Here is a 226,883-nt window from a genome sequence, read left to right on the forward strand (position 1 = left end):
CTGACCTCTTGACAGACTGGAAGAGCTTCGATGAGACTCCGGGCGCATCCGTGATCGCGGACGTGAAAAACGTCGCAGTCGTGAGGGACTCCAAGCAGTGGGACGACTACATTCTCTACGCCGAGCGGATGGCAGCCAAGAAGCGGGAAGCGGCTGCTGCCCTCTCCGAGGCGGATCGCGCAAAGCTCACGCCGGAGGACATGGTGGTCGAGCTCGGTGTGGTGATGAGGGACAACGGCGACAAGAGCAAGATCTCCGCGAGCCTGCTCGAGAAGCTATGTAACCCGGAGGAGGGAGTGACGGTGTTCATTCAGTACCATCCTTCGGCGAACGGAGGCGGTCTCTCCGGGAACGTGGTCAAAGAGTGGTGAGGGTGAGGTAGTCAATGTCGTACGACATTCAGGTATATGGAAGTTCCCGGCTCGCACCGTCGGACGTGCAGACGAGGGTGCAATCTCTCGAAGTGGGCGAGACCTCTGGCGGTGGGCTCGTCCAGGTCTTCACTCATCGTTCAGGGGAGTACTGCTTCGTCGTCGACGGGCCGCACGACGTCGGAGGCGAGGACATGGACAGTGTTCCCACCGGTCTCCCCGACAACGTGCGCTTCTGGTACACAGTCATCGTCGAAGGCTCTGCGCAGCCCCATATCGGACATGCGCTGCGTTTCGCGGATGAGCTAGCCGGGGCGGTGGGAGGGATCGTGCACGATCCACAGGTCGTCGTGGAGGAGACGTCCGACCCTCGATACGTGTCAAGGAAGACCGGGCCCAGCCGCGAGAAGTTCCTGCACGTCGAGTGGTTCCGGCACTTCGACGAGAAAAGCCCTTCGCTTGCCCAGATGTATCTCGAATCAGCGAAGGAGCATCTTCCGGCCGCGCTGCCCACCGTGTTCGGGGTCACCGAGCCACTACGGGGAAAGCTCGCCGAGGACGGGGCTCAAGGGGTCGACCGCATCTACCGAGATGATGGTCACCGCAGCAGACTGGTCCTCCGGGGGCGAAAGCCGCTCGTTTCGGGATTTATTAGTGGGTGGTCCGATCAGTCCATCGCTGAACAGCAGCGCGTCCGGCTCGTCTTCGATGCGTCGGCGCTCTCCAAGCCTCAATTCGTGAGCGCCTTCGAGAGCTTCTTCGTCGATTTCGCACAGCGTTCGAGCAGCTTCTTCTCGTACGCCGAGGTCACGCAGTCCCGCTTCTCACCGACGATGGCGCTGCCGCAACGGGGTGAGTGGCCCGGCCTGCCGCAGAGCCCTCCGTGGCTGAGCTGGTTCTCCACGGAGTACGCCGACCTCGTCCGCCCGCATCTGACCGCGGGTGAGCATCGCGAGCTGAGGGGTGGCATGCTCTATCGCTCGAACATGCCTGCGACGAGCGTCAGCGCTTCATGGACGGAGCCGGGGGCCTGGGTCCCCTCCGAGTTCGTTCCTGTTCAGGCGGATCCTGACAATCACCGCAAATCCACGGCTCGCGCAAGTGAGATGCCCGCCCCCCTGCGGTCCTCAGACTATTTCGTCAAGGTTCGGTGACTTCTCGGATCCGAGGAGCGACACCTGCCATTCATACTCCGCCCCTTTGAAAGGAAGTACACGTCCTCGTTGAATTCGCCGCCGGGTGCGCGCCGGCGCGGCCGGCGTCGCGGCCACATTAGCGGCGGCGCTCTTGGTGAGCGTGCCGATGTCGCCAGCGGTCGCCGCCGACGCGCCGGGGTACCTGGTCGAGAGCGGAGCCTATCCGGACGGGGCAGCCGTGGGCGCCGCGAAAGGGATCGTCTTGAAAGACGGCAACGGCGGCCTGCAGGTCGTGGATTGCGTGCCGCGGACAGGGCAGGTCGAAATGGAGAGCAATCAGAACGGGAAGAGGGCGACGGTCTGTTTCGAGCCGGTGTTCCGACCGGCCATCCTGAACCTCGAGATCACGAGCTCGTTCGGCGTGAAGGCGGGCGCGCAGCCGATGGAGGTCACCTACTCGATCGCCGCAGGTGACGAAAAGAAGGAGCTCGTTCCGGCGGGCGGCCGTCGTAGCGTCGACACGCCGTTCACGGGCCAGTCGACGATCCTCGTCATCGAGGTGAAGTCGGATCCCGCCGTCGATGTGCCTGCCACCACGGCGACGCATCCGCGCACAGCAGTCACGAAGGTCCGGACGGGGCTGGGCTCTTGCACGGGCACGCTCGTGGATCGCTCCTGGGTCCTCACCGCGGCGAGTTGCTTCGCCTCGCAGCCTGCCGCTGTCGTGGCGGGTGCTCCTTCCTCACCAGCGCGCGTTCTCTTCGGGCCGGACGCGGCCAACGATCGCACGGCGAGCGGCTCCGGTGAGCTCGGTGTGAAGATCACGCAGCTCCAGCCGGCGGGCGACGGCAGCGACATCGTTCTCGCCAAGCTGGAGACGCCAGTCGATGACGTCACGCCGATGCCGATAGCGACGGCAGCGCCGTCAGGCGGAGAGCACGTGTCGTTCACCGGCTTCGGTCGTACCGACTCCGTGTGGGTCCCGCTGGTCTCTCGCACGCAGACCTACCCGATCACCGCTGTGGCCCAGAAGACGCTGACGGCGTCGTCGTCGGCTGCCGCCCTGTGCGTCGGCGACGGCGGCGCTCCGGGCGTCCGCGACATCGATGGGACGGACACCCTCGTCGCAGTCGCGTCCCGCTCCTCTCAAGCGGGCTGCTTCGGATCGGGAGTGCCTGCCGGATTGGCGGAGGTGACGGCGACGCGCGGAGATGCGATCGCCGGATGGGTCGCCGCCACCGTGCAGAAGGCTCTGGACACGACACCGGTCGCTGCGGCGGATCAGGACCTCGCCCAGCAGATCATCGCGAGCGGCCGTGTCTCCGGCGGTGAAGCGGTCGCGCAGATCCGGGCGTATGCCGACGGCTTCAAGCGGGGGCATCTGATCGACGGGCAGGTCCGCGACTGCACCATCGATCCCGTGATCCTCACAGCACTGAAGACGGTCGTCGTGGATAAGGGCTTCTCCCTCACGATCTCGGCACTCAATGAGTACTGCACGACGGCCACTCCGTCTGCGACGAGCTACCACGCGAAGAACAGCGGAGGTCACGCGGTCGACATCAGCGCAGTCAATGGCGTCCCTGCCAGCGGCGACACGAGCGAGGACAAGGCTCTCGCGGCGGCTATGTTTGCGGCGCTCCCTGCGCCGGCCGGGATCGGACAAGTCACTTGCCGCGCGGCGCTCACGGTGCCCAGCGGCTGGGCGCAGACCGAGGAAGATTGCAGCCACAATCACTTCGAGTACCACGGCACACCGCTGACGCCGACGAAGCCCTCCTTCGACCTCAACAGCGACGGTAAGGCAGATGTGATCGGTATCAGCTCGACCCACGCGCTCAACATCTACCACGGCAACGGTCGCGGTGGCTGGGCCGGGCAGACCGTTGTCAGCCAGGGGTGGAGTGCGGCGAAGACAGTCATCCACGGGGATTACAACGGCGATGGCAAGGGCGACATGATGGTCATCAACACCGACGGAACGCTGTGGTATCACGAGGGTAACGGGGCGCTCGGGTTCCCCACCAGGGCCCTGGTCGACCGCGGTTGGGAAACGAAGGGATTGATCACGGGAGGCGTCGATTTCAACGGCGACAAACGCGCTGATCTCGTCGCGCGCGAGTCCGATGGGAATCTGTATGCGTACCCGGGGAATGGGAATGGGACCTTCGGACAGAAGATGCGGATCGGCGTCGCGTGGGGTTCGGTTACCCGCGTGCTCGCGGGTGACTTCACGGGCGATGGCAAGGGCGACATCCTGGCTGCCAACACGGCCGGGTACCTCAACATCTACCCGGGAACGGGCACGGTGGTGACCTCGGGCCCGCGCGTCGGCAATGGCTGGAACGGCATCACAGCAATTACGGGAGGTGTCGACTACACGGGTGACGGGAAGGCCGATCTGTTCGGCCGGAGCGCCGCGGACAATGCTCTCTATCTCTACGCAGGGAACGGCGTGAGCGGATTCGCCGCCTCTGTTCGCGTCGGCCAGGGATGGAACTCGCTCCGCACCTTCAGCTGAGGAATGAGGGGGCATCCGTGCCCCCTCATTCCGGTGCAGGACCGAAACCACGTCATCGCTCGCGGTGCGGGATCGAAATGGTGCCGTCGACGCCCCCGGAAGGCGCGTATTCCGTCCCGTATCGCGCTTCCGAGGGTGTCGGAGGCCTGCCGATAGGATGGGAGCGCCCGATCGGGCCAGCTCATCCGCCGGTGGAATCCCGGCGAGAGGCATCATCCAGGGGGTTTCCCATGCCAGGAATCGTGATCGTCGGCGTGCAGTGGGGCGACGAAGGAAAGGGCAAGGCCACCGATCTGCTCGGTGAGCGCACCGACTGGGTGGTGAAGTTCAACGGCGGCAACAACGCCGGGCACACCGTGGTCGTCGGCGACGAGAAGTACGCGCTGCACCTGCTGCCCTCCGGCATCCTCTCGCCCGGTGTGAACCCGGTCATCGGCAACGGCGTGGTCATCGACCTCGAGGTGCTCTTCTCCGAGCTGGAGGCGCTGTCCGCCCGCGGCATCGACGTCTCGCGGCTCAAGGTCAGCGCCAACGCGCACATCATCACCCAGTACCACCGCACGCTCGACAAGGTCACCGAGCGCTTCCTCGGCAAGCGCAACATCGGCACCACCGGCCGCGGCATCGGTCCGGCCTACGCCGACAAGATCAACCGCGTCGGCATCCGCGTGCAGGACCTCTTCGACGAGAACATCCTGCGGCAGAAGGTGGAGGGCGCCCTCGACCAGAAGAACCACCTCCTGGTGAAGGTCTTCAACCGTCGTGCCGTCACCTGCGACGAGATCGTGGAGGACCTGCTCTCCTACGCTGAGCGGCTGCGGCCGATGGTCGCCGACACCGGCTACCTCATCGACCAGGCCTTGAGCCGCGGCGAGGTCGTCGTGTTCGAGGGCGGCCAGGCCACGATGCTCGACATCGACCACGGCACCTACCCGTTCGTCACCTCGTCCTCGGCCACGGCCGGCGGCGCCTCGACCGGCTCCGGAGTCGGCCCCGGTGCACTCGACCGCATCGTCGGCATCGTCAAGGCGTACACGACCCGCGTCGGGTCCGGGCCGTTCCCGACCGAGCTGTTCGACGAGCAGGGCGAGTGGCTGCGCAAGCAGGGCTTCGAGTTCGGCACCACCACCGGGCGCCCGCGCCGGGTGGGCTGGTACGACGCGCCCATCACCCGCTACGCCACGCGCATCAACGGCATCACCGACCTCGTGCTCACCAAGCTCGACATCCTCACCGGGCTCGAGAAGATCCCGGTGTGCGTGGCCTACGACGTCGACGGCGAGCGCTTCGACGAGGTGCCGGTGAACCAGACCGACTTCCACCACGCGAAGCCGATCCTGGAGTACTTCCCGGGCTGGAGCGAGGACATCTCGACCGCCCGCACCTTCGAAGACCTGCCGCAGACGGCGCAGGACTACGTGCTCGCGCTGGAGAAGATGAGCAACACGCGCATCTCGGTCATCGGCGTCGGTCCCGAGCGCGACCAGGTGATCGTGCGCCACGACCTGCTCGACTGACCGGCATGACGCGTTTCTGGCTCGGGGGCTACGGCCCGGCGATGGAGGGCTCCGCCGAGGGGATCGGCGTCCTGGCGGGTGACGAGGGCCGTGAGGCCACGACACTCGCCTACCGCGGACCGGTGACGCAGACGCCGTCGCCGTCGTGGCTCGCGGCGCATCCGTCCCTCGACGTCGTGTACGCCGCGCTGGAGGGCGATGCCGCCGTGCAGGCGTTCGTGCGCTCGGGGGAGATGGCGCTGACACCGCTCGGCGACCCGGTCCCGGCGGGCGACGGCGTGTGCCATGTCGCGGTGTCCGGCGATGGACGGACGCTCATCGCGAGCTGCTATGGCGACGGACGGGTCGTGCGTTTCGGGCTCGCCGCGGACGGCCACCTCGTACCGGCGAAGGAGGACGCGGCCGCCGCGCTCCGAGCCGCCCTCTTCGGCGACGGTGACCCGGATGCCGCGCCGGCGACTCCCGCCGGAGACGGCATCGCCGCGGTCGACCCGTACGGGGACGCGGACCGCGCGTCCCATGCACACGCGGCCGCGTTCCTGCCGGACGGCCGCGTGGTCACGACCGATCTCGGCTTCGATCTCGTCCGGTTCTGGCGTCTGCAGGGCAGCGGGCTCACCCTCGACCAGGAGGTCGTGCTCCCGCGCGGAACCGGCCCGCGGCACATGGTCGTGCATCCGAGCGGCCACCTGCACGTCGTCACCGAGTACTCGTGCGAGGTCTTCACGCTCGCGGCGGCCGCCGACGGCACCTGGAGCGTCGTCTCCGCGGCGCCGGCGAGCCCCATCGCGCAGGTCGGCGTGGACTTCCCCGCCGAGCTCGCCCGCACCAAGGACGGCCAGTTCCTCTACACCGCCCTCCGTGGCAGCAACACGATCGCGGCGCTGCGGGTCCGCGGCAGCGGCGGGACGCTGGAGCCGGTCGCCCTCGCCGACTCCGGAGTCGACTGGCCGCGGCACCACCTGGTCTATCAGGGCAAGCTCCTCGTCGCCGGACAGCGCTCCGACACCGTGACGCTGCTCGACCTCGATGAGAGGACGGGAGCACCGCTCGGAGTCCGGCACGAGGCGCAGGCTCCGGCGCCGACGAGCATCCTCCCGCTCCGCTGACGTTCAGCGAGCAGGCGGCGTTCGCCTTCGCCGCGGTGGAGTGATTTGCCCCGACGCGTCGGCGCCCCTACTCTGATGAACGGTGTTCAGGTGAACACCGTTCAGGAAGGACGAACCATGGCTCCCACGACCCGCGACACCTCGGCGGCCCTCGGTCGAGTGGCCGTGTCCGCCGCACTCATCATCGTCCTGGGCACGGTCGTCGTCCCGCTCCCGGGCGGCGTCCCCATCACCGGACAAACGCTCGCGGTCATGCTGGCGGGTCTCGTCCTCGGGCCGCGGGTCGCGCCGTGGTCCGTCGCACTGGTGCTCCTGCTCGCCGCGATCGGACTCCCGGTCCTCGCGGGAGGTCGCGGAGGGCTCGGGGTCTTCGTCGGTCCCACGGCGGGCTACCTGCTCGGCTGGGTCGCCGGCGTCGTCGTCATCGGACTCGTGATGCGTACCGGTCGGCCCACCTGGTGGCGCGTCGCGCTCGCCGCGTTCGTCGGCGGCGTGCTGGTGGTCTACGCTTTCGGCATCCCCGTGCAGGCCCTGGTCACCGGCGTCCCCCTCGACCTCACGGCGCTCTCCACTCTGGCCTTTCTCCCCGGCGACCTCATCAAGGTGACCGCGGCCACCCTTGTCGTGCTCGCCCTCCGCCGTGCCTACCCCCGGGCGTTCGCCGATCAGCGTCCCGCCCGTCCCGCCGTCGCCTGACCCTCCTCCCCGGCTTCCCCGCCGACTCTGCTCCGGATGCACGACCCGAAAACGTCTGCCGGCAGATGACCCCTTCAACGTCGTGCGGCCGTCCTCGGGCCGTGCATCCGTATCGTGGGACTCGACTCCGAACCCGAACTGCAGTCGGCCGCCTGACGCCCGAGCGTGTCGAGACCATCGCCGCCGGCTCCGGCCCGGGTGCACGACCGGATCACGCCGGGCGGCCGATCGTGCTGTTCGGGTCGTGCAGCCGTCCTCCGGTCGTGCATCCGGACACGGCATCCGACGGCGGTTCCCGGCCGGCATATCGGCGGTCGGGAACAAGACGCCCGTGACTCGACGTTCGTCTTGAGCAAGACTTGCCCTGACACGGGCGACGGAGAGGGGCGAGCATGACTGCTGCCGACAAGACCGACGACTACGACCTCATCGTGCTGGGCGGTGGTCCTGTCGGGGAGAACGTGGCCGACCGCGCGGTGCAGGGCGGGCTGACCGCCATCATCGTGGAGAGCGAGCTGGTGGGCGGCGAGTGCTCCTACTGGGCGTGCATGCCGTCGAAGGCGCTTCTCCGGTCGGCGCAGGCGCTGCGCGCGGCCCAGCACGTGGCCGGGGCGTCCCAGGCCGTGACCGGGACCCTCGACGTGCGCGCCGTGTTCGAGCGCCGCGACTCCTTCACCAGCAACTGGTCCGACGACGGACAGGTGAAGTGGCTGGAGTCCGCCCACATCGACCTCGCCCGGGGCCACGGCCGGCTCACGGGCGAGCGCGAGGTGACCGTGACCGACCCGGAGGGCGGCACCCGCGTGCTGCGCGCCCGTCACGCCGTCGCGATCAGCACCGGCTCGGATGCGGTCATCCCGCCGATCGAGGGTCTGCGCGAGGCCTCGCCCTGGACGAGCCGCGAGGCGACCAGCGCCGAGGAGCTGCCGGAGAGTCTCGCGGTGATCGGCGGCGGCGTGGTCGCGGTCGAGATGGCCACGGCGTACGCGGCCCTCGGCTCGCGCGTGACCCTGCTCGCACGCAGCGGGCTGCTGGGCGGCATGGAGCCCTTCGCCGGGCAGCGCGTGGCGGCGGGCCTGGAGGACCTCGGCGTCGACGTGCGCACGAACACCGGCACCACGGCCGTCCGCCGCGGCGACGACGGAGTCACCATCACTCTCGACAGCGGCGAGACGGTGACCGCGGCGGAGGTCCTCGTCGCGACCGGCCGCTCTCCGCGCAGCGCCGACATCGGGCTCGACGTGGTCGGGCTCGAACCGGGCGGCTGGATCGAGACCGACGACACCCTCCGCGTTCCGGACGTCGACTGGCTCTACGCCGTGGGCGACGTTAACGGCCGCGTGCTGCTCACGCACCAGGGCAAGTACCAGGCGCGCGCGGCCGGCGACGTCATCGCCGCCCGAGCGAAGGGCGAGGCGGTGCACGACGGGCCCTGGGGTCGGCATGCCGCCACCGCGGACCACGCCGCCGTGCCCCAGGTCACCTTCTCGATCCCCGAGGTCGGGTCGGTGGGACTCACGGAGGCGTCGGCACGGGAGGCCGGCATCTCCGTCCAGGCCGTCGACTACGACCTGGGCTGGGTGGCGGGTGCGAGCCTGTACGAGGACGGCTTCGCCGGCCAGGCGCGGCTGGTGATCGATACCGACCGCGACGTCGTGGTCGGTGCGACGTTCGTCGGCCCGGAGGTCGCCGAACTCGTGCAGGCGGCGACCATCGCGGTCGTCGGCGAGGTTCCGATCGCCCGACTGTGGCACGCGGTGCCGTCGTACCCCACGATCAGTGAGATCTGGTTGCGACTCCTGGAGGGATACGGGCGCGACTCGGCCTGAGCCGGGCAATCCGTTCCCGCGGCGGCACCGAACAGCCCTCGAATTGTTTCCCCTCTTGACGACTCCGCGCGGATACCGCTGCGGATGTCACACCCGTCTTATACGCTCGAACCCGCATCCGAGGAGGCAGGACCCATGAAGGCTGTACTCGCAGGAAACGTCATCGCCGAGGCCGACCAGGACGACCTCATCCGTATCGAGGGAAACTGGTACTTCCCTCCGGCAGCGGTCACGCCCGACGCGCTCGTCGAGAGCCCCACCCCCTACACCTGTCCGTGGAAGGGGGAGTGCCAGTACTACTCCGTCCAGGTCGACGGGGAGCTGCACAAGGATCTCGCCTGGTCGTACCCGCACCCGTATCCGTCGGCGTTCGACCGCGTCGGCAAGGACTTCTCCGGCTACGTCGCCTTCGCCCCGGGCGTCGAGGTCTCGGCCTAGTCCCGCACGAACGCACGAACGCACGACCGTCGGAGAACACCCCTCATGATCGAGTTCCGCAACGTCACGAAGCGCTTCCCCGACGGGACGCTCGCCGTGAACGACTTCAGCCTCGTGCTGCCCTCTCGCAAGACCACCGTGTTCGTCGGATCGTCCGGCTGCGGCAAGACCACGCTGCTGCGCATGATCAACCGCATGGTCGAGCCGACGTCGGGCGAGGTCGAGATCGACGGGGAGAGCGTCCTGTCCGGCGACCCGGTCGCCCTGCGCCGGAGCATCGGGTACGTGATGCAGAACTCCGGGCTCATGCCGCACTTCACGGTGATCGACAACGTCGCGACGGTGCTGCGCCTCAACGGGGTGAAGAGGAAGCCCGCGCACGAGCGCGCGCGTGAACTGCTGACGACGGTGGGACTCGACCAGGCGCTCGCCGAGCGGTACCCGAGCCAGTTGTCGGGCGGCCAGCAGCAGCGCGTCGGGGTGGCGCGGGGCCTCGCCGCCGACCCGAACATCCTGCTCATGGACGAGCCGTTCGGCGCGGTCGACCCCATCGTGCGGGCCGATCTCCAGCAGGAGACTCTGCGACTGCAGCACGAGCTCGACAAGACCGTCGTGTTCGTCACGCACGACATCGACGAGGCGTTCCTCCTGGGCGACCAGGTCGTCATCCTCGACAAGGGCGCGCGGATCGTGCAGGTGGGCAGTCCGAGCGAGATCATCGAGAACCCGGCCGATGACTTCGTCTCCTCGTTCATCGGCGCCGACCGGGGCCGCCGAGCGCTGCACCTCAAGCAGACGCCGCGGGGGACCGTGGTCGTCGACTCCGAGGGCCGCACGCAGGGCGCGATCGTCGATGCGCCGGAGGGCGTGGTCGACGGCGCCGACGCGATGAAGGCGGCTCCGTGAACTGGGTGGGTGACAACCTCGGGCTGATCCTCGATCTGACCGCGGCTCACCTGCGCCAGAGCGTCATCCCGATCGTCCTCGGGTTCATCCTGTCCCTTCCTCTCGGCTGGGTGGCGTGGCGCTATCGGCTGGTCCGGGGGCCGATCATCGCGCTGACCGGCCTGCTGTACACGATCCCATCGCTCGCGTTGTTGATCCTCCTGCCCGCGGTGCTCGGCTATTCCGCGATCAACGAGCCGAACCTCATCGTCGCGCTCACGATCTACGCGATCGCGATCCTCGTCAGGGCGGTCGCCGACGGGCTGGACTCGGTCGATGACGACGTCCGCCAGGCCGCGACCGCGACCGGCTTCGCCGCCTTCCGGCGCTTCTGGGCCGTGGAGTTCCCGCTCGCCGGACCCGTGATCCTCGCAGGGCTCCGTGTGACCGCCGTCAGCACGATCTCGCTCGCGACGGTCGGTGTGCTGATCGGGGTCAGGAATCTCGGCTACCTCTTCACCGACGGCCTCCAGCGTCGCATCATCGAGGAGGTCTTCGCGGGCGTGGTCGCCGTGGTGGTCATCGCGCTGATCGTCGATCTCCTGCTGGTGGTGGCGGGGCGGGCCCTGATGCCGTGGACGCGCACCACCACCAAGGTGGCGACCAAGGCCGCGGTGAGCCGTACGGCGGCGATGGGGTCGGCCGCATGAACCTCTTCACCGACGCTTTCGCCTGGCTCGTCTCCCCCGACCGTTGGACGGGCCCCTACGCCCTGCCGGTGCTGTTCGGGCAACACATCTTCTACACGGTCGTCTCGGTGGCGATCGCCGCGATCATCGCCGTTCCGCTCGGGTGGCTCATCGGGCACACGGGCCGGGGACGCGAGGTCGCCGTGGCGATCTCGGGTGCCGCGCGCGCCATCCCGTCCTTCGGCCTCCTCATCCTCCTGGTACTCCTGCTCGGCGTCCTGCGCACCCCGCTCGCCGCGGTGATCACGTTCGTGCTCCTGGCGATCCCGTCACTGCTGGCGGGTGCCTACACCGGACTGGAGGCGATCGATCGGCGAGTGCTGGACGCCGCCCGCGCCATGGGCATGACGGAGTGGCAGGTGTTCTGGAAGGTCGAGGTGCCGCTCGGCCTCTCGCTCCTCGTCGGTGGGCTCCGTTCCGCGCTGCTGCAGGTCATCGCGACCGTGACGATCGCCGCGTACGTGAACCTCGGTGGCCTCGGCTGGCCGATCATCCAGGGTCTTCCGCTCCGCCGCTTCGACCAGGTCCTCGGCGGAGCGATCCTCGTCGCGGTGCTCGCGCTCCTCGTCGACCTCCTGCTCGCCCTGGCTCAGCACGCCGCGGTCCCGCGCGGCGTCCGTACCCGCCCACAGAACCGCCGCGCGCGCCTCGCGCCCTCAGCCACGCCCGCCTGACTCACAGCATCGTCCCCCAGAGAAGAGGAAGTCCCATGTTCACCGCACGCACCTCACGCTTCGCCCTTGCTGGCGCCGCCGGGCTCACCGCCGCCCTCGTTCTGGCCGGCTGCTCCAGCAGCAACCCGCTCGACACCCCGACGGAGGAGTCCGGTTCGGGCGGAGGAGAGACGATCGTCATCGGCTCCCAGGCCTATTACTCCAACGAGATCATCGCCGAGATCTACTCCCAGGCGCTCACCGCCGCCGGTTTCGACGTTGAGGAGAAGTTCAGCATCGGCCAGCGCGACGCGTACATGCCCGATGTCGAGTCCGGGGCGATCGACCTGTTCCCCGAGTACACGGGCAACCTGCTCGAGTACCTCGACAAGGACGCGACCGCCACCAGCCCGGAAGACGTCTACGCCGCGCTGCAGGACGCGCTGCCGGAGGGCCTGACCGCGCTGGACTACGCGGACGCGTCCGACCAGGACACCTACACGGTGCTGAAGAGCTTCGCCGAGGAGAACGACCTCACCTCGATCGCGGACCTCGCGGACGTGACCACCCCGGTGACCATCGGTGCAGCGCCCGAGTTCGAGCAGCGTCCGTACGGCCCGGCCGCGGCCAAGGAGGTCTACGGCGTCGACCTGGCGTTCTCGGCGACCGGCCCCACGACCCTGGAGTCGCTGCTCGCCGGCGAGATCCAGGTCGCGGACATCTACTCGGCCGACCCGGCCTTCCAGACCGAGGACATCGTGGCCCTGGAGGACCCGGAGAACATCATCCTCGCCTCGAATGTCGTGCCCATCGCGTCGAGCGATGTGGCCGACGAGATCGCCGACGTCATCAACGGCATCAGCGCCAAGCTGACCGCTGAGGAGCTCGTCGCCCTCAACGTCCAGAGCACGGTCGACCAGAAGTCGGCCGAGGACATCGCGAAGCAGTGGCTGACGGACAACGACCTCGTCTGAGCCGTCTCCTCACGAAGCGCCCGGCCCCCCAGGGGTCGGGCGCTTCGTCGTTCCTGCTCGCCGCGTGCACAACTCCGGAGATCTCGTCCGACACGCCGCCGGACCGCCCAGGACGACGGCGTGTCGTTCCGGATCTCCGAAGTTGTGTACAGCCGAGGGGTGTCAGGTGCGGGCGTCCTGCTTGGGGACGACGACCTGCTTGATGATGATGAGGATCGACGCGGTGACGGGCACCGCCACGAGAGCGCCGAGCAGGCCGAGGAGCGTGCCGCCGGCGAGAGCGCCGATGACGACGAGCGAGCCCGGCACAGCCACCGCCTTGTTCATGACTCGCGGCGTCAGGACGTACGCCTCGATCTGCATGTAGACGAGGTAGATCGCGGCGAAGATGAGTGCCGCGATCGGGTTCGTGAACAGGGCGAGGGTGGTGCCGATCATCCAGAACAGCACCGAGCCGACGAGCGGGATGAGCGTGACGCAGAACGCGATCGCCCCCATGAGCGGCGGGAACGGCAGGCCGAGCACCGAGTAGAGGATGAGGGCGAGGGTCGCGTTGCAGAATGCGAGGATCACCATCCCCATGACGTAGCCGCCGACGGAGTCGGTGATCTGCTGCGAGATGTCGCCGGCGCGGTCGCGGTCGCGGGCCGGGACGAGACGCAGCATGCCCTGGCGCATGGACGGGAGGGTCGCGAGGAAGTACAGGGTCAGCACGAGTACGACGATGGCGCCCGAGATGCCGCTGGCGATGGACGCACCGACCTGGAGCGCTCCGCCCCCGATCGTCGCGAGGTTGCCGAAATCGGACAGGAACTTCTGCACCTCCGACACGAGGTCCTGGAACTGGTCGCCGAACTGGTCGTCGAGGGTCGCGTAGAGGTCGGTCTTCGTGAAGTCCTGGATCATCCCGGGGACCGACTTCACGAAACTCGCGATCTGGTCGACCACGATCGGCACGATCATCCACAGGACGAGAGCGACGACGACGATGAGGGCCAGGATGGTCACCACGACGGCCAGGGGACGGGACAGGCCGCGTCGCTCGAGGAACCGGACCGCGGGGTCGAGGCCGAGGGCGGCGAACAGGGCGAGCGCGATGTAGATGAGGACGGTGGAGAGGTTCGACAGGGCGACGCCGATCACGATCGCGCCCAGACCGCCGAGGGTCACGAGGAATCCGAACACGAACGGCCGATCGATCCGGGTCCAGAAGGAGCGGCTCGGCGTGGTCGGTTCGATCACCACGGGCCGCGCAGGACCGGAAGCGCCGGTGCCGGGAGCCTCCACGGCGGCGCCCTCGAGCGCCGCGTCGACGGGCGCGGGCGCGGTGTCCGCGGCGCGGGTGCCCCGGCCGTCGTGCGGAGCGGAGGCGGGCGACTCGTCGTTGTTCATGAGCACACGATAGCGGTGCCTCTCGACGGAAGCCGGGTGATCCGCGGCTCTAGAGTAGGGGCATGACTGCCGCAGAGGACCCGAAGGCCGAACTGCTCCGCCTGCGCGCGAGCATCGACAACATCGACGCGGCGCTGATCTTCCTGCTCGCCGAACGGTTCCGCGCCACCCAGCAGGTCGGCCACCTCAAGGCCGAGCACGCGATGCCCCCGTCCGACCCGAATCGCGAGGAGCAGCAGGTCGCGCGGCTCCGTGCGCTGGCGGAGGACGCGCACCTCGACCCGGAGTTCGCGGAGAAGTGGTTCAACTTCGTCGTCGCCGAGGTCATCCGCCACCACACGGAGGCCGCCGAGGGCCGCTGAGTCGGTCGTCAGGCTCCTCGCTCGGCAAGGAGCCGGTCCCGCACCTCGCGCCGCAGGACCTTGCCGATGAGGGACCGCGGGAGGTCGTCGACGACGGTGATGCGCCGCGGCACCTTGTAGGCGGTCAGTCGCGTGCGGCAGAAGTCGCGCAGCCCCTCCCTGTCATCCGCGGCTCCTTCTCTGAGCACCACGGCCGCCGCGACCTCCTCGCCGCCGCTCGATCGGGGCAGCCCGACGACGGCCGCCGCCACGACGTCCGGGTGGGCTTCGAGGGCGTTCTCCACTTCGCTGGGGGAGACGTTGAACCCCCCGGTGATGATGAGCTCCTTGCGGCGGTCGACGATGGTGACGAAGCCGTCGGCCGAGACCTCGGCGATGTCCCCCGTGCGGAGCCACCCGCCCGGGAGCAGGGCCTCGGCCGTCTCCCCGGGGCGACCCCAGTACCCCCGGAACACCTGCGGCCCTCGCAGCAGGAGTTCGCCGGGCTCGCCCGCGGCCACATCGACCTCGGGGTCGTCAGGGTCGACGACGCGGATCTCGGTGCTCGGGAACGGTACGCCCACGGTGCCGGGACGGCGCGTGGGACCCATGGGGTTGCCGAGCGCGACGGGGGACGCCTCGGTCATCCCGTAGCCCTCGACGAGCAGTCCGCCCGTGGCCTCCTCCCACCGCCGGACGGTCTCGACGGGAAGGCTCATGGCCCCGGAGATCGCGAACCGGACACTCGACAGGTCGACCGTCCCACGGCTCGCCGCCCGCGCCAGCTGGTCGTAGATCGGCGGGACGGCCGGGAGGAAGGTCGGCGGACTCGTGCGAGCGGCGTCGGTCACCAGGCCGAGATCGAACGCCGGGAACAGCACGACCTTCGCGCCGATGCTCAGCGCGAACGTGAGGCACAGGGTCAGGCCGTAGGCATGGAACAGCGGGAGCACGGCGTAGAAGGTCTCTTCACCGTCGCGGAGGCCCGGCACCCAGGCGCGGCCCTGCATCGCGTTCGCCCGGAGGTTCGCGTGGGTGAGGATGGCGCCCTTCGGAATCCCGGTCGTTCCACTCGTGTACTGCAGGACGGCCGTGTCGCCGAGGGACGGCGCCGGCGTGCGGCGGGGAAGCCGGCGATGCGCGACGAGCTTCTTCCAGGCTGTCAGGTGCCGGGTGTGCGGAGTGCCGGTCAGCTTCGCGCGCGACGCCCTCGCCTTCGGCAGCGGCAGCCGAAGCAGCAGGCGCTTCGACAGCGGCATCGCGGTCGTGAGGTCGACGCTGACGATGTGATCGACGCGCAGGTCGTCGGGGAAGCCCGCGACGGTGTCGGCGACCTTGTCCCAGACGATCGCGACGCGGGCCCCGTGGTCCTCGAACTGGTGCCGCAGCTCGCGCGCCGTGTAGAGCGGGTTGTGTTCGACGACGATCGCGCCGAGGCGCAGGGCCGCGTAGAAGGCGACGACGTGCTGCGGACAGTTCGGCAGCACCAGCGCGACCCGGTCGCCCTTCGTGACCCCGAGATGGCGGAGTCCTTCCGCGGCGCGGTCGACGAGTTCTCCGAGCTCCCGATAGGTCGTGACGGCACCGAAGAAGTCGAGCGCGGGGCGCCTTCCGTAGGTCCGCACGCTCGCGGCCAGCATCTCGGGCAGCGTCTGCGTGGGCTCTTCGATGTCGGCGGGCACGCCCTGGGCGTAGGAGCGCAGCCAGGGGCGGTTCGACGCAGGAGAGACAGCCATGCGTTCATCCTGCAGTCGGAGCGCGCGATCCGCCTCCCCCTTGCGCTCAGCCGGGTGGAGCGTCAATCGTCCGCGAGGACGCCCATCACGATCGCGTCGATCCACTGGCCGTCCCATCGGAGCGCGTGCCGGCGTCGCCCTTCGACCGTGAAGCCGGCCTTCTCGTACGCGCGCTGCGCCCGCGGGTTGAACGCATACACCTCGAGCTCCACCCGATGCAGCCCCACGGTGTCGAAGGCGTGACGGAGCACCGCGCGCGTCGCCTCCGTCCCGTATCCGGCTCCGAACCACCGCGGAGCCGCGAGAGCGATGCGGAATCCGGCGGAGGCGTTGTCCTCGTCCAGGTCGCTGAGCACCACCTCGCCGATGTGGATGCCGTCGTCGCGACGCAGGATCGCCCAGTCCGCCCGGTCGTCGCGCTCGGCGAGGGTCCGGAGCCACGACTCCACGCCCTCGCGGGTGAAGTGCGCGTGCGTGCCGGTCAGCCGGAGCACCTCGGGCTCTTGCAGTGCGCTCCAGGTGCCGTCGAGATGTTCCAGACCGAGGGGAACGAGCTCCAGCCGCTCGGTGGACAGCACAGGAACGGGAGTGAGGGCGAGCGCCATCAGACGGTGAGCACGCGACCCGTGACCACGCCTTCGACGGCGCGCACATACGCCCGGCCGACCTCCTCATCCGAGACCGGGCGGTGGCCGGGGAAGGTCGAGAAGTAGTCGGGGGAGTTCGCCAGCACGTCCGGGGAGACCGCGTTGATGCGGATGCCTCGCGGCGCCTCGGCTGCCGCCGTCACCACGAACGCCTCCAGGGCGCCGTTGGCCATCGCGGCCGCCGCGCCGGTGGCGATCGGTTCCCGGGCCAGCACGCCGCTGGTGAGGGTCACGGAGCCGCCATCCGTCACGTGATCGAGGGCTGCGCGAACCACGTCGAGCTGCGCGAGGGTCTTCCCGGTGAACGCAGCCAGGTAGTCGTCACGGTCGAGGTCGACGAGCGGCTTGAACGGCACCGACCCGACGGCGACGACGACCGCGTCGAGGGGTCCCACCCGTTCGAACAGACTGCGGATCGACGCCGGATCGGTCACGTCCACGCTCTGTTCGCCGGAGCGGGACGCCCGCACGACCTCGTGCCCCCGGACGTCGAGGGTGGCGGCGACGACTCCGCCGATGCTGCCGGTCGCGCCGATCACGAGTGCTTTCATGCGGATTCCTCTCCCAGGACGGACCGGAGCGGCGGAACGGCCGCCCCGTGGGATCGAGTCTTCCATCCCGGTCCGGGCACGGGTCGACGGATGGCGGGTGGGTCGTCAGTGCGGGCCGAACGCGGCAGCCACCACGCGGGTCGCAGCGCCCAGCAGGACGGCGTCGTCGAGGACGCTCGGCACCACGGCGGGTCCGAGGGAGGGGTGCGAGGCGGCGCGGACCGCAGCGGCCGCTGCGTCCACCAGTCCGGCCCCGACGATGTCGGCCGGGCCGCTCAGCACGATCGTCGGCAGGTCGACGGCGGCGGCGATGACCGAGAGCGACGTGCCGAGGCGGGCGCCCGCGGCGGAGAGCACGGCGTCGCGGTCGCCCCCTGAGTCGTTCAGGCGCCTGGTCAAGGCGGGCGCGGAGGCCCACGCGTGGACGCAGCCCGCACGGCCGCAGAGGCAGACATCGCCCGGGTCGCCACCCGCGTCGACGTGGGCGAGCTCGCGAGCGCCGATGGATCGTTCGACCGGGGCCCCGTCGTCACCGACCACGCGGATGGCGGTGCCGATGCGGGTACCCACGCGGACGAGGAGGAAATCGGTGCCGACGGCGCCGAAACGCAGTTCGGCATCCGCCACGAGATCGGCGTCGTCGAAAAGATGGACCGGGGCCCCGACGACATCCGCGAGCCGCGGACCGAGACCGAGCAGGGCGGACGAGCCGGTGGGGGCGCCGATACCGACACCGAGCGCGGGGCCGTCGGCGACGCTCTGCAGTTCGGCGACGAGACGGGAGATGACGTCGGCGGCGTCGGCGGTGCGGGGGCGGCGGAGACGGTGCGCGATGCGACCGTCGGGCGAGGCCAGCGCCCCGACGACCTCATCGGGCGCGGAGAGGTCGAGGGCGATCACCTGCACAGCGCGCCGGTCGAACTCGAGCATCACCGCGGGCTTGCCGGGACGGGTCTCCTGACTGGGTCCGCTCTCCCGGATCACGCCGTCGGCCAGCAGGTCGCGCACGACCTCCGAGACGGTGGGGCGGGCCAGGCCGGTGAGGCGGGAGAGGTCGGCGCGGCTGAGGGCCGCCTGCTCCATGAGCGTACGCAGTACGAGGGCGCGGTTGCGCTCGCGGATGCCGCGGGCGTGACCGTTGGTCGAGGGCTGCGCGGCTCGTGCCCGATCGTCGGGGCGCTCTAGGATCTGGGGGTAGCGCACGATGCTCCTCCCGATCGTCGCTCGGGCCGACTAAGTTCAATGAATAAACTAACGAACCGAGCGTACGGAGCGGTACCCGTGCTGTCAATCGACGGACCTCGGCCCCGAGAAGGATCTCGCAGATGTTCACCCACGACGACGCGCTGGACACCCAGGCGGCGGTCCGGCGAGCGAACCTGCGACGGGCGCTCCAGCTCGTGTTCCAGGCCTCCGGGTCGCAGACCCGCGCCGGCATCGCCCGTGCGACCGGGCTTACCGCGGCGACCGCCTCGTCCCTCGTCGCGGAGCTCATCGAGAACCGGCTGATCGCGGAGGGCGAGCAGGCGGTGAGCACGGGAGGCAAACGGGCGACGACGCTCAGCATCGACGCGGAGCACCACCTGATCCTGGTGCTCGTGGTGCAGCCGACGAGTGCCTACCTCGCGCTCGTCGCACTCGACGGCTCCGAGGTCGCCCGACGCACCGTCTCCTACACGACGGACACCCGCGACCGCGTGCTGGACGAGACCGTCGCGGAGGTCGCTGCGGCACACGGGGAACGGCTGCTGGCGGTCGGGGTGCAGGTCCCCGGCACGACCGACGGCCGCACGGTGCTCGAGAGCGTTCAGCTCGAGTGGCACGACGTGGCGCTGGCAGACCGCTTCGAGGGCATCGCCGGAGTCCCCGTCCTCCTCGTCAACGACGTCGACGCCGAGGCCATCGCGGAGGCCGGCCTGGACGCCGCCCCTTCGGGGTACCGGTTGTTCATCCACAGCGGCGGGGGGATCGGCGCCGCGGTCACCCTCGACGGTGAACTCGCGCCCGGACCCCGTGATCGCGCCGGGGAGATCGGCCACGTGCAGGTGGTGTTCGGCGAGGCCGCGCGCCCCTGCCGGTGCGGCCGCCACGGGTGTCTGGAGTCGGCGGCGGCGATGGGCGCGATGCTGGGCGAGGAGTTCTCGGACGCGCTGGACGTGCCCGCCGTCCGCACCCTCGTCTCCCGCGCGGATCAGGCGCTGATCGACGACGGGGCGCGCGCGTTGGCCCGTGCCATCAAGCTCATCGGCGCCTTGCTCGACCCGATCGAGGTCGTCATCGGCGGGCCCGCGACGGAGCTCGGCCCCCGCTTCCTGGAGCGGGTCCGCGCCGAGAGCGGCTATCCCGCCCGCGGCACCGCCGACGTCCCGATCCGGTATGCCGATCCGCGCGTCAGCCCGTCGGCCGGAGCCGCGCAGGCCGCCCTCACCGCCGTCCTCGGCGTCCGGTGGAGTCCCGAGCAGCTCCGCTCCGGCAGCCCGCGCCCCTGATCCGACCCCGGCTCCGCCCCATACCCCGGCCTGGTTCCCGGCCCCCGACAGGTTCCGGTTGCACGACCGGAGCACGGGCGCACGACCGAACCCACCCACGGGCCCGCCACCGTGCCGCGGTCGTGCAGGCGTGCGGGGCCGGACCGGAGCCCCGACCCCGACCCGACCCCCGGCCCCAACCCCAACTCCGGCTCCGACCTCGGCGTGACTCCGGCTCCGTCCCGGACTCTCCGACGTTTCGGTTGCACGACCCGGGAACGGGTGCACGACCGGATCCATCCACGGGCCGGGCACACGTGCCACGGTCGTGCAGGCGTGCGGGGCCGGAACGGCAGGCGTGCTGGCGTGCGGGGCAGGAACGACCGGGGACCCGGGGGCGGAACGAAGCGGGGATCGGGCTACTTCACGCTGCCGGCGGTGAGGCCGCCCACCAGACGCTTCTCGATGAGCATGAACAGGATGATGACGGGCAGGATCGCGACGATGGAGACGCCGAACACGTACTGCCAGCTCGTCTCGTACTGACCGACGAACTTCGTGAGCGCGACCGACAACGGCTGGTTCTTGTCGGTGGAGAGGATCACGAGCGACGCCGCGAACTCGTTCCAGCACGCCACGAACGTGAACACGATCGCGGTGACGATGCCGGGCCACACGAGCGGGAGGTTGATGCGGAACAGCACGGTCAGGCGACCGGCGCCGTCGATCTGCGCCGCCTCGTCAACCTCCTTGGGGATGCCGGCGAAGAACGAGTGCATGATCCACACGGCGAACGACAGGTTGAAGGCCGCGTTGATGAAGATCATGGCCGTCCAGGTGTCACCGAGGCCGAGGACGGTGAACTGCCGGAAGAGGCCCGAGGTGAGCACGGCGGGCTGCAGCATCTGCGTCACGATCACGAGGAACAGGAACACCATGCGCCCGGGGAACCGGAACCGCGCCGTGTAGTAGGCGGCGGGGAGCGACACGAGCAGCACGAGGAGGGTCGCGAACACGGAGATCACGATGGTCGAGACGAGGTTGTACGGCAGTGGCGTCTCGGGCGTCGACCACATCGTGAGGTAGTTCTCCCAGTGCCACTCCACCGGGAGGTAGGTCGGGTCGACCGAGCGGATCTGTGCCTTCGTCTTCACCGATCCGAAGAACATGATGAGGTACGGCAGCACGAAGATCGCGAGGACGAGGAATCCGGCGGCGGTGCGCAGGATCACCCGGGGCAGCGTCACCTGGTCGGCGGTGTAGCGGCGACGGCGCCCGGGCAGCGGCGGGGTCCGCCGCCCCCGGGAGTCGGCGGTGGTCACGAGGGCGGTCTCGGTCACGGTCATGATCAGACCTCCTTCATGGGCTTGACGATCTTGACGTAGGCCGCGACGATCGCGATCACGATGAGGAAGGCCACGACCGACAGGGCGCTCGCGACGTCGACCTTCTTCTGCAGCTCGATGTACTTGAAGATGAGCGTCATGATCGTGTCGGCGCCGTAGCCCGGGATCGACCCGGTCATCACCTTGAGGATCGGCAACGAGTTGAAGACGTTGATGATGTTGATGAGGATCGCCACGGCGAGGGCGCTCCGCAGCTGCGGCAGGACGATCGACCAGTAGGTGCGGGCCGCTCCGGCGCCGTCCATCTTCGCGGCTTCGATCGCATCGGCCGGGACCGACTGGAGCCCGGCGAGGATCGTGTAGGTCGTGAAGGGGAGGGACACGAAGACGGCGATGACGATGGACCACACGAACGCCGTACTGGGGTTCTTGGTCCAGCCGTAACCCACCGCGTCGTCGGAGAGCCCGATGTCGTAGAGGAACTTGTTGAAGACCCCGAAGTACGGCTCGAGGCTGTAGTAGAAGACCATGGTCGTCATCACCACGGACGCGGCCCACGGCACGATGACGGCCATCCGCACGAGCTGGCGGCCCGGGAACGCCTTGTTGAGGATCTGGGCGAGGCCGAGCGAGATGACGACCGTGAAGAGCACGACCGACACGACCCAGACGATCGTCCGGACGAAGATCGGCCAGAACTCCGGGAACGTGAAGACGGTCACGAAGTTGTCGAAGCCGACCGAGCCCTTGTCCAGCCCCGAGAGGGAGATGTCCCGGGTGGAGTTGAAGAACATCACACCGGCGGGGAACAGCACGACGCCGATGATGAGCACCAGCGCGGGGGCGATCCACGGCAGCGCCTGGAGAAGGTCCCGCCCGCCGGGGCGACCGCGCACGGCCGCTCCGGCGTCCGGGGTGCGGGGGCGGCCGGGGGCCCCCCCCCCGAGGTTCGAGGATTCTGTCGTCTGGCTCATGGGGGGATTCCCGAACCTCTCCGTTCCGCGGGTCAGCCCGCGTCCACCTGGTCCTGGATCTGCTTCAGCACGTCGGCCGCCGGCTGATCCTGGATCTGCCCGAACAGCGACTTGAAGGCGCCGTCGGCGGCCGACCACTTCGGGTTCGTGGACGGGTAGAACTGCGCGTCGGGCAGCACGTCGAGGAACGGCTTGAGGGCCTCCTCACCGGACAGCTCCTCGGCGCCGGACTTCGTGACGGGCAGGAAGCCCTCCGCCTGCACCCACGGCACGTAGACCTCGGGCGAGTAGAAGTAGTCGAGGAACTTCGTGATCGCCTCCTGCTTGTCGCCGTCGTTCTCGAAGGCCATGAGCTGGTCCATGACGCCGAGCGTGAACGGCGAGCCGTCCTTCGTCGGGATCGGGACGATCGAGTAGTCGAGCTCGGGGTTGTTGTCGGCGATCTGGCCGACCGTCGGCGGCAGGCCGACCTGCATGCCGATCTTGCCCTGGATGAAGATGTCCATCAGCGGGGAGCGTTGCGTCGAGCCGGGGTCGGCCTGGGTGGCTCCGGCGTCGATCATCTTCTTGATCTGCTCGGCTCCTACGAGGTTCTCCGGGGTGTCGATCGTGATCTCCGACGCGTCGCCGAAGGATCCGCCGCCGCCCCAGAGCCAGACGGCGGCCTCGGCCTGGGCCTCCTCCGAGCCGAGCGGCATGCCGTAGCCCGCCACACCGCCGCCGAGGGCGGACACCTTGGTGGCGGCGTCGAGCAGGGAAGCCCAGTCGGTCGGCGCCTCGACGCCGGCCTCGGCGAGCAGGGCGTTGTTCACGAACAGGGCGCGGGCCGAGGCGATCATCGGCAGGGCGTAGGCGGTGCCGTCGACCTCGGCGTTCGCGAGGAAGGAGTCCTGGAAGTCGGAGTAGACGTCGTCGGACACGACCTCCTCGACCGGGTAGAGCAACTCGTCCTCGACGAAGCCGGCGAAGGGGCCGCCGTTGTAGATGTCAGGCGCCTCCCCGGCCTGGACCTTCGTGGAGATGACCTTCTCGAGGTTGTCCCACGACTGCACCTCGAGGTTGACGGTGATGTCGGGGTTCTCCTCGGTGAACCCGTCGATGACGTCTTCCCAGAGGCCCTTCGTGGCGTCGGAGTAGCTGGGGACGAGGAGGTCGAGCGTGTTGGCGTCGTCGCCGCCGCCGCTGTCCCCTCCCGATCCACCGAAACCGCAGGATGCGAGCGACAGCGTGGCGACGGCCGCGACCGCAGCGGCTCCGTATCGCCGTGACTTGTTCATGGGCATTGCATTCCTCACTGTGGGTGCTGCTCCAGCGGGCGGGATCCGCTCTCCGGAGAGGGGGGTGGTGCACAGTCGCAGAACACTCCACGCGACGGTGCGTGCTGATCGCGCCGCCGAGGTGGTCGCGATCGTCCGAGCGGGGGCTCGGGGGAACTCGTCCCGATTATTTGTCAGGCAAACAAACAAATCAAGATGTTGCTCTCTTGGGACGAAATACTATGATCGGATAACGCCTGAAACAATCACAAGTACGCAACATCTCGTCTGAAAGGCCCTCTCATGACCGATTCGCTGCCCGGCGCGCACATGCGCGAAGAGCTCCGCTCCCAGCCGCAGATGTGGGCCACCGCCGCCGAGCTCACCGCCGAGCAGGCCCTGCTGCCGGCCCGCGGATCACGGGTCGCGGTCGTCGGCTGTGGCACCTCGTGGTTCATGGCCCAGTCGTACGCCGCGCTGCGCGAGTCGTCCGGTCAGGGCGAGACGGACGCGTTCGCGGCCTCCGAGGCCTTCGTCGACCGTGGCTATGACGCCGTCGTCGCGCTCACCCGCTCCGGCACCACGACCGAGGTGCTGGAACTGGTCGACCGCATCAAGGGGCGCACCCGCACGATCGGCGTGATCGGCGACCCCGACTCGCCGCTCGTCTCGCTCGTCGACGATGCCGTGCTGCTGCCGTTCGCGGACGAGCAGTCGGTCGTCCAGACCCGCTTCGCCACGACCGCGCTCGCCCTCTTCCGCGCGTCGCTGGGCGAAGACCTCTCCGGGGCGATCGCCGACGCGGCGGCCGTGCTCGCAGAGGACAGCGATGACACCGACCTGCGCGATGCCGAGCAGTACACGTTCCTCGGACGGGGATGGACGATCGGCCTAGCGCACGAGGCAGCGCTCAAGCTGCGCGAGTCGTCGCAGTCGTGGACCGAGGCCTATCCGTCGATGGACTACCGCCACGGTCCGATCGCCATCGCCGCTCCGGGCCGGGTGACCTGGCAGTTCGGGGAGGCGCCGGAAGGACTGGCCGCGGAGGTGCGCGCCACGGGTGCCCGCTTCGAGCACCGCGCGATCGACCCCCTCGCCGACCTCGTGCGCCTGCACCGCACGGCCCTCGACCGGGCCGTGGCCCGCGGGCTCGACCCCGACCAGCCGCGCAACCTCACGCGATCCGTCATCCTGGATGCATGACGCCAGCGATCCCCGGAGCCGAGCGATGAGCCCGAACGACGCGGCGGACGCGGTCCCCGACGCGGCGAGGGACGAGACCGGCGACACGCTCGCCGCAGTGCGCACGCTCGGCGCCGGGGCGCCCGTCCTCGCCTTCGACGTCGGCGGGACCGACATCAAGTCGGCGCTGTTCGATGCGGACGGACGGGCGCGCGGACTCCGCCGCACGCCGACCCCCACCGCGGACGGCGATCGCACGCCCGCGCTGCTCGACCGGCTGGAGGTCCTCGCCGCGCAGCTCCGCGACGAGCATCCCGATGTGACGCCCCGCGCCGCCGGGCTCGTGGTGCCCGGCATCGTCGACGCCGCCGCGGGGGTCGGCGTGTTCGCGAGCAACATGGGCTGGCGGGACGCACCGCTCCGCGCACTCGCCTCGGAGCGCCTCCGCCTCCCCGTCGCCTTCGACCACGACGTCCGCGCCGCGAGCTGGGCGGAGCACGAACTGGGTGGCGCGCGGGCCTACGACGACGCGGTGATCCTCGTGATCGGCACCGGCATCGCCGGGGCCCTGCTCGTCGGGGGGCGACCATACACGGCCGGAGGCTATGCCGGTGAGATCGGGCACTCCCCGATCGCCGACGGTCCGGTCTGCCCCTGCGGTGCCCGCGGGTGCCTGGAGGCCGTGGCGTCGGCGGGAGCCATCGCGCGCCGTTACCACGAGGCCACGGGGACGGCTCCGGACGGGGCCAAGGACGTCATCGCCCGGGCGGCCGCCGGGGATCGGATCGCCGCAGGCATCTGGGATTCCGCGCTGGACGCTCTCACCCTGTCGCTCGCGCAGCTGACCGCCGTCGTCGCCCCCGAGGCCGTCGTGATCGGCGGGGGGCTGTCGCGGGCGGGCGGTGCGCTCTTCGACGAACTGCGCACCCGCCTCGCCGCCCGCCTCAGCTTCCACCGCCTCCCCGCGCTCGTCCCCGCCGAGCTGTCCGGCAACGCGGGACTGATCGGCGCCGCCCTCCGCGCCCGGGAGCTCGCATGATCCTCACCGTCACCCCGAACCCCGCGCTCGACCTCACCTGGCACGTCGATCAGCTCGTCGTGGGCGGGACGCACCGCGCCGACACCGGGGCGTCCCGCGCCGGCGGCAAGGGTCTCAACGTCGCCAGGGTCGCCCACGCCGAGGGGGCCTCCGTCCTCGCGCTGACCACGGCCGGCGGTCCCGTCGGCGCGGAGTTCGCCGCGGAACTCACGGCCAGCGGCGTGCCCCATGTGCTCGTGCCCGTCGCGGCCGATACCCGTCGGAGCATCGCTCTCGTCGACGAGGCCGCGGGCGACACCACGATCGTCAACGAGCGCGGGGTCAACCCGACCGATGCCGAGTGGGGCGGCCTCCTCGCGGAGGTCGTCGACCGGCTCCCCGGTGCCGGGGCCCTCGTCGTCTCCGGCAGCATCCCGCCGGGGGCGCCGGAGTCGCTCGTCCCGATGCTCGTCGCGGTGGGCGCCGACGCCCGGGTCCCCGTGATCGTGGACACCTCCGGTCCGTCGCTCCTGCGCGCCGCCGACGCCGGTGCGACCGTGCTCAAGCCCAACGCCGCGGAGCTCGCGGAGGCCACCGGCATCGCCGATCCCGTGGAGGGCGCGCGGTCGCTCCTGGCTCGAGGTTCGGAGCTCGTGCTCCTGTCGCTCGGGGCCGAGGGGATGCTCGCGGTCACCGCGACCGATCTTCTGCACGCCCGGCTCGACGAGCCGCTCGCCGGCAACCCGACCGGGGCGGGAGACGCCGCGGTCGCAGCCTGCGCCGTGCTCACGGCGGAGGGCGAGCGCGACCCCGAGCTCATCCTCCGTCGCGCCACCGCGTGGTCGGCGGCCGCCGTGCTCATGCCGCTCGCCGGCGACATCTCCCCCCGCTGGCGCGCGCTCGAAGAGCAGCTCCACGTCTCCCGTCCCGACCCCGCCTCCTTCCGGAAGGACCCCTCGTGACCCTCGTCTCCGCTCGGGAGCTCGTCTCCGCGGCTGCCGCCGCCGGCACCGGCATCGGCGCCTTCAACGTCATCCACCTGGAGACCGCGGAGGGTCTCGTCCGGGCGTCCGCGCTCGCACAGCTCCCCGTGATCCTGCAGATCTCGCAGAACTGCGCCGACTACCACGGCGGTCTGGAGCCCATCGCCCTCGCGACGCTCGCCGCGGCGCGACGCGCGGAGACACCGGTGGCGGTGCACCTCGACCACGCGGAGCGACCGGAGCTCGTCGATGAGGCCGTCGCCCTCGGCTTCGGCTCGGTCATGTTCGACGGCGGCGCGCTGCCTTACGACGAGAACGTGGCCGTGACCGCAGAGGTCGCCGCCCGTGCCCGCGCCGCGGGGGTCTTCGTGGAGGGCGAGCTCGGCGAGGTGGGCGGGAAGGACGGTGCCCACGCTCCCGGTGTCCGCACCGATCCCGACGAGGCGCGGGCGTTCGTCGCCGCGACCGGGGTGGACGCGCTCGCCGTGGCCGTGGGGTCATCGCACGCCATGACCGACCGCACCGCCTCGCTCGACCTCGACCTCATCGCCCGACTGCGCGCGGCCCTGGGGGGTGCCGCCGCAGACGGGAGCGACGTGCCCCTCGTGCTGCACGGATCCTCGGGGGTGGCCGACGCCGTGATCGCCGACGCGGTGCGCGCCGGGATGACGAAGATCAACGTCTCCACCCACCTCAACGGGTTCTTCACGCGCGCGGTCCGGGAGGTGCTGGCCGCCGACGAGCGCCTCGTCGACTCCCGCAAGTACATCGCCCCCGCTCGCACCGCGCTGGCGGATGAGGCCGCCCGGCTGCTGCGGCTGTTCGCGCTGCAGCCGTCGCAGAATCCCACTCCGGTCGCAGAGGATCCGGGGAAGGCTGCGACCTCGACGCGAAACGACGACCGGTGAAGCGCGCGGCCCGACTGCACGCGATCCTCGACCTCCTCGCCGCGGACGGGGAGGTGACGGTGGAGGAGCTGGTGGAGCGGTTCGGGGCCTCCCCGGCCACCACGCGCCGCGACCTCGACTCCCTCGCCGAACAGCGCCTCCTCACCCGCACGCACGGCGGTGCCGTGGCGCAGACCGTCGCCTACGAACTGCCCCTCCGCTACAAGAGCCACCTCCGCACCCACGAGAAGGAGAGCATCGCGCAGGCGGCGGCGGCTCTCGTCACCCCCGGGATGGTGGTCGGCCTCTCCGGCGGGACGACGACCACGGCCATCGCCGCCGCGCTCGCTGCCAGTGAAGACCTGGCTGCGGACGGCGGGATCACCGTCGTGACGAACGCCGTGAACATCGCCGCGCAGCTGGCCACCCGCCCGGAGATCAAGGTCGTCGTCACGGGCGGCGTCATCCACTCGCGTACGTACGAGCTCGTCGGCCCGTTCGTCGAGCAGCTGCTCCGCGGTGTGCGGCTCGACATGGCCTTCATCGGCGTGAACGGGATCGACGCGACCGCCGGCGCGACGACCCAGGACGAGCGCGAGGCAGCCGTGAACCGGATGATGGCGGAGCGGGCACGGCGCGCCGTGGTCGTGACGGATGGCAGCAAGCTCGGCGCTGAGGCCTTCTCCGTGGTCGGCGGGCCGGACCTCTTCGGCACGATCATCACCGACCGCGCAGCGGATTCGGCCGCCGTGACCGCGCTGCGCGCGGCCGGCTACACGGTGATCCTCGCCTGAGGTCGGCAACCGCGCCCTCCCCACGCCCCGAGGGCCTCGGCGTCCCCAGATCGCCGAGGCCCTGCAGGAACGGCGCGGCTGCATACCGCGACCCCCTGAGCAGATGGTGTCCGTCTCGTCTTCGCGCTCCCCAGCGGCGTTTCCCAGATCCGACGGCGCCTCCCTCGCGCCTCTCCCTTCGAGGCCATTCGCCCGACACCTTCCGAAGAACAGGAGAGAGCGCCCCCTGTTCTGATACCTCGACGCGGGAAAAAAGTCAGAATCCGTTGCCGTGACACTGGAATGGGGCGGAAACCCCCGTCACCGATCCTGCGCGCGCCAGCGCCTCGGCGGGTGAAACCCCCGCAGCGAGCCCCCCGTGCACGGCCGTGAGGAGCTCGCACGCGTCGTCATCGGGCACCGAGACCGGGGCCGCGATCACGCAGTCGGTGCCGGCGTGCAGCCACACGCGCGTCATCCCCAGCGCCTCCTCGCCCCAGCGCACCGACGATCGCCCCAGCTCGCACGCGGACAGCACCACGGTGGGCGGGACGCGGGGGATGAGGTCGACGTCGTAGCCGAACAGGATCCCGTCGGCGAGCTCGAACCCGGAGAAGAGGGGGTTGTCGACCGCGTGGCGCCCGTGTGCGGCGATGTGGAGGACATCGACGGAGCGCGCAAGGTCCGTGACCGCCGTGACGGTCGCTTCCGAGCCCTGCAGTGCGCGAGTCGTCCCCCGTCCTTCCCACGGCCCTGCGGCGCGCTCGACCTCCTCGACCGCGCGGGGAACCCGGGGTCCGGCCGCGAATCCCACACGCGGCGTCGTGACCGTGGCACTCGTGCCGTCGAACCAGCGCGAGGCCGAGGTCGCGAGCGTGAACGGCACCCCGTGCATGCCGGGCATCATCCCCCACGGCACGCCGCCGAGGATTCCCGGAACGGTGAGGACCAGCCGTCCGGCGCCCCCCGTCGCGCGGCGCATGGGGCCGAGCAGTTCGTCGTCGAGGACTGACAGGCGCGCCGCCAGCGTGCGTGCGGTCACCGGGCCCATGGCACCGCCGCGGGTGAGCGCAGCCATGTCGAGGTCGGCGCGGAGGCCGTCGAGGGCAGCCCGCACGCGCGGCCAGGCGAGGTCGACGACGACCGCCCCCTCCGGCTGCACCACGACCCCGTGCAGCCCGGTGCCGGTGTAGACGTACGCCAGCACCGCCGTGTCCGGCGGGAGGAGCGCGGTCGCCTCCGCCAGTGTCCGGCGCTCTCTCGTCGCCCCGGAGCCGGTGGCGGACCACTGCCGCTCCCGCACCCGGTCGCGGAGCGCGCGAACCGTGGGATCCGTCGTCCAGTCCGCCCCCGCGAGGTCGGCGCGCAGCATCCGCAGCTCGGCGAGGTCGGCGGCGAGCGCCTCGTCGTGCGGCGGCCGGACCGGGGCGACCTGCTGACTGAGGTGCCGGGCGCGCTCGGACCACTCGAAGAGCGTCGCCGGGTCGCGGCGGCGGACGGCCGCGGCGAGTCCCGTGAACACGAGGTCGCTGGCGTGCATGGCGACGGACGCTTGCAGATCGAGGGCGCCGAACGATCGCTGCCAGGCGGCCAGCAGGTCGAGCCCGGTGGCAGCGGCCCGCAGCGCTTCCCCGTCCCGACCTCGCCGCGCTGCCCGGACGGCGCGGACCTCGTGCGACCGGAGGCGCAGCGGCGTCGGGTCGGAGGCGGAGACGCGGGGGAGGCGCCCGGTACCGTCCCGGCGGGCGCTCAGGCGCAGGGCGGTGGCCTCGGTGCGGAAGCCGCTCCGGTCGAGCTGTTGCGCCACGCGTTCGAACGCCGCCGCGTCCGCGGGGCGATCGGGACGGAGCCGCTGCCGGGCCTCGAGCTCCACCGCCGCGGCGCGGGCCGCCCAGCCGCTGCTGCCGAGCGCGGTGAAGCGGCGGGCGGCCGTCCGGGCCGCGCGCTCAGCGGCCCGGGGGTCGTGGCGGACGAGGGAACGGGCGAGGTGGAACTCCGCCTCACCGCGTGCCTGGCGCATCCGCTGCGCGCCGAACTGCACGGCCACGCGGGCGAGCAGGGCCTCCGCCTCGGTCGTCAGTCCGGCATCGCGAAGCACCTCCGCGCGGTCGAGGTCGCTGATGGCGGTGGCGAGGGCACTGGTGGCCGCGAACGTCGGACGGGACTGGGCCATGAGGCGCAGGGCCGACACGAGGTCGCCTCCGAGGAGGGCTGCGTAGCCGAGATTGTGGGTGGCCTCGGCGAGGGAGTCGTGGTCTTCGTGCGCCTCGTAGATCGCGATCGCCCGTCGGAGGTCGGCCGTGCAGGTCTCCAGACGGTGACGCTGCATCCGCACCACCGCCCTGTTCATCAGGCAGTTCGCGAGCGCGGTGGTCTCGGCGCCGGTGGCGGCGAGAGCGTCGATCGCGGCGGTCAGGCACCCCTCGGCCTCGTCCAGCCGTCCGCCGTGCATGAGGAGGGCGCCGAGCTGGCCGCCGAGGAGGGCCACGGTCTCGGCCTGCAGCCCGTCCCTGCCCAGCGCCTCGCGGCACAGCGACTCCGCTGCCGCGGGCTCTCCGATCTGCGCGAGCACGTACGCGGTGGTGCCGTCGATGCGCGCGCGGAGGTCGGCGTCGTCGGTGCGGGCGGCGGCCTTCTCCAGTTCCCGCCGGGCGCGCGTGAACTGTCGGGCGTTCGCCGCCTCGACGCCGCGCCGATGCAGCGCGCTCGCGGACAGGGGCATCCGTCCAGGATGCCGTGCCGCGGTGGTCGCACGGAAGGGCGCGAGACGTCAGGTCCTCTCGTGCGGAGTCGGCAACGCCGACAGGACCGCCGCAACCGCCTTCGCGGCGACGGCCGGTGTCACCCCCACGGCGGGGACGGCACCGAGCTGAGCCGCGACGCGGCCGGCGATGAAGGGAGCGGCGAACGACGTACCGCTCCACACCGCGAAGCCGCCCCGGTAGTCGTCGGGATCGAGGGTCTGGCGGGGCAGCCCGTCGATGTCCGCGCGGGTGGCCGCCTGCGCGCCGCCGACGAAGGCCGGCGACGTGCTGACGACGGCGGCGCCCGGGGCGTAGACCTGCACCCACGGGCCGACGTTCGAGAACAGGGCGACGGAGCGTGCCGACGGGTTCAGGGCGCCGACCGACACGTGCGGGGCGCCGTCGTCGGACGGCAGCCCGTTGTCGGCGCCGGGCCACGGCCAGAGCGACGCCGGGAAGGACGGGCGGTCGATCGCGTCGTTGCCCGCCGAGCAGACCACCACGCAGCCCAGCTCCCTGGCCTTCGCGAGCAGCTCGTACAGCGTCGTGCTGAACAGTCCGTCAGTCGGCGTCTCGTGGTAGTAGCTGAGGGACAGGTTCAGCACGTCGATCGGGAAGCCGGTCTTCGGGTTCTCCCGGTGCCGTCGGAGCAGTTCCACGACCTGCGCCACGGTCTCCAGGAGGGTGCTCTCGTCGACCACGCCCAGCGCCCCGGCGACGCGGATCGAGAGGATGTCGGCGTCCGGAGCGGCCTGACGCACGATCCCGGCGATGAACGTGCCGTGCCCGGCGACCGCGTCGATCTCGCCGTCGAGCTGGCCGTACAGGTCCGGGTAGCGTTCGGGATCGGCGTCGTCCGTGAAGCCCACAGGGACGCCGTCGAGCTCGACGTGCCGGGTGACGATGTCGGACGGCAGCCATGCGTGCTCGCCGCAGCCCGTGTCGAGGATCGCCACGACGGGCCGCCGTCCCCTCCTCGGAGCGGCCGCGCGCGCCGGGGCAGGGCCGAGCCAGGTGACCGGCTGCCGCGCCCCGCGTCCGGGCTCCAGATAGTCGTCGCTGCCGCCGCCACCCGGTGCCGCGCCGCGGACGGGGTTCGTCCGGGTGAACGGGTTCGTCCGGGTGAACGGGTTCGTCCGGGTGAAGGGATTGAGCCCGACCGGATCGATCGACAGCACGTGCTCGAGGCTGGTCCGCGGCATCGTCGAGCGGGACAGGCGCCGCGCGCGCTGCAGCACACGCCACGCGTCCGGAGCCACGGGGGACTCCCCGCGGGTCGGCTCATCCGGCGTGGTCAGGCGCGCCCGGAGGAACCCCGCTACGCCGGGCACGAGCTCGCCGTTGCCGACCGCTCGCTCCCGGTCTTCGATCTCCAGCCGCCAGCCGAAGGAGTCGGCGGCGTCCCGCAGGGCGCGCAGTTCGCGGTCGTACGCCTCCTGCTCGTCGAGGGCGCGTGTGATCAGCAGGCGCTCCGGCAGGTACGCGGTGGGGAACGCTCGGATCCCGTCCACCGGTTCCGTACTCGGGTCGAGGGCGGTGCCGCGGCGGATCGACCCCTCCGCGCGGTCCTGCCAGGTCCATCCCTCGGGCTGCTCCATCGATCATCCTCTCCATCGTGACGCCGGCGACATCGTCGGCGTCGAGGGTCACAACTCGAACTGCGGCGTCTCGAGGGTGCGGGTCTCGTCGCCGACCGTCGCCGTCAGGCGCACCCGGCTCATGCCCGGCGGCACCTCGTCGAACACGAATCGACCGGTCTCCGCCGGTGTCGTGCGACGTTCCCGCTTGCCTTGCCGCAGCACGATCTCCGCGGCGGCGGTGTCCACCCAGCCGTCCACCCGCCGCCGTCCGGAGGCGGTCGTCGTGACGTGGAGGAGGACGCTGGTGCCGCCGTCGCTGAACTGGAGCGTCAGGGCGTCCGTCTCGCCGCGGATCGCGCCGAGCGGCCCTTCCACGAGGGTGAGCAGGGCGTACTCGCGGTTGAGCCCGTCCGCCGCGACCGCCGCGACCATTCGATCGATCAGTCCGGCAGGAACAGGGTCGACCGCTCCCCAGAGGCTGCGCAAGCGCGCGAACAGCCGGGCGTCGTCTTCATCGCTCATGATCGTCCCTCCGTCCGGGTGGCCGGGGTGTCGAGGAGGTCGCGAAGCTTCGCGAGGCAGCGGCTCCGGGTCGGGCCGATGCTGCCGACGGGCATGGACAGGTCGCGAGCGAGGCGGGCGTAGTCAGGGCGGTCCTCGAAGGCGATCACGCGGAGGAGGCGCTGGCATCGCTCGGCGAGACGACGGACGGCGGCCCAGAGCCGGCGGTTCTCATCGTCGAGCGTGGCGTGCTCCTCCGCGGACGCCTGCTCGGGAAGGAGCACGTCGAGGTCGTCGGATTCCGCGGTGTCGATGCGCCCGTGCGCTTTGCCGACCTTCCAGGCTTCGCGGCGAGCCGTGGTCGTCAACCAGGCGGAGACGGCGCGCGGATCGGCGATGGCCCCGTGGCCGCGCACGAGCTGGAGCCAGGTGGTCTGCACGACGTCCTCCGCGAGGGTGCGTTCGAGGCCGTAGGCGCGCACGACGTGCCACAGCACGGGGGTCATGAGCCGCACCAGTTCGTCCATCGAGCGGCCGTCGCCATCGCGCCAGGCATCGAAGAGGTCCGCGGCGCGTTCCCAGCGTGCGCGCCCGTCGTCGGATGCCGGATCGGAGGCGGCGCCGGGGGCACCGTCGATCATGAAGCCCATTGTGATCACACCCACCAGGAGCACGGCAAGAGCCCCGTGATACATGGCGCGGTCCAAGAATTCCGACGGCCGTTCCGTGGACCCGCGATGCCGTCGCTAGTCTCCACCTCAGTCCGCCTCGTACCGGGCGGCGTGCGCGGCCCATCGTGACTCGACCGGGAGGCTGCGGAGGGCGCGGTTCCCGATCGCGAGGACGGCGGCCACCACGCACAGGGCCGCGCAGATGAGGATGGTGCCCTGTCGTCCGAGCCCGGCCAGGCCGAAGCCGGCGATGAGCGGGGCGAGCGGCATCGCCCCCATCGCGAGGACCCCCATGGCGCTGTTCGCGCGTCCCAGCAGACGTGACGGCGTGGCCACCATGAAGTAGCCCATCATCCCGGCGTTGAGGGCGGGGACGAGAAGCACCGTGGCACCGAGGACGACGGCGACGGCCCACGGCGCCGACACGGACGAGAGCACGATGGTACCGAGGGCGACGACCGTCAGCCCGACGATCGTGAGTGGCCCCGCCGGGATCCGCGGGACGAGCAGCGGGGCGACGATCGCACCGGCGAGCATCACCGCGCCGATGGCGGCGCTGACCGTCCCGATGAGCAATTCCGAGTGGCCCGCCTGCTGCAGCGCGTAGACGGCGGTGGTGATCGCGGCATTGAAGCCGAGATTGACGATGGTCATGATGAGCATCACGCCGCCGAGGTCGGGGCGCGACAGCAGCCAGCCGAACCCTTCGCGGAGTTCCCGCCGGGCGTTCGGGCGAATCGCGGGTGCGTCGAGGCCCGCGTCCTCCTCGGCGCCGGTGTCGGTGATGCCCGCACGTCTGGTCTGGCGGCCGAGCAGCCCGGCGGTCACGGCCGCGACGAGGTGGCAGGCGGTCATGACGACGCCGACGAGCCAGCCGCCCACGCCGAGCAACAGCCCGCCGAGCGGCCCTCCGGCGAGCTGGAGGGCCGCATCGCGCCCCTGGTTCGCGGCCTGCGCGCGCCCCATCGCGTCGTCCGGGACGATCTCCTTCAGCGCGCTCTCCCCGGCGACGTCGAACAGGCCGCTCCGGGCCGCGAGCAGCACGTCGATCACGAGGAGGGTGGCGAAGGTGAGGGATCCGCTGACGGCGAGCAGCGTGAAAGCCCCGGCCAGCACGATGCCCAGGAGCGAGCCGACGAGCATGAGCACGATGCGCCGATGCCGGTCCGCGAGGATCCCGCCCCAAACGGTGAGCAGCACGCGCGCGACCATCCCCGCCCCCGCGATGATGCCGGCCTGCGCGGGATCGTTCGTGACGATGAGGGCGAGGAGCGGGACGGCGAACCCGAACAGTGCGGAGGCGAGTCCCTTGCTCGTATCGCTGACGAGCCACGTGAGGTAGCGCGTGTTTCGCCACAGGCGGTGGGGGGTCGTCGTCGTGCTCATGGCTCGACGATAGTTCCGCAAGATAAATTGCGCAAGGATTCGTGCGGAATTCGCCGACTAGGATCAGGGAATGGCCGACGATGCGGAAAAGACCTCCCGGGAGGACGCCGCCTTCATGACGTCGGCCATGCTCAAGGCCTACTCCCACCCGCTGCGCCGCCAGATCCTCCGCCTCATCGCGCGCCGTGGCTTCCTGCGCGCGGCGGACGTCGCGAGCGACCTCGACGTGCCGGCCAACAGCGCCAGCTTCCACTTGCGGACCCTTGCCGACGCCGGGCTCATCGAGGAGGCGCCTGACCAGGCCAGGGACCGCCGGGATCGGGTCTGGACGGGGCGGAAGGGTGCCCTCACCGTCGGCGGCCCCGAGAACCCGGTCGCCGACGAGGCGCTCGGCGGGGCGGTCGTGACCGCGCTCGCCGAGGATCATCAGGAGCTCGTGCGGCGCGTGATGGCCTGGACGCCCGAGTACGTGTCCGGTCGCACCGCCGAGGTGCACGCGTCGTTCGTGCAGCGGACCATCCGGCTGACCGAGAGGGAGTTCGAGGATGTGATGCGCCGGATCAACGACGTCCTCTCCGCGGCCGACGCGGCGCACGACGACGCCGACCCCGCGGGCCGTTACTGGCAGCTGGACATCGTCGTCGCCGACGACACCATCTGAATCACTCGCCCTCGTCGTCGGGGCGCTCGCCGCTCAGGATGAGGATACGGCGCAGATGCATGGCCGTCAGCACGCCGGGCCCCATCGAACTGCGGGCGTCGAACGTGCGATCGTCGACGCGCTCCAGCAGGAGCCGGATCGCTCGCGCGGCCTCCCCGCGGCGGCGATGCGCTGCGCTCGAGGCGGGGTCGTCCTCGGCGATGACGTCGGCGACGGCGTGGCAGGCCGCGGACAACGGCTCGGGCAGCGCGGGGTCCAAGGGCATGGCGGCCGGGCGCTCCCAGATCGTGTCGGCGGTCGCGTCGGCGATGTCACGGATGAGATGCGCGATGCGGTCGAGCGTGGAGAGCTGATCGTGGACGTGGGCGGTGCCGGCGTGGCGGCGGCGCGCCCGAGGGTTGTAGCGGACGCTCTCGTCGGCCTCCGCCAGGGCCGAACGGAGGTCGGCGGTGGTCTCGGCGAGGGCGGCGGCATCGTCCGCCCACTGGGCGGTCTCCGGGGGCCAGGACTCCGACACCGCGGAGCCGATGTCGTGCAGGTGTCCCGCGAGCTGCCGTCGGAACTGCTCCACCCGCGCCTCGGCGGACCCGACGAGCGGCGCGGGAGCGATCAGGAGGTTGACCGCCAGCCCGATCACGACCCCGACCCCCATCTGGGCCAGGTAGCCCAGGGAGTAGTCGTCCGCGTTCTGACCGCCGATGATGAGCACGAACAGCGCCGCCATCGGGACGTACTCTTTCCCGGCGCCGAACCACCCGGTGCCGGAGACGAGGACGCCGAGGCCGACCACGAGGGGGATCGTCCACCACGTCGGTCCGACCGTGAGCACGACCACCGTGGCCAGACCGATACCGGTGGCGAGACCGAACAGGGTCTGCAGGCTCGACCGCATGGACCCCATGAGCGTCGGATACATGCTCACCAGTGCCCCGAGGGGCGCGTAGTACGGATACTCGTCGGTGACCCCCGGCATGTGCGGCGCGATGGTCCACGCCAGCGCGACGGCGAGCGCGGTCTTGGCGACGAGGAGCAGGCGGCCCGGCCGCACCGCGTCGTGGAGGGTCCGGGCGAGGTATGAGCGGCGCTCGCGCAGGCGCAGCCGCGGGTGGTCGGGCGTCACGTCATCCTCTCGTCGCCGCGATCGGGTGGTCCTGACTGGCGAGGATAGGCGCCGCGACGGCGTGCGGCCACCCGGTTGCCCCGGGCGGGGTCGGAGGGTAGGGGCGGGAAGACGCGGATGCCGCGGCCGCGCGTCCTGCGCAGCCGCGGCATCCGCGGATCCCGACGGCTCCCGTCAGGGGGTGGCCCGCCGGAAAGCGAGGAAGGAGACGACGCTGAGGACGGCCACGATCACGAGCCCCCAGAGGGCGAGGCCCACGGCGCCGAGGTCGAGGATGCCGAGCCACACGTCGCCCCACAGCTCGAGTCGCGTCACGAGGAAGACGACCGCCACGAGGAGGAGAGCCAGTCCGACGCCCACGATGGTGAGCACCATCGGACCCCAGCTCTTGTAGATCGTCGCGCCGGTGAAGCCGACCACGAAGAAGAACAGGGCGAGGGTGAAGTAGACGATGAAGGCGCCGAGCGGTCCGGCCTCCCACAGCCACGGCAGGTGGAACACCCAGCCGTTCACGCCGTAGCCGTTCGTGGCCAGCTCGATCCCGCCACCAACGATGAACAGGAGGCCGAGCAGCGCGCTGCCGAGGGCCGCGGTGAGGAGCGTCCCGATGAAGAACTCGCGTCGGGTGACGCTCATCGCCTGCGAGAACGGGAAGGTCATGGTCATGGCCGACAAGCCGATCGCGAAGAAGTACCAGAGCGGCGCCTGGCCGCCTCCTCCGTACTTGGGGGCGTCGCCGGGGATCATCGCGTAGATGAGGACCGAGATCACCACCGCCGAGCCGAGGATGATCAGCGGCACCCAGACGAACGTCTGCCGGTTGATGAGCTGCAGACGGATGACGTTGAGCGTGCGTCGCATCAGCGGACTCCTTCCTTCGGGGCATCGGCTCTCGTCCCGGTGTGGGCCTCGGCCTTCTGGGTGAGACGGACGATGAGCTGCTGCAGTGAGACGGGGGCGAGGTCGAGGCCCGCAGCCCGCACCTCGGCCCGGTCCTCGGCGGTGAGCGCACCGAGCACGGTGACCGAGGCGACCCGTCCGAGCTCATCGCGGTGCAGGACCTCCCGGCCTGTGGTCCAGGCGTCGACCTTGGCGGCGTCGCCCACGACGGTCACGGCGCGGTCGCGGACGGCGTCCGTGTCCTCGTTGAGGAGGATCTGCCCGTTGTCGATCACGATGACCTTCTCGATGAGGTTCGCGACCTCGTCGATCAGGTGCGAGGAGAGGATGATCGTACGGGGGTGCTCCGCGTAGTCCTCAACGAGCCGGTCGTAGAAGATCTGCCTGGCGACCGCGTCGAGTCCGAGGTACGGCTCGTCGAAGAACGTGATCTCGGCGCGGGAGGCGAGGCCGATGATGACGCCCACCGCGGAGAGCTGGCCACGGGACAGCTTCTTGATGGCCTGCTTCATCGGCAGCTGGAACTCTGCGATGAGCTCGTCCGCGAGATCCTGGTCCCAGTGCGGGAAGAACAGGCGCGCGGCGGCGAACGCATGCCGCGGGGTGGCGTCGTCCGGGTACTTCTGGCTCTCCCGGACGAAGCAGATCCGGCCGAGCACATGAGCGTTCTCGTACGGGTGCTCCCCGAACACCTTCACGGTGCCGGACGACTCGAAGTTCTGCGCCGTGAGGATCGACATGAGTGTCGTCTTCCCGGCACCGTTGCGGCCGAGGAGCCCGTAGATCGAGCCTCCCTCGAGCGAGAGCGACACGTTGTCGAGTGCCCTCTTCTCCTTGTAGCGCTTGGTGAGGTTCTGCACCTCGATGACGGCGGTCATGCGGGGTTCTTCCCTTCTGGGGTGGGGGCGAGTGCGGCGCGCTGCCGGAGCAGGTCCGCGAGGTCTTCCGCGCCGAGGCCCAGCGTGCGGGCCTCCGCGAGGAGCGGGTCGATGTAGCGGTCGGCGAAGGCGGCGCGGCGCTCGCCGAGGAGCAGGCTTCTGGCGCCTTCCGAGACGAACATGCCGATGCCTCGGCGCTTGTGGAGCACTCCCTTGTCGGTGAGCATGGCGACTCCCTTGGCGGCGGTAGCGGGGTTGATGCGGTAGAACGCGGCGAGCTCGTTCGTGGAAGGGGCCTGTGCCTCCTCGGCCAACGAGCCGTCGAGGATGGAGTCCTCGATCTGCTCGGCGATCTGGAGGAAGAGCGGCTTGCCTTCTTCGATCACGAGTCCTCCATGGTTGCTGGGTTACTTACTTGACTAAGTAACCACGGAACCGCGAGTGATGTCAACCCCGGTCTCGCGCCCGGGCACAGCTTCGGCGATGTCCATCGACACGCCGTCGCGGGGTCGAGCCCGGCGGCGTGTCGGCCGCCAGCTCCGAAGCTGCGCCCAGGGCGGGGCGGGCGGCCGCGTACAGTGGGCTGGTGCCGGAGTTCCCCTACAGCCGTCTGCGTCGCTGGCCTGACGTCGAAGCGGACAACCTCCAGGCGCACGATGCGACCGACCTGCTGCTCGTGGAACGGGCGCTCGCGCTCGACGTGCCAGGGCCCGAGACGGTCGTGATCGGGGACGAGTACGGTGCCATCACGCTGGCTCTCACGGCTGCCGGGCGGAACGGGATCCGGGTGCATCAGGACCTCGCGACCGGTCGGCGGGCTCTGCAGCGCAACGCGGAGGAGCTCGGGCTCGACGGCTTCCACCCGCACGACCTGGAGGAGAGCCTGCTCACCGGCGCCAGACTGGTGCTGCTGCAGTTGCCGAAGGCCCTCGCCGAACTGGAGGAGATCGCGGATGCGGTCGCCCGGTGGGCGGCCCCCGACGTGGTGCTCGTCGCCGGAGGGCGGGTGAAGCACATGACCCTCGCCCAGAACGAGGTGCTGGGGCGGAGCTTCGCGCGGGTGCAGGCCCAGCGTGCCGAGCGGAAGTCGCGACTGCTCGTCGCCACCGAGGCCCTCCCCGTACCCGAGTCCCCGCCGTTCCCGGTCTCCGCGCGGCACGGCAGCCTCGTCCTCGTCGCCCACGGCGGCGCATTCGCCGGGCCCCGTCTCGACATCGGCACCCGCGTCCTGCTCGAGGTGCTCGACCTCGACGGTTCACAACTCAGGAGAACACAGACGACACGCGCCGAAAATGCGCCGAACGGCGGCGAGAGCGCCCGTTCTTCCGGAGTTGTGAACACCGACGGTCGCCGCATCCTCGACCTCGGCTGCGGAACCGGTGCGCTCGCCGTGTCCTGGGCGCTCGCCCAGCCGGGGGACCGGGTCACCGCGACGGATCGCTCGGCCGCGGCCGTGGCCTCCGCCCGTGCCACCGCGGCCGCGAACGGTGTGGGCGACCGGGTTGTGGTCACCCACGACGACGCCGGTTCGGAGCTGCCGGACGGGAGCTTCGACGCGGTGCTCCTGAACCCGCCGTTCCACCTCGGCACGAGCGTGCACACCGGTGCCGCGAGTCGGCTGTTCGAGGCCGCGGCGCGGCTGCTCCGGCCCGGCGGAGAGCTCTTCACGGTGTACAACTCGAGCCTCGGCTACCGGGCCGAGCTGACCCGGCTGATCGGTCCCACGGAGCAGCTCAGACGGACTCCGAAGTTCACCGTGACCCGCACCCTCCGGCGCCCGTGAAGCCGGGGTGCCGAGATTGCTAGACGCTCGTACTATCCCCCGGTCAGCCGCGGAAACCCGGGCACGTCGCCGAGGCAGGATTTGCCGCTGACCGGCCATTTCGTTACGTTGGGAGTCGGGCCTGACGGCCCGAAGACCAGTCCGCGGTCGCGTCCTTCCTTCGATGAGCTGTGCGGCGAAGAGGCGTGGGCGTATGGTCGATCCCCTCTGCGACGGATCCGAAATCCGACGCCTGTGCCGCCACAGCGAAGATGTCGAACGGCCTCGTGAGGATCACCCGGGCGTGACCGAAGCAGGCTCGGCCACCCGAGGCCGAGCCGCAGGGGAAACGTGTCCGAAACAGCACTCGAAGCGCGCCATCTGTACAAGGTGTTCGGGAGGAATCCGAGCACCGCCGTCCGCCGACTGAAGGCCGGGGAGAGCCGTGCCGCCGTCGCCGAGGCGGGCACCGCCGCCGTCATCGACGCCAGCTTCACCGTCAACCGCGGTGAGATCTTCGTCATCATGGGCCTGTCTGGATCGGGCAAGTCCACCATCATCCGCATGCTCAACGGGCTGCACGACATCACGGACGGCACCGTCACCGTCGGGGGCGACCCGATCACGGGCATCCCCGCCGGGCGGCTGCGGGAGATCCGCCGCGACCGCATCTCGATGGTGTTCCAGCACTTCGCCCTGCTGCCGCACCGCACGGTCGCCGCCAACGTCGCCTACCCGCTCGAACTCAAGGGCGTCGGCAAGGCCGAGCGCCAGGCGAAGGCCGAGGAGATCCTTGCGCTCGTCGGGCTCGAGGGCCAGGGCGACAAGCTCCCCTCCGAGCTGTCCGGTGGGATGCAGCAGCGCGTCGGCATCGCCCGTGCCCTCGCGGCCGACAGCGACATCCTGCTCATGGACGAGGCCTTCAGCGCCCTCGATCCGCTGATCCGCCGCGAGATGCAGGAGCAGCTCCTGGAGCTGCAGCAGAAGCTCCAGAAGACCATCGTCTTCATCACGCACGACCTCAACGAGGCCATGTTCCTCGGCGACCGCATCGCCGTCATGCGCGACGGTCGGATCGTCCAGATCGGCACGCCGGAGGACATCCTCATGGACCCGGCGAACGACTACGTCGAGCAGTTCGTGCAGGACGTCGACCGCGCGCGTGTGCTCACGGCCGCGAACGTCATGGAGCGTCCGCGCCCGGTCGTGGCCGAGTCGGCAGGGCCCCGAACGGCGCTGCGTCAGATGCGCGATGCCTACATGTCCGCGACGTACGTGGTCGGCAAGGACCGCCAGCTCGTCGGTGTCGTCACCGACCGCGACGCCGTCAAGCTCGTCCGTCAGGGCGCCACCCGCCTCGACTCCATCATCAAGCCGGTGCTGCAGAGCGTTCGCGAGGACGAGGTCCTCATGAACCTGTTCGTGCCCGCCGTCGAGTCGCCGCTTCCTCTCGCGGTGGTCGATGCCGACGGCCGACTCGCGGGCGTGATCCCGCGCGTCACCCTGCTCGCGGCGCTCGGTCCCGGGCCCGGAGCGACCGAGGAGATCCTGCTGCCGATGGCCCCCATGCCCCAGGCGGAGATCGACGCCGTGCTCGACGACGGGTGGACGGCCGAGCCAAGCCCTTCGACGAGCTCAGGGACCCAGGGCGGGTTCGGCTCAGGGACCCAGGCCGAGGCGGAGGGGGTGCGCTGATGGACGGTTTCCGCATCCCGGTAGGCGACTGGGTCGCCGCCGGCGTCGACTGGATCACCGCCAACCTCGACGGCCTGCTCGACGCCGTGTCGTTCGTCGTGAGTTTCCTCGTCGACGGCCTCACGCGCCTCCTGCTGACGCCGCACTTCGCCGTCATCATCGTGATCGCGGCACTGATCGCCTGGACCGTGCGCTCGTGGCAGCTCGCGATCGGCACGATCCTGTCGTTCGGGCTGATCGTCGCCATGGACCTCTGGGTCCCGGCGATGCAGACGCTCGCCCTCGTGCTCGTCGCCGCCGTCGTGGCCGTGCTGATCGCGGTGCCGCTCGGCATCTGGTCGGCCCGCAACGCGACGGTACGCGCGACGCTGAAGCCGGTGCTCGACTTCATGCAGACGATGCCGGCCTTCGTGTACCTGATCCCCGCGATCGTGTTCTTCGGCATCGGGGTGGTGCCCGGCCTCGTGGCCACCGTGATCTTCGCGCTGCCTCCGGGCGTGCGCCTGACCGAGCTGGGCATCCGCGGCGTCGACGCGGAGACCGTCGAGGCCGGGCACGCGTTCGGCGCGACCCCGGGGCAGATCCTCCGCGGGATCCAGTTGCCGCTCGCGATGCCGACCATCATGGCGGGCGTCAATCAGGTCATCATGCTCGCCCTGTCCATGGCCGTCATCGCCGGCATGGCCGGTGCCGACGGGCTCGGGAAGATGGTGGTCGAGGCGATCTCGACGATCAACATCCCCAAGGGTGTCGAGGCCGGACTGGGCGTCGTGCTCATCGCCGTCTTCCTCGACCGGGTGACCGCGGCTCTGGGCGCGCCGGGCGAGAACCGCTCGTCGCTGCTCGGGATGCTGAAGCGTCGCGGTTCGTCCCGGCCCTCCGCCCCCGTGGCGTCGGAGCCCGCAGCCGCCGCGCCCGCCGAGTCCGCGCCGACCGAGTCCGAGCTCGCCCGCGCCTGAGCGCCCCTGTCCCGCGCCCCCGTCTCCGTCCCACCCCCTTATGCCCGGTGCGGGACGGAAAAGGGGCGCGGGCGCCGGGATCCCGGCACTGTTTCGATCCCGCACGCCTGTCCCGCGGCCTCGGCCGCACCTCCGGAATCACATACGGAACGCAAGAGAGAGTCACATGACGAAGAAGATCCTGACCATCACCGCCCTCGGAGCGGCCGCAGCGCTCACCCTCGCCGGATGCAGCGGCGACGGTGCCGGCGGCACGAGCGGCGGCGGAGACGGCGCCGAGGACAAGGGCACCATCACCCTCGGGTTCCTGCCCTCCTGGACCGACGGCCTCAGCACCGCCTACCTCCTGCAGGACCAGCTCGAGAAGATCGGTTACACGGTCGAGATGAAGACGCTCACCGAGGCCGGCCCGCTCTACACCGGACTCGCGCAGGGCGACGTCGACATGTACCCGTCCGCCTGGCCGGAGCTCACCCACGCCGAGTACATGAAGAAGTACGGCGACGACATCGACGACCTCGGCGCGTACTACGAGAACGCGAAGCTCACCCTCGCGGTGCCGGAGTACTCCGACCTCACCTCGATCGAGGACCTCGCGGGCAAGGGTGCCGACTTCGACGGCAAGATCTACGGCATCGAGCCCGGTGCCGGACTCACCGCTCAGACCCAGAAGATGATGCCCGAGTACGGTCTCGACGGCGAGTACGAGCTCGTCACCTCGTCGACCGCGGCGATGCTCACCGAGCTCAAGACCGCGACCGACAAGCAGGAGGACATCGTCGTCACGCTATGGCGTCCGTTCTGGGCCAACGACGCCTTCCCCGTGAAGGACCTCGAAGACCCGAAGGGTGCCATGGGCGAGGCCGAGGGCCTGCACTTCCTGGGCACCAAGGGTTTCGCGGACGAGTTCCCCGAGGCGGCGGAGCTGATCGAGAAGATCAAGCTCGACGACGAGCAGTACGGCGCGCTCGAAGACCTCGTGGTCAACGAGTACGGCGAGGGCAAGGAAGCCGACGCGGTCGACGCGTGGCTGGAGGAGTACGGCGACCAGTTCGACTGGACCGTCACCAGCTGACACCCGTCGCACGTCTCGAAGGAGGGTCTCCCGCAGCGGGAGGCCCTCCTTCGTCGTCGGTGGGGCCCTTACATTCGCGGGAGGAAGGTGGAAGCATGGCGCGAAACCGGCGGGTCGACCGGCCCGCGGACGGGGGGACACGACCATGTGCACAGGACTGAGCTTCACGACGGCCGACCACTACTTCGGGAGGAATCTCGACCTGGAGTTCTCGTACAACGAGACCGTGACGGTCACACCGCGGAACTTCCCGTTCCCGTTCCGCCGCCTGCCGTCGCTGCCGGCGCATCACGCGATCATCGGAATCGCGACGATCGCCGACGGCTACCCGCTCTATTACGACGCGGTCAACGAGAAGGGGCTCGGGATGGCCGGGCTGAACTTCCCGGACAACGCGCACTACCCGGCGCCGGGGTCGGCGGACACCGAGGTCACGCCGTTCGAGTTCATCCCCTGGGTCCTCGGACAGTTCGAGACCGTGGCGCAGGTGAAGGACGCCCTGAGGTCCGTGAGTCTCGTCGACATCGACTTCAGCCCGGAGTTCCCGCTGTCGCCGCTGCACTGGATCATCGCCGACAAGACGGCGTCGATCACGGTGGAGAGCGTGCGCGGCGGCGTCAAGGTGTACGACAACCCGTGGGGCGTGCTCACGAACAACCCGACGTTCGACATCCACAGCTTCCGGCTCAACGACTTCCAGCACCTGTCGAAGCGGCAGCCGGAGAACACGTTCGCGCCGGAGGTGTCGATGGACCTGTACAGCCGGGGCATGGGCGGGATCGGGCTGCCAGGCGATCTGTCGTCGTCGTCGCGGTTCGTGAAGGCCGTGTTCACGCGCATGAACTCGGTGTGCGGGACGACGGAGTCGGAGTCGATCAGCCAGTTCTTCCAGATCCTCGGTTCGGTCGCGCAGCAGCGCGGCTGCGTGCAGGTCGGCGACGAGGAGAAGTACGAGATCACGATCTACTCGTCGTGCGCCAACACCGCCACGGGCGTGTACTACTACACGACCTACGAGAACAGCCAGATCACGGGCGTCGACATGCACAAGGAGGACCTCGACGGGTCCGAGCTCGCGGCGTATCCGCTCGTGAAGGGCCAGCAGATCGCGATGCAGAACTGATCTGTCGCCCGCGCAACCCCCTGATCGGGTGCGCGCCGGCGGCGTAGCCTGTGGCCGTGGACGGGTTCGCGGCGGTCGACTTCGGGTTCGCCCGCGAGGTCCTGCAGCGGGGCATCGCGGCGCTGTACCTCGTCGCGTTCGTCTCGACGCTGAACCAGTTCCGGCCGCTGCTGGGCGAGCACGGACTGCTCCCCGCCCCCGCGCTGCTCGACTGGGTGGCGAAGAAGCGCGAGCGACGGAAGCTGCTGCACCCCACCCTCTTCACCCGGGTCCGCTACACCGACCGGCGATTGGTCGCGCTGTGCGGGGCCGGGATCGTCATCGCCGCCCTGGTCGTCGCCGGGGTGCCGCAGCTCGGGCCGCCCTGGGTGCCGATGCTCGCTTTCCTCGCTCTGTGGTCCGGCTACATGTCGGTGGTGAGCATCGGGCAGACGTTCTACTCGTTCGGGTGGGAGATGCTGCTGCTGGAGGCCGGTTTCCTCGCGGCCTTCCTCGGCTCGAACGACCAGCCGCCGCCGACGGTCGTGATCGTGCTGTTCTGGTGGTTGCTGTTCCGGCTGGAGTTCGGCGCCGGGATGATCAAGATCCGCGGCGGCCGCGAGTGGCGCGACCTCACCGCGATGACCTTCCACCACGAGACGCAGCCCATGCCGGGGCCGCTCAGCCGGCAGGCGCACCTGCTGCCGCGGTGGTTCCACCGGCTCGAGGTCGTCGGGAACCATGTCGCGCAGCTCGTCGTGCCGTTCTTCCTTTTCGCCCCGCTCCTGTCGCTGTGGTTTCCCCGCAGCGCGTGGGTTCCTGAGCTTGTCGAAGGAGTCGCGTGGGTGGGCGCCGTCGCCGGCGGGATCGTGATCGCGACGCAGCTGTGGCTCGTGCTCACCGGGAACTTCGCGTGGCTGAACTGGGCGACGATCGTCCTGGCGTTCTCCGCGATCGGGCTTCCCGGCATCGGCGCTCCTGCCGCGTCACCGGAGACTTCCCTGCCGGGGACCGTGTCGGGCCTGCCGCTGTGGTGGGTCGTGGTGACCTCGGCGGTCGGGCTGCTGTTCGTCGTCCTGAGTGTGCCCGCCGTGCGCAACCTCTTCGCGCGGCGGCAGCTCATGAACGCGAGCTTCAACCGCTGGCAGCTCGCGAATGCGTACGGCGCCTTCGGCACCGTCACGCGACAGCGGGTCGAGATCGTCGTGGAGGGGTCGGACGACGAGGAGGGCCGGCACTGGCGCGAGTACGAGTTCCGCGGCAAGCCGGGGGATGTGCGGCGGATCCCGCGGCAGTTCGCCCCGTACCACCTGCGGCTGGACTGGCTGATGTGGTTCCTCCCGCTCGGGCACTCTCTCGACGACTGGTTCTCCGTGTTCCTCGTGCGGCTGCTGGAGGCGGACCCCCGGACGCTGCGGCTGCTGCGCGTCGACCCCTTCCACGGCGAGCGGCCGCGGTGGGTGCGGGCCGTGTCCTACCGCTACCGCTTCACGACCCGCGCCGAGCACCGTGTCGACGGAGCCGTCTGGATCCGGACCGGTCGTCGTGTGGTGCTCGGTCCGGTCGGGCTCCGTTGACGTCGAGTCACGCACGCTGCTCCGTACCCGGTGTGGATGGAACAACGCAGGCGATTCGAACATCAGCCGAGCGCGGCGAAACGCCCCGGCCGGGGAGAGTCCCCGGTCGGAGCGTTCCGTCTCGCTTGACGTCGATCAGCTGACCTTCTTCCGGTAGGAGATGATCGCGAACACGTACGCGACCACGAGGATCCCGACGCACCAGGCGAGGGCCACCCAGATGTCGGACCCGACCGGCTCCCCCGCGAACAACGCCTGGATGGAGTTCACGATCGAGGTCACCGGCTGGTTCTCCGCGAACCACTGCACCGGCGCCGGCATCGTGTCGGTCGGCACGAACGCGGAGCTGATGAACGGGAGGAAGATCAGCGGGTACGAGAACGCACTCGCCCCGTCGACCGTCTTCGCATTCAGGCCGGCGATGATCGCCAGCCACGTGAGCGCCAGGGTGAACAGCATCAGGATGCCGATCACTCCGAGCCAGGCCCACACGCTCGCCCCGGTGCGGAACCCCATCAGGAACCCGACGCCGAAGATGATCGCGAGGGTGATCGCGTTGGCCGTGAGCGAGGTGAGCACGTGCGCCCACAGCACGCTCGACCGGGCGATCGGCATGGAGTGGAAGCGCTCGAAGATGCCGCTCTGCATGTCGGTGAACAACCGGAACGCGGTGTACGCGATGCCCGACGCGATCGCGATCAGCAGGATGCCGGGCAGCAGGTAGTTCACGTAGTTCTCGGTGCCGGTGCTCTGCTGGAGCGCGCCGCCGAAGACGTACACGAACAGGAGCATCAGCGCGATCGGCGTGACCGCCGTGGTGATGATCGTGTCGGGACTGCGGAAGATGTGCCGCATCGAGCGGCCGGTGAGCGTCGCCGTGTCGGCGGCGAAGTGCGTGGTCATGCTGCGTCCTCCTTCGTGGTCGAGGGGCCGATCAGGGTGAGGAAGATCTCCTCGAGGGTGGGCTGCTTCTCGACGTACTCGACCTGGGCGGGCGGGAGCAGCCGCTTGAGCCCGGCGAGGGTGTCGTTCGCGATGATGCGGCCCTCGTGCAGGATCGCGATGCGGCCGGCGAGCTGCTCGGCCTCGTCGAGGTACTGCGTGGTGAGCAGCACCGTGGTGCCGCCGTCGGCGAGCTGCTTCACGACGTCCCACACCTCGATGCGCGACTCCGGGTCGAGCCCGGTGGTCGGCTCGTCGAGGTAGATCACCTCGGGGTCGCCGACCAGGCTCATCGCGATGTCGAGCCGGCGGCGCATGCCACCGGAGTACGTGCCGACCTTGCGGCTGCCCGCGTCGGTCAGGCGGAACGTGGCGAGCAGCCGGTCGGCCACCGCGCCGGGGTCGGGCAGGTGGCGCAGCTTGGCGACGAGCACCAGGTTCTCGCGCCCGGTGAGGATCTCGTCGACCGCGGCGAACTGCCCGGTGAGGCTGATCTTCTCCCGCACGCCGAGCGGGTTCGCCGCCACGTCGATCCCCTGCACCGTCGCGGTGCCGGTGTCGGCCTTCAGCAGCGTGGAGAGGATGCGCACCATCGTGGTCTTGCCCGCGCCGTTCGACCCGAGGAGGGCGAAGATCGATCCCCGCTCCACCTCGAAGTCGACGCCGCGCAGCACGTGCAGGTCTTTGTAGGACTTCTCGATGCCGCGCACCGAGAGGGCGGTGTTCGTCATGACCGGTTCTCCTTCTTCTTCGCGTCGGCGACCGCCTGCGTCAGGCGATCGCGCTCCTTGTCGACCCACTGGGTGCCGCCGTACGCCTCGGCGTAGGTCTCGGCGAACTCGACGGGGTCGGCGCCGATGATGTCGTCGATCGGGGTGCGGTCGATCGCGGCGCGCTCCCAGAGGTCGGCGAGGTCGAGGAAGATCTGCACCAGGGTGTCCCCGTCGGTGATCCCTCCGTAGTACATGGTGTAGCGGTGCTGGGCGTTGGCGACCGTGCGGTACGGCTCGGGCAGCGCCTCGATCCGGGCCTTCGCCTGCTTGTACTGCTTCTTCTGCTCGAGCGATCCGGTGAGCGCTTCGATCCACTTGGCGGCCATGTCAGTTCTCCTTGCTGGGGGTGTGGGTGGTGTTGAGTCGTTCGATGTGCTGCGCCAGGAAGTTCCAGGTGGTCCAGAACTCCTCCAGCTCCTGGCGCCCGGCGGCGTTCAGGGTGTAGACCTTGCGGGGCGGTCCCTTCTCGCTCGGCACCTTCTCGACGTCGACGAGCTTCTTCTGCTCGATCCTGACCAGCAGGGCGTAGACGGTGCCCTCGGCGGTGTCGGTGAAGCCGTGCTCCCGCAGGCGGGTGGTGATCTCGTAGCCGTAGGCCGGCTGCTCGGCGAGGAGGGCCAGAACGATGCCCTCCAGGGTGCCCTTGAGCATCTCGGTCATCTGCTTGCCCATGTGGTCCCCTCCTCTCGTTGTTCTCCTCGTTCGGTACTCAGTGTTGCTGGGTACCGGTACAAAGTAACACTGAGTACCGGTACTTAGCAACACCGAATACTGAACTTTCTCATCCCTGTCTCGCCGAGACCCCGGGTACGCGGCGAGACCCCCGGGTAGCGACGCGAAGACCCCGGGGTCTCGACGACAACCCGGGGTCTCAGGGGGAGGACGTCAGGAGCGGAGGTAGGCGAGGACGGCGAGGACCCGACGGTGGCCGCTGTCGGTGGAGGCGAGGCCGAGCTTGGCGAAGATGTTGCCGATGTGCTTGCTCACCGCGGTCTCGGTCACGAACAGGCGTGCGGCGATCGTGGTGTTGTCGAGCCCCTCGGCCATCAGCCCGAGCACCTCCCGTTCGCGCGGGGTCAAGGTCTGCACGGGGTCATCGGCGCGACGGCGGCTCAGGAGCTGCGAGATCACCTCGGGATCCATCACCGTGCCCCCCGCGGCCACCCGGCGCAGGGCGTCGACGAACGCGGCGACCTTCCCCACCCGTTCCTTCAACAGGTAGCCGAGGCCGTTCGCCCCGGCGGCGAGGAGCTCGCCCGCATAACGGTCCTCGACGTACGCCGAGAGCACGAGCACCGGAAAGCCCGGGCGGCGGGCCCTCGCCTCGGCCGCGGCCTTGAGACCTTCGCTGGTGAACGTGGGCGGCATCCGCACGTCGACGACCGCGGCGTCGGCGTCGTCGAGGAGGGCGAGGAATCCGTCGGCGTCGGGCACGGCGCCGACCACGTCGAACCCCTCGCTGCGCAGCAGCAGCGCGAGGCCCTCCCGCAGCAGGGTGTCGTCCTCCGCGATCACGATCCGCATGGCAGCTCCGTCCGCAGGATGGTGGGTCCCCCGGCGGGACTCGACAGTTCCATCGTGCCCTCGAACGCCTCGACCCGACGACGGATCCCGGCAAGACCCCCGCCCGGACGCTCGATCGCGCCGCCGGCCCCGTCGTCCTCCACCGCGATGAGGAGCAGCTCGCCCTCCCGTTCGACCCGCACCGCGGCCCTCGTCGCCGCGCTGTACTTGTTCACGTTGGTCAGTGCCTCCGCGACCACGAAGTAGCTCGCGGATTCGACCGCCGCCGGCACCCGCCCGATGTCCGTGGCGTCCAGAGTGCACGGGACGACGCTGCGCCCGGCGAGCGAGGCCAGCGCGCCCTCCAGTCCGAGTTCGTCGAGGATCGGCGGATAGATGTCGTGCACCGTGCGGCGGAGGCCGGCGAGCGCGTCGGAGGCGGCGTCCTGCGCCCGCCGCAGGGGATCGAGCACATCGCCGCCCGTCTCCTGCGCCCGCTCTGCGATCCCGAGCATCATGACGACGTTCACCAACCGGTTCTGGGCGCCGTCGTGGAGATCGCGCTCGATGCGGCGCAGCTCGGCGGCATGGGCGTCGAGGGCCGCTGCCCGGCTGAGGGTCAGGGCGTCGACCCGGGCGGCGAGGCGGGATCTCTGCGGCGTCGCGAGGAGTTTCGCCGAGACGAAGGCCACGAGACGGGCGACCGCCGGCACGAGGAAGGCCGCAGCGACCGCGTACGCGAGGGCGACGAGCGGCATGGTCCACGCCAGCGCCCACGACGTGACGGGGTACGGCGAGCCGACCGGGTCGTCGGCCGGGGCGAACTGCCAGTACCAGGTGACGGCGAGGCTGTTGACGGCCGACAGCGGCAGGGCGAGCGTCAGCAGCGACACCCACATCACGGGGAACGCGTGAAGCACGAGCCACAGGGCGTCGCGGGCTGTCGCCCGGGAGAAGGCGAAGCGCAGCCGGTCGTCGATCGTCGCCCCGCGCGGGAGTGTACGCGCGAGCGGGGGCAGGTCTTCGGCCCGCCGCCGTCCGATCCGGCGGCGCGCGCGGTCACTCCAGACGTGCAGCACCTGGACGACCTGGGGGAAGAGAAGCACGCCGCCGGTGATGAGCATGAGCGGAAACAGCACGAGGATCACGCAGAACAGGGCGAGGGAGACGACGGAGGCGCCGAGTTCGATCCCGAGGAACCGTGCATCCCGCAACCAGCCCCGCGTCGCGCGGCGCATCCATCCGTCCTTCACCCCGCAAGTCTGCCCGAGCGGAGCGCGCCGCGCGGTATAGCCAGCTCCACCATCGATACGGCACCGGGCGGGATGGGAGCGGCCGCGCGGCGTTCGTACCGTCGACGCATGACCTCCCTCTCCTCTGCGCCGCTCGTCGAAGCGGCTCCCGCCGAGGCCCTGCGCCTCAGCGGCCTCGTCAAGACGTACGGCTCCGGCAGCACCCGCGTGACCGCACTCCGCGGCATCGACCTCGCCATCGGGCGCGGCTCGTTCACGGCGATCATGGGGCCGTCCGGTTCCGGCAAGAGCACCCTGCTTCACAGCGCCGCCGGCCTCGACCGACCGACCAGCGGTACGGTGCACCTGGGCGGCACCGAGATCTCCGCCCTCACGCCCCGCCAGCTCACGGCCTTCCGCCGCGATCACGTCGGCTTCGTGTTCCAGGCCTACAACCTGCTTCCGGCCCTCACCGTGGAGGACAACATCACCCTCCCACTGCGCCTCGGGCGGCAGGGTCTGGATCATCGCTGGCTGGAAACCCTGCTCGCCGCGGTGGGTCTCACCGACCGCCGCCACCGTCGCCCTGCCGAGCTCTCGGGTGGGCAGCAGCAGCGGGTCGCGATCGCGCGTGCGCTCATCACGCGTCCCCACGTCGTGTTCGGCGACGAGCCCACAGGGGCCCTCGACTCCCGCACCGGGAAGCAGGTGCTCGATCTCCTCGCCCACACCGCGAAGGAGCTGCACCAGACCGTCGTCGTCGTCACGCACGATCCCGTGGTGGCCTCGCACGCCGACCGCGTCATCTTCCTCGCCGACGGCGCCTTCGCCGGGCACCTCGACGGCGGCACGCCGCAGCAGATCACGGATCGCATGAGCACGCTGGGGGAGTGGTGATGTCGACCTCGACCCTCGGGCTCGGGCGGATCGTCCGCGCCGACCTCCGTCATCACCGGCGCAGTCTCGCCGGGGTGTTCGTCGCCATCTTCGTCGCGAGCGCCCTCGTCACCGGACTCGGCGTGCTCGTCGAGTCGGGCATCCGCGGCGGCCTCGCCCCCCAGCGCTACACGGCCGCCGAGGTCGTCGTCGGGGCCGTCCAGCAGGTCGACGTGCCGGAGGATCTTCCCGTGCCGCTGCGCGAGCGCGCGCTCGTCCCCACCGACGCCGTGCGGGAGATCGCCGCGCTGCCCGGAGTCGAGGCGGTGGTGGCCGACGTGACCGTGCCCCTGGTCGGCCCCGGCGAGGGGACGGATGCGGTGGTCGAGGCACACCCCTGGTCCGCGACCGCACTCACCGGCTTCACCGTCGCGGAGGGCCGGGAACCCGCTGCCGACGACGAAGCGGTGATGGTCTCCGGTGCCGGTCACGCTGTGGGCGACACCCTCCCGCTCGCCCACGGCGGCACCGCCGCGACGTACACGGTCGTCGGACTGGTGACCGCAGAGACGCTGCCGGAGCGAGCGGTGCCGGTGTTCCTCAGCGACGACCGGGTCCGCGAGATCGACCCGCACGGCGGCGCCCCGCAGGCCCTCGGCGTATTCGTCGACGGCGATCCCGAGCAGGTGGCCACCGCCATCCGAGAGGCGTTCCCCGAACTGGTCGCCCGGACCGGCGACGCCCGCGGCGACGTGGAGTTCCTCGACTCGGCCGCCGCCAGGACGATGCTCATCGCGATCGGCAGCGCCTTCGTCGGCACCTGCATCCTCGTTGCCCTCTTCATCGTCGCGGGCACGCTGTCGCTGTCGGTCCAGGCTCGTCGCCGCGAGTACGCGCTGCTCCGCGCCGTCGGGGCCACACCCTCCCAGGTGCATTCCCTCATCGCGCGGGAGGTGCTCGCGGTCGCTCTCGTCGCTGCGCTGCTCGGGATCGTTCCGGGATACCTGCTGTCCTCCGCGCTGCAGTCGGCGTTCGTGGCGGGCGGTGTGATCCCGGGGGACTTCGCCCTCGCGCTGAGCCCGTTCCCGGCGCTGGGGGCTCTGCTGCTGGTGCTCGGCGCGGCCTGGGGAGCGGCTCGTATCGCGGCCCGGCGTCCGGCGCGCCTCGATCCGATCGAGGCGCTGCGCGAGTCGTCGACGGGGCCGGGCCCGATCGGCCTCCCGCGCACCATCGCCGGGATCGTGTTCGCCGCCGCCGGCGTCTCCGTCTCCACCGTCCCGCTGATGCTCCGCGGAGATGCGGCGGTCGGGGCGTCGGCCGGCGCCGCGATCATGCTCATCGTGGCGCTCGCACTGCTGGGGCCGTGGCTGGTGGCCCTCTGCGTGCGACTCGTCGGGCCCGCGCTGCGTCGTTCGTCGGCGGCGGGTTTCCTCGCCGCCGCGAACGCCGCGGCGAGCAGCCGACGGATGGCGGCCGCAATCCTTCCCATCGCCCTCGGTATCGGGCTGGGTCTCGTGCAGATCGGCGGCCCGGCGATCGTCGCGGACGAGGCGGCGACCCAGGCTCGGGCCGGAGTCATCGCCGACCTGCGCGTCACGGCCCCGGCCGGGCTCTCCCCCGAGGTCGTCGCCGCGCTGCGGGCCGAACCGGGGGTCACGGCCGCGACCGGCGTCGTCGTCAGCACCGCCGTGCTCGACTCCCTCGACATCGAGGGCCAGGTCGAGCGCACGGAGTACGTGCTCCAGGGGGTCGACCCGGCGACCGTGAACGGTCTGCTGGACCTCCGTGTGCAGGAGGGGTCGCTGGCCGCCCTCGACGGTGGTGCCACCGTCGCCATCAGTGCCGAGGTGGCGCACGCCCTCGGCCTCGACGTCGGCGATCCCGTGACGGGCGTGCTCGGCGACGGGGCGCCGCTGGAGGCCACCGTCGTCGGCATCTACGAACGGGGCCTCGGCTTCGGCGATCTGACGATGGACGCGGATCACGTCCGCGTCCACACCTCCGCTGCACTCGACTCCTTCGCGCTCCTGTCGGCCGAGGGCGACGTCGACGGCGTGACCGATGCGCTCGCCGCCGCCGGATTGCAGACGGCTCCCGGCTCCGGGCAGAAGGCGAGCACGACCGGCGCGGTCTCGCAGCAGGGATGGGTGAGCCTCATCGGCCTGCTGGTCATCCTCGGGTACATCGCGATCGCCGTCGTGAACACCCTCGTGATGGCGACGGGGGAGCGCACGCGCGAGTTCGCACTGCTCCAGCTCATCGGCGCCACCCGGGGACAGGTGCGGGCCACGATGCGGCTCGAAGCGATCCAGATCGCCGCCCTCTCGATGATCTTCGGCGTGCTCGTCGCGATCCCCCCGCTCCTGGGCATGAGCTACGGGATCTCGGGGCAGCCGCTTCCGGCGATGCCGGTCCTCGGCTCTCTCGCGATCGTCGGCGGCATGGGGGCGCTGGCCCTGGTCGCTCTGCGGCTCGCGACCGGGGCCGCGCTGCGACGTCGTCCGATCGAGGAGATCGGGTCCCGCGAGTAGGCGACGATCCGGCGAGGGCGCACCGGTATCCCCGGTGCGCCCTCCGTCATGCGCGCTGGGGTGAAAAGGCGGGGTGAATTCTCCCGGTTCGGCCGGGGGCCGATGAGGCGTACCGGCATGCTGGCGGAGGCCCGGACCGAGTCCACCCTGCCCGAAGGGTGCTCGGCGGTCGCCTGAGGGGGCGGGGGCTTCCGTGTGCGCGGCTGCGCGGCGGAACGCGATGAATGGGGAGAGCAGTCATGGGATTCCGTGGTGCCCGCAAGGACCGCACGTCCGATCGTCTTCCGCCGGAGCGGCGCAGCCGCTGGCGGGGCCGGACGAAGAGGCTGATCGGTGGTGCCGTCAGCACGGCGCTCGTCGCATCGTCGATGATCGTCATCGGCGGCACACTGACGGCCGCGCCGGCCGTCGCCGCGGACCCGTTCCTCTGCACGCCGGGAGCGGTGTACGTGCAGAGCGCCACCGAGGTGCGCGAGTTCGCCGTCAACGAGCAGGGCGGTGCGCCCGGTGACGGCGGCACGCTCAGCTCCATCAACGTCGGCGCGAACCACTCCAACAACGCCCTCGGGCTCTCGTCGAACGGGCGGTATGCGTACACGGTCACCAATGCCGCCGGGACGAAGACACTGGCGAAGCACGACCGCGTCACCGATACCACCGCACGCACGACGTTCTCCCTGAACTCGTCGGTGCTGCGCGGGGCCGTGCACCCCGTGACGGGCGTGTACTACTTCGCCAGCGGCACGGTGAACGGCGCGATCAACCTCTACGCGTGGAACGAGAACGTCACGCCGCAGACCTACACGCAGGTCGGCACGCTCCGTCCGACCACCGGCAGCAGCGCCTTCGGCGCCAACGGCGACATGGCCTTCAGCGCCTCGGGTCAGCTCGTGCTCGTCGCCGACAACTTCATCTACTCCTCGGACCTCCCGGCCACGCTCGAACCGAGCACGGCGACGATCGACGCCAAGCAGGTGCACGACATGGGTGCCGGGGTGCAGGGGAACGGCATCGCGTTCGGCAACCTCGGCCACATCTTCGTGTCCGTCTCCGGAGGCGGCAATCGCATCATCGAGGTCGACCTCCCCCGGGGGCAGACGGTCAACACGACCCCGCTCGGCACCTTCTCGCCCACCGACATGGCGAGCTGCACGTTCCCGAACACGCTGACGTTGAAGAAGGACCTCCCCGAGGGCCGTCACGCGGCGAGCGACCAGTTCGGGCTTCGGGTGCAGTCGCCCGCCGGCTACCAGGTCGCTCAGACCGACGCCGTCACCCGTGGCGACCGCTCCGGTCTGCAGCCGGATTACGCCGGCCCCGTCTTCACGAACCAGGGCGACACCTTCCGGCTGTCCGAGTCGGCGGCGGGCTCGACCGACCTCACGAAGTACGACGCCTCGCTCGTCTGCCAGCAGGTGAACGCGGACGGCTCGACCACTCCGGTCGCCGTCACCGCCGACGGCCAGGTCACCCAGCCGGCCGGCCCGCTCGGCACCGACGTCACGTGCACCTACACGAACGTGCGCCTCGCGCCGGACCTCGCCCTGCGCAAGACCTCGGACCCCGCCGACGGCACCGCCGTGCAGGCGGGACAGCGTCTGACCTACACGGTGCAGGCCGAGAACACCGGCAATACGCGCCTCGACCCGGTCACCGTGGCCGACGACCTGTCCGGGGTGCGTGCGTTCGCCGAGTACCAGGGTGACGTGGCGACCGCGATCGACGGCGACCCGGTGCCGTCCGGCGCCGCCACCGTCACCGGCGACGATCTCGCCTGGACCGGTGCCCTCGAGCCCGGGCAGGTGCTCACGATCACCTACTCCGTGATCGTCGACGCCGGAGTGGAGGGCGAGCGGATCGCCAACCGCGTCACCGCCTCCGGCACTCCGCCCGGGGGACTGCCCCCGATCACGCCTCCGGCCGTCACCACCGAGCACCCGGTCGCCGGCTTCGAGGTCGCGAAGACCTCCGATCCCGCATCGGGCACCGTGGTGGAGCCGGGACAGACCATCGAGTACACCGTCACCGGCACCAACACCGGCGCGACCGTCCTCGACCCTGCGACGGTCACCGACGACCTCTCCGGCGTGCTCGCCAACGCCGCCTTCACCGATGACATCACGACCACGGTCGGCGGCACGACCGTGACCACGGGCGGCGCGACCCTGACCGGGAACGACCTCGCCTGGACCGGAACGCTCCAGCCCGGACAGACCGTGACGATCACGTACTCGGTGACCGTGGGCGACGACACCTCCGGCGAGATCCTGCGCAACAGCGTGACCGGGTCGGGCACGCCGACCACCCCGAACCCGGGCGATCCGACCGGGCCGCAGGTTCCCGGTGAGCCGATCGTCCCGCCGACGGTCACCACCGAGCACCCCGTGATCGGCTCCGGCTTCACCATCTCGAAGTCGGCCGACCCCGCCTCCGGCACGGCCGTGTCCGCGGGCGACACGATCACCTACACGATCACCGGCACCAACACCGGCGACACCGACCTCGACCCCGCGGAGATCGTCGACGACCTGTCGGGCGTGCTCGACTCCGCCGGCTACAACGACGACGTCACCGCCGACCGTGGCTCCGTGCGGGTCGCCGACGCCACCCTCACCTGGACCGGAAGCATCCCGCGTGGGGAAGCCGTCACCATCCGCTACACGGTGACCGTCGACGCGGGTGTCGAGAAGGCCCTACTGCACAATGTCGTGACCGGCTCGGCCACGCCGCAGATCCCGGTCGACCCCGCCGATCCCTCCGGCGCCAAGACTCCGGGGACGCCCATCGTCCCGCCGACGGCGGAGACGGAGCACCCCGTCGTGGACACGGGCTTCGAGGTCTCGAAGTCGGCCGACCCGGCCTCCGGCACCGCTGTCCGCGCGGGCGACACCCTCAGCTACACGGTCTCTGGCGTCAACACCGGCACCACCGTCCTCGATCCGGCGACGATCGTGGACGACCTCTCGGCCGTCCTCGCGAACGCGGAGTACGGCGGCGACGCGAAGGCCTCGTCCGGATCCGTCGTGCTCTCCGGCACCACCCTCACCTGGACCGGGACGCTCGCTCCCGGCGACCGCGTCGACATCACCTACACGGTGACGGTGGACGAGGATGCGACCGGCGTGCTGCTCCGCAACACGGTGTCCGGTGAGGGCACCCCGCTGATCCCGACCGACCCGACCGACCCCGAGAGCCCGACCACGCCGGGCACCCCGGTCGAGACGCCGCCCGCGATGACGGAGCACCCCGTCGCGACCCCCGGGTTCACCGTCACCAAGACGGCCGACCCGGCGACGGGCACACGGGTCGACCCCGGCAGCGTGATCACCTACACCGTGACCGGCCGCAACACGGGCGACACCGTCCTCGACCCCGTCCAGATCGGCGACGACCTGCGGGCGGCGCTCGCCCACGCGTCCTACAACGACGACGTGTCCGCGACCCGCGGCGACGTCCGCGTGGCCGACGGGGCGCTGTCGTGGAACGGCGTGCTGCGCCCAGGCCAGGACGTCGTGATCACCTACTCGGTGACCGTCGACGCCACTGCCGGCGGTGAGATCGTCGCGAACACGGCGACCGGAGAGGCGACCCCGCTGATCCCCGCCGACCCGAGCGACCCCGAGAGTCCCACGACTCCCGGCACGCCGATCACGCCGCCGCCGTCGAGCACGGAGCACCCCGTGAACGAGCCCGGCTTCACCTTCGCCAAGACCGTCGACCCCGCCGCCGGTACCGCTGTCGACCCGGGTGACGTGCTCACCTACACGCTGACCGCGGCCAACACGGGCCAGACGGCGCTCGACCCGGTGACGATCACCGACGACCTGTCCGGTGTTCTGCCGTACGCGACCTTCAACGCGGACGCGGTGGCGACCATCGCGGGTGCCACTGCGGCTCCGGCGACCCTGGACGGCTCGGAGCTGTCGTGGACCGGGTCTCTCGCGGTCGGCCAGACCGTGACCGTCACCTACTCCGTGACCGTGAGCGCCGAAGGCGTGGGCACCGTGATCGAGAACGCGGCGTCCGCGACGGCGACCCCGCCGGGAGGATCGACGATCACGCCGCCACCCGGTGTCACCACCAACCCGGTCAACGAGCCCGGATTCTCCGTCTCCAAGAGCGTCGACCCGGTTGCGGGCACGGCGGTCGACCCGGGCAGCGTCCTCACCTACACGGTGACCGGTGTCAACACGGGGGAGACGGCTCTCGATCCCGTCACCATCGCCGACGACCTCTCCGCTGTCCTGGCGCACGCGGAGTACAACGACGACGCGACCGCGACGATCGGCGGCACGGCGACGACGGCGCCGACGGTGGCCGAGGACCGGCTGTCCTGGACGGGTGCGCTGCAGGTCGGCGAGAGCGTCACGATCACGTACTCGGTGACCGTGCGCGCGGACGCCGGAGGCTCCGTCATCGAGAACTCGGCCTCCGGCTCGGCGACTCCGCCGGGTGGAGTGCCGCCGATCGAGACGCCGCCGGCGACGACCGAGAACCCCGTCAACGAGCCCGGCTTCGAGCTGCGCAAGTTCGCCGACCCCGCCTCCGGCACCCGGGTCGACCCCGGAAGCGTCGTGACCTACACGGTGACCGGCGTGAACACGGGGGAGACGGCGCTGGCTCCGGTCCGCATCGTCGACGACCTGTCGGGTGTGCTCGCCCATGCCGCCTCCAACGGCGACGCGACGGCGACCCTCAGCGACGGCACCGCGCCGGGGCCTGTCATCGCGGGTGACGAGCTCACCTGGACGGGCGAGCTGGCCGTCGGACAGCGCGTCACGATCACGTACTCGGTGACCGTTCACGGCGACGCCGGCGGCGCGATCCTGGCGAACACCGTCGAGGGCGCCGCGACGCCTCCGGGCGGCACCGAGCTCACCCCGCCGCCGGTGACGACGGAGAACCCCGTCGGCACCCCGGGCTTCACGTTCGTCAAGACGTCCGACCCCGCGTCCGGCTCCAGCGTCGCGACGGGGAGCGTCGTGACCTACACCCTCACCGGTACCAACACCGGCGAGACGGGCCTGGACGAGGTCGTCGTCACGGATGACCTGGCCGGAGTGCTGCGGCACGCCGACCTCCGCGGCGCGCCGACTGCCACGGTGGGTGACCGTGCGGTGGCCGCACCGAGGATCGACGGGACGACGCTGCGCTGGACCGGCAGCCTCGCCGAAGGGGAGCGCGTCGTGATCACCTACGCGGTGACCGTGCACGCCGACGCGGCGGGAGCGACGCTACGGAACGCGGCCACCGCCTCGGCCACGCCTCCCGGCGGTGAGACGATCACGCCGCCGACGGGCACGACCGAGAACCGGGTGCTGACGCCGCTCGCGCTCACGGGCGGGCAGCTGGCGCCGTGGGTCCTCGGGCTCGCGATCGCGCTGCTGATCGGCGGTGCGGTGCTGCTGCTGGTGCGCCGCCGCCGCAGGCAGAGCTAGGGTCCCGGATGAAAGCCCCGCCCGTCGTCTCCGACGGGCGGGGCTCTCGTCATCCGGAGAGGAGGCCGTGTCGGGCGGCCTGCTCGAGGGCCTCGGTACGGTTGGTCACGTCGAGCTTGCGGTAGATGCTGCGGAGCTGCGTCTTCAGCGTGTTCGGCGAGATCCGCAGCTCCGCGGCGATGTCGGGCAGCGGCGCTCCCGTCGTGAGCGCGTGCAGCACCACCTGCTCCCGCGAGGAGAGCTTCGGGCGTGCCGCGAACGAGGGCAGGGCGGAGCGGGCGGGCAGCGGGGGGTCGCCGACGGGAGCCAGGTCGGCCCGGACGGCGGCGAAGTCCTCCGCGCCGAGGAGCGCCACAGGCGTGCGCAGTCCCCTGTCCCCGAGCTGCGCGCTCAGCGCCTCGGAGACGGCCTGCGCGGCGGCCGGACTGACGCGATGAAGGGCCGCGCTCTGCACCGCCGCGGCCTCCGCGCGCTCGCGGGAGGTCGTCGGCTGGAGGCGGGTCTGAGACAGGAGACGCGCCGCTTCGGGGGCGCGACCGTCGATCAGGGCGAGCCTGGCGCGTTCCAGGAGGGTGCCGAACCGGTCCGTCCCGGCGTCGCGCTGCTTGACGCTCCGCGCCGCTCGAACGTCGCCGAGGGCGAGGTGCAGCAGGATCCGGGGGCGGCTCAGCGCTTGGCGAGCCGACGTCGATCCGGCCTCCCGGCCCCGCATCCGGGCGAACGACTCCAGTCGCTCCAGCCCTCCGGCGGCATCGCCCTCGTGCAGCGCGATCCAGGCTTCGACCGTTGCCATCGTCGTCCAGTGCTCGCTCGTCGCCCGGTGCGGGAGGAAGGCGCGCACGTGCTGCTTGGCCGCGGCGAGGTCACCGTCCTCGACCGCCAGCATCGCCTCGGCGACGCGGTAGAACGTGCCGCGGTACCCGTCGAGCAGCGCGGCATCCCACGAGCCGTCGCGGATGATCTCGACGTAGTGCCGGGCCTCCGGCAGGTCACCGTTGAGGGCGTGGATCCCGCCGAGGAGGCTCACGGCGTGGAACGCCTTTCCGCTCCCCTGCGACGCGGCGAGGGCGGCGGCCTCGCCGAAGAGGCGCACGGCCTGCTCTCGGCGACCGCCGTAGTAGAGCGAGATGCCGAGGTGCGTGCACAACAGCGGCATCTCCATCGCATACTGCTCCCAGTGGGATTCGGGTGTCTCGGTGAACAGAGCGAGGGCACGGGCGCCCACCTGGCCGGCCCGATCGGGCATCCCGACCACACGCAGGGCTGCGCTCTCGGCGGTCCAGATGAAGAGACGCTCCGTGGGGGAGAGGGCGCTCCGACGGGCGTTCGCGGCGGAGATCGCCAGCCGGAGCAGTTGCAGTCCACGCACCCGCCGAAGTCGGTTGGCATTGAGGCAGATGCCCAGCAGCATCGCCACGAGCGGCTCCTGCTTCAGCCGGGCGAGGGGCAGGTCGCCCAGCAGGGCCACGACCCGGCGACCGTCGTGGTCCAGCAGGTGGCTCCACCCGGACATGATGACGTGGGCCGCGAGGTGGAGGTCGTCCTCCTCCATCGCGAGGCGCAGCCCCTCGAAGGGGTCGCCGCGGCGGAGGGCGCCCTCGATCGCGAGGCGGCGGAGGAGACGGACCTCGGTCGGGAACCGTTGCACGAGGTCGTGGCGCAGCAGGGTACGGGCGGGCGCGGCGATCGTGAACGTTCGCGGCGTGGTCCCCGTCGACCACCGACCGAAGCCGAACGCTTCCGCCTCGTCCAGAGCGGCGCCGATGTCCGGGTTGCTGCTGAGAGCCTCGGCCAACGGGAGGTCGACGGTGTCCGTGATGCTGATCCGGATCAGCCCCTCCAGCACACCGGCACCGAACGTGCGCTCCTCCATGCGGCTGCGGAGATAGTCGTCGACCGCCGTGGCCGCGACCTCCACGATCGTCGCGTCCCGGGGCGCTCTGCCGCGGATGGCGACGGCGCGGACGACCGCCGCGAAGCCCGCGGTGGCCTCCCGCACGGCGACGGCGGTGTCCTCGTCGACCTCGAGCGCGCGTCGGATCTCGTCGAGGTCGAACGCGAGGTCTTCGGGAGAGATCAGCGTGGTGTCGATCACCAGCTCGACACCCTCGCTGTCGAAGGGGCTGGGGCGGTTCGTGGCGACGATCAGGCGGACGTGCGGCGGGACGGCGACCGTGCGGCAGAGGTCGAAGACCGCGTCGCGGTCGAGCGCGGCGGCGTCGTCGAGGATGATGACGACAGGCTCTTCGTGGTCGCACAGGTGCTGCGCGACCACGGGCCAGCCGCCCGCGGTCGCGGCGGCGGAGCTGCGCGGGTCAGCCGCTTCGCCCGTGTCACGCAGCGCCCGCAGCAGCGCCGATGCGAGGGCCGGGCTCGTCGCCAGCGCGGATGTGACCGTCAGCCACACGACGCGGGCGGGGGAGGTGAAGGCCCAGCCGACGAGGGCGGTGGTCTTTCCGGACCCCGCGGCCGCGCGCAGCACCGTGAGCGGCGCTCCGGCATCCAGCGCTGCGTTCAGGCGCGGACGTCCGATGACGTGCGCGGACACCCGCGGCACCCTCTTGTCCCCTTGCGCGCCGAAAGCCGACATCGTCCCTCCCCAGGTACGCATCCCCACTCTTACGATATCCAAACCCCGTGCGGCCGAGGACGGCACCGACCCTCTCCACGGTTCTAGGCTCGGAGGAGTGAGTGGTCCGTTGTCGCCCGTGTCCGCCCGTCGTGTGCCGACCAGTGCGCTCCTCGTGAGCGCCGCGCTCGGCGCGATGCAGGCCCTCGTGTTCGTCGCCGTGGTCCCGGCTACGAGCGTGCTGGCGGCCACGTCTCCGCCCGCGTATGCGCTGGTCGCCGCGGTGCACACCGCGCTGCCCTTCCTCGCGCGAGTCGTCACCCGCGTCCGGGGGATGGCGACGCTGGCCGCCTTCGTCGCCGGGGTGCTCACGGTCGCGGTGTCCCCCATCGGGCTGCTCGGGGTGATCCCCCTCGTCCTGGGCGGCGTGGTGCTCGACCTCGCGCTACCGCGCCGCGATGTCCCGATCCGCCCCGGCCGGATCCTGCTGGCCGGCGCCGCGGTCGGCGTGGTGCTCTTCTTCGTCGCCCTCCCCGTCTTCTCGCCGGAGCACCTGGTGCTCCCGGTGCTCATCGCCACAGTGCTCGGCCGGGTGGTCGGGGAGCTGGCGGTGGCGGGGGCGGTCATCGCCGTGCGGCGTCTTCTGCGCCGGGCGGGGGTCGCTCGCTGACCAATGGGGTTATACCCATACCCCGACGGGGTAACCTGGGCGTATGGTTGACCGACGCATACTCCGGGGGGCGCTGCTCGCGGTCGTCCTCGTGGGAGGCGTCGTGCTCGGCCTCCTCGGTATGCACGGGCTCGACACGCACGGTGTTCCGGGAGGTCACGCGAGGGCCGGGCACTCCGCGCCGGCACTCGCCCACGTCGCGGAATCCGAGTCGTCCTCGTCCGACGTGGCGGACACGGCGGTCATCCCCGGCGACCCCGTGGGCGATGTCGGGGCCGCCTGCGTCCTCGCCCTGCTCGGCGGGTTGCTTCTGCTGCTGCGCCCGTCCCGCGCGATCGACGCGGGGTCCGTGCTGCGCGTTCTCCGCTCGCGAGCCGACGCTGCCACCGCACTCCCCCGACCTCCCTCTCTCCACGTGCTCTGCATCAGTCGGACGTGATCGGCACCGCGTACGCTCGGGCGCCGCGACCGCGGACGCCCTTCCGACAGACAGAGAAGAGAGAGCAATGAAGAATCGAATCACCGCAGCCGCCGCCCTGGTGCTGGCCGGGACCCTCGCCCTCGCGGGATGTGCCTCCGCCGCGCCGTCCGGATCGACGGACCACTCCGGTATGGATCACTCCCCCTCGGACGCCCCGCTGACCGGTGCGAACGAGGCGGACGCGATGTTCGCATCGATGATGGTCGTGCACCACGAGCAGGCCGTCGAGATGTCCGACATCGTGCTCGCGAAGGACGACGTCGACCCGCGGGTGGCCGACCTCGCCGAGCGGATCAAGGCCGCGCAGGGGCCGGAGATCGAGCAGCTGGAGGGCTGGCTCGAAGACTGGGGTGCGGAAGCGGCCGACCCCGGCGCCATGGATCACGGTGACGGCATGATGAGCGATGACGACCTCGCCGCGCTCGAGGCTGCCGCGGGTCCGGAGGCGTCCCGGTTGTTCCTGGAGCAGATGATCGCGCACCACGAGGGCGCCGTCGACATGGCCGAGACGGAGGTCGCGGACGGCGAGAACGCCGACGCCGTGGCCCTCGCGCAGGACATCGTCGATGCGCAGACCGCCGAGATCGCCGAGATGAAGGAGATCCTCGCCACGCTCTGATCGCGATCGGACCCCGCGTCGCCCCGCGCCGCGGGGTCTTCGCTCGCGGGGCAGGTTTTCGCGGGCCGGACGCTGCCGCGAGACGCACCGCTAGCGACCGCGGCGGCCCAGGCGGCGGAGCGGGGCGGAGAGCCGCCGCCACAGCGTCGGTGCCGGCTCCTCGTCCTCCGCGGGCGGCGGGGCGACCGCGAACTGGACGAACTCCTCCGCACCGTGATGCACGACGCGGTACAGCGCGGTGCCGATGAGCACCCCGAGGGCGATCGACATCACGGAGACCAGGGCGGCGGTGAAGTCGGCGAGGCCGTTGTCCGTCGCGAACGCCTCGGTGAGCCCCACCAGGCCGGCCGCTCCGGGCACCAGCAGCCAGAAGGCCGGGAGGAAGGTGAGCTGCGACGGCGCCCCGTGGCGGAGCCCGGCGATCCAGAACACGACCGGGGTCACGGCCACCGCACCGAGGAACCCGCCGACGGCCGGGTCGATGAACTCCGTGCCCGCCCACTGGCCGAGGTACGCCACGACCAGCGCCAGCAGCACCCACCCGAACGTGGAGGGCGGCGCCGAGAAGTGCAGGTAGTTCCCGAGGGCGAAGACGAGGATGCCGAGCAGCGGCACCCACCAGGGCAGGAAGGAGGAGGCGTCGAGCGGCTCGTACGAGTCGGAGGAGACGCCGACCACCGCCCCGGCGGCGAGGATGCCGAAGGCGAGGAGTGCGAGCTGCACGAAACCGTAGATGAGCCGTGACGCCCCGGAGATCATCTGTCCCGCCGCGAGCTCGACGGTCGCCGTGGTGAGGACGCCGCCCGGCAGGAACGTCACGAGCGGGGCGATGAGCAGCCGGATCGGGTCGCCGATCTCGATCACCTCGGCGAGGAGGAACACCGCGGCCGCGCACACGAAGGCCGCGGCGATCGGCATGATGAGCTGGAGTGTGGGGGAACGCACGAGCTTGAGCAGGCCGATCCCGAATCCGAGGACGAACGCGACGAGCGCTCCCTGCCAGGTCGGCGCGAGCAGGAGCGCGAGGCCGGTCGTGAGGATCGCGTGCCCGAGCGTGCGGGTGAACCAGCCGAGGCGCGGCCGCATCGCGCCGATCTCGTTGAGCCGCCGGATGCCGTCCAACGGGTTCACCGAACCGGTCCTGGCCTGCGCGATCAGCTCGTAGAGCGCCGCGATCTGGTCGAAGCGGAACGAGGCGTTCGTGGCCGAACGGATCGCGACCCTCTCCTCCTCCGCATCGCCGGTCTCCACGATGATGATGGTCGGCAGCACGACGAAGTCGGTGTCGTCGCCGCCGGAGGCCGCCGCGACCTCCGCGATCGTGTCGCGGATGCGGTCGACGGACTCCGCCGACGCGTTCATGCCCTGCGCCAGCCCCAGCAGGAACTGCCGCAACGCCGACCGGTCGACGGCGTCGGTCATGTCACGAGAACAGGAACGACAGGGTCACCCCGACGACGATGGCCGTGCCGACGTAGACGAGGTTGGGCAGCTGGAAGGAGTGGTCGAAGACGAACTTGCCCATCTTCGTCGTGCCCGTCTGGTCGAACGCGACCGTGGCGACCTGGCTGCCGTTCGCCGGCAGCGTGTAGATGCCCATCGTCGCCGGCCAGAGCCCGACGAGCAGTGGGGCGGGCAGCCCGATCGTGATTCCGATCGGGACGATCGCGTTGGTGGCGCTCGATTGGCTGGTCGTGAGCATGGCGACCGCGAACAGGGCCAGAGCGAACAGCAGGGCACCGAGGAAGGCGGACGATCCGGAGACGACCGAGCCCAACCCGTCGACGATGAGGGTCTGGTTGGCGGCGACGAACGTGTTGGCGAGCCAGGCGATGCCGAACAGGGCGATGGCTCCGACGATGCCGGCGGGGAACGTCGGCTGCTTCGGCACGTCGGCCGCCTTCACCTTGCAGAACACGAAGATCAGGGCGGCGATGATCCCCATGGTGACCTCGATGATCACGGTGACGCTGAGACGAAGCGGGTCGCCGTTGTCATCCGTGCCGATGACCGGACGCAGGTTCTCGAACAGACCGAAGAACACGATCACCGCGACGCCCGCCAGGAACAGGGACGCCGAGAGCACAGCGGTCGGCGGGAGCTTGTTCTCATGCGCGTCGACCACGGGCGGCTTGATCTGTCCGTCGGCCAGCCGCTTCCGATACTCCGGGTCGTCCTCGAGGTCCTTGCCGTGGCGCATCATGACCAGCGCGGCGACGAGGAGACCCGCGATGGACGCGGGCCACATGATCAGCAGCAGGCCGCCGAGGTCGACGCCCTGCGGCGCGAGCAGCACGACCATCGATGCCGTGGCGGCGGACACCGGCGAGCACAGGATGCCGACCTGCGGGGCCACGGCCGAGACCGAGAGCGCCCTCTCCGGGCGGATCTTCTGCTGGTAGGAGACGTCGTAGATCACCGGCAGCAGCGGGTAGAAGATGTTGCCCGTGCCCGCGCCGACCGTGAACAGGAACGACATCGCGGGGGCGAGGAAGACGACGGACTTCGGCCGTTTGCGGATGACCTTCGCCGCGACCGACACCATCCAGTCGATACCGCCCGCGGCCTGCATGGTGGAGGCCGCGGTGATGACGGTGATGACGATGAACACCGCGTCCACGGGCGCGTTGCCCGGTGCTTCCCCGAAGACGAACACGAGGACCGCGACGCCGACGAGGCCCCACACGCCCAGGCCGATCCCGCTCGTGCGGGTGCCCATGAAGATCGCCAGGACGACGACGATGAGCTCGGCGATGAGGATCCAGACGCTGTCGTTCACGATGAGGGCCCCTTCACGATCGGCGCCGACCCGGTGAGGACCTGGACGGGCAACTCGGTCTCGACGATCTTCCCGTCCACCGCCTCGACCCGGAGCGCGAGGGGGTCCTCGACCGGGCTGATCGCCGTGACGAACTCGCTGTTCTCGAAGTGCAGCGACTGGAGGTTTCCCACCGCATAGCCGGTCGAGAGCTCGCCGCTGAGGAGCGAGGCGTGGAAGAGCGGACGGCGCTGGTCCTCCGCGTCGTAGTGCGGGCAGAAGCTGCCGTGCAGGAAGCCGAGGCCCTCCGGGAGCACCTGGAGCGTCGGCCCGTAGCTGTCGGTCGTGCCGCCCTCGAACCAGCAGATGCCGCCGGCGCTGCCTCCGGTGAAGACGACGTTCGAGGCCGGGTCCTCCCACATCTCGCGCAGGATCGCGTCGAGACCCTGACGCTTCCAGACGTCGAGCATGTTGGCGGTGTTGCCGCCGCCGACGTGGATCACGTCGAAACCCGTGACGAACCCGGCCAGGTCGTCGACCGCACGGTGGAAGAGCGGCAGGTGGTGAGGTGCGCAGCGGTCGGAGTCGTACGTGGAGTAGAAGCTGACGATGTAGGCCGCATCGTCGCCGGTGGCCGTGCCGAGGAAGAGGACGCGAGGTCGCTCCTTGCCCGTGAGCCTCAGGATGTACTCGTGCGTCGGATCGTTCCGACGTTCCATCATGGCCTTGCCGGCCCCGGTTGCGACGACGTGAGACATGCCCCCACCTCTCGGTCGAGTGTGCGAATGCGCTCAACGTACTGCGGCGGCGTCGCCGTCGTCCAGGGCGGTCACCCGGCGAGGGTGAGCGGCGGCAGACTCAGCCGAACACGCGCGCGGTGCCGACGATCCCCTCGAGGAGGGCGACCGTGCGGGCGCGCGGCCCCTTCGGCGCGATGCCGAGGACGCGGGCGAGCTCCACCGCGAGGGCGGCGTGTCCGGCGGCGCTCGGGTGGAAGGGATCGTTCATGAGGCCCCACGGCACTCCGCCGTTGCCCAGCTCCGCGAAGTGGGCGTGCTGGTCAACGAGGATCACGTCCTCCTCGCCGGCGACCCGGCGGACGGCGTCCGCGAAGGCGGCGATCCGGGCCCGCTCCGGCGCATTGCGGACGTCGATGGCGGGTGGAGTCTGGAGCACCGGGATCGCGCCCAGGTCGCGCACCCGGCGCACGAAGTCGTGCAGGGAGGCCGCGTAGTCGTCGGGGGAGATGACCGGGCGCGGCCCCCCGTCCGAGGCATCGTTGGTCCCGACCATGAGCGTGACCACGTGCGGCTGCCACAGGGCGACCCGGCGCTCCCAGTCGTCGAGGATGTCGACGATCCGGTTGCCGCTGATCGCGGTGTTGAGGACCACGTCGCGGACGCGTTCGAGTTCGCCGCGGATCAGTTCGTGGAGGTGCTCGGGGTAGCTCCGCCCGCCCTGCGTGTGCACGAGGCCGTGGGTGATGGAATCGCCGGTGATGACCCAGTTCAGCGGTGCGGGGTCGGCCAGGTGCGCGGCGATGCGGCGCAGGTCGGACGCGGCGGACGGGGAGGCGGCGGGCTCGGCATTCTGCACGGCTCCGAGCATATCGGCGTTGCCGTAATGGAGCCCCCGGATACGAGTCCTTAACCGGAGAGGTGCGCGCAGAGTTCCGCGCACAGCCGACCGGAGGAACATATGACGAAACACCTGCTGCCTTCCCCTCCCCGCTCGCGACGCGGGCGTCGCCGTGCCGGGAGGGGCATCCCCATCGCCGTCACGATGGCCGGGCTCATCGGAGCCGTGCTGACGCCGCTGGCCGCCGTGGCGGCTCCGCCGTACGCCACCGAGGCCACGATCACGTCGATGGCTTTCACGGAGAGCGTCGTGGAGAGCGGCACGACCACGGAACTGACTGGGACGTGGTCTCTGCCCGACAACCCCGAGACGCCGGCGGGCTTCGTCATCGACCTGCCGGAGGACCTCCAGGGAAAGCCGGACACGTTCCCGCTCCGCGACGGCGCTGGGGCCCTGATGGGCACCTGCGTGACCACGAAGACGCAGCTCGTCTGCGACTTCGACGCCGAGTACCTGGAATCGCACCCGATCGGACTCACCGGAGGATTCTCCTTCGGGGCGACCGTGACGACGGAGGTCACGAAGCAGACCACCGTGACCTACGACTTCGGCGATGTCACCGCCACCACCGACGTGACACCCGGTGCCGAGGCGTGCACCGAGAACTGCACCTTCCCCGGTCGACCGAACTACAAGACCGGCGAGTACGACAACGAGACCGACACCATCCTCTGGAAGGTCGTGGTCGCCGCCGGCCCGCAGGGCATGAAAGGCGGGGAGAAGGTCGTCGTCACGGACGCCCTCGGGCCGAACCAGGCCCTCGTCACCGATTCAGCTGGGAAGCGCTACCCCGTGCTGTGGGCGACCAACGAATTGGTGACGCAGCCCAACGGCGAGGTCGTCCCCGGGGCTTTCGGGCAGGTGCCGGTCGACGAGTACACGATCTCCGCGGACGGGACCACCGTCGAGTTCACGGCCAAGGAAGGCTATTTCTACGACGTGCACTACCTGTCGCGTGTCACCGACGGGGGTGCGGCCAAGACGTACACGAACGACGCGGAGGTGCGTATCGGCACGGAGGTGAGCACGACCGTCACATCGCAGGTCACGAAGTACGGAGGCGCCGGCACGGGAGGGGGAACGACGGTCGGTCGATTCGCGATCACCAAAGCCCTTCGCGGTGACTCCGCGAACCTCGACGGACTCGTCTACCGCGGCACCTACACCGTGACCACTCCCGCCGGCGCGACCGTTCCCGGGGAGTTCTCCCTGCGTGCGGGGGAGACCTGGTCCAGCCCGGCGTTCCCCGACGGCAGCCGGGTCGAGCTCTCCGAGTCGCTGGCCGGCCTTCCCGCGAACCTGGACTGGGCCGCCCCCGCCTTCTCGTCTTCGTCGATCGAGATCGCCGGAGGGTCCACCGTCGACGTCGCGCTGACCAACACGGCGACTCTGCGCACGAAGGCCTTCTCCGCGGTGAAGACGCTCGCCGGGTCCGCCGCCGCGGTGCGGGAGGTGCCGTCCGACGCCCAGTTCGTGATCGAGTACTCGTATCCCGCCGGTCCCGGGTTCCCGGCCGGCTCGGGTGAGCTCGTCCTCCGTGCCGGCGTCCCGGTGTCCGCTCCGGCGGTCCCCGTCGGTGCCGAGATCACGGTTCGCGAGCGGGAGCCGCAGTCGATCGACGGCCTCCGCTGGGGCGCCCCGGAGATCTCTCCATCCCGCTTCACCGTCGGCGAGGAGACCGTCACGGTGTCGGTCAAGAACCCCGTGACCACGACCACGCCACCCCCCGCGCGCGGCACCGGCCTCGCGAGCACGGGCGGGCAGGGCACGACCGGGGCTCTCGTCGGAGCGGCGGCGCTGCTCGTCACAGGGGCGGGCCTGCTCCTGGCGCGACGGCTCGGTCGTTCTCGCGGCTGAGCGGTGGGATTCCCGGCCGGTTCCGGGAATCCCTCAGGCGCGCGTAATCTCCCGCGCACCACGCCGTCCTGTGAGCGAGGGTGCGACGCCCCGGTGAACCCACCTCACCGCCCTCCCCGGCGCCGATCCCTCGGTGGGGGGGGCTTCTCCTCCCGGAGCCCGCCGCACTCCACAGGTTCGTGGCGAGGGGCCGCCGTCGGAGTCGATTCGGGGTAACGTGTAGCACGTTACTGCCGATCGGCAGCAACGCCCCATCCGTCCGCGTACGCGCTCTCACCTTCGAGAGGAGGCCATGGTGACCGATCATGCCGCGATCGCCGAAAGCAGGAGTGATCTCGCCGAAGTTCGGGACGGCGACCTTCTCGCGCAGACCCGGGAGGGCGATCCCCGCGCCTACGCGGAGTTGTGGGAGCGCTACGCGCCGATGGCCACCGCCGTGGCCCGCTCGTCCTGGTGGTCCTCCGACCCGGAAGACCTGGTCGCCGAATCCTTCACGCGCGTGTTCCAGGCCATCCGCTCCGGCAAGGGGCCGACGACCGCCTTCAAGCCCTACCTCTTCGCCACGATGCGCAACCTCGCCATCACCTGGGGACGATCCCGACGAGAGGTGCCCCTCGAGCACATGGAGGCCATCGAGGATCCTCGCACGAGCGACGCGGCGGCCGATGCCGACTTCGACGCCGATCTGGTGGCGCGGGCTCTCGTCGCTCTCCCCTCCCGCTGGCAGGACGTCCTGTGGCTCGCCGAGGTGGAGGGGCTCTCGATGCTGGAGATCGGCGCGCGCCTGGGCATCAGCGAACGAGCGAGCGCGGTGCTCGCCTTCCGTGCCAGGGAGGGGCTCCGTCAGGCGTGGATCACGGCGCATCTCGCCGAACAGCCGCCGACCGCGAAAGACTGCCGGTGGACGTTGAACAAGCTCGGCGCTCACACCCGCCGGCGGCTCACCGCACGAGACGACCAGCGCCTGCAGGCGCACCTCGACCGCTGCGACGACTGCGGTGCGAAAGCGGAAGAAGCACGCCGAGCGAGCTCCCGGATCTTCACGGTCCTCGTGCCCGGCGGAATCGGGGTCGGGGCCGCCGTGCAGGCGTGGCAATCCCTCACCGAGGGGGGCAGTGCCTCCGCCATGCCCACGTCGGTGATGGCCGCGTCGGTGGGCGCCCCCGTGACCGTCGCCCTCCCCGCGGGCGGATTCATCGCCGCGAAGGCCGGTCTCGTCGCGGTCGCCGCCACCGCCGTCGCGACCATCACCGTGGGCCTCGTCGCCGCGTCCCTCGACGACCCGACCGAGGTCATCGCCGACGCCGCCGTCGTTGCGGAGGGCGGCGGCGCTCCCACACCGGAGGCGTCCCGCCCATCCACGGCGCCGCCTTCCCGGTCGTCGGCGCCGACGCCGACGGCATCCGCCGCTGTCCCGACGGTCGCTCCGGAGACCGAGCCGGCCGCTCCCGCGCCCCCGGTATCGGCTCCGGCTCCGATTCCGCCGCGACAGACGATCGCGGCTCCGGCATCGCCCGTCATCCTCTCTCTCCCCTCGGAGATCGCCAGGAATCAGGTGCTCTCCTTCACGGTCCGGTGCGAACCCGGAGCCGCCCTGACGGTGTCCGCGTGGGACGTGACGATCGCTGCGGGCACCTGCGGCACGGATCAGCGATGGCAGGGAAGCGTCGACGTCAGTGCCTACCCGGTGCCGTCCGGTACCGAGATCATCCTCAGCTTCGCTCAGTCGAATGCGGCCGGGGTGTCCGCGACCGCGTCGGCGGGCGTCCTGGTCATGGACGCACCTCGGTGACAGTGCCATGCCCGTGCCGACATCATCACTCAAGCGACCGGAGGAAGAACCCGTGAAGTGGAAACGATCGAGCACGTCCCTGCTCGGACTGCTGCTGGCCCTGCTCGTGGCCGCCACCGCGGCGGGACCGGCCGCGGCCGTCGACGGCTCGGCCTCCGTCACCGTGCCGACGACCGCCCGCTTCGCGCTCGCAGACGGCACCGTCGCGACGGTGACGATCTCGGGAGCGGGCCCGCGGCGCTTCGCGGGCGAGACATCTCTCGCTGCTCTCAGCGGCACCGACGCGATGTACGCCGAGGGCGTCGTGGCGACGGACGTTCCGGCCGTCGGCATCCAGTCGTCGGCGAACTGCGGTGCGGCGCAGCGGTGCAGCGAAGGGCGGATCACGATCCGGTTCGACCGTCCCGTCGACGACCCCGCCATCCACATCGCCGAGTGGGGCGCCGGCGCCGGTTCCCAGTTCGCCAGCGATGGCATGCGCTTCGTCTCGAGTGACGGGGAGGCCAGCGGCGCCGTCGTCTCTCCAGGTGCGACGTTCGCGGATGCCGGCGAGGGGTATCTGCGCGGCGACCGTGGCATCACCTGCACGCGGGCCACCGCGCCGGGTGGGTGCGGGAGCTTCACCGTGCCGGGGACGAACATCACCACGATCGAGTTCGACGTCGCCCGATTCGCCCTGACGTCCGCGCAGTCCGGTTTCCTCGACGCCTACGCCTTCGGCGTCACGGCCTCGGCGACGCCGACGCCGGATCGTCCGGCGCTGACGCTGTCGAAGGTCGTGGACAAGACGGCGGCGGTCCCAGGAGACACGTTGGAGTACACGATCACGGTGGCCAACACCGGTGAGGCCGAGGCGCGTCAGGTGCCGGTGTCGGATGTGATCCCCGCCGGCCTCGGCGACGTCGTCGCCGATCAGGGAGCGAAGGCCTCGGGAGCGCAGCTGTCGTGGACGATCGACCGCATCCCCGCCGGTGGACGGACGAGCCTGCAGGTGACGGGGGTGGTGGAGCGCTCCGCCGCCGGCTCGACCCTCGTCAATCGGGCGACGGTGGGCACCCCGGCCGATGCGCCGGAGGGCACACCGGTGCCTTCCATCGCCACGCCCTGCACCGACGATACGACCGCCGCCTGCGCCCGCACCGTCGTCACCGCGTTCCCGGCGCTGTCCGTGTCGAAGACCGTCGACAAATCGGTCGCCGGTCACGAGGAAGCGCTCGCCTACACGATCGTCGTCGCGAACAGCGGCACGGCTGATGCCGTCGACGTGCCGGTCGTGGATGTGCTGCCCGCAGAGCTCGCCGCCGTGACGGCCGACCACGGCGGTGCGGTCGCCGACGGGCAGGTTCGGTGGACGCTGCCGAAGGTGCCGGCGGGCGGCGCGGTCGAGCTCCAGGTGACCGGGATCACGCCCACGGGCCTCGGCGAGGCGCTGATCGTCAACAGGGCCGCCGTGCGGAATCCGGCCGATGCCCCGTCAGGGACCCCGGAACCGGCCGTCCTCACCCCCTGCCCCGACGACGCCGGCCTGGCATGTGCGGTGACCACGGTGCCCGCACTGGCCACCCTGGAGATCGGCAAGACCGTCGCCCAGTCGACGGCACCGGCGGGGTCGATCCTCGACTATACGATCACGGTCGAGAACACGGGGCCGGGGGTCGCGGTGGACGTCCCGGTCGTCGACGACCTGCCGGACGGAGCCCGGTTCGTCAGCGCCAGCGCGGGCGGCGTCGCCGTGAAGGATCGCGCCGGCTGGATCGTGCCCCAGATCCGCCCCGGTGAGACCACGACCCTCACGCTCCGCGTCCAGGTGCCCCTCGGCACGACGGGGCCGGTGGTGAATCGGGCGACGGTCGCCTACGACCCGGTCATGCTCGACGCCCTGCGCGTTCCGGCCGCACGGCTCGGGGTCGAGTTGCCCGACAGCGTGTCGGAATTCCCCGCGCTGCCCCCGGTCGTTGCTGCCCCCGCGTGCGAGGACGACGCGTCCTGGTCCTGCGCGGTCACCACCCTCACGCCGTCGGGACTCGCCCAGACCGGGGCGACGTTCGGCCTCCTGCTCCCTGGTGCCCTGCTCGCGGCGGGTGGCGCCGTCTTCCTCCTCGTCGGGCGCCGCCGGCCCTCCGCCCGGTAATCGGGGAGACCGGGCAGGGACGGGCGTAATCGATCGCGCCCGTCCCTGTCTCTGTGTGTGGCGATGCACATCCGCTCGCCCCGTGTCAGGGAAGAAGGAAACCCATGGTGAAGAAGAAGTCCATCCTGAGGGGTGCTGTGACGGGAGGGCTGCTCGCCGTCATGGCGCTCGGCACTCTCGCCTCACCCGTGGCCGCCTCCGCGGCGGACGTGAGCGGCTGGTCGGGCACCGGCGACACGCGCACCGCCGCCGCAGCCGGCGCGACCGCGCGTATCACCGTCACCGACAAGATGCAGGTGAAGAGCTCGGGCGCAGCGGTCAACCTGGCCACCGTTCGGGACGGCGGCGAGCTGGGCCTGAACATCATCGGCCTGCCCGAGGGGTTCCCGTGTGCGCAGGGCAAGGAGTGCGTGCGAGGATCCGTCATCATCGACTTCGGTCAGCGGGTGACGAACCCCAAGATCAAGCTCGGCAACCTCGGCGGCGACGTCTTCACCAGCCCGGGCAACAGCGTCAACGGCACGGCGAAGTACACGCTCAGGACCGCGGGGGTCAGCCTCAGCTCCGTCGCGGGAAACCTCGACGTCACGGGCACCACGATCACCTCGAACGACTTCGGAGCGAAGAACGGCACCGTGCGCGTCAACGGCACCGTCTCGCGGGTCGAGTTCCAGGTCACCATGCGCTCCAAGGCCTCGTTCTTCGGGCTGCCCGTCTGGACCAAGGTGCCGAGCGACCTCCACAGCATCGACCTCGACATCGATGCACCGACCAAGCCGGTGCTCACGATCGACAAGAACGACCAGCAGACCGACGTCACGCTCGGACAGTCCCTGACGTACGACATCGTCGTGAAGAACACCGGGAACGGGACGGCGACGAACGTCGTCGTCAGCGACCCGCTTCCGGACGGACTCGACTTCGTCTCGGGCAGCGGCCCGGCCGGCACCACCGTGACGTCCTCGGGACGCACGATCAGCGCTGCCGTCGGTTCCCTCGCTCCGGGAGCGTCCGCGACGCTGAAGGTGAACGCCACGGTGAACCCGTTCGCCGCGCCGGGCGCGCTCACGAACCAGGCCTGCGTGATCGCGACGAACGCCGCGAAGGTCTGCGACGACGACGTCGACATCGTCAAGCGAGGCTACTTCCAGTACACGTTCAACCACACGCCGGGAGACCCGAAGCCGGGCGACACGGTCACGTACCGACTGGAGTACAGCAACAACGGCAACGTCGACTCGGCGAACGCAGAGATCGCCTTCGGGATCGGACAGATCCTGGACGACTCGACCTGGAACCCGTCGACCCTGTCCGCCTCCTCCGGTGCCGTGTCGTTCACGGGCGACACGATCGACTGGAAGGGCCCGCTGGCCCAGGGCGCGAAGGCCGTCGTGACGTTCACGGGTGAGTGGAACGGCGAGGGCGACGGTCTGGCGTTCCCTGACGTCAGCTACTACGGCGAAGCGCGCTGAGTCGCTTCTCGCCATGGCAGGGAGAGGGTCGCCGTCACGGCGGCCCTCTTCTGCGTTCTCCCGCGTAATCGATGCGGCCGGGTGGCGTTAAGGAGGGTGACTGAACGTGCACATCCCATGCTGCGCAACAGGAGATCAGAGAAAGGCACACACATGAAGATCAAGAAGATCCGGACGGGGCTCGGCATCACTGTCGGAGCCCTCATCCTCGGGGGCGTGCTCAGCACGGCACCGATCGCGGCGGTCGCCGCCGAAGCCGTCGCACCGACCTCGCTCTCTCCGGAAGGCGTGCAGCCGCGAGGCTACTACGGTGCGGGGACGCAGTCGCCGGGACGGACGCAGACCATCGCTCCCGGTGCGGAGTTCACCGAAGGCGCCAACGTCCTGCTGAAGTACGACGAGCAGGTCTCGGGCGTGAAATACCGCGTCGTCATGCCGGTGCCGGCGGGCTCCACGTTCGTCTCGGCGACCCAGGGCGGCGTGTACGACCCTGCGGCGAACACGGTCACGTGGATCTTCAACGGCAAGACGCCTGCAGAGGCCGGCGGCGTCACACAGGAGTCGAAGAGCTTCCGGGCGACGTTCCGGGCGCCGTCCGGCTCGTCCGAAGCCGTCCCCGAGAAGACGATCCAGAACGCGGCCGTGCAGTCGATGATGGGCGGCTCCATCACCGACTGGCGTCAGCAGTTCACGTACACCTACGCCCACACGTTCGCTGCCCAACCGGGCACCTCGGCCGACCTCGGGATCACCAAGGACGTCGATCGGCCCAAGGCCAACGTCGGCGACGCCGTGAGCTACACCCTGACGGTGACGAACCACGGGACCGCGGCGGTTCCGAGCTACACGGTCACCGACGCGCTGCCCGCCGGCATCGACACGTGGTCGTCCCCCACCTCCGGCGTCTCGCTCTCCGGCGGCACGCTGACGTTCGAAGGAGGCGCTCTCGCGGTCGGCGAGTCCAAGACGGTGATCGTGAACGGCGTCGTGCGTGAGCCCGGTGCCACCATCACCAACATCGCGAAGGTCACGTCGGGCACGACCGACAGCAACCCGTCGAACAACTCCGACGACGCGAAGGTCGAGGTCCCGACCGCGGGCGGCCCCGTGCCGCTGGGCGGAGTCGCCGGCGCCACCGTCCTCGCCGGCGCCGCGGCGACGGCGCTGACGATCTCGCGGCGCCGCAAGAGGGCCTAGCCCGCCACGCGGACCCCGGCGTCGACCGGGGTCCGCGCGGTCCGACACGATCCTGCCCCCCGTCGCCATGCCCGAGGGCGACGACTCAAGAGAACGATGAACACACGACAGAGGGAGGTCACGAGATGTGGAATCTCGGCGAAAGGTTGACGGAAGCGACGGGGGAGCGCGAGCGTCGAGGGGGAGGGGAGGTGGTCCTCGCCGTCGGTGCCCACCCCGATGACGTCGAGCTGGGATGCGGGGCGACACTCGCCCGCCACGTCGCGGCGGGCGATCGCGTGGTGCTGCTGGTCGTCGCCGACGGCGCGAGGGGAAGCGGTGCGGATGCGGCGACGCGGAAGCGCGAGCAGCTCGCTGCCGCGTCGGTGCTCGGTGTCGACGTGAGCTGGTTGGGACTCCCCGACGGGCAGGTGGGGGATTCCCCCGCGGGGCTGATCGAGGCCATCGAAGCCGTCGTGCGGATGGTCGGCCCCTCGATCGTGTACACCCACAGTCCCCAGGACTCGCACCAGGATCACCGTGCCACGGCCGCGGCGACGCTCTCGGCGTCCCGCAATGTCGCGCGGGTGCTGCACTTCGAGTCCCCGACCACCTCCGGCTTCGTTCCCACGGTGTTCACGGACGTGGAGGAGTACGTCACTCCCAAGCTCATGGCCCTCTCCGCGCACGCGAGCCAGGTCGCGCACAGTCGACGGGTCGACCTCGAGGCGGTCGAGGCTCTGATGCGCTATCGCGGCTTCCAGGGTGGCGTCACCCATGCCGAGAGCTTCGTGCCCCACCGCTTCGTGTGGGACGCCGCGCATCCGGAAGGCGCTCTGGACCGGGCGCTGGGAGCGTGGGACGAGATCGCGCTGTGAGCGGAGCGCCGTCGGACACGGTCGCTCGACTGTCGCCCATGAAGTGGAACGGCCCCGGCCTCCGGCGGCCCCCCTCGGCCCGCCGCCAGTACCGGTCGGCCAGGACGGAGCGCCGCATCTGGTTCTCGGCGCTGGCGGGGCTCGCGATCACGGCGATCATGGTCGGGCCGACGTGGGCGGTGGGGGCGGCCTTCGCCGTGGTGTCATTCATCTTCATCGTGGCTCTGGTGCGCACCCTCACCATCTCCTTCACGGCGGGGCGCGCGATGATGCACCGCCCGTCGGACGGTCCGCCGGCCGCGCGACGGACGATCTCGGTCCTGGTCGCGTGCCACAACGAGGACCGGGTGATCGATGACCTGATGGGGCATCTGCGCGCCACGGACTATCCCTCCCACCTGCTGCAGGTGATCGTCGTGGACGACAACTCGAGCGACGCGACGTTGTCCCACCTGCGGCGGTGGGAGGCCCGATGGCCGGAGCTCACGGTCCTGGCACGCGGCGCCGGGGCCAGCGGCGGGAAGAGCGGCGCGCTCAACGCCGCTCTCGCGAAGGCCACCGGTGAGATCATCGTCGTCTTCGACGCCGATCATCGCCCCGACCGCCGCTGCCTCCGCTACCTGGCCGCGGCCTTCGACGACGAGACCGTGGCGGCGGCCCAGGGACGGTGCGTGGTGCACAACACGGGGGACAGCATCATCTCGGAACTCGTCGCGCTCGACTACCTGGGCGGGTTCATCGTCAACGAGCGGGGGCGGACCGCCTACGCCGGGGCGCCCTCCTACGGAGGCTCCAACTGCGCGGTCCGACGCGACGTTCTCGTCGAGATGGGGGGATGGAACGTCATGTCGGTGACGGAGGACACCGACATCACCATGCGGATCTACCTGGCGGGGGCGCGGATCGCGTACGAGCCTCGCGCGGTGGACTACGAGCAAGCGGTCTCCGGGCTGTGGGCGTACATGCGGCAGAGGCACCGGTGGGCTCTGGGGCACCAGCAGGTGTTCCGCGACTATCTCGCCGCGATGATCCGTACCCGGTCCGTGCGCGGCGTGCAGAAGGCCGAACTCCTCTTCTACCTGGCGATCTACCATCTCCCGGTGATCTGCACCGTCGGGCTCGCGCTCATCAGCGTGGCCGGCCTCTTCGGCGTCACCGGGCCGGTCGCGCCGCCCGTGCTCGTCGGCCTCTGGCCGCTACTCGTGTGGGGTCCGCTGATCCCGGTGGGCATCGCGCTCGTCGCCGCCCGCGCTCCCCTGCGGCGCTTCCTCATCGCTCCCCTGCTCCTGCTGCTCGTGGTGCTCGGCGCGGCGATCGTCACCACGGCATGGGCGCGAGGGCTCTTCGGCCGGCGCTACTCCTGGGCGAAGACCGCCCGTGCCGCGCAGCCCGAGGCCGAGGCGATCGAGCTCTCCGACGACGTGCCGGTGCTGCCGGAAGGTTCGCTCCAGGAGGCCAGGGGCGAGCGCATCATCGCCCCGCCCCGCCGTGCACTACCGCGCCGGAAGCTCCGACCGAGCTTCCGGACGGTCGGGGTGACGGTCCTCACCGCGGCGGTCGGCTGCCTCGTCTACGTCGTGTGCGAGCTCTGGGTCCGGCGGCTCGAGACGAGCGCGGTGGGGGCGGTGCTCCGTCTCGGGTCGTTGCGCGCCGAGGCGGAAGGCGACAGGCTCTGGCTCTACGACCGCGACAGCACCCTCTACCTCCTGATCACGGACATCGGCTGTTCCATCGCCCCCGTGCTCCTGGGGGCGCTCCTCGTGTGCGCGGCGATGAGATCGCTCGCCCCGACGTGGTCCCTCGTTCTCGCGGCCGCGGCGTCCGCCGCCTTCGCCTTCTGTGCCAACGTGATCCGCATCGCGGCCCTGGCCGTCCTCGCGAACGTCGCCGGTTTTGACGCGATGCGCGTGGTCCACGACACGGTGGCGTCGGCTTTCGCCCTCGCAGCGGTGATGGCGGCGTTCATCGTCCTCGTGGCGATCCCGGCCCGCGCCGCCCGGATTCACGTCGACGGCTGAGGCGCACCGCCGTCGAGGAGCCGCCCGGCGGCGGCGATGTCCGGCACGCAGAAGACGTCCGCGGCGTTCCGACAGGGAACGCCGCGGTACTCGCCGGTGTGGAGTCGGATGACGCCCAGGTAACCGGCGGCGCGCGCGCCGACGACGTCCTTCTCCCAGCGGTCCCCGACGTGAATGATCGCGGAGGCGGACACGCCCAGGGCGTGGGCCGTCTTCACGAAGGGCCGCTCGTGGGGCTTGCGGAAGGCACGCCCGAGCTCGTCGGACACGGTGATGACGTCGAAGAGCGAACGGATCCCGAGGGCGTCGATCTTGTTGTGCTGGCCGCCCGGGGCGCCATCGGTGATCAGACCGATGGGGACGCCGCGGGACCGGAGCCGGCGAAGCGTCGCCACCGCCCCGGCATACGGCTGCAGCGTCGCCGCGCGGTAGCGATGGAAGGCGGTCACGAGCATGTCGAGCTGTTCGCGGTGCAGGCGGGGGAACACCGAGTCGATGATGCCGCCGCGGCCGGAGCCTGCGGCGGCGGCGGCCGACAGCCGGCGATACGTGTCGTCCGGGTCGGCGCCGACGGTCGACGACGCGGCGCGGGCGACCTGCCGCCACGCACCGTCCAGCCAGGACGCCTGGTCGTAGAGCGTGTCGTCGAGGTCGAAAGTGACGGCAGCGGGCATGGCCCCCGGCGACCGCGAGACGCCGCGGTCGCCGAGCACGGAGCAGGAAGGGACGGCGGTCATGCGAGCGGCACCGATCGTCCGACGAAGTCCGGCTCCCCCGCCTGCAGCAGCCGGCCCACGGCGGGACTCCCGATGATGCGGGAGATCTGCGCCCAGCTCGTGCCGTCGCCGAACGGCACCCGACGAGAGGACAGCAGCTCGAGCGCATGGCGCGATCCGAGGGTCGCGACGTGCGCGCGGACCACCGCGGCGTCCAGCCCCGCCAAGACGGCGAACCCGTCTTCGAGGCCCTCCCACCGGGGGGTGGATCCGCGGATGATGACCGTCGGGACACCGAACCACGCCGCCTCCTCCTGAAGACCGCCCGAGTCGGTGACGACCGCTGTCGAGCGACGGAGGACGTCGACGAGGTCCCGGTAGCCCAGCGGATCCGTGATCGTCGCCCCGGTCGCCGCCAGCCGATCCGCCAGGGCGTGATGGCGCAGCCTGTCCCTGGTACGCGGATGCACCGGGAAGGTGACGGGGTGGCCGTCCGCCGTCAGGCCCTCGACGACCTCGACGACGCGGAGCAGGGTCTCGCGTGCGTCCACCGACGTCGGTCGATGCGCGGTCACGAGGATCCCCTCCCGCTGGGTCACGGGCACGCGCTCGACGCCGCTCTGGGCGAGCGGATCCAGGCCCGGGTTGCCGACGACGGCGATCGCGGAAGCCGGGACGCCTTCCGAGAGAAGGGCCGCGGCCGCGCGCTGTGTCGGGGCGAAGTGCACGCGCGCGGCGGCGCCGACCATCCGGCGGTAGCCCTCCTCCCGGGAGAGCGGGTTGTAGGACCGCAGACCCGCTTCGACGTGGACCAGTGGGATCCCGCGGTCGATCGCGGCCAGAGCGAAGACCGGAACGGTCGCCGTGTCGCCGAGGACCACGACGGCTTCCGGCTGCTGGCGCTCCAGCACGTCGATCGCTTGAGTGACGAGGCTCCCGATCTTCTGGGGGTCGGCTGAGGGAAGTGTCCAGGACTCGTCCAGGGGCACCCCGAGCTCTGTCGCGAGCCCTGCACCGAGCGCCCCGTCGCCGTGCTGGCCGGTGTACACCATGTGGACGTCGTGATCCGTCAGGAGGCTGCCGCGCGCGCCCGCGAACTTGACCACCTCGGGGCGGGTGCCGAACGCCGCGAGGAGCCGGCGACGAACCGGCGCCTCGTCCCCCGGCCGGAGGAAGAGGCTGCTCCGGGAGACCGCGGGGGCGAAATAGCGGTTGACCACGGCGCCGGGGGTGACGCGCGACGAGATGGCCGGCAGACCCGAGGCGAGTCGGAGGTAGCCCCCGACGAGATCCGCCCCGGCGGCCAGGCTGATCCCCAGACCCCCCGAGAATCGCGGATTGACCTCCACGATGTGCACGTCGCCCTCGGAGGAGACGAAGCCCTGGGCGTTGCCGGGGCCGACGTACCTCAGTCCCCGGACCAGCCGCGTCAGAAGGCGGTCCACCTCGGCGTCGGTGAAGACCTGGCCGCTCGCACTGATCCCGCCGCGGACGGTCAGGCGCCACCGGGCGGCGGAGGCGACGACACGCGACCCCGTGTCGGCCAGGAAGTCCACCGTGAACTCCCGACCGACGAGGCGCTGCTGGACGATGCGCATGTCGTCGGCCTCGACGGGCAGGCTCGCCTCGTCGTCGTGCATGACCACGCCGCGGGAACCCCTGCCGACACGGGGCTTCGAGATCCATGGTCCCGGCGGGGTGTCTCGCCGACCAGTGAGGTGGGCGGGTGGGGGATCCCGAGGTCCTCCAGGGTGCGCGCGAAGGCGAGCTTGTCCTGGCACACGGCGATGGCCGCGGCGGGCGGCATGAGGACGCGTGTGCCGGCGGCGGCCAGGGCCTCGTGCGCGGAGGCCAGGACGGCGAGCTCCTCGGCCGTGGTCACGACGAGCACGTCGACCTCCCACGCCGAGAGCTGCGCCACCAGGGCCTCGAGATAACCGGGGGCGGCGGCGGCCGGCACGACCGCGCAGGCGTTCGCGATCGTCTGACCCGCGCCCTCCGCGGCGATGTCGACGGCGCCCACCCAGTGTCCGCGTCGCGCGAGATGTTCGATGACCGTCGTTCCCGCCGGACCGCCGCCGGCTGTGACTGCGATTCTCATGGTGATGTGATCCCTCCCGGATGTCGCGGCGACGGCTTCGCCCGTGCGCCACCGGTCAAGACGCCGAGAAGGGGATCCGATTACGCGCGCCGTCCGATCCGGTCGCCCTGGCGCTCTCGGCGCCCCCCCCGACGAGGGAAGTGCGGAAGACTGGGGACATGGCCTCCTCTGCGCTCGACTCCCTCCTGGCACGCATCGTCGAGAGCGGGGTGCTGGAAGATCCCGTCTCGGCGAACGGCCAGATCTCCGGGCGCGCGCTCATCGACGCGGCGGGGACGACGGTGACCGTGACGATCGACCTCGAACTCGAGGATCACCTCGACGGCGAGGTCGATCAGGACGGACTGCTCGACGGCGTCACCCGCATCCTCGGCGTGAACGAGGGCCGGTGGCGCGCGATCATCGACGAGGTCGCGGCGGACATCGACGATGCGGTCGACGACGAACCCGTGGCCGAGCAGACCGACCTGCGCGACGACCTCGAGGCGACCTCCGTGGTCGTCTTCGCGGACGCGCTCGTGCTGAGCTTCCTCGCCCCGAAGCAGTTCCCTGACTCGCGGGTCGTCGTCCAGGTGGACGAGGACCTCCAGGTGGAGGACGTCGAGGTCCGCGAGGGCGACGGGACTGCCGGCGTCGAGGGCGAGTGACCGCGGCTCACAACCACTTCTTGTACTTGAACACCCCGTAGAGCCCGACCGCGAACGCCGCCATGGCGCCGATCGCCATCGGATAGCCGAACGCCCAGTGGAGCTCAGGCATCACGTCGAAGTTCATCCCGTAGACGGTGCCGACGAGGGTGGGCGCGAAGATGATGGCCGCCCAGGAAGAGATCTTCTTGATCTCGTCGTTCTGGGCGAGTCCCGCCTCCGAGTGCCGCCGCGCGACGAGGGCCGACTGCACCGTGAGGGCGTTCTCCAGGATCGCGCGGAACGAGTCCACGCGCTCGTTCACGCGGATCGTGTGGTCGAGGACGTCGCGGAGCGAACGCTGGAGTTCCTCGTCGATGCGGTACTTCTCCGAGCCGCGGCGCAGCCACTCCAGCATGCCGCTCAGAGGATGGACGGCGCGCTGGAAGTTGATGACCTCGCGGGACAGCTCGTAGATGCGGCGGGACAGCGCGTCGTCGTCGCTGTCCCCGAAGAGCTGGTCCTCGATCTCGTCGATGTCGTTCTCCAGACCGGCGACGACGGGCTCGTACTCGTCCACGACCTCGTCGAGGATCGCGTAGAACACCGCCTCCGGTCCCATCGCGAGCAGCTCCGGATTCGCCTCCATCCGGCGGCGGACCGCCGCGAGGTTCGGTGACTCGGCATGCCGGATCGTCACCACGAAGTCGGGGCCGATGAAAAGATGCAGCTCGCCGAACTCGATCGACTCCTCCTTGTCGCGGTACCGCGCCGGGCGGAGCACGGCGAAGAGGGTGTCGCCGTACCGCTCCACCTTCGAGCGCTGGTGACCGGAGAGGGCGTCCTCGACGGCGAGCGGATGCAGATCGAACTCGCGCGCCACCGAGGCGACCTCCTCGGGGCTCGGCCGGTAGAGGCCGATCCACGCGATCCCGCCGGCGGCGTCCAGCAGGCGGTAGGTCTCGTCCAGGTTCTTCGGGGTCTCCACGCGACGTCCGTGGACGTACACGCCGTTGTCGATGAGCGCCATGATGCGGCTCCGTTCTCGCGGGCGCACGGACGCGAGGGTGCGTGCGCATTCGTCAGGGGGCGGGAGACGCCGCCGATGACTGCGAGGCGGGGTGCGCGAGCGCGGAGCGGGGGCTCAACGCGCGAGCGCAAGGAAGCGCGACGCAGCGAGGGCGGCGTCGTTACTATCGTCGGACATCGCCATCACCGCCTTCCGTGCTTCTCTCCGGGGTCTCGTACCCCGATGTGCCAGCATACTCTCGTCCATCGTCGAGCCGCGCGAACGGTTCCGTCCCGGCCCGAGGCGCAGCGCAGGGCGACGCGACGGGTCAGGGCACGATCGCGTCGATGTAGCCGCCGTCGACCCGGACCGCGGCGCCGGTCGTCGCCGAGGCGAGCGGGGACGCGAGGTAGGCGACCATGTTCGCGATCTCCTCCGGTTCGATGAGCCGCTGCAGCAGCGACTGCGGACGGTGCACGCGCATGAACTCTCGCTGCGCCTCCTCCCACGGCAGCTCGGGATCCACGAGCGAGTACACGAAGTCCTCCACGCCCCCGGTGTGGGTCGGCCCCGCAAGCACGGAGTTCACCGTCACGCCGGTGCCCGCGGCCTCCTTCGCGAAGCCCCGGGACACGGCGAGCAGGGCGGTCTTTGACATCCCGTAATGGATCATCTCCGCGGGGATCACGACCGCCGAGTCGCTGGCGATGTCGAGCACCCGTCCCCACCCGCGCTCCATCATGCCCGGGAGGGTCGCGCGGATGAGCCGGACGGCGGCCAGCACGTTCACGTCGAAGTACCGGCGCCACTCGTCGTCGGTGATGTCGAGGGCAGGGACCGCCCCGAAGATCCCGAGGTTGTTGACGAGGATGTCGACGTCTCCGGCGGCCGCGAGCACGGTGGCGGCGCCGTCCTCCGTGGTGACGTCGCCTGGCGCGGGGACGAGGTTCCGCTCCGGGTTCTCCTCCTGCAGCGCCGCGATGACCGACGACACGGTGTCGGCGTTCCGGCCGTTGACCGCGACTCGCGCTCCCGCGTCGGCGAGGGTCGTGGCGATGGCGAGCCCGATTCCCTGGGTGGAGCCCGTGACGAGGGCGGTCTTCCCGGTGAGGTCGATGCGCATGCTGATGTCTCCTCCGTGTCGCTGCTGCTTCCGGTGCAACGCCCGCCGCCCCCGTTTCATGCCCGCCCTGTCCGGCGGCCGGTGTCCGCGGGCCGGACTCGCGCCGATGCGCACCCGTCCTTGTGCGGGACGGGAAACGGGCCGCCGGGGGCCGAGACAGGTGCGTTTTCGATCCTGCACGCCGGGTACTCGTCCGTGCGGGTGGGTGCGGGACGGGAAAGGGGCCGGGGGTGCGTGCGGGAGGGACGAAAGTGATCCCGCACGCACTAGAGGGGATGGGGGTGCCGGCGCGGGAGGCCGACTCCTGGGCGGCCTTCACGATCTCGACGGTCCGGATGCCGACACCCGCGTCGGGCTGGGGCTGACGGCCCGCGCGGACCGCTCTCACGAACTCCTCGAGCAACAGGGCGTCGAGGTCGGCCCCGACCGGGGTCCAGGTCTCGCCGCGAGCATCGTGTCCGGCCACGCCCTTGGCGAAGGGGCTCACGGTCACGGTCCCGCGCTCGGCGACGACCTCGAGCGTGAGGCCGCCCCAGGTCGGCGAACTCATCGGCCAGCTCCACGAGCAGTCGATCGTGGCGACGACGCCGCTCGGGTACTGGATCGTGACGAGGCCGCCGGTCTCGACCGCGAGGTCCCGCTCTCCGTGCAGGATGCGGTTCGACACCGCCCGGACGGTCTGCGCGCGCTCGCCGAGGAGCTCGTCGAGGAGGTCGGCGCAGTGCACGACGTGGTCGACCAGGGCACCGCCGCCGGCGAGCTCGGGGTCGGTGAACCAGGCCCGGTCCTGCGGCAGCTTGCCGTTGTTGATGCCGGTGACGCCGAGGATCGCCCCGAGGCGTCCGCTGCGCAACTCGGCCACGGCAGCGCGCACGGCGGGGGAGAACCGCACCGGGTACGCCACCATGAGGAGCACGCCCGCGCGGTCACAGGCATCGCGCATCGCGATCGCGTCCTCGACCGTCGTCGCCAGCGGCTTCTCGCACAGCACGTGCACCCCCGCGGCCGCCGCCTGCTCCACCAGCGCGCGGTGACGGGAGTTCTCCGCGGCCACCACGACCGCGTCCGGACCCCAGGCGAAAGCCTCGTCGTAGGTCTCGACGTACGCGACCCCGAGCTCCGCGGCCAGGGCGCCGCCGCGCGGGGCGTCGTCCGGAGCGGAGACGCCGTCGGGGTCGGCGGCGAGGAGCTCGACGTCGGGCATCTGCTGCAGTGCGTGCACGTAGCTGAGGGCGTGCGTGTGCGCGAAGGACAGCACGGCGATCCGCAGCGGGCGGGGACTGGTCATCGGGTGGCCTCCTCGGCGACGGCGACGGCAGGGGACGAAGCGGGGAGGGTGACCGGTGCTCCGGAGGCGATCGAGGCGTAGGCCGCCTCGGCGACCGCGACCGCCCGGATCCCGTCCTCGGGAGTCACCGCGGCGTCGCGTCCCTCCGCGATGGCGGCCACGAAGTCCGCGATCTCCGCGTAGTAGGGACTCTCCTCCGGCGACATCGGGGGCAGGTAGTCCGTCGCGCCATCGACCACCACGGCATCCGTGCGCAGCGTGTGGTCCTCGGCGCTGTCGTAGCGCAGACGCCCTTCGGAGCCGGCGACCTCGACGCTCGTGCGGAACGGCATGCCCGGCTGCACCCAGCTCGCGTGCACGTGACTGATGACCCCGTTCCGGTGGGTGAGCACGACGTGCGCCGTGACCGGGGCCGGCACACGGTCGTCGACCGTCGGCGGGTTCTGCACGGCGGAGACGCTGTCGACCGGCCCCGCGAACCACAGCGCCTGGTCGATGTCGTGGATCATGAGGTCGCGGATGACGCCGCCACCCGCACGTTCCGAGAAGAACCAGGGTGCCTGAGGGGCCGAGCCGAGGCGACGGAAGCGCTGCACGGCGGGGGTGCCGATCTGCCCGGCGTCGATGCCCGCCTTGATCCGGGCGTACTCCCCCATGTAGCGGACGACGTGCGCGGGGAACAGCCGCACCCCCGCGGCGGCTGCGGCGGCGGTGACCTCGGCCGCGGCCTCCGCGGTCGCGGCGAGCGGCTTCTCGCAGATCACGTCGAGCCCGCGGGCGATGGCCCGAAGGGCGAAGTCGGCGTGGGTGCTGCTGGGCGTGACGATGTCGACGATGTCGACCCTCTCGAGGAGCGCGTCGACGTCGCCCACGACCTCGAACCCGTACTCCGCGGCGATCTCGTCCGCGCCCTCCTTCGAGGTGACGAAGCCCTGCACGCCGAGCGCCCTCCAGGCGTCGGCGTGCACGCGCGAGATCCCGCCCGCGCCGATGAGTCCGACCTTCAACGTGCTCACTGCTTCTCCTCGGTGTGGTCGCCGGCCGCGGGGTCGTGCGGCAGGGGGTGATCGGCGGGGCGGGCATGTCCTCGATGCCGTAGATGTCGTCCGGATGCCGCTGGAACGCATGCACGACGGCGCCGTGCGCGGCTGCTTCGGCTCCCAGCCGCGCCTCGGCGACGGGGACCTGGAACGGCAGGCCGAGATGCCCGGGCAGAGCGGCGCGCAGGGGGTCGAGGAGCTGCTCGTGTGCGGCCGAGAGTCCGCCGCCGATCACGACCATCGCGGGGTCGACCGTCATGATGAGGGTCGCGATCCCATGCGCGAGCTCGTCGATGAAGTCGTCGAGTTCCGCCCTGGCAGCCGGTTCTCCGGCGCGGGCGAGCGCGAACACCTCGGCGGCGGTCGGCGCGGCGCGCCAGGAGATCTGCCCTGTCTCGCTGTTCAGACCGCGGAACGCGAGACGGCCGATGTCTCCCGCCGCGTTGTGGATGCCGCGCCGCGGACGGCCGCCGAGGATGAGGCCCATGGCGATGCGGTTGCCGACCGAGAGGTAGATGACGTCGTCGACGAGCTGCGCGACGCCGAGGTGGTGCTCCGCGACGGCCGCGAGCCGCACGCCGTTGTCGACGGCCACGGGGCAGCCGAACGCCTGGCGCAGCTGCGAGCCGATGTCGATGCCGGACCACTCCGGGATCACGACCGACGTGGTCACGCGCCCGGCATCGTCGACGATGCCGGGCAGTGAGACGCCGATCGCGCGCAGGGGCGTCCGCGGCAGGGGAAGCGCGTCGAGGGTGTGCCGCACCTGGTCGATGACCGCGGCGAGTTTGGCCGGTCCGTCCGGCTGCTCGGCGACGCCCGGGAAGGCGCGCTGGGCGATGACGACGCCCGCGAGATCCGCGATCACGACCCGCACGCTCGCGACGCCGATGTCCACGCCGACCACGACACCGGCGGCGGCGTGGAACGAGTATCGCCGTGCGGGGCGACCCGCGCCGCCGCCGTTCTGCGCCGGGGCGTCGATGAGGAGCCCGGAGTCGGACAGCACCGTCACCGCGTTCTCGACGGAGGTGCGGGAGACCTCCAGTGAGCGGGAGAGGTCGCTGACGGTCGCCGGCCCGGCGTCGCGCAGCCGGAGTGCGGACCGCGCCACGATCGAGAGCGGACTGGTCGCGCCCATCGGGTCCCTCCTTCGTCTCCGCCGTTGGTGCGATCAAATTAGCACACCCGATTCTCAGATCGGGGTTTGTTGTTCACCGCCGAGAAACACGGGGGAAACACGGCTCTGGGAACTTGTGCTTGACGAATTATCCAAAGCCAATGTCATAATGAACCGTACTCAGCACGGTTTACGCAAAGGAGCACCATGCGCGTCAGCAAGATCACCGGCGTCGTCGCGGGAGTCGCGGCCGCCACCCTGTTGGCCGGATGTTCGGCCGGCGGAGGCAACACCGCAGAGGGCGAGCAGGAAATCACGGTCTGGCTCTACCCCGTCATCGCCGACGAGGCGGTGCACAAGGACTTCTGGGACTCGACCATCGAGGCGTTCGAGAAGGAGAACGAGAACGTCACCGTGAAGTACGAGATCTTCCCGTGGGCGAACCGCGACGAGGCCCTGCAGACGGCGATCGCCGCCGGCAAGGGACCGGACGTCGTCTACCTCATCCCTGATCAGCTCGCGGCGTACGAGAAGTCGATCGCCCCCCTCAACGACCTGCTCAGCGAGGAGCGCCAGGGCGACCTGCTCCCGAACGTCAAGGAGTCCGTCACGCTCGGCGGCGACATCCTCGGCGCCCCGATCCTCACCAGCGCACAGCCCCTCATCTGCAACGCCGCGGCGTTCGAGGCCGCCGGGGTGACCGAGTACCCGGAGACGTGGGACGACATCGCCGAGATGGCCCCGGCCTTCGTCGACAAGGGCATGTACGCCCTCAACTACCCGGCGTCCGCCGAGAACACCCTCAACCTCACCTACTACCCGCTGCTGTGGCAGGCCGGCGGTGAGGTCTACACCGAGGACGGCGAGGTCGGCTTCGACAGCAAGGCCGGCGAAGAGGCCCTCACCTTCCTGACCGACCTGGCCGAGGAGGGCGCGCTCGACCCGGAGGCCCTCACGACCAATGTCCCGCTGGAGCAGACCGCCATCGCGCAGGGCAAGGTCGCCTGCACCTGGAACAACGCCGTGACCGAGGTCGCACCGTTCTGGGGCGAGGAGAACGTCAAGGTCCTCGCGCCCCTGACCGACGAGGAGTCCGTGGCCTACGGCACCGTCGGCTCGCTGTCCGTGCTCAAGGGTTCGAAGGCCCCCGAGGCCGCGGCCGCGTTCGCGGAGTTCGCGACCGGCGCCGACGTCGTCGAGCCCTACCTCAAGGCCGCCGGCTTCTTCTCGGCGCTCAGCACGACCGAGCCCCTGTACGCCGACGACCCGCTGCTCGGCGAGGTCGAGAAGTACGTCCCCGACACCACGGTGGGTGAGCTCGACGCCAGCTCCCGCGCGCTCATGGGCGTGCTCTCGCCGGAGATCCAGGCCGCCCTGCTCGGCCAGAAGTCCCCGGCCGACGCCCTGAAGGACGCCGCGGCCGCCGCAGCCCCGCTGCTGCAGAAGTGACATCCAGGGGGCGTGCGGGTACCCGCCGCACGCCCCCTCTCTCCGCCCCCCACGTGAGGAATCGACAATGACGACGGCCACCACGGCGCCGAAGCCCGCAGGACGGGTCACCCGGGTGCTCGCCCGACGGGAAGCGCGCGTCGCGTTCCTGTTCGTGCTCCCCGCCTTCCTGCTGTTCATCGCCTTCCGCTTCGGCCCGAGCATCGCGGGTGTGGCGCTGAGCTTCTTCGACTACGACATCTCCGGCGAGATCGCCTGGCGCGGCCTGGACCACTTCCAGCGGCTGGTCGCCGACCCGCTGTTCTGGCGGGCGCTGGGGACCACCCTCATCTACACGGTCTTCGCGGTGCCGATCGCGCTCGTGCTGTCGACGATCATGGCCCTCGGCGTGCGCCGCGCCTTCCGCGGCGCTCGGTTCTTCCGCTCGATCTTCTTCCTCCCCGTCATCACCTCGCTCGTGCTGGCCGGCTCGATTTTCGTCTGGATCTTCTCCGCGAACGGCCCCTGGTCCGCGCTGATGACCCCGCTCGGCCTCGGCGGCTCCTGGCTCGGCAGCACCGTGCTCGTGATCCCGGCGATCGTCGTGGTGGGCGTCTGGTCCCGGTTCGGCTACGGGATGATGATCCTCATCGCCGCCCTGCAGGACGTGCCGCGCGAGCTGGAGGAGGCGGCGCTGGTCGACGGCGCGAACGCCTGGCAGCGCTTCCGGTGGATCATCCTCCCGCACCTGCGCCCGACCTTCTTCTTCCTCGCGGTGATCGAGACGACGGCCGCCTTCCAGGTCTTCGACGTCATCTACGTGATGACCCAGGGCGGACCGGCGAACGCCAGCTACTCGCTCGTCTACATGCTCTACGACCAGGGCTTCCGCTACTTCGACTACGGCTACGCGGCCGCGGTGGGCGTGGCCCTGTTCATCATGACCCTCGTGGTCGCCCTCATCCAGCGCCTCGTGATCGGAAAGCAGAAATGACCGCCCTCCTGCAGCCGCCGACGCAGACGACGCCGCCGGCCCCGCGTCCCGCCGCGCGGAAGCGCCGCTCGTTCCGCGCGCTCGAGCCGACCGGCTGGGGCATCGCCGTCCGCTGGATCTGGCTGAGTCTCGCCGGCATCCTCAGCTTCTTCCCCTTCTACGCGATGGTCGTGCTGAGCCTGAAGCCGGGCATGGTCGTCGAGCTCCCGGGCTCCCTGCTCCCCTGGAACGACATCTCCTTCGAGGCGTACGAGCAGGTGCTCGGCGGACAGAACATCCTCGTGTGGCTGTTCAACACGCTCGTCTACTCGCTCGTGTCGGTCGTGGCCGTGCTCTTCCTCTCCGCACTCGCCGGATACGCCTTCGCCAAGAAGCGCTTCCGCGGCAAGGAGGTCATGTTCTGGTCGTTCCTCGCGATGGTCATGGTGCCGTTCCACGTGACGCTGATCCCGACGTTCATCCTCATGGCGAACCTCGGCGGCATCGACACCTACTGGGGCCTCATCCTGCCCACGCTCGCGAACGCGCAGGCCGTCTTCCTCATGCGCCAGTTCATCCAGGGTCTTCCCGACGAGCTGTTCGAGGCCGCCCGCATCGACGGCGCCGGCGAGTTCCGCATCTTCCTGCGGATCGTGCTCCCGCTGTGCAAGCCGATCCTCGCGACGCTCGGGATCTTCGTCTTCCTGTGGCACTGGAACGACTTCCTGTGGCCGCTCATCATCGCCAAGTCCAACTCGATGTTCACCCTCAGCGTGGGCATCTCGTCGCTGCAGCAGCAGGATGTGCCGCTCAGCACCATGCTCGCCGGCTCCGTCGTGGCGCTGCTGCCGATCTTCCTCGCGTACCTCATCGCTCAGCGGTACGTGCAGGAGGGCGTCACCGGCACCGGGATCAAGGGCTGAGAAGAAGGGAACCGCACGACAATGACGCAGTACGCATTCGCCTCCGAGGCCGAACTCGAGGAGGCGCTGGCCACCCCGAGCGACGGGCTCGTGGCCGACCTCGCCCGGGGGTCGGGAGACCTCGTGATCCTCGGCGCGGGCGGCAAGATGGGACCGACCCTGGCGATGCTCGCCCGACGCGGCCTGGATGCCGCCGGTCGCACGGGCGACACGGTGTACGCGGTCTCCCGCTTCGGCGACGCCGCCATCCGTGAACGCCTCGAGGCCGCGGGGGTCCGCGTCGTGCCGTTCGACCTCATCGAGAACGACGACCTCTCCGGCCTCCCCGACGCCCCCAACGTGGTGTTCATGGTGGGCGCGAAGTTCGGTGCGGCGACCAACGCCTCCTGGGCCTGGGAGGTCAACGCGGCTCTTCCCGACCGCATCGCCCGGCGCTACCGCGACAGCGCGATCTCGGTGCTCTCCACCGGGAACGTCTACCCGTTCGTCCCCGCCTCGTCCGGGGGCGCCGCCGAGGAGACCACGCCTGCCCCGATCGGCGAGTACGCCCAGTCCTGCCTCGGCCGGGAGCGCGTGTTCGAGTTCGGTGCTCAGGAGCGCGGCACGAAGGTCGCGATCATCCGTTTGAACTATGCCGTCGACCTCCGCTACGGGGTACTCGCCGACATCGGCAGCGCGGTGCACGCGGGGGAACCCGTCTCGGTCGCCACCGCCAACGTCAACGTGATCTGGCAGGGCTACGCGAACGAGGTCGTGCTGCGCAGCCTCGTGCACGCGTCCACCGACCCCTTCGTCATCAACCTCACCGGTCCCGAGCTGCTCAGCGTCTCCTCGATCGCCCGCCGCTTCGGCGCGCTGTTCGAGCGCGATGTCGAGATCGTCGACGAGCCGCAGCCGACCGCGCTGCTCAGCGACGCCCGGCGCTGCATGGCCCTGTTCGGCTACCCGTCGGTCTCCGCCGAGGAGCTGATCGGCATGCAGGCCGACTGGATCCGCGACGGGCTGCCGATGATCGCCAAGCCCACCAAGTGGGCCGTGCGGGACGGGAAGTTCTGATGGCCGACTCCGCTGGGCGGACGGCGACCGTGCCGTCGCTGCGTCCTGAGGCCGCCGCGACCCTGGCCCGCGGCGCCGTGATCCCGGCGCACCCGCTCGCCCTCACCGCCGCGCGCACGCTCGACGAGCGGCGACAGAGGGCCCTGTCCCGCTACTATCTCGACGCCGGCGCCGGCGGCCTCGCCGTCGGCGTGCACACGACGCAGTTCGAGATCCGCGACCCGGAGCACGCGCTCTTCGAGCCGGTGCTCGCCCTGGCCGCGGAGGAGATGGACGCCCGTGGCGATGCGACCCTCGTGCGCATCGCCGGAGTGGCGGGCGACACGGCCCAGGCGGTCGCCGAGGCGGAGCTCGCCCGCTCCCTCGGCTACGACGCCGTGCTGGTGAGTCCCCGCGTCGCGGGTGCGGACGAGCGTGCCCTGCTCGACCGCGCCCGCGCCGTCGGCGAGGTGCTGCCGCTGGTCGGCTTCTACCTGCAGACCGCGATCGGCGGTCCCGTGCTCGACCGCGAGTTCTGGCGGGAGTTCGCCGCGATCCCGTCGGTCGTCGCCGTGAAGGCCGCGCCGTTCGACCGCTACCGCACGCTGGAGCTGGTGCGGGGCGTGGCCGCCTCGGGGCGTGCCGACGAGATCGCGCTGTATACCGGCAACGACGACGCGATCGTCGCGGATCTGCTCTCCGAGTTCCACGTGGACTCCCCGTCCGGGCGGCGCACCCTGCGGTTCGTCGGGGGGCTGCTGGGCCAGTGGGCGGTCGGCACGCACGCGGCCGTCGCGCTGCTCGAACGTGTGCACCGGGCCTTGGCGGGAGACGCGGACGCCTACCGCGAGGTGGGGCGCCGCGCCTCGGACATGGTCGACGTGAACCAGGCCGTGTTCGACCCGGGCAACGACTTCCACGGGGTCATCGCCGGGGTGCACGAGATGCTCCGCCAGCAAGGGCTCCTCGAAGGCATCTGGTGCCTCGATCCCGCCGAGGGCCTCTCGCCGGGGCAGGCGGAGGAGATCGCCCGCGTGCGGCGGGCGTATCCCGAGCTCAACGACGACGCGTTCATCGCCGAGAACCTCGAGGCCTGGCTGCGATGACCGCCGGGACGAGCGCTCCGACCGTGGTCGCGGCCTGCTCCGCGGAGCTGTTCGCCGAGTTCTTCTCGCCCGGCGATGCGACCCGCCTGGAGGCCGTCGCGGCTCGGCTCGGTGGGACGTTCGTGCGCGTGGACCGGCTCGCGGAGGCAGTGCTCGACGAGGCGCGCGTCGTGGTGACGAGCTGGGGCGTTGGTCCCTTCGACCACGCGGTGCTCGCCACGCTCCCGAAGCTCGAGCTCATCGCGCACACCGGTGCCACGATCAAGCCCTTCGCGACCGACGCGCTGTTCGACCGCGGAGTGCGGGTGACGCAGGCCGGAGCCGGGATGGCGCGGTCCGTGGCGGAGGTGTCGCTGACCTTCACGCTCGCCCTGCTGCACCGGGTACCGGAGATGCACGACGCCCTGCGCGCCGGGGACGGGTGGTGGGACGCGGACGCCGTCGGGGTGCAGCACGAGATCCTCGGCGCGCCCGTCGCGGTCATCGGCGCCTCCCGGACCGGCCGGGCCTACCTCGAGCTGCTCCGTGCCCTGGGCGCCGAGCCGCTGCTCGTCGATCCCACGATCGACGCGGCCGAGGCCTCGTCGCTCGGCGCGGAGCTCCTTCCGCTCGACGATGCGCTCCGCCGCGCGCAGATCGTCGCCGTGCACGCCCCGACGCTGCCCGAGACACATCACCTGATCGGGACGCGCGAACTCGCCTTGATGCCGGACGGCGCGGGCCTGGTGAACACGGCGCGCTCGTGGCTCGTCGACGAGGCCGCCCTGCTCGCCGAGCTCCAGCGCGGCCGGTTGAGCGCCGCGATCGACGTGTTCGACGAGGAGCCCCTGCCCGCGGACAGCCCCTTCCGCTCGGCACCGCGCGTGCTGCTCACCCCGCATCGCGCGGCCGGGACCGTGGAGGGGCGGCTGCGCCAGGGGCGGATCGTCGCCGACGAGCTCGACGCCTTCGCCGCGGGGCAGCCCCTCCGGCACGCCGTCGACCGCGCCCAGCTCTCCTCGATGGCATGAGCGCCGTGGTCGTGCGGTCGGCGCGCGCGGAGGACCAGTCCGCCCTCGTGGCGCTCTGGGCGGCTGCGTTCACCCCAGCCCTCGCCCCGGACCAGTGGCTCGTGGACGCCGAGCGGCTGAGCCACACGCTCGTCGCGGAAGACGACGAGGGCGTGTGCGGGTCGATCTACGGACTGCCGAAGCGCCTGCGGGAGACCGCTGGCGGCGTGGCACAGGTGCACGCGATCGGCAGCGTGGCGGTCGCCGAGCGAGCCCGCGGTCGCGGTCTCGCGCGTCGGCTCGTCGCCGCCAGTCTGGACGAGGGACGCGACGCCGACTGGGCGCTGCTGTTCACCGGGACCCCCGAGGTGTACCGGTCCAGCGGGTTCCTGACCTTCTCGATGCCGCGCACGATGGCCGGGCCGTGGACGGCGCCCGAGGCGGTCGCGGAATCCGACGCGATCGCACGGGAGTCCGTGGGGCTGGGTGTCCTCGGAACCGTGCGCGATGCCTACGAGCACTCCCGCGCGGGCGGCATCGTGCTCGCACCGGTGCGCAGCGACCGCGACTGGACGATGGCGGAGGTGCGGCTGCGCGGCGCGACGCTGTATCGGCAGGTCGACGACGGTGCGACGGTCGGCTATGCCGTGGCGGAGGTGCGGGACGGTGTCGGGCTGCTGCACGATAGCGCGGTCGGTCCCACGGCAGGGGATCCTGCCGCGGTGCGTGGAGCCGTGCTCGACGCGGTGGCCGCAGACTGGGCCGCAGCGGGCGTCCGTGTCTGTGAGCTGGCCATCCCCGCGCTCGCCGCGGAAGAGGCCGCCGTCCGGGCGTTCGCTCCGGCGGCCGTGCGCCAGGACGACCGCACCGGGATGATCCGCCCGCTGCGCCGCGAGGCCCGGGTGGACGGCATCCGCCACTTCACGGCGGGCGACTACTTCTGAGCATCCGCTCGGAGAGCGCGGGGGATCGGGGACTGATCGGTGACCGCGATCCGGCAGACGGCCGGACGCCTGACCGCGGCGAGGACGCCGCAAAGGAGGATGAGCATGACCCAGCTGGACACCACCACCGAGACCGCGGCGCTGCGCAGTCGACGGATGCTGCTCGCCGGATTCGGCGCCGCCGCCCTGGGCGGGGTCGCGGCGATCGGCGCCCCCGCCGCCGTCCAGGCCGCAGGACCCGCCGTACCGCAGGAGGCGTCGGGCTCGAAGAACGTCGCGCACGGCGGCGTCGCCACCGCCCTCGCGACGCGCAAGGGAAAGGACGGCGACCTCGTGCGCACGAGCGGCTACGCCGTCCCCGGAGACGGCGGCGACGGGCTCTACCGGTTCGTGAAGAAGGACGCCCCTGCGGCGAACGGCGGCACGGTGCTCGCCGGGCCCAAGGGCGGCGCCTGGGTGCTCGTGCACGACGGCACGGTCGACTTCCGGAAGTTCGGCATCATGGATGCCTCCGTCCCCGCCGACGACGCGCTCGACGCGATGGTGGGAGACGGCCGCGTGCGGCGCGTGGAGGCGCACACCGACCTGAACTTCGTCCGCCGGCACAAGTTCTCCCGGTCGAACATCGCCTTCGACTTCGGGCACCACCTCATGACGACGGAGGGCATCGAGAACGCCGGCAAGGACGATCCCTTCGCCGCCGTCATGTTCTTCCGCGGCGAGGTGACCGACGCGGTCCAGGAGGCGAAGCTCGGTGAGGACGTGCCGGACCTCGCCGACATCTTCCCCGTCGCCGACTCGTCGTTCTTCGCGGTCGGGGAGTGGTACGCCGCCGAGGTCAACGCCCTGTCGGGCCGCTGGGAGCGCGAGCTGCAGCGGCTGGTGCAGGTGACCCAGATCGTCGACGGCCGGCACATCCGCGTGAACTACAAGAACGGCTGGCCGCTCGGCAAAGACCGCACGATGACGTGGCGGCACGTGAAGCCGGTGCAGGACGTGACGGTGTCGAACCTGAAGTTCCTCGGCAAGGGGACGGACGAGTACACGGGGTCGCACCCGCTGGCCTTCGAGTACGCGGTGCGCTGCGACGTGGACCACATCGACGGCACGGCGACGTTCTGGCCGCTGATCCAGCGCCGGTGGAACACGTACTTCACCACGGAGAGCTGCACGCTGAAGAACCCGACCTCCGTCACCTGGGGCGGGGCCGGCTACCTGACGCAGCAGATCTACTGCCTGTACGGGTACGTCGCCAACTGCCACACCGCCAACGCCCGGCACCTCAACGACTTCACCGCGAGCGCCTACTGCCTCGTGGAGAACTGCCACGGCGACGGCGACGACCAGGGTCCCTTCGTCACGCACGGCCAGTACGAGCACGACCTCACCTACACGGGCAACTCCGGTCTCATGACGTTCGCGAACTCCGGGGCCGCGTGGGGGTCGGCGGCCAAGCGCATCACCGTCCGCAAGCACGTGTGCTCGTGGTTCGTCGCGCGTGTGCGCATCACCGACCTGACGCTCGAGGACGTGCAGGTGATCGGCAAGCCCTCGCTCTCGGGCTCGGGGATGCTGTGGATCAACGCGGACGGCGCCCAGCTGCGCGGCTGCACCGCGTCGGACACGCTCATCATCACCCAGGCGTCCGACAACTCCGCCCGACCGACGGTGATCGCCGACTCCCACTTCACGTTCGTCGCTCCCGGTGAGCTCACGAACGCCACGGTGAAGACCCCGGTGACGTTCGTCGACACCGTGCTCGACCGGGTCGGCGGCATGAAGATCAACGGCCCGGGTGCGGTCACCTTCCGCGGCTCGACCCTCACCGCGGCAGACGATGCGGCGCCCATCGCGTCGGCGACGGCGAAGCTGCGCGTCGAGGGCTCCACGCTCCGCAACGCCCGCATCGCGGCGGCGGGGAAGGACCGTCAGGTCGTCGAGATCGCGGGTTCCGAGGTGTCGGCGAAGGGCGGGACGACGGTGTCGCGGTCGGGTCCGGGCGAGCTGCACCTGACGCTCTCCGACAGCACCTTCCGGGCCGAGGGGTCGACCACGCACGTCGCGGTGACGAGCGGCGGCACCCATTACCGCGCGGTCGGCAACCGGTTCGAGGGCGGTGCCCTGGAGCTCCGCGACGACGCGTTCGGGAGCGGGTCGACGCTGCTGCACACCGGCAACGTGGAGGCCGGCGTCACCCGCACGGCGTTCCCCGCCGAGGGCGACCGCGTCGTCGACACGGCCAACCTCGTCGTCGGCTGATCCCGCCGGGCACAACTCCGGAGAGGCGGCGCGACCCGCCGCCTCTCCGGCCCCGCACCCGGCGTGTCGCCGAAAATCTCCTGAGTTGTGCCCCGGCGAGTGCCGGTGCCGTCGCCGCGGCATCCCCCTACGGGGTCCGGCGAGACGTCAGACGACGGTGGATCCGACGACGGATGCGGTGCAGCAGCGGCATCTCGAGGTAGATCACGAGCGGGACGGCGATGGTGACGAGCACCAGCGTGCGCATCACGATCGGGAGTCCGGAGAGCGGCGCGGCGAGGAGCAGATTCAAGACGGTGAGGGTCGGGAAGACGGCGACCCAGATCATCAGCGCGAGCTGGTGCTGCGTGGGCGGGGGAACGGGGGTCGCCGTCGGGGCGGGTGCTGCGGACATTGCTGTGTTCCTTCTTTTCGGGGGTCAGGCGCCGCGGTGGGTCGCGAGCTGGGCGGCGAGGTCGTCGTCGGTGAGGTCGGCGTTGAGGGCGATCGCGGCGGCGGAGCCCCTGTCCGGCCGCGGTGATGAGCTGCGCACGCGGATCGGCGACGTTCCCGGCGACGGACACCCCTGGCACGCTCGTGCGTCCGCCGGCATCGTGCCGGACCCACCCGTTTTCATCGGTCTCGCAGCCGAGGGCGCGGAGGAGGGCGTCGTGGGGGCGCATCTCGGGGCGGACGAACACGGCGGAGCGCTCGACGCGGGTGCCGTCGCTCAGCTCCACGCTCTGGAGGCCGTCGGCGTCGATGATGAGGCGGGAGACCTCCCCCGGATGCACGCGGATGCCGCGCGCGTCGAGACGCTCCTGCTCGTCGTCCGTGAGGGGGCGGGTGTGGGGGAAGTAGACGACATCGGCGGACCACTGGGCGATGAGGAGCGTGTGGGCGACCGATGCCGCCGTGCCCCCGATCACCCCGAGGGCGCGATCACGCACCTCGTAGCCGTGGCAGTACGGGCAGTGCAGCACGTCTCGCCCCCAGCGCTCGCGCAGACGAGGGATGTCGGGGATCTCGTCGCGGAGCCCCGTGCTGATCAGGACGCGCCGGGCCTCCAGCCGGCGGCCGTCGTCGAGGGTGGCCGTGAAGCCCGGCGACAGCTCCGCGACGCGTCCGTCGATGATCGTGCCTCCGTAGCCCGCGACCTCGTCCCGTCCGCTCGCGAGCAGCGCGGCGGGTGCGGCGCCGTCACGGGAGAGGAAGCCGTGCAGGTGCGCCGCGGGGGCGTTGCGGGGCTCCCCGGCATCGACGATCGCGACCGTGCGTCGAGCACGGAGCAGGACCAGGGCGGCGCTGAGGCCGGCGGCACCGCCGCCGACGATGAGCACATCGAATCTCTTCATGCCACGAGAGTCGTCCCGGAGGTGCCGGAGCGGCAAACTTCGTTGCCGCTCCTGGGAAACACGGCCAGACTGAGGACGTGCACGGTGACGAGATCGACGCGACGCTCGACGGCGTGGGTACGCGGTTGCGGTGGCTGCGGAAGCAGCGGGGGATGACGCTGACCGACCTGGCCGACGCGACGGGGATCTCAACGAGCACGCTCTCACGGTTGGAGACGGGGCAACGCCGACCGAGCCTGGAGCTGCTGCTTCCCCTGGCCCGCGCCCACCGGGTGCCGTTGGACGACCTCGTCGGGGCGCCCGATGTCGGTGATCCGCGCGTGCGGTTGAAGCCGCGCCGCCGCCACGGCCGGATCGTCGTGCCGCTGACCCCGCACGCCGGACCGGTCCAGGCCTGGAAGATCCTCATCCCGGGGAGCCAGGTGACTCCGCGGCCTCGGGCGCACGAGGGCCGCGAATGGCTCTACGTGCTCAGCGGCACCATGCGGTTGATCCTCGGCACGCGCGACCTGCGCATGGCGGCCGGGGAGGTCGCCGAGTTCGATACGCACGTGCCGCACTGGTTCGGGAGCGCGGACGGGAAGCCCGCCGAGGTGCTCAGCCTGTTCGGCCGCCAGGGGGAACGCGTGCACGGCTGATCCCGCCGGGCACAACTCCGGAGATTCGGCGCGACTCGCCGTCGTCTCGCCCCCGCCTCCGGCGTGTCGCCAAGGATCTCCTGAGTTGTGCCCGGGCGGGCCGGAGGCTGTTCGTGAGGTCGAGACCTCATCGCCTGGAACTCTGAAGTCAGGCCCCGGACACGCCGACGAGCTCGGCGCTGCGCCGCCAGAGGGCCTCGGCGAGAGCGGGGTCGCTCGCCTGCGGGTTCACGCGGGTGGTGAGGACCCGCTCGTCGTAGTAGCCGCCGGAGATCCAGGTCTCGCCGGGAGTGCCGTCGAGGAACCAGCGCAGGGTTTCGCCGCCGCGGTCGCTGCCGATGAGCACGAGACGACGCAGCGGGGTGCGGTAGACGAGGCGCATGATGCTCGACGACTCCGCGGCGAAGTTCGTCGCCACCGTGCCGGGGTGGAAGGCCACGGCGCTGAGCCCCTGCGCGTGGAACTTCTCGTGCAGGCTCTTCGCCATCAGGACGTTCGCGAGCTTGGCGTCGCCATAGGCCTTGTTCGGCGAGTACCGGCGGGTGTTGTCGAGGTCGTCGACGTCGAGATGCCCGAACAGGCGATGGGCGACGCTGGAGGTGTTCACGACCGCGCCGCGGGCGGCGAGCAGCTGCGGGAGCAGGAGGTTCGTCAGCAGGAACGGGGCGAGGTGGTTCACCTGCATGGTCTTCTCGTGCCCGTCGACCGTGGGGGTGCGGTCGCCGAAGATCCCGCCGGCGTTGTTGGCCAGCACGTCGATGCCCGCCGCGCCCACGGCGTCCGTGAGCTGTGCGGCGAGCGCACGCACGTCGTCGAGGCGCGCGAAGTCGGCGGTGAACCACTCCGCGCCGGTCTCCTCCGCGACGGCCCGCATCTTGTCGGGCGAACGGCCCACGAGGAGCAGCCGGTGCGGGGAGCCGGCGAGCTGGCGGGCGGCGGCGGCGCCGATCCCGTCCGACGCTCCGGTGAGGACGATGGTGCGCGCGGTCACGGCGGCGGTCACTCGGCCGACGGCGTGATGCGGCGGACGGCCCTGGTCACGTGCTCGGCGATCACCGCGCGCGCCTGCTCCGGATCGCCGGTCGCGATGGCGTCGACGATCTGCTGGTGGCTGCGCACGTGCTCCTCCTGCTCGGCGGGGTCGAGGGCGGAGTTGGCGGCCTGGATGAACCCGGCGATCCGGCCGCGGAGCTGGGCGCTGAGCTCGTCGAGGAACCGGTGCTCGGCGAGGTCGGCGAGCGTCTCGTGGAAGAGGCGGTCCTGGCGCAGGACCTCGGCCACGTCGCCCGGTGCCGCCGCCGCCATCGCCTGGATGATGGCGTCCAACCGGGCCGCCGACTCCTCGTTCCAGCGTTCCTGCACTCGGATCGCCATGAACTGCTCGAGCACGATCCGCAGGCTCGAGATCTCTTCCAGATCCTGGGCGCTGAGCTGGGCGACGCGGGCGCCGCGGCGGGGCTCGCGGGTGATGAGGCGCTCCTCGGCGAGCCGGGTCAGGGCTTCGCGGACGGGGATGTGGCTGACGCCGAGGCGGTCGGCGAGCTTGCGTTCCACGAGGCGCTCGCCGGGGGCGAGTTCCCCGGAGTGGATCGCAGCGCGCAGCTCATCGGTCACCTGCTCCGCGATGTTCTGATCGGTCACGCTGCGCATCCGGGGGCCTTTCTCGAGCCGTACCGCCCGGTCGGGCGGAGGGGATCGTCCGCTCGATGCTATGGCATGGTCGCGGATGCTGGACACAGCGATGCGTTTGCTAGATGCTATAGCAAGAGGGGTCCATCGATGACGAAGGAGTTGTCCATGTCGGGAAATGAGAAATCGGTCGACGAGCGCACCGCGGAGGACGCGGTGGGAGCCGCCGCCATGAGGAAGGCGATCTGGAGACTCGGTCCGTTCCTCGGACTGCTGTACCTCGTCGCCTACATCGACCGGAACAACGCGGGTTTCGCGAAGCTGGAGATGACGGCCGCGCTCAACATCACCGAGGCCGCGTTCGGCTTCGCTGCGGGCATCTTCTTCATCGGTTACCTGCTGTTCGAGGTGCCGAGCAACCTGCTCCTGGAGAAGTTCGGCGCCCGCAAGTGGATCGCCCGCATCATGATCTCGTGGGGCATCGTCGCCGCGCTCACCGCTTTCGTGCAGGACGCGACGCAGTTCGCGATCGCGCGCTTCATCCTCGGTATCGCCGAGGCGGGCTTCTTCCCCGGAGTGCTGCTCTATCTCACGCTGTGGTTCCCCCGGCAGTACCGCACGCAGGTGCTCGCCGTCTTCGTGCTCTCGAACCCCATCGCCAACGCGGTCGCTGCGCCCCTGTCCGGCTGGATGCTGGAGCTGCACGGCCTGTGGGGCCTGGACGGCTGGCAGCTCGTCTTCCTGCTGCAGGGCATCCCCGCCGTGCTCCTGGCCTTCGTCGTCTTCTTCTGGCTTCCCGACCGACCGCAGGACGCGCGCTGGCTGAACCCCGCCGAGCAGCGCTGGATCACCGACACCCTCGCCGCCGAGACCCAGGCGACGGAGCAGCGGCACGGACGGCTGCGGTTGGGCGAGGTCTTCCGCAACGGCCGCCTCTGGACGCTGATCGTGCTGTTCTTCGGCGTCGTCTTCGGTGCCTACGGGCTGGGGATGTGGCTGCCGACGATCGTGAAGAGCATGGGTGACTTCTCCAACGCGACCACCGGATGGCTCGTGGCGCTGCCGAACCTGTGCGCGGCGCTCGTGATGCTGCCGTGGGAGCGCGCGGCCAGGAGACAGGGCAACATCCCGCTGCAGATCGGCATCACGCTCAGCATCACCGCCCTGTCGCTCATCGCGGCGGTGGCGGCGCAGGGCACGCCGGTCCTCGCGCTCGCGGCGCTGTGCGTCGGGATGTCGGCGCTCTTCTCGACCACCCCGCTGTTCTGGAGCCTGCCCCCGATGGTGCTCACGGGGACCGCCGCAGCGGCCGGCCTCGCCTTCATCAATTCGGTCGGTAACCTCGCGGGCTTCGCGGGGCCCTATGCGATCGGCTGGATCAGCGAGACCACGGGGTCGGCGGTGTGGGGTCTGCTCCTCATCTCGGGGCTCACGCTGCTCGGGGCGACGATCGCGTTCGTGCTCAGCCGACGAGCCGACTTCACCGTCCCGGCCGTGCTGCGCGACGCGGTGGCGACGACGACGGCGCGGCGATAGTGGAGGGGGACATCATGATCGAGACATCGATGACCGAGCGCACGGACGCGTCCGCGTCGGTCGATGCCGGGGAGCGGGTGCGGTCCACGGGCCGCCGCGCACTCATGGCGGGGCTCGGCGCGGTCGCGCTCGGCACGGCGGGTGCCCTCGCGAGCGCGGCACCGGCCCAGGCCGCTCCGGTGGCCGCCGGCGCCAAGGACGTCACGAGAGCGGAGACCGTCGCCGACCTCGCCCGCCTGCGGGCGCGCGACGGCGAGGTGGCGATCGTCGCCGGATACCGGAAGGCCGGCGACGCCGGGCTGCTCGTGTACGTGGGCAGCGAGAACGCGAAGACCACGGTCAACGGCGGCACCGTGATCGCGGGGAAGCGCGACACCCGCTGGATCCTGCAGCACGACGGCACCGTCGACTTCCGGGTCTTCGGCATCGCGGGACCGGAGACGCCGGCCGACGACGCGCTCGCCGCGATGGTGAACGACCCCCGCATCCGCCGGATCGAGGCGAGCACGGATCTCCTGTTCCAGCGCCGTCACCGCTTCACGCGCTCTCACCTGGAGATCGATTTCGGTGGACACGTCCTCACGACGGACGGCATCGAGAAGAACACCCACGACAACCCGTTCGGCGCGGTGATGTTCTTCACCGGGACGTCGAAGGACGTCACGGTCGAGCACGCGCTGGCCGAGCCCTGGCCGGAGCTGACCGACGCGGTCGCGGTGCCGGACGCGTCCCGGTTCCCCGTCGACTCCTGGTGGGCGGTGCAGTGCGACCCCGTCGCCGGAGGAGGGGCGGATGAGCGGGAGCTCCAGCGCTTCGTCCAGGTGACGCAGCAGATCGACGGCACCCACATCCGCATCGACTACCTCAACGGCTGGCCGCTCGACAAGGGACGGAAGCTCATCTGGCGGCAGATGGACCCCGTCGCCGGCGTCCGCATCGCGAACATGCGGTTCCTCGGCGCCGGACCGTTCGACGGCCCGACCGACGGCTCCTTCCCCGACTCGCGGGAGCTCACCGGCTCGCACCCGATCGCGTTCGAGTACGCGATCCACTGCGACGTCGCCGACGTGCACGCGAGCCGCACCTGGTGGCCGGTCATCATGCGGCGCTGGAACACCCACTTCACGACGGAACGCTGCTCGGTGGAGAACCCGCCGACCGTGTTCTACGGCGGCGCCGGCTACCTCACGCAGCAGATCTACAGCCTCTACGGCCGGGTGAGCGACTGCACGTCGTCAAACGCCCGGCACCTCAACGACCTCACCGCCAGCGCGTACTGTCTCGTCGAGAACTGCCACGGCGACGGCGACGACCAGGGCGGCAACCCGTTCACCACGCACGGCCAGTACGAGCACGACCTCACCTTCATCGGCAACTCCGGGCTCATGGACATCGCCAACTCCGGCACGCAGTGGGGCACCGCGGCCAAGCGCATCACGGTGCGCGACCACGTCTGCTCCTGGTTCGTCGCCGGCACCAAGATCAGCGATCTGACGCTGGAGAACGTGCGGGTCATCGGCCGCTCCACGTTCGATCCGCAGGCGACCATGACCATCAACGCCGACGGGGCCCAGGTGCGCGGGTGCACCGCGGGGCTGCTGGCGATCGGACAGCGGTCGCAGCGCTCGTCGCGGCCGACCGTGATCTCGGACTCCACCTTCGCGCTGCCGAAGGACCAGGTGCTCGTCCAGACCCCGGTCACGGCTCCCGTCCGCTTCGTGGACTGCACGATCACCGGAATGGACGGGGTCAAGGCCCGCGGGGCGGGGCCGGTCGAGTTCGTGGACTGCCGCCTCAGCGGCCCGGTGGCGGGTGCCCCCGTCGAGCTCGGTGCCTCCCGCGTCACCATCCGCGGCGGCTCGGTGCGCGACGTGCGCCTGAGCGCGACCGCGGTCCGCGACCAGCTCATCGCCCTGGAGGGGGTCGAACTCTCCACGGAGCGCGCGGACGGCGCCCTGGTGAGCAGAGCCGCCGGTGCCGGCGTCGTGACCTGGCGGGTGACCTCGACGGCGCCGAAGGGCGCGGCGCACCTCGACATCGGGGCGGGGGTGAACCACGCCCGCGTCACCGGCAGCCAGTTCGTCGGCGGACGGCTGCGTCTGGCGGACGGATTCGCCGAGCCGTCGACGCTGCTCTACAGCGACACGGTCGAGCGCGGCGTCGAGACGGCTGTGCCCGAGGCCGGACCGCGCGTCGTCATCGCGGACGTGCTGACGAGCGCCTGACCGACGGCATCATGGACATCAGGGAGGACCACGCGTGAACGACACCGCAGCGGCGACGCACCTCGGAGACCGCATCCGCATCCCCCGCACGCGGGCGCGCATCGGGGTCGCCCGACGCGACATCACGCCCCCCGTCGGCATCCGCGCCAAGAACTGGGGGCCCGCCGACTGGGAGAGGTCCGAGGGAGCGCACCGCCCGTTCGAGCTGACCGCGCTCGCCGTGGTCGCTGCGGACGAGCGCCCGCGGGTGCTGCTCGCGGTGGACGGCACGTGGTGGCGCCGGGTCGCGGATGAGCAGGGGGTGCGCGGGGCGATCCTCGACGGTCTTCGCCTCGAGCCCGATCAGCTGATGCTCTCGCTCTCGCACACGCACGCGGGGGCGGTGCTGTGCGCGGCGGACGCGCATCTGCCAGGCGGAGAGCTCATCCCCGGGTACCTGGAGGCGCTTTCGGCCGCGGGTATCGCGGCCGGGCGCGAGGCGCTGGAGGCCGCGCGCCCGGGGCTGATCGAGTGGACCACGGGCACCTGTATCCTCGCGGCGGAGCGGGAACTCGACCTCGACGGCCGCGCGCTCGTCGGCTACAACCCCCAGGGCATCGCCGACGACACGGTGACCATCGGCCGGATCAGCATCGACGGGGCGGTGCGGGCGACACTGGTGAACTACGCCTGCCACCCGACGACTCTGGCCTGGCAGCACCGTGAGGTGTCGCCGGACTATGTCGGGGCGATGCGGGAGACCGTGGAGGCGGCGACGGGCGCTCCGTGCCTGTTCGTGCAGGGGGCCTCGGGAGAGCTCGCCCCGCGGGAGCAGTACACGGGTGACGTCGCGGTGGCCGACCGGCACGGACGGTCGCTCGGGCACGCGGTGCTCGCCGCGCTCGACGCCCTCCCGGTGCCCGGTCAGGAGCTGACGCTGGACGGGGTGGTCGAGTCGGGGGCTCCGCTCGCGATCTGGACCGGGACCTCCGCGGACGGCGGCGACGGCGCGGCCGGGGTCGTCTCGGCGGTCGAACTGCCGCTGCGCGACCTGCCCAACCTGGACGAGCTCGCCGAGGAGTGGAAGGACATCGACCCCCGATCACGGGAGGAGCGCCTCGGCCGGGCACGGAACCTCCGCGACGGCTACATCGACGGCCCGACCGTGCCGCACCCGGTGTGGGCGTGGCGCCTCGGCGACGCGGTGATCGTGGGGCATCCCGGCGAGGCGTACTCGCGGCTGCAGACGACGCTGCGGGAGCGGTTCCCGGAGACGCCGATCGTGGTGATGAACCTCACGAACGGCCCCGGCTTCGTGTACCTCCCGACGCGCGAGGCCTACGACCGCGGTGCCTATCAGTCCTGGCAGACTCCGCTGGCTCCCGGGGCGCTCGAACTCCTGGAGTCCCACGCCGTGTCCCTCGTGGCGGGCCTCCTCTGATCTGGAGCGCCCGGGCGCGCGATCCCAACGGGCCGAGCTAGCGGCCTGCGATCTCGACCTCGCGGGGGTCGGGGTCGGGCACCGCTGTCCGTGCGCGCGCACGGGTGACGATGCGGTTGCGCACGGAGAGGACGAGCACGACACCCAGCAGCGCGTAGAGGGTGATGCTGATCGGGCCCTGGACGAGGACGGAGAAGTCGCCGTTCGCGCTCATCGCGGCATCCCGGAGACTCGTCTCGGCGAGCGGGCCGAGCACCATCCCGATGATCAGCGGCGCGAGGGGGAAGTCGAGCGCGCGCATGAGGAAGCCGAGCAGCCCCACGCCGAGCAGGAGGAGCAGGTCGAACGCCGACCCGGATGTGGCGTAGATGCCCAGGCCGCAGAACACGGTGATGCCTGCGTACAGGTACGCCCGCGGGATGAGGAGCAGCTTCGCCCAGAGCATCGCGAACGGCAGATTCAGGATGAGCAGGACCACCATGGCGATGAAGAAGCTCGCGAGAAGCGACCAGACCAGGTCGGGAGCACGGTCGAACAGCAGCGGACCCGGCTGGAGACCGTACTGGCGGAACGCGGCGAGCATGATGGCCGCCGTGGCGGAGATAGGCAGGCCGAGGGCCAGCAGCGCCCCCATGGCCATGCCCGTCGTGGAGTTGCCGGCGGCTTCCGGAGCCGCGAGACCACGGATCGCCCCGCGGCCGAACTGAGGAACCTTCCGCCGGGCATCGAGCCGCTTCTCCAGGCCGTACGCGAGGAACGTGGGGATCTCGGAACCTCCGGCGGGGATGACCCCGAACGGAAGCCCGATCGCCGTGCCGCGCAGCCACGCGGGGGTGGCTTCCTTGAGTTCGGCGCGGCGCAGCCAGGGCCGGCCGGAGGGGGCGATGAGCTTCGAATCCGAGGAGTGCCGTTGGAGGCAGGCGACGTAGATCACCTCACCGAGAGCCAGGAGGCCCACGGTGACGGTCACGAGGGACACGCCGTCGAAGAGCTGCGGCGAGTCCATCGTGAACCGCGGCGCGCCGGACACCCCGTCGATGCCGATCACCGCGATGCCCAGACCGAGGAACAGGGCGGTGAGGCCCTTGACAACGCTGTCGGAGACGACGGTGGAGGTGGCGGCGAACGCGAAGACGGCCAGAGCGAAGAACTCGGCCGGGCCGAAGCGGCTCGAGAAGTCGGCCAGCGCGGGGGCGAGGAAGACGACGACGATGGAGGCGATGAAACCGCCGATGAAGGCGCCGATCGCAGCGGTGGCGAGGGCTTGGGCCGCTCGACCGTTCTTGGCCATCCGGTGTCCCTCGAAGGTCGAGGCGATGGCCGAAGCCTGACCCGGCGTGTTCATGAGGATTCCCATCGTGGAATCGCCGAAGAGGCCGCCGAAGTAGATCCCGGCGAACATGATGAACGCGGCCGTGGGGTCGAGGGAGAACGTGACGGGCAGGAGGAGAGCGACGGCCATGGAGGAGCCGAGGCCGGGCAGTACGCCGACGGCCGTGCCGAGGACGCACCCGACGATCACCCACAGCAGGTTCGCCGGGGTCAGGGCCCCGAGGAAGCCTTCGCCGAGCAGCTGGAGAACATCCATGTCAGAACCCCCCGAGGATGCCGGACGGGAGCGGAAGCCCGAGCAGCATGTCGAATCCGATGTAGGCCGTCGCGCTCACGGTGAGCCCGACGGCGAGCGCCTGCAGCGGCTTGCGCGCGCCGAAGCCCCGGGCGACGCACCAGAACAAGAGGCTGGCGGCGATCAGCCAGCCCAGGACGTTCAGGGCGAGCGCGAACACGGCGAAGGAGATGACCACCCATGCCATCGATCGCGCGTCGATGCGCACAGCGCGCTCGGCGGGCGGGGCGTCGATCTCGCCGGCCCCCTCGGCGCGAGCGGTTGCCGTAGCGGGCGCGGCCCGGAGTTCGCGCACGGTCCCGATGACGAGGAGCGCCGCGAAGGTGTACAGGCCGGTGGCGATGATCGCCGGGAAGAACTGCGGGCCGGGGAACGTCGTCCCTTCCGGCACCCGCATGGTGAGGATGCCGACGAGGAGGTAGGTCGCGAAAGCCACGAGAAGGGCAGGCATGGTGAGACCTTTGAGCACGGCGGCGACGCCGGGCCCCGACACCAGTCGGAGACGGTCTCCGACCACGGCTGAGGCGGACGTGGGATTGGCGGGGAAGGTCATAGTCCCATCTCCTCGTACAGGGCGCGGATGCGGTTCTCCTCGTCATCGAGGAAGACCTGGAGCTCGTCCCCGGTGATGACGCGCTCCGTCCAGTGGTAGCGGTCGATGGCGTCCTGCCACTCCGGGGTCGCCACGCTGTCGACCACCAGGTCGGTCAGTGCTTCGACGTCGCCGTCGTCCAGGCCCGACGGTGCGGCCAGCATCCTCCAGTTGGAGAGGGAGATGTCGTAGCCCTGCTCGGCCGCGGTGGGGATGTCGATCCCGTCGATGGGTTCTTTCGCGACGAGGGCGAGCGCCCGGAGGCGTCCGGCCTCGATCTGATCGATGTTGTCGGGATAGCCGCCGGCGGCCGCGTCGGCGGTGCCGTTGAGCAGGGCCTGGATGGCTTCGCCGCCCCCGTCGGACGAGATGTAGGTCGTGTCGACCGGATCGATGCCGGCCGCGAGCGCGAGGTCCGTCACCACCAGCTGATCGAACGACCCTCCTCCCGTCCACGGGACGGACTTCGGGTCCTCCGCCCACGCCTCCACGAGGTCGTCGAGCGTCTCGTACGGCGAATCGGCGGCCACGACGATCACGTCGTACTCCTCGACGATCACGGCGAGGGGAGTGACGTCGTCCAGGGTGGCGGCCGAGTCGAACTGGATCGTCGCCGCCAGCAGGCCGGTGCCCCCCACGAGGAGGTTGTTCGGTTGACCGCTGAGGACGGAGACGTTGCCCAGGGCGATCGTGCCGCCGGCACCGGGCATGTTGACGACCTGCACGTTGTTGACCAGGCCGTTGGCCTTCTGTGCCTGTTGCAGCTCGCGTGCCACGCCGTCCCAGCCCCCACCGGCGGCGGCGGGAGCGATGATCGTCATCGAGGCGTTGATCTCCTGGCCGGTCGCCGCCGACGTGATCGAACCGACGGCCGCGACGGCGACGACGGCGACGGTGACCGCGCCGCCGATGACACGGCCCACGACGTGCCTCGTGCCGCCGGGGTTGCGGGGACCGGACGATCTGGTGAGATGCTTCATTGCTGCTCCATTCGCGCGGACATCGTCGTCGCCGCGGGACTGACCTAGGGTGTCATCACGGGCACGGGCCCCCGATGTCGACCCGAATTGTTCTCATAAACGCACACGCGGCGCACCGCCGCCCGTCCGGATCCGATCGCGAGGAGGCGACCGACCATGGCCCCGTCCCCGAGCCAGCGCGTCATCCGGCTCACGCTGCTCGTGCTGCCGTCGCTGATCACCCTGTCGTCCCTGTCGATCACGGTCGCGGTGGCGCTCTCGGCGCAGGCCAGCAGCATTCGGGAGTCCACCGTCGACCGGGTGCAGGAGGTGGCGTCGAGCCTCGCCGAGCTCCCGGACGTGCGGGCCACCGTGGAGGCGGCATCGTCCGCCGGCACGCCCGAGGATCTCGCGGACGCCGCCGACCTGGCGCCAGCGACGGCGAGGCTGCAACCCGTCGCCGAGCTGATCGCTCGCGCCGCCGGGGTGTACTACGTGGTCATCACGGACGACGAGGGTGTGCGGATCACGCACCCGCTCGCGTCTCAGCGCGGTGTGCAGGTCGCGACGACGAATCGGTCCGTCCTGGAGGGCACACCGTTCCTCGGAACCGAGACCGGCCCCTCCGGCCCTGCCCTGCGGGCCAAGATCCCCGTCCGGAACGACACGGGTGCGGTGGTCGGGATGGTGGCGGTCGGGGTCCGGGAAGCGGATATCGCCGCGAGGCGCGACGAAGCGCTCGCTGACCTGCTGCCGTGGGGGATCGGTGCGCTGATCGTCGGCACGATGGCCAGCTCCATCCTCACCGCCGCGGTCGAACGGCGCTTCCGGCGACTCGACGGCCTCGCGGTGGAGCATGCGCAGATGAGCCGCACGACCGCGGCCCTGAAGGAGCAGTCACACGAGTTCACCACCCGGCTCCACGTGATCCACGGACTGGTGTCGCGAGGTGACACCCCCGAAGCGCTTTCCTACATCGAGGACGTCGTCCCGGTCACTGCCCCGAGTCCCGCCGAGGGCACGGCGGCAGGGAGCGGTGACGCCGTCCGCGATGCGGCCGTGCACGCGATCCGCGCTGACCTGCTCGACCTCGGAGCCCAGGTCGAGTTCGACCTGGACACCAGGACGGGCTTCGACGACGAGCTGGTCTCGGTGCTGGCGAACCTCTGTCGCAATGCGGGCGAGGCGGGAGCCACCCGCGTGCGCTGCACGCTGCGAGAGCATGGGGGTCGCCTTCAGGGGGCGGTGGAGGACGACGGGCCGGGCGTCGATCCGCGACTGGCCCCACGGATCTTCCTGCCCGGGTACTCCTCCAAAGCCGGCCCGCGCCGGTCGGGAGTCGGTCTTGCGCTGGTGCGGCGGATCCTCCACTCCCGCAACGGGATGATCGAGGTCGGTTCCTCGCCGCTGGGCGGCGCGCGGTTCTCGTTCGAGATGTCGGGTACACGATGACCGCGCCGATCCGCGTCCTCATCGTCGACGACGACCGCGGGGCCCGCGCGCTGCACGGGGCATTCGTGGCGGAGACACCCGGGTTCGTCGTCGCGGGCACCGCGGCCACGGGCGAGGAGGCATCGGCGCTGGCGACTCGCGGCTTCGACCTGATCCTGCTGGACATGCGCCTCCCGGACATCAGTGGTGTCGAGGTTCTGCACCGGCTCCGGACGCTCGGGCAATCCAGTCCCGACGTCCTGGTCATCAGCTCCTCGCCGGATCGGACGACCGTGCGCCAGGCGATGTCCGCCCATGTCGTCGGCTACCTGTTGAAGCCGTTCACCCAGGAGGCCTTGCAGGAACGGCTGGAGCGATACCGTGCGAACCGCCATGCGGGGGCGGATCCCGGTCGGGAGAGCCCCCTGGGGCAGAGCGAGATCGACAGGCTCCTCGCCACCGGGGGGATCGAGGCGGGCGTGCGCCCCGCTCGCACCTCACCGCCGGACCGCCCGGCGCACGCGGGAGCGGCTCGTCTACCGAAGGGACTCGCCGAACCGACGCTCGCGCGCGTCGTCGCCGCCCTCGACCCCGTGGACGCACGCTCCGCCCGACAGATCGCCACCGCCTGCGCCCTGTCGCCGGGGACGACGCACCGGTACCTCGGCTACCTCCTCGATGCCGGCGTGCTCGACGTCGCCCACCGCTACGGCCGGCGAGGTCGTCCGGAGATCCTGTACCGGATCGTGCCCTCGGGGCCTGCCGAGACCCGCTGACGCGAAGTCTCCCCTACTATTGCTATAGCAAATCCCCGAGGTAGAGGAGAGACATGACCGCGCGCCCCGTCGCCATCGTCACCGGAGGCTCGGCCGGCATCGGCTGGGAGATCGGACAGCGACTCGCCGCGGACGGCTACCTCGTCGTCGCGACCGACCGCGTCCCCGGCCTCACCGCGGGCGAGAACCCCGCGGGCATCCTGTGGCGGGAGCTCGACGTCACCGATCACGCCGCCGTCGACCGGGTCTTCGGCGACATCGAGGCGGAGCTCGGGCCCATCGAGGTGCTCGTGAACAACGCCGGCATCCAGCGTCATCGCGGGATTGAAGACCTCACGTGGGACGAGTGGTCCGCGGTCGTCGACGTGAACCTGCACGGGGTGTTCTCGGCGCTCCAGGCCGCCGGGAAGCGCATGCTCGACCGGGGCGATGGCCGCATCGTCAACATCTCCTCCATCTCCTCCCGAGGCTCCGCGGGGCGGGCGCCGTATGCCACGACCAAGGCCGCCGTCATCGGACTCACCTCCACGGCGGGAGCGGAGTGGGCGGCGCGCGGTGTCCGAGTCAACGCCGTGGCCCCGGGCTATGTCGACACCGGCGTCTTCCGTCAGGGTGTGGAGCAGGGGACGCTGAGCCTCGACACGATCCTGTCCCGCATCCCCGCGAAGCGCCTGGCAGACGCCAGCGAGATCGCCGCCGCCGTGAGCTTCCTCGTCTCGGACCAGTCGCGCTACATGAACGGGCAGACGCTGTACGTCGACGGCGGGTTCATGGTGGACTACGGCGTGCCCCTCGCGAAGAAGCCCGAATGACCGCCGTCTCCCGGGTCGACACGGCCACGGCGATCCTGCCCCTTCCCGCCCCACTGCAGCTCGGGGCGATGACGGTCACGCGGCGGGAGTACTCCGCGGTGCAGGTGGCGGCGGACGACGGGACCACCGGGATCGCCTACTGCCTGTCGCGCGAGGCTCCGATGGCAGAGATCGTCGAACGCCTGGTGGCGCCGCACGCGGTGGGGGTCGATGCGGACGACCCCGCCGCCGCGTGGGAGCGGATGCTGCGCGGCAGTGCGATCGTCGGACGGGTCGGGCTCGTGCGGCGGGCGATCGGCCTCGTCGACATCGCCCTCTGGGATATCGCGGCTCGACGAGCCGGTGTGCCGCTGTGGACCCTGCTCGGCACGGGTGACGCCCCGCGCGAGGGAATGCTCGTCGCCGCGTATCCGTCTCTGCAGCGCACGCCGCGGGAGGTCGCCGATGAGGTGCTCGCGCAGACGGACGGGTGGGCGCAGGTGAAGATCTCCCGCATGCCCGATCCGGCATACATGCGAGAACTGCTCGCGATCCTCGGCGCCGAGCTGCCGTCGTCGACCGGGCTCGTCGTGGACGTGGGCTTCGGGTGGGCCGACGCGGAGTCCGCCGTGGCGGAGATCGAGCAGTGGGGCGAGCCGCGTCTGGCCTGGCTCGAGGACCCCTTGCTCCCCGAGGACGCGGCCGGTGTCGCCCGCATCCGGCGCGAGACCGGGCTGCCCGTGGCGGTGGGCGACGAGGTGACCGACCCCGCCGTGCTGCGAGCCCTGGTGGAGGTGGGCGAGGTCGACGCCCTTCGCCTCGACGTCGTCGCGATCGGCGGCATCACCCCGGCGCGCGAGCTCATCGCGTGGGCGGCGGAGCGCGGTGTCCCGGTCTCCGGGCACGTGTATCCCGAGGTCACGGCCCACCTCGGCATCCAGGTGGAGACGTTCGCGCGCGGTGTGAACCCCTACGATCCCGCGCCGTCCTTCGTGACGGGCGGCCCGGGATTCGCCGGGACCGTGACGCCTTCCGCGGCCCCGGGACTCGGCTTCGGCCTCGACCCCGCCGTCTTCCGATTCGAGAGGGACTGACATGACACCTTCCCCGCGCAGCGTCGTGGTGACCGGCAGCGGCAAGGGCATCGGGCGGGCCGTGGCCGAGCGGCTCACAGCTGACGGCTGGACCGTGGTGGGGCTCGAGCGCTCACCCGGCTCCGGGACCGTGGAGGAGGGCATCGTGGCCGAGGTCGTGCTCGGGGACGCCGCCGACCGGGACGCCCACGAACGCGCCGCCGCCGCCGCGCGTGCCAGGGCTCCCCTGGCCGGCTGGGTCAACAACGCGGGCATCACGAAGCGCACACCGTTGCATGAGCTCGATGAGACGGTCGTGCGTGAGATCGTCGACATCAACGGTTTCGGCTACCTCTGGGGCTGCGCGACGGCCGTGTCCGCGTTCGTCGATCAGGGCGTCGCGGGGGCGATCGTGAACATCGGCTCGATCCACGGGCGGTCGAGCTTCGTGGACCATGCGGCCTACGAGTTCACGAAGGGCGGCATCGACGCCCTCAGCCGCAGCGTCGCGGTGACATATGGCGGATTGGGCATACGGGCGAACACGGTCGCGCCGGGTGGTGTGCGCACCCCGCATCTGGAGGCGCAGATCGCACGGGCGGCCGACCCTGCGGCCGAGGAGCGGGCGCTCGCGGAGGGCCCGCCGATGGCGCGCATCGCCCGATCGGAGGAAGTGGCCGCGGTCACCGCGTTCCTGCTCTCCGATGAGGCTCCGTACCTCTCCGGGCAGTCCATCGCGGTCGACGGGGCCTGGACGGCGTCTTTCGGGGACATCACCCTCGACCCCGCGCTGCGCGCACGCTTCGACGCGCCGCCTGCTCCCTGACCGCCCGCGACGGGTGCCGATGTCCCCGGTCCGTGTGACGATGCGCTCGTCGACGGGAGAACGGGATGCGCGGGGAAGCGACGGTGCTGCATGCCGACCTCGACGCGTTCTACGCCTCGGTCGAGCAGCGCGACGCACCGGAACTGCGCGGCCGCCCTGTCATCGTCGGCGGCGGGGTCGTGCTGGCCGCGAGCTACGAGGCGAAAGCGCGCGGTGTCCGCACGGCGATGGGCGGACGGCAGGCGCGCGAGCTCTGCCCCGACGCGATCGTCGTCCCGCCGCGCATGGAGGCCTACTCCGCCGCGAGCAAGGACGTGTTCCGCATCTTCCGTGACACCACCCCGCTCGTGGAGGGGCTCTCCATCGATGAGGCGTTCCTCGAGGTCGGCGGTCTGCGGCGGATCGCCGGCAGTCCCGAGCAGATCGCCGTGCGGCTGCGCGAGCGCGTGCGCGCCGAGGCGGGCCTGGCGATCTCGGTCGGCGTCGCCCGCACGAAGTTCCTCGCCAAGGTCGCGAGCGCGGTGAGCAAGCCCGACGGTCTTCTCGTCGTGGAACCGGACCGCGAGGAGGAGTTCCTGCTGCCGCTTCCGGTCGAGCGGCTGTGGGGCGTGGGTGCCGTGACGGCGGAGAAGCTGCACCGGTACGGCATCCGAACGGTCGGAGAGCTCGCGGAGCTCGAGGCCGCGACCGCGGAACGGATGCTGGGGAAGGCGACGGGGGCGCACGTCCATGCGCTCGCCCGACTGCGGGATCCGCGCCCCGTGGACGCGACGCGGCGCCGCGGGTCGATCGGGTCGCAGCGGGCGCTCGGCACCCGTCCCCGGTCGGCGGACGACCTGGACGTCATCCTCACCCAGATCGTCGACCGGCTCGCGCGACGCCTCCGGGACGGCGACCGCGTGTGCCGGACGGTCGTGCTGCGGCTGCGCTTCGGCGACTACGCGAAGGCCACGCGGTCCCGGTCGCTGCGGGCGCCGACAGACCGCACCGCCGTGCTGCTCGCGGTCGCCCGCACGCTCCTCGCCGCCGCGCAACCGGAGATCACCGGTCGCGGCATCACCCTGCTCGGGCTTTCGCTGTCACAGCTCGACGCCGCGGACAGCGTCCCGCCCGAGCTGCCGATCGATTGGGGGGACGAGTCCCGCCTCGACTCCGTGCTCGACACGCTGCGCGACCGCTACGGCGCGGACTCCGTGTCCCGTGCCGCTCAGCTCGGCCGCGATCCCGGCTGGTCGTCTCCGGTCCTCCCGGAGCGCCACTGACCACTTCTCGACTCGCCCGATCGGTCCCATCCCGACCGAGCTGCCGCCTGTCGGGCAGCTCGAAGCGGGTCAGGCCTTGAGCATCGACGCCCGCGAGATCACGCCGCCGACGACGTCGAACGTCGCGATGGTCTCCGTGGCGATGCCGGCGTTGATGACACGCTCCTGCGCGACCACCCAGCGGGAGCCGAAGAGAACGCTCGTGTCGATCACGCAGGAGAGTTCGGGGTTCTGCAGCCGCGGCTCGTAGAACGCGCGGATCGCGGCGGACCCGACGAGGGGTTCCGGTGCGACCCCGGTGACCACGGCGTCGTCGGCGTAGGTCGCGACGAAGGCGTCGAGGTCGTGCGCGTTGAAGGCGTCGAGCTGCGCCTGCACGGTGTCGAGGGCGGAACGGTCCTGGGTGGCGCGGTCAGTCAATGCGAACTCCTCCGTTGACGTCGTAGGTGGCTCCGGTGATGAAGCGGGCCCGCTCCGAGGCGAGCGATGCGATGATCCAGGCCACGTCCTCCGGCTGGCCGAACGCGCCGAGGGGGATGCCGGACTCGAGCTTCGCGCGGCCCTCGCCCTGGAGCTGATCCGTGATCGCGCTGGCGACCGGTCCGGGGGTGACGGCGTTGACGCGGATGCCCTCGGCGGCGAGGTGGCGGGCGAAGCTGCGGGTGATAGCGAGGATCGCCCCCTTGCTCGCCGCGTAGTGGATGCCCGTCTGCAGGGCGCCGACCTGTCCGGCGATCGAGGCGATGTTGATGACCGAGCGGTCGCCCCCGGCGGCCCGGAGCAGGGGGAGCGCCGCGCGGGTGAGGAGGAACGTGCCGCGGGCGTTGGTCTCCAGGACGAAGTCCCACTCCTCGATGTCGATCTCGGGGTAGGGGGTGTACGGGCAGACGCCGCCGTTGTTGACCAGCACGTGGAGGTCGCCCCACGCGGCGGTGATCTCGGCGATCAGCGCGGCAATCGAGTCGGGGTCGCGGAGGTCGAGGCGCGACACCTGCACAGCGGGGGAGCCCGCGGCGCGGCACTCGTCTGCCACGCGGGCGGCTTCGGCCTCGCGTCCGGCGTAGGTGATCCAGAGGGCGACGCCCTCGCGGGCGAGTTCGAGGGCGGCGGCGGTTCCGATGCCGGAACTGGCGCCCGTGACGAGTGCGCGGCGAACAGTCATGACTAAACGCTATAGCAAGGACATGGCTTCAGCACATCGGGTAGGGCGAAACCGCTAGATGCTATAGCATCGCTTCCATGACCGCGCCGTTCATCCTCGTCACCGACTGTGACCTCCCCGGAACCGTCATCGAAGACACCCTCCGCGCCGCCGGCCTCCGCGCGGAGCGGGCCGCCTCCGGAAGCCCGGATGACATCGCGGCCGCAGGGGCCGACGCCGAGGCGCTGGTCGTGCAGTGGGCGCGCATCGACGGCGACCTCATGGACCGGCTCCCGAACCTCCGCATCATCAGCCGTGTCGGCATCGGCTACGACATGATCGACGTCGAGGCCGCCACCGCCCGCGGCATCGCCGTCGCGAACACGCCGAGCTACTGCATCGAGGAGGTCGCCGCGCACACCGTCGCGATGATCATGACGCAGGCCCGCGGCCTCTCGGCCTACGACCGTGCCGTGCGTGACGGCGTCTGGAAGGCCGTCGACGCCCGGCCACTCGCCGTGCGCCCGTCCACCACGACCGTGTCGGTCCTCGGCTTCGGGCGCATCGGCTCGATCGTCGCCCGCGGGTGTCGGGCGCTCGGATTCCGTGTGCTGGTCGCCGACCCGTATGCCTCCGACGACGCCGTGCGCGACGCGGGCTGCGAGCCCGTCGACATCCCGTCGGCGATCGCCCGCGCCGACATCCTCACGCTGCACGTGCCGCTGACGGACGAGACCCGCCACCTCCTCGACGCCGAGGCGCTCGCGACGATGAAACGCGGCGCCGTGGTCGTGAACACCTGCCGTGGACCGCTCATCGACGAGGACGCGCTGGCCGCGGCCCTCCGCGAGGGGCGGCTCTCCGGTGCCGCCCTCGACGTCTTCGCGGAGGAACCGCTCTCCGCGGCGTCCCCGCTGCGGGCGCTGGACCAGGTGCTCCTCACGCCGCACGCCGCCTGGTACTCGCCGGAGGCTCTGGCGGACTTGCCCGTGCACGCCGCCGAGAACGTGATCCGCTCGCTCGCCGGCGAGCCCGTGCCCCTCGTCAACCCGACCCCCGCCGCCGCGCGCTGAGAGGACACCCATGGAACTGCTGCGACTCGGCGCGATCGGCCGCGAGCGTCCCTACGTCCGCGACGACCAGGGCGTGGTGCGTGATCTCGGGTCCGTGACCCGCGACATCGACGGCGCCTTCCTCGCCGCGGACGGCATCGCCCGGGTCCGCGCGGCGCTCGCGGACGGCACTCTCCCGAAGGTGGAGACCGCGGGACTGCGCGTCGGTGCCCCCGTGGCTCGGCCGACCGCGGTGATCTGCATCGGACAGAACTATGCGGCGCATGCCGCGGAGTCCGGGTCCGAGCCGCCTGCGCACCCCGTGGTGTTCTTCAAGCACCCGAACACGGTGGTGGGCCCGGATGACGTCGTGCTCCTCCCGCCCGGGGCCGAGAAAGTGGACTGGGAGGTCGAGCTCGCGGTCGTCATCGGCCGCACGGCGCGGTACCTGCCCTCCGTGGAGGCTGCGCGCGACGTGATCGCCGGCTACACGATCTCGAACGACGTGTCCGAGCGGGCGTATCAGCTCGAGGTCTCCGGCGGACAGTGGTCGAAGGGGAAGTGCTCCGAGACGTTCAACCCCCTCGGTCCGGCCCTGGTGCCCGCGGACGAGGTGGACCCCCAGGCGCTTCGGCTGCGCTCTTTCGTGAACGGCGAGCCGCGGCAGGACTCCTCCACCGCCGACATGATCTTCCCGGTACTGCGCCTCGTCCACGAGCTCAGTCACTACCTCGTGCTCGAACCCGGTGACATCATCAACACCGGCACCCCGCAGGGCGTCGCGCTGTCCGGACGCTTCCCCTACCTCCAGGACGGCGACGAGATGACCATCGAGATCGAGGGGCTCGGGCGTCAGCACCAGCGGACGGAGCGGGTCCGTCTCGGGTGAGGCCTGTGCCCGGGGCACGGTTCCTTTCGCTGAGTGCAACCGTGTCCCGGGTAGAGGTCTTTCCTGGACTCCGCGGGGTCAGGCGTTCGCGCGGGCTCAGGCGGGTGGAGGGACAGGGTGCCTGTTGTCGCGCGAGTGCCTGTCGCGACGGGCGCCCGCGGGGTCAGGCATTCACGCGGGGTCAGGCGTTCGCGCGGGCTCAGGCGGGTGGAGGGACAGGGGGCCTGTTGTCGCGCGAGTGCCTGTGTTCGCGCCCGGGTCAGCCGGCGAAGGGGAGCACCGGGAGACCGTGCACCCCGGGCCGCACGGCGAAGACGGACCCGGCGGCAGTGCCGTGATCGGACGGCAGACCCTGTGCGGAGGTCGTGATGAAGAGCGTGCCGAGGTCATCACCGCCGAACGTGCACGCGCTGACCTGAGGCACCGGCAGCACGATGTCCTCGCGGACCGCCCCGGACGCCTCGAAGCCCCGTACGCGGCTCCCGCCCCACAGCGCGACCCAGACACTGCCGTCCGCGGCGACCGTGAGGCCGTCGGGCACGCCGTCGTCTTCGGGAATGTGCGCGAACACGCGGCGTCCGCGGAGGTCGCCCTCGGCCACGTCGAACACGTCGATCCGGCCGGTGTCGGTGTCGACGTAGTAGACGCGGCGGCCGTCCGGCGAGTAGCTCACGCCGTTGGACGAGGTCACGCGGGGGAGCACCGTGGTCACGTCCAGGGCGGCGTCGATGCGGAGCACGGTCCCTGCACCCGCGGTGGAGTCCGTGGACATCGATCCCGCGAGGAGCCGTCCCCGCGGGTCGCAGCAGCCGTCGTTCATGCGCACCGCGCCGTCGTCGAGCAGCGTCGCGACGGGTCGGGCCTCCGCATCGGGGCCGTCGGCGAGGTACAGGGTGCGCGCTCCCACCGCCACGAAGCCCCCGGACGTCCGCGGACGGAAGAACGCGAGGTACTCGTCGTCGATGTGCTGGCGGACGATCTCGTCGCCGCGGAGGGTGAGCAGGTCGCCCACGTCGCCGTCGACCCAGCGCAGTCCGCCCCACCCGGGCCACCAGATCGGGGCCTCGGCGTGCACGGCGACGGGGCCGGTGATGTTCTCGGGGGTCATGTGCCCTCCGTCGTCCGCCGCGGGTCGGTCACGGGCAGCGGCTCCGGAACGGCCTCGGCATGATCCGTCGCTGCGGCCGCGGACGGAAGCTCCTTCGCGACCTGCTTCTCGAGCACGGTCACGGCCTCGTCGGAGAGCAGGATGAGGCCGTCGAGCTCCTCGCGCACCCGCTTGTATGCGATGTTCCGCTCGGACTGCGTCGCCGACTCGTCCACGGCGACCTTGAGGAGCTGCTGCGCGCGGTCGAGGCGCTTGCGCTCGGCCTCGGTGAACGTCGAGTCACGCAGCCGACGTGCGTCCTTCTCCGCGATCTCGAACGCGACCGCGTAGTCGCCGACGGCCTGCAGGTACTCCGCGATCTGCTGCTCCGAGAGCTTCGCGTCGGCGGAAGGCGGACGCAGCGCGTCCGCGGTCTTCTTCGCGCGGAGGAAGGCGGCCGTCAGCGGCTGGCGGCCGTCGCTCATCGCGGGGAAGGCGATCAGCTTGGCGACGTCGAGCTCGTAGTCCAGCCACCGCGCGGTGATCTCGTCGTGCTCGGCGAACAGGCGGGCGAGCAGGTCGTCGGGGGTCACCGACGCGGTCGTGTCGACGACCGTCGGACCCTGGCGCTTCGCCTGCCGTCCGGCCGTGCGCGCCTCGATCTCGGCCGTCTTGAGCTGAGCCTTCATACGCAGCGTCTCCAGCCGGCGCTCGTGCCGACGCTTGGAACTGCGCTCCCAGGCCTTGGCGGCGCCGCCGGCCATTCCCATGATCGGGAAGACGAGCCACCAGTAGTCACCCGCGAAGTCCCAGAAGCCCCGGATGAACTCGTCCATGATGGGTTCAGCCTACTGCGCACCGAGGGGCCGCCGGGGGACAGCATGAGAGGGAGGACGGGCGGATGAAGAGCGTCGGCATCGTCGGCATCGAGAACAGCCACGCGACGGAGATCGTCCGCTTCCTGATCACCGGCGTCGCAGAGGTCCCTCTGCGGATCACGACCGTCGTCGCGGGGGAGCCGGAGCGCACGCGGGAACTGGTGGAGCTCGGGGGCATCGATCGGGTCGTCGACGAGGTGGCTGCGCTCCGGGGCGCGGTGGACGCGCTCATCGTGACCGCCCGCGACGGCGCCGACCACCGTGCCGTCGCCGTCCCTTTCCTCGAGGCCGGGGTGCCGGTGTGGGTGGACAAGCCGCTCGCGGCGGATGTCGCCGATGCCGACGCGATCCTCGCTGCCGCGCAGCGAGGCGGAGCACCCGTCACCTCGTCGTCGACGCTCCGCTGGCTCCACGACACCGCCGAGCTGGCGGCGGAGGCGGGCCGCATCGGGGAGGTGCAGTCGGTCACCGTCACGGGGCCGGCCGATCCGGACAGTCCGCACAGCGGCATCTTCTTCTACGGCATCCACGTCGCCGATCTCGCCCAGTGCCTGTGGCCCGGCGCTGCGGAGAGCGTCGACGTGGAGTTCCTGCCCGCGGGTGTGGTCGCCCGGTATCGCGTCGATGGCGTGCCGGTCACGCTCGAGTTCGTGCGTCCGGACGGTGACCGTCAGGTGCCGTTCCGTGCGGCGGTCGTCGGCCGTCACGGTATCGCGAGCCGGGAGATCGCGATCGGGCCCGGGTACGTGCAGCCCGGCGTCCGCGCGTTCGCCCGGATGCTCGAGACCGGCGAGTTCCCCGTGCCCGCCGCCGAGATGCGTGCCTCGATCGCCGTACTCGACCAGGTCGCCGAGGCGCTCGGCCCCCGCTGACCCGGGCACAGCTCCGGAGATCCGGGCCGACACGCCGGGGCCGGGGGCACCTCGTCGGCCTGTCGCCTGCCGTCTCCGAAGTTGTGCGCGAGAGACACCATCCGTTCACGCAGCGTTCGGTTACGGGTACGGCGGTCTCGTAATTCCTCGTCACCTTCGGGAGTTGGAATACCGATGGTCTCGGAATCCCGAGGCATCACCTCCCGAAAGGTCATCATGCGCCGCTTCACCCTGCCCGCCGTCGGCCTCCTGGGCGTCGCCGCCTTCGCGCTCACCGGGTGCCAGACCCCGACCGCCGATGCGGCCCCTGCCGACCCCGACGCTCCCCTCACGATCGCCACGATCCCCGTCGGCGAAGACCCCACGGCCGAGAACCCGATCGAGGTGTTCGCCGCGCTGCTGGAGGACGCGACGGGCCGTGAGGTCGAGATCACCGACGTGCCCGACTACCTGAGCGTGGTCGAGGCCCTCCGCTCCGACCACGTCGACATCGGCATCATGAGCGGCTTCCCCTCCGCGCTCGCCGTGAACACGGGCGAGGTGGACGCACTGGTGGCCTTCGAGGGCGACGGCAAGCCGGTGTCCACCTGTGTCGTGCTCGCGGACTCGCCCGTGCAGACGGTCGAAGACCTCGCGGGGAAGACCGTCGCCTTCGCCGATCAGGCCTCCAGCTCGGGCTACTTCATGCCGGTCTTCATGCTCCACGAGGCCGGGCTGGAGCAGGGCGAGGACTACGAGGCCATCTTCGCGGGCGGCCACGAGGGCAGCTTCGCGGCCCTGGAGCAGGGGCAGGTGGATGCCGCGTGCACCGCCGTCATGCTCACCGAGCTCGGCGCACCGATGTTCCCCTTCGCGGATGGCGAGTGGCGCGCGGTCGGCGAGAGCCCGGCCATGGACGTCGCGGGTGCCGTGCTCGGTCGCCCCTCGCTCGACGCCGAGACGCGCACGGTCATCCAGGACGGCATCGCCGCCGTGTTCACCCCGGAGAACGCCGAGAAGCTCGGAGCCTTCGGGGCGTTCGCCGCCGCTCCGCAGACGGTCGACCCCGAGGACAGCGCGTTCGCGTCGTTCGCCGAGATCGCGGCCGTCGCGGGTGTCGAGTTGAAGGACCTCCAGTGACGGGCATGAGCGTCGCCGCCGTGGCTGCGCGGCACCAGGATGACGGGCGCACGCCCACGGCAGAGGTGCACCAGGCGCTGCCGCTCGTCACCGTCCGCGGCCTGCGCGTCGCCTACGACTCCACGACGGTGCTGGACGGCGTCGACCTCGACCTCTTCCCCGGGGAGATGGTCGCCCTCCTGGGGGCCTCCGGATCGGGCAAGTCCACGCTGATGCGGAGCCTCACCGGTTTCGCGCCCATCGCGGCCGGGTCCGCGCGGGTCGCCGGGCACGACGTCACGAACCTCGGGCGAGGGGAGCTGCGGACGCTGCGCTCCGAGGTGGGGCAGGTGTTCCAGCAGTTCAACCTCATCCCGCGCCTCAGCGTCCTCACGAACGTGCTGACCGGGGCGCTGCACGGCGCCGGGCCCGCCAACCTCGTCGGCGGCTTCACGCATGCCCACCGGCGCCGGGCCCTCGACCTCCTCGACCGCGTCGGCATCGCACATAAGGCGACGGCACCCGCACGGTCGCTGTCCGGCGGGCAGCAGCAGCGGGTGGCGATCGCCCGCGCGCTCATGCAGCGGCCGAAACTGATCCTCGCCGATGAGCCGGTCGCCTCGCTCGACCCGAAGCTCGCCGACTCCGTGCTCGGGCTGCTCCGCGAGATCGCGGTGCAGGACGGGATCCCTGTGCTCGTGAGCCTGCACGTGTTGCCGCTCGCCCTCGCGCACAGCGACCGCATCGTCGGTCTGCGGCACGGGGAGATGCTCGTCTCCGGCGTCACATCACAGCTGGACGTGGCCGCACTGGAGGACCTGTACGACGACGAGGAGCACCGCGATGACGACGACCGTTGAGCGCCAAGAGCGGGCCGTGCGCCCCCAGCTCGACCCGGCGGAGCGCGCCCGGCTCGAGAGCGCCTTCCGTGTCCCCCGCGCCCGCTTCCTCCTCGGCCTCCCGGTCGCCGCGCTGCTGCTGTTCTGGTCGTTCGCCGGAGCCGGGTTCGACTTCGTGAAGCTCGGCGAGGGTGCCGTCAACATGGGGGAGTTCCTGTCCCGGTTGTTCCCGCCCGACTTCTCGAAGATCGGCACCATCCTCGCGCTGCTGCTGGAGACGTTCCAGATGGCCGTCGTCGGCACCGTCCTCGGCGCGGTGCTGTCCCTGATCGTCGCGTTCGGGGCGACGTCGACCCTCGCGCCGCGGTGGCTGTACTACCCGACGCGCTGGATCATGAACATCATCCGCTCCGTGCCCGACCTCGTGTTCGCGCTCATGTTCGTCTCGGCGGTGGGACTCGGACCGTTCGCCGGGATCCTCGCCATGACGCTCGGCTCCATCGGGTCGATCGGCAAGATCTTCGCGGAGGCCATGGAACAGGTCGACCGCGGTCCCGTCGTCGCGATGGAGGCGGTCGGCGCCTCGAAGCGTCAGGTGATCCAGTACGCCGTGCTCCCCCAGGCCGCACCGCTGCTCACCTCGTACACGCTGCTGCTGTTCGAGGGGAACGTCCGCGGCGCGACGATCCTCGGTCTCGTCGGCGCCGGCGGCATCGGGCTGGAGCTGACGACCGCCATGCGCATGTACGACTACGGCCACCTCAGCGCCATCATCCTCTGCATCATCGTGCTCGTCACGCTGATCGACCAGGGCAGTGCCCTCATCCGAAGGAGAATCACATGACCATGATCGACACCGGTCTCATCCTCAGCGCGCCGGTCAACCTGCGCGACCTCGGTGGCATCGCCATCGACGGCGGGGTGCTCCGCGCGGGTCTGGCCATCCGCACCGACGACCTCGCCTACGTGACCGCGGAGGTCGCGGACGAACTGCTCGCCGGCGGGCTCACCGCCATCATCGACCTGCGCTCGCCGCTCGAGGTCGCGGTCACCGGCCGCGGTCCGCTCGGCGAGCACCCGGTCGCCTACCACCACCTGCCGCTCATCGCCGACGTCGGAGCGTCGATCGACCGCGATCACCCCGCGCTGACGCACGAGGCCATGGGGCTGATGTACCTCCGCATGGTGGAGGGGGCGGCGCCGCAGCTCGTGACGGCGCTCAACGTCATCGCGCACACGCCGGGGGCGACGGCCTTCCACTGTGCGGCGGGGCGCGACCGCACCGGCGTCCTCGCCGCGATGCTGCTGCTCGCCCTGGGGGCTGCGGATGACGACATCGTGGACGACTATGCGCGTACCGGGGAGAACATGGTGGCGATCATGGCGCGCACGGCGCCGGTCATGGGGGCGATGTGGAAGGCGCTCGGCTTCGACGTCGATGCGCGGGATGCCTCGTCCGCTCTGCTGGAGGGGTCGATGGACGTGTCGATGCGGAGCCTCCTCGATACGCTCCGGGCTCAGCACGGCGACCCGCTGACCCCGCTCCGCATGGCTGGTCTGTCCGACGCGACCATCGCCCGGCTGCGCGAGCGGGCGCTCGGCGCGTGACGGTCGCGACACGGTCGCCGGAGGTGCGGCGTCGGCCCGGCCGTCCGCGTGACGAGGACATCGATGCGCAGATCGTCGCCGCCACGCTCGAGATCATCGACGCGGGGGAAGACGTGACGGTCGCGCGGGTCGTCGCCCGGAGCGGCGTCAGCCGGGCGGCGCTGTATCGACGCTGGCCGACGCTGACCATGCTCATCGCGGCGGCCCTCGACGTGGGGCGGGAGGTCCCTCCGGAGTACCCGGCCGACGCCGATCTGCGCGAGATCCTCCTCACCGGCCTCGGGCTCGGGGCGGACGGCGTGGCTCCGTCCGCGCCCGGGTATTCCGAGGAGCGGTTCCGCCAGCGCATCCGTCTCGTCATGTCCGACCGGGCGCTGCAGAAGGCGTACTGGGAGTCGCACGTGTCCCGCCGTCGGGTCCCGTTGCAGAACGCTCTGCGGGCCGGAATCGTGCGCGGCGAGCTCCGGGCGGATCTCGACGTGGAGGCGTGCTTCGACGCGGTGGCCGGTGTCGCGTACTACCAGCTCGTCGTCCGCGGGGACCGGATCGACGACCCGGCCGTGGTGGCTCGCCTGCGCGCCGCCGTCGACGTGATCTGGCGCGGCATGCTGTCCTGACGAGACCCTCTCGAGCGGCACAAGTGCGGAGATCCGGTACGGCGCGCCGCCGACACGTCGTTCTGGGCGGCGTGTCGGCCGCGTTCTCCGGAGTTGTGCCCGGCACGTCTCGCGGGTCCAGGATGCTCCGGCATCAGCGACCGAGCTTCTCGGCGCAGGCCACGCAGTACTCGGCGAACGGCCGCACCTCCAGTCGCTCCGGCGGGATGGGTCGCCCGCAGTGCGCGCAGATGCCGTAGGTGCCGGCGTCCATCCGCATCAGCGCCTCGTCCACCTGCCGGAGCTCGGCCTGTGCCGCCTCGGCGAGCCCTGACAGCCGTGACCACTCCGACGAAAGCGTGACGCCTTCCGGGTCGTGCTCGTCATCGTCGTTCGAGCCCTCGCGGTCGTGCATGAGCTCCGCGAGCGTAGCCGCCGTCGCCGTGACGCGGGCCTCGGCCTCGGCGCGGCGCTCTTCCAGCAGTGCACGCAGATCCATCCGCCCACTCTAGGTCCGCCGCCACCCGCGCTGGCCCGGACTCCGGAGACCGCGCGGGATCAGGCGCCCGCGCGGGATCAGGCGCTCGCGTGGGTTCAGGCGTCCGCGCGGGATCAGGCGTCCGCGCGGGGTCAGGCGCCCGCGCGGACTCAGGCGCCCCCAGCAAGAAGTCGCCTGAACTGCCGCGCCTGCCTGCCCTCCCCGACAGCCGGCACCCGCGACCGCTCGCGCAGCATCAGGCATCCGCGCGGGGTCAGGCGGCCCTGATCACAGTCGCCTGAACCCGCGTGAACGCCTGTCCCGGCCGAACGGGGTTCAGCCGCGACGCCGCTCGCGGGAGCGCGGGGGCTCCACGGTGGGCACGGAGTCGGTGTGCACGCTGGGGTGATCCCGCTCCAGCGCCGCGCCCTCCATGTCGACGTTCGGAACGATGCGGTCGAGCCACGTCGGCAGCCACCAGGCCGAGCGTCCGAGCAGGTGCATGAGCGCGGGCATCAGCAGCATGCGCACCACGAAGGCATCGAGCAGCACGCCGAACGCGAGACCGAACCCGATGGAGCGGATGATGGTCGACTCCGAGAACACGAACCCGCCGAACACCGACACCATGATGAGGGCGGCGGCAATGACCACCGAGCGACCGGCACGGAAGCCCTGCGCCACGGCATCGCGCGCGGAGGCGCCGTGCACGTAGGCCTCCCGCATCCCCGACGCGAGGAAGAGCTGGTAGTCCATCGCGAGTCCGAACAGGATGCCGACGAGGATCACGGGCAGGAAGCTCAGGATCGGACCGGTGCTGTGCAGCCCGATCAGGTCGGCGCCCCAGCCCCACTGGAACACCGCGACGATGAGCCCGTACGTCGCGAACAGCGACAGGACGAACCCGCCCGTGGCGATGAGCGGCACGAGCAGTGAGCGGAACACGACGATCATGATGAGCAGCGACAGCCCCACGACGACCACGAGGTACAGCGGGAGAACGCTCGCCAGGGCCTCGGAGATGTCGATGTTCGTGGCGGCCTGCCCGGCGACGCCGAGGGTGATGTCGCCGTCGATCTCGGGGAGCGCCCGGAGGTCCTGCACGAGCTTCTCGGTGGAGGCACTGTTCGGCCCCTCGGCGGGGAGCACCTGGAAGGCGAGGAGCGTATTGTCGTCCGACGTCGCGATGGGGGCCACCGCGACCACGTCGTCCTGCTCCGCGATCTTCTCCGCCACGGTCACCTGTGTGGCCAGGAGGTCGTCGTCGCTCACGGCGTCGTCGAGGGTCGCGGTGACGAGGAGTGGCCCGTTCGCTCCTTCGCCGAACTGCTCGTCGACGGTCTGGAACGCGCGGTAGCTGGTGGAGTCGGCGGGCTCGCTCGATCCGTCCGGGAGGCCGAGGCGCATCGACATCGCGGGAATCGCGATCACGAGCAGCGCGACGACGCTGACGAGCGCGGTGACGACCGCGCGCAGCGTCGACATCCGGCGCACGGGCCTTCCCGCGGCGTGTTCCTGACCGATCGTCGCCCGGGCCTTGCGGCCGAGCAGGCGGGTGCCGACGAGACCGAGGATCGCGGGGGCGAGGGTCACGGCCACGAGCACCGCGACGGCGACACAGACCGCGCCCACCGTCCCCATGAGGCCGAGGAACGGCACACCCGTCACGTTGAGGGCGAGGAGCGCGACGATGACCGTGGTTCCCGCGAAGACCACTGCCGTGCCCGAGGTGCCGGTGGCGAGGCCGATGGACTCGCGCACGGGCGAGCCCGCCAGCAGCTGCTTGCGGTGCCGGTTCACGATGAAGAGGGAGTAGTCGATGCCGACCGCGAGCCCCAGCATCACCCCGAGGACGGGGGTGACCGAGGCCATGTCGACGACACCGGAGAACGCGAGGGATGCCGTCACGCCGACGCCGACGCCGACCACGGCCGTGACGATGGGCAGGGCCGCGCCGATCAGCGAGCCCAGCATCACGATGAGCACGACCGCGGCGAACGCGAGTCCGATGGCCTCGCCGACGCCGAAGATCTCGGGCACGCCCTGGGCGATGTCGGTGCCGAAGTCGACCGTGACGCCGTCGATCTCCGCGTCCTGGAAGTGGGCGATGGTGCTCTGCTTGACCTCCTCGGACAGTTCCAGGCGCGGGTCGACGAAGGAGACGTTGACGATCGCGGTGGAGCCGTCCTCCGACACGACGCCGATGCCGTCGGCGAGGTCGAGCAGAGTGGTGCCGAGCTCCAGTTGCTCCGCGTTGTCGGCGAGCTCGGCGCGGTTCGCGTCGATGGTGGCCTGCTGTGCGTCGAGCTGCGCGAGCTGGGCGTTCAGTTCCGCGAGCTGCGCATCGAGTGCGGCGGTCTGCTCGGGCGGCGCGCCGGCGGCCTCGGCCTGAGCCCGCGCGCCGTCGAGCTGAGTGATGCCGGCCTCGAGCTGGGCCCGGCCGTCGTCGAGCTGCGCCTGCCCGGCGTCGAGCTGGGCCCGCCCGCTCTCGAGCTGGGCCTGCCCGTCGGTCAGCTCCTTCGCCTGCTCGTCCTGCTGCCGCTGGGCGTCGAAGGGGTCGACGACCGAGGCGACACCGTCGAGCTCTTCCGCGCTCGCGGCGAGGTCGGAGATCGCCTGCTTCTGCTCGTCGGTGAAGGGCTCGCCGTCATCGGTCGTGTAGACGACGGTCCCGGTGCCGCCGGCGGTGTCGGGAAGCTTGTCGGCGAGCTGATCGGTGACCTCGCCGGAGGCGGTGCCCGGAATGTCGAAGCTGTTGCTCAGCGTGCCGCCGAAAGTGAGGAAGGCGCCCACGCCGAGCCCGAGGATGAGCACCCAGGCGACCATCACCGTCCATGCTTTGCGCGCAGCGAAAGAACCCAGACGGAACAGCAGTGAAGCCACGTGATCTCCTTCAGACGAAAAGAGCATACGGCACGTCTCGTCTAGGGATCTGTGGCTATCCTGAACGCATGGTGAACGAGCATCGCAGCGGCCCTGTGCGCAGCACCGCGGCCCGCGAGGCGATCCTCGACGCGACGGCCCGTCTCTTCCACAATCAGGGGTACGACCGGCTCACGATCGAGGGCATCGCCAAGGAGGCCAAGGTCGGCAAGCAGACCATCTACCGCTGGTGGCCGTCGCGGGGCGCCCTCATCGGGGAGTGCCTGGCCGAGGGGCGTCTCATCCCCGTGGACTTCGTCGTCCCCGACACCGGAGACCTCTCCGCCGATGTCGAGACCTGGCTGCGCAGTGTCCTGTCGATCCTCGAGAAGCCGCAGGGCGGGGTGCTGCTGCGCTCGCTCGTGGCCGCGGCCACGGAGGACGCCTCGGTCGGCGCGCACCTGGGGGAGAGCCTCGGGGTGGAGAAGTACCTGTCGGAGCGTCTCCGCGGCGGCATCCGCGACGGTCAGCTTCCGGACGACGCCCCGGTCGAGCAGCTCGGCCGGGCGATCCTCGGGGCCATCATCGTGGAGTCCCTCGGCCGCGAGGCCCACGATCCGGGCTCCGTCGTCGCGCTGACCCGGTATCTCTTCGCCCGCTGAGGTCGCGGATCCGCACGAGGTCGCACGGATTCATGGAATCCCTGCGACACGGGTGCGAATCCGCGATGCCGCGCCGGATCAGCCGAGGAGAAGCGTGAGCACCGTCGCGCCACCGCCACCGAGGATCAGAGCCACGATGACGGTCCACGCGACGATGCGGATGCGTCGGTTGCGCTTCTCGCCGAGATCGCCGTAGTCCTCGCTGAGGCCGTCGCCGCTCATGAGGCCTCCGGCTCCGTGACGGTCGGACCGAAGTACGACGGCAGCGTGGCCCGCGAGCGCTCGCGGAGCTCGGCGGCCGAGACGGTGAAGACGTCCTGCACCTCGAGCTGCGGCTCGCTGTCCGTGACGCCGATGCGGGCGACGGGGTAGCCCCGGCCCTCGCAGAGTCCGCGGAACTTCACGTCGTCCTCGCGCGGCACGGTCACGATCACGCGGCCGGTCGACTCGGAGAACAGCGCGGTCGCGGCGTCCACGCCATCACGCTCGATGATCTCGTTCAGCCAGACGCGGGCCCCGACGCCGAAGCGCATGACGCCTTCGGCCAGAGCCTGCGCGAGCCCGCCCTCGGAGAGGTCGTGCGCCGAGGAGATGAGCCACTCGTCCCGTGCCGCGGCGAGCAGCCCGGCGAGGCGCTTCTCTCCCGCGAGGTCGACCTTCGGCGGGCGGCCGCCGAGGTGCTGGTGCACGACCTCGGCCCACGCGGAGCCGGAGAGCTCGGTCGACGTGGTGCCGAGGAGGTAGATGTTCTGCCCCTCGTCCTGCCAGCCGGACGGAATGCGGCGCGACACGTCGTCGATGATGCCGAGCACGCCGACCAGCGGGGTCGGGTGGATCGGCACGTCGCCGGTCTGGTTGTAGAACGAGACGTTGCCCCCGGTGACGGGGGTGCCGAGCTCGTAGCAGCCGTCGGCGAGGCCGTCGACGGTCTGGCCGAACTGCCACATGACCTCGGGGTTCTCGGGGGAGCCGAAGTTGAGGCAGTCGGTGATGGCGGTGGGCACGGCGCCGGTGACGGCGACGTTGCGGTAGGCCTCGGCCAGCGCGAGCTGCGCGCCCGCGTACGGGTCGAGCTGGCAGTAGCGGCCGTTGGCGTCGGTCGCGACGGAGAAGCCGAGGCCCGACTCCTCGTCCACGCGGATCATGCCGGCGTCGTCGGGGAAGCTCAGGGCCGTGTTGCCGAGCACGTAGTAGTCGTACTGGTTGGTGATCCAGCTCGTGTCCGCGAGGTTCGGGGAGGCGACGAGGGCGAGGAACTGCTCGCGCAGCGTCTCCGGGTCGTTCGCGCGCGGCAGGTCCTCCGCGGCGTCCGCCTGCAGGGCGTCGATCCACGTCGGGTACGCGACGGGACGGTCGTAGACGGGGCCGTCGACCGCGACGGTGGACGGGTCGACGTCGACGATGCGCTCGCCCTGCCAGTCGATGATGAGGCGTCCGTCGCCGGTGACCTCGCCGAGCACGGAGGTCTCGACCTCCCACTTGTTCACGACGGCCAGGAAGGCGTCGAGCTTCTCCGGCGCGACGATGGCCATCATGCGTTCCTGCGACTCCGACATGAGGATCTCCTCGGCCGTGAGCGTGGGGTCGCGCAGCAGCACGTTGTCGAGCGAGACGTGCATGCCGCTGTTGCCGTTGGCCGCGAGCTCGCTGGTCGCGCAGGAGATGCCGGCGGCGCCGAGGTCCTGGATCGCCTCGACGAGCTCGTTGCGGTACAGCTCCAGGCAGCACTCGATGAGCACCTTCTCGGCGAACGGGTCGCCCACCTGCACCGCGGGGCGCTTGGTCGGGCCGGTCGAGTCGAACGAGTCGGACGCGAGGATGCTCGCGCCGCCGATGCCGTCGCCACCGGTGCGGGCACCGAACAGGACGACCTTGTTGCCGACGCCGGTCGCGTTCGCGAGCTTGAGGTCTTCGTGACGCAGCACGCCCACCGCGAGTGCGTTCACGAGCGGGTTCGCCTGGTAGACGCTGTCGAAGACCGTCTCGCCGCCGATGTTCGGAAGGCCGAGGCAGTTGCCGTAGAAGCTGATGCCGCTGGTCACGCCGTGCACGACGCGGGCGGTGTCGGGGTGGTCGATCGCCCCGAAGCGCAGAGCGTCCATCACGGCGACGGGGCGCGCGCCCATCGAGATGATGTCGCGGACGATGCCGCCGACGCCGGTGGCCGCGCCCTGGAACGGTTCGATGAACGACGGGTGGTTGTGCGACTCGGCCTTGAAGGTGACGGCCCAGCCCTCGCCGACGTCGACGACGCCCGCGTTCTGGCCCATTCCGACCATGAGGCGTTCCTTCATCTCGTCGGAGACCTTCTGGCCGAAGCGGCGCAGGTAGTTCTTGCTCGACTTGTAGGAGCAGTGCTCCGACCACATCACCGAGTACATCGCCAGCTCGCCCGAGGTGGGGCGACGGCCGAGGATCTCCTTGATCCGCGCGTACTCGTCGTCCTTGAGCCCGAGGGCGCCGTAGGGCTGCTCCTTCTCGGGGGTCGCGATCGCGTTCTCGACGGAATCGGGGACGTGCTGGGGGGACGGTGCAGGGGCGGTGGTCACGCGCACTCCAAAGGAAGGGGCCGGCGGGGCGTCTTCAGTCTACCGGCGCCTTCCCCGGCTCCGGCGTCGCAGCTCACGGCAGGGATCGCGCGGTCTCCAGGCGGGCGGCGAGGACCCCCGCCGCGATGCGCAGCGCCTCCGGACCGAGGATCGTGAACGGGACGTCGAAGCGAGCGACCGCGGCGAGTACACCCGTCCAGGACCACGACCCGACGGTGAGCCGACAGGAGTCCGCGGTCAGGGGCTCGAGGGTGCCGTCCCCCACCCAGGGTGCGACCTCCCGTGCCGGCAGCGGCAGTTCGACCTCGCCGACGCAGGGCCAGCGGTCTTCCGTGGTCGCCCCCTTCGCTCGGGCCGCCAGAAAGGTGACGGCATCGGACGCGGGGAGCGGGCGCGGCGCGAACGCCGGGCCGGTCGGCGCCTTCGGCCGCATCCGGTCGAGGCGGAAGGTGCGCCAGTCATCCGCCTCCTGATCCCAGGCGAGGAGATACCAGCGGCCCTCCCTCGCGACGACCGCGTGCGGTTCCGTGCGCCGGGGCGGGCGATCGGTCGTGTCGCCATAGTCGAAGCGCAGGACCTGGCGGTCGCGGACCGCTGTGCTCGCGGCTTCCAGGACCGCCGGGTCGACGAGGAGCTCGGTCGGTGCCCCCGCGAACCGGATACCGTCCACCCGGTGCCGGAGGGGGGAGGGCATCACCTGGCGCACCGTCGCGAGGGCGCGCTCCGCATCCTCCGCGATGTCGATGCCGCCCGCTCTGGCGCTCTGCAACGCGACCGCGACCGCGACCGCCTGCCCGTCGTCGAACAGGAGGGGCGGGAGCTCCGACCCGGCCTCCATGCGATACCCGCCGTACGGCCCCTTGCTCGCGGCGATCCGGTATCCGAGCCCCCGCAGGCGGTCGACATCCCGCCGCACGGTGCGGGTGGTCACCCCGAGACGGTCGGCCAGGGTCTGCCCCGGCCAGTCGCGTCTGGCCTGCAGCAGCGACAGCAGGGAGAGCATGCGTGCGGACGTTCCGGCCATAGGTCCATTGTGCGGCGAGAAGAGGACAAGAACCGACCGCTACGCCTGTGATCGTGGAGGACACGCGGACCGAGAGTCGGGACGCTGAACGGAGGACACCATGACCATCACCACGACCACGCACCTGAACTTCCGCGGCACGGCCCGGCAGGCGCTCGACTTCTACCGCTCGGTCTTCGGCGGCACGGTCACCGTCGCCACGTACGGGCAGTTCGGCATGCCGGAAGGAGTTCCCGGCTTCGACAAGGTCGTCTTCGGGCAGGTGGACGGCCCCGTGCGGCTGATGGCGTACGACATCCCCGGCTCGGACGACGCCGCCTCCGCCGCGACCGCCGGCACGACCACCCGGGAGAACGGGATGACGATCACGGACCGCTCTTTCTTCCAGTCACTGCGGGCGGACTCGCTCGCGGAGCTCCAGCCCGTCTGGGACGCCCTCGCCGAGGGGGCGACCGTGATCGAGCCTCTTGCCGCGTCGGCCTGGTCGGCCGGCTTCGGCATGCTCACCGATCGCTTCGGCGTGACCTGGGTGCTCGACGTGGCCTGACCCGTCGTCGTCGTCGTCGAGCGTCGACCCGGCCCCTTGCGGGCGTCCCGGCCCGTTGCGATCGTCCGCAGGGGGCCGGGACGCCCGCAACGGGGTGGCCCGTCGCGCGAGGTGTGCGACACGACGTGTCAAGGGCCTCTTCCGCGTCGGTGGGCTCCCGTAGAAAGGAGGAGACGAAAGGCAGGGCATGGCCGCAGGAGACATCGAGACGTTCTCGCGCAATGGCATCTGGTTCAACCGGATTCAGGGCGAGTCGCACACGCTGGGCAGCAGCTTCGAGTCGATGGAGGAGGCGGTGAAAGTGGGCCGTGGTGCGGCGACGGCGCGCCAGGTGCAGCACTTCGTTCGTACGGAGGAGGGGCCGTCCGACGACGTCGCCCCGAACGAGCCGCACCCGCGCGACCTCATGTGGTGAGCCGCTGATGATCCTGCAGGCCTGCGTGAACGGTGCCAGGGACGTCGCGGAGCATCCTTGGCTGAGCGCCGACGAGTCGGTGGTCGCGCAGGATGCCGCGGCCGCCGTCGACGCGGGTGCCACCGAACTCCACGTGCACCCGAAGGACGCCGCCGGACGGGACTCCCTCGCCCCCGCGGACGTGCAGCGGTGGCTCGGGGCCGTCCGAGCCGCGTGCCCGGGAGTCCTCGTGGGTGTGACGACCGGAGCCTGGGCCGAGCCCGATGTGGCGCGACGGCTCGAGTCCATCGAGGGCTGGACCGAGCTCCCCGACTACGCCTCCGTGAACTGGCATGAGGCCGGGGCCGACGAGGTCGCGGCGCTGCTGGGACGGCGCGGGGTCGGCGTCGAGGCGGGGATCTGGGATGCGGCCGGGCTCGAGGCGTGGCGAGTGTCGCCGGTCCGCGGGCAGTGCCTGCGCGTTCTCGTCGAGCTTCCCGCGGAGGCTGCCGACGTCGTCCGGCCGCACGCCGAGGGGCTGATCGCGCATGTGGCCCGAGAGGAGCCCGATCTGCCGATCCTCCTGCACGGTGAGGAGCTGTCGACCTGGCCCGCCCTCGACCTCGCCGCAGAGCTCGGGCTCGACACCCGGATCGGCCTGGAGGACACGCTGCTCCTCCCGGACGGAGCCCCCCGCCCCGAGCAACGCCGCCCTCGTCCGCGCCGCCCGCGCCCGCCTCCCCCACTCGTAGCCCCCGCTCCGCCCCGCCCCGCGTCGCCCCCTTGCCCCCCGTGCCCCCCGTGCGGGTTCAAAAACGCACTTCCATACGTGGGTTCCGGCCCGTTTTCGCACTCCCGATCCTCGGCCGGGCCCCGACCTCTTCCGTGCGGGTTCAGAAACGTCCCCGCACTCGCCTCCCCGGGGACGTTTTCGCACTCGCAGCACCGGACACCCTCGCCGCCGCATCGCGTGCGGGTGCAGGAACGCGCCTGATCTCGCCTCACCGGGGACGTTTTTCGCACTCGCAGCACCGAGCACCCTCACCGCCGCGTTGTGTGCGGGCGCAGAAACGCCCCGGAGCTCGCCTCACCCGGCACGTTTTCGCACTCCGCACCCGCGGGACGGCGGGACGGCCCGGACGGCGGGACGGCCCGGGAGGGCGGGACGGCCCGGAGGGCGGGCGGGAAGGGGCGCGGGGCGGACTCATCCGGCGTTCCACCCGGGCCATTCCGGGCGGTCCACGACGCAGAAGCGGTTGCCCTCGGGGTCTTCCATGATGATGTAGTCGGCGTGGTCGGGGCGGCCGTCCCACTGCACCTCCCGCGCTCCCAGGCCCGCGAGTCGCTGTACCTCCGCGGCCTGGTCCTCCGCGTAGATGTCCAGGTGGATCCGTGGCGGCAGCACGCGCTCCGAGTGGTGGGCGTCGAGCGCGATGCACGGTGCGTCGGCGTCGCGGGGTTTCAGCACGACCCAGTCGTCCTCCGCAGGGTCTCGTTCGACGTAGTCGAGAGCGGCCTTCCAGAACGCGGTCTGGGCCGGGAGGTCGTTCACGCGGATCACGATCGACACGATCTTCAACATGCCGCGAGAATACGGCGGGGGTAGGTGCCCGCAGAGGGGCTTGCGGGGCCGCGGCGGATCAGTGTCCGGAGCGGCCGAAGTCGCTCGCGAGCCACTCCTCGACCGACCCGAAGGGGAACTCCCGCGCCGCGAACGCCCCCGGCAGCGTCCGTACCTCCCGCATCCGATCGAGCCGGAACAGCCGCCAGTCGTCGCGATCGATGTCGAAGCCGACCACGTACCACTGCCCTCCGCGGAGGACATGGCGATGCGGCGCTATCACCCGTTCCGAGGTGCGATCGTGCTGGTCGGTGTAGGTGAAGGCGACGCGAGCACCCTGGGCGACCGCGTCGGCGAGTGTCCCGACCGCCGCCCACTCGGTGGGTGCCGACTCCGCGTGGAGGATCTGCGTGGAGAGCGCCGTCGCGGCGGCCCGTCGTCTGAGGCCAGGCGGGAGGACCTGCTCGATCTTCCCGCGGGCGACCGCGGCGGCCGGGTCCTCAGGGCTCCATGCTTCGAGGACGAGCAGTCCGGTGATGATCGCGGTGACGTCGTCGGAGTCCAGGAGCAACGGCGGGATGCGCGTCCCGGGGCGTAGGCGATAGACGGCGCCGGGGCCCGGCCGGGAGTGCACGTCATAGCCGAGGTCGCGCAACCGCTGCGCATCGCGGCGGACCGTCCGCGGGCTCACGGCGAGGCGGGAAGCGAGTTCGGGCACGCTCCACTCGCCGCCGGTCTGCAGCAGCGAAAGCAGCTGGATGGTGCGGTGCGAGGGCGCGTCCACAGCTCCATCATCGCGCGAGATGCGGCCCGAATCAGGCCGCATCTGTCTCTAGCGTGGAGCGACAACGACCGAGAGGATCCTCATGCGCATCGCTGTCACCACCCCCTACGGCCACGTCGGGCACCACCTCACCCGGATGCTGATCCGCGCCGGCGTCCGCCCCGTACTGCTCGCCCGGGACCCTGATCGCATCGCCGCCGACCTGCGCCCGTATGTCGACGTCGTCCGGGCCGACTCGCAGGATGCCGAGGAGGTGACTGCAGCGACGCGGGGTGTCGATGCCCTGTACTGGGTGGACCCGTCGGTGTTCTCCGACGACCCGCTCGCCGACTACGCCCGTGCGACCGAGGCCCTGGTGCGGGCGGTTGAGGCCAACGGCATCGGGCGAGTGGTGTTCCAGAGCAGTGTCGGCGCGGAGAAGCGGCACGGAGTCGGCGAGATCGACGGCCTGGCGGCCACGGAGGTCGCGCTCGACGCCCTCGGCATCGACGTGACACATCTGCGCTGCGGTTATTTCTTCACCAACCTGCTGCTCGACATCGAGTCGCTGCGGGCGGGGACGCTCGCCACCGTGCTGCCGCTCGAGTTCCGGATGCCGTGGGTGGCGCCGCGCGATATCGCGGAGGTCGCCGCGCTCGCGCTGCTGAACCGGGAGTGGAGGGGGCGGCGGGTGCAGGCCGTGCACGGACCCGCGGACGTGAGCTGGACCGAGGTCGCCGCGATCCTGACGCGCGAGCTCGGCCGAGAGGTGACCGTGCAGCGCATCGACGACGAGGAGATGCGTCAGGCGCTCCGCGCTGCGGGGATGCCCGAGGCGATGGCGGAGGCCGTGCTCGGGATGTCGACCGGACTCCGCGACGACTTCACGGCGGAGCAGCCGCGGTCCGTCCTCTCCACGACACCGACGACCCTCGAGGCGTGGGTGCGCGAAGAGCTCGTCGGACTGGTGTGACCGGCATCCTGCCGGAACCGACCCCGTCCGATATCGTGCGGCCATGGAGACCACATCCGAGGTAACGCACGAGACCGATGGCGACGCGCGGTCGGGGATCGCACTCGAGGCGGAGGAGGCCGAGCTCGCACAGCGGCGACGGGTGGCCGTGAACCGCTTCGGGTGGATCGTCGCGTGGGGTGTGTCCGTCGTCGCCCTGATCCTCGGCATCAGTCTTACGGGAGTCGGGACGGCCGAGCACATCGTCGAGTACAGCGACGGCTACGACGTCTTCAGGCGAGAGGTCTGGCCCGCGGGTCTCGTGCTCCTCGGCGTCGGTGCGCTCGGCGTCATCGCCACGGCCCTCGCCACGGCGGTCCTCACGCAGAGGCGCTGACCTCACACGCAGAACGCCCCCGCCGTTCGGGTCGGCGGGGGCGTCGGTTCCCTGCAGTCGCGTTACTGCACGGACCAGCCTCCGTCGGAGGCGAGGATGGCGCCGTTGATGTTCACGGCGTCATCCGAGAGCAGGAAGGTGATCGACGCGGCCAGGTGCTCGGCGGTCGCGACGGTCGGGATGGCCTGCTGGAACGGGGCGAGGCGGCCGGAGCCGTACTCGGACATGTGCGGGGGCATCGGGATGCCGGTGGCGACGCCGCCCGGGGCGACGGAGTTCACGCGGATGCCCTTCGGCCCGTACATGAAGGCGGCCGACTTGGTGACGCCGATGATGCCGTGCTTGCTGGCCGTGTAGGCGTTGCCCGAGGCGTTGCCGCGGAGGCCCGCCTCGCTCGACACGTTGAGGATCGCGCCGCGACCGGCCTTCTCCATGACGGGGAGGACCGCGCGCATGAGCTTGAACGGAGCCGTCAGGTTGATCGCGATGACGCGGTCCCACACGGCATCCGGGGTCTCGCCGGCGGGGGAGAAGTCGTCGTTGATGCCGGCGACATTCGCGAGCCCGTCGATGCGGTCGCCCGCGGCGGCGACGACGGCGTCGATCGCCTCCTGCGTGGTGAGATCGCCTGCGACCGTGACGATGTCCGCGTCCGGCAGCTCGGCCTTGAGAGCGTCGAGCTTCTCGGCCGCGATGTCGCTCGCGATCACGCGTCCGCCTTCCCGGGCGATGCGCGAGGCGGTGGCCTTGCCGATGCCGGAGGCGGCGCCCGTGACGATGACGGTCTTGCCGGCGAAGCGGCCCGCGGTGACCTTCTCGGTCCAGCCCTCGGAGGCGTCGTCCTCGGGGAGCTCGCCGTTGTTCGCGGCGCGCACGAGGTCGTCGACGACCGACTGCGGGAGCTGGCCCTGGCTCATGGCGACGAGCTGCTGCAGGGGGAGTCCGAGCACGGGGGTGAGGAGTTCGGGGTCGGCGCCCGTCTGCTCGAACAGGCCGCGGATGAGCGGGCCGCCCGTGGGGTCGTTCATCCAGGCGCCGATGGTGGAGTGTGCGGTGAGGGCCATACTCTTTCTCCTTGCTCGGGTTTCGCAACGGTGCGTCTACTTATGTTCCAGTGTACGCCTGAGTACGCTCGAAAGGTGCCCCGCCCTCGTAGTGAAAAGGCCCGCCAGTCCGTGCTGGAGGCGATGCGTCGCGCGCTCGCCGCAGACGGATACGAGGCCGTGACGATCGAGGGCCTGGCCGAGTCGGCGGAGGTGTCGAAGCAGACGATCTACCGGTGGTGGCCGTCGAAGGCCGCGATCCTCGGAGAGGCGCTGCTTGAGGGGACCGTCCCTGGTTCAGATGTCGTCGTGCCCATGACGGACGACCTCGGCGCGGACCTGCGCGCATGGTTCACAGCGGTGTCCGCGGGGCTCGCTCGGCCCGAGGGTGTCTCGCTCGCGCGGGCGCTCATCGAGGTGACGGCAGCTGATCCGGAGTTGGGGCTCGTCTTGAACGAGCGGCTGGCGACGCCGATCCGGGAATGGGTGGCGGAGCGGATCTCCCGCGGACGCGCGGACGGAGACGTACGGGCGGACGTGGATGCGGCCGCGGTCGCCGACGAGTTCATCGCGATCGCCTCGTACTCCGCTCTTATCGGACAGCCGTTGAGTGCGGAGCGGGTGGAGGAGACGGTGGTGCGTTTGCTCTGGGGGATCGCGGCGTAACTAGCCCGCGGCCGGTGCTCGATGGGTCCTGAGGTGCTCGCGGCCATGTGGCGGGAGGCTTAGGCGGACGCAGAATATCAATAACGTCCTCATATGTATGCTTTCATTGCTCATGTGGCCAAGCTTGGCGGATGAGGCCAACTATCGGCGGGCCGCTACGAGTGAATGGACCACAGAGATGGTGCGCAGAACAAGCGAACTCGTCGTCGCGATAGCCGCCACCCTTGCCCTCATGACAATGATGGCCTCACCGGCTCATGCATCCGACAGCGACGTTGATGGCGCGGAGTCTGTTGCGGCCACCATTGAGGCGGCGACCCCGACAACGACTCTGTCCGAGCCGGGGTTGGTCGATAGCGGCCGGTTGAGCACGACGGCAGGGGAGATTTCAGCGGCCGTACCACTTTCGGCTGAAGAGAACGTCGTTGTGAGTGTGCCGATTGATGGAGGCAGCCAGACCGAAAGTCGGGTCATCGAGCTACCTGACGAGATCCCCATCAGCGATGGCGTGGTGGCCGAGGATGGCACCGTCGTCTTCACTGCCGACGACAGTTCCGGTGATGCAGTTGCTGTGCAGACACTCGCCGACGGATCGACGCGGATCCACAGGTCAACATCGCGCAGGGCGACAAACCCGAAGACCTGCTTGTTCCTGACGGCCGCTCCGGTTCCGGGCGTCATCATGAGGATCACGTGCTGATGGTTTGGGGAGGGTGACCATGACGATAGGTATCGAAGGCGAGATCCTGGTGTACGTGTTGACAGCTTCCCTGGCTGTTAGCGCAGGTCTCGTGCTCGGCGGACCGTCGTCGAGCACTCACCAATGGATGGGACTCACCTCCGGTCTTCTCATAGTGGTGGTCGTGGTCGTGGCCGGGTTCGCTCTCGGGCTGAACGCCCCGTGGGTCGGTCCGATCTTCGCTCTCGTGTGCATGTTGGCGGGGACCCTTGCTGCCACAGCGGCGAAGAGGAACGATCGTGCCTTGACGCCACTGAAGTGAGCTTCCCCGTCGTCGCGGATCCGACGGTGCAGTTCTTCGGACCGTACATCCAGGTCCACCTGAACAAAGCGGAGAGTCGCACGGCGATCGGCGGCTACGCAGCGTGTGCCGGAGTGTTGAGCAAGTCTCCTGTGCCGTTCGCAAAGCTCCTCCAGGTCTCTTGTACGACAGTCGCCGCGATCGGGGCGTCGCAGCTGGTGGGCAATCGATGCATCTCGATCCACTACGTTGTCGGTGTTGGTGGGCCGGCGGGTGTGTGGTGGCCGTGGGTGAGGAACTGCTAGAGGTGGACATCATGCTCTTCGTCGCGGTGGGCGTAGCTCTTCTCCTCTGGGGGGGCGTTGGTGGGGCGGGTCGGCAGGAAGCTCGGCACTCTTCTCGCCATCGTTCCCGTTCTGGTGTGGTTCGGGGTCCTTGCGTGGTTCGGCTCGTCGGGCAACCTCGACAGCCCGGCCGGAGATGCGCTTCCGGTGTACCTCGTGATCGGGCTCCTTGCGTTTACGATCGGAGTCAACCTCACCGATCGCTCCGTGTCCGTGCGCAATTCACGACGGAAGCCATGACCCGGGCGGTGTGTGATGCCGGCGTGTCCGGGACTACACGGCTGCGCTCGGGATGCGTGGAATCAACGAGCGGTGTGCGGGTATGGGACGACCCCGCCACCCTGATGGGTAGCGGGGCCGATCAAGCAGAGCTGTAGACCCTTGGTCACTCCTTTCGGAGGAGGATGCTTCCGAAGCCGACGAGCATGAGGCATGCGCCAAGCAGGCCAGTCAGAGCAGCAGGTGCGAGGTTGCCAGTCGTGTGCTCCGCGTCTGAGATGTAGCCCTCAGCAATCGCCATGACGATGGCGAGGATGATGACGCCGGCACCGACGAATCCTATGCTGACCATCGCTCGTCTCGTTCGTTGCTTCACAATCGCTCCTACGGGTTGCAGCCTGCGGCCAAGACGTCGCTGTACCTTACGTCAGGCCGCCACGCGTCGAGGTTCCATGGCGACTTGAAAGGGGCGATGTCGACGTGGCACCGAAGCTGGTTGTAGAACTTGTTGCCCTCGTATTGCGCACTCACCCAGAGCTTGTATTCCGCCCACCAATTGGAGAACGGCGTGATCGCCCAGCCGGAGCGGGGGGTGACTCCAACGGTGGTGCCGTAGCGGCTCCAGCTGAGCTTCACGTCGGTGATGAGGTTTCCCCGGACAGCAGGGTCTGCAACGACCGGATACGCGAAGTCCGACCTGTGGCCCACGACCTGCACCAGCGTGTTCCCCCGCTGCTCGTATCGGGTGGGCACGTCGCGACCGTTGGCATCCTTTTCCCAGGCCGGATCGATCATTGCTGCCGGCTGGCCGGTCTCGTCAAGAATGGCGAAGTATCCGTCTCCTGCATCGACGAGCTGGCCGCCGTCAGCAACGGTGATCGGATACTCGTAGATAGTAGGGGCTGATGCGGTTTCGATGATGGTCGTGATCTGGACGACCCCGTCTTCGCGAACCAGCGGGACAGTGGTGGATCCATCGGTGTTGTCGAAGTGGACGAGGCCGTCCCCATCAGCAATGCCATGCGCAGCCTCCGAAGCGTTGGGGAGCCCGACGGTCACGACGTTGCCGCCCTGATCCAGCGCGACGCCCGCCGAGGCATCTCCTGGAATCGTGATGGCTGTATCCCTCTCGGGGATGTCCACCAAGTAGTCCTCGGTGTTCGCGCTCTCTTGTACGGCGAGCACCTCCGAGTTCGCAGCCCCAGGCGTGGCCGATTCGATGACCTCCAGCGTACTGAGATCGTCGATCGGGTCAGCTGCCATTGCGGGAGATGCAGCACCGACGGACAAGGCTGCGACTGCGACGGAAAGGAGAGCGGCACGCCCTGGCAGCCCGACGAGGGTCAGCCTGTGGATGCTTGTGCCACTTCCCGACTTGCTCCTGTTCTCGGCGATGTTCATCATTGCTCCTTCGCTGATCATCCCGCCGACGTGTAAGACGTTACCCTGCACAGGGGGCCATGTCTGTCCGCCTTTAGGCCGACAGGCCGTGACAGAAAACGGGGTGCGCAGAGAGTCGGAAGCGATGCCGGAGACACGGGGGTAACGCAACGGTGAAAGGCGTCGCTGACCAGGCTGAGTGGATCTTGGCCCTATGTCGGGGTCGGCGTGCGCAGCGGCGCGATCGCGTACGTGGGCGGCACCGGTTTCGACCCAGAGCTGCGCGCATCTCGCCGAGGGCGGAACGGCGAGCGAACGGCGCGAAGCATTCATTCAGGCGGTAGACGTTCGCCGTGGGCAGGTAGGGCAAGAATCTGCTGCCCCGGGGTCGCCTCTTGGGGGTGGGCCGGGTTCTCCCCTGCAGTTCACGTCGATGCCGAGGCGATGTCGTCCGCGTGCTGGGAGTAAGACCGTCGCTCGCGTTCCGTCGGGGCAGCACGTGCGGCATCGCGAAACGCGGAGCTCGCTTCCTCGTCGCGCCTGAGGCGCTGCAGGAGATCTCCCCGAACCGCTGAGTAGAGGTGATGTCCTCCCAACGAGCTCTCGAGCGCCTCCGCCAGCGCGAGGGCTTCGGCCGGTCGTCCCGCGTTCGCGACGGCGACCGCACGGTTCAGGCGGACGAACGGCGATGCATCCACCTGCTCCAGCACCCCGTAGATGTCGGCGATGCGGGTGTGGTCGATCTCCGTCCCCGGGGCGGGGCGGACGTACTCGGCCGCGACGGTGGCGCGGATGAGGTGCCGTCCGCCGTGGATGCCCGCCCGTGCCGCCTCTTCGACGGCGTCATCGAGAAGCCGCAGCCCCTCCTCGATCTCGGAGACATCCCACAGGTCGCGATCCTGTTCGTCGAACGGCACGGACAGGCCGTCGGGCGTGGTGCGTGCCGCGCGGCGGGAGTGCTGAAGGAGAAGGAGGGCGAGAAGACCCGTGAACTCGAGTCGAGCTGGGGAGTCCGCGGGGAGCAGCTGCCGGCACAGCCGAGCGAGTCGAATGGCCTCGGCGCCCGGGTCGGGCTGGAGTGTCGGATCGGAGTAGCCGATGGTGAACAGGGCGGACAGGACCTCGCAGACGCTCGCGCTTCGGCTGTCGAGCTGCGCGGCATCCGGAACGCGGTACGGGATGTTCGCGTGCGCGATCTTGGCCCGCGCCCGCACGAGTCTCTTCTCCATCGTCGCGGGTGCGACCGCGAAGATCCCGGCGAGCTGTTCGATCGACACGTTCAGGACGGTGCGGAGCGTCAGCGCTGCGCGTGCCTCCAAGGTCAACGCGGGGTGGCAGGCGGTGAAGATCAGCTTCAGCCGCTCGTCCCCGTGCGGGAACGCGTCCTCGCGGTCGTCGGCTTCCTGTGTGATGACGACGCCATCGTGCGGCTCGTGCTCCAGCCGGGCCACCGCCCGGCGCTCGGCGTCCGCGTGCCGGACGAGGTCGATCGCGCGCCGGCGTGCGACGGTCGTGACCCAGGCGGCGGGATTCGCCGGAACCCCGTCGTCTGGCCACCGCTCGACCGCTCGGGCGAGAGCGTCCTGCGTGGCGTCTTCCGCGAGGGTCCAGTCGTGGACCGTGCCGATCACGCTCGCGACCACGCGGCCGTACTCGATCGATGCCACGTGCCGCACGGCGACCATGGCATCCGGAAGCATGCCCGGCGGCTCCTCCGGGGTGGTCACATCGTCGACCCGAGCGGCCACACGGGGCGCACCTCTACCAGGCCGAACCGGGCCATCGGGTGTGCGGCGGCGATCTCGATCGCGGCGTCGAGGTCGTCGGCATCGATCACGTCGAACCCGGCGATCCATTCGCGGCTCTCGGTGAACGGTCCGTCGGCCACGATCCGCTCGCCGGCTCGGACGCGCACGGTCGTGGCGTCTTCGACAGGCCGCAGACGGTCACCCAAGACGTAGGAGCCGCTATCCTGCAGCGACGCCACCCACTCCCCGGCGTTGTCCTCGGCCTCGACGTAGGGCTCAGCGGTCGGGTCGGTGCAGATGAAAAGTACGTAGCGCATGTGTTCTCCTCCAGGTCTTTCTACATCTACTTACCCAGACGACGGACGACCACCAGCGCAGAGGACACCGATCCGATGTGTGCCCGGAACTCCGGCGCGCGTCGCCATATCGCTTCATCATCCAGAAGTGCCACACGGCGGCGCCCGTCGCCGCAGTCGCTTCAAGCGCCGGAGCGAGCTGCGGCACAGAGTTCGCTCCCACGAGCACCGCGAGGAACCAGCCCCATACGCACAAGGTCGCGATGAGATGGCTTCGAGGGCGTGTGATCGTTGCGAACCACGTCGGACGCTCGACGATGAGTGGCTGCTCCGATCGCTCGTCACGTGCCATCGGGATTCCGGCCCTTCGTCGCCCTACGGGTGAGCCAACGCCTCATCATGTGCAGGTACCACGCGGCACCGATCAGCGCCGTGATCACGAACAACCACGGCCCTGTAGGGGGATAGAGCACTGAGAGCACCGTGGCTGCTGCGATCAGCAGGCCCATCGCGATTGTCAGCGCCCGTTCGCGCCCGCGCTCTGTGATCACTCCCCACCAGGTTCGCGGCACATCCCTCATCTGCAGGGACCTCCTCGGTACGTGTCGACCCACCACACCAAGCCCGGAACGACGTACGGCTGGGTGGCGGTGACCTGGACACAGCGTTTCGGCCTGGGCCTTTGGGTGCGAAGCATCGTGGCTCCCTTCTCGTGTGGCTCGGTGTGAGCGAAAGACGAGTGCATCACCGACTCGCGATGCGCTGCAGGTCCGCATCGGTGACATCCTGAAAGCCGATCGACACGGGCGCGAGGCGAGTGATGCGCGCCTTGCCACTGTCGTCGGTGTAGTCGATAGACGGGCTCATGACGCGAAAGTCGAAGTCTCCTTCGCACACGAGTTCTGCTGTGACGCTGTGCGACCGGGTGTCCAATGAGACCTCGTCTGCGTGGACGTCTGGTGAGCCCGGGTCGAAGCGCTGGACCGACGCCACCTCCTCAGGAACGGGGAAGTCGGCCGTTGTGCACCTCGGCATCCCGACCACGTCCGCACCGGCGTCTTCGGAGGCGAAATTGTCGGCCGGCTCGCCCCTCAGTGACCAACTGCCGACGGGCACCTGAGTGATCGTTGACGAGTCCGCGAAGACGAGGCCGACCGTACGGAACGACAGCCCGGCGGCGGGAATGTCGACAGTGAAGGTGACGTTCCCGAGCGTGACCTCGTTGGCGCCGTCTCCACGGATGACGGTGAAGTCGCCCGGTGGGATCGACAACTCGTCCGAAAGCACGATGCCGGTGAGGTCCGTCCAGATCGCGTCGTCGGGCTCGGCCACGAAGATCAGGTTGATCGGATAGGTCCCGTCGGTCGGCTGGACGATCGTCGCGGATGTCCGTGCGAAGGAGGCGGTCGAAGGTGTCGTTTCCTCCGGAGAGCAGGATGACAGGATCGCGACGAGGCTCAGTGAGAGCGCCCCCGCCCCCCATCGCAGAAGGCGCTTCACGTCAGCGGTAGTAGACGACGAGGAACTGATCCTTGGTGGGGGAGTAGAGGTCGCCGTAGGCCCAGGTTGAGCCAGGGAGGACCTTGCCGTTCTGGAACCAGGTGGACTTGACTGCGTACCGATTGAAGTTGGATGCGAGCCCGAGCTTGGAATACCTGCTGCTGTTCGCTGTGATATTCACGGTGACGCCGTAGCTCTTCGTGACACTCGACGAGACGCCGAGGTTGCTCGACGCCATGCCGGCACTGAGGCCCAGTCCGGACGATATCGACGACGTGACGGTGGTGTCCTCCCGCCACGAGTAGCCGGTCGAACGCGCCCATGCGCCCGTGAGGTACTCGACGAACTTCTTCTGGACCAGCACAGGGCCGCTGACCTTCACGGCCTTCTTGACGGGAGCCCCGCAGACAACGCAGCGGGGAGTGACGACGTTCGTGTGCCCTGATCTTTTCGTGTCGTCGGGTGGGATCGGTGAGGCCCCGGGAGCGCTGCTCAATGTTGATGAGCTGTCGGCCTCGGCCAAGTGGGCAGCCGAAGACGCAGCAATGGCGGATCCCGGCGATGAGACAAGCAGCGAAATCCCGGCAGCCAGCGCGAGTGCCGCCAGAGACATGGGCCTTCTGAAAACACGCATATGGTCCCCCTCAAGGGTCGTAGTGAGATGGGAACAGATAACTCTCGTATGAGGACTATTGCAATATATTTGAGGAGATCACGCACATTGTGGGGAGCACTAGGATCCAGGCATGGAAGCGTCGCTCTTCAGCTGGACCGGGTTCGCCATCACCGCAGCGGTCGCGGTCGTGATCCTCGTGCTCGCGTTCCTGCTCGTGCGCGGGGTGGCGCGAGTGATCGCGCGTCGCCGGAGCCGTGGCCGGGGGCGCATGCCGTCCGCACCTCGCCGACCGTCCGAAACTTGAGTGCGACCCGCCTCACGCCGTGGGCTCGTTCGCGGGCGCTGCCGTCGGGGCTGCTGTCTTTCCGTCCGTGAACCGCGCCTGCGCGCGGTCATGGCGTCGCGGTACGGGCACGTGCTCCGTCGCGGCTGCGAGGCCCATGCGCTTCGTCGAGACGTACACGCTCTCGGCGGTGTCGACGAGGAACGTCTCGTGCCACACGCCGACCGCTCCCGGAGCCTTGCGGGCGGCGCGGTTGAAGGCGGTCCACGCCGGACGATGCCGCTGGTCCGGGTTCGAGGCATAGGCGTAGAGCTTGTCGACGGACGACCAGAACTGCACGACGTAGGGTCCGCCCGATCCGAGGAGGAGCTGGTAGCCGAGCAGTCCGGAGTCGGGCTCGATGCTGAGCTCGCGGAGCATGCGCGGCATGGCGACGAATGCCGGCAGCCACAAGTCGGGGCGCCACCACCGGTTGATCTGCATCCCGATGTGGAACACGACGAGCTCGCCCTCGTGGCGGTGGGTCATGCGACCCGTGACAACTTTCGACATGGCGACTCCCCAATTGGATAGTAGTGCTATCCATAATGGATAGCACTACTATCGAAGTCAAGGGGTGGCCATGAGGATTTCCGAACTGTCAGCGCAGACCGGCGTGACCGTGCCGACGATCAAGTACTACCTGCGCGAGGGGCTGCTGCCCGAGGGGGAGCGCACCTCCGCGACGCAGGCCGTCTATGGCGAGAAGCACGTGGAGCGGCTGCGCGTCATCCGGGCGCTGCTCGACGCCGGCGTGAGCATCGCCGAGACGCGACGGGTGGTCGCGGCGTTGGATGATCCGCTTGCGAACCCGCACGAGCTGCTGGGGACCGCGCATGCCGCGATCACTCCGCCGGCGGATGACTCGTTGGACCTCGCCGGCGCTGAGGCGCTCGCCGCCCGACTCGGGTGGAAGCCGGGGATGTGTGACCCGGCCGTGCTGCATGCGGTCGCGCGGGCGCTGCAGGGGCTGGAGCGCGTCGGATTCACGGTGCCGGAGGCGGTGATGGCGGAGTACCTCGCGAGTGCGCGGCGGATCGCGGAGACGGAGATCGCGGGGGTGCCGGAGGAGTCGGCCGAGGCCGCGGTGCGGTACGTGGTGTTGGGGTCGGTGTTGGTGGAGCCGCTGTTGCTGGCGTTGCGGCGGGTCGCGCAGCAGGTGAGCTCGGCGGAGCGGTTCGGGGAACACTGACCTTGCCCGCACGGCGTGAGTGAGTGTACAGTCACTCTCATGCCATCCTCGCGCACCTCCATCCTCTCTACGGCCGACGCCCGGCGTCCGCTCGTGGCTGCTGCGGCGCTGAGGGAGTTCGCCCGCGGAGGCTTCCACGGCACCACGGTGGCGGACGTCGCACGCGAAGCGAAGATCTCCCCCGCCTATGTGTTCAAGCTGTATGCCGGTAAGGAAGCGCTGTTCATCGCGGCGCTCGAGGCATGCTTCGACGCGATCCTCGTCGCCCTGGAAGACGGTGCCGACGCGGCGTCCGACCAGAAGCCGGAATCTGTCCTCGATGCCATGGGAGACGCCTACGCCCGCCTCATCTCCGACCGCACGCTTCTGATGCTCCAGGTGCACGCGCAGTCAGTCGCCGACATCCCGGAGATCGGGGCGGCGCTTCGTGCCGGGCTCGGGCGCATCACGACATACGTCCAGTCGCGCTCCCGGGGCAGCGACGACGACGTGCAGCGCTTCATCGCCTACGGGCAGCTCTGCCACCTCATCGTCACCACGCAGCTCGACGGGCGAACCGAGGAGTGGGTGCCCGTCCTGACAAAGGGCATCAGTCACCCCGATTGACCCCGCGGGCGTGCGATGCCCGTTCGCATGTCCGCAAGAGTGAGTGAGTAATCACTCTCCACTAACCTCGATAGGAAAGAGAAGGCACATGTCCACACTCGTCGCCCCTCCCGCCCGCACGCTTACGGCGCCGCGAAGCACCCGTCGGTGGCTCGCGCTCAGCGTGCTCGCCCTCGCCCAGTTCCTCGTGGTGCTTGACGCGTCCATCGTCAACATCGCCCTCCCCGTTCTCGGGCGGCAGCTCGGCATGGATACCGCGGCTCTCGCCTGGGTCATCACCGCCTACGTGCTCGCGTTCGGCGGGCTCCTGCTCCTCGGGGGCCGCCTCGCCGACCGGTACGGACACCGCCGCGTGTTCCTCCTCGGCGCCCTGGGGTTCGTGGTGGCCTCCGCCCTCGCCGGCCTTTCAGTCCTGCCCGCGATGCTCCTCACGGCCCGCGCGCTCCAGGGAGCGTGCGCGGCGCTGCTCGCTCCAGCCGCCCTCGCCCTCCTCACGCATCTCTTCCCCGACGACACCGAACGCACCCGGGCGCTGGGCGTGTGGGGAGCTGTCGCCGGCATCGGGTCGGCGGCCGGTGTGCTGCTCGGCGGCATCCTTACTGCGACCCTCGGCTGGCAGTCGGTGTTCTTCGTGAACGTGCCCGTCGGCGCCCTCGTGCTCATCGTCGTCCCGCTCCTCATCACACGCGACACCGTCCGCGCCGCCGGACGCCTCGACGTCCCCGGCGCTCTCACGGTGACCGCGGCCCTCGTTTCCCTCGTCGGAGCCTTCAGCGCTGTCGAGCAGCTTGGCTTCCTCCACCCGCTGCCCGTTGTGCTGTGTGCCGCCGCCCTGGTGCTCGCGCTGGCCTTCATTGTCATCGAGCGCCGCACGCCGGAGCCGCTCCTGCCGCTGACGGTCTTCCGCAACCGGGATCTCGCCCTCGGCAACGTCGTGATGCTTCTCGGAGGCGCCGCTATGGTCGCGCTCTTCTTCGCCCTCTCCGTGTTCATGCAGGAAGTGCTGGGCTACGACGCGCTCGCCACTGGCCTCACGCAGCTCCCTCTGGCCGCAGCGCTCGTGATCGTCGCCGGAGTCGTCCCGGTCCTCATCGCGAGGGCAGGAGGCCGTGTCGTGCTCGCGGCATCGCTCGTGGGGCTGGGAAGCGGGCTCGTGTGGCTTGCGTTCGCTCCGTCCGACGCGGTCTTTCTCGTTCACCTGCTCGGGCCGACCCTGCTGATCGGCGTGGGCCTGGGTGGCGCGTTCGTCGCCATCACCCAGCTCGCGGTCGATGGCGTCCACGGAGGGGAAGCGGGGCTCGCTGGCGGACTCATCAACACCAGCCAGCAGATCGGAGGTGCGGTTGGTCTTGCCGTGCTCGGGTCCATCGCTGGACTCCGGACGTCGGCCCTGGATCTCGCTGGCGCCTCGCCGGCGGATGCTCTCACGGGTGGGTTCGCCTGGCTCTTCCTGGGAGCGGCCGCGTTGTCCCTCCTGGGGGCAGGTGTCGTCGCCGTGTGGCGGCGCGTATAGAGGCCGCGAGTTATGCCCCGCGCGCTCGGGATGTCACCGAGCGCGCGGGGATACGTGCCATTCCATAACAAACCCGCAAACAGCCGCTTTCGGCTCACAGCGTTCTGTCAGGATGAGCGCATGACAACACCCAACAACACTCCCGCGGGCTGGTACGACGACGGCTCGGGTCGGAATCGTTGGTGGGACGGTCAGCAGTGGGGGAATTTTGCCGATGAGGCAAGCGCTCCGGCTCCCGTCACCACCGCCGCGCCTGTCTCGCCCGCCGAGTCTCCGAAGAAGCTCAACGTTCTCGCGCTCGTGTCGGCGATCGTGGCCGTGATCGGCTTCGTCTTCGCCTGCATTCCCGGCGCACTGATTGTCGGCTGGATCCTTCTTCCCATTGCCTTCGTGTTGAGCATCGTCTCGCTCTTCCTCAAGGGAGACAAGAAGTGGCTCGGCATCGTCGGACTCGTCCTTTCGATCGTCGGAACGATCGTCGGAGTCCTCGTGTTCCTCGGAGTCGTCGCTGCCTCGGTCGATGAGGCGTTCAGCGGCGGGGAGACGACGGTGACGCAGCCGACCGAGGAGGGCGGCGCTGAAGAAGAAGCAGCGGAAGAACCGACCGCAGGCGAGCAGGGAAGCAGGGAGAATCCGCTCGCGCTCGGCTCGGAGGTCAGCAACAGCAACTGGACTGTCGTCGTCAACTCCGTGAACCCGGACGGCAACGCTGTCGTTGCAGAGGCGAACCAGTTCAACGAAGCCCCTCCGGCAGGGTCCCACTATGAGATCGTGAACTACACGATCACGTACAAGGGCGAAGAATCCGCGTATGCCGTGGAGGTCATGGTCGACGCGGTCACCTCGGCGGGAAATGTCATCAACGGCTATGACAACTTCGCGATTCTCACCGATAGCTTCTCCTCAGATGAGATGTACAAGGACGGCAGCGTCACGGGCTCTCAGGCGTTCCTCGTTCCGGACGGCGAGACGATCCTGATCCGCGTCACCCCCGGCGTCCTCGCCGACGAGGTCTTCATCAAGCCGTAACAGTGCGGCATGAGGCCCCGGAGCGCAGTTGCGCTCCGGGGCCTTTTCGCGTCAGCCGCCGGCTCCTCGGGTCGGCCCGCGGGTCAGGTCGTGCGCTTGCGGGGGGCGGCGCTCCGCGGGGGATTCGCCCGCAGATGGGCGCTGACCTTCGTCATGACCCGGGCGAGTGCCTCCACCTCACCGAGCTGGTGGCGCTGCTCGACAGCGGCGAGCTGACGTTGGAGGTCAGCCGTCGCATCCCTCTCGCCGACCTTCCGGCGTTGCATTCGGAAGCGGCTGAAGGCCGAATCGTCGGGAAGGTGATCGTGCTCCCGTGAGAGCGGACGGGGGGTGCGGACGCCGGTCGGTCAACCTGGGCTGATCGACCGGCGTGGCGTCGGCTTCCGATTAGGCGAACCCGCCCGTCAACCGTCCCCGCATCCGCGAACTACTCTCATTCATCCCGACGATCTCCACCGTCTTCGCCAGACTGGCATACTTCGTCTCAATCGCATCCAGCGCGGCAACGGTCGATGCATCCCACACATGCGACCCCGACAGATCGACGACAACCCGAGACGGATCCTCCGTATAGGAGAACAACGTCGTCAGGTCGTTGCTCGACGCGAAGAACAACTCCCCCTCCACGACGTACGTCACCACGTCACCCGCCGCACTCAGAACACGGCGGACCGAAACGAAGTGCGCGACCCGCCGCACGAACAGCACCGACGCAACGAGCACCCCACCGACGACCCCCACTGCCAGGTTGTGCGTGATCAGCACCAGCACCACGGTCGCCACCATCACGAACGTCTCGCTCTTCGGCATCCGCTTCAGCGTCGACGGACGCACACTGTGCCAGTCGAACGCCCCGATCGCGACCATGATCATCACGGCCACCAATGCCGCCATCGGAATCGTCCCGACGAAGTCGCCGAACACCACGACCAGCAGGAACAGGAAGATCCCGGCGCAGAACGTCGAGATGCGGGTCCGCGCACCCGAGGCCTTCACGTTGATCATGGTCTGACCGATCACCGCGCACCCGCCCATGCCGCCGAACATCCCGGACAGCACGTTCGCGACGCCCTGCCCCCATGATTCGCGGGTCTTGTTCGAGTGGGTGTCGGTGATCTCGTCGACGAGCTTCGCGGTGAGCAGCGACTCCATCAGCCCGACGAGCGCGACCCCGAGCGCGAACGGCGCGATGATCGTGAACGTCTCCCACGTCAGCGGGACGTTCGGGATGAACAGCGACGGCAGACTCCGCGGCAGCTCACCCTGATCGCCGACCGTCGGCACCGTGATCCCGAAGGCGAGAACGACCCCGGTCACGATGACCACCGACACGAGCGGCGCCGGCACGATCTTGGTCAGCTTCGGCATCACCAGCATCACGACGATGCCGAGCGCCACCAGCGGATACACCAGCCACGGCACGTCGATGAGTTGCGGGAACTGCGAGCTGAACACGAAGATCGCGAGCGCGTTCACGAACCCGACCATCACGCTGCGGGGGATGAACCGCATGAGCTTCGCGACGCCGAGCACCCCGAGGACCACCTGGAAGATCCCGGCGAGGATGACCGTCGCGATGAAGTAGTCGAGCCCGTACGTCGGCGCGACGGGAGCGATCACGAGCGCCACAGCTCCGGTCGCCGCGGTCACCATCGCCGGACGCCCGCCCAGGAACGCGATCGACACGGCCATGATGAACGACGAGAACAGCCCGACCTTCGGGTCCACCCCGGCGATCACCGAGAACGCGATCGCCTCCGGGATGAGCGCGAGCCCGACGACGAGCCCGGCCAGTACCTCTCGCGTCAGCAGTCGCGGGTTCTTGAGCGCGTCGAGCACCGAGGGGCGGGCGCGATAACGGGCGCGGTCGTCGACCGTCGTTGCAGACATGGAGCTCCAGGGGAAGGTGCCTCAGAGAGGAGGCAGACGTTCCAGCCTAAAGCGGACGCGTCCGCCTCTCGGACGAGTGCTCGCGTGCGGCCGGTCGCTGTCGCGTGCAGTCACTCTCGGAAGTAGGGAGTGAACTCCGCCGTCACGTCCCGCCCCAGAGTCTGCGCGGCACGGAGAGACAGAAGGTGGCCATTCACATGCGCTGACCAGCGCGAAGCATTGCGTACCTCATTCGGTTCGATCTCCCTCGCCCACTGGAGCGCATACGTGCGCGAATCGAGCACCAGGAGCGTGGCAACGTCGAAGTCGAAGGACCGAAAGACGGAGAAGACCGCATTCGCACTCGTGGATGCGCTCCTTGTTCGTGCCTTCACCTGGATGCGACGGTCACCCGCGAGTACGTCGTGCGACTTGGCGGAGTTCGGCTCGAGAACGCCACCGTAGACCTGAGCGGCGATGTACTCGGCGTAGTCGCCGAGAGGCGCGTTCCCGGTCCGGACGACTCCGCGCATGCGCAGCTCGGCGAGAATCTGCGCATACTGCGTCAGCAGCGCGGTCGTCGGCTCCGACTCGAGAGGCCGTGCCACCTCCCCAGCGAAGACCTCATCGAAGAGACCAAGGACGTCCTCGGCGGTCAGCTCCCAGGCCTTGCCGCCCTTCGGAAGGGCACCGTGACGGGACCGTAGAGCGGTGCGCGCCTCTGCTATCGGCACGTCGAACCGGGCAGCGAATGCATGGGCGGTGATCTTCACCCTTTCACGCTATCCACGACGGAGGAGAAACCAGCCCCTCTTCCACCCGCCCCTCACATCCGCCAGGATGAACACGACCGCCCCGAAGGAGCCCCCGCATGTCGTCGCTCGCACCCTCCACCTCCCCGGACACGGCTTCCGCTCGACTCCCCGGCGCCGTGGTCATCGCCGCGATCCGCCGCGTCCTCCTGTGGTCGCTGATCGTCGCGTTCGTCTATCCGGTGTTCATGACCGCCAGCAAAGGCATCTGTCCCGGCGGCGTCGACGGGAACGGCGGGTTCATCGACTCCGCGGGTCAGCCCGTGGAGGAGGCTCCGCAGTGCATCCAGCTCACGCTCGCGCCGAGCCCCCTCGTCTACATCGCCATCGCCGTCATCGTGCTGCTCGCGCTCGGTCGCGTGATCAAGGCGACTGACGAGCGCGCGGCGCTTCGCACCCTGGAGTGGACCCTGCGCGGAGTCGGACTGTTCGTGGTGGTCGCGATCGTCGTCTCGCACGTGTGGTTCGCGCTGATCCCGATCGAGCAGTTCACCGGCGACTCCTGGAGCGTCGTCAGCCCGTTCCCGTTCGGCGCGATCGACGTCGAGGTGACGCCGATGACGACCTCGTGACCGCTTAGTCGCGCCAGTCGATCCCGACGCCGGCGATCCGTCGCCCGGCCTCGTCGGCGGCGACCGGCTCTCCGACGTCCGCCCCGCGTTCGAGCGAGACGGCGGAATGCACGATGGTGTCGGCGTACACGTGCACGAGGTTGTAGCCCTGCGCGGCGTCCTGTCCGCGGGTCGCCCCGACGGGCTGCGCGAGGTCCTGACCGTACGCGCTCGACGAGGCCACCGCGACGGGGATCCCGGCGAAGGTGCCGAACGACGGATGGTGCACGTGCCCGGACAGGATGCCCCGCGCGTCCGACCCCCGCAGCACCGCGGCGAGCGCGTCCTGATCCCGGAGCTCGACGGTCACGGCGAGGTCGAGCACCGTGGGCAGCGGCGGATGATGCAGGAGCAGCAGCGTGCCCTGTGGTGCCGCCGTCGCCAGCTCTCCCTCCAGCCAATCCAGCTGCGACGACGACACCTCCCCCCAATGCGCGCCGGGCACCGTCGAATCGACGACGATGACGCGCATCCCCCCGAACCACCGCACCTCGACGATCGGCTCGGCACCCGCCCCCGCGAGTCCGAGCTCCGATCGCATGGCACGGCGGTCGTCATGGTTGCCGGCCGCCCACACGACCTCGCACCCCAGCGCCGCGGCGGCGGGCGCCACGAGCTGGCGCAGGCGCTCGTAGGCGGGGGCATCGCCCCGATCCGTCAGGTCTCCCGTGAACAGCAGCGCGTCGGGGCGGAGCCCTGAGGCGACGAGCCGGTCGAGCATCTCCGCGAGGTTCGCGTCGGCGTCGGCCCCGCTGCCGTACAGCGGCGACCGTTCACCCGGCAGGTGCGTGTCGGAGATGTGCACGAAGGTGTGCGACGGGCGGGGGTGTTCGGTGAAGATCATGTCTCTTCCTGGTCGGCGGGCGGAGGCAGGTCGGGGCAGAGGTCAGACGGCGGAGGCCGTGGAACCGGGGACGAGGGTTCCGGTGAACGAGCGCCGCACGAGGGTCTCCGGCTCGTCGGCGGTGAGCAGCCGCTGCATGGTCTCGACGGCGGCTGCGGCCACCGCCTCCACGGGAATCCGCAGCGTGGTGAGCCCGAGCAGGTCGGCGCCCGGAAGGATGCCGTCGCAGCCGGTCACGCTCACGTCGTCCGGCACGCGAAGGCCCGCCGCGCGGAGGGCGCGCATGACGGCGAGCTGTCGGTAGTCCGACGCGCACATCACGGCGGTGGATCCGGCGCGCACGGCCGCGAGGGCTTCGTCGATGCCGTCGTCGGGGCGGGCGCCGGCTGAGATCATCGTGACGGCGACCCCGGCGCGGATCAGCACCTCGCGCATCGCCAGGGCCCGCAGGTGCTCGGGATAGGACGCCTCAGGACTCCCGGCGAGCACGACCACCTTCCGGTGCCCGAGGGCGACCACGTGCTCCGCGAGCAGACGTCCGTGGCCCTCGTCGTCGTAGTGGGCGGTGTGGATGCGGCCCGCCGACTCCACGCGCCCTGCGCGCAGGATCGGCACCTGGTCGGCGAACGGCTCGAGCTGCGCCGCCGAGATGCCGCCGGTGGCGACGATGAGTCCCGCGACGCGCATGCCGAGCAGCCGATGCAGCGCGCCCACCTGCTTGGCACCCTGCTCGTCGGCGCCGATGGTGACGGTCACGAGGTCGAGGCCGCGCTGATGCGCCTCCTCCTGCAGCCGGGAGAAGAGAAGGCCGTATGCGGGGTTGCTCGCATCGCGCAGCATGAGGCCGACGGTGCCGGTGCGTCCGGCGGCGAGTTCCGCGGCCATGGTGTTGCGCACGTATCCGAGTCGTTCGGCCGCTTCCAGGATGCGCTCCTGTGTCTCGGGCGCGAACCGACCCTCGCCCTTGAGAGCTCTGGTCGCCGTCGCCCTCGACACTCCGGCCGCGGCGGCGACGTCGCTGATCGTGACCCGCAGGGCGGGGGTCCCGGCATCGGCCCCACTCATGCGCGCCGCTTCCGTCGGCGGGGCGCTCCGGCGCGTGAACCTCGTCCATACACGAGATACATGGTGACACCCATGATGATCATGAGCAGCACGGTGTAGACGAACGTGATGGGCATCGCGTCGAGGTTGTTCTCCCCGCGGGTGCTCTCCTGGATCGCGACACCGAGCGGCTTGTACAGGGGGTGGTAAAGGAAGATCGCCGCGTCGTAGTCATCGAGCAGGCTGTTGAAGTTGAGCGCCGTGATCGCGGCCGCCGTCGGCAGCACGAGCGGGACGAGCACACGCCGGAACGTCGTCAGCGAGCGCGCTCCGAGGATGCGGGAGGCGTCCTCCAGGGAGTCCGGCACGGAGGCGAAGCCCGCTTTCAGCAGCCGCAACGTGAACGGGATCTTCACGCAGATGTAGGCGACGAGAAGCAGGATCGGCGTCCCCGTGAGCACGATGTTCCCGACGAGCACCTGCGGCGCGTCGAACGCCATGACGAACGCGAGGGCGATCAGCACGATCGGGAGGATCCAGGGGATGTGCAGCACGTACTCGATGGCCGTGGTGAGGAGGTTGCGGTGCTTCTGCATCATCCGCGCCACGAACAGCAACCCGCCCACGACGATGACCGCGGCCAGGGCACTGTAGACGACACTCACGATGAACGGCCGAAGAGCCGCCGCGCTGGAGAACACGGTGACGTAGTTGTCGAGCGTGAAGCTGTCGAGGGTGATCGACCCGGCGAGGATGCTCCGCGCGTCGACAAACGAGAAGATCACGATGAGCACGACCGGGATGAGGTAGATCACCCACAGCAGGTACGCCACGACGTGCACGACCGCGTTCGCGAAGGGGTTGCGGATCCGCTGCTTCTGGATCGGCGTCGCCACCTTCGCGACCGAGAAGTACACGCCGGACTTCTCGGCGCGGTTCATGATCGCGAGCAGGATGATCGTGGCGACACCGAGCACGATCGCCAGCAGTGCCGCGATGTCGCGCGTGATCGGGCTCCGCGACAGGTCGATGATGAGGGGCGCGACGGTCTGGAAGTCCGGGCCGCCGAGGACGAGCGGCGCGGTCAGGGCGCCGAGACCGATGAGGAACGTCAGCACCGTGACGGCGAACAGCATCGGCTTCATGACCGGCAGCACGATGCGGCGCAGGATCGTCCAGGTCGAGGCGCCCATGAGCTTCGCGGCCTCGATCGAGGCGTAGTCCACTTTGCCGAGCGACGACGACAGGAAGAGCATGTGGTTCGTCGTCGTGGCGAACGTCATCACGAACACGACCGCGAAGTACCCGGAGAACCAGTTGCGATCCATGTCCGGCCAGATGTTCACCATGAGGTTCGTGATGAAGCCGAACTTGCCGTAGATGAAGTTGTAGCCGGCGGCGAGCACGATGCCGCCGTAGATCAGGGTCGTGGCGTAGCCGAGCCAGAGGAGTTTCGCGCCGCGCACCTGGAAGTACTGCGTCACCAGCACGATGAACACCCCGACGACGTTCACCGTCACGGACAGCGTGATCGCGAGGAGGAAGCTGTTGCCGAGAGTCTTCAGGGCCCGCTCGCTGCCGAGCAGCTTCTCGACGGCGCGGATGCTGAACTGCCCGTCGGGGAAGAACGTCGTGGCGAGCAGTTCCGCGTTCGGCAGCACGAGGAAGGCGGCGGCGAACCAGATCACCACGATGCCGGTCACCCACGCGAGCGGGGAACGGAGCATCGCCCGCACGCTGCCGGGTCGGCCGCGGCGGAGGCGGGGCTTCGTCGCGGTGCCCGTCTCGGCCGCCTCGGTGGTCAGGGCGCCGGGGGTGTCCGTCATCGCCGCGGACGGCGGCGGCGTCGGACGGGAGTCGTTCTGCGGAGCGTTCATGTCACGCCGCCGGGTACTGCAGGACCCACCGGGGGTCGACGTGGATGCGCACGTCGTCGCCGACGTCCCACCGGCGCGCGCTCGCCGCGGCCGGCACGCTCACCCGGAGCGTCGCATCGGCCGCCGACACCGTATAGACGCTGTGGCTGCCGTGGTACGTGCGGCCGGCGACGGTGCCGTCGAGGGAGCCCGTTCCTCCGGTCGTGGCTTCGGCCGGCGAAGCCAGATGCAACTTCTCCGGACGGACGTAGCTCTCGGCCGTGGCGTCGAGGCCCGCGCCGATCGCGACGAGCTGGGCGGGGCTGAGCCGGTTGTTCTCGCCGATGAACCGGCAGACGAACGGCGTGGCGCTGCGGTCGTAGATCTCCTCCGGCGTGCCCACCTGCTGCAGGGTCCCGGCGTCGAGCACCGCAATGCGGTCGCTGAGGGTGAGTGCCTCCTCCTGGTCATGCGTGACGTACACGGTGGTCACACCGACCTCGTGCTGCAGCTCCTTGAGCTGCTCGCGCAGCTGCACGCGGAGCTTGGCGTCGAGGTTCGACAGCGGCTCGTCGAGCAGCAGGATGCTGGGGGTCAGGGCGAGCGCGCGGGCGATGGCGACGCGCTGCTGCTGCCCGCCGGACAGCTCCGCGACGTTCTTCTCGAGCTGCGACGCGGCGAGCCCGGTGCGGTCGGCGACCTCGTCTACGCGTCTCCGCTGCTCGGCCTTCGACACCTTCTGCACCGACAGGCCGAATGCGATGTTCTCCCGCACGTTCATGCTCGGGAACAGGGCGTAGTTCTGGAACACCATGCCCACGCCGCGCTTCTCGCTCGGCACCCTGGTCACGTCGCGACCGGCGATGTGAATCCGGCCGCCGGTCGGCTCGATGAACCCCGCGAGCGTGCGCAGGGCGGTGGTCTTGCCGCATCCGGACGGACCCAGGAGGGTGAAGAACTCACCCTCCTGGATCTCCAGATCGAGGTGCGAGACCGCACGGTGGTCGCCGAACACGACCTCGACGTCGTCGAAACGGATCATCGTCTTCTCTCTCTGCCGGTACGGGACTGCGCGGGTCAGCCGACGTACTTGAGCGTGACCTTCTCGACCCAGGCGCCGAGGTTCTCGCTCACGAAACCGAAGTCGATGTCCTGACGGTCGAGTGTGCCCATGAGCTCGACGACCTCGGGGTTGGCCTTCTCGACCGCGCCCTCGTTCACCGGCATGGCGTTGAACTCCGCCGCGAACTCGCCCTGCACCTCGGCGCTGCCGAACCAGTCGATGAACTCCTGTGCCTTCTCCTCGTTGTCCGTGCCGCTGATCTGCGCGATCTGCTCGGTCACATAGGGGACGCCGTACTCGGGCACGATCATGCCGGTGGTGGTGCCGTACTCCTCGTCGCGGGCCGCGATGCCGCTCGACGGGAGCACGCCGTAGTCGACCTCGTCGCGGGTGATGCGGGCGTAGAGGTCGGTGCCCTCCACGGCCGGGGAGCCGTTGGCGTAGTACGACTTCACGAGCTCCCAGCCTTCGTCGCTCACGCCGAGGTCGCCGTCCTCGTCGAGGTGCCGGGTGAGGATGCTCGCGAGCACGAGCTGCGGGGTCGCCTGGCCGAGCGCGGGGTTGACCTCGTAGCGGCCCGCGAACTCCTCATCGGTGTACAGGTCGTCGGGGTCGGAGGGCGCATCGGTGATGCGGTTCTCGTCGTAGACCGTGACGATGGCCTGCTCGACGAGCGGCCAGAACGCGCCGTCCTTCGGGTCGCCGGCGTCCGCGGGCACCTCGCCGCTCCAGCTCGGCTCGTAGGCCGTGATGGCCTCTTCCGTCTTGAGCTGCTCGAAGAACATGTTGTTCAGGCCGAAGACCACGTCGCCGACGGGGTTGTTCTTCTCCGCGATGATGCGGTTCGTCAGGTCGGCACCGCCGAGGCCCACGATCTCGATGTCGATGCCCGCCTCCGCCGCCTTCTCGGTGATCCATTCACCGCGACCGTCGCTGTTCGAGTTCGTGTAGACGATGAGGGTGTCGCCGGAGCCGCCGTCGCTACCTTCGCCCGCGTCTCCGTCGCCGCTCGCGGTGCATCCGCTGAGCGCGATCGCCGCCGCGGCCGTCAATCCGATGAGCGCCCAGCGCCTCTGCTGCCTGTCGGCCATGTTCGTCCCTTTCTCGCCTTCGAGGTGTGTCGATGCGACACTACCGGTTCTTGTGGTGAAGGCACAAAGATTGTCTGATTTCGTGGGCGCGGTCGCGCGTCCGCACTCAACCTAGGCGCCGGGCGTGAACGCGAGGGTGCGGCGAGGTGAACGGGTGGGGATGAGCGGCGGCCGGCGCTTACCGCGAAGGCCGAGCGACTGCTCGGTTGGCGAGCCGATTTGAGCATCGCGGACGGGGTCAGGGCCTCACTCGAGTGGGCAGAGAAACTCCCGGCGGTGCTCACTCGCGAGCGGGCGGGCACAACGGCAGCGGAGGTCAAGTGACGGCCGCCGTCAACGTTGTTCTGTTTCGGCACTCTTCTTCGTGACGTGGACGCCGCTTCGACGTGGAGGCGGCCCGGCGCGCGGCGGACCGCTTCGTCGCCCATCGCGCGACCTAGCGGCGTGACGGGGCGAGGTCAGTCTTCGTCCGGTACCCAGCGGAGGAGGTCGCCGGGCTGGCAGTCCAGTGCGGCACACAGGGCATCGAGAGTGGTGAAGCGCACGGCCTTCGCGCGCCCGTTCTTGAGCACCGCGAGGTTGGTGGGAGTGATGCCGATCCGTTCGGCGAGCTCGCCGACGCCGATCTTGCGGCGGGCCATCATCACATCGATGTCGACGACGACCGCCATCAGATCACCTCGTCGTCGAGCTCGGCCTGCAGGGCTCGCGCCTCGGCGTCCCGGTCGATGGCCTGGCGGAGCAGGGCCTTCATGACGACCACGAGGAGCGCGACCCCCGCGATCACGACCCCCGCACCGCCCACCAGCGCGACCACCCCGGGCGCGACCGTGCCCGCGGCGAACACGGCGGCCAGGGCCCAGGTGAGGACGGCGGCCGCGAGGATCGCCCCGATGATGACGTTGACGGGCCCGAAGGAGGATGCCGTGAAGATCGCTCCGCGGCGCACGCGCGTCAGGAGGAGCCAGACACACACCCCGACCACCTGCAGTGTGACGATGCCGGCGCCGAGCAGGGCCACGACGGCGATCCGCCCCCAGAGCTGCTCGTCCGCGAGGTCGAGCCACAGCAGCGGAAGGATCAACCCCTGCACCGCGACAGAGCCGAGGAGGGCTGCGGCGAGAAGGATCCGCAGCACCGTGATCGTCGTGTTGGTCATGCGCGCACTCCTGATGGCTATCGAAAGACAACGAGAATCTATCGTTAATCGTTCGATGCGGCAAGAAGCCTTACGTCAGCGGCGGAGTCGCGCGCGCACGCGCCGCGCGGTCCGCGCGAGCGAGTCGCGCCAGGCACCGCTCGGCCACTCCCGGCGCAGCCGAAGGCCTCCGTCCTCGGTCCGCACGAGTTCGACCCGTCGGCCGGCGAGGAGCGGCGACCGGCCGAGGTGCGCCGTCACGTCCGGGGCCGCGGTCAGTGGTGCGGCGAACATCCACCCGGCGTAGCGAACCGCGACGGACAGGTCGGCCTCGCGTGACCCGTCCTCGCGGAACACCTTCATCGGATCCAGGGCGATCGGCACCGCATCGAGACGCTTCGGGCGCCGGCCGCCGATCTTGCGCTCCGAACCCGCGGCCGACTCCGCAGCGTGTCCGGGCGACGGCGTGTCCCGTGCGATCAGGTCGACGCGATCGGCGCGGCGCTCCTTGCGGGCGTTGAGCAGCCCGGGGGGAAGGTCCTCGATCGTCGAGAGCGGGAGGGAAGCCAATCGGTCGGCGGAACCGACCGTTTCGAACACGAACGCCTCCTCGCCGTCGCGGAGCAGACGGACGCGCACGGTCAGCTGCAGCCCGCCGCGGGACCACCGCGCCGCCGTCACGGTGGCGGTGCATTTCGTCTCGGACTCGAATGTGGCGAAGGCGAGCAGATCGTCCCGGCGGTCGGCGCGCAGCAGGGCCGCCCGGATACGCTGCGGGAAGGACAGCCCCGTATCGACGCCGGGGCCGAACCGTCGCTGCGTGAGGGGCACCACCACGTCCAGCAGGCGGTCGCGGTACTCCGCCGGGTACTTCACCATCCGGCGTCCCGCGATCCGGTTGAGGATCTTGCCGCGGAACCAGTGGCGCAGCAGCCGGTCCCGCACCCGTCCGGGCTCCGTGTTCGCCTCGACGACGTCGAGCACGGTCTCCAGGTGCGGGAAGTACGACTCCGGTTCGATGCGGGAAGAGCTCGCGCTCCCGGGCTCTTTCACCCACGCGTAGCAGGGCTCGCTCGCGAGCACCGAGATCGTGTCGGCGGCGAAGTACGCCTGCATCACGAAGAGGTGGTCCTCGAGGCGCACCTTCCCGTCCGGGAAGCGGATGCCATGCTCCCGCAGGAAGGCCGTGCGGAACATCTTGTGCGGCGTCAGCATCTCCAGGATCGGGTCTTCGCCGAGCACCGCGTGCGGGATGTCGCGCTGGAAGATCTTGGCAGGCAGCTTCCGTCCGATCCCCACCTCTTTGCCGACCACGACGTCGGATCCGTGCTCGTCGGCGTAGTCGCACAGCCGCTCGAGCGCTCGCGGGTACAGCCGGTCGTCCTGATCGACGAACTGCACGTATGTCCCCCTGGCCTCCTCGACGCCCCGGTTGCGCGGGGTCCCCGGCCACCCGGAGTGCGGGAGCGAGAGCACGCGGACGTGCGGACGGTCCTTCGCGATGCTCTCGAGCCGCGCGGCCGTCTCCTCCCCGGAGCCGTCGTCGCAGAGCAGGACCTCGAACGACTCTCGCTTCAGCGTCTGCGCGTCGAGCGAGGCGATGAGGTCGTCGAACGACGCCTTCGGCCGGAACACCGGCACCACCACGCTCACCCGCACCCGGCCGTCTGCGGTCTCGCCCGCGGTCGCACTGCTCATGGACGTGTCCCCCCTGTGATCATGCCCGGCCCGAATCTCCCCCGCCGGTACTCCCAGCCAACCATCCCTTCCTGTGGAGCACGCCAGGCTCGCGGCGGACGCGGGTGTATGCGACGACCGCGGAGGATTCAGCGCAGGGTGAGGCCGATCTCGAAGGAGCGACGCCAGGGCAGGACGAGCTCCTCGATCCGCACGTCATCGGCAGGCAGCATCGACTCCAAGAGGGCTGTCAGCTCCGCCTGGATGACGCGCTCGGCCGTCGCGACCTGTGCGTCGTCGGCCATCGGGTAGACGTCCGGGAAGAGGGACGGCCCCGCATCCGTGCGGACGACAGCCTGGTACGCGAAATCGTCGAGCAGGCGGGTGAGCAGAGCGATCCGTGCGGCGCGCTCGTCGAAGGAGCCCGCGGCACGACCGACGACCCCGGCGGCCGCGACCGCGACCACGCTGCCCAATGTGTTCCCCGCCGTGTTCCAGCCGCCGAACGCCTCCAGCCGCCCGAGCAGCCCGGCCTCGGCGAGCGCCCGGACGAGCGCTTCGTCCGCGCCGTTCGGGTACCGCACGTCGGCGAGCGCCACGTGCTCCCCGGCGTCGAGGCGAGCTTGCACCAGGGCCACCGTCCCCGCGACGGCCTCCGCATCCACGGCCTGGGGCCGTCCGCGGAACATGTCGTGCCGGTCGGGATCGGGGGCGTGCAGCACGAGCGTGACATCGCCCCCTGCGGCGACCTCGACCGCTCCGGCCGCCCGGATCTGACGGCTCGCGGAGGCGGCGAGCGACATGTTCTCGTACGGCGGGATGCGCTCCATTCCGGCCGCGTCCGCGCAGGCGACCGAGAACGAGGCGGTCACCCCGGCGTTCGCGGCCAGAGCCCGGGCGACCAGCGCCGCGCCCACTTCGTCGGCCCCGGGGTACATCAGCACTCGGCGCCCCGACGGCAGCATCCGCATCCAGTGACGGAGCCACACCTGTTCCGCACTGCCTGCCGCGAACGGCGCGGTGTCGTCCGCGGTGATCGCGAGGAAGTCCAGCGTCTCGTCCTCCACGAGGCCGAGGGTCGAGAGGTTCACGATGTGATTGCGCAGCCGACGTGACGAGTAGTCCGAGACGACGTCGGCGGGCACCGGGGTCAGCTCGTCGAGTGGCAGCACCTCCGTCTCGCCGAGCAGCCGGTGCGCGTCGCCGCCGAGAGCGTGGATCTCCTTGCCGTGCTCCGTCCAGTAGGCCGGCTCCTCGGCGGCGGAGTAGGAGTTGCTCGCCCTGGTCACCAGCGACACCGCCGAGATCGGGAGATCGGGCCGCACCCGCCGCACCTCGCGCAGCACGTCGAGGCGCGCCAGCACGGTACGCGTCGTGTCGTGGCTCGTCCGGCTCGCGATGAGGCCCCCGTAGAGGAGCATGTCTACCGACACCACCAGGTGGACGGTGGCCGGGTCCGCGGCGCGCTCCCGCAGCCAGGCACCCAGCGCGTCCGCGTCGCCCGCGGTGCGGTAGGAGGGGAGGATCCCGGCGGGTGGGACGTCGAGCGTCACACCGGCGACGGCCGCGACATCGCCGGGGAGCTTGACGTTCACCGGCCGGTCGTCGAGAGGGAGCAGCGCGATGCGCGGGCGGAGGGTCGGGTCGGACACGAGGAGCCTTTCGTCGGTGAAGGGGATCGCAGGTCGGGGGAGGCGGATCAGGGGCGGGCGATGGAGACGAGGTATGAGTAGCGGTCGCCGCGGTACACCGACTCGGCGTACTCGATCGGGCGGCTGCGGGCATCGTAGGTCGTCCGCTTGACGAGGAAGGCGGGGGAGAAGGGCGGGGTCTGCAGCGCGGCGGCCTGCTCCTCGTCGAGCACCACCGCGTGGATCTCCTGGTCGGCGCGCACGGCGGTGATGCCGAACCGGGTGCGCAGGTCGTCGTAGAGCGAGTCGCCGACGATGCCGTCCTCCAGGCCCGGCACGGCGTCGGCCGCGATCGAGCAGACCTCGAGGCAGATCGGGATGTCGTCGGCTGTCCGGACACGGTGGATCCGCACGACGGGGGACTGCGGGCTGAGGTTCAGGGCGTAGCCCGCGGTCTGCCCGGCCGCCGCGGTGCCGACGTCGACGGAGAGGGATCCTGGCCGCATGTTCCGCGCGAGCATGTCCTCCGAGAACGAGGTCAGCTCGAACGCCTTGCTGATCCGCGAGGCGCTCACGAACGTTCCCGCGCCCTGCAGGCGGTAGACGAGGCCGTCGCGTTCGAGCTCGTCGAGGGCCCGGCGCACCGTCTGCCGGTTCACCTCGAGCGACTCGGCGAGCTCCCGCTCGGTGGGGAGCTTCTCGTGGGGCGCCAGACCCTGCTCGATGACCTGCTCCAGATGCCGTCGCACGCGTTCGTGCTTCGTGACGCCCTCGATGGCCGACATGTCTTCCCCCTCATTTGGACTAACCCAATCTTGACGATCACCCCGGATTGTGTCAATGTCTCCTCTCAGCGGTTCTTAATTGGTCTATTCCAATCCTTTGCACGGTCAACGATGAGCGGAGAATCCCCATGCACGTGAAGCACAACATGCGCCGACGCGTCCTGGTCGCCGGGGCGCTGGGTACGGCGACGATCGTCGCCCTGAGCGGCTGCGCCGGCGGCGGCGGTGACGCGGGCGGCCCCACCGAGATCACCTTCTCCTACCTGTGGGGTGGCGAGGAGGCGAAGGCGTTGGAGGAGATCATCGCCGACTTCAACGCCAGCCAGGACGACATCGTCGTCACGGGCGTCTCGAGCCCGGACACTCAGAAGCAGCTCACGTCGATGTCGTCGTCGAACGGCTCTTTCGACATCTCCGACAACTTCGGCAACACCGTCGGTGCGTGGGCCTCCAAGGGCATCCTCGCTCCGCTCGACGAGGCGATCGCCGCCGAGGGCATCGATGTCGACGACTTCGTCCCCAGCGCCATGGAGCAGATGACCTACGACGGGAAGGTCTACTCGCTGCCGATCGCCATCCACAGCTTCCAGCTGCTCTACAACCCGCAGCTGCTCGAAGAGGCCGGCGTCACGCCGCCGACCACGATGGACGAGCTCGCCGCCGCCATCCCGAAGCTCACCAAGAAGGACGCCTCGGGCCGGATCACGCAGCTCGGTCTCGGGTCCGCGAACGACAGCACCACCCTGACGACCCTCGGTTACGCGTTCGGCGGAAGCTGGGACGGCGAGGATGGCCCCACCCCCGCGGAGGACGGAAACCTCGAGGCCCTGCAGTGGTACCAGGACAACGTGATCGAGCCCGTCGGCGCGGACGCCATGGCGACGTTCGTGTCCGGCCAGGGTGAGTACCTCTCCGCACAGGATCCGTTCTTCAGCGGCCAGGTCGCCATGATCATCGACGGCGAGTGGCGGTCGGCCAGCGCGGCGAAGATCGCCCCCGACTTCGAGTGGGGCGTGACGGCGATCCCCGCCGCCGCGCCCGACCTGGAGAACAGCACGCAGGTCACCGCCAGCACCCTGTTCATCCCCGCGAACTCGAAGCACAAGGAGGAGGCCGCCACGTTCCTCGCCTACCTCGTCAGCGACGAGCCCATGGAGAAGTTCGCCGTCGCCCTCGGCAACCTCCCCGGACGTTCCTCCCTCGCCGACAGCGCCGCGTTCGACGAGCTGCAGGACTTCGGGGTCTGGGCGGACGCCGCGTCTTCCCCCAACGCGAAGTCCCTGGCCAGCCGTCCGTACAGCGCCGAGTATGCGACCGACCTCGCGACCGCGTTCGACGAGGTCGTGCGACTGACGGCCACCCCGGAGGAGGCGATCGCGACCGTCGAGGAGCGCATGGCCTCCTACGCGTCCGAGTGAGCCGGTCCTCGTGACCACGGCAACGGCACCCCGGGTCCGGCAGGGGCACGCTCCTGCCGGGCCCGGCGCTCCCGTCCGGCGGCGCCGCAGCCGTCGGACCACGCTGATCGGCCTCGCCTTCGCGTCGCCGTTCATCGTCGGCTTCCTGTTCCTGTTCGCCTACCCGATCGCGGCGTCGGCGTACTACAGCTTCACCGACTTCAACCTGTTCCAGGCGCCCGAGTGGGTGGGGCTCGACAACTACACCCAGATGCTCGCCGACGGGGTGTTCTGGAAGTCCCTCGCCAACACGGCCGTGCTCACGGTGTTCGGCGTGCCGCTCGCGATCGGCATCGCGCTGGCCGGGGCGCACCTGCTGAACACCCCGGTGCGGGGCCAGCCGCTCTATCGCGCGCTCGTCTACCTGCCGTCGATCGTGCCGGTCGTCGTCGGCGGATACCTGTGGCGGTGGCTGCTCAACGCCCAGTACGGCTTCATCAACCATTTCCTCTCGTGGTTCGGCATCGAAGGGCCGGCCTGGCTGCAGCAGCCGGAGTGGACGAAGCCCGCCATCATCCTCATGTCGCTGTGGACGGTCGGCGGCACGATGATCATCTACCTCGCCGCGTTGCAGGAGGTGCCGAAGGAGTTGTATGAGGCGGCCGAGCTGGACGGAGCCGGTGCTTGGCGTCGCTTCACGAACGTCACCTGGCCCACCGTGTCTCCCGTGACCCTGTTCCAGGTGATCGTGAGCATCATCGGGTTCCTGCAGATCTTCACGCAGCCCTACATCCTGTCTCAGGAGCGGCTGAACCAGGCGGGGTCAGGGCCCGGCCAGTCGATGCTCTCCTACGCGATGTACCTCTACCAGAACGCGTTCGTGTTCCTGAAGATGGGGTACGCCTCGGCCATGGCGTGGACGCTGTTCATCGTCACGCTCGTCGTCAGCCTCATCGTGCTCGCGACTTCGAAGAAGTGGGTGCATGATGGCGCACGCTGACCTCTCCGCCCGGCGTCGCCCCCGCCGCACCCGGCGCACGCTCCGCCGCATCCGGCAGCAGATCGCGGTGACGCTGCTGGCGTTGCTGTTCCTGTTCCCGCTACTCGTGATGCTGTCGACCGCATTCAAGACCCCCGGCGACGTGTTCTCCTCTCCCCCCACCCTGCTGCCCGCCGAATGGACCACCGCCAATTTCGCCGAGGCGTTCGCGCAGATCCCGGTGTGGCGGTACCTCGCCAACACGCTCTTCGTCTCCGGCATGAGCATCCTCGGCACGGTGATCTCCTGCCCGCTCGTGGCCTATGCGCTCGCGAAGGTGAAGTGGCGCGGCGCCCGTCCGCTCCTGATCCTCGTGCTCGCCACGATGATGCTGCCGCCGCAGGTGACGCTGATCCCGCTGTTCCTCGTGTGGAACGGGCTGGAGGCGACGAACACGTACCTCCCGCTCATCGTCCCCGCGTTCCTCGGCACGCCGTTCTTCATCTTCATGATCCGGCAGTTCCTCCTCGCGGTGCCGGACGGACTCATCGAAGCCGCCAGGCTCGACGGGGCCTCGGAGTTCCGCACCTATGCGACGATCGTGCTGCCGCTCGCGCGTCCGGCCATCGTGACCGCCGCGATCTTCCAGTTCGTCTGGGCATGGACCGACTTCCTCAACCCCCTCATCTATCTCAACGACCAGTCGACGTACACGCTGTCCATCGGTCTGTACGCCTTCTTCGGCGAGAACGACGTGGCCTGGGGGCCGCTCATGGCCGCGTGCGTGATGTTCACGCTCCCGGCCGTGGCGATCTTCCTCCTCGGCCAGAAGTTCTTCATCGGCGGCGTCAGTGCAGGAGCGCTCAAGTGACCCAGGTAGCCCTCGATCTCCTCCGCGGCCGGCTCGTCGCCTCGGTCCAGGCGTCCGCCGGCACCCCCGCACGGGACTCCCACGTGATCGGTGCTCTCGCCGAGTCGGCGCTGCTCGGCGGGGCCAGCGGGCTGCGCCTCAACGGGCCGGACGACATCCGGCGGGTGCGACACGCGACGGCCGTGCCGATCATCGGGCTCCACAAGGTCTGGAACGGCGTCCGCAACGTCATCACGCCGGAGGTCGCGCTCGCCGCGGGACTCGCCGCGGCCGGAGCCGACGTCATCGCGGTCGACGCCACCGCGGAGCAGCTCGGCACGGACTTCCGGCTCATCGGGGAGATCGTCGCAGCGACGGGGCGGCCGGTGATGGCCGATGTGTCGACCGCCGAGGAGGGGCGGCGGGCATGGGACGCGGGGGCAGCGGTCGTCGGAACGACCCTCTCCGGCTACACCCCGGACTCCCCGCAGCAGGACGGACCGGACCTCGACCTCGTCGCCGCGCTCGCCGCCGCGGGCATCCCGACCATCGCGGAGGGGCGCTACCAGACACCGGCGCAGGTACGGGCCGCCTTCGACGCCGGAGCCTTCGCCGTCGTCGTCGGCGGGGCGATCACCGATCCGATCGCCCTCACTCGTCGCTTCGTCGCGGCGACTCCCGCGGCACGGAGCCGGGTGTGATCGTCGGCGTCGACATCGGCGGCACGAAGATCGCCGTCGCCGGATTCCGACAGGAGCCGGACGGCGGGCCCCGTCGTGTGACCGCCGTGCACACTCTCTCCACTCCGGCCCGAGAAGGCGGCGAGGCCATCGTGCGGGCGGTCGTCCACGCGGTCGGCGCGATCCGTGGTGCGGAGGAGGTGGCGGCGGTCGGCGTGGGCACCGCGGGGGTCGTCGGTCAGGACGGCGGCATCAGCTCCGCGACCGATGCGATCCACGGCTGGGCGGGGTTTCCGCTGCGCGCGGCGCTCGCCCGAGCGCTCGGAGCGCCGGTGGCGGTCGTCAACGATGTGCACGCGGCGGCGGTCGCCGAGGCGGCGGCGGGAGCAGGCCGGGGAGCGCGCGGTCTGCTGATGGTCACGGTCGGCACGGGCATCGGCGGCGCTGTCGTGCTCCCGGACGGGCTCCGCACCGGCGTGTCCGGCACCGCGGGGTCGGTGGGGCACACCGAGCTGACCCTTCCCCCCGAACTCGCCGGCCGCCGCTGTGGCTGCGGACGAGTCGGGCACGTCGAGGCCGTCGCCTCCGGCCCGGCGCTGGAACAGACGTACCGGGAACGCACCGGCAGCACGCGCACGCTTCGGGAGGTGGACGCTGCCGCTCGCGCCGGGGACGCGGTCGCCGACGGGGTGATCCTCGAAGGGGCGAGGTTCCTCGGGCGCGCGCTGGCCGGCGCGCAGGCGCTGCTCGACGTCGAGGTCATCGCGGTCGGCGGCGGCGTGGCGGCGATCGGCGAACGGTACCGTGCCGAGGTCGCTCGCGCATATCGGGGAGCGGCCATGCCCGGGACGGTGGAAGCCGTCGTACGGTCAGCGACGCTGGGTATCGACGCGACCGTCACCGGGGCGGCGCTGCTGGCACCGGCCTGACCGAGAACTCCCACCCCACACCCAGTCCGAACGATATATCGTTGAGTATCGTTCACGACTGGGAGGTCATCATGAACAACGCATTTCCCTCCACCCCGTTCGGCAACAACGGCAACGGCACCAACGGCGGCGACTTCGTCGGCGGACTCGGCAACCTCTTCGGCGGCGCGCAGGGTCCGGCCGGAGCACTGTTCGAGGCCATGGATCAACTCCGCAAGTCGTTCGATTCCCGTCCCTCCGGGGGCTCCCGGATGGCCCGCGGCGACGTGCGTGCCGCCGTCCTGTCGCTGCTCACCGAGCGCCCGATGCACGGCTACCAGATCATCAACGAGATCGCCGAGCGCAGCGGCGGCACCTGGAAGCCGAGTGCCGGTTCCGTCTATCCCACCCTCCAGCTCCTCGCCGACGAGGGGCTGATCGAGGCTGAGGAGCAGAACGGCCGCAAGACCTACGCCCTCACCGAGGCGGGCCGCGCGGTCGCCGCGGAGAGCACCGAGACCCCGCCGTGGGTGCCGTCCTCCGACAAGGACCGCAGCCGCGATGCCCGGTTCAGCGCCCTGCCCAAGGCCGGCGTCGACCTCGCAGCCGCCGCCGCACAGGTGGGCCGCAGCGGCTCGCCGGAGCAGGTGCAGCAGGCCATCGAAGTGCTGGACGAGGCCCGCCGTAGGCTGTACACGATCCTCGCCCAGGACTGACCGCGCTGTGCGGCGTCCGGCGCGGAACGGCGGAAGGATGACGCGATGACGGCAGCGGCGGAACAGGGCGCCCATCGTGCCCGGTATCGTCGCATCCTGTCGTTCGCGAGCCGTGAGTTCCTGAAGATCTGGTGGTTCGAACTCGTCCTTCCGCGGTTCGGGCTGTCCACGGTCGCGGAGCGCACCCGCGCCCGCCGCATGCAGCGGTTCGCGCGTCGCTTCCACACGCTCGCGGTCGAGCTCGGCGGCCTCATGATCAAGGTCGGGCAGTTCATGTCCTCCCGCCTCGACGTGCTGCCGCCGGAGATCACCGCCGAACTCGAAGGACTGCAGGACGAGGTCCCGGCCGTGCCCACCCCGCAGATCCGGGCGCTCGCAGAGGCGGAACTGGGCATGCCACTCGACCGCGTCTACGCGTGGTTCGACGACACACCGGTCGCCGCGGCGTCGCTCGGCCAGGCCCACCGGGCTCGCCTTTCGGCGCGGGATGCAGAGGACACCGGGCTCGACGAGGTCGTGGTCAAGGTGCAGCGCCCGGGGATCGATGAGATCGTCGCGGTCGATCTCGCGGCTCTCCGCCGGGTGGCACGGTGGCTGACACGGGTGCGGATCGTCGCCGACCGTGTCGACGCCCCCGCTCTCGTCGAGGAGTTCGCCGTCACGAGCCTCGAGGAGATCGACTACCTCCACGAGGCCCGCAGCGCCGAGCGGTTCCGCGAGAACTTCGCCGACGACCCGCGAGTGGCCGCCCCCGAGATCGTCTGGGAGCGGACGACCCGCCGGGTGCTCACGCTGTCGGACGTGACCGCGATCAAGATCAACGACACCGCGGCGCTCCGGGCGGCAGGCATCGACCCGTCCGCCGTCGCCGACGCCTTCGCCGAGGTGATGTTCGACCAGGTCTTCACCCACCGCTTCGTGCATGCCGACCCGCACCCCGGGAACATCTTTGTCACCCCTGTCCCGTCGGAGCGGGGCTTCCGGCTGACGTTCATCGACTTCGGCATGATGGCCGAGGTCTCCGACAACCTCCGTCAGGGGCTCCGGACTCTCCTGATCGCGGTGACGGCACGCGACAGCCGGGGCCTCGTGCGCGCGGCCCAGGAGATCGGCGTGCTGCTCCCGACCGCTGACACCGGCGAGCTGGAGCGGGCGCTGACCGCCCTCTTCGCGCGTTTCGGCGGGATGGGCTTCGCGGAGTTGAGCAGGGTGGATCCGCGGGAGTTCACCGACTTCGCCGAGGAGTTCGGCGACATGGTGCGGCGCCTCCCGCTGCAGCTCCCGGAGGACATGCTGCTCCTCATCCGCGCCGTGTCCCTCACCTCCGGGATGTGCAGCGGTCTCGATCCCGCGTTCAACGTGTGGGATGCGGCCGAACCGTACGCCGCGCGTCTGCTTCGCGACGAGTCCGGGAACCTCATGCAGGACATGGCGGAGCAGGCGATGGCGAATGCGGCCACCACCTGGCGGCTCCCGAAGCGCATCGACGACATCATCACCCGCGTCGACGACGGCACCGTGTCCTTCGACACCTCGCGCCTGGAGCGGCGGCTGGACCGCCTGGAAGGGATCGCGCGGCGGATCGCCTCCGGGGTCCTGTTCGCGGCGATGCTCGTCGGCGGGGCCCTGCTCGTCGCTCCGTTGCCGCCGCTGGGCATCACCCTCCTGTGCGTGTCGGTGGTGCCGCTGCTCGGCGCGCTGTTCGCCGGTCGCCGCCGCCCGCGCTGACCCGCCCCGGCGGTTCCCGGCAGTTCTCGGGCCTCCGCCGGATCAGGCGATCACGCGGGTTCAGGCCGTCCTGCGCCCGATCCGCCTGCGCCGGCGCGGCGGCCTGAATTCACGTGCGCCCGCGCCGGGGCGTCGCACGTGGAAAGATGGTTTCTCATGGATACGCCGGACGAGAAGCACACCGAACGCTCCGCAGGATCCCCGACCCGTCCGCGCACCGACGCCGTCGTGACCGGGACGCACCGCCAGGCGGCGAAGGCCTCAGAGGCCGCGCGCAAGATCGTCCGTGACATTACGACGGTCCCGCCGCGTAGCGTCCACCCTGCGCTGGTCCCCGGTGTCTCGGTCGAGGAGACCGGGCGCACGTACCGCACGGACCCGCTCGTCTTCGGCGTCGCCGCCGCTTTCGCGCTCGCCTTCATCGCGTGGGGAGTGTTCGCGGGCGACAACCTCGCCGGAACCACGAGCGCGGTGCTCGCCTGGGTGGTGGAGTACTTCGGCTTCTTCTTCACGACGATCGCCACGATCATCCTCGTCTTCATGCTGTTCGTCGGCTTCAGCAAGTACGGGCGCATCCCGCTCGGCCGCGACGACGAGGAGCCCGAGTTCTCGATGTTCTCGTGGATCTCCATGCTCTTCGCCGCGGGCATGGGCATCGGCCTCGTGTTCTGGGGTGCGGCGGAACCGCTGACGTTCTTCGAGAACCCGCCGCCCGGCACCGTCGAGGCGAACACCCTCGAGGCCATGCACACCGCCCAGACGCAGGTGCTCTATCACTGGGGTCCGCAGGCCTGGGCGTTCTACGCGCTCGTCGGCGGCGCCATCGCGTACGGCGCCTACCGCCGCGGCCGTACACCGCTGATCTCGTCGATCTTCGCTCCGCTGCTCGGGGAGAACCGCACCACGGGCCCGGTCGGCCGGACGATCGACATCTTCTCCATCATCGTGACCCTGTTCGGCACGGCCGCCTCCCTCGGCCTCGGGGCGCTGCAGATCGGCCACGGCGTCGAGCTCGTCAGCGGAATCGGCCCGCTCGGCAACGGCATCCTCATCGCCGTGATCGCGGTGCTCACCGCGTGCTTCATCGCTTCCGCCGTCTCGGGCGTCTCCAAGGGCATCCGGGCGCTGTCGAACATCAACGCGGTGGTCGCCATCCTGCTCGCGTTCTTCGTCTTCTTCGTCGGTCCCACGCTGCTGATCCTCAACGTCATCCCGTCGGTCGCGGTGCAGTTCCTCGGAGACCTGCCCACCATGATCGGCCGCTCCGCCTCGCAGGGTGAGGCCGCGGAGGCCTTCCTGTCGAGCTGGACGATCTTCTACTGGGCGTGGTGGATCTCCTGGTCGCCCTTCGTCGGCATGTTCATCGCGAAGATCTCGCGCGGGCGGACGCTCCGCCAGTTCGTATCGGTCGTCATCGTGGTGCCGTCCGCGATCTCGCTCGTCTGGTTCGCGATCTTCGGTACCACGGCGATCCAGCAGCAGATGGAGGGCGCCGGGCTCGTCGTCGACCCGCCGGAGGAGGTGCTGTTCGGGGTGCTGGCGAACCTGCCGTTCCCGCTCGTCACCAGCATCGTGCTCATCCTCCTCATCGCGATCTTCTTCATCACCGGCGCCGACTCCGCCTCGCTCGTCATGGGCACGCTGTCGCAGCAGGGCCGCCCGGAGCCGTCGCGCTGGGTCGCGGTCGTCTGGGGTGTGCTCGTGGGCGTGATCGCCGCGGTGCTGCTCGTCAGCGGCGCCGAGGGGAGCGGCCTGCAGTCGCTGCAGAACGCGACGATCATCGCGGCGCTGCCGTTCGCGATCATCATGGCCTTCATGATGATCGCGTTCATGAAGGACCTGCGGCGCGATCCGCTGATCCTGCGCGACCGGTACGCCAGGGCGGCGGTCCGGCACAGCGTCATGGCCGGGCTCGAGGAGTACGGCGACGACTTCGCGCTCGTGCCCGTCGAGTACGACCACTCGGAGGACGACCTCGCCTGGATCGACGAAGACACCGTCGACGACACCCTCGCCGAGGTCTACGAGGCCGCGACCGAGGCGATCGACATCGTCCCGCCTTCTGAGGTGGACGCTGCCGTCGATGCCGCCATGGAAGCCCCGGCTGCCGACGCTGCCGCTGCCGACGCTCCACCCCGCGCGGACTGAACGCGAGAGCTCAGGCGATCACGCCGGTTCAGGCACGTCCTCCTGCGGGACGCCTGAACTCGCGTGATCGCCGGCCTCCGCGGCCGCTGTGATCCGCGCGGCCATGCCGGAGAAGATGAGTCCGTGGAAGGGCAGCACGGCGAGCCAGTACAACCGGCCGAGCAGCCCGCGGGGGAAGAACACGGCACGCTGCTCGTAGCGGGCGCCCTCGCCGTCGGGCACCGCGCGCAACTCGAGCCACGCCTCGCCCGGCACCTTCATCTCGGCGCGGAGCCGCAGCAGCCGCCCGGTCTCGGTCTGCTCCACCGCCTCCACGCGCCAGAAGTCGATCGCATCCCCCACGCGGGCGGCGGTGCGACTCCGGCGTCCGCGGCGCAGCCCCACGCCGCCGACGACGCGGTCCATGAGCCCTCGGACAGCCCACAGCAGCGGTGACGAGTACCAGCCGTTCTCCCCGCCGATCCCGAGGATCACGCGCCACAGCTCCGCGACGGACGCGCGGGTGGCGACCGAGCGCTTGTCCGTGAACACGGTGCGTCCGGCCCAGTCCGGGTCGCTCGGCAGCGGGTCGCTCGGTGCTCCGGTGACCTCGGCGTCCTGCCAGCTGGTCTCGACGGCGTCCGCGTCCACCCGGCCGAGGGCGAGGGCCACGGAACGGCGGTACGGGGTGAGGCCGCCCTCGGGCCGCGGGATGAGCGCGTCGACGGCGTGATCCTTCATGATGCACTCGTTCTGCAGCGACGCGACGAGGGGGCGCGCGATGGACCGCGGCACGGGGGTGACCAGGTTCACCCAGTGCGACGCGAGCTCCGGCGTCAAGACAGGGAGCGCCGCGATGGCGCGCTGCCGCAGCCCGGCCTCCACCGCGTAGCCGTTCATCATCTGGCCGTAGCGCAGCACATCCGGGCCCCCGATGTCGACCGCGCGGTTCACGTCGTCGCCCACCCGCGCGGCGCCGAGCAGGTAATGCAGCACGTCGCGCACGGCGATGGGCTGGATGCGGTTGCGCACCCACTTCGGCGCCGGCATGTACGGCAGCACGTCGGTGAGATGCCGGATCATCTCGAACGATGCCGAGCCCGAGCCGATCACCACGCCCGCCTGCAAGACCAGGGTCGGCACGCCCGACTGCAGGAAGATCTCGCCGACGTGGACCCGCGAGCGCAGGTGAGGCGAGAGTCTCGCGTCGTCCGGATGCAGGCCGCCGAGATACACGATGCGCCGCACTCCGGCCAGGGCGGCGGCGGTGGCGACGGTGGTCGCTGCGCGCTCGTCGCTCTCCTCGAAGCCCTTGCCCGCCGACATGGAGTGGATGAGGTAGTACACGACGTCGACGTCGTCCATCGCGGAGGCCACGGCACGCTCGTCGTCGGCGGACCCCTCGAGGATCTCGCAGTCCTCGCCCCAGCCGAAAGAGGCCGCGCGGGCCGCGTCGCGCGCGAGGACGCGGACCCGATACCCGGCGTTCAGCAGGCGCGGGGTCAGGCGTCCGCCGATATAACCGGTGGCCCCAAGCACGAGCGCGCGGGGTGCGGAGCCGTCGTCTCGGGGGAGCGCCATCAGGGATTCCTCGCGACCGGTGGGCTGGGTGAGCTCGCTCATGCTCCGAGCGTAGATCCCGCCGACGACATCCGGTACGGGCTCGTGCCGGGCTTTCACCGCTCTTCGCGCACGGTCGCGGGCAGCCCCGCCGACGGGGTACGGTCGTATCCGTGACTTCCATCGAATCGATTCGACGCACAGCGGTGGATCGTGCGACGCAGCGCGCGCGTATCGCCGTCTCGGCGCTGTTCCTCACGAACGGCGCCCTGTTCGCGAACATCCTGCCGCGCTATCCGGAGATCAAGGCCGCCCTCGGCCTCGACAATCTCGGCTACGGGATCGCGCTCGCCGCGTTCCCCGCCGGCGCCATCGCGGCGGGACTCCTGGCGGCCACGCTGATCCGTCGCTTCGGGTCGGGGCGTGTCGCGGTGATCGGCACCGTCCTCACGAGCCTCGGTCTGCTGTCGGCGGCGCTCTCCCCGACCGGCCTCCTCTTCGCGGTCGCGCTGTTCGTCGGAGGCGCCTCCGACGCCGTCACCGACGTCGCGCAGAACGCCCACGGCCTCCGCGTGCAGCGGCGGTACGGGCGCTCCATCATCAACTCCTTCCACGCCATCTGGTCCATCGGTGCGGTGCTCGGCGGGGTGATGGCCGCGGGCGCGATCGCCGTGCAGCTCCCCCTCGCGGTCCACCTGGGGATCTCGACCGCGGTGTTCGCGACGGTCGCCCTCGTCGCCCTCCGCTTCTGCCTGCCGGGCCGCGACGACGAGTCGGAGGAGGACGCGGCGGCGGAGCCCGAGGAGATCGCCGGCGCGGTCCGCCGTGGTGTCCCGGCGAGGACCATCGTGGCCGTGATCGCGCTGACCCTCATCGCCATGGCCGGCGCCATCGCCGAGGACGCCGGCAACTCCTGGGCCACCCTCTACCTGGGTGACTCCCTGGGGGCGGCGGCCGCCGTCGCGCCGCTCGGGTTCATCGCCCTCGTCGGCGCGCAGTTCGTCGGGCGTCTGCTCGGCGACCCGATGACCGACCGCTTCGGGCAGCGCTGGGTCGCGCGAGTCGGCGGCCTCATCGCCGCCGTCGGGATGACGCTCGCTCTGCTGTTCCCGAGTGTCCCGGGCACGATCGTCGGGTTCGCGACCGTGGGCTTCGGAATCGCCACGCTCATCCCCGCCGCGATGCATGCCGCGGACGAGCTTCCGGGGCTGCGACCCGGTGTCGGGCTCACGGTGGTGTCGTGGCTCCTGCGGCTCGGGTTCCTGCTGTCGCCGCCGTTCGTCGGGTGGCTGGCGGAGACGGAGAGCCTTCGCGTCGGCCTCGTGGTCGCACCCGTGGCCGCGATCGTGGCGGTGCTGCTCGCGGGCTTCCTGGACGAGCGGCGCCCGCAGCACGGGTCGGACTAGGCCGGCTCTTCCACGAGCTCCGTGCCGCCGTGCTGGGCGTCGGCCTCTGCCGCCTCCTCGATCGCGGCGGTCATCCCGACGAGGAACCGCATGACCACCGCGCGCTCCTCGTCGGAGAGGTCGTCCACGAGGGAGAGCATCCGGCGGTGCATCGCGCCGAGCGTCGCCCGCACCTCGTCGTCACTGCTCACGGTCGGCACGACGATGCCGGCGCGGCGATCGGTGGGATGCGGCTCGCGGCGCGCATGCCCGCCCTTCTCCAGCCGGTCGATGAGCGTGGTGGTCGACGCGGTCGAGATGTCCAGCATGCGGGCCAGGTCGATCGGGCGCACGATGCGTCCGGCCTTCTGTTCGCGCAGCAGGAATCGCAGGGCGACGAGGTCGGTCTCGTTCATGCCCATGGAGGCGCGGGTGCGAGCGCGCATGGCGGTTTCGGCCGAACGGTATCGGCGCAGCATGTTGAGCACGTCGACGGTGCTTGCGCGTTCGCTGTCGGGGTACCAGTAGCCGGAGGCGTGGAACTCGCCGGTGCTGTCGGTCACGCGACCTCTCCTTCGTGGCTGGAACCGGCCTCTCGCTCGAGCATCTCCATGGCGCCCGTCTCGACCTCGGCGGGGATGATCCGCAGCAGGCCGCCCGTGATCGCATCGGTCTCTGCGCCGATGATCTGCTCGATCCGGCCTCGCGAGACGGAGGGGAAGAGTTCCTCCAGACGGGCGAGAAGGTCGGCGTAGCGGATGTACGACGCCTCCTCGAGAGTCAGTCGCTCGGGCATGGCATCCTTTCGGGGGCAGAGATCCATCTTCTCACCTCTGGAAGTCCCTGGTCGTCCAGGAATATCGCTAGTCAGCCTTACTGTCAGACTGTCGAGGTACCATGGGGTCGGGGAAGGAGGATCACCTGCATGGGGAACATCAGCACTGACGTCACGACCTCTGCGCTCGCGCGCGATGTCGATGATTTCCGCCGCGCCGACGCGCAGTTGAACCGACGCCTCGCCGCCCGGAGGGAACCCAACGATACCGACCGTGCGGCGATGCACTTCATCGGCACCGCCCCCGTCGAGAAGCCCGTCACGCCCCGCGACCTCGCCACTTACCTCGGGATCAGCACGGCGGCGGTCACGAGTGTCGTGCGACGGATGTCGGAGCGCGGGCAGATCGTCGTGGCGCCGCACCCCCTGGATGCCCGGTCCAAGGTCCTGCGCCCTTCCCTCCGTGACCTTCACGGCCAGGGAGATGAGCTGGCGCAGCGCGTGGCAGCCGTCGAAGGCGAGTTCACGTCGGAGCAGGTGGCCGTGATCTCGCGCTTCCTGCGGCGTCTCACCGACGAACTCGGCGATCTTCCCTGATCGATTTGATTTAACTAGTTAAACTAGTAAACTATCCTCGTCCAGCTTTTCTGCCACGAGGAGAAGAACATGGGAACGCTCACGTACGCTAACGCGGCTCCGATCGAGGTCGACGACGAGCTGCTCGCTCACCTTCGGGCCGCCACCGTCACCAAGCTCCGTCGCAACGAGCCGTTCGCGCTCACGGTGCAGACCGGGGCCGACCGGGCCGAGACGCTGTGGATCCACGCGTCCATCCCGATCCGTTTCGTCGTCGAGGGAACGGTCGCGCTGCACCGGCCACTGTTGGCTCGCCTCATGCGGGCGGCCGGCTCCACCGGTGGACTCGACCTCACCGACCCCGACCTGTCGCTGGAGGCGGCGTCGCGCGAACTGCACGCGATGAGCGCCTGATAACGGAGGGGTGCAGACCCGCCTCACCGCCTCGGGATCCTCTTCAAGGGCTCTCGGATCCCCGGGCGGTGACGGCTGCGGCGAGAACGGAGCGGGGGCTCTCGATCGCCGACCGCGGCATCCGGCCGCCGGGATTCGGGTTCCCGGCAGCCGGATGCCGTTTCTTCGTCAGAGGGCGGTGTAGCCGCCGTCGACCAGGTGGTAGCTGCCGGTGATGAAGCTGGCGGCGTCGCTCGCGAGGAACACCACGAGGTTCGCCACCTCGTCCGCCTGCCCCAGGCGCCCGATCGGGTGCTTCGACACGAGGAAGTCCTTCGCCTCGTCGCCCATGTTTGCCAGCAGCGGAGTGTCGATGAAGCCGGGACCGACCGAGTTCACGCGGACACCCTGCGCCGAGTACTCGAGCGCAGCGGTCTTCGTCATGCCGACGACGCCGTGCTTGGCGGTGACGTAGGCAGGGGAGCCGGCGAAGCCGACACTGCCGAGGATCGAGGCGATGTTGACGACCGAGCCGCCGCCGTTGGCGAGGATCGAAGGGATCTGCGCCTTCATGTTGCGGAACACGGCGTTGAGGTTGATCGCGATCACCTTGTCCCACGCGTCGTCCTCGTAGTCCGCGGTGGGCGCGGTGGCGCCGCCGATGCCGGCGTTGTTGACGCCGATGCGGAGTGGGGCGAGGGAGTTCGCGAGCTCGACCGAGGACGCGATCCAGGCCGGGTCCGTGGCGTCGCCGATCGACGCCTCCGCGGTGCCGCCGGCGGCGCGGATCTCCTCGACGACCGCGTTCGCGTGCTCCGCGTTGAGGTCGTTCACCACCACGGCGGCGCCGTTCTGCGCCAGCAGCAGCGCGACCGCGCGGCCGATGCCGCTGCCTGCTCCCGTCACGATCGCCGAGCGGTTCGAGACGTCGTACTGAGCCACTTTTCGGGCTCCTTCCCGGGCGGGCACGGTGCCGGGAGATCTTCTCGGACGGTCCGTCCTTCCTTCCAGCCTACGCCCGGAGGACCGAGGTGGATTCATGTGAATGGAAAAAGCAGGGCGAGGGGTGTCAGAATCGCGATGAAATCGGACTAAGTCCGATGTAAAGCGCTAAGTTCACTGCCTCACGAAGGGGCTGATCCGATCATACGGATCGGGTCGGACATCTCGCCTCACGGAGTTCTGAATCCCCATGGCGCGCATCTCGGCGACCCAGCGTTCCCCGTCGGCCAAGCAGGACAGCTCTAGCGTCGAAGCTCGTAACCCTGTTCGTTTAGTAGGTTGATTGCGATCTCGAGCAGCGTCCCAATGAACTCGATGAGGTCTGCAATCAGCTCCTCGTCTGGTTCGTACAGAGCCCCGCCCATCTGAGGCGTAGATGGGGGCGTCTCGATCGCGTGGCGCAGAGTGGTGATGAACTGCCCGTGCGCGTGGGCCGAGGTTATCGCCCAATAGTTGAAGGTCTGCAATGTGGGGCCCGGAACGCGACTCGCTATCTTCCTTGTGATCGAGGAGGGATCGATCAATGGTGCGCTGAGAACGTCTTCCGGATCGGATCCGAGGTTGCTCGCCGTGGTCCTGAGAAAACGTCCGAGTGCTGCTATTCCCTGTTCGGTCTTGTCATCCGGCGTTCGCGCTTTGCGCAGAGCGTTGGTCAGCTTCAGCCCGTGCCTGTGCTCGATACGAGCAATCTCAAGTGCCCTGCGGACTCTAGAAGGGGAATCGGTACCATCCAGAATCCAGATCACCTCCACGAGCCCCTCCATCACAGGACGGAACAAGGTGTAGTCAGCCTGCATATGAAGGAGCAACACGTCCTCTTCGGGGCTGGCGGCAAGCTCCGCCCAGGCGGATACGTGGTCTGCAACGGTGAGGACGAGCCCGGAGACTATGGCATGAGGGATGACGATGTTTCCTGCGAGGGCTTGATCTTCCTCCGCCATCGACCCCTTTCGAACCGTGGGCACTCCACTCTTGATCGCCGCCGCGAAGTCCCGGAATCCTTCGACAGCACCGCTGAGAGTCTGCAAGGTGGAACGCTGTGTCATAGCACTGAGCGTACGGGGGGATCGAGCGTCATCTGATAATCCGAGATCGCAGATTGCCGTCCTGGGGTGGTTCTACTTCTTGACGCGGTAGCCGAGTCTCTTCACGGCTTTCGCGAGGTACACGTTCGCACTGGAGGAGTCCAGTCGGGTGTGCACCAACGGCAACTGCGGGAACGAGTCCTCGGCAGGCGAGAACAGCGTCACCATCGGGCCGAAGTCGATCGATGACACGTGGTAGAGCCCGTCGATGCTCGACCCAAGTTGGTCATGGATCGCATTCGCCCAGTTCCGTGTGTATCGCTTAGGCTCCATCTGGATCGAAGAGGTCGTCCCGTTGATTACAGGCCAGTTGCTGGTGAGATCCAGTAACCGAAGCTCACGCGTCGGACGCCAAGCCGCGAGGGTGTTTCCACGAACGCGCCGATTGATTAGTCGGCCCTTCTGAAAAACCTCGCCGAGAGCTGTCGTAGATCCAGCAGCTGCGTACATCACGCCATAATCAGCATGATGCTGCTGTGGCTCGGGATGCGGGTCAAAGCGCATGGTTCTGATCGGCCCGAAGTGCCGCAGCTCATCCCACGCCTGCGGGTGAGGACCTCTTGTAGCGAAGACCCGCCAGAGGATCCCATCGAATGATCTCAGGTGCTCACGAGCGTCGAGTGTGAGCGGCGCCGGGGGTGTTGCGGGGACTTTCGCGTTCGACGGGCTCACGTGATGTCGGCGTCTTCGAGGATGTCCACTACGGGTGCAGGATCCTTCGCGGCAGCCAGCCACTCGATCGGCGTCATCCATTCCTGGGGGTCGACAGACTCATCGCTCGACCGCAAGTCGTCTTGAGGTGTAGTCATGAAGCCTTCGACGTCGGCCGGATCCCAGTCGGACGGGATCGCTCGGACGAGCAGGGGAAGGTGGGGGATCGTCGAGACCTTTTCGCCGGGAATGAACTGCCATCGAGGGTAGAGGCGGATCCTTCCCGCCCGGAAGCCGTACAGGGTGTTCTTGCTCTGGCGGTGACGCACACTGGAGGCATCGATGCCGAGGAGCGCTGCGACTTCGGATGCGGTGTAGGTGTTGGTTAGGGCGCGCACGTGAGTCTCGCGTTCGAGTTTGGCGAGCCCACCGCTGGTGACGAATGCGGCTGCCTCGGCGAACTCCTCCGGAGTGAAATCGCCGGACTCGATCAGGAAGTCGGCTTGCTGCTCTGTGAGGCCCAGCTCGGTCGATTGACGGTCGGTCATGGCATCGGCGAGCTCGTCGATGAGTGCGTTGAACACGGATACGTCGACGTTTGACGTCTTCGCCACCTGTGCAAGGCGCTCAACACCGGCTTGTACGTCGGTCTTTTCTGGGGCCTTGGTCGCCACGACGAGCTTCGGTTTCCCGTCGAGGAATCGACCTGTCGCGGTGCCGCGGTTCACAGTCGTCTCGCGGGCGGCGACGCGAGCTGAGGAGGCACGGGTGCGACTCTTCTTCACAGCCATCTTGCCTCCTCGTGGCGGCATCTAGTTAGTGCGTACACGCATTATCTTACGCGCGCTTTTGCGTGTATGCATCCCCGTGTGGTGCCGAAGGTGAGAGCGGTCAAGCGCTCCTGGACCGGGAGCAGCGGCGTTGTAGGGGGCATGTCGTGCGCCTTCAAGGCGGCTCCCCAACTCTTGCCACCTTCCTGCCCGGCGCAACGCTTTCAACGCGTAGCAATCAACGAGGATGTCGTTGGCCTACGCTTGAATGCTTGCGTGGGGAAGAGCAAAAACACTCGTAGAAACAAGCGGCCTCGATCTCAACGGTCGGCGGTGAGCACCGTGCAACGGGAGCCAGACGCACTCGAACTGGCCTTGTCAGCGTACGATCCGGACGAGCTCTGGACGTTGATTTTCGCCGCCGCCACGTCCCCGGGCAACAGGCATCGGTCGGTGACATTGGGAAGCAGCTTCGCGGCTGCGCTACGAGCCTCCGCCGCTCCGGCGCCGGACGAGTACCAACCGCTGCCGTCGATCCAAGCACTGTCCGATCTAGCGGCTACCACCTATGGGATCGGACTGGAGCGTGAAGATTTTATCGCCACCGACCCCACCCGAACTGTCTTCCTCGCCGTCGGCGCTGAGCCGCTGCGCGCGGTGCCTGGCCTCACCGAACGGCCGGTCGCCGACCTCACGCGTGCGCTCAGAATGGCGGAAGCGGTAGACGGTCGCCTCCACCGGCGATTTCGATTCGGTATCGCGAACGTGGTGAACGTGGCGATGAGGTACGGCGATTTCTGCGTGCGCCACCTTGCGGACGCATGGGTACCAGCCCCGGACCTGGAGCTCAACGATGAGGTCTCATTGCCGGACGTTGAGTATGAAGCGACGCGGGCCTTCCTCAACCTGGATCCCCTCGACCACATCGAACTCGGTGAGGCTGACAAAAGGGCGTTGGAATGGATGACGAACTCCGCAAGTAGGGCCGCGTTCGACGTGGAGAGTCTCTCCAGTCCGTTCGAAAGGTTCCTTCGCTTTGCTGACACGGCGGGTGGACACCGATGGGTGCCGCCACTCTTCATCCCGGAGATCATGGCTCATGCCGCCCGAGAGCTGGTGTCTGCGCTCGACCGAGACAGCCAAGCACGAAAGGCCCTCCGGAGCTCTTGCCTGAACCAGATCCGTCAAGCCCTGTGGCGTTTCTCCCACCAGTTGATCGAACCCCCGCCCTCCAGCGAAGGCGCCGCCATCCCGCTTCGAGGGATTGACGTTCAGTGGTTGGTACCAGTGAATCCGTCCACTTTCATCGCCGTCTCGGTCATCTACGTCCCCGACCTGGGGGCCTCGCCGCCGCCATACATCGGCTCAGTGGAGCTGGCGAAACAGGTGAGGGCGCAATCCGGCCCTGTGCCGGTGCGGATGGCGGGCGGGCGACGCGGAACCATCAAGTCGGGCGCGGAGGTCATCCCGTTGACGGTGTTCGCGGCGCCCGGTCACATCGCTGTGCCGCAGGCGGTCGGCGAGGCAAAACTCGCGCTTGAAGACCTGACATGGATTGCGGAAACTGCCACGTCCGACGATGATCTTTACGCATTCGCGCGGGATCTGAGCGCTCCCGATTTCCCTGAGAGCTTCGGGTGGGAGGCGATCAACTACTGGGAGCCGTGGAAAGCTAATGGCAAGTCTTTTTTCAAGGGTGGTGTGGTACCCAATGCCGTCTACTTTGAAGCGCACGCGGGCGAGGCCGAGTGGGATCGAGCGGTAGAGCTATCGGATCTCGAAGTGGCGCTCATCGGGGTTGGGCTTCCACCAATTCGAGACCTCCGAGCGGCAGAAGTCGCCCCGGGGCCCGTCGCAAACGTCGCGATAATCGCAGGCGACCCCACGTATGACGCCACCCGCGGTGTCAACACCGCGCCGAGTGTTGACGGGTGGTCGCTCGCTCTCACCGAACCCCCCGTTGCCGTGGCACGGGGGGTTCTAGAGGCAGCATCTACCGACCACCGACGGTTCGTCTTCGACTTATGCGGCGGGCTAATCTACGGCTTCGCTGCGCTTGGTGATCGATGGCGTTCCGCGCACCAGGCGATCGATGTGCCCGGATACGTCCTCTACCTCCACGTATCGGAAGCAGTCCCGGGTGAATCGTCCGGCGTGGTCACGCCGTATCTCGACCCGCATGTGCGTGCCATCGACGAACCGGTCAACGTTTTGTGGCGCATCGATGTCGAGGGCTTCGCCGACTCAGCGAATGGAGATCCGCAGGCGGCGAATCTCCTAACAGCGGACGCAGTGTTCGATCTGCTCCGCGCGGGAGGCATGGATGTCGACACCGCAGCGGCGCTCCGCGACCAGTGGCGCACAGCGAAACCCTTTCTCATCTTGGAGATGAAGCAGGCACGGACCACTCTCAATCACCTGCCTGATCCGTGGCGTCTACGACCCTCTGACGAAAGCCGTATGGTTGCGGCGTTGGGGCGACGACTCCACGATGCCGGCGTTCAACCTGGCGAGTACCGAGCGGATGATGCGAATCGACTTATCCGCGAACATCTTGCGCCCCTTGCTCTCGAAACCCTGACTGAAGGAATCAAGAGCCACGATGGGAGCGAGGTGGTGCTGACGGGTATGGAGCAACTGGCGAGGGTGATGGACAGCGCCATTCATCAGCAAGACGATCTATCCCGAGTCGCAGCGAATCTCTCGACCGAATGGGATCCGCTCACCCGCACGGCCGAACTCTCGGCGGAGACACTTCAGCTTCGTCAATGTAACGAGATCGTGGTGGAAGCCGCCCTGCGCATCCTGGACAAGCCGGCGGCGACGAAGCCGATCACTCCTCAGGCATGGAGCGGTCTCCTTGCCGCCGCAGATGCGTACCTCACCGCGACCACATTGAGCGAGCGGATGTATCACCAAGTCGCGCCCGCAGTCATCACCCTCAGCCCGATGTACGAGCTGACCGTGGACGACGATCCGCATCCCGACGCATCGGCGTGGGGCCTACGAAACGACGAACTGACCCGTGCAGCTGCGGGCATTCGGCTGCACGGCACGCAAGACGACGACTCGCTGCAACAGGCGAACGAAGAAGACCACGTCGAAGATGCGTTCCAGCAGGCATGGGGAGCGACGTCGCAGGACATGTTCTCCACCCTCGCCGCGCTCGCAAAGTGGGAGACGTTTGAGCCAGGCAGGACGACTGCCCACGTCACCGTGGCCGAGGCCACAGTGTGGGTCTGTGATGCGCTGGGCTCGGGCGCGGATGAGTCGCAAAGATCGCGTGTCGAAGCTGCCATCGAGATGCTCACGAGCACGGCCGTCCAGATGCAAGCCGTGGAGTGGAAGCCCTGGCAAACGCGCACTCGGCGCCATCGGCTCCTCGTGCAACCGCTGGTGCAAGATTCGGATGGACGACTCATTGTCAGCCCCCAGTACCTGCTGACCTCCTTTCAGGTCTACTACCGCCACCTCCTCCAAGGGGTTCTTCCCTGGGCGGGAGACGTTCCTCAGCCTGTCAGCAACGCGCTTGCGGACCGCCGTGCGCGCCGCAATATTCGGTTCGAGAGATTCCTTCAGAACCGGCTAGAGGAACTCGGCTACACCACGGTCGCCCGCGTGAAACCCAACGACCACGCGCGGCTCGGCGTGCCGACTCTCACCACCGAGGTCGACCTCGTGTGCGGACGCCCTGGCGATAGCACCATCTGGTTGATCGAGGCGAAGGACCCTGCGTCGGTGCATGGATTCGCTGAGACGGCGCGACAACTGCGCACCTTCTTCCGCGACCAGGTAGGAGACCGCGGGACCAAGCCCAGCTACACAACTCAGCTCGCCCGCAAGGAGAGCGAACTAGCGCCCCACGTCGCGAGCATTGCGACGCGTCTCGGGATCGGCGACCCCCCTGACGGCGAGGAGTTTCACCTAAGCACCCTCTTCGTAACCCGAAACCTCACTCCGGCAAGCTACGTCGACGAGCAGTTTCAGGTTGAGACGGCGACGGAGTTTCTCGCAGCTCGAGGCCACACACATTAGACGACGTGTGAGCGGTGCGCGCTACGCCGTTGCGTTGCCACGAGCTCTATCGCCACTTCTGACCTTCGATAATCCGGGCCAGAGCTGCTACGTCGCCGCCACGCCTGAACCATTCCACAGGGCTGTGCTGACCGTCGGTGACCATGGTCGACTGCGGCGTCGCCATCAGAGCAGATACCGACATCCATCCCTTGTCTTTTACGATGTCGATGATCTCGGTTAGGTGCGGTAGGAGTTTCCCCGGCGAGGAGAGGCTGAACTGCCACGACGGAAAACGCCGGGACTGTGCAACATCGACCATGTACAACTCGCCGCGGTCGGCGGCAGCAAAGAGCGACTCTTCGTCCATATGCAAGAAGCCAGCGGCTGCGGAAGCAGATACGGTCTGGAGCACGCTCGTCAGAAGAGTGCTCGCTACACTCGCGAGAAGACCCCCGCGAGCAACTTCGATCGATGTCGCCTCGAGCGACTCTGGCGTGAACGCCTTGGACTGGATGAGATAGCTGACCTCCTGCGGAGTCAGCTCTTCCTGATCCGCGATCGGTCGCTCTGCGCGGAGCTGGTCAGTCAGCGCTCGAACGATGAAGTCCCCGTCCGCGTTCAACCGGCCGACGGCGTCGACGAACGCCGCGATCGCATCGGTGGATGGCTGTGCCTGCCAAGGGCGGGTTCGTGGCTGGCCTTTGGTTTCATCCATGTGCGACAGCGTAGATGAGCCTCCGCTGGAAGGGGAGGTCTCCCGGGGAATCGACGGCGCGCATCCCATAGAGCCGATGACAGTCGGCGAGATCGCAGACGTCGTCTGCTGGGCCCGGGCGCGCCTGCGGGTCTGGTTGGGGCGCGTTCGCTCGCTACCCAAGAGAACCCCGACGCTATCGAACGCCTCTGCTTGCTTGGTTCAACCGGATGGGAGAACAGCACTGGTGCAGAATGTCACTGGAGCGCCTGTTCGGCGTCGACGTTGACCCGGAAGGACTTCGTGGGCCACTACAACCTCAACCGAATGGGCTGGCAGCAATTCGAGCACATGCTCCAGGCGCTCGCGAAGGCTGAGTTGGGCAATGGTGTCAGGCCGTTTGGTTCAGGTAGGGACGCGCAGCGCGACGCTACGTTCGACGGCCGCGTCGACTTCCCGGTCGGGGCGGGCGCGAAATGGGATGGCTACGGCGTCATTCAAATGAAGTACAACGAGAAACCGGTCTCAACGACGGCTGACTGGCGGTGGTTCCTTGACGAGGTCCGCTCCGAGCTGCGTGGCTGGCTCGTAAAGAAGAGGGTCGGCGAGAAGACGCCGGAGTACCTGCTTTTCTCCACCAACGTCGTGCTGACCGGGACGAAAGACACTGGCGGTCGTGACCAGTTCGACCAGCTTCTTGCCGCCAACGCAGAAGACTTGGGGCTGCGTGGATGGTACGTGTGGGACTACGACGAGATTCGCGTCATGCTCGACACCCACACGTCTATTCGACAGCGATACCTAGAGCAGATCGTCACCGGCGACTTTCTTGCGCAAGTCGCCGAATTGCTCCCCGAGAAGACGGCTCTCGAGGCGGATCGGCTCGCTGGGCACGCCGTCGCCGAGCTGATCAACCGGCAATGGGTTCGAACGGGCGATGCGGGGTACAACGATGCGTCGAAAGTGACACTCGCGGACATTGCAATCGATCTGCCCTTCACGGCGGGCGTGACCGCGGACGCGGAAGGCCAGTCGCGGAGGATGACCGCCGCCGAGACGGTGCGCATCGGCGACCTCCACCTGTCAACCACCGCCGGCCGTGGGCCCCATGGGGTGGTCATCGTCGGAGGCCCGGGTCAGGGCAAGAGCACGATCGCCCAAGTGATCGCCCACACGTATCGTGTCGCCTTCCTCGCTGACACGAACGTCGAGGAGTACGGCGAGAGGGCTAAGCGCGCCTTCGATGGCCTCGACACACGGCTCAGGAAGGCGGGTATCCCGAACCCGCAGAAACGTCGATGGCCGTTCGTGATCGAACTGGCGAAGGCGGGGGCCGTGATCGCATCCTCCCCGTCGACGTTTTCGTTGCTCACCTACATCGCCGATTCCATACTGATTCGGGGGAAGAAGTCGGACCCGAGTGCGTTGCTGGACTGGTTGCGCACCTGGCCGTCATGCCTCGTGCTCGACGGCCTTGATGAGGTGCCTGACGCGAAGATCCGCAGCCGGCTCATCGAGGCGGTCACAGCGCTGGTGAGCGAGCTGAGCTCGGAGAAGGCGGACGTGCTCTTCGTCGCCACAACACGCCCACAGGGGTATCGACGGGAGTTCGACGACGCGTTTCCCTGCACGCAGATCACCCTGTCTGAACTCACCGAGACGGAAGCGATCAGCTACTCGGAAGCTCTCACCGCGTTGCGGGCAGCCAATGATCCAGACCTCGCTGAGCAGGTTGCACAAAGGCTCATCACGGCGGTCCACGAACGAGTCACGCAACGACTGATGACCACACCGTTGCAGGTGACGATCATGACGGCTCTCGCTGAAGAGGCAGTCGACCTTCCGACGGATCGATTCGAGCTGTTCGACCGGTACTATCGCGTCGTCTACGACCGTGAACTGGCGAAAAGCGAAGCCTTCACGGAACTGAAGTCGCTGCGCCCCCACATCGACCATCTTCACGAGCAGGCCGGGCTCAAGTTGCAGGCACGAACTGAGCGACCAGGGAACTCGGACGCTGTCCTCACGAAATCCGAGATCTCGCGTATTCTTCGCCACCGGCTCAGCTCGGCCGGATTCGAAGAGAGTGAATCGGAGTCGATCGCGACGACCCTCCTCAAACTTTCGACGGAACGACTGGTCATGCTCGTCTCTCCGAAGACATCGAAGTACGAGTTCGAAGTGCGATCGTTGCAGGAATATATGGCGGCTCGCGCGATCACCGATGGTGACGAACAGGTCGTCTTGCAGAACCTGCGCGAACTCGTTCCATCGAGTCACTGGCGCAACACGTGGCTGCTCGCGGCGGGACGCCTGCTGAAGCGTCGAGAGCACCTCATCGATGACGTCATCGACATCGTCGTTCGATACGACATTCAATCTGCCGAGTCGCCGATCACAGCCCTCGGCGCGAGCCTCGCTGGCGACCTCTACCTAGACAACTTCGGGATCGAGTTCCCGGCGACACGACGCAAACTCCTCAGCGCCGCTGTGAACCAGTTCGCAGATCTCGCTGATGGCATGCCGGCCGGCGTTGCGAACCTTCTGGCGACTGCGTTGGAACAAAGCGAGCGAGAGCACGCCATCGTGCTTGATGCCCTGCACGAGCTCAGCCGCGAGAACCCGTCCAACCTTGCCACCCGCGCATTGAGCGACAATCGCACCGGTATGTCAGATCTCGCCAAGCAGGCACGAACGACGTTGACCGAGGGTCGGAAGTACATTAGACCCGAACCCGGACCGATCCACGCTGATGCGGCGATCCTCGCACGTGCTCTCGCCCGGGCATCCAACCCAGGCGCGGAGGTCCTACTCCTTGTCGAGCAACTGCAGACGCCTGGTGCTGTCTGGCGGGGACGTTCGCTCGGAGTCTCGGTCGACATGCTGATTGCCCTTGAGAGAGACGCCGCTCGCCCCGCCCTTGCAGCTGCCGCGAAGAGCTTGTCTCAGAGCAGCCCGGCAAGCGCCGCCCTCAGTATCGAGCTCCTCCGGTTGCACGCCGCGTCGAAGCTTCGAGGCGACACGTTCGCAAAGTAGTCACACCGCCGTCGCGCACGACTCAAGCACAAGCACAGCTGAGAAGCACGCAACGTTCGGCAACTAGAATCATGCCGTGACCGCTCAGCCTGCACCGAAGCCTCGGCTCGGAGGTGCGCTCGAGCGCGGTGCGGCCGAGGAACTTGCCCGCACGCTGCGAGCTGTCGCCGACCCGACTCGCCTGCAGATCTTGAGCATCATTCTGGGATCCGCGGACGAACGTGCGACTGTCGGGCAGCTGGCGGACATGCTCGGTTTGCGGCAACCAACGGTGACGCACCACGTCCGGATACTCCTTGATGACGGGTTCGTCACGAGGGTGCAGGATGGCAAGCTCGGATGGATCTCCGTCCATCCCGAGCGTCGTGCCGCGGTCGAAGATTTTCTCCGATGAGCGAGAAGCACACGCACCGTGTCGGGCGACCACTCGACGAGCAGGCGGCTCGGGATCGCGCGGTGCAGGTCGCAGTACTCGGTAACCCCGAGACCCTGCGCACCCTGAGCGCCTTGGCATCCGGTATGCACGAATCTGACCTTGCCGGCGAACTCGGTATCGATTCCACCGGTGTCGATCAAGCGCTCAGGTCATTGCAGATGGCCGGTCTCATCCGGCGCGAGAAGAGCGATGCATGGATGCCAACGATCGACGCGTGGGTGCGTTTCGGACGTCTGCTCAGCAGCGATTCTCTGACAGCGGGATCCCCAGAGAATCCCGTGATGGCGCTTCCTCGTGCGGTTGGCACCGTGGTTGAAGACCTCGCGTATCGCTTCAGTTCTACGTTCAGTCGAGAAACGGTCGCAGGATACGTCGCTCAAAGCTATCGGCTGCTGAGCCAACGGACGCGGGTCCGTGAGCACCTGTTGACGATGACGGCGCGGTACGCCGCGGACCGCCTAGACGCTCTCGCCACGGCCCAAGGCCTGGTACTACGGGACACCCCGGAGGTGCTATTCGTCTGCGTGCAGAACGCTGGGAGGTCGCAGATGGCGGGGGCGTTCTTGCGGCATTTCGCGGGCGGACGTGTTCACGTGCGCACCGCCGGGTCTGCTCCATCGGACACAGCGCATCCTCGCGTGGCTGCGGCGCTGAGCGAAGTCGGGGTTGAGCTGTGGGGCGAGTTCCCCAAACCGCTCACGGATGAAGTCGTGCGTGCGGCGGACTACGTCATCACGATGGGGTGCGGCGACTCGTGCCCGATTTTCCCCGGGCGACGCTACATGGAATGGGATCTCGCCGATCCGCTCGAGCTCGATGATGTCGGTCTTCGCGCCGTGCGTGATGAGGTCCGCTCACGGGTTCTTGACCTTCTTCAGGAACTGGGCATCGAGGCTCAGGAGGCGAGCCGGTAGCCGGCGACGCGGACAGTTTCGATCAGCGCCTGTGCTGGTGCGAAGGCGGCCAGTCGCGAGCGGAGTTTTGTCATTGCTACCCGCACTGAGGCGTGGGGATCTTCGAGGTCGGATCCGAAGGAAAGTGCTAGAGCGTCGATGCTCACACTGTCTGGGTAGGCGCGGATGATCTGATGCAGCAGCTCGAATTCTCGTGCGGGTAGCAGCAGCGCGTGATCTTGCCAGCGCAGGCTTCTGTGCGAGACGTCGAGCGTCAATTCCCCGATACGCAGTGTGCGATCTGGAGGGGCGGATCGTGGATGCAGCCGTGACACTTCGCGCAGTCGGTCCGGGGTGACGGGGAGTCGGACGGTACCGCGCACTCCGGCACTCATCGCCGCTGCGATTGTCGCGGTTTCCGTCGCATCGGAGATACCCAGGAATAGGGCACCGTCGCACACGGGACCCGCGATCTGGATGATCGCGGCGAGCTTCTCGAATGGTTCTCCGCTGCCGAGGACGAGGGATGCGTGATGGTCGTGCGCGAGGTCAGCGAGCGCTTCGACGACTTCTGCGTGGACGGTAACGGGGACTCCCGCATGGCGGAACTCGGCAAAGCTCCCGCGCAGTACGTCGGGTCCGCGTCCGTGGAGCACGAACCGCGGGTTCCCATCCCTGCCGGTGTCGGTCATCCGAATCGTCCGCTGATGTAGTCCTCGGTCCGCTGGTCTTGTGGCTGTTCGAAGATGTTGCGGGTGAGGTCGTATTCGACGAGCACGCCGGTGCGGTCACCGGTGCTCTCGTCGGCGAGGGCGGTGAAGAATGCGGTGCGATCGGCCACGCGCGCTGCCTGCTGCATGTTGTGGGTGACGATGATGATCGTGTAGTCCTTGCGAAGCTCGTGCATGAGGTCTTCGATCCGAGACGTGGCGATCGGGTCAAGGGCGGAGCAGGGCTCGTCCATCAGGATCACGTCGGGTTGTACAGCGATCGTCCGCGCGATGCACAGGCGCTGCTGTTGACCGCCGGAGAGGCCGAACGCGGATTGCTTGAGCTTGTCCTTCACTTCGCCCCAGAGGGCGGAGCGGGTCAGTGCCTCTTCGACGAGGTCGTCCATGTTGTCGACTTTCATCCCGGTGACCCTAGGGCCGTAGGCGATGTTGTCGTAGATCGATTTCGGGAACGGGTTGGGCTTTTGGAACACCATGCCGATCCGCCGACGGACCTCGATCGGATCCACGGCTTTGGCGTAGATGTCCTCGTCTTGGAAGAGGACGGTGCCTTCCACGCGGGCACCGTCGACGAGGTCGTTCATGCGGTTCAGGGAGCGCAGCAGCGTTGATTTTCCGCATCCGGAGGGGCCGATGAGCGCGGTGATCTCGTTACGCCCGAACTCGAGGTTGACGCCGGTCACGGCCCGGAACTCGCCGTAGTACACGTTGACGTCTTCGCAGCGGATCAGGCCACTGGGGGTGGCGGCGAGCCGTCGTGTTTCGGCGGCATGGAAGTTCGTGTGCGTCGCTGTCGCGGCGCTGCCTGTGGGAGTGCTCATGGTTACCACCGTTTCTGGAACTTGTTGCGGATGAAGATCGCGAGCGCGTTCATCAGGATGAGGACGGCGAGCAGCAGGATGCTGGTGGCGCCGGCGAGTTCGTGGAAGCCTTCTTGCGGGCGGCCGGTCCAGTTGAAGATCTGGATCGGCAGCGTGGTGTAGCCGCTGAGGAGCCCGTTCGGGTCGAAGGTGATGTACACCAGCGCGCCGAGCACGAGCAGCGGGGCGGCCTCCCCGAGTGCGCGGGAGAGCGCGAGGATGGAGCCGGTTGCGATCCCGGGAACGGATGCGGGGAGCACTTGTCTCCACGTGGTCTGCCATTGTGTGGCGCCGAGTGCGAGAGATCCGTCGCGAATCTCTCGCGGGACCGCGCGCAGTGCTTCTCTGGTCGCGATGATGATCACCGGCAGGATGAGCAGTGTCAGGGCGAACGCCCCGCCGATGACGATGTTCTTGTTGGTGACGCCGAGCATCGAGAGGAACGCGAGCGCGAGGAGCCCGTACACGATCGAGGGCACTGCGGCGAGGTTCTGCACGTTGAGTTCGATGAACCGGTTGAACCACCGCTTCCGGTCGGCGAACTCTTCCAGGTGCACGGCGGCGGCGATCCCGAGCGGGAGTGTCATCACGGCGGTCGCACCGATCGCCCACACGGATCCGAGGATGGCGGGCCGGGCTCCGGCCTCGTCGGGGTCGGCGGAGGGGAAGTTGAACAGCAGCGCCGTGGAGAGCTTGTTCTGCCCGGTGAGGAAGATCGTGATCAGAAGGGTGATGAGCACCGCGAACGCGACGAACAGGGAGAGCCACAACAGCAGCAGGAACGCCAGTGCGCTCGGGCGCATCTCACCGTTGCGGCCGGTCGCGATGGGGGCCGAAGCGCGCAACGGCTGCGTCGCGGTCGTCGAGGTGGGGGACATCAGTAGGCCTCCCGGAAGCGGCGGACGAAACGGATGCTGATGAAGTTGATCAGCAAGGTGATGAGGAACAGCAGCAGCCCGACCGCGAACAGGGTGTTGTATTCGAGGCTCCCGACCCGGGAGTCGCCGAGCGCGGCGTTGGCGATGAATCCCGTCATCGTCTGCCCCTGATCGAGCGGGTTGGTGACGAGTTGCGCTTGGTTGCCGGCGGCGATGGCGACGATCATGGTTTCGCCGACCGCTCGGGAGATGCCCAGTACGACGGCCGCGACGATCCCGGACAGGGCGGCGGGGAACACGACGCGGAGGGTGGTCTGCATCCGGTTCGCCCCGAGCGCGGCGCTGCCCTGGCGGAGCGCCTGCGGGACAGCGGACATGGCGTCTTCTGCGATCGACGCGATCGTCGGGATGATCATCACACCCATGACGAGGCCCGCCGCGAGAACACTGAACGCCCCGGTTGGAAGGTGAAGCCAGTCCCGCAGGACGGTGCCTTGCACGAACTGCAGGGCGAAGAACCCATACACGACCGTGGGGATGCCCGCGAGGATCTCGAGCAACGGTTTGAGAACCTTGCGGACGCGGGGGCGGGCGTACTCGGCGAGCAGCGTTGCAGCCCCGAGCCCGAACGGCACCGCCACGAGCAGCGCGATGAGCGTGGTCCACAAGGTCGCGGTGACCAGAGGCAGCACGCCGAACGACGCGTCCGCGAAGCGTGGCGCCCACCGGGTGCCGAACAGGAACTCCAGGACCGGGACCTCGGCGAAGAAGCTCAGCGACGGGATAAGCAGCGCGATGAGGATCCCCACCGTCGTCACGACGGTGACGGCTGCAGCCAGGCGCAGGGCGAGCTTGATGAGGAACTCGCCGGGGCGGCGGCGGCCGGCGAAACTGCTGGCGGGGGCAGGGGCCCGGCCAGAAGCCGGACCCCCACGCCGTTCAATGATGGCGGTCATGGAGCGTGCGGTGCTCAGCCGAGCGAGGCGAGCTCGTCGGTGGCGGTGGTGACCTGGTCCTCGGTCAACGGCACGAACAGTGCACGCTCAGCGATCTCCGCGGAGTTGGCGACGTAGAAGTCGATGAACGACTTCACCTGCTCCTTGTCGACGTACGAGGCGTTGTTCACGTAGATGAACAGGGGGCGACCCAGCGGGGTGTAGGTGCCGTCCTGCACGGTCTCGGTGCTCGGCATCACGCCGTCGACGGCGACTGCCTTCACGACACCTTCGTTCTCTTCGACGTAGCTGAGGCCGAGGAACCCGATCGCGCCGACGTCTCCCGCAACGCCCTGGATGGTGATGTTGTCATCTTCGGAGGGGCTGTAGTCGGTGCGGATCGCACCGTCTTCGCCGTTGATCTCCTCGGTGAAGTAGTCGAACGTGCCCGAGTCGGTGCCGGCGCCGAAGAGCGTGATGGCCTGGTCGGGGAAGCTGGGATCGACCTGGTTCCAGTTCGTGATCTTGCCCTCCGCCTCCGGCCCCCAGATCAGGTTGAGCTGCTCAACGGTCAAGTCCTCCGCCCAGTCATTCTCCGGGTTCACGATGACTGACAGGCCGTCGTTGGCGGCGACGATCTCGGTGTACTTGATGCCGGCGGCCTCGCAGTCCGCAGCTTCCTCGTCCTTGATCGGACGCGACGCGTTGGACACATCCGTCTCGCCGGCGCAGAACGTCTTGAAGCCACCACCGGTACCCGACGTCGCGACCGAGACGTTCACGCCGCTCTCCTCATCGCGGAACAGGTCAGCGGCGGCCTCAGTCAGCGGGGCGACGGTCGACGAACCGTCGGTGTTCACCGAACCGGTCAGTCCGCCCCCGCTCGCGCCGGATCCAGAGGTGTCACCACCGGAGGGCTGCCCGCCGCACCCGCTCAGGGCTAGTGCCCCGACCAGGACCAATGCGGTGGACGCGAAGATCTGTGCTGTGGACTTTCGCACGTGTGCTTCCTTCATCTCAGGTATTCGAGGGATGAAGCAGCCGAGTCGCCGCTTCACATAGATGCTTGTCTATCCGACGTAGTTATAGAAGGCTATCTATATGAACGTGAGGTGAACGGCGACGAAAGGGTTCGTTGATCTTCCCGCCCGGGTGTCGGATCGTGCCGTGATCGACGCGATGATCAGGTGCGCGGATGTCGCGCGTCGTCAAGGCTTCGCGGGCGGCGAGATCTCGACAGAAAGGACTCACATGCACCTGGTCGTGATCGGAGGAAGCGACGCGGGAATCTCCGCGGCGCTCCGTGCCCGAGAGGTGGACGAATCCGCTGATGTGACGGTCGTCGTTGCCGATGCGTACCCGAACTTCTCCATCTGCGGCATCCCTTATTACTTCTCGCGGGAGGTGCAACCGTGGCAGTCCCTCGCACATCGCACGCTCGCCGATCTGGAAGCGGCCGGCCTCCAGGTGCGCACCAACACGCTCGCGACAGGCATCAGCGTCGACGCCCGCACCCTCGCGGTGCGGACCAGCGATGGAGCGGGGTCCGCCATTCCTTACGATGCGCTCGTCGTCGGGACGGGTGCATCCGCGTCGACGGCGGGTATCCACGGGACCGACCGGCTCGGGCCTGCGGACGGTGTGCATACGCTCCACACGATGGGTGACACCTTCGCTCTTGAGAGCTACATCGATGAGCATCAACCGTCGACGGCGATCATCATCGGCGCGGGGTACGTCGGCCTCGAGATGGCCGAAGCGCTCACCATCCGCGGACTCCAGGTCACGCAGCTGCAACGCGGACCCCAGGTGCTCTCCACCCTCGACACGGAGCTCGGAGCGCTCGTGCGCGACGAGCTCCACCGCAATGGCGTCACGGTGGAAACGGGCATGCAGGTGCACGATATCGGTCGCGACAGTGGGCTCCTTGCGGTCCAGGGCACCCGCGACGGTGCCCCGTTCGTGCGTCGCGCCGAGCTGGTCCTCGTCGTGGTGGGTGTGCGCCCCAATGTGGAGCTCCTCACCGGAATCGGGGCACGAACCGGAGCCGGCGGCGCCGTCATCGTGGACGAACGGATGCAGACAGGGATTCCGCAGATCTGGGCGGGCGGGGACGGTGTGATCACCCGTCATCGCCTTCTCGGCGACACGTATCTTCCGCTCGGCACGACCGCGCACAAACAAGGGCGCGTCGCGGGCGCGAACGCGGTCGGCGCCGATGCGCGATTCCACGGCAGCCTGGGAACCCAGGTCGTGAAGGTGTTCGACCTGGTAGCTGCACGCACGGGCCTTCGCGATCACGAAGCCGAGACCGCGGGGCATCGGCCGCACAGCCACACCGTCACTGCCGACGACCACAAGCGCTACTACCCAGGCGCCACCCCGATCCATATCCGTGTGACCGGAGACCTTGAATCGGGGCGTCTCCTCGGCGCGCAACTGGTCGGATCGCGCAGCGCCGAGATCTCCAAGCGCGTCGATACATTCGCGACCGCACTGCACCACAGCATGTCCGTAGATGCGATCAGCGACCTCGACCTGTCTTATACCCCGCCGCTCGGCTCCCCCTGGGATGCGGTGCAGATCGCTACCCAAGCGTGGAGCACGTCAACCCGCGCAGCGGGATCGACGATCCCCGCCCACGCCGATACGTCGCGCAGTTTGGAGGCGGACGGCATCGACGGGGCGGAGAGATCAGGTGAAGCGGGCGAAGGTGAGTGACAGCCCGGCGAACCCCACAGCAACCCACGCCATGGCGGAGTACGACCCCGTCGCCACCGCGATGAGTGGGCCGAGCGCGGGACCGACCGCACCGATCGCCGTGATCGGTGCGGCGAAGACACCATTGATCGAGCCGTAGTTCCGGGTGCCCCACCGGTCAGCGACGGCAGAGCCCTGCACAAGCGTCTGTGCACCGCGCACGGCTCCGACCCCCACGCCGATACTGATGAGCAGCCACGGCGGGCCGGGCACGATCGCGATCAGAGCAAGCCCGATGGCGCTCAGCCCTGCCGTCGCCGCCAACGCCACCCAGGGTGCGGCGGTGTGTGGGACGGCGACATACAGCAGTCGGCCGATCACCTGGCCGGCGCCGAGCAGCCCCAGCGCCCATGCGGCGAGCTCGTACGTCATCCCCTTCTCAGTGAACAGCGGAATGATTGCGAGTGTGACGCTGAACAGCGCCGCCGCCAGGGTGAGCATCGACGCCTCGAGCATCCAGAAGCGTCGCGTGCGCACCACGCTCGCCACCGTGTGGTGATCGGCCGATGCACCATGAATGACGGGTGGCCAGGACGACTCGAGGAAGAACCAATGCAACGGTGTGGTCGTCACCACGAGGACGACGGCGAGGACAAGAAACACCGACCGCCAATCCATCATCGACAGCAACATGGCGACGAGGGGAGCAAAGACGGTCGACGCCAATCCTCCCGCGAGGGTGAGGATCGTCATTGCACCCCGGCGGCGGTCTCCGTACCGGCGAGCAATCACCGTGAACGCGGCCTGGTACAACACCGCGGCCTGCGCGGTCCCCGCCACGATCCACCCCGCCGTGAACACGACAAGATCCGGCGCGGCCGCCACGATGACCAGCCCACCCGCACCGACGATGCTTCCCACGGTCATGATCATCCGAGGCCCACGCTCGTCGAGCCAGCGCCCGACAACGACGCCCGCGATCGCCGAAGCAACGAGTCCACCCGAGAACGACAATGTGACCAGCACCACGGGCCACCCTGTCTCGTCCGCGATCGCGGGCGAGGCGACGATCAACGCGTAGAACAAAATGCCCCAGCTGATGACCTGACCCAGCGACAGCGCGACAAGCCGACCCCCGAACCGGGAGCCCGCGGCCCGAGCGGTCACACCGAACGAAGAGTGTCCGCGGCGGCGTCCAGCGCCCCGTCGGTGATCGCGAAGTACGCCCACTTCCCTCGCTGCTCGCGGGTGACGAGCCCCGCGTCGGCGAGCAGCTTCATGTGGTGCGACACCGTGCCCTGCGACAGTCCGACCGGAGCGGTGAGGTCGCAGATGCACGCCTCCCCACCGTCACCGGCGGCAATCAGCGACAACAGGCGCACCCGTGTCGGATCCCCGAGCGCTTTGAAGACCCGTGCGACGCGCTCCGCGTCCTCGACCGTGATCGCTGCTGTCACCCGAGGGGCGCAGCAGGACGTCGAGGTGTCGAGGGTGGCAGGAAGACTCATGACACCAGTATCGCACGCATTGACAAACTTCGATAGGAGGAGCAGGCTATTCATATTGAAGTTTTTCGATTTGAGGAGATGTGATGAACGAGCTTCCCGTCGTAGTCATCGGCGCCGGCCCCCAAGGGCTTGCTGCGGCCGCCCACCTGACGGAGCGAGGCATCGCCGTGACGGTCGTTGAGCGAGGCGATGGACCAGCTGCTGCGGTGTCCGAGTGGGGACATGTGCGCCTGTTCTCCAGCTGGCCGGAACTCACCGACACGGCCGCGCGGCGTCTGCTGGAGCCGACCGGGTGGACCGCACCGCACTCGGGTTACCCCACGGGAGCCGAATGGGTCGCCGGCTACCTGGACCCGCTCGCCCGCGTCCTCGGTGACCGCGTCATCTACTCGACCACCGTCACCGGTGTCGCCCGCAAAGGCCGGGACCTGATGGTCGACAGCGGCCGCAAGGGGCAGCCGTTCATCGTGCACACCCGGGACACGCAGGGGGCAGAAGGTCGGATCTCCGCGCGCGCCGTCATCGACGCCAGCGGCACATGGGCGCTCCCGAACCCTGCCGGGGCGGACGGGCTGCCCGCGCTCGGCGAGCGGGCCGCGGCCGCACGGATCTCATACCGCATCCCGGAGGATGTCTCCGCGTGTGCGGGGCAGCACCTGGTCGTGATCGGTGCCGGGCACTCCGCGGTGCATGCCGTCCTCCGGCTGAGCGAGTTGGCGCGCACGACCCCAGGCACCCGGGTGACGTGGCTGCTGCGTCGCGGCACGACGGGCAACGTCTTCGGTGGTGGAGCGGGCGATGAATTGCCCGAGCGTGCAGCTCTGGGCACTCGAGCGCGCAAGGTGATCGAAGCCGGTGTTGTCGACGTGGTGACGGGCTTCCGCGTCGCCGAGTTCCACGACGAGGCGGCGGGGCTGCGCATCGTCGCGGAGAACGGCAAGGAGGTCGACGGGGTGTCCCGGGTGTTCGCGCTGACCGGGTTCCGTCCCGATGTGAGCATCCTGTCGGAGATGCGCATCGATCTGGATGCGTCGCTGGAGGCGGTCGCCGGGATCGCGGAGGAGATCAACCCGAACGTCCACTCCTGCGGATCGATCGGCGCCACCGGGGCCCGCGACCTCACCCAGCCGGAGCCAGACTTCTTCATCGTCGGCGCAAAAAGCTACGGCCGCGCCCCTACCTTCCTCGCTCTCACCGGGTTCGAGCAAGTCCGCAGCGTCGCCGCGCACCTCGCGGGCGATCATGCAGGAGCCGAGCGCAACGAGCTCATCCTTCCCGACACCGGCGTCTGCGGCGGATCCGGAGACTTCGACGGGGCCGGAAGCAGTTGCTGCGCGGCGCCGGTCATCCAGCTCGAGCCCACCCGCGTCGCCGTCGGCTGACCGGCAGCTCGAGCCACCACCCAGCGCCCCGCGGGGCGCAATCAACCCAAGGAGTACTCACATGGCCAACCAGCTGATCGAGAAGAACGTCACGATCGAAGACCCCCGCGACGGCACCCCGCTCGCCGTCACCATCCAACTCGAGCTCGACCTGTCCGACTGCGCCTGCGCACCCCGCACGCCGTCGCTGGGCAACCCGGTCGGATACGGCTCCAAGTAGTCGACCCAACACCGGAAGAGGGAGCCCGTCCGTGATGGACGGGCTCCCTACGTGCATACTCGTTACAAGACGGGGTGCTGACCCCGCCGGCGGTCATTCCAGCAGTCGGGCTGCCAAGGCGTGCACGTTCTGGTCGACAGCGTCACGGAGTTCTCGCACGGCGTCGCTGTCCACGGACCAGTCCGCAGGATCAGGGAACTCCCACTGCACGACCTCACCGGAGACTGGCCCGGGTAGTTCCAAGCCCGGCTTCATCAGTACCACCACATCGGCGCTCGCGAGGTCGTCCGGGGTGACGGCGCGCGGCACTGCCGCTGAGGTGTCGATGCCGAGCTCGTCGAGAGACGCGGCGACCGCGGGGTTGATCGCGGCAGCGGGGTGTACGCCGGCGCTGTCTGCGATCAGTCGATCGCCAGCATGCCGGGCCAGCAGGTGCGCGCCCAGCTGTGAGCGTCCGGCGTTGTGTGTGCAGATGAACAGCACGGTCTGAGGGTCTGTCACGTCATCCTTCTCTCCTCCGGCGGGCCGCTCGCCCGCCGGACCGTTGGCGTGACACCAGGCTTGCACGTTGTATCGATAAGTGTCAATATAGACGCATGTCGATTCAAGAGGTTGAGCTGATCATCATTGGATCCGGGCCCGCCGGCTATACGGCTGCGGTGTATGCGGCGCGGGCGGGCCTTGCCCCGGTCGTGCTGGCCGGTTCCGTCACCGCGGGCGGTGCGCTCATGACGACCACCGAGGTGGAGAACTTCCCCGGTTTCGTCGATGGTGTCCAGGGTCCGGAGTTGATGGAGTCGATGCGCGCGCAGGCCGAGCGCTTCGGCGCCCGCATCCTTCTCGACGACGCTGTCTCGGTCGACCTGGCAGGGCCGGTGAAGACGGTGCGCACCGGATCGGGCGACACCTACCTGGCGCGTGCGGTGATCCTCACCATGGGGTCGGCCTACCGCAAGATCGGACTGGCCGATGAAGAGCGTCTCACCGGTCACGGGGTCTCCTGGTGTGCGACCTGCGACGGCTTCTTCTTCCGCGACCAGGAGATCGTCGTGGTCGGCGGTGGCGATTCGGCGATGGAGGAAGCGCTGTTCCTCACCCGGTTCGCGTCGAAGGTCACCGTGGTGCACCGTCGCGACACGTTCCGCGCCTCACAGATCATGGCGCAGCGGGTGCTCGAGCACCCGAAGATCGACGTCGCCTGGAACAGCGAAGTAGCCGGCATCCTCGGGACGGACAAGGTCGAGGCGGTCACGCTGCGCGACACGGTCTCCGGAGCGGAACGCGAACTCTCCGTGACAGGGGTCTTCGTCGCCATCGGGCACGACCCGCGCTCCGAGCTCGTCGCAGGCTCCGTCGACACGGACGCTGACGGGTATGTGCGGGTCGCCCACCCGTCCACCCGCACCACCCTCGACGGCGTCTTCGCCGCCGGCGACCTGGTCGACCACACCTACCGGCAGGCCATCACCGCAGCCGGCACGGGTTGCGCGGCCGCCCAGGACGCCCAGCACTACCTCGCGGCCCTCACGGACACCGCGCCCGCATTCGACGCCCAGGAGGTCCTCGCATGAGTGTCCCGATCGTGGTCACCGACGCCACATTCCAGAACGACGTCACCGACTCCGAGATCCCCGTCGTGGTGGACATCTGGGCCACCTGGTGCGGTCCGTGCAAGCAGATCGCCCCACTTCTGGACCAGCTCGCCGTCGAGTACGACGGCCGGGTCAAGATCGTCAAGCTCGACGCCGACCAGAACCCGGCCACGGTGACCGCCATCGGCGTCACCTCGATCCCCACGCTGGTCTTCTACAACCAGGGTGCGCGCGTTGACATGCTCATCGGCGCCCACGCCAAGCCCGCAATCGCAGAGAAGATGGAGGCGCTCCTCGCATGAGCTCCGCAACCGCACCCACCCCCACAACGACCACCCGCCGCCTGTCGACCCTCGACCGCTGGTTGCCGCTGTGGATCGGACTGGCCATGGTCGCCGGAATCCTCGTCGGCCGCTTCATCCCTGGCGTCTCCGAGCTCCTCGCCCACATCGAAGTCGGCGGCATCTCCGTGCCGATCGCGCTCGGCCTGCTGGTGATGATGTACCCCGTCCTCGCGAAGGTCCGCTACGACAAAGTCGCCGCCGTCACCGGCGACAAGAAGCTCCTCATCTCCTCGCTCGCACTGAACTGGGTCGTCGGACCGGCACTGATGTTCGCCCTCGCCTGGGCGTTCCTTCCCGATCTCCCCGAGTACCGCACCGGCCTCATCATCGTGGGCCTGGCCCGGTGCATCGCGATGGTCGTCATCTGGAACGATCTCGCCTGCGGTGACCGAGAAGCCGCCGCCGTCCTCGTCGCCATCAACTCCGTGTTCCAGGTCATCGCCTTCTCCCTCCTCGGGTGGTTCTACCTCACTGTGCTCCCCGGATGGCTTGGACTGGACTCGCAGGGACTGGAGATCTCGATCTGGCAGATCGCACTCAACGTGCTCGTCTTCCTCGGAATCCCCCTGATCGCCGGTTTCGCGTCCCGCCTGATCGGGGAGCGTGCGAAGGGCCGCGACTGGTACGAGGACACGTTCCTTCCGAAGATCGGACCGTGGGCGCTGTACGGCCTGCTGTTCACGATCGTGCTGCTGTTCGCCCTGCAGGGTGAGCAGGTCACCAACCGGCCGTGGGATGTGGCCCGCATCGCCCTGCCGCTGTTGGCGTACTTCGCCGTGATGTGGTTCATCGGACTGTTCACCGGGAAGGCGCTCGGGCTCGGATACGCCCGATCCTCCGCTCTGGCGTTCACGGCCGCGGGCAACAACTTTGAACTCGCCATCGCCGTCGCCATCGGCACCTTCGGGGCCGCCTCCGGTCAGGCCCTCGCCGGCGTCGTCGGCCCACTGATCGAGGTCCCCGTGCTCGTCGGACTCGTCTACGTCTCCCTGTGGGCGGCCCGGCGCTGGTTCCACACCAACCCGTACACCGCTGAAAGGATGTAGCCATGAACGTCACGCTGACGACCACCGGCGACACCTGCAGTCCCGTCGCCACCCACGCGATCGGCGTCGACGCCGCCACTTCGGTTGCGGCGACGCTGAAAGCGCTGTCCGACCCGCTCAGACTGCGCATGCTGTCCGCCATCGCCTCCGACCCCCGCGGAGAGTCGTGTGTGTGCGACCTGGCCGAACTCGCCGACGTCTCCCAGCCCACCGTCTCGCACCATCTGAAAGTCCTCAAAGACGTGGATGTCCTCGTCTCCGAGCGGCGCGGCACCTGGGTCTGGTACCGCATCAACCCGAACCGCCGCGGCGCGGTCACCGCACTCCTGGACTCGTTCGCGCCCGCGACCGTGAGTGAGCCGTGGAGCGTTGAGCGCACGGACGCAAACACACGACCCGACTTCGACGCGCGCGTGACTCATCTTGCTGACGAGCTCGCCGACGAGATCCCGGAGATCGACGCCGACGTGGTGCTCACCATCGTCCGCGAGTCGTACACGTCCCTTGCCCGCACTGCTCGCGTCACCTCTGCATTGATCCCCTTGACCGAGAGGTTCGCCCGGCAGCGCCTCGCTGACCTCACCAGGGACCGCGACGCCTCCGTCCCGCAGGTGCTGTTCGTGTGCGTTGCGAACGCCGGACGCTCCCAGCTCGCCGCAGCACTCGTGAATCAGATCAGCGGCGGTAAGGTCGTTGCACGTTCCGCAGGGTCGAATCCCGCGGACGTCATCCACCCCCACGTCCGATCGCTGCTCACGGACATCGAAGGTGACATTGCCGCTGACCGGTATCCCAAGCCGCTCACCGACGACGCGGTGCGTGCGGCAGATGTGGTTGTCACGATGGGCTGCGGGGACGTCTGCCCGATCATCCCCGGCGTTCGGTACGACGACTGGGCGGTGGGTGACCCCGCTCTCGCGTCTCGCGAAGGCGTCGAAGCGATCCGTGACGATATCGCCGCACGCGTCCATGTTCTCGTGGACGACCTTCTCCTCTAACCCCTCTACCGCCCATTCAGGAGCAAACATGACTGACACCACCGTTAAGCCTTCCGTCCTCTTCGTTTGCGTTCACAACGCCGGACGGTCGCAAATGGCGGCCGGGTTCCTTCGCGAGATCGCTGGCGACCGTATCGAAGTTCGCTCGGCCGGGTCCATGCCTGCGGATCAGATCAACCCCACCGCCGTCGACGCGATGCAGGAACTTGGTATCGACATCACCGCCGAGCAGCCCAAGGTCCTCACCACCGAGGCGGTGCAGGCCTCTGACGTCGTGATCACCATGGGGTGTGGCGACGCGTGCCCGTTCTTCCCCGGAAAGCGCTACGAAGACTGGAAGCTCGACGACCCCGCTGGTCAGGGCATCGACGCCGTGCGGCCCATCCGCGACGATATCCGTGGCCGCATCGAACAGCTGGTGAGCGAGCTCCTCTGAGAAGTCCACGGGCTCGACAATCCGCGACGCTGACGTGAGTGGCGAGTCGGCAGTGCGATCTTGGTCAGGCCTTCATCGCTTCTCGACTCGCTCGCGTTTGGGCGAGCAGCGAACACGTGAGCCTCTGACCTTCGTGCTCGAAGGGTTCAGGGTCGCCAACCGCAAGCTCGATGGCGTTGGCACCTAGAGTCGCTATTTCCGGCAGTCGGGGCAGCGGGCGTGAGGCCTGCGGGTTCTGGTCTGAACTCTCGATGGCCACGTATACCCGCAGGCACAGTGCCAGGTGACTTTTCTCCCCGATCCGACAGTGACCTCGGTGGGTGAGAGGGCGTTAGAGGCATCCCACTGCGCTGCGAGATCGGGTCGCAGGGTTGCAAGGTCAGTCTCCCCTGGGATGGGTAGCTTTCCTGCGCAGTACGGGCAGCCGCAGCCGGACGTCCGGTTTTTGACTGTCGCGGGCCACGAGTGATTGCGGTGGCAGATCCACGACACTTTCACGTGGGAGGAGACCGTGACCTGATTTGGGGAGCAGTCGTTGCTGGGATCCCACTGTGCGGCGATGTCGGGCCGCAGTGTCGCGAGGTCAGTGGCTCCCGGGATAGCGACCCGGCCGGAGCATGAGGGGCACCCCGAGCCCGCGTGTCGGTTGGCGACGGTCGCTGGCCACGTGTGATTCTCAGCGCAGCGCCACTGGGCTTCATAGGAGCTACTGACGGTCACTTCGGAGGGTGTTCGGTCGTTCGCCCCCGCTTTGTGGTCCCATTCCGAAGCCAGATGAGGGTCGAGAGTTCCTAAGTCGTTGAATCCCGCGAGGACGACGCGATTCGCGCAGACGGGGCATCCCGTCTTGTCCTTCGTGCGACCCCAGACGGGAAGCTCCCACGTGTGACTCAGCGCGCAACGCCATACTGCGGGGTAATCCGAACCCGCGGTGACCTCGCTCGGAGTCTTGGAGTTCGCGCGGTCCCATTGTTCGGCGAGTTGAGGGTGGGTGGTGGCGAGGTCGTTGAAACCGGCGAGGGTGCGTTGATTGGAGCAGTACGGGCACCCGTGTCCTGAGCAACGGTCGCCGACAGCCGCGTCCCAGCTGTGGTCGCAGGGGCCGTGCCACCAGACGACGCGGTCGGATCCGGGGGTGACTGTCTCCGGGGTGATGGAGCTGTCGTTGAGTTCGTGATCCCACTCTGCTGCGAGGCCGGGGTGAAGGGTGGCTAAATCTGTTTCACCCGGTATCGCCCGGCTACCGCTGCAATAGGGGCATCTGCTTTCTTGCGTGGTGCGGGAGCGCACCTGGGCGGGCCAGGTGTGCTCGTGAGCAGTACACCTCCAGTTGATTTTCCGGGCGGAGGTGGCGCTCACGTGATGGGGGTCCCCACGGTTGGCTCCTGGGGTGGTGTCCCATTCCGCGGCGATGTCTGGCCGCAGGGTGCCGAGGTCGGTGTGTCCCGGCCAGAAGTCCATGCCGATGCAATATTCGCAGTTGGTCTCGGCAGAGCCTCGCACGTGGGGGCTTGCTTCCCAGGAGTGCCCCTCCTCGCACAACCACCAGGCTTTGTGGGAGACGTCGACTCCGGACCAGGGGTCGCGGGTGGGCGGGTTGCGATCCCAGTCCCATTCGGAGATGGCTTTCGGGTGGCGGAGGATCCACAGCGGGTAGTTGGCGGTGGTGTCGAGGATGCGGGGGACGTCGACGGTGTCGAGGGCGGCTTCCAGGGGGCGGAATTTCGTGGGGATGGTGTGGCGGCGGAGGGGGCGGAGCCAGAGAATCACGCGTTCGACGAGGATGTCGCTGTTGGTGAGGCCCAACGTTGCGGTGATGTCGAGTCGTAGATCTGCCGCCGACTGAGTGCGCCATCGTGCGGAGTGTGCACGATTGGACAGGATCTGCAGGACGCGCACCGTCGCGCGGTACAGATGTGCGCGGCGATCGATCTCGCGTACCGCGCTCATCAAGGACGGATTCTGCCCGGTCTCTGCGTTCTGGGCGGAGAGCGTGTCGTTGTCGCGCACCATGGCCCACACTTGACCGTGCAGTTGCGTGGTGACCCGACCAGTGGCGACGAGTCGACGGAAAGAGAGTTCCGCGTTCCGAAGCGTGGGATCGAAGGGAACGATCACCTGGGTATCGGGTTCGGTTCCGGGACCGACCCACACCATCTGCCCCGGGTGTCGGAGACAGAAGTTCTCCCGATCGTGGGGAATCTGCTCGACCGTCTCCCCGGCACTGCATAGGCGGCACAGGAAGCGCTGCGGGTAGGCCCGTGTGGAGTCCGGTTGCGCTAGACCTTTCATGCGGAGGTAATGACCGGCTGGGCGCCCCGCCGTCGCCTCGACCGTCCGAGCGGCCGCTTCGTCGTCAATCCAGACGCGGTGGATGTTCGGTTGCGCTCGGCTGGTCAGTGCCCTTTCGGCGAAGTCGAACGGTACTCCTGCGGCGCGGCATTGCCGCTGCGCGTAGGAGCGTGGCGTCTCAAGATGATGCCACTTGGGTCGTTTCGCCCACGCCTGCGTGCTGATCATGCGGCGTCCACCAGGTCGTCCAGGGTGACGTTGTGTGTGTTGAGCGTGGTGCGCCGGAGAGTATCGAGAACCCCGAAGAGTCGCTCGCGGGTTACGGTCTCCGAGGTGCGCGATTCGTCGCGCAAGATGGACGCGACGAGGCGGTCCACGATCATCGCGAGAACGGCGAGTTTCCCGTCGGCGGCGTGGACTAGCGTGCCGGCGTTGCGGGTGAGAAGGCCGTGGGCGTGCCCGCATAGCGGTAGGAAGCTGTCGAAGGTGGCGACCCATTTGATCCATTGTTCGAAGTCCTCTTGGACGGCGGGGTCGATCTTGTCGAGTGTGACGAAGTCGCAGCGTGCGCTGACTTGCAGGCCGTCGCCCGTCTTGAATGCTTGGTCGAGATTGATTCCAACCAGGACGACGGTCGCACAGGACTCGTTCTGGAGGGCTTTAATGACACTGGAGGGTTCAGTCCCGCCGAGCTTGTGCGCTTCGTCGATCACGAGCAGCTTCGTGCCGTGACGGTGGAGGGCTTCGACGGCAAGCTTCCGCAGCCTGTCGGTGGCGATCTGTTTGGGGAGAACGATGGTGGGGGCGAGAAACTCCACGATCTGGGCAAGGAGAGCTTTCCCGGTCGAGTGTTCGGTCATCTCCACCCAGACGACCGGTGCGTCTCCGTCTCTGAGGTAGTCGGGGTGTTGGGCTGCGTGTCTTCGTTCTACGGATCGAGCCAACAGGAGAGCGAGCTCTGTCTTGCCGGAGAACATCGGCGCGGATATCATCAGCCCGCGCCGCGAGTTCTTCAGCCGAGGGTTGATCCGGATGAGGTCCTCCAGAATGCGAGCGCAGACCGTTTGCTCGCGTGTCTTCACCCTCAGCGTCAGTCGGAGAAAGTCTTCGCGAGCTTGGTCGTATAGCTCTCGTGCTTCACTGTCCAGATCTGTGTACTGACGGAAGGTGATCTTCGGCGGGGATGCGGGCTCGGCGTCGAATGCTTCTCGAAGCCCTGCAAGGCTGGTCTTGCGGTCATGGTGGAGGACGAGTGGGGTGATCTTCATGAATCAAGCTCCTCTGCTTGGGCGAGATGTATGTCGGGGGATGTCCAATCGATGGTGCTGATGTCGATGGGTTTGGCCCATTGCCGTAGTGGGATCGGTGTCGTTGTCGCGGGGCCTGGTTCACGTTGCGCTTCGACCTTGAGGCGCTGTTGCTCTCGCTTGTGCTGGGTGCGTTTCCGTTTGTCTCCTCGTTCGCGACTTTCGACGCGGTCGATCCACTCGCGGCGGCGGTCTGGATCGTCGACTGCGGCGTCGGGGTATCGCGCAAGGAGTTTCATGTCGATCTCGGCGACCATCGGTGCTGTCTTCTCCCGTAGAGCGATGTCCCAGCACTCGATCCACACACCGGTTTCTGGGTGACGCACCCAGACGGCATTGGCGTTGTAAGGGTCGAAGCTCACTGGGAATTTCCTGGCTTTCGCGGATCCCGGTTCAGCGCCCGTGAGGGAGCGATTGCGGAGATCTTCCAGGTGGGGTGAGTCATAGCGGCGATTGTGGAGTTCGATCCCTGCGCGACCGATCATGCGCCGTTCCGTGGGCAAGAGCGCGAGGTACTCCTCAACTCCGAAGGGCACGGGGACGCCGGGTCCTACAGCGAACAGTTCGGTGTACATCTGATTCGGGGTGAAGATGCGCCCCGGGGAGCTCGTCGACTTCAAGCCACGGTGGGGCCTGTTCAGGTAGATGTTCGTTATCCAGCTGTCGAGGATGAGGCGAAGCGAATCCAGGGTGAGGGTGGGGTCGTCTTTGGCGGCCCGATGGGCGACGGAGTTCCCCACGAAACCGGCCAGCCATGCGGCGAAGTCTGTCGAGAGGGTGCCGAAGTTGCGTTCAACGTGTGGTTTTACCGTCGGCGTTCTGGAGGGGGCAAGTTCCCTGTGGATTCCGTACGCACTGCAGGCATCTCTGAACGTGCGGGACCGAAAATCTGCTCCACCATCGATAGTGATCGATCGCGGGAAGATCCATGGGACGGCCAGAGAATCGTCGGTGAGGAAGGGGTTCACCTGCTTCATCAGGTCGGACGGCAACGTGGCTGACCCTGCGAGGGTGGCTGCTCCTGAACCAGGTACGGCTTTGCGACCGATGACAGCCCGGGCGAGCAGGAGCGCATGGTCGAATCCGCCGGGGCTGTCCGCGTGAATCGCCCAAGCGAGCGGTACCCGGCTTGCGACATCGAGAAGCACGGTGAGTGTCGGCCGGAACTCGCTGTTCTCATCCCAGACGAGAACGTCGAGTTTCGTTGAATCGATCTCGCATCGCTCCCCAAGTTGATAGGCAGCCCCGGAGTAGTACTGACGCTTGGGGCTGTTGTCGGTGTTTCGCCGGGTGGTCGCTTTGTCGAAGCTGTAACGGCCGGCAGCCCGCTCGTTGATGTAGCCCTGGAGGGTGCGAGCCTTGATCTCACATAAAGGATCGCCGGGGTAGGTGGTCTCGAGCGCTCGCCTCACCAAGACAGCGCACCGGCGTTTGCTGCTCGTCGACTTGTCCGTCTGACGATCGAGGAATCGATCGATGATCGTCACCAGCCGTGGATCTGCCCGGCTGATGGCGAGTCGCTGCTCGCCCTTGCGATGCATGCGGGCATTCAGTCCGGCTGCACCGCCTTGCTGGTACGTCTTCCACAGGAGGTGAAAGGTGCTGCGCGCTCGCCCAAGTGAAGTGCCTTTTAGCTCGAGCAGCTTCGCGTCAACACGTGCGTTCTGAGTTGTCAGTGCAGGGTCATATTGTGCCCGAGGAGCGGAGGCCAACGGATCCATCGGCTTGCCAGTGAACGCCTCAAGGAGATGGGCTTCCATATCGCATACGTCGGTCGGCCATGCATCCCCGTCCGGCCGAAGAGATACGATGCGATCCCGTTGGGCTGTTCCGGCCTGGAGCAGGAACTCGTCTACGGACATGATCAGGTGTCGATCGGGTGCGCTCTCAGATCGGAGCTTCACCTCTAGGCCAGGGATGATGTGGACCCAGACCCAGCTCTCGCCGTCAATGTCGAAAGTGTCTCCGAGCTTCAGCTTCTTCTCGTCAGACACCGATCGCGTCCGTTCTCTCCCGATGGGCGGTAGTCAGTAGCGTGTTGCTGTTGAAGACCGCCGACAGATCGAGCTCGAGCAGCCTGCGCCAGGCGAGGTTGTCAATCCAAGCGCAAGCAAGAGGTGGGCAATCTGGTGATGCCAGCTCGCATAACTCCCGGCGAGTCTTGCCGAGAGTTGCCGCCTCGAGGATCCGGTCCTTGACGGCAGCAGGCGGCCTGCAGCGGTCATGACGCGACGCCGACAACCATTCGACCACGCGGGTCGCATGAAGGCTGTGGCCGGAAAGCACCTGATATTGCCAGCCGAGCGTTGCCGACACTCGCGCCGTCTCATCGAACTGCAGTTGCGCATACTCGTCGATGAGTTCCTCTGGCCTCACGTCCCGAACGGCATAAGAGCCGTCCGACATCTGCAACAGGAAATCCGGCACATGCCAATGACCGGCCATCGGCGAGCGGACGCCGAACACCACGCCAAACGGCTGCGACCACACCCTTTCGGCCTGTCCGCCATAATCGAGCCACATCAACTCGTCGCGCTCGAACTGAGACTCACACCACACGTGGCTGCGGGTGCGACTCCAGAAGTACTCAGATCCTGTGAAGAAGTGGCTGGCGCCCTTCGATACTCGAACCTTCATGGGGTCGATGACAGACCAATCCAAACGGCCGAGACTTCGGTCGACCGGTGCGAACGAGGTGTTGTTCGCATAGCCAGTCTCCGAACGATGATCACGCGGCACCCAGTGCAGCTCCGACTCTTTCGAGAACCGTCGACGAGCGATCATCCGTGCGATCTCAGCTGGCTTCATCATCACTCCCGGAGGGAGGCGGAGTGCCGGTAGGCACATCTTCGTCGCCTGCGCCCAGGATCAGCCCGGTCGGCTTCGACGGGCTTCCGACACACCGGCGCGGACCGGATATCGTTCGATCTGATCTCGAGTGGCCCGACGTGAAGCGAGAACCGCATCGTTGGTCGCCCGATGTCACTCGGGACTCCACCGGCTTCCGTCGCAAGGTCTAGGCAACGCAAGGCCAGACTTGAACGAACGAGGGGAAAGCTCCCCCACTAGCCTTCGGGTGAACAGTACTCGCCGCCGGCTTCCGGTGAACATTGCCGGCTCCGGCGCTGCGGCAGACATTGAGATGCCGGTCGGCGTTGCCGTCCCGGGCGCTCACGCCTTGGCGTCCGCGGAGACCGTTGCGGACCCCGACCTCGTGAGACTGACCATCCCGCTCCCCCAGTGCAGGACCCGTCCCGCACGAGATGCTCGACGGGAACCTCGTCATCGACAAGGTGAACTACTGACCGCCACCGACGGGGTTCTGGAGGCCCTCGACTTACACAACGAGGGCCTGCACGTGTGCACGTGCAGGCCCTCAGGTTCGATTAGACGCGCTGGCTGATCGTGCCGCCCGGGTTGCGGTTGGCGGTCGATTCGGTGACGAACCGGCCCGACGACGCGGAGCGGTGCACCGTGGTCGAGTTGCTCGTGCCGGAACCGACACGTTCGGTGGTGGTCTTTCCGGGCCAGCGGGCCGCAGCGGCCTTGGAGACGAAACGACCGGTGGATGCAGAGCGACGAACGGTTCCCATGGGAACTCCTTCACTGATTGGTGCCGGGGTGCCATGAGATGGAGCGCCGCTAGTCTGCGGCTGCCAACTCCGGTACAGTCAGTGCTCTGGATGAGACCTGACCTTCTCAGGGCTTGTGAGCCGTCCCGTTACCGCGGGGCGGCTCTTTTCCGTTGTGATCCCGACATCTCGGTATATGTCCGCCGCTGGTCACTTCCCCTCGCGGCCTCTCAACTGCTTCGATTGAGTCTTGCCCGTCATCGATCGCGAGACGAGCGACTGCGCTTTGTTGGCGGAAACGGTTCGGCGTGCCGCCTTCGCGTTCTGGGTCCCGAAGGACGAGCGCTCGATCTTGCCTCGAAATTCACTGCTCATGCGGACTCCCGGTTCTGTCGTACTTGCTGACGTGCGCGCGCGATCGCCGACTCCACCGCTTTCGCGGTCATGCCAAGCTTCTCGCCGATCTCCGCGTGCGTGAAGCCATGCGTCACGTTCAGATAAAAGGCTGAGCGGACACGCTCGTCCTTGATGCTCCCGAATGCACGACGCAGCTCGTCCTTGATGTGCGCCGCCTCGCTCGCGTCGGGAGCAGCCGACGTCGACGGACCCTCCTCGAAGTCGTCGGCCCAGGCCGCTGCGGGCGGCGGAGCCTGCGGCTCCGCATATGAACGCAGCTCTTCTCGACGCCAACGCTTGTAGACGTTGCTGAACTGCAGAAGGCACTGGCCCACGAAGAACGTGCGCAGGGAAGCTCCCTTGGCGGGGTCCCACTTGCCCGGGACGAGCACCTTGTCTCGGAACGCGGTGAGGGCGAGCACGATCGTCTCATCCGCCAGGCTCTCGGCCTCTTCGATCATCGAGCCCGGGCGGGGCTCAGGCTCCAGTGCGCCGAAGCTTTTTCGCTTCACCTCGCCACGAATCTGCCCTTTGTAGATCCACCCGCGGATGACAGCCCACCCGTACTTCGCGATCTCATTCGCGAACAGATCGTAGTTCCGGCCACGGTATCCGCTGGCCTGGAGTGCGGTCGCGAGTTCGCGGTCTCCAGCGAGCCGGTCGAAACGTTCCTCGGCGCGATCGCGGTCTGCCTCGGCCAGCCAGGCCTGATCCGTTGCCCACGCGATGAGAGTAGGAACGCGATCGGGGGACGAATGCCCTTCGGGCTCGTCGTTACCGGTCATAGCGTTCCCTCACGATCCTGGTCAGCTCATAGTCACCACGATCCCTCATATGTCCGACATTGCAGACTTCCCCTCGCCTCTCGCAAGAAAATGTTGAGCAACCTCACGGTTCGGTGCCGCCCGCCGTACACGATCGTTTGCGGCGTGGTTTCGCATTCGGTTCTACTGGTGGTGCCGCAAGCGAGGCCTCGGACCCATCTCCGCTTTCCAAAATCTCCCGCTGAAGACGCGAGTGAGCACAGCAGGAGGGAGCGTGCAGCAGACGACCCGCCGAAAACGATCGTTTCCGGCGAGTTCGCGTCGCCCGTCATCGTGCGCCCGCCGTTAACGTTCGCCGGTATCTGCTTTCGGCAGACGTTTCCGGCGTTCAGGTAGCGGTCTCGCTCGTCGTCCGCCGATGCGAGTTGGCGAGGATGGTTTCGTTCCGCGCGGAGTTGTTGCTCGATCTTGGCGTGTGCTTTTCGTTCGTTGCGGTCGGCTCTGATGATGGACCGCAGGACGAACCAGAATGCTGCGACGACGGCGATCGTGGGGATGACGGACCAAAAGGCGTTGGTCCAGTAGTCATTGAGATTCATCCGCGCCTCCCGGGGGTTCACGCAGCACGAGCGCCAGTCCGACGATCGCGAGGATGAACGCTGTTTCGTAGCTTCCGAGCGTGTATGCCCAGAGTGACCGTTGGTCTGGAACGGTTGTGTCGATGAGGAGATGAGTTGCGATCAGTGCGACGGCGGCCAGGAGAAGGAAGGCCCCGATACGTACGAGGCGATCGTGACGCCGCTGTGGGGACATGTGGCTGGTGCGCGTGGGAACGTGTGCTCGTGGACGGTGCCGAGCTGGGTGCAGGTGGCGGGTCATCTGAATATGGCTCCGATGAGGTAGAAGCTCGCAAGGGCGAGAAGCAGGGCGAGGACTGTGGCGCACGCGATGAAGACGGATATGCGTCGGAAGGGATTGCGGCGGGGGACCATGGGTGGCCGTTCTGGTGGTGGCGTTCTCTACCGGGCGGGGGCGAGGATGGTTGTGTCGTCGGCTGTGATCTGGACGATGCCGCGGTCGTCGACAACGATGAAGCGTTCGTCATCGATCGCGGTGAAGGCCTGAGCGGCCCCTTGAAGCGCGTCGAGGCGTTGCCATGTTCCTTCGGTGTTCTGTGACCAGAGGGCGCCATCGGTTCCGACTCCTGCGAGCGAGCCATTGGGTTTGGCGTCGAGTGTGTAGAGCAGCGGGGCGTCGGCGACGGGGGTGAAGGTGGCGCCGTTGTCGGTGCTGAGGAGCAGTCCTTCTTCCGCGGCGGCGTAGAGACCGTCGCCGGTGGCGGCGAGGTCTGCCGCGGCAAGTGTTGCGCCGCGGGTCCATTCGAGACCGTCGTCAGTGCTGATGAGCAGATCGACGCCATCGGAGGCGATCCCGTAGAGAGTGCCGTCTGGTCCGGCGGTGAGGACATGGAAGTCCGTACTGCCAGTGAGGGCGATCGGTGACCACGATTCGCCGAAGTCGTCACTACGAATGACACCTAGGTTCGGGGAGCCGAGCTCTGCGGGTGTCTGTGTGCCCGGGTGACCGGATGCGAAGAGGGCGTCGTCGAGGACGGTGAAGCCCATCGCGTCGAAGTCGTGGCCTCCGATGGGGCCGGTGATCGCACCCTCGGGCGTGAGGGTGAAGAGTCCTCCGTGGGTGGCTATGAAGAGGTCCTCACCGCGGGGGTCAGCGGCAACACCGTGAATGTGTTGGATAACGGGGGGGACCGCGTTGGTGCCGGAGGCCTGCGGCACGGCGCAGCCGGTGAGGGCGACGGCTGCGAGAGCGATCGCGAAAGCGGGTAGGGGCGAGTGGCGGTTCATGAGACTCCGACGTGAAGAAATGCATGCAGGTGCGCGAGCGGTACGCGAATGAGAGTCGCGACATGGCACCAGCGCGGTGGCGTGGGTTACTGCGAGAAGGCCAGTTCGGGGGTGCGGGCGAGCGCCGCACCCCCGAAGGTAGATCAGAGTGTGTCGAGGAGGTCTTTCATCGTGGCGATCTCCGTGGTCTGCGCCTCGATGATCGTCTCGGCCAGAGCGATCGCGTCGCTGTTCTGGCCGTTGTCGACCTCTTCTTGGGCCATCTCGACGGCACCCTCGTGGTGCTGAATCATCTGCTCGAGGAACAGGCGGCTGGCGTCCGCACCGGTGGCGTCCTCGAGAGCCTGCATGTCCTCTTCGGACATCATGCCGCCGCCGTGATCCATTCCCTCCATGTCGGAAGTGTCAGCGCCCCACTCTTCGAGCCACTGGTCCATCTTCTGGATTTCGGGCTCCTGCGCGGCCTTGATCTCTTCCGCAAGGGCGACGACACGTTCGTCGACGCCCTCCTTGCTGAGAAGCATGTCGGACATGTCGATGGCCTGGGCGTGGTGCTCCTTCATCATGCTGGCGAACATGATGTCGGCGTCATTGGCGTCCGCGGAGGCCGGGGCGGAGCTGCTGCTTTCGTGGTTCATACCGGGCATGTCGCCGCCGCCCGAGGTGTTACCGGCGCAGCCGGCGAGTCCAAGCACTGCGGCGAGGGTGAGTGCGGCGGTCGCCGCAAAACGGGTCTTCATGATGGGTTCTCCAAAAGTCGATGAGGGTGCCCAGCGAGAGAGGCTGGGCAAGGGCGTTACCCGCAGAAGGCGGGCGCGCCTGCCATCACGTGCGACTGATGCAGAGAACGGTGAGAGACGGAGGCCGCAGCGGATGCAGCGCATCCCGGAGGTGTAGGCGGGACACGGGCGTTCCCAGGGAGTGCGCGACGGCTCGCCACCAGGCGGACGGCCGGGCGAGCAGCACGACGACAATGAGGAGCGCGAGAACGCAGGCCATCCACGCCATGCCGTGATCGTCAGAACACGTGGCGCACCCCGCCTCGACCACCGCTGCGGCGTCGCCTGAGGCGTGCGCGGGGTGAGCGTCGGCATGCGCGGGTGCGACGGCGATGGTCTCACTGTGCCCGGAGGGCATGGTGTGCGTGTTCATCGAGTGCATCGCCAGAAGCCCGAAGATCACGGAAAAGGCGACGGCGACGACGGTCAGGAGGGTGCGGGTGAGGGTGCGCTGGTCTTGCACGCGCCGTGCGATCGTCATCAACACTGTCCCACCTCCCTTTCTTCCAGGGTACGTCGCCGCCGCCCCTGACGCCTACTTGTCGACGACGGCGTCCGGGCTGAGGTTCAGCCGTCGCAGCAACTGCGCATTCAGCGCGACAACGATCGTGGACAGTGACATCAGCACCGCACCGACGGACATCGGCAACACGAATCCGACGGGGGCGAGCACACCGGCCGCGAGGGGGACGGAGAGCAGGTTGTACCCGGCGGCCCACCAGAGGTTCTGTTTCATCTTCCGGTAACTCGCCCGCGACAGCTCAATCACGGAGATCACCGATCGAGGGTCGTCGCTGGCGAGGATGACACCCGCTGAGGCAATCGCGACGTCCGTTCCGGCACCGATCGCAATCCCCACGTCCGCCTGGGCGAGGGCGGGGGCGTCGTTCACGCCGTCACCGACCATCGCGACCTTGCGGCCTTCGTGTTGCAGTTCTTTCACCTTGGAGGCCTTGTCCTCCGGACGGACCCCGGCGAAGTACCGGTCGATACCCAGCTCGCCGGCGACGGACGCGGCGACCGCATCGGCGTCACCGGTGATCATCACCACCTGCACGCCCCGTTCGTGGAGCGCATCGACCGCGTGACGCGACTCGGACCGGATCTCATCCGCCAGGCGCAGCGCGCCCATCACCTGACCGTCAACGAGCACGTGGAGGATGATCGCACCCTCACCGCGCCACTCGTCGGCAACCGGCAGCTCAACGGCGTGTTCTTGCTCGAGCATGTACGGGCCGCCGACCTGCACGACGTGTCCGTCGACACGGGCACGCACCCCCACGGCGGGGGAGGATTCAAAATCGGTCGATTGCGGAACGGTGAGGTTCTTCTCTTTCGCTGCGTTGACGATCGCACGGGCGAGGGGGTGCTCGGAGTCCGCTTCCGCGGCCGCCGCCCACGCGAGCAGCTGATCGGCGTCGGCCCCTGTGACGGGATCGATCGCGGTCACGGCGGGGGTGCCCTTGGTGAGCGTGCCGGTCTTGTCGAACAGGATCGTGTCGACGGTGCGCATGCTCTCCAGGGCGAGACGATCCTTGATCAGCACACCTCCACGGGCGGCGCGTTCGGTCGCTATCGACACGACCAGTGGGATCGCGAGACCCAGCGCGTGCGGGCAGGCGATGACCAGCACGGTGATGGTGCGGATCACGGCTGCCTCGGGCTGGCCGACGAGAGTCCACACAATCGCGGTGATCGCGGCAGCGCCGAGCGCGAACCAGAACAGCCACCCCGCTGCCTCATCCGCGAGTCGTTGCGCCCGCGACGATGAACTCTGCGCCTCCGTGACCAGTTTCTGGATGCCCGCGAGTGCGGTGTCTTCACCAATGGCGGTGATCTCTACCCGCACCCCGGAATCGGTGGCTACGGTTCCAGCGATTACCGGGTCACCATCGCTGCGGCGCACCGGCCGAGACTCTCCGGTGATCATCGACTCGTCCATGCTGGCCGAACCCTGCACGATCCGCCCATCCGCGGGGACCCGCCCGCCCGGACGCACCACCACCACGTCTCCGACCTGCAGATCAGCCGGTGCGACGGTGACAGTGGTGTCTCCGTCGACCTTCTCCGCCTCGTCGGGCAGCAATGCGGCGAGGGAATCCAACGCCGACGTCGTCTGGGCGAGGGAACGCATCTCGATCCAGTGGCCGAGCAGCATGATCACGATCAGCAGCGCCAGCTCCCACCAGAAATCCAGCTCGTGGTGCAGCAGCCCGATGCTCGCCCCCCAGGAGGCGAGGAACGCCACGGTGATCGCGAGGGCGATCAGCAGCATCATCCCCGGTTTGCGGGCACGAAGTTCACCGACCGCACCGGTCAGGAACGGGGCACCGCCCCACACGTACATCACCGTTCCGAGAGCCGGTGACACCCACGCGACCCACGCCGCGTCCGGCAGCGGGTACCCCAGGATCATCGAGAACATCGTCGAGAATCCGACCACCGGCACGGCGAGGAGCAGCATGATCCAGAACAGGCGCCGGAACTGCCCCACATGATCCCCGTGGCCGCCATGCCCGCCGTGACCGGCGTGATCTTCGTGGCCGCCGTGCCCGGTGTCTTCGTGCGGTGCAGCGTGATCGTGGCTCATCGCCCCATGGTCGTGCTCCGTCGTTGCCGCCGCCGTGTGGTTGCGGTGCGCGGTGTGATCGGTGTGTTCGTCGTGCTGGCTCATCGGAGACTCCTTGCTCAGGTGCGCCCGGGGTAAGCCGGACGCCGAAAGATGCAACTCAGGGCTGGCTGGTCGCGAGAGCGTAGCCGGCCTCCTCCACCGCAGCCTTCACAGCGGCGGGGTCAACCGGGGCGGTGCTGCGGATGGTCACCCGGGAGGTGCCACCCGCGTTGAGATCCACGGTGACGGACTCGACACCGTCGACAGCGCCCAGCTCCTCACTGACGCTCGATGCGCAATGCGAGCATGTCATCCCGTCGACGAGCACCTCCGATGTGACCGCAGAATCGTCGTGGACGGCTGTCTCTGTGTTCGATGGGGCAGCGCAGCATGCGCAACCAGCGTTCGCATCCGTCAGTCTCAGCTCGATGCGATCAGTCATGGTGTTCTCCTTTACTAAACAGACGTGTGGTCATGAACGAACCAGGCGGGCGATGGCTTCGTTGGCCTCACGAACCTTCTCCGCTGCGAAGTCGCCACCCTCAGCACTTGCCTGAGCGACGCAGTGACTCAGATGATCGCTCAGCAACGACAACGCCACCGTCTCCAGGGCCTTCGTCGCCGCAGAGACCTGCGTAAGGATGTCGATGCAGTACTTGTCCTCATCAACCATCCGGGAGATCCCCCGCACCTGGCCTTCGACGCGATTCAACCGCTTGCGCAGGTCGTCCTTGCTTCCGTCGTACCCGTTCATGCCTCGAGCATACCCCCTGGGGGTATGTAACTCAATGTTTTCGCTTCTATTCCCGCTAGGCGAACGTGGTCGCCGACTCTGTTCAGCTCACAGGCTGATCTGCGCAGCGCGGCGGCTTATCAATACCGGGTTACCAGACCCCAGCGGGGTATTCAAGGGCCTCAGTGCGCGGGCGATGCGAGCGTACTTTCGTGGCTCACGAAAGGAGTTCTCTCATGACCGTCACCGAAGAAATGCTCAGCACGTATCCGAAAGATCTGGGCGGAATTGATCAGAAGAAGCTCGTCGACTGCATCGACGCGTGTCTCGCGTGCGCGCAAGCCTGCACCGCATGTGCCGACGCTTGCCTCAGCGAGGACATGGTTGCTGACCTAATCAAGTGCATTCGCGCGAACCAGGACTGTGCAGACCTTTGCATAACCACCGCCCGGATCCTCTCCCGTCGCACCGGGCACGACGCCAGCGTCACCCGTGCCGCGCTCGAAGCTTGCCGAGCGGCGTGCCTGAGCTGTGCTAACGAATGTGAACAGCACACCATGCACGAACACTGCACGATCTGCGCTGAGGCATGCCGACGCTGCGAACAGGCGTGCGTTGCACTGCTGGAGTCGCTATGACAAGCCAGCACGCCGACAACGGTTCACGCCCGCCGGCCGGCCACTCCCAGGGGAAGAATCAGGGCGGGATGTCGAGCTACCTTAAGCTCGCCGTCTCGCTATCGCTCAGCTTCGTTGTGATGTACTTCCTCACGTTTGCGATGATCAACGTCCTGGACGATCTCTTCCTCAACATCAGCAACCTCTACATGGCACTGATGATGGTCTTCCCCATGGGCATCATCATGGTCATCGTCATGTGGAAGATGTTCCCGAACAAGGCCGCGAACATCAGCTTGCTCGTAGGTTTCGCCGCGCTTTTCCTTGTCGCCTTCTTCATGGGACGCTCGGAAGCGTTCGTCGGTAACGACCAGTTCCTCCGTTCCATGATCCCGCATCACTCTCGAGCGATTCTGGTGTGTGAGCAATCAGACATCAGCGACCCGGAGATCCAAGATCTCTGTGAGCAGATCATCTCGTCACAGCAGGAAGAGATCGACCAGATGAATGAGATTCTCGACCGTCTCGACGATTAGTGGGGCGTCGGCACCACCCTTGCGACGAGTGGACCGGCTACCGCGCTCATGACGAGCGGACCGGATCACCGCCGTCGACAGGGTCCGGGTCGACCAGGCAACCTTACGCCTCAGCCTTACGCGAGAGCTGCCGAAAACGATCGTTTGCGGCGCGGTGAGTGAAGGCACACCAGATCGAATGCCAGAAACGTGCGCCGTAAGCGGGTTTCGGTAGGCGTATTCGGTGGGGTGTGAGCCGGATGTACTTACACCCAGGCCCCAGAGATGTCGCCTGGGGTGAAGCCGTTCCAATAGGTCATCAATCACTGTATAGTTCAGTGTGTGCTGACTATTTCCTCACGCCTCGATGTCATGAACCGGCTCGGCCGGGCCATGGCCGATCCCACGCGTTCCCGAATCCTAATGTCTCTGCTCGGTGGACCGAGCTACCCGGCTGTGCTCTCTCGTGAGCTGGAGCTGACGCGTTCGAACGTGTCGAACCATCTCACCTGCCTGCGTGACTGCGGGATTGTCGTTGCCGAGCCGGAGGGTCGCCAGACTCGTTACGAGATCGCCGACCCGCATCTTACGGCTGCGCTCGTCGCGCTCGTGGACGTGACGCTGGCGGTCGATGAGCACGCGCCGTGCGTGGACTCTGCGTGCACGGTGGCTGGCTGCTGTGGGACGGGGGCGGACGCGTGAGCGCGGCGTGTGGCTGCGAGCACGAGCCTGCCCAGCCTGCCACTGCGGCGGAGGATGAGACCGAAGAGGTTGTGCGGCCCTGGTGGAGGGACCGTGGGATTATGGTGCCGGTCTTCTCCGGTGTCGCATTCCTGGCCGGTCTGATCCTTGAATGGTCCGGCCTCGAGATCCCGGCGCTGGTGTTGTTCTGGGCCGGTCTGCTCCTCGGTGCGTCGACGTTCACGCCCGGCGCGATCCGGAAACTGTTCAAGGGCAAGCTCGGTATCGGGCTGCTGATGACGATCAGCGCGATCGGCGCGGTCATCCTCGGCTACGTGGAGGAGGCTGCGGCTCTGGCGTTCTTGTACTCGATTGCTGAGGCGCTCGAGGACAAGGCGATGGACCGTGCCCGGGGCGGGCTGAGGGCGCTGCTGAAGCTCGTGCCGGAGACAGCGACCGTGCTGCAGAACGGCGTCTCTGCGCAGGTGCCCGCGAGAGAGCTGACGGTCGGCCAGGTCATGGTGGTCCGTCCCGGCGAGCGGATCGCAACCGACGGGATCGTCCGTTCTGGCCGCTCCAGCCTGGACACCTCGGCGATCACCGGGGAGTCGATCCCCGTCGAGGTCGAGCCCGGCGATGCGGTGTCGGCCGGTGCGATCAACAGCGCCGGCGCGCTGGAGGTCGAAACGACCGCTGCGGGCACCGACAACTCGCTCACCACGATCGTGGAGCTGGTCGAGAAGGCGCAGACCGAGAAGGGCGAGCGTGCACGTCTCGCGGACAGGATCGCCCGCCCGCTCGTACCCGGCGTTCTGATCCTCGCAGCGCTCGTCGCGATCATCGGGTCGCTGCTGGGCGATCCAGAGGTGTGGATCACCCGCGCGCTTGTCGTGCTGGTCGCCGCTTCTCCGTGTGCGCTGGCGATCTCGGTGCCGCTGACGGTCGTCGCCGCGATCGGCGCAGCAAGCAAGTTCGGCGTGATCATCAAGTCCGGCGCCGTCTTCGAGCGCTTCGGCACGGTCCGCCACGTCGCGGTCGACAAGACCGGCACCCTCACCCGCAACGAACCTGCGGTCACCGCGGTGCTCACTGCGAACGGCGTGACCGAGACACAGGCGCTGGCCTGGGCGGCCGCACTGGAGCAGCACAGCACGCATCCCCTTGCCTCTGCGATCACCGCCGCGGCCCCGGGCACACCGGCAGCTGCAGATGTGACCGAGCAGGCCGGGCACGGCATCGACGGCACTGTCGGCGGATCGAGAATCACCGTCGGCAGTCCTCGCTGGCTGGACGCGGGCGACCTCGGGAAGCAGGTCGCGGAGTTGGAGGAGCAGGGCATGACCGTCGTGATCGTCCACCGCGATGGAACCCCCGTCGCCGCGATCGGCGTCCGCGACGAACTGCGCCCTGAAGTCCCCGAGGTAGTCCGGACGCTCACCAACCAAGGCGCCGGCGTGACGATGCTCACCGGAGACAACGCCCGCACCGCTCGTGCACTGGCCGCGCAGGCCGGGATCAGCAACGTGCGCGCGGAACTGCGTCCCGAGGATAAGGCAACCGCGATCGGCGAGCTGTCAAAGGCGGGGCCGGTCGCGATGATCGGCGACGGAATCAACGACGCACCGGCCCTCGCTGGCGCAGACATCGGTATCGCGATGGGCGCCACCGGCTCCGACGCGGCAATCGAATCCGCCGACGTGGCCTTCACCGGCCATGATCTGCGCCTCATCCCGCGAGCGTTCGATCACGCCCGCCGCGGTCGACGGATCATCAACCAGAACATCATCCTGTCGCTGCTGATCATCACTGCACTGCTCCCGCTCGCGCTCTTCGGCGTCCTGGGGCTCGCGGCCGTCGTCCTGGTCCACGAGGTCGCGGAGGTCATCGTGATCCTCAACGGTCTGCGCGCCGCACGCACCCGCACGCCACGACTGGAAAGCTGATGCTCGCAACTATCGGTTCAGCGATCGGCCTGTTCGCGGCAACCAACATCGACGACATTGTCGTGCTCACCGTGCTGTTCCTGGCTTCCAGTCGAGGGAAGCCCCGGCCGTGGCAGATCGTCGCGGGCCAGTATCTCGGGTTCATCACCCTCGTCGTGATCAGCGTGATCGCCGCTCTCGGTCTCACCATCGTTCCGGACGAATGGGTCGGTTTCCTGGGTCTGATCCCGCTCGGCATCGGCATCTGGACGCTCATTCGCGGCCTGCGCCGTAACAGCGATGACGATGATGACGACTCCAAGATCACCGCGGTCGGACTATGGGGCGTCGCAGGGATCACGATCGCCAACGGGGCCGACAACATCTCCCTCTACACGCCGATCTTCCGCACCAGCGCCCCCAGCGACGTCGCGATCATGATCGTCGTATTCCTGATCCTCGTCGCGGTCTGGTGCGCGGCCGGCCGGCTGATCGGCACCAACAAGGCTGTTACCGAGGGGCTGGAGCGCGTCGAGCACTGGCTCGTACCGGCCGTGTTCATCGGCCTGGGCCTGTTCATCCTGATCGAATCTGGGGTCATCGTCCGTCTGATCGAGGTGCTCGCATGACCTCCTCCCAGTCAGAGGCTCATCCGCCCGCTGCGCGCAAGCTGTCGTCGACCCGGCGGCGGCAGCTCACTGGTGGAGCGCTCTTGATCGCCGTGGTCGTCGTGCTGATCGATCAGGGAACCAAGGTGTGGGCCGAAGCGACCCTCACCGACCGTGAGCGCATCCCGCTGATCGGTGACCTGCTGGGTTTGCAGCTCGCCTATAACCCCGGAGCGGCATTCTCCTTCGGGGAAGGCTTCACCTGGGTGTTCGCGCTGCTCGCTGTCGCCGCCACGGTCACAGCGATCGTGTTCGCGTTCCGAGTGCAACGCGTGAGATGGGCGATCGTCATCGGCGCGCTCGGCGGCGCTTCCGCCTCACACGCAGGCGACCGCCTTTTCCGGGACCCCGGATTCGCCCGTGGTCACGTCGTGGACTTCCTCGCCTACGGAAACTGGTTCATCGGCAACATCGCCGACATCGTAATCTTCGCCGCAGCGATCACCGGAGCAGTTTTCATGATCCGCGCCGGGGATGAGAGCACCGAGTGAGATCCGTTGTGCGGTGGTGGGACACCCATCAACTCGCCCTCTACATCGGCGCGATCGCCGTG

General features: G+C 69.2%; 209 protein-coding genes and 4 pseudogenes (1 of these 213 running past the window's edge). 111 read left to right on the top strand and 102 right to left on the bottom strand.

The window, feature by feature from the left end:
* The 12 genes and pseudogenes from FY549_RS04815 to FY549_RS04870 all read left to right on the top strand — a co-directional run.
* Nucleotides 1-371 (top strand): annotated as a pseudogene (locus FY549_RS04815) (hypothetical protein); its annotated part reaches 79 nt to the left of the window's first position; the annotation flags it as partial.
* Between the two features lie 92 nt (nt 372-463).
* Nucleotides 464-1,525: a hypothetical protein gene (locus tag FY549_RS04820; protein WP_149084063.1), complete on the top strand. Its 1,062-nt coding sequence runs from the start codon at nt 464-466 to the stop codon at nt 1,523-1,525.
* An 85-nt stretch (nt 1,526-1,610) separates the two neighbouring features.
* Nucleotides 1,611-4,028, top strand: coding sequence for an FG-GAP-like repeat-containing protein (locus FY549_RS04825; protein WP_149084064.1), 2,418 nt, complete (start codon nt 1,611-1,613; stop codon nt 4,026-4,028).
* Nucleotides 4,029-4,258: 230 nt separating this feature from the next.
* Nucleotides 4,259-5,545 (top strand): adenylosuccinate synthase, encoded by a 1,287-nt coding sequence (locus tag FY549_RS04830; RefSeq protein WP_149084065.1) that lies wholly within the window; start codon nt 4,259-4,261, stop codon nt 5,543-5,545.
* A gap of 5 nt (nt 5,546-5,550) precedes the next feature.
* Nucleotides 5,551-6,654 carry a lactonase family protein gene (locus FY549_RS04835; RefSeq protein ID WP_149084066.1) on the top strand — a complete coding sequence of 368 codons (1,104 nt, stop codon included), beginning with the start codon at nt 5,551-5,553 and terminating at the stop codon, nt 6,652-6,654.
* Between the two features lie 117 nt (nt 6,655-6,771).
* Nucleotides 6,772-7,350 (top strand): biotin transporter BioY, encoded by a 579-nt coding sequence (locus FY549_RS04840; protein ID WP_149084067.1) that lies wholly within the window; start codon nt 6,772-6,774, stop codon nt 7,348-7,350.
* Nucleotides 7,351-7,742: 392 nt separating this feature from the next.
* Nucleotides 7,743-9,179 (top strand): dihydrolipoyl dehydrogenase family protein, encoded by a 1,437-nt coding sequence (locus FY549_RS04845; RefSeq protein ID WP_149084068.1) that lies wholly within the window; start codon nt 7,743-7,745, stop codon nt 9,177-9,179.
* Between the two features lie 135 nt (nt 9,180-9,314).
* Nucleotides 9,315-9,617, top strand: coding sequence for a DUF427 domain-containing protein (locus tag FY549_RS04850; RefSeq protein ID WP_149084069.1), 303 nt, complete (start codon nt 9,315-9,317; stop codon nt 9,615-9,617).
* Nucleotides 9,618-9,662: 45 nt separating this feature from the next.
* A complete protein-coding gene (locus FY549_RS04855; protein WP_149084070.1) occupies nt 9,663-10,523 on the top strand; it encodes an ABC transporter ATP-binding protein in 861 nt (286 codons plus the stop codon).
* Entirely contained in the window at nt 10,520-11,212 is a 693-nt protein-coding gene (locus FY549_RS04860) for an ABC transporter permease (protein WP_149084071.1), read from the top strand. Before FY549_RS04855 ends, FY549_RS04860 begins: the two co-directional genes overlap by 4 nt.
* Nucleotides 11,209-11,925, top strand: a complete 717-nt coding sequence (locus tag FY549_RS04865; RefSeq protein WP_149084072.1) for an ABC transporter permease — start codon at nt 11,209-11,211, stop codon at nt 11,923-11,925. Before FY549_RS04860 ends, FY549_RS04865 begins: the two co-directional genes overlap by 4 nt.
* Nucleotides 11,926-11,960: 35 nt before the next feature.
* A complete protein-coding gene (locus FY549_RS04870) occupies nt 11,961-12,878 on the top strand; it encodes an ABC transporter substrate-binding protein (RefSeq protein WP_149084073.1) in 918 nt (305 codons plus the stop codon).
* A gap of 162 nt (nt 12,879-13,040) precedes the next feature.
* Here the strand turns inward: FY549_RS04870 and FY549_RS04875 are convergent, their stop codons facing one another.
* Nucleotides 13,041-14,270, bottom strand: coding sequence for an AI-2E family transporter (locus FY549_RS04875; RefSeq protein WP_149084074.1), 1,230 nt, complete (start codon nt 14,268-14,270; stop codon nt 13,041-13,043).
* A gap of 62 nt (nt 14,271-14,332) precedes the next feature.
* Here FY549_RS04875 and FY549_RS04880 point away from each other — a divergent pair, with 62 nt between their 5' ends.
* Complete coding sequence (locus tag FY549_RS04880; protein ID WP_025104206.1) at nt 14,333-14,632, top strand: chorismate mutase; 300 nt, start codon at nt 14,333-14,335, stop codon at nt 14,630-14,632.
* Nucleotides 14,633-14,640: 8 nt separating this feature from the next.
* Here the strand turns inward: FY549_RS04880 and FY549_RS04885 are convergent, their stop codons facing one another.
* The 4 genes from FY549_RS04885 to FY549_RS04900 form a co-directional block, all read right to left on the bottom strand.
* Nucleotides 14,641-16,347 (bottom strand): long-chain-fatty-acid--CoA ligase, encoded by a 1,707-nt coding sequence (locus FY549_RS04885; RefSeq protein WP_149084075.1) that lies wholly within the window; start codon nt 16,345-16,347, stop codon nt 14,641-14,643.
* 62 nt (nt 16,348-16,409) lie between these two features.
* On the bottom strand, nt 16,410-16,952 hold the full coding sequence (locus FY549_RS04890; RefSeq protein ID WP_149084076.1) for a GNAT family N-acetyltransferase: 543 nt from the start codon (nt 16,950-16,952) through the stop codon (nt 16,410-16,412).
* Complete coding sequence (locus FY549_RS04895; RefSeq protein WP_149084077.1) at nt 16,952-17,545, bottom strand: short chain dehydrogenase; 594 nt, start codon at nt 17,543-17,545, stop codon at nt 16,952-16,954. The genes FY549_RS04890 and FY549_RS04895 overlap by 1 nt, the downstream gene beginning before the upstream one ends.
* Before the next feature lie 105 nt (nt 17,546-17,650).
* A complete protein-coding gene (locus FY549_RS04900) occupies nt 17,651-18,748 on the bottom strand; it encodes an ROK family transcriptional regulator (protein ID WP_149084078.1) in 1,098 nt (365 codons plus the stop codon).
* Nucleotides 18,749-18,870: 122 nt separating this feature from the next.
* Between FY549_RS04900 and FY549_RS04905 the strand changes: the two genes are divergently transcribed.
* Complete coding sequence (locus tag FY549_RS04905; protein ID WP_149084079.1) at nt 18,871-20,034, top strand: ROK family protein; 1,164 nt, start codon at nt 18,871-18,873, stop codon at nt 20,032-20,034.
* Nucleotides 20,035-20,432: 398 nt separating this feature from the next.
* Here the strand turns inward: FY549_RS04905 and FY549_RS04910 are convergent, their stop codons facing one another.
* From FY549_RS04910 to FY549_RS04920, 3 genes are read right to left on the bottom strand one after another with little or no spacing between them, the layout of a single operon-like run.
* The gene (locus FY549_RS04910; RefSeq protein ID WP_187614928.1) at nt 20,433-21,359 is read right to left on the bottom strand and encodes a carbohydrate ABC transporter permease; all 927 of its coding nucleotides are present in this window, start codon (nt 21,357-21,359) and stop codon (nt 20,433-20,435) included.
* A 2-nt stretch (nt 21,360-21,361) separates the two neighbouring features.
* Complete coding sequence (locus FY549_RS04915; RefSeq protein WP_149084080.1) at nt 21,362-22,333, bottom strand: carbohydrate ABC transporter permease; 972 nt, start codon at nt 22,331-22,333, stop codon at nt 21,362-21,364.
* Nucleotides 22,334-22,365: 32 nt separating this feature from the next.
* Nucleotides 22,366-23,616: an extracellular solute-binding protein gene (locus FY549_RS04920; RefSeq protein WP_259614116.1), complete on the bottom strand. Its 1,251-nt coding sequence runs from the start codon at nt 23,614-23,616 to the stop codon at nt 22,366-22,368.
* A 276-nt stretch (nt 23,617-23,892) separates the two neighbouring features.
* Between FY549_RS04920 and FY549_RS04925 the strand changes: the two genes are divergently transcribed.
* From FY549_RS04925 to FY549_RS04945, 5 genes are read left to right on the top strand one after another with little or no spacing between them, the layout of a single operon-like run.
* On the top strand, nt 23,893-24,792 hold the full coding sequence (locus FY549_RS04925) for an SIS domain-containing protein (protein ID WP_149084081.1): 900 nt from the start codon (nt 23,893-23,895) through the stop codon (nt 24,790-24,792).
* 25 nt (nt 24,793-24,817) lie between these two features.
* Nucleotides 24,818-25,810, top strand: a complete 993-nt coding sequence (locus FY549_RS04930; RefSeq protein WP_149084082.1) for an ROK family protein — start codon at nt 24,818-24,820, stop codon at nt 25,808-25,810.
* The gene (locus tag FY549_RS04935; protein ID WP_149084083.1) at nt 25,807-26,751 is read left to right on the top strand and encodes a 1-phosphofructokinase family hexose kinase; all 945 of its coding nucleotides are present in this window, start codon (nt 25,807-25,809) and stop codon (nt 26,749-26,751) included. Before FY549_RS04930 ends, FY549_RS04935 begins: the two co-directional genes overlap by 4 nt.
* Nucleotides 26,748-27,680, top strand: coding sequence for a class II fructose-bisphosphate aldolase (locus tag FY549_RS04940; RefSeq protein WP_149084084.1), 933 nt, complete (start codon nt 26,748-26,750; stop codon nt 27,678-27,680). Before FY549_RS04935 ends, FY549_RS04940 begins: the two co-directional genes overlap by 4 nt.
* On the top strand, nt 27,677-28,453 hold the full coding sequence (locus FY549_RS04945; protein WP_149084085.1) for a DeoR/GlpR family DNA-binding transcription regulator: 777 nt from the start codon (nt 27,677-27,679) through the stop codon (nt 28,451-28,453). The genes FY549_RS04940 and FY549_RS04945 overlap by 4 nt, the downstream gene beginning before the upstream one ends.
* A gap of 256 nt (nt 28,454-28,709) precedes the next feature.
* On the opposite strand, the gene FY549_RS04950 is transcribed toward FY549_RS04945, so the two are convergent.
* From FY549_RS04950 to FY549_RS04970, 5 genes are all read right to left on the bottom strand, one after another.
* Nucleotides 28,710-31,154, bottom strand: coding sequence for a CHAT domain-containing protein (locus FY549_RS04950; RefSeq protein WP_149084086.1), 2,445 nt, complete (start codon nt 31,152-31,154; stop codon nt 28,710-28,712).
* 48 nt (nt 31,155-31,202) lie between these two features.
* Nucleotides 31,203-32,774, bottom strand: a complete 1,572-nt coding sequence (locus FY549_RS04955) for a S8 family peptidase (protein WP_149084087.1) — start codon at nt 32,772-32,774, stop codon at nt 31,203-31,205.
* A 48-nt stretch (nt 32,775-32,822) separates the two neighbouring features.
* Nucleotides 32,823-33,278: a hypothetical protein gene (locus tag FY549_RS04960; RefSeq protein ID WP_149084088.1), complete on the bottom strand. Its 456-nt coding sequence runs from the start codon at nt 33,276-33,278 to the stop codon at nt 32,823-32,825.
* Nucleotides 33,275-33,898, bottom strand: a complete 624-nt coding sequence (locus tag FY549_RS04965) for an RNA polymerase sigma factor (RefSeq protein WP_259614115.1) — start codon at nt 33,896-33,898, stop codon at nt 33,275-33,277. Before FY549_RS04965 ends, FY549_RS04960 begins: the two co-directional genes overlap by 4 nt.
* Nucleotides 33,899-34,015: 117 nt before the next feature.
* Nucleotides 34,016-35,314, bottom strand: a complete 1,299-nt coding sequence (locus tag FY549_RS04970) for an MFS transporter (protein WP_149084089.1) — start codon at nt 35,312-35,314, stop codon at nt 34,016-34,018.
* A 70-nt stretch (nt 35,315-35,384) separates the two neighbouring features.
* Here FY549_RS04970 and FY549_RS04975 point away from each other — a divergent pair, with 70 nt between their 5' ends.
* Complete coding sequence (locus FY549_RS04975; RefSeq protein ID WP_149084090.1) at nt 35,385-35,975, top strand: ArsR/SmtB family transcription factor; 591 nt, start codon at nt 35,385-35,387, stop codon at nt 35,973-35,975.
* A 1-nt stretch (nt 35,976) separates the two neighbouring features.
* On the opposite strand, the gene FY549_RS04980 is transcribed toward FY549_RS04975, so the two are convergent.
* The 4 genes from FY549_RS04980 to FY549_RS04995 form a co-directional block, all read right to left on the bottom strand.
* The gene (locus FY549_RS04980) at nt 35,977-37,095 is read right to left on the bottom strand and encodes an FUSC family protein (protein ID WP_149084091.1); all 1,119 of its coding nucleotides are present in this window, start codon (nt 37,093-37,095) and stop codon (nt 35,977-35,979) included.
* Between the two features lie 174 nt (nt 37,096-37,269).
* Complete coding sequence (locus FY549_RS04985; RefSeq protein WP_149084092.1) at nt 37,270-37,956, bottom strand: hypothetical protein; 687 nt, start codon at nt 37,954-37,956, stop codon at nt 37,270-37,272.
* Nucleotides 37,956-38,873, bottom strand: a complete 918-nt coding sequence (locus FY549_RS04990; RefSeq protein WP_149084093.1) for an ABC transporter ATP-binding protein — start codon at nt 38,871-38,873, stop codon at nt 37,956-37,958. The genes FY549_RS04985 and FY549_RS04990 overlap by 1 nt, the downstream gene beginning before the upstream one ends.
* Entirely contained in the window at nt 38,870-39,259 is a 390-nt protein-coding gene (locus FY549_RS04995; RefSeq protein WP_149084094.1) for a GntR family transcriptional regulator, read from the bottom strand. The genes FY549_RS04990 and FY549_RS04995 overlap by 4 nt, the downstream gene beginning before the upstream one ends.
* Nucleotides 39,260-39,459: 200 nt before the next feature.
* On the opposite strand from FY549_RS04995, the gene FY549_RS05000 reads away from it, so the two are divergent.
* The 6 genes from FY549_RS05000 to FY549_RS05025 all read left to right on the top strand — a co-directional run bounded on the left by FY549_RS05000 (nt 39,460) and on the right by FY549_RS05025 (nt 47,043).
* A complete protein-coding gene (locus FY549_RS05000) occupies nt 39,460-40,656 on the top strand; it encodes a class I SAM-dependent methyltransferase (RefSeq protein ID WP_149084095.1) in 1,197 nt (398 codons plus the stop codon).
* Nucleotides 40,657-40,986: 330 nt separating this feature from the next.
* The gene (locus FY549_RS05005) at nt 40,987-42,330 is read left to right on the top strand and encodes a glycine betaine/L-proline ABC transporter ATP-binding protein (protein WP_200838749.1); all 1,344 of its coding nucleotides are present in this window, start codon (nt 40,987-40,989) and stop codon (nt 42,328-42,330) included.
* The gene (locus tag FY549_RS05010; RefSeq protein WP_149084096.1) at nt 42,330-43,289 is read left to right on the top strand and encodes an ABC transporter permease; all 960 of its coding nucleotides are present in this window, start codon (nt 42,330-42,332) and stop codon (nt 43,287-43,289) included. Before FY549_RS05005 ends, FY549_RS05010 begins: the two co-directional genes overlap by 1 nt.
* A 166-nt stretch (nt 43,290-43,455) precedes the next feature.
* Nucleotides 43,456-44,364: a glycine betaine ABC transporter substrate-binding protein gene (locus tag FY549_RS05015; protein ID WP_149084097.1), complete on the top strand. Its 909-nt coding sequence runs from the start codon at nt 43,456-43,458 to the stop codon at nt 44,362-44,364.
* 145 nt (nt 44,365-44,509) lie between these two features.
* The gene (gene bsh, locus FY549_RS05020) at nt 44,510-45,487 is read left to right on the top strand and encodes a choloylglycine hydrolase (RefSeq protein WP_149084098.1); all 978 of its coding nucleotides are present in this window, start codon (nt 44,510-44,512) and stop codon (nt 45,485-45,487) included.
* 56 nt (nt 45,488-45,543) lie between these two features.
* Nucleotides 45,544-47,043 carry a lipase maturation factor family protein gene (locus FY549_RS05025; protein ID WP_149084099.1) on the top strand — a complete coding sequence of 500 codons (1,500 nt, stop codon included), beginning with the start codon at nt 45,544-45,546 and terminating at the stop codon, nt 47,041-47,043.
* A 135-nt stretch (nt 47,044-47,178) separates the two neighbouring features.
* Here the strand turns inward: FY549_RS05025 and FY549_RS05030 are convergent, their stop codons facing one another.
* The 6 genes from FY549_RS05030 to FY549_RS05055 all read right to left on the bottom strand — a co-directional run bounded on the left by FY549_RS05030 (nt 47,179) and on the right by FY549_RS05055 (nt 51,514).
* Entirely contained in the window at nt 47,179-47,946 is a 768-nt protein-coding gene (locus FY549_RS05030) for an ABC transporter permease (protein WP_149084100.1), read from the bottom strand.
* A complete protein-coding gene (locus tag FY549_RS05035) occupies nt 47,943-48,716 on the bottom strand; it encodes an ABC transporter ATP-binding protein (RefSeq protein ID WP_149084101.1) in 774 nt (257 codons plus the stop codon). The genes FY549_RS05030 and FY549_RS05035 overlap by 4 nt, the downstream gene beginning before the upstream one ends.
* Complete coding sequence (locus FY549_RS05040) at nt 48,713-49,084, bottom strand: DUF1048 domain-containing protein (protein ID WP_149084102.1); 372 nt, start codon at nt 49,082-49,084, stop codon at nt 48,713-48,715. Before FY549_RS05040 ends, FY549_RS05035 begins: the two co-directional genes overlap by 4 nt.
* Nucleotide 49,085: 1 nt before the next feature.
* Nucleotides 49,086-49,430 (bottom strand): PadR family transcriptional regulator, encoded by a 345-nt coding sequence (locus FY549_RS05045; protein WP_149084103.1) that lies wholly within the window; start codon nt 49,428-49,430, stop codon nt 49,086-49,088.
* A 213-nt stretch (nt 49,431-49,643) separates the two neighbouring features.
* On the bottom strand, nt 49,644-50,282 hold the full coding sequence (locus FY549_RS05050; protein ID WP_149084104.1) for a LuxR C-terminal-related transcriptional regulator: 639 nt from the start codon (nt 50,280-50,282) through the stop codon (nt 49,644-49,646).
* Complete coding sequence (locus tag FY549_RS05055) at nt 50,270-51,514, bottom strand: sensor histidine kinase (protein ID WP_259614112.1); 1,245 nt, start codon at nt 51,512-51,514, stop codon at nt 50,270-50,272. The genes FY549_RS05050 and FY549_RS05055 overlap by 13 nt, the downstream gene beginning before the upstream one ends.
* Nucleotides 51,515-51,622: 108 nt before the next feature.
* Here FY549_RS05055 and FY549_RS05060 point away from each other — a divergent pair, with 108 nt between their 5' ends.
* From FY549_RS05060 to FY549_RS05070, 3 genes are all read left to right on the top strand, one after another.
* Entirely contained in the window at nt 51,623-52,390 is a 768-nt protein-coding gene (locus tag FY549_RS05060) for an ABC transporter ATP-binding protein (protein WP_149084106.1), read from the top strand.
* Complete coding sequence (locus FY549_RS05065) at nt 52,390-54,900, top strand: ABC transporter permease (protein WP_149084107.1); 2,511 nt, start codon at nt 52,390-52,392, stop codon at nt 54,898-54,900. Before FY549_RS05060 ends, FY549_RS05065 begins: the two co-directional genes overlap by 1 nt.
* A 239-nt stretch (nt 54,901-55,139) precedes the next feature.
* Complete coding sequence (locus FY549_RS05070) at nt 55,140-60,338, top strand: isopeptide-forming domain-containing fimbrial protein (protein ID WP_149084108.1); 5,199 nt, start codon at nt 55,140-55,142, stop codon at nt 60,336-60,338.
* A gap of 49 nt (nt 60,339-60,387) precedes the next feature.
* Here FY549_RS05070 and FY549_RS05075 read toward each other — a convergent pair whose 3' ends face one another.
* A complete protein-coding gene (locus FY549_RS05075) occupies nt 60,388-62,886 on the bottom strand; it encodes a LuxR C-terminal-related transcriptional regulator (protein ID WP_149084109.1) in 2,499 nt (832 codons plus the stop codon).
* Nucleotides 62,887-63,025: 139 nt separating this feature from the next.
* On the opposite strand from FY549_RS05075, the gene FY549_RS05080 reads away from it, so the two are divergent.
* From FY549_RS05080 to FY549_RS05090, 3 genes are all read left to right on the top strand, one after another.
* Nucleotides 63,026-63,577, top strand: a complete 552-nt coding sequence (locus FY549_RS05080; RefSeq protein WP_149084110.1) for a hypothetical protein — start codon at nt 63,026-63,028, stop codon at nt 63,575-63,577.
* Nucleotides 63,578-63,620: 43 nt separating this feature from the next.
* Entirely contained in the window at nt 63,621-64,016 is a 396-nt protein-coding gene (locus FY549_RS05085) for a DUF6153 family protein (protein WP_149084111.1), read from the top strand.
* A gap of 67 nt (nt 64,017-64,083) precedes the next feature.
* Nucleotides 64,084-64,677 (top strand): DUF305 domain-containing protein, encoded by a 594-nt coding sequence (locus FY549_RS05090; protein ID WP_149084112.1) that lies wholly within the window; start codon nt 64,084-64,086, stop codon nt 64,675-64,677.
* Nucleotides 64,678-64,767: 90 nt separating this feature from the next.
* On the opposite strand, the gene FY549_RS05095 is transcribed toward FY549_RS05090, so the two are convergent.
* From FY549_RS05095 to FY549_RS05110, 4 genes are all read right to left on the bottom strand, one after another.
* Entirely contained in the window at nt 64,768-66,099 is a 1,332-nt protein-coding gene (locus FY549_RS05095) for a threonine/serine exporter ThrE family protein (protein WP_149084113.1), read from the bottom strand.
* A gap of 1 nt (nt 66,100) precedes the next feature.
* Nucleotides 66,101-67,456, bottom strand: a complete 1,356-nt coding sequence (locus FY549_RS05100) for an anaerobic C4-dicarboxylate transporter family protein (RefSeq protein WP_149084114.1) — start codon at nt 67,454-67,456, stop codon at nt 66,101-66,103.
* Nucleotides 67,453-68,193, bottom strand: a complete 741-nt coding sequence (locus FY549_RS05105; protein WP_062637482.1) for a peptidase E — start codon at nt 68,191-68,193, stop codon at nt 67,453-67,455. The genes FY549_RS05100 and FY549_RS05105 overlap by 4 nt, the downstream gene beginning before the upstream one ends.
* A 100-nt stretch (nt 68,194-68,293) precedes the next feature.
* Nucleotides 68,294-69,031, bottom strand: a complete 738-nt coding sequence (locus FY549_RS05110; RefSeq protein ID WP_062637995.1) for an SGNH/GDSL hydrolase family protein — start codon at nt 69,029-69,031, stop codon at nt 68,294-68,296.
* Between the two features lie 102 nt (nt 69,032-69,133).
* Between FY549_RS05110 and FY549_RS05115 the strand changes: the two genes are divergently transcribed.
* From FY549_RS05115 to FY549_RS05145, 7 genes are all read left to right on the top strand, one after another.
* On the top strand, nt 69,134-70,930 hold the full coding sequence (locus tag FY549_RS05115; RefSeq protein ID WP_149084115.1) for a DUF5979 domain-containing protein: 1,797 nt from the start codon (nt 69,134-69,136) through the stop codon (nt 70,928-70,930).
* Nucleotides 70,931-71,225: 295 nt separating this feature from the next.
* Nucleotides 71,226-72,722 (top strand): sigma-70 family RNA polymerase sigma factor, encoded by a 1,497-nt coding sequence (locus FY549_RS05120; RefSeq protein WP_187614929.1) that lies wholly within the window; start codon nt 71,226-71,228, stop codon nt 72,720-72,722.
* A gap of 52 nt (nt 72,723-72,774) precedes the next feature.
* The gene (locus FY549_RS05125) at nt 72,775-74,853 is read left to right on the top strand and encodes a DUF11 domain-containing protein (RefSeq protein ID WP_149084117.1); all 2,079 of its coding nucleotides are present in this window, start codon (nt 72,775-72,777) and stop codon (nt 74,851-74,853) included.
* Between the two features lie 104 nt (nt 74,854-74,957).
* Nucleotides 74,958-76,325: a DUF11 domain-containing protein gene (locus tag FY549_RS05130; RefSeq protein ID WP_149084118.1), complete on the top strand. Its 1,368-nt coding sequence runs from the start codon at nt 74,958-74,960 to the stop codon at nt 76,323-76,325.
* A gap of 153 nt (nt 76,326-76,478) precedes the next feature.
* A complete protein-coding gene (locus FY549_RS05135) occupies nt 76,479-77,522 on the top strand; it encodes a DUF11 domain-containing protein (protein ID WP_159463220.1) in 1,044 nt (347 codons plus the stop codon).
* Between the two features lie 191 nt (nt 77,523-77,713).
* A complete protein-coding gene (locus FY549_RS05140) occupies nt 77,714-78,379 on the top strand; it encodes a PIG-L deacetylase family protein (RefSeq protein WP_062637470.1) in 666 nt (221 codons plus the stop codon).
* A gap of 38 nt (nt 78,380-78,417) precedes the next feature.
* Complete coding sequence (locus FY549_RS05145; RefSeq protein ID WP_149084120.1) at nt 78,418-80,397, top strand: glycosyltransferase; 1,980 nt, start codon at nt 78,418-78,420, stop codon at nt 80,395-80,397.
* Here the strand turns inward: FY549_RS05145 and FY549_RS05150 are convergent.
* Both FY549_RS05150 and FY549_RS05155 read right to left on the bottom strand, forming a co-directional pair.
* A complete protein-coding gene (locus FY549_RS05150; protein WP_149084121.1) occupies nt 80,382-81,134 on the bottom strand; it encodes an HAD family hydrolase in 753 nt (250 codons plus the stop codon). The two genes, FY549_RS05145 and FY549_RS05150, sit on opposite strands and share 16 nt — an antisense overlap.
* Nucleotides 81,131-82,753, bottom strand: coding sequence for a UDP-N-acetylglucosamine 2-epimerase (locus tag FY549_RS05155; protein ID WP_262381140.1), 1,623 nt, complete (start codon nt 82,751-82,753; stop codon nt 81,131-81,133). The genes FY549_RS05150 and FY549_RS05155 overlap by 4 nt, the downstream gene beginning before the upstream one ends.
* 619 nt (nt 82,754-83,372) lie before the next feature.
* Here FY549_RS05155 and FY549_RS05160 point away from each other — a divergent pair.
* Complete coding sequence (locus FY549_RS05160) at nt 83,373-83,861, top strand: hypothetical protein (protein ID WP_062637462.1); 489 nt, start codon at nt 83,373-83,375, stop codon at nt 83,859-83,861.
* Between the two features lie 7 nt (nt 83,862-83,868).
* Here FY549_RS05160 and corA read toward each other — a convergent pair whose 3' ends face one another.
* The 5 genes and pseudogenes from corA to FY549_RS16695 all read right to left on the bottom strand — a co-directional run.
* The gene (gene corA / locus FY549_RS05165) at nt 83,869-84,870 is read right to left on the bottom strand and encodes a magnesium/cobalt transporter CorA (protein WP_149084123.1); all 1,002 of its coding nucleotides are present in this window, start codon (nt 84,868-84,870) and stop codon (nt 83,869-83,871) included.
* Nucleotides 84,871-85,177: 307 nt separating this feature from the next.
* Nucleotides 85,178-85,972, bottom strand: coding sequence for an SDR family NAD(P)-dependent oxidoreductase (locus FY549_RS05170; RefSeq protein ID WP_149084124.1), 795 nt, complete (start codon nt 85,970-85,972; stop codon nt 85,178-85,180).
* 349 nt (nt 85,973-86,321) lie between these two features.
* A pseudogene (locus tag FY549_RS05175) lies at nt 86,322-87,260 on the bottom strand (Gfo/Idh/MocA family protein); the annotation flags it as partial.
* Nucleotides 87,257-88,276: a Gfo/Idh/MocA family protein gene (locus FY549_RS05180; protein ID WP_159463654.1), complete on the bottom strand. Its 1,020-nt coding sequence runs from the start codon at nt 88,274-88,276 to the stop codon at nt 87,257-87,259. The pseudogene FY549_RS05175 and the gene FY549_RS05180, both read right to left, overlap by 4 nt.
* 172 nt (nt 88,277-88,448) lie before the next feature.
* Nucleotides 88,449-89,177: pseudogene (locus FY549_RS16695) on the bottom strand (ROK family protein); the annotation flags it as partial.
* Between FY549_RS16695 and FY549_RS16700 the strand changes: the two are divergent.
* The 9 genes from FY549_RS16700 to FY549_RS05225 all read left to right on the top strand — a co-directional run bounded on the left by FY549_RS16700 (nt 89,058) and on the right by FY549_RS05225 (nt 99,077).
* Nucleotides 89,058-89,351, top strand: coding sequence for a hypothetical protein (locus tag FY549_RS16700; RefSeq protein ID WP_262381141.1), 294 nt, complete (start codon nt 89,058-89,060; stop codon nt 89,349-89,351). The pseudogene FY549_RS16695 and the gene FY549_RS16700 sit on opposite strands and share 120 nt — an antisense overlap.
* 276 nt (nt 89,352-89,627) lie before the next feature.
* Nucleotides 89,628-90,869, top strand: a complete 1,242-nt coding sequence (locus tag FY549_RS05190) for an ABC transporter substrate-binding protein (protein ID WP_149084126.1) — start codon at nt 89,628-89,630, stop codon at nt 90,867-90,869.
* Nucleotides 90,870-90,936: 67 nt separating this feature from the next.
* A complete protein-coding gene (locus FY549_RS05195) occupies nt 90,937-91,842 on the top strand; it encodes a carbohydrate ABC transporter permease (RefSeq protein WP_149084127.1) in 906 nt (301 codons plus the stop codon).
* The gene (locus FY549_RS05200) at nt 91,839-92,744 is read left to right on the top strand and encodes a carbohydrate ABC transporter permease (protein WP_149084128.1); all 906 of its coding nucleotides are present in this window, start codon (nt 91,839-91,841) and stop codon (nt 92,742-92,744) included. The genes FY549_RS05195 and FY549_RS05200 overlap by 4 nt, the downstream gene beginning before the upstream one ends.
* A 21-nt stretch (nt 92,745-92,765) precedes the next feature.
* On the top strand, nt 92,766-93,800 hold the full coding sequence (locus FY549_RS05205; RefSeq protein WP_149084129.1) for an NAD-dependent epimerase/dehydratase family protein: 1,035 nt from the start codon (nt 92,766-92,768) through the stop codon (nt 93,798-93,800).
* On the top strand, nt 93,800-94,885 hold the full coding sequence (locus tag FY549_RS05210; protein WP_149084130.1) for a dihydrodipicolinate synthase family protein: 1,086 nt from the start codon (nt 93,800-93,802) through the stop codon (nt 94,883-94,885). Before FY549_RS05205 ends, FY549_RS05210 begins: the two co-directional genes overlap by 1 nt.
* A complete protein-coding gene (locus tag FY549_RS05215) occupies nt 94,882-95,895 on the top strand; it encodes a hydroxyacid dehydrogenase (RefSeq protein ID WP_149084131.1) in 1,014 nt (337 codons plus the stop codon). The genes FY549_RS05210 and FY549_RS05215 overlap by 4 nt, the downstream gene beginning before the upstream one ends.
* Entirely contained in the window at nt 95,892-96,818 is a 927-nt protein-coding gene (locus FY549_RS05220) for a GNAT family N-acetyltransferase (protein ID WP_149084132.1), read from the top strand. The genes FY549_RS05215 and FY549_RS05220 overlap by 4 nt, the downstream gene beginning before the upstream one ends.
* Nucleotides 96,819-96,923: 105 nt before the next feature.
* Nucleotides 96,924-99,077 carry a peptidase C14 gene (locus FY549_RS05225; protein WP_149084133.1) on the top strand — a complete coding sequence of 718 codons (2,154 nt, stop codon included), beginning with the start codon at nt 96,924-96,926 and terminating at the stop codon, nt 99,075-99,077.
* A gap of 127 nt (nt 99,078-99,204) precedes the next feature.
* On the opposite strand, the gene FY549_RS05230 is transcribed toward FY549_RS05225, so the two are convergent.
* Both FY549_RS05230 and FY549_RS05235 read right to left on the bottom strand, forming a co-directional pair.
* Complete coding sequence (locus tag FY549_RS05230; protein ID WP_149084134.1) at nt 99,205-99,471, bottom strand: hypothetical protein; 267 nt, start codon at nt 99,469-99,471, stop codon at nt 99,205-99,207.
* Between the two features lie 169 nt (nt 99,472-99,640).
* Nucleotides 99,641-100,411, bottom strand: a pseudogene (locus FY549_RS05235) (NAD(P)/FAD-dependent oxidoreductase); the annotation flags it as partial.
* 152 nt (nt 100,412-100,563) lie between these two features.
* On the opposite strand from FY549_RS05235, the gene FY549_RS05240 reads away from it, so the two are divergent.
* Nucleotides 100,564-101,049: a helix-turn-helix domain-containing protein gene (locus FY549_RS05240; protein WP_149086002.1), complete on the top strand. Its 486-nt coding sequence runs from the start codon at nt 100,564-100,566 to the stop codon at nt 101,047-101,049.
* A 148-nt stretch (nt 101,050-101,197) separates the two neighbouring features.
* Here the strand turns inward: FY549_RS05240 and FY549_RS05245 are convergent, their stop codons facing one another.
* On the bottom strand, nt 101,198-102,040 hold the full coding sequence (locus FY549_RS05245) for an SDR family NAD(P)-dependent oxidoreductase (protein ID WP_149084135.1): 843 nt from the start codon (nt 102,038-102,040) through the stop codon (nt 101,198-101,200).
* A gap of 8 nt (nt 102,041-102,048) precedes the next feature.
* Nucleotides 102,049-102,699, bottom strand: coding sequence for a GntR family transcriptional regulator (locus tag FY549_RS05250; protein ID WP_149084136.1), 651 nt, complete (start codon nt 102,697-102,699; stop codon nt 102,049-102,051).
* A gap of 147 nt (nt 102,700-102,846) precedes the next feature.
* Between FY549_RS05250 and FY549_RS05255 the strand changes: the two genes are divergently transcribed.
* From FY549_RS05255 to FY549_RS05265, 3 genes are read left to right on the top strand one after another with little or no spacing between them, the layout of a single operon-like run.
* Nucleotides 102,847-104,214 carry an MFS transporter gene (locus FY549_RS05255; protein ID WP_149084137.1) on the top strand — a complete coding sequence of 456 codons (1,368 nt, stop codon included), beginning with the start codon at nt 102,847-102,849 and terminating at the stop codon, nt 104,212-104,214.
* A 14-nt stretch (nt 104,215-104,228) separates the two neighbouring features.
* Complete coding sequence (locus FY549_RS05260; protein ID WP_200838881.1) at nt 104,229-106,439, top strand: hypothetical protein; 2,211 nt, start codon at nt 104,229-104,231, stop codon at nt 106,437-106,439.
* 34 nt (nt 106,440-106,473) lie between these two features.
* Nucleotides 106,474-107,859, top strand: a complete 1,386-nt coding sequence (locus FY549_RS05265) for a hypothetical protein (RefSeq protein WP_149084138.1) — start codon at nt 106,474-106,476, stop codon at nt 107,857-107,859.
* Nucleotides 107,860-107,896: 37 nt separating this feature from the next.
* Here FY549_RS05265 and FY549_RS05270 read toward each other — a convergent pair whose 3' ends face one another.
* The 3 genes from FY549_RS05270 to FY549_RS05280 are packed head-to-tail and all read right to left on the bottom strand — an operon-like array spanning nt 107,897 to nt 111,058.
* Entirely contained in the window at nt 107,897-109,447 is a 1,551-nt protein-coding gene (locus FY549_RS05270) for a tripartite tricarboxylate transporter permease (RefSeq protein WP_149084139.1), read from the bottom strand.
* Nucleotide 109,448: 1 nt separating this feature from the next.
* Nucleotides 109,449-110,039 carry a tripartite tricarboxylate transporter TctB family protein gene (locus tag FY549_RS05275; RefSeq protein WP_149084140.1) on the bottom strand — a complete coding sequence of 197 codons (591 nt, stop codon included), beginning with the start codon at nt 110,037-110,039 and terminating at the stop codon, nt 109,449-109,451.
* A complete protein-coding gene (locus FY549_RS05280) occupies nt 110,036-111,058 on the bottom strand; it encodes a tripartite tricarboxylate transporter substrate binding protein (RefSeq protein ID WP_149084141.1) in 1,023 nt (340 codons plus the stop codon). Before FY549_RS05280 ends, FY549_RS05275 begins: the two co-directional genes overlap by 4 nt.
* A 156-nt stretch (nt 111,059-111,214) precedes the next feature.
* Between FY549_RS05280 and FY549_RS05285 the strand changes: the two genes are divergently transcribed.
* The 6 genes from FY549_RS05285 to dinB all read left to right on the top strand — a co-directional run bounded on the left by FY549_RS05285 (nt 111,215) and on the right by dinB (nt 117,196).
* Nucleotides 111,215-112,489, top strand: coding sequence for an ATP-binding protein (locus FY549_RS05285; protein ID WP_149084142.1), 1,275 nt, complete (start codon nt 111,215-111,217; stop codon nt 112,487-112,489).
* Nucleotides 112,486-113,244: a response regulator gene (locus FY549_RS05290; RefSeq protein ID WP_149084143.1), complete on the top strand. Its 759-nt coding sequence runs from the start codon at nt 112,486-112,488 to the stop codon at nt 113,242-113,244. The genes FY549_RS05285 and FY549_RS05290 overlap by 4 nt, the downstream gene beginning before the upstream one ends.
* 53 nt (nt 113,245-113,297) lie before the next feature.
* Nucleotides 113,298-114,056, top strand: a complete 759-nt coding sequence (locus FY549_RS05295; RefSeq protein WP_149084144.1) for an SDR family NAD(P)-dependent oxidoreductase — start codon at nt 113,298-113,300, stop codon at nt 114,054-114,056.
* The gene (locus tag FY549_RS05300; protein WP_149084145.1) at nt 114,053-115,129 is read left to right on the top strand and encodes an enolase C-terminal domain-like protein; all 1,077 of its coding nucleotides are present in this window, start codon (nt 114,053-114,055) and stop codon (nt 115,127-115,129) included. Before FY549_RS05295 ends, FY549_RS05300 begins: the two co-directional genes overlap by 4 nt.
* Before the next feature lies 1 nt (nt 115,130).
* Nucleotides 115,131-115,934, top strand: coding sequence for an SDR family NAD(P)-dependent oxidoreductase (locus FY549_RS05305; protein ID WP_149084146.1), 804 nt, complete (start codon nt 115,131-115,133; stop codon nt 115,932-115,934).
* 65 nt (nt 115,935-115,999) lie between these two features.
* Nucleotides 116,000-117,196, top strand: a complete 1,197-nt coding sequence (dinB, locus tag FY549_RS05310) for a DNA polymerase IV (protein ID WP_149084147.1) — start codon at nt 116,000-116,002, stop codon at nt 117,194-117,196.
* A 69-nt stretch (nt 117,197-117,265) separates the two neighbouring features.
* Here the strand turns inward: dinB and FY549_RS05315 are convergent, their stop codons facing one another.
* Nucleotides 117,266-117,616 carry a nuclear transport factor 2 family protein gene (locus FY549_RS05315; RefSeq protein ID WP_149084148.1) on the bottom strand — a complete coding sequence of 117 codons (351 nt, stop codon included), beginning with the start codon at nt 117,614-117,616 and terminating at the stop codon, nt 117,266-117,268.
* The gene (locus FY549_RS05320) at nt 117,609-118,358 is read right to left on the bottom strand and encodes an SDR family NAD(P)-dependent oxidoreductase (RefSeq protein ID WP_149084149.1); all 750 of its coding nucleotides are present in this window, start codon (nt 118,356-118,358) and stop codon (nt 117,609-117,611) included. Before FY549_RS05320 ends, FY549_RS05315 begins: the two co-directional genes overlap by 8 nt.
* A 77-nt stretch (nt 118,359-118,435) precedes the next feature.
* Between FY549_RS05320 and FY549_RS05325 the strand changes: the two genes are divergently transcribed.
* Together FY549_RS05325 and FY549_RS05330 are read left to right on the top strand one after the other, a co-directional pair.
* Nucleotides 118,436-119,410, top strand: coding sequence for a C-terminal binding protein (locus tag FY549_RS05325; RefSeq protein WP_149084150.1), 975 nt, complete (start codon nt 118,436-118,438; stop codon nt 119,408-119,410).
* A 10-nt stretch (nt 119,411-119,420) separates the two neighbouring features.
* Nucleotides 119,421-120,278: a fumarylacetoacetate hydrolase family protein gene (locus tag FY549_RS05330; protein ID WP_149084151.1), complete on the top strand. Its 858-nt coding sequence runs from the start codon at nt 119,421-119,423 to the stop codon at nt 120,276-120,278.
* A 259-nt stretch (nt 120,279-120,537) separates the two neighbouring features.
* Here FY549_RS05330 and FY549_RS05335 read toward each other — a convergent pair whose 3' ends face one another.
* Both FY549_RS05335 and FY549_RS05340 read right to left on the bottom strand, forming a co-directional pair.
* The gene (locus FY549_RS05335; protein ID WP_149084152.1) at nt 120,538-121,386 is read right to left on the bottom strand and encodes an SMP-30/gluconolactonase/LRE family protein; all 849 of its coding nucleotides are present in this window, start codon (nt 121,384-121,386) and stop codon (nt 120,538-120,540) included.
* Nucleotides 121,383-122,201, bottom strand: a complete 819-nt coding sequence (locus FY549_RS05340) for a hypothetical protein (RefSeq protein ID WP_149084153.1) — start codon at nt 122,199-122,201, stop codon at nt 121,383-121,385. Before FY549_RS05340 ends, FY549_RS05335 begins: the two co-directional genes overlap by 4 nt.
* 65 nt (nt 122,202-122,266) lie before the next feature.
* Between FY549_RS05340 and FY549_RS05345 the strand changes: the two genes are divergently transcribed.
* The 6 genes from FY549_RS05345 to FY549_RS05370 all read left to right on the top strand — a co-directional run bounded on the left by FY549_RS05345 (nt 122,267) and on the right by FY549_RS05370 (nt 127,277).
* Complete coding sequence (locus FY549_RS05345; RefSeq protein ID WP_149084154.1) at nt 122,267-123,115, top strand: Gfo/Idh/MocA family oxidoreductase; 849 nt, start codon at nt 122,267-122,269, stop codon at nt 123,113-123,115.
* A 174-nt stretch (nt 123,116-123,289) separates the two neighbouring features.
* Nucleotides 123,290-124,234, top strand: a complete 945-nt coding sequence (gene phnD, locus FY549_RS05350; RefSeq protein ID WP_200838882.1) for a phosphate/phosphite/phosphonate ABC transporter substrate-binding protein — start codon at nt 123,290-123,292, stop codon at nt 124,232-124,234.
* A 5-nt stretch (nt 124,235-124,239) separates the two neighbouring features.
* Nucleotides 124,240-125,073 (top strand): phosphonate ABC transporter ATP-binding protein, encoded by an 834-nt coding sequence (locus tag FY549_RS05355; RefSeq protein WP_149084155.1) that lies wholly within the window; start codon nt 124,240-124,242, stop codon nt 125,071-125,073.
* Nucleotides 125,057-125,896, top strand: coding sequence for a phosphonate ABC transporter, permease protein PhnE (gene phnE, locus FY549_RS05360; protein ID WP_149084156.1), 840 nt, complete (start codon nt 125,057-125,059; stop codon nt 125,894-125,896). The genes FY549_RS05355 and phnE overlap by 17 nt, the downstream gene beginning before the upstream one ends.
* On the top strand, nt 125,893-126,660 hold the full coding sequence (locus tag FY549_RS05365; RefSeq protein ID WP_149084157.1) for a tyrosine-protein phosphatase: 768 nt from the start codon (nt 125,893-125,895) through the stop codon (nt 126,658-126,660). Before phnE ends, FY549_RS05365 begins: the two co-directional genes overlap by 4 nt.
* Nucleotides 126,657-127,277, top strand: a complete 621-nt coding sequence (locus FY549_RS05370; RefSeq protein ID WP_149084158.1) for a TetR/AcrR family transcriptional regulator — start codon at nt 126,657-126,659, stop codon at nt 127,275-127,277. Before FY549_RS05365 ends, FY549_RS05370 begins: the two co-directional genes overlap by 4 nt.
* A 133-nt stretch (nt 127,278-127,410) precedes the next feature.
* Here the strand turns inward: FY549_RS05370 and FY549_RS05375 are convergent, their stop codons facing one another.
* Nucleotides 127,411-127,755 carry a TraR/DksA family transcriptional regulator gene (locus FY549_RS05375; RefSeq protein ID WP_149084159.1) on the bottom strand — a complete coding sequence of 115 codons (345 nt, stop codon included), beginning with the start codon at nt 127,753-127,755 and terminating at the stop codon, nt 127,411-127,413.
* Nucleotides 127,756-128,070: 315 nt separating this feature from the next.
* On the bottom strand, nt 128,071-130,617 hold the full coding sequence (locus FY549_RS05380; RefSeq protein WP_149084160.1) for an MMPL family transporter: 2,547 nt from the start codon (nt 130,615-130,617) through the stop codon (nt 128,071-128,073).
* 68 nt (nt 130,618-130,685) lie between these two features.
* Between FY549_RS05380 and FY549_RS05385 the strand changes: the two genes are divergently transcribed.
* Nucleotides 130,686-131,258, top strand: a complete 573-nt coding sequence (locus FY549_RS05385) for a TetR/AcrR family transcriptional regulator (protein ID WP_101847737.1) — start codon at nt 130,686-130,688, stop codon at nt 131,256-131,258.
* A gap of 78 nt (nt 131,259-131,336) precedes the next feature.
* Here the strand turns inward: FY549_RS05385 and FY549_RS16460 are convergent, their stop codons facing one another.
* From FY549_RS16460 to FY549_RS05395, 3 genes are all read right to left on the bottom strand, one after another.
* Nucleotides 131,337-131,480, bottom strand: coding sequence for a hypothetical protein (locus tag FY549_RS16460; RefSeq protein WP_187614931.1), 144 nt, complete (start codon nt 131,478-131,480; stop codon nt 131,337-131,339).
* The gene (purL, locus tag FY549_RS05390; protein WP_149084161.1) at nt 131,477-133,807 is read right to left on the bottom strand and encodes a phosphoribosylformylglycinamidine synthase subunit PurL; all 2,331 of its coding nucleotides are present in this window, start codon (nt 133,805-133,807) and stop codon (nt 131,477-131,479) included. Before purL ends, FY549_RS16460 begins: the two co-directional genes overlap by 4 nt.
* Before the next feature lie 73 nt (nt 133,808-133,880).
* Nucleotides 133,881-134,831, bottom strand: a complete 951-nt coding sequence (locus tag FY549_RS05395; RefSeq protein ID WP_149084162.1) for a helix-turn-helix transcriptional regulator — start codon at nt 134,829-134,831, stop codon at nt 133,881-133,883.
* Nucleotides 134,832-134,931: 100 nt separating this feature from the next.
* On the opposite strand from FY549_RS05395, the gene FY549_RS05400 reads away from it, so the two are divergent.
* The 3 genes from FY549_RS05400 to FY549_RS05410 all read left to right on the top strand — a co-directional run bounded on the left by FY549_RS05400 (nt 134,932) and on the right by FY549_RS05410 (nt 136,766).
* A complete protein-coding gene (locus FY549_RS05400) occupies nt 134,932-135,378 on the top strand; it encodes a VOC family protein (protein ID WP_149084163.1) in 447 nt (148 codons plus the stop codon).
* A gap of 187 nt (nt 135,379-135,565) precedes the next feature.
* Nucleotides 135,566-135,793, top strand: coding sequence for a hypothetical protein (locus FY549_RS05405; RefSeq protein WP_149084164.1), 228 nt, complete (start codon nt 135,566-135,568; stop codon nt 135,791-135,793).
* A 7-nt stretch (nt 135,794-135,800) separates the two neighbouring features.
* Nucleotides 135,801-136,766, top strand: coding sequence for a 3-keto-5-aminohexanoate cleavage protein (locus FY549_RS05410; RefSeq protein ID WP_262381142.1), 966 nt, complete (start codon nt 135,801-135,803; stop codon nt 136,764-136,766).
* Between the two features lie 210 nt (nt 136,767-136,976).
* Here the strand turns inward: FY549_RS05410 and FY549_RS05415 are convergent, their stop codons facing one another.
* On the bottom strand, nt 136,977-137,354 hold the full coding sequence (locus FY549_RS05415; RefSeq protein WP_149084165.1) for a VOC family protein: 378 nt from the start codon (nt 137,352-137,354) through the stop codon (nt 136,977-136,979).
* A 58-nt stretch (nt 137,355-137,412) separates the two neighbouring features.
* Nucleotides 137,413-138,117, bottom strand: a complete 705-nt coding sequence (locus FY549_RS05420; RefSeq protein ID WP_259614103.1) for a helix-turn-helix transcriptional regulator — start codon at nt 138,115-138,117, stop codon at nt 137,413-137,415.
* A gap of 82 nt (nt 138,118-138,199) precedes the next feature.
* Between FY549_RS05420 and FY549_RS05425 the strand changes: the two genes are divergently transcribed.
* Together FY549_RS05425 and FY549_RS05430 are read left to right on the top strand one after the other, a co-directional pair.
* Complete coding sequence (locus tag FY549_RS05425) at nt 138,200-139,069, top strand: NAD(P)H-binding protein (RefSeq protein WP_149084167.1); 870 nt, start codon at nt 138,200-138,202, stop codon at nt 139,067-139,069.
* Between the two features lie 43 nt (nt 139,070-139,112).
* Nucleotides 139,113-139,445: a hypothetical protein gene (locus tag FY549_RS05430; RefSeq protein WP_149084168.1), complete on the top strand. Its 333-nt coding sequence runs from the start codon at nt 139,113-139,115 to the stop codon at nt 139,443-139,445.
* A gap of 62 nt (nt 139,446-139,507) precedes the next feature.
* On the opposite strand, the gene FY549_RS05435 is transcribed toward FY549_RS05430, so the two are convergent.
* On the bottom strand, nt 139,508-140,509 hold the full coding sequence (locus FY549_RS05435) for an SDR family NAD(P)-dependent oxidoreductase (protein WP_149084169.1): 1,002 nt from the start codon (nt 140,507-140,509) through the stop codon (nt 139,508-139,510).
* 75 nt (nt 140,510-140,584) lie between these two features.
* Between FY549_RS05435 and FY549_RS05440 the strand changes: the two genes are divergently transcribed.
* Nucleotides 140,585-141,154 (top strand): TetR/AcrR family transcriptional regulator, encoded by a 570-nt coding sequence (locus FY549_RS05440; protein WP_200839047.1) that lies wholly within the window; start codon nt 140,585-140,587, stop codon nt 141,152-141,154.
* Between the two features lie 97 nt (nt 141,155-141,251).
* The gene (locus FY549_RS05445; protein ID WP_187614932.1) at nt 141,252-141,854 is read left to right on the top strand and encodes a hypothetical protein; all 603 of its coding nucleotides are present in this window, start codon (nt 141,252-141,254) and stop codon (nt 141,852-141,854) included.
* A gap of 1,009 nt (nt 141,855-142,863) precedes the next feature.
* Here the strand turns inward: FY549_RS05445 and FY549_RS05450 are convergent.
* From FY549_RS05450 to FY549_RS05475, 6 genes are all read right to left on the bottom strand, one after another.
* Complete coding sequence (locus tag FY549_RS05450; RefSeq protein ID WP_149084171.1) at nt 142,864-143,049, bottom strand: hypothetical protein; 186 nt, start codon at nt 143,047-143,049, stop codon at nt 142,864-142,866.
* Between the two features lie 32 nt (nt 143,050-143,081).
* On the bottom strand, nt 143,082-144,098 hold the full coding sequence (locus FY549_RS05455) for a DUF2599 domain-containing protein (protein ID WP_187614933.1): 1,017 nt from the start codon (nt 144,096-144,098) through the stop codon (nt 143,082-143,084).
* A gap of 404 nt (nt 144,099-144,502) precedes the next feature.
* On the bottom strand, nt 144,503-145,825 hold the full coding sequence (locus tag FY549_RS05460; RefSeq protein WP_187614934.1) for an RNA polymerase sigma factor: 1,323 nt from the start codon (nt 145,823-145,825) through the stop codon (nt 144,503-144,505).
* Entirely contained in the window at nt 145,801-146,142 is a 342-nt protein-coding gene (locus FY549_RS05465) for a YciI family protein (RefSeq protein WP_017202934.1), read from the bottom strand. The genes FY549_RS05460 and FY549_RS05465 overlap by 25 nt, the downstream gene beginning before the upstream one ends.
* A 723-nt stretch (nt 146,143-146,865) precedes the next feature.
* Complete coding sequence (locus FY549_RS05470) at nt 146,866-147,621, bottom strand: hypothetical protein (protein WP_149084174.1); 756 nt, start codon at nt 147,619-147,621, stop codon at nt 146,866-146,868.
* Between the two features lies 1 nt (nt 147,622).
* Entirely contained in the window at nt 147,623-148,003 is a 381-nt protein-coding gene (locus FY549_RS05475) for a hypothetical protein (protein WP_149084175.1), read from the bottom strand.
* Between the two features lie 364 nt (nt 148,004-148,367).
* Here FY549_RS05475 and FY549_RS16465 point away from each other — a divergent pair, with 364 nt between their 5' ends.
* Nucleotides 148,368-148,541, top strand: coding sequence for a hypothetical protein (locus tag FY549_RS16465; protein ID WP_159463596.1), 174 nt, complete (start codon nt 148,368-148,370; stop codon nt 148,539-148,541).
* 12 nt (nt 148,542-148,553) lie between these two features.
* Here the strand turns inward: FY549_RS16465 and FY549_RS05480 are convergent, their stop codons facing one another.
* Nucleotides 148,554-149,072 carry a monooxygenase family protein gene (locus tag FY549_RS05480; RefSeq protein ID WP_149084176.1) on the bottom strand — a complete coding sequence of 173 codons (519 nt, stop codon included), beginning with the start codon at nt 149,070-149,072 and terminating at the stop codon, nt 148,554-148,556.
* Nucleotides 149,073-149,142: 70 nt separating this feature from the next.
* Here FY549_RS05480 and FY549_RS05485 point away from each other — a divergent pair, with 70 nt between their 5' ends.
* The 5 genes from FY549_RS05485 to FY549_RS05505 all read left to right on the top strand — a co-directional run bounded on the left by FY549_RS05485 (nt 149,143) and on the right by FY549_RS05505 (nt 153,216).
* Entirely contained in the window at nt 149,143-149,751 is a 609-nt protein-coding gene (locus FY549_RS05485) for a MerR family transcriptional regulator (RefSeq protein WP_149084177.1), read from the top strand.
* 39 nt (nt 149,752-149,790) lie between these two features.
* Entirely contained in the window at nt 149,791-150,357 is a 567-nt protein-coding gene (locus FY549_RS05490) for a TetR/AcrR family transcriptional regulator (protein WP_149084178.1), read from the top strand.
* 88 nt (nt 150,358-150,445) lie between these two features.
* The gene (locus tag FY549_RS05495; protein WP_149084179.1) at nt 150,446-151,870 is read left to right on the top strand and encodes a DHA2 family efflux MFS transporter permease subunit; all 1,425 of its coding nucleotides are present in this window, start codon (nt 150,446-150,448) and stop codon (nt 151,868-151,870) included.
* A gap of 12 nt (nt 151,871-151,882) precedes the next feature.
* Nucleotides 151,883-152,899, top strand: a complete 1,017-nt coding sequence (locus FY549_RS05500) for a DUF2510 domain-containing protein (RefSeq protein WP_149084180.1) — start codon at nt 151,883-151,885, stop codon at nt 152,897-152,899.
* A gap of 134 nt (nt 152,900-153,033) precedes the next feature.
* Nucleotides 153,034-153,216, top strand: a complete 183-nt coding sequence (locus FY549_RS05505) for a zinc-binding dehydrogenase (protein WP_200838817.1) — start codon at nt 153,034-153,036, stop codon at nt 153,214-153,216.
* Between the two features lie 70 nt (nt 153,217-153,286).
* Here FY549_RS05505 and FY549_RS05510 read toward each other — a convergent pair whose 3' ends face one another.
* Nucleotides 153,287-154,789 (bottom strand): SulP family inorganic anion transporter, encoded by a 1,503-nt coding sequence (locus tag FY549_RS05510; protein ID WP_149084181.1) that lies wholly within the window; start codon nt 154,787-154,789, stop codon nt 153,287-153,289.
* 110 nt (nt 154,790-154,899) lie between these two features.
* Entirely contained in the window at nt 154,900-155,541 is a 642-nt protein-coding gene (locus FY549_RS05515; RefSeq protein ID WP_200838816.1) for a hypothetical protein, read from the bottom strand.
* 98 nt (nt 155,542-155,639) lie between these two features.
* On the opposite strand from FY549_RS05515, the gene FY549_RS05520 reads away from it, so the two are divergent.
* Nucleotides 155,640-156,152, top strand: a complete 513-nt coding sequence (locus tag FY549_RS05520; RefSeq protein WP_149084182.1) for a hypothetical protein — start codon at nt 155,640-155,642, stop codon at nt 156,150-156,152.
* A 4-nt stretch (nt 156,153-156,156) separates the two neighbouring features.
* Here FY549_RS05520 and FY549_RS05525 read toward each other — a convergent pair whose 3' ends face one another.
* From FY549_RS05525 to FY549_RS05575, 10 genes are all read right to left on the bottom strand, one after another.
* The gene (locus FY549_RS05525; RefSeq protein WP_149084183.1) at nt 156,157-157,035 is read right to left on the bottom strand and encodes a metallophosphoesterase; all 879 of its coding nucleotides are present in this window, start codon (nt 157,033-157,035) and stop codon (nt 156,157-156,159) included.
* Nucleotides 157,036-157,077: 42 nt separating this feature from the next.
* Nucleotides 157,078-158,100: a LacI family DNA-binding transcriptional regulator gene (locus FY549_RS05530; RefSeq protein ID WP_149084184.1), complete on the bottom strand. Its 1,023-nt coding sequence runs from the start codon at nt 158,098-158,100 to the stop codon at nt 157,078-157,080.
* Nucleotides 158,097-159,806, bottom strand: a complete 1,710-nt coding sequence (locus FY549_RS05535) for an ABC transporter permease (RefSeq protein WP_187614956.1) — start codon at nt 159,804-159,806, stop codon at nt 158,097-158,099. The genes FY549_RS05530 and FY549_RS05535 overlap by 4 nt, the downstream gene beginning before the upstream one ends.
* Before the next feature lie 151 nt (nt 159,807-159,957).
* On the bottom strand, nt 159,958-160,977 hold the full coding sequence (locus tag FY549_RS05540) for an ABC transporter ATP-binding protein (RefSeq protein ID WP_149084185.1): 1,020 nt from the start codon (nt 160,975-160,977) through the stop codon (nt 159,958-159,960).
* A 35-nt stretch (nt 160,978-161,012) separates the two neighbouring features.
* Nucleotides 161,013-162,089: an extracellular solute-binding protein gene (locus FY549_RS05545; protein ID WP_149084186.1), complete on the bottom strand. Its 1,077-nt coding sequence runs from the start codon at nt 162,087-162,089 to the stop codon at nt 161,013-161,015.
* Nucleotides 162,090-162,547: 458 nt separating this feature from the next.
* Nucleotides 162,548-162,760: a helix-turn-helix domain-containing protein gene (locus FY549_RS05555; RefSeq protein WP_149084187.1), complete on the bottom strand. Its 213-nt coding sequence runs from the start codon at nt 162,758-162,760 to the stop codon at nt 162,548-162,550.
* Nucleotides 162,760-163,248, bottom strand: a complete 489-nt coding sequence (locus FY549_RS05560) for a DUF2975 domain-containing protein (RefSeq protein WP_149084188.1) — start codon at nt 163,246-163,248, stop codon at nt 162,760-162,762. Before FY549_RS05560 ends, FY549_RS05555 begins: the two co-directional genes overlap by 1 nt.
* 75 nt (nt 163,249-163,323) lie before the next feature.
* Entirely contained in the window at nt 163,324-164,925 is a 1,602-nt protein-coding gene (locus tag FY549_RS05565; RefSeq protein WP_149084189.1) for a glycosyltransferase family 2 protein, read from the bottom strand.
* Between the two features lie 128 nt (nt 164,926-165,053).
* Nucleotides 165,054-166,556 carry a DUF4127 family protein gene (locus tag FY549_RS05570; RefSeq protein ID WP_159463257.1) on the bottom strand — a complete coding sequence of 501 codons (1,503 nt, stop codon included), beginning with the start codon at nt 166,554-166,556 and terminating at the stop codon, nt 165,054-165,056.
* A 47-nt stretch (nt 166,557-166,603) separates the two neighbouring features.
* Nucleotides 166,604-167,320 (bottom strand): GntR family transcriptional regulator, encoded by a 717-nt coding sequence (locus FY549_RS05575; protein ID WP_149084191.1) that lies wholly within the window; start codon nt 167,318-167,320, stop codon nt 166,604-166,606.
* Between the two features lie 128 nt (nt 167,321-167,448).
* Between FY549_RS05575 and FY549_RS05580 the strand changes: the two genes are divergently transcribed.
* The 8 genes from FY549_RS05580 to FY549_RS05615 all read left to right on the top strand — a co-directional run bounded on the left by FY549_RS05580 (nt 167,449) and on the right by FY549_RS05615 (nt 176,726).
* The gene (locus FY549_RS05580) at nt 167,449-168,738 is read left to right on the top strand and encodes an ABC transporter substrate-binding protein (protein ID WP_149084192.1); all 1,290 of its coding nucleotides are present in this window, start codon (nt 167,449-167,451) and stop codon (nt 168,736-168,738) included.
* A 10-nt stretch (nt 168,739-168,748) separates the two neighbouring features.
* On the top strand, nt 168,749-169,717 hold the full coding sequence (locus tag FY549_RS05585; protein WP_187614935.1) for a carbohydrate ABC transporter permease: 969 nt from the start codon (nt 168,749-168,751) through the stop codon (nt 169,715-169,717).
* A complete protein-coding gene (locus tag FY549_RS16615) occupies nt 169,701-170,567 on the top strand; it encodes a carbohydrate ABC transporter permease (protein ID WP_149084193.1) in 867 nt (288 codons plus the stop codon). The genes FY549_RS05585 and FY549_RS16615 overlap by 17 nt, the downstream gene beginning before the upstream one ends.
* Entirely contained in the window at nt 170,564-171,247 is a 684-nt protein-coding gene (locus FY549_RS05595; RefSeq protein WP_200838813.1) for an N-acetylmannosamine-6-phosphate 2-epimerase, read from the top strand. The genes FY549_RS16615 and FY549_RS05595 overlap by 4 nt, the downstream gene beginning before the upstream one ends.
* Nucleotides 171,244-172,155: an ROK family protein gene (locus FY549_RS05600; protein WP_149084195.1), complete on the top strand. Its 912-nt coding sequence runs from the start codon at nt 171,244-171,246 to the stop codon at nt 172,153-172,155. The genes FY549_RS05595 and FY549_RS05600 overlap by 4 nt, the downstream gene beginning before the upstream one ends.
* A 71-nt stretch (nt 172,156-172,226) precedes the next feature.
* A complete protein-coding gene (locus FY549_RS05605; RefSeq protein WP_149084196.1) occupies nt 172,227-172,850 on the top strand; it encodes a PadR family transcriptional regulator in 624 nt (207 codons plus the stop codon).
* 45 nt (nt 172,851-172,895) lie between these two features.
* The gene (locus FY549_RS05610; RefSeq protein ID WP_149084197.1) at nt 172,896-174,578 is read left to right on the top strand and encodes an ABC1 kinase family protein; all 1,683 of its coding nucleotides are present in this window, start codon (nt 172,896-172,898) and stop codon (nt 174,576-174,578) included.
* Between the two features lie 156 nt (nt 174,579-174,734).
* On the top strand, nt 174,735-176,726 hold the full coding sequence (locus FY549_RS05615) for a BCCT family transporter (RefSeq protein ID WP_149084198.1): 1,992 nt from the start codon (nt 174,735-174,737) through the stop codon (nt 176,724-176,726).
* A gap of 18 nt (nt 176,727-176,744) precedes the next feature.
* On the opposite strand, the gene FY549_RS05620 is transcribed toward FY549_RS05615, so the two are convergent.
* Nucleotides 176,745-178,328, bottom strand: a complete 1,584-nt coding sequence (locus FY549_RS05620) for an SDR family oxidoreductase (RefSeq protein WP_149084199.1) — start codon at nt 178,326-178,328, stop codon at nt 176,745-176,747.
* A gap of 119 nt (nt 178,329-178,447) precedes the next feature.
* Between FY549_RS05620 and FY549_RS05625 the strand changes: the two genes are divergently transcribed.
* The gene (locus FY549_RS05625) at nt 178,448-179,671 is read left to right on the top strand and encodes an MFS transporter (RefSeq protein ID WP_259614220.1); all 1,224 of its coding nucleotides are present in this window, start codon (nt 178,448-178,450) and stop codon (nt 179,669-179,671) included.
* On the opposite strand, the gene FY549_RS05630 is transcribed toward FY549_RS05625, so the two are convergent.
* Both FY549_RS05630 and FY549_RS05635 read right to left on the bottom strand, forming a co-directional pair.
* Nucleotides 179,668-180,213, bottom strand: a complete 546-nt coding sequence (locus FY549_RS05630) for a MarR family winged helix-turn-helix transcriptional regulator (protein WP_259614098.1) — start codon at nt 180,211-180,213, stop codon at nt 179,668-179,670. The genes FY549_RS05625 and FY549_RS05630 overlap by 4 nt on opposite strands.
* Nucleotides 180,210-180,446 (bottom strand): hypothetical protein, encoded by a 237-nt coding sequence (locus FY549_RS05635; RefSeq protein WP_149084200.1) that lies wholly within the window; start codon nt 180,444-180,446, stop codon nt 180,210-180,212. The genes FY549_RS05630 and FY549_RS05635 overlap by 4 nt, the downstream gene beginning before the upstream one ends.
* A 129-nt stretch (nt 180,447-180,575) precedes the next feature.
* Between FY549_RS05635 and FY549_RS05640 the strand changes: the two genes are divergently transcribed.
* Both FY549_RS05640 and FY549_RS05645 read left to right on the top strand, forming a co-directional pair.
* Nucleotides 180,576-181,022, top strand: a complete 447-nt coding sequence (locus FY549_RS05640; protein WP_149084201.1) for a MarR family winged helix-turn-helix transcriptional regulator — start codon at nt 180,576-180,578, stop codon at nt 181,020-181,022.
* A gap of 69 nt (nt 181,023-181,091) precedes the next feature.
* Nucleotides 181,092-181,415, top strand: a complete 324-nt coding sequence (locus tag FY549_RS05645) for a hypothetical protein (RefSeq protein WP_149084202.1) — start codon at nt 181,092-181,094, stop codon at nt 181,413-181,415.
* Nucleotides 181,416-181,583: 168 nt separating this feature from the next.
* Here the strand turns inward: FY549_RS05645 and FY549_RS05650 are convergent, their stop codons facing one another.
* The 4 genes from FY549_RS05650 to FY549_RS05665 all read right to left on the bottom strand — a co-directional run bounded on the left by FY549_RS05650 (nt 181,584) and on the right by FY549_RS05665 (nt 184,923).
* Complete coding sequence (locus FY549_RS05650; RefSeq protein WP_149084203.1) at nt 181,584-182,336, bottom strand: SDR family NAD(P)-dependent oxidoreductase; 753 nt, start codon at nt 182,334-182,336, stop codon at nt 181,584-181,586.
* A gap of 302 nt (nt 182,337-182,638) precedes the next feature.
* The gene (locus tag FY549_RS05655; RefSeq protein ID WP_149084204.1) at nt 182,639-183,442 is read right to left on the bottom strand and encodes a hypothetical protein; all 804 of its coding nucleotides are present in this window, start codon (nt 183,440-183,442) and stop codon (nt 182,639-182,641) included.
* Between the two features lie 72 nt (nt 183,443-183,514).
* The gene (locus tag FY549_RS05660) at nt 183,515-184,234 is read right to left on the bottom strand and encodes an RES domain-containing protein (protein ID WP_149084205.1); all 720 of its coding nucleotides are present in this window, start codon (nt 184,232-184,234) and stop codon (nt 183,515-183,517) included.
* Nucleotides 184,150-184,923, bottom strand: a complete 774-nt coding sequence (locus FY549_RS05665) for a hypothetical protein (protein WP_061016786.1) — start codon at nt 184,921-184,923, stop codon at nt 184,150-184,152. Before FY549_RS05665 ends, FY549_RS05660 begins: the two co-directional genes overlap by 85 nt.
* Before the next feature lie 312 nt (nt 184,924-185,235).
* On the opposite strand from FY549_RS05665, the gene FY549_RS05670 reads away from it, so the two are divergent.
* Complete coding sequence (locus tag FY549_RS05670; protein ID WP_061016788.1) at nt 185,236-188,937, top strand: hypothetical protein; 3,702 nt, start codon at nt 185,236-185,238, stop codon at nt 188,935-188,937.
* 46 nt (nt 188,938-188,983) lie between these two features.
* Here the strand turns inward: FY549_RS05670 and FY549_RS05675 are convergent, their stop codons facing one another.
* Nucleotides 188,984-189,634: a hypothetical protein gene (locus tag FY549_RS05675; protein WP_061016790.1), complete on the bottom strand. Its 651-nt coding sequence runs from the start codon at nt 189,632-189,634 to the stop codon at nt 188,984-188,986.
* 264 nt (nt 189,635-189,898) lie between these two features.
* On the opposite strand from FY549_RS05675, the gene FY549_RS05680 reads away from it, so the two are divergent.
* The 3 genes from FY549_RS05680 to FY549_RS05690 all read left to right on the top strand — a co-directional run bounded on the left by FY549_RS05680 (nt 189,899) and on the right by FY549_RS05690 (nt 193,999).
* On the top strand, nt 189,899-192,649 hold the full coding sequence (locus tag FY549_RS05680) for an NACHT domain-containing protein (RefSeq protein ID WP_149084206.1): 2,751 nt from the start codon (nt 189,899-189,901) through the stop codon (nt 192,647-192,649).
* A gap of 76 nt (nt 192,650-192,725) precedes the next feature.
* Nucleotides 192,726-193,043, top strand: a complete 318-nt coding sequence (locus FY549_RS05685) for an ArsR/SmtB family transcription factor (protein WP_061016796.1) — start codon at nt 192,726-192,728, stop codon at nt 193,041-193,043.
* Nucleotides 193,040-193,999, top strand: a complete 960-nt coding sequence (locus tag FY549_RS05690) for a three-helix bundle dimerization domain-containing protein (RefSeq protein WP_231728787.1) — start codon at nt 193,040-193,042, stop codon at nt 193,997-193,999. The genes FY549_RS05685 and FY549_RS05690 overlap by 4 nt, the downstream gene beginning before the upstream one ends.
* Here the strand turns inward: FY549_RS05690 and FY549_RS05695 are convergent.
* From FY549_RS05695 to FY549_RS05715, 5 genes are read right to left on the bottom strand one after another with little or no spacing between them, the layout of a single operon-like run.
* Entirely contained in the window at nt 193,981-194,670 is a 690-nt protein-coding gene (locus tag FY549_RS05695) for a transcriptional regulator (protein WP_061016798.1), read from the bottom strand. The two genes, FY549_RS05690 and FY549_RS05695, sit on opposite strands and share 19 nt — an antisense overlap.
* Nucleotides 194,667-195,530, bottom strand: a complete 864-nt coding sequence (gene pstB, locus FY549_RS05700; protein WP_200838810.1) for a phosphate ABC transporter ATP-binding protein PstB — start codon at nt 195,528-195,530, stop codon at nt 194,667-194,669. Before pstB ends, FY549_RS05695 begins: the two co-directional genes overlap by 4 nt.
* Before the next feature lie 2 nt (nt 195,531-195,532).
* A complete protein-coding gene (gene pstA / locus FY549_RS05705) occupies nt 195,533-196,447 on the bottom strand; it encodes a phosphate ABC transporter permease PstA (protein ID WP_061016800.1) in 915 nt (304 codons plus the stop codon).
* Nucleotides 196,447-197,403, bottom strand: a complete 957-nt coding sequence (gene pstC, locus FY549_RS05710; RefSeq protein WP_017201968.1) for a phosphate ABC transporter permease subunit PstC — start codon at nt 197,401-197,403, stop codon at nt 196,447-196,449. The genes pstA and pstC overlap by 1 nt, the downstream gene beginning before the upstream one ends.
* Before the next feature lie 14 nt (nt 197,404-197,417).
* Nucleotides 197,418-198,383 carry a PstS family phosphate ABC transporter substrate-binding protein gene (locus tag FY549_RS05715; RefSeq protein WP_259614096.1) on the bottom strand — a complete coding sequence of 322 codons (966 nt, stop codon included), beginning with the start codon at nt 198,381-198,383 and terminating at the stop codon, nt 197,418-197,420.
* Nucleotides 198,384-198,633: 250 nt separating this feature from the next.
* Here FY549_RS05715 and FY549_RS05720 point away from each other — a divergent pair, with 250 nt between their 5' ends.
* Nucleotides 198,634-200,103 carry an FAD-dependent oxidoreductase gene (locus FY549_RS05720; protein WP_149084208.1) on the top strand — a complete coding sequence of 490 codons (1,470 nt, stop codon included), beginning with the start codon at nt 198,634-198,636 and terminating at the stop codon, nt 200,101-200,103.
* On the opposite strand, the gene FY549_RS05725 is transcribed toward FY549_RS05720, so the two are convergent.
* Nucleotides 200,077-201,249 carry an MFS transporter gene (locus FY549_RS05725; protein ID WP_082914535.1) on the bottom strand — a complete coding sequence of 391 codons (1,173 nt, stop codon included), beginning with the start codon at nt 201,247-201,249 and terminating at the stop codon, nt 200,077-200,079. The two genes, FY549_RS05720 and FY549_RS05725, sit on opposite strands and share 27 nt — an antisense overlap.
* Entirely contained in the window at nt 201,246-201,590 is a 345-nt protein-coding gene (locus tag FY549_RS05730) for an ArsR/SmtB family transcription factor (RefSeq protein ID WP_017201964.1), read from the bottom strand. Before FY549_RS05730 ends, FY549_RS05725 begins: the two co-directional genes overlap by 4 nt.
* Before the next feature lie 83 nt (nt 201,591-201,673).
* Here FY549_RS05730 and FY549_RS05735 point away from each other — a divergent pair, with 83 nt between their 5' ends.
* Entirely contained in the window at nt 201,674-202,972 is a 1,299-nt protein-coding gene (locus FY549_RS05735; RefSeq protein WP_096713912.1) for an FAD-dependent oxidoreductase, read from the top strand.
* A 61-nt stretch (nt 202,973-203,033) separates the two neighbouring features.
* Entirely contained in the window at nt 203,034-203,192 is a 159-nt protein-coding gene (locus FY549_RS16470; RefSeq protein WP_157560284.1) for a hypothetical protein, read from the top strand.
* Nucleotides 203,193-203,285: 93 nt separating this feature from the next.
* Here FY549_RS16470 and FY549_RS05740 read toward each other — a convergent pair whose 3' ends face one another.
* Complete coding sequence (locus tag FY549_RS05740; protein ID WP_067122899.1) at nt 203,286-203,693, bottom strand: low molecular weight phosphatase family protein; 408 nt, start codon at nt 203,691-203,693, stop codon at nt 203,286-203,288.
* A gap of 95 nt (nt 203,694-203,788) precedes the next feature.
* Between FY549_RS05740 and trxB the strand changes: the two genes are divergently transcribed.
* From trxB to FY549_RS05765, 5 genes are read left to right on the top strand one after another with little or no spacing between them, the layout of a single operon-like run.
* Nucleotides 203,789-204,763: a thioredoxin-disulfide reductase gene (trxB, locus tag FY549_RS05745; RefSeq protein ID WP_149084209.1), complete on the top strand. Its 975-nt coding sequence runs from the start codon at nt 203,789-203,791 to the stop codon at nt 204,761-204,763.
* Nucleotides 204,760-205,086, top strand: a complete 327-nt coding sequence (gene trxA / locus FY549_RS05750; protein ID WP_067122905.1) for a thioredoxin — start codon at nt 204,760-204,762, stop codon at nt 205,084-205,086. Before trxB ends, trxA begins: the two co-directional genes overlap by 4 nt.
* The gene (arsB, locus tag FY549_RS05755) at nt 205,083-206,174 is read left to right on the top strand and encodes an ACR3 family arsenite efflux transporter (protein ID WP_149084210.1); all 1,092 of its coding nucleotides are present in this window, start codon (nt 205,083-205,085) and stop codon (nt 206,172-206,174) included. The genes trxA and arsB overlap by 4 nt, the downstream gene beginning before the upstream one ends.
* A 2-nt stretch (nt 206,175-206,176) precedes the next feature.
* Nucleotides 206,177-207,172 (top strand): metalloregulator ArsR/SmtB family transcription factor, encoded by a 996-nt coding sequence (locus FY549_RS05760; RefSeq protein WP_067122911.1) that lies wholly within the window; start codon nt 206,177-206,179, stop codon nt 207,170-207,172.
* A gap of 28 nt (nt 207,173-207,200) precedes the next feature.
* On the top strand, nt 207,201-207,608 hold the full coding sequence (locus tag FY549_RS05765) for an arsenate reductase ArsC (protein WP_017201945.1): 408 nt from the start codon (nt 207,201-207,203) through the stop codon (nt 207,606-207,608).
* Nucleotides 207,609-207,800: 192 nt separating this feature from the next.
* On the opposite strand, the gene FY549_RS05770 is transcribed toward FY549_RS05765, so the two are convergent.
* The 13 genes from FY549_RS05770 to FY549_RS05830 all read right to left on the bottom strand — a co-directional run bounded on the left by FY549_RS05770 (nt 207,801) and on the right by FY549_RS05830 (nt 221,948).
* Nucleotides 207,801-210,128 (bottom strand): zinc-ribbon domain-containing protein, encoded by a 2,328-nt coding sequence (locus FY549_RS05770; protein WP_158698502.1) that lies wholly within the window; start codon nt 210,126-210,128, stop codon nt 207,801-207,803.
* Nucleotides 210,125-211,168: a TniB family NTP-binding protein gene (locus FY549_RS05775; protein ID WP_067121516.1), complete on the bottom strand. Its 1,044-nt coding sequence runs from the start codon at nt 211,166-211,168 to the stop codon at nt 210,125-210,127. Before FY549_RS05775 ends, FY549_RS05770 begins: the two co-directional genes overlap by 4 nt.
* Complete coding sequence (locus FY549_RS05780) at nt 211,165-213,201, bottom strand: Mu transposase C-terminal domain-containing protein (RefSeq protein WP_096713911.1); 2,037 nt, start codon at nt 213,199-213,201, stop codon at nt 211,165-211,167. The genes FY549_RS05775 and FY549_RS05780 overlap by 4 nt, the downstream gene beginning before the upstream one ends.
* Nucleotides 213,194-214,018 (bottom strand): TnsA-like heteromeric transposase endonuclease subunit, encoded by an 825-nt coding sequence (locus FY549_RS05785; RefSeq protein WP_061016260.1) that lies wholly within the window; start codon nt 214,016-214,018, stop codon nt 213,194-213,196. Before FY549_RS05785 ends, FY549_RS05780 begins: the two co-directional genes overlap by 8 nt.
* Before the next feature lie 575 nt (nt 214,019-214,593).
* Nucleotides 214,594-214,800: a hypothetical protein gene (locus tag FY549_RS05790; protein WP_017201940.1), complete on the bottom strand. Its 207-nt coding sequence runs from the start codon at nt 214,798-214,800 to the stop codon at nt 214,594-214,596.
* A gap of 350 nt (nt 214,801-215,150) precedes the next feature.
* On the bottom strand, nt 215,151-215,960 hold the full coding sequence (locus FY549_RS05795; protein WP_149084212.1) for an RNA polymerase sigma factor: 810 nt from the start codon (nt 215,958-215,960) through the stop codon (nt 215,151-215,153).
* A 32-nt stretch (nt 215,961-215,992) separates the two neighbouring features.
* Nucleotides 215,993-216,538, bottom strand: coding sequence for a hypothetical protein (locus tag FY549_RS05800; RefSeq protein ID WP_149084213.1), 546 nt, complete (start codon nt 216,536-216,538; stop codon nt 215,993-215,995).
* A gap of 420 nt (nt 216,539-216,958) precedes the next feature.
* Nucleotides 216,959-217,804: a F510_1955 family glycosylhydrolase gene (locus FY549_RS05805; protein ID WP_067120985.1), complete on the bottom strand. Its 846-nt coding sequence runs from the start codon at nt 217,802-217,804 to the stop codon at nt 216,959-216,961.
* 143 nt (nt 217,805-217,947) lie between these two features.
* A complete protein-coding gene (locus tag FY549_RS05810; protein WP_067120987.1) occupies nt 217,948-218,544 on the bottom strand; it encodes a DUF305 domain-containing protein in 597 nt (198 codons plus the stop codon).
* 85 nt (nt 218,545-218,629) lie between these two features.
* Nucleotides 218,630-219,064, bottom strand: coding sequence for a DUF6153 family protein (locus FY549_RS05815; RefSeq protein ID WP_067121011.1), 435 nt, complete (start codon nt 219,062-219,064; stop codon nt 218,630-218,632).
* Between the two features lie 54 nt (nt 219,065-219,118).
* Nucleotides 219,119-221,257, bottom strand: a complete 2,139-nt coding sequence (locus tag FY549_RS05820) for a heavy metal translocating P-type ATPase (RefSeq protein WP_187614957.1) — start codon at nt 221,255-221,257, stop codon at nt 219,119-219,121.
* 55 nt (nt 221,258-221,312) lie between these two features.
* Nucleotides 221,313-221,636, bottom strand: coding sequence for a heavy-metal-associated domain-containing protein (locus FY549_RS05825; protein ID WP_067120989.1), 324 nt, complete (start codon nt 221,634-221,636; stop codon nt 221,313-221,315).
* Nucleotides 221,637-221,666: 30 nt separating this feature from the next.
* Nucleotides 221,667-221,948: a metal-sensitive transcriptional regulator gene (locus FY549_RS05830; RefSeq protein ID WP_053095982.1), complete on the bottom strand. Its 282-nt coding sequence runs from the start codon at nt 221,946-221,948 to the stop codon at nt 221,667-221,669.
* 215 nt (nt 221,949-222,163) lie between these two features.
* Between FY549_RS05830 and FY549_RS05835 the strand changes: the two genes are divergently transcribed.
* The 6 genes from FY549_RS05835 (at nt 222,164) to FY549_RS05860 (ending at nt 226,821) form a co-directional block, all read left to right on the top strand.
* Entirely contained in the window at nt 222,164-222,565 is a 402-nt protein-coding gene (locus FY549_RS05835) for a hypothetical protein (RefSeq protein WP_058631433.1), read from the top strand.
* A complete protein-coding gene (locus FY549_RS05840) occupies nt 222,562-223,080 on the top strand; it encodes a DUF305 domain-containing protein (protein WP_200838872.1) in 519 nt (172 codons plus the stop codon). Before FY549_RS05835 ends, FY549_RS05840 begins: the two co-directional genes overlap by 4 nt.
* 321 nt (nt 223,081-223,401) lie before the next feature.
* Complete coding sequence (locus FY549_RS05845) at nt 223,402-223,761, top strand: ArsR/SmtB family transcription factor (RefSeq protein ID WP_036275916.1); 360 nt, start codon at nt 223,402-223,404, stop codon at nt 223,759-223,761.
* Entirely contained in the window at nt 223,758-225,683 is a 1,926-nt protein-coding gene (locus FY549_RS05850) for a heavy metal translocating P-type ATPase (protein ID WP_222930625.1), read from the top strand. Before FY549_RS05845 ends, FY549_RS05850 begins: the two co-directional genes overlap by 4 nt.
* The gene (locus FY549_RS05855; RefSeq protein WP_036275918.1) at nt 225,683-226,291 is read left to right on the top strand and encodes a cadmium resistance transporter; all 609 of its coding nucleotides are present in this window, start codon (nt 225,683-225,685) and stop codon (nt 226,289-226,291) included. The genes FY549_RS05850 and FY549_RS05855 overlap by 1 nt, the downstream gene beginning before the upstream one ends.
* Nucleotides 226,288-226,821 (top strand): signal peptidase II, encoded by a 534-nt coding sequence (locus FY549_RS05860; RefSeq protein ID WP_029264099.1) that lies wholly within the window; start codon nt 226,288-226,290, stop codon nt 226,819-226,821. The genes FY549_RS05855 and FY549_RS05860 overlap by 4 nt, the downstream gene beginning before the upstream one ends.
* Nucleotides 226,822-226,883: the final 62 nt, after the last annotated feature.

It is taken from the genome of Microbacterium sp. 1S1 (assembly GCF_008271365.1).
Lineage (GTDB): Bacteria > Actinomycetota > Actinomycetes > Actinomycetales > Microbacteriaceae > Microbacterium.

Excerpts from the sequence above, each read along its gene's own strand:
- FY549_RS05260 (WP_200838881.1), top strand. The coding sequence starts at position 104,229 with ATGATCGAGACATCGATGACCGAGCGCACGGACGCGTCCGCGTCGGTC.
- FY549_RS04895 (WP_149084077.1), bottom strand. The coding sequence starts at position 17,545 with ATGAAAGCACTCGTGATCGGCGCGACCGGCAGCATCGGCGGAGTCGTC.
- FY549_RS05615 (WP_149084198.1), top strand. The coding sequence starts at position 174,735 with ATGGATACGCCGGACGAGAAGCACACCGAACGCTCCGCAGGATCCCCG.
- FY549_RS05045 (WP_149084103.1), bottom strand. The coding sequence starts at position 49,430 with ATGGGCAAGCAGATGACCGAGATGCTCAAGGGCACCCTGGAGGGCATC.
- FY549_RS05195 (WP_149084127.1), top strand. The coding sequence starts at position 90,937 with ATGACGACGGCCACCACGGCGCCGAAGCCCGCAGGACGGGTCACCCGG.
- FY549_RS05820 (WP_187614957.1), bottom strand. The coding sequence starts at position 221,257 with ATGAGCCAGCACGACGAACACACCGATCACACCGCGCACCGCAACCAC.
- phnE (WP_149084156.1), top strand. The coding sequence starts at position 125,057 with ATGACGACGACCGTTGAGCGCCAAGAGCGGGCCGTGCGCCCCCAGCTC.
- FY549_RS05450 (WP_149084171.1), bottom strand. The coding sequence starts at position 143,049 with ATGGTCAGCATAGGATTCGTCGGTGCCGGCGTCATCATCCTCGCCATC.
- FY549_RS04955 (WP_149084087.1), bottom strand. The coding sequence starts at position 32,774 with ATGGAGCAGCCCGAGGGATGGACCTGGCAGGACCGCGCGGAGGGGTCG.
- FY549_RS05210 (WP_149084130.1), top strand. The coding sequence starts at position 93,800 with ATGGCCGACTCCGCTGGGCGGACGGCGACCGTGCCGTCGCTGCGTCCT.
- FY549_RS05675 (WP_061016790.1), bottom strand. The coding sequence starts at position 189,634 with ATGGATGAAACCAAAGGCCAGCCACGAACCCGCCCTTGGCAGGCACAG.
- FY549_RS04875 (WP_149084074.1), bottom strand. The coding sequence starts at position 14,270 with ATGAACAACGACGAGTCGCCCGCCTCCGCTCCGCACGACGGCCGGGGC.
- FY549_RS05095 (WP_149084113.1), bottom strand. The coding sequence starts at position 66,099 with ATGACCGACGCCGTCGACCGGTCGGCGTTGCGGCAGTTCCTGCTGGGG.
- FY549_RS05250 (WP_149084136.1), bottom strand. The coding sequence starts at position 102,699 with ATGCGCAGCGTGACCGATCAGAACATCGCGGAGCAGGTGACCGATGAG.
- FY549_RS05505 (WP_200838817.1), top strand. The coding sequence starts at position 153,034 with ATGGGCGCTGACCTTCGTCATGACCCGGGCGAGTGCCTCCACCTCACC.
- FY549_RS04935 (WP_149084083.1), top strand. The coding sequence starts at position 25,807 with ATGATCCTCACCGTCACCCCGAACCCCGCGCTCGACCTCACCTGGCAC.
- FY549_RS05620 (WP_149084199.1), bottom strand. The coding sequence starts at position 178,328 with ATGAGCGAGCTCACCCAGCCCACCGGTCGCGAGGAATCCCTGATGGCG.
- FY549_RS16615 (WP_149084193.1), top strand. The coding sequence starts at position 169,701 with ATGATGGCGCACGCTGACCTCTCCGCCCGGCGTCGCCCCCGCCGCACC.
- FY549_RS05855 (WP_036275918.1), top strand. The coding sequence starts at position 225,683 with ATGCTCGCAACTATCGGTTCAGCGATCGGCCTGTTCGCGGCAACCAAC.
- FY549_RS05320 (WP_149084149.1), bottom strand. The coding sequence starts at position 118,358 with ATGACTGTTCGCCGCGCACTCGTCACGGGCGCCAGTTCCGGCATCGGA.
- FY549_RS05155 (WP_262381140.1), bottom strand. The coding sequence starts at position 82,753 with ATGCACGACGACGAGGCGAGCCTGCCCGTCGAGGCCGACGACATGCGC.
- FY549_RS05135 (WP_159463220.1), top strand. The coding sequence starts at position 76,479 with ATGAAGATCAAGAAGATCCGGACGGGGCTCGGCATCACTGTCGGAGCC.
- FY549_RS04865 (WP_149084072.1), top strand. The coding sequence starts at position 11,209 with ATGAACCTCTTCACCGACGCTTTCGCCTGGCTCGTCTCCCCCGACCGT.
- FY549_RS05580 (WP_149084192.1), top strand. The coding sequence starts at position 167,449 with ATGCACGTGAAGCACAACATGCGCCGACGCGTCCTGGTCGCCGGGGCG.
- pstA (WP_061016800.1), bottom strand. The coding sequence starts at position 196,447 with ATGTCCCCCACCTCGACGACCGCGACGCAGCCGTTGCGCGCTTCGGCC.
- FY549_RS04975 (WP_149084090.1), top strand. The coding sequence starts at position 35,385 with ATGGCCGACGATGCGGAAAAGACCTCCCGGGAGGACGCCGCCTTCATG.
- FY549_RS05150 (WP_149084121.1), bottom strand. The coding sequence starts at position 81,134 with ATGACCGCCGTCCCTTCCTGCTCCGTGCTCGGCGACCGCGGCGTCTCG.
- FY549_RS05665 (WP_061016786.1), bottom strand. The coding sequence starts at position 184,923 with ATGGCTGTGAAGAAGAGTCGCACCCGTGCCTCCTCAGCTCGCGTCGCC.
- FY549_RS05565 (WP_149084189.1), bottom strand. The coding sequence starts at position 164,925 with ATGAGCAGTGCGACCGCGGGCGAGACCGCAGACGGCCGGGTGCGGGTG.
- FY549_RS05280 (WP_149084141.1), bottom strand. The coding sequence starts at position 111,058 with ATGAAGCATCTCACCAGATCGTCCGGTCCCCGCAACCCCGGCGGCACG.
- FY549_RS05760 (WP_067122911.1), top strand. The coding sequence starts at position 206,177 with ATGAACGTCACGCTGACGACCACCGGCGACACCTGCAGTCCCGTCGCC.
- FY549_RS05305 (WP_149084146.1), top strand. The coding sequence starts at position 115,131 with ATGACACCTTCCCCGCGCAGCGTCGTGGTGACCGGCAGCGGCAAGGGC.
- FY549_RS05255 (WP_149084137.1), top strand. The coding sequence starts at position 102,847 with ATGTCGGGAAATGAGAAATCGGTCGACGAGCGCACCGCGGAGGACGCG.
- FY549_RS05355 (WP_149084155.1), top strand. The coding sequence starts at position 124,240 with ATGAGCGTCGCCGCCGTGGCTGCGCGGCACCAGGATGACGGGCGCACG.
- FY549_RS04885 (WP_149084075.1), bottom strand. The coding sequence starts at position 16,347 with ATGGCTGTCTCTCCTGCGTCGAACCGCCCCTGGCTGCGCTCCTACGCC.
- FY549_RS05605 (WP_149084196.1), top strand. The coding sequence starts at position 172,227 with ATGAACAACGCATTTCCCTCCACCCCGTTCGGCAACAACGGCAACGGC.
- FY549_RS04930 (WP_149084082.1), top strand. The coding sequence starts at position 24,818 with ATGAGCCCGAACGACGCGGCGGACGCGGTCCCCGACGCGGCGAGGGAC.
- FY549_RS05240 (WP_149086002.1), top strand. The coding sequence starts at position 100,564 with ATGACGCTGACCGACCTGGCCGACGCGACGGGGATCTCAACGAGCACG.
- FY549_RS05510 (WP_149084181.1), bottom strand. The coding sequence starts at position 154,789 with ATGTCTGCAACGACGGTCGACGACCGCGCCCGTTATCGCGCCCGCCCC.
- FY549_RS04920 (WP_259614116.1), bottom strand. The coding sequence starts at position 23,616 with ATGCCCATGAACAAGTCACGGCGATACGGAGCCGCTGCGGTCGCGGCC.
- FY549_RS05270 (WP_149084139.1), bottom strand. The coding sequence starts at position 109,447 with ATGGATGTTCTCCAGCTGCTCGGCGAAGGCTTCCTCGGGGCCCTGACC.
- FY549_RS05800 (WP_149084213.1), bottom strand. The coding sequence starts at position 216,538 with ATGAATCTCAATGACTACTGGACCAACGCCTTTTGGTCCGTCATCCCC.
- FY549_RS05435 (WP_149084169.1), bottom strand. The coding sequence starts at position 140,509 with ATGGCCCTCACCGCACACTCCACCATCGGCGCCTGGATGAACGACCCC.
- FY549_RS05285 (WP_149084142.1), top strand. The coding sequence starts at position 111,215 with ATGGCCCCGTCCCCGAGCCAGCGCGTCATCCGGCTCACGCTGCTCGTG.
- FY549_RS05050 (WP_149084104.1), bottom strand. The coding sequence starts at position 50,282 with ATGCGGATCGTGATCGCGGAGGACGACACCCTGCTGCGGGAGGGCCTC.
- FY549_RS05325 (WP_149084150.1), top strand. The coding sequence starts at position 118,436 with ATGACCGCGCCGTTCATCCTCGTCACCGACTGTGACCTCCCCGGAACC.
- FY549_RS04965 (WP_259614115.1), bottom strand. The coding sequence starts at position 33,898 with ATGATCGACGGTGCCCCCGGCGCCGCCTCCGATCCGGCATCCGACGAC.
- FY549_RS05480 (WP_149084176.1), bottom strand. The coding sequence starts at position 149,072 with ATGTCGAAAGTTGTCACGGGTCGCATGACCCACCGCCACGAGGGCGAG.
- FY549_RS05415 (WP_149084165.1), bottom strand. The coding sequence starts at position 137,354 with ATGTTGAAGATCGTGTCGATCGTGATCCGCGTGAACGACCTCCCGGCC.
- FY549_RS05535 (WP_187614956.1), bottom strand. The coding sequence starts at position 159,806 with ATGCTCCGTTCCCCGCTCGCGTGGGTGACCGGCATCGTGGTGATCTGG.
- FY549_RS05385 (WP_101847737.1), top strand. The coding sequence starts at position 130,686 with ATGGTGAACGAGCATCGCAGCGGCCCTGTGCGCAGCACCGCGGCCCGC.
- FY549_RS05115 (WP_149084115.1), top strand. The coding sequence starts at position 69,134 with ATGACGAAACACCTGCTGCCTTCCCCTCCCCGCTCGCGACGCGGGCGT.
- FY549_RS05170 (WP_149084124.1), bottom strand. The coding sequence starts at position 85,972 with ATGCGCATCGACCTCACCGGGAAGACCGCCCTCGTCACGGGCTCCACC.
- FY549_RS05105 (WP_062637482.1), bottom strand. The coding sequence starts at position 68,193 with ATGTCTCACGTCGTCGCAACCGGGGCCGGCAAGGCCATGATGGAACGT.
- FY549_RS05215 (WP_149084131.1), top strand. The coding sequence starts at position 94,882 with ATGACCGCCGGGACGAGCGCTCCGACCGTGGTCGCGGCCTGCTCCGCG.
- FY549_RS05230 (WP_149084134.1), bottom strand. The coding sequence starts at position 99,471 with ATGTCCGCAGCACCCGCCCCGACGGCGACCCCCGTTCCCCCGCCCACG.
- FY549_RS04835 (WP_149084066.1), top strand. The coding sequence starts at position 5,551 with ATGACGCGTTTCTGGCTCGGGGGCTACGGCCCGGCGATGGAGGGCTCC.
- FY549_RS05410 (WP_262381142.1), top strand. The coding sequence starts at position 135,801 with ATGATCCTGCAGGCCTGCGTGAACGGTGCCAGGGACGTCGCGGAGCAT.
- FY549_RS05835 (WP_058631433.1), top strand. The coding sequence starts at position 222,164 with ATGACCGTCACCGAAGAAATGCTCAGCACGTATCCGAAAGATCTGGGC.
- FY549_RS05035 (WP_149084101.1), bottom strand. The coding sequence starts at position 48,716 with ATGACGAACACCGCCCTCTCGGTGCGCGGCATCGAGAAGTCCTACAAA.
- FY549_RS05405 (WP_149084164.1), top strand. The coding sequence starts at position 135,566 with ATGGCCGCAGGAGACATCGAGACGTTCTCGCGCAATGGCATCTGGTTC.
- FY549_RS05655 (WP_149084204.1), bottom strand. The coding sequence starts at position 183,442 with ATGACACAGCGTTCCACCTTGCAGACTCTCAGCGGTGCTGTCGAAGGA.
- FY549_RS05560 (WP_149084188.1), bottom strand. The coding sequence starts at position 163,248 with ATGACCAACACGACGATCACGGTGCTGCGGATCCTTCTCGCCGCAGCC.
- FY549_RS05070 (WP_149084108.1), top strand. The coding sequence starts at position 55,140 with ATGGGATTCCGTGGTGCCCGCAAGGACCGCACGTCCGATCGTCTTCCG.
- FY549_RS04910 (WP_187614928.1), bottom strand. The coding sequence starts at position 21,359 with ATGACCGTGACCGAGACCGCCCTCGTGACCACCGCCGACTCCCGGGGG.
- FY549_RS05340 (WP_149084153.1), bottom strand. The coding sequence starts at position 122,201 with ATGGACGAGTTCATCCGGGGCTTCTGGGACTTCGCGGGTGACTACTGG.
- FY549_RS05400 (WP_149084163.1), top strand. The coding sequence starts at position 134,932 with ATGACCATCACCACGACCACGCACCTGAACTTCCGCGGCACGGCCCGG.
- FY549_RS16465 (WP_159463596.1), top strand. The coding sequence starts at position 148,368 with ATGGAAGCGTCGCTCTTCAGCTGGACCGGGTTCGCCATCACCGCAGCG.
- FY549_RS05495 (WP_149084179.1), top strand. The coding sequence starts at position 150,446 with ATGTCCACACTCGTCGCCCCTCCCGCCCGCACGCTTACGGCGCCGCGA.
- FY549_RS05785 (WP_061016260.1), bottom strand. The coding sequence starts at position 214,018 with ATGATGAAGCCAGCTGAGATCGCACGGATGATCGCTCGTCGACGGTTC.
- FY549_RS04950 (WP_149084086.1), bottom strand. The coding sequence starts at position 31,154 with ATGCCCCTGTCCGCGAGCGCGCTGCATCGGCGCGGCGTCGAGGCGGCG.
- FY549_RS04840 (WP_149084067.1), top strand. The coding sequence starts at position 6,772 with ATGGCTCCCACGACCCGCGACACCTCGGCGGCCCTCGGTCGAGTGGCC.
- FY549_RS05485 (WP_149084177.1), top strand. The coding sequence starts at position 149,143 with ATGAGGATTTCCGAACTGTCAGCGCAGACCGGCGTGACCGTGCCGACG.
- FY549_RS05830 (WP_053095982.1), bottom strand. The coding sequence starts at position 221,948 with ATGAACGGGTACGACGGAAGCAAGGACGACCTGCGCAAGCGGTTGAAT.
- FY549_RS05575 (WP_149084191.1), bottom strand. The coding sequence starts at position 167,320 with ATGTCGGCCATCGAGGGCGTCACGAAGCACGAACGCGTGCGACGGCAT.
- FY549_RS05720 (WP_149084208.1), top strand. The coding sequence starts at position 198,634 with ATGCACCTGGTCGTGATCGGAGGAAGCGACGCGGGAATCTCCGCGGCG.
- trxB (WP_149084209.1), top strand. The coding sequence starts at position 203,789 with ATGTCGATTCAAGAGGTTGAGCTGATCATCATTGGATCCGGGCCCGCC.
- FY549_RS05810 (WP_067120987.1), bottom strand. The coding sequence starts at position 218,544 with ATGAAGACCCGTTTTGCGGCGACCGCCGCACTCACCCTCGCCGCAGTG.
- FY549_RS05770 (WP_158698502.1), bottom strand. The coding sequence starts at position 210,128 with ATGATCAGCACGCAGGCGTGGGCGAAACGACCCAAGTGGCATCATCTT.
- FY549_RS05200 (WP_149084128.1), top strand. The coding sequence starts at position 91,839 with ATGACCGCCCTCCTGCAGCCGCCGACGCAGACGACGCCGCCGGCCCCG.
- FY549_RS05735 (WP_096713912.1), top strand. The coding sequence starts at position 201,674 with ATGAACGAGCTTCCCGTCGTAGTCATCGGCGCCGGCCCCCAAGGGCTT.
- FY549_RS04845 (WP_149084068.1), top strand. The coding sequence starts at position 7,743 with ATGACTGCTGCCGACAAGACCGACGACTACGACCTCATCGTGCTGGGC.
- dinB (WP_149084147.1), top strand. The coding sequence starts at position 116,000 with ATGCGCGGGGAAGCGACGGTGCTGCATGCCGACCTCGACGCGTTCTAC.
- FY549_RS05660 (WP_149084205.1), bottom strand. The coding sequence starts at position 184,234 with ATGGATGACGCCGATCGAGTGGCTGGCTGCCGCGAAGGATCCTGCACC.
- FY549_RS05290 (WP_149084143.1), top strand. The coding sequence starts at position 112,486 with ATGACCGCGCCGATCCGCGTCCTCATCGTCGACGACGACCGCGGGGCC.
- FY549_RS05190 (WP_149084126.1), top strand. The coding sequence starts at position 89,628 with ATGCGCGTCAGCAAGATCACCGGCGTCGTCGCGGGAGTCGCGGCCGCC.
- FY549_RS05525 (WP_149084183.1), bottom strand. The coding sequence starts at position 157,035 with ATGATCTTCACCGAACACCCCCGCCCGTCGCACACCTTCGTGCACATC.
- FY549_RS05860 (WP_029264099.1), top strand. The coding sequence starts at position 226,288 with ATGACCTCCTCCCAGTCAGAGGCTCATCCGCCCGCTGCGCGCAAGCTG.
- FY549_RS04870 (WP_149084073.1), top strand. The coding sequence starts at position 11,961 with ATGTTCACCGCACGCACCTCACGCTTCGCCCTTGCTGGCGCCGCCGGG.
- FY549_RS05060 (WP_149084106.1), top strand. The coding sequence starts at position 51,623 with ATGACCTCCCTCTCCTCTGCGCCGCTCGTCGAAGCGGCTCCCGCCGAG.
- FY549_RS05775 (WP_067121516.1), bottom strand. The coding sequence starts at position 211,168 with ATGAAGATCACCCCACTCGTCCTCCACCATGACCGCAAGACCAGCCTT.
- FY549_RS05015 (WP_149084097.1), top strand. The coding sequence starts at position 43,456 with ATGACGAAGAAGATCCTGACCATCACCGCCCTCGGAGCGGCCGCAGCG.
- FY549_RS05465 (WP_017202934.1), bottom strand. The coding sequence starts at position 146,142 with ATGCGCTACGTACTTTTCATCTGCACCGACCCGACCGCTGAGCCCTAC.
- FY549_RS05300 (WP_149084145.1), top strand. The coding sequence starts at position 114,053 with ATGACCGCCGTCTCCCGGGTCGACACGGCCACGGCGATCCTGCCCCTT.
- FY549_RS05795 (WP_149084212.1), bottom strand. The coding sequence starts at position 215,960 with ATGACCGGTAACGACGAGCCCGAAGGGCATTCGTCCCCCGATCGCGTT.
- FY549_RS05065 (WP_149084107.1), top strand. The coding sequence starts at position 52,390 with ATGTCGACCTCGACCCTCGGGCTCGGGCGGATCGTCCGCGCCGACCTC.
- bsh (WP_149084098.1), top strand. The coding sequence starts at position 44,510 with ATGTGCACAGGACTGAGCTTCACGACGGCCGACCACTACTTCGGGAGG.
- FY549_RS05840 (WP_200838872.1), top strand. The coding sequence starts at position 222,562 with ATGACAAGCCAGCACGCCGACAACGGTTCACGCCCGCCGGCCGGCCAC.
- FY549_RS05295 (WP_149084144.1), top strand. The coding sequence starts at position 113,298 with ATGACCGCGCGCCCCGTCGCCATCGTCACCGGAGGCTCGGCCGGCATC.
- FY549_RS04970 (WP_149084089.1), bottom strand. The coding sequence starts at position 35,314 with ATGAGCACGACGACGACCCCCCACCGCCTGTGGCGAAACACGCGCTAC.
- FY549_RS05445 (WP_187614932.1), top strand. The coding sequence starts at position 141,252 with ATGCTTTCATTGCTCATGTGGCCAAGCTTGGCGGATGAGGCCAACTAT.
- FY549_RS05610 (WP_149084197.1), top strand. The coding sequence starts at position 172,896 with ATGACGGCAGCGGCGGAACAGGGCGCCCATCGTGCCCGGTATCGTCGC.
- FY549_RS05545 (WP_149084186.1), bottom strand. The coding sequence starts at position 162,089 with ATGGCCGACAGGCAGCAGAGGCGCTGGGCGCTCATCGGATTGACGGCC.
- FY549_RS05805 (WP_067120985.1), bottom strand. The coding sequence starts at position 217,804 with ATGAACCGCCACTCGCCCCTACCCGCTTTCGCGATCGCTCTCGCAGCC.
- arsB (WP_149084210.1), top strand. The coding sequence starts at position 205,083 with ATGAGCTCCGCAACCGCACCCACCCCCACAACGACCACCCGCCGCCTG.
- FY549_RS05345 (WP_149084154.1), top strand. The coding sequence starts at position 122,267 with ATGAAGAGCGTCGGCATCGTCGGCATCGAGAACAGCCACGCGACGGAG.
- FY549_RS05040 (WP_149084102.1), bottom strand. The coding sequence starts at position 49,084 with ATGGCCGCCAAGTGGATCGAAGCGCTCACCGGATCGCTCGAGCAGAAG.
- FY549_RS05085 (WP_149084111.1), top strand. The coding sequence starts at position 63,621 with ATGGTTGACCGACGCATACTCCGGGGGGCGCTGCTCGCGGTCGTCCTC.
- FY549_RS05220 (WP_149084132.1), top strand. The coding sequence starts at position 95,892 with ATGAGCGCCGTGGTCGTGCGGTCGGCGCGCGCGGAGGACCAGTCCGCC.
- phnD (WP_200838882.1), top strand. The coding sequence starts at position 123,290 with ATGGTCTCGGAATCCCGAGGCATCACCTCCCGAAAGGTCATCATGCGC.
- FY549_RS04925 (WP_149084081.1), top strand. The coding sequence starts at position 23,893 with ATGACCGATTCGCTGCCCGGCGCGCACATGCGCGAAGAGCTCCGCTCC.
- FY549_RS05825 (WP_067120989.1), bottom strand. The coding sequence starts at position 221,636 with ATGACTGATCGCATCGAGCTGAGACTGACGGATGCGAACGCTGGTTGC.
- FY549_RS05500 (WP_149084180.1), top strand. The coding sequence starts at position 151,883 with ATGCCCCGCGCGCTCGGGATGTCACCGAGCGCGCGGGGATACGTGCCA.
- FY549_RS05555 (WP_149084187.1), bottom strand. The coding sequence starts at position 162,760 with ATGGCGGTCGTCGTCGACATCGATGTGATGATGGCCCGCCGCAAGATC.
- FY549_RS05430 (WP_149084168.1), top strand. The coding sequence starts at position 139,113 with ATGGAGACCACATCCGAGGTAACGCACGAGACCGATGGCGACGCGCGG.
- FY549_RS04850 (WP_149084069.1), top strand. The coding sequence starts at position 9,315 with ATGAAGGCTGTACTCGCAGGAAACGTCATCGCCGAGGCCGACCAGGAC.
- FY549_RS05330 (WP_149084151.1), top strand. The coding sequence starts at position 119,421 with ATGGAACTGCTGCGACTCGGCGCGATCGGCCGCGAGCGTCCCTACGTC.
- pstC (WP_017201968.1), bottom strand. The coding sequence starts at position 197,403 with ATGACCGCCATCATTGAACGGCGTGGGGGTCCGGCTTCTGGCCGGGCC.
- FY549_RS05690 (WP_231728787.1), top strand. The coding sequence starts at position 193,040 with ATGAGCGAGAAGCACACGCACCGTGTCGGGCGACCACTCGACGAGCAG.
- FY549_RS04830 (WP_149084065.1), top strand. The coding sequence starts at position 4,259 with ATGCCAGGAATCGTGATCGTCGGCGTGCAGTGGGGCGACGAAGGAAAG.
- FY549_RS05730 (WP_017201964.1), bottom strand. The coding sequence starts at position 201,590 with ATGAGTCTTCCTGCCACCCTCGACACCTCGACGTCCTGCTGCGCCCCT.
- FY549_RS04990 (WP_149084093.1), bottom strand. The coding sequence starts at position 38,873 with ATGACCGCCGTCATCGAGGTGCAGAACCTCACCAAGCGCTACAAGGAG.
- FY549_RS05645 (WP_149084202.1), top strand. The coding sequence starts at position 181,092 with ATGGGAACGCTCACGTACGCTAACGCGGCTCCGATCGAGGTCGACGAC.
- FY549_RS05395 (WP_149084162.1), bottom strand. The coding sequence starts at position 134,831 with ATGGCCGGAACGTCCGCACGCATGCTCTCCCTGCTGTCGCTGCTGCAG.
- FY549_RS05695 (WP_061016798.1), bottom strand. The coding sequence starts at position 194,670 with ATGACCGACACCGGCAGGGATGGGAACCCGCGGTTCGTGCTCCACGGA.
- FY549_RS04905 (WP_149084079.1), top strand. The coding sequence starts at position 18,871 with ATGTTCACCCACGACGACGCGCTGGACACCCAGGCGGCGGTCCGGCGA.
- FY549_RS04985 (WP_149084092.1), bottom strand. The coding sequence starts at position 37,956 with ATGCGACGCACGCTCAACGTCATCCGTCTGCAGCTCATCAACCGGCAG.
- FY549_RS05130 (WP_149084118.1), top strand. The coding sequence starts at position 74,958 with ATGGTGAAGAAGAAGTCCATCCTGAGGGGTGCTGTGACGGGAGGGCTG.
- FY549_RS05335 (WP_149084152.1), bottom strand. The coding sequence starts at position 121,386 with ATGACCCCCGAGAACATCACCGGCCCCGTCGCCGTGCACGCCGAGGCC.
- FY549_RS05160 (WP_062637462.1), top strand. The coding sequence starts at position 83,373 with ATGGCCTCCTCTGCGCTCGACTCCCTCCTGGCACGCATCGTCGAGAGC.
- FY549_RS05090 (WP_149084112.1), top strand. The coding sequence starts at position 64,084 with ATGAAGAATCGAATCACCGCAGCCGCCGCCCTGGTGCTGGCCGGGACC.
- FY549_RS05640 (WP_149084201.1), top strand. The coding sequence starts at position 180,576 with ATGGGGAACATCAGCACTGACGTCACGACCTCTGCGCTCGCGCGCGAT.
- FY549_RS05455 (WP_187614933.1), bottom strand. The coding sequence starts at position 144,098 with ATGAACATCGCCGAGAACAGGAGCAAGTCGGGAAGTGGCACAAGCATC.
- FY549_RS05145 (WP_149084120.1), top strand. The coding sequence starts at position 78,418 with ATGAAGTGGAACGGCCCCGGCCTCCGGCGGCCCCCCTCGGCCCGCCGC.
- corA (WP_149084123.1), bottom strand. The coding sequence starts at position 84,870 with ATGGCGCTCATCGACAACGGCGTGTACGTCCACGGACGTCGCGTGGAG.
- FY549_RS04960 (WP_149084088.1), bottom strand. The coding sequence starts at position 33,278 with ATGAGCGATGAAGACGACGCCCGGCTGTTCGCGCGCTTGCGCAGCCTC.
- FY549_RS05225 (WP_149084133.1), top strand. The coding sequence starts at position 96,924 with ATGACCCAGCTGGACACCACCACCGAGACCGCGGCGCTGCGCAGTCGA.
- FY549_RS16470 (WP_157560284.1), top strand. The coding sequence starts at position 203,034 with ATGGCCAACCAGCTGATCGAGAAGAACGTCACGATCGAAGACCCCCGC.
- FY549_RS05425 (WP_149084167.1), top strand. The coding sequence starts at position 138,200 with ATGCGCATCGCTGTCACCACCCCCTACGGCCACGTCGGGCACCACCTC.
- FY549_RS05530 (WP_149084184.1), bottom strand. The coding sequence starts at position 158,100 with ATGAGTGGGGCCGATGCCGGGACCCCCGCCCTGCGGGTCACGATCAGC.
- FY549_RS05635 (WP_149084200.1), bottom strand. The coding sequence starts at position 180,446 with ATGCCCGAGCGACTGACTCTCGAGGAGGCGTCGTACATCCGCTACGCC.
- FY549_RS05765 (WP_017201945.1), top strand. The coding sequence starts at position 207,201 with ATGACTGACACCACCGTTAAGCCTTCCGTCCTCTTCGTTTGCGTTCAC.
- FY549_RS05790 (WP_017201940.1), bottom strand. The coding sequence starts at position 214,800 with ATGGGAACCGTTCGTCGCTCTGCATCCACCGGTCGTTTCGTCTCCAAG.
- FY549_RS16460 (WP_187614931.1), bottom strand. The coding sequence starts at position 131,480 with ATGAGCGGCGACGGCCTCAGCGAGGACTACGGCGATCTCGGCGAGAAG.
- FY549_RS05520 (WP_149084182.1), top strand. The coding sequence starts at position 155,640 with ATGTCGTCGCTCGCACCCTCCACCTCCCCGGACACGGCTTCCGCTCGA.
- FY549_RS04890 (WP_149084076.1), bottom strand. The coding sequence starts at position 16,952 with ATGGCGCTCGCCCTCACTCCCGTTCCTGTGCTGTCCACCGAGCGGCTG.
- FY549_RS04880 (WP_025104206.1), top strand. The coding sequence starts at position 14,333 with ATGACTGCCGCAGAGGACCCGAAGGCCGAACTGCTCCGCCTGCGCGCG.
- FY549_RS05540 (WP_149084185.1), bottom strand. The coding sequence starts at position 160,977 with ATGATCCGTTTCGACGACGTCGAGGTCGTGTTCGGCGACCACCGTGCG.
- FY549_RS04855 (WP_149084070.1), top strand. The coding sequence starts at position 9,663 with ATGATCGAGTTCCGCAACGTCACGAAGCGCTTCCCCGACGGGACGCTC.
- FY549_RS04915 (WP_149084080.1), bottom strand. The coding sequence starts at position 22,333 with ATGAGCCAGACGACAGAATCCTCGAACCTCGGGGGGGGGGCCCCCGGC.
- FY549_RS05030 (WP_149084100.1), bottom strand. The coding sequence starts at position 47,946 with ATGACCACGCACTTCGCCGCCGACACGGCGACGCTCACCGGCCGCTCG.
- FY549_RS05365 (WP_149084157.1), top strand. The coding sequence starts at position 125,893 with ATGACCATGATCGACACCGGTCTCATCCTCAGCGCGCCGGTCAACCTG.
- pstB (WP_200838810.1), bottom strand. The coding sequence starts at position 195,530 with ATGAGCACTCCCACAGGCAGCGCCGCGACAGCGACGCACACGAACTTC.
- FY549_RS05815 (WP_067121011.1), bottom strand. The coding sequence starts at position 219,064 with ATGACGATCGCACGGCGCGTGCAAGACCAGCGCACCCTCACCCGCACC.
- FY549_RS05275 (WP_149084140.1), bottom strand. The coding sequence starts at position 110,039 with ATGACCTTCCCCGCCAATCCCACGTCCGCCTCAGCCGTGGTCGGAGAC.
- FY549_RS05375 (WP_149084159.1), bottom strand. The coding sequence starts at position 127,755 with ATGGATCTGCGTGCACTGCTGGAAGAGCGCCGCGCCGAGGCCGAGGCC.
- trxA (WP_067122905.1), top strand. The coding sequence starts at position 204,760 with ATGAGTGTCCCGATCGTGGTCACCGACGCCACATTCCAGAACGACGTC.
- FY549_RS05205 (WP_149084129.1), top strand. The coding sequence starts at position 92,766 with ATGACGCAGTACGCATTCGCCTCCGAGGCCGAACTCGAGGAGGCGCTG.
- FY549_RS05010 (WP_149084096.1), top strand. The coding sequence starts at position 42,330 with ATGGACGGTTTCCGCATCCCGGTAGGCGACTGGGTCGCCGCCGGCGTC.
- FY549_RS05490 (WP_149084178.1), top strand. The coding sequence starts at position 149,791 with ATGCCATCCTCGCGCACCTCCATCCTCTCTACGGCCGACGCCCGGCGT.